The organism is Neptunomonas concharum (assembly GCF_008630635.1).
Taxonomy (GTDB): Bacteria; Pseudomonadota; Gammaproteobacteria; order Pseudomonadales; family Balneatricaceae; genus Neptunomonas; species Neptunomonas concharum.
Genome location: NZ_CP043869.1, coordinates 57,672 through 288,357, shown reverse-complemented (window position 1 = coordinate 288,357; position 230,686 = coordinate 57,672). Strand labels below are relative to the sequence as shown.

Annotated in this window: 224 protein-coding genes, 4 tRNA genes and 1 pseudogene (2 of these 229 only partly in view); 101 read left to right on the top strand and 128 right to left on the bottom strand. The window is 47.1% G+C overall.

The window, feature by feature from the left end; all coding sequences use genetic code 11:
- Nucleotides 1-182: the start of a lipid IV(A) 3-deoxy-D-manno-octulosonic acid transferase gene (gene waaA / locus F0U83_RS01360; protein WP_138986162.1), read on the bottom strand. It extends 1,090 nt beyond the left edge of the window; the window shows 182 of its 1,272 coding nt (coding positions 1-182); the start codon lies at nucleotides 180-182; the stop codon falls past the left edge of the window.
- Nucleotides 175-2,025 carry a lipid A export permease/ATP-binding protein MsbA gene (gene msbA, locus F0U83_RS01355; protein ID WP_138986161.1) on the bottom strand — a complete coding sequence of 617 codons (1,851 nt, stop codon included), beginning with the start codon at nucleotides 2,023-2,025 and terminating at the stop codon, nucleotides 175-177. The genes waaA and msbA overlap by 8 nt, the downstream gene beginning before the upstream one ends.
- Nucleotides 2,026-2,060: 35 nt before the next feature.
- On the opposite strand from msbA, the gene lpxL reads away from it, so the two are divergent.
- A complete protein-coding gene (gene lpxL, locus F0U83_RS01350) occupies nucleotides 2,061-2,981 on the top strand; it encodes an LpxL/LpxP family Kdo(2)-lipid IV(A) lauroyl/palmitoleoyl acyltransferase (protein ID WP_138986160.1) in 921 nt (306 codons plus the stop codon).
- Here the strand turns inward: lpxL and F0U83_RS01345 are convergent.
- The 8 genes from F0U83_RS01345 to F0U83_RS01310 are packed head-to-tail and all read right to left on the bottom strand — an operon-like array spanning nucleotide 2,978 to nucleotide 10,851.
- The gene (locus F0U83_RS01345) at nucleotides 2,978-4,078 is read right to left on the bottom strand and encodes a glycosyltransferase family 4 protein (protein ID WP_138986159.1); all 1,101 of its coding nucleotides are present in this window, start codon (nucleotides 4,076-4,078) and stop codon (nucleotides 2,978-2,980) included. The two genes, lpxL and F0U83_RS01345, sit on opposite strands and share 4 nt — an antisense overlap.
- Nucleotides 4,068-5,081, bottom strand: coding sequence for a glycosyltransferase (locus tag F0U83_RS01340; protein WP_138986158.1), 1,014 nt, complete (start codon nucleotides 5,079-5,081; stop codon nucleotides 4,068-4,070). Before F0U83_RS01340 ends, F0U83_RS01345 begins: the two co-directional genes overlap by 11 nt.
- Nucleotides 5,078-6,250 carry an O-antigen ligase family protein gene (locus tag F0U83_RS01335; protein ID WP_138986157.1) on the bottom strand — a complete coding sequence of 391 codons (1,173 nt, stop codon included), beginning with the start codon at nucleotides 6,248-6,250 and terminating at the stop codon, nucleotides 5,078-5,080. The genes F0U83_RS01340 and F0U83_RS01335 overlap by 4 nt, the downstream gene beginning before the upstream one ends.
- The gene (locus F0U83_RS01330) at nucleotides 6,243-6,992 is read right to left on the bottom strand and encodes a glycosyltransferase family 2 protein (RefSeq protein ID WP_138986156.1); all 750 of its coding nucleotides are present in this window, start codon (nucleotides 6,990-6,992) and stop codon (nucleotides 6,243-6,245) included. The genes F0U83_RS01335 and F0U83_RS01330 overlap by 8 nt, the downstream gene beginning before the upstream one ends.
- Nucleotides 6,989-7,732, bottom strand: a complete 744-nt coding sequence (locus F0U83_RS01325; RefSeq protein WP_138986155.1) for a polysaccharide deacetylase family protein — start codon at nucleotides 7,730-7,732, stop codon at nucleotides 6,989-6,991. The genes F0U83_RS01330 and F0U83_RS01325 overlap by 4 nt, the downstream gene beginning before the upstream one ends.
- 49 nt (nucleotides 7,733-7,781) lie before the next feature.
- Nucleotides 7,782-8,816 (bottom strand): glycosyltransferase, encoded by a 1,035-nt coding sequence (locus tag F0U83_RS01320; protein WP_138986154.1) that lies wholly within the window; start codon nucleotides 8,814-8,816, stop codon nucleotides 7,782-7,784.
- A 2-nt stretch (nucleotides 8,817-8,818) separates the two neighbouring features.
- Complete coding sequence (locus tag F0U83_RS01315) at nucleotides 8,819-9,943, bottom strand: glycosyltransferase family 4 protein (protein ID WP_138986153.1); 1,125 nt, start codon at nucleotides 9,941-9,943, stop codon at nucleotides 8,819-8,821.
- Nucleotides 9,940-10,851: a mitochondrial fission ELM1 family protein gene (locus tag F0U83_RS01310; protein WP_138986152.1), complete on the bottom strand. Its 912-nt coding sequence runs from the start codon at nucleotides 10,849-10,851 to the stop codon at nucleotides 9,940-9,942. The genes F0U83_RS01315 and F0U83_RS01310 overlap by 4 nt, the downstream gene beginning before the upstream one ends.
- Nucleotides 10,852-11,081: 230 nt before the next feature.
- Here F0U83_RS01310 and F0U83_RS01305 point away from each other — a divergent pair, with 230 nt between their 5' ends.
- Nucleotides 11,082-12,077 (top strand): branched-chain amino acid aminotransferase, encoded by a 996-nt coding sequence (locus tag F0U83_RS01305; RefSeq protein WP_138986151.1) that lies wholly within the window; start codon nucleotides 11,082-11,084, stop codon nucleotides 12,075-12,077.
- Nucleotides 12,078-12,143: 66 nt separating this feature from the next.
- Here the strand turns inward: F0U83_RS01305 and glnE are convergent, their stop codons facing one another.
- Entirely contained in the window at nucleotides 12,144-15,047 is a 2,904-nt protein-coding gene (glnE, locus tag F0U83_RS01300; protein WP_138986150.1) for a bifunctional [glutamate--ammonia ligase]-adenylyl-L-tyrosine phosphorylase/[glutamate--ammonia-ligase] adenylyltransferase, read from the bottom strand.
- Between the two features lie 72 nt (nucleotides 15,048-15,119).
- Nucleotides 15,120-15,764: a CYTH domain-containing protein gene (locus tag F0U83_RS01295; protein ID WP_138986149.1), complete on the bottom strand. Its 645-nt coding sequence runs from the start codon at nucleotides 15,762-15,764 to the stop codon at nucleotides 15,120-15,122.
- Between the two features lie 143 nt (nucleotides 15,765-15,907).
- Between F0U83_RS01295 and F0U83_RS01290 the strand changes: the two genes are divergently transcribed.
- The 4 genes from F0U83_RS01290 to argA all read left to right on the top strand — a co-directional run bounded on the left by F0U83_RS01290 (nucleotide 15,908) and on the right by argA (nucleotide 20,479).
- Entirely contained in the window at nucleotides 15,908-16,588 is a 681-nt protein-coding gene (locus F0U83_RS01290; RefSeq protein ID WP_138986148.1) for a TIGR00153 family protein, read from the top strand.
- 21 nt (nucleotides 16,589-16,609) lie between these two features.
- Entirely contained in the window at nucleotides 16,610-17,875 is a 1,266-nt protein-coding gene (locus F0U83_RS01285) for an inorganic phosphate transporter (protein ID WP_138986147.1), read from the top strand.
- An 80-nt stretch (nucleotides 17,876-17,955) separates the two neighbouring features.
- On the top strand, nucleotides 17,956-19,134 hold the full coding sequence (argE, locus tag F0U83_RS01280; protein ID WP_138986146.1) for an acetylornithine deacetylase: 1,179 nt from the start codon (nucleotides 17,956-17,958) through the stop codon (nucleotides 19,132-19,134).
- Entirely contained in the window at nucleotides 19,127-20,479 is a 1,353-nt protein-coding gene (gene argA / locus F0U83_RS01275; protein WP_138986145.1) for an amino-acid N-acetyltransferase, read from the top strand. Before argE ends, argA begins: the two co-directional genes overlap by 8 nt.
- Here argA and F0U83_RS01270 read toward each other — a convergent pair.
- The 6 genes from F0U83_RS01270 to F0U83_RS01245 form a co-directional block, all read right to left on the bottom strand.
- Nucleotides 20,465-21,826 (bottom strand): ATP-binding protein, encoded by a 1,362-nt coding sequence (locus tag F0U83_RS01270; protein WP_138986144.1) that lies wholly within the window; start codon nucleotides 21,824-21,826, stop codon nucleotides 20,465-20,467. The two genes, argA and F0U83_RS01270, sit on opposite strands and share 15 nt — an antisense overlap.
- Before the next feature lie 9 nt (nucleotides 21,827-21,835).
- Entirely contained in the window at nucleotides 21,836-22,513 is a 678-nt protein-coding gene (locus F0U83_RS01265; RefSeq protein WP_138986143.1) for a response regulator transcription factor, read from the bottom strand.
- Between the two features lie 15 nt (nucleotides 22,514-22,528).
- Nucleotides 22,529-22,810 (bottom strand): PepSY domain-containing protein, encoded by a 282-nt coding sequence (locus tag F0U83_RS01260; protein WP_138986142.1) that lies wholly within the window; start codon nucleotides 22,808-22,810, stop codon nucleotides 22,529-22,531.
- Nucleotides 22,811-23,023: 213 nt separating this feature from the next.
- Nucleotides 23,024-23,218 (bottom strand): YgaP family membrane protein, encoded by a 195-nt coding sequence (locus F0U83_RS01255; RefSeq protein ID WP_138986141.1) that lies wholly within the window; start codon nucleotides 23,216-23,218, stop codon nucleotides 23,024-23,026.
- Nucleotides 23,219-23,292: 74 nt separating this feature from the next.
- Entirely contained in the window at nucleotides 23,293-23,949 is a 657-nt protein-coding gene (locus tag F0U83_RS01250; protein WP_138986140.1) for a Crp/Fnr family transcriptional regulator, read from the bottom strand.
- Entirely contained in the window at nucleotides 23,942-24,187 is a 246-nt protein-coding gene (locus tag F0U83_RS01245; protein WP_138986139.1) for a hypothetical protein, read from the bottom strand. The genes F0U83_RS01250 and F0U83_RS01245 overlap by 8 nt, the downstream gene beginning before the upstream one ends.
- Before the next feature lie 167 nt (nucleotides 24,188-24,354).
- Here F0U83_RS01245 and ilvD point away from each other — a divergent pair, with 167 nt between their 5' ends.
- Nucleotides 24,355-26,199 (top strand): dihydroxy-acid dehydratase, encoded by a 1,845-nt coding sequence (gene ilvD, locus F0U83_RS01240; protein ID WP_138986138.1) that lies wholly within the window; start codon nucleotides 24,355-24,357, stop codon nucleotides 26,197-26,199.
- Between the two features lie 52 nt (nucleotides 26,200-26,251).
- On the opposite strand, the gene F0U83_RS01235 is transcribed toward ilvD, so the two are convergent.
- The 4 genes from F0U83_RS01235 to ubiM all read right to left on the bottom strand — a co-directional run bounded on the left by F0U83_RS01235 (nucleotide 26,252) and on the right by ubiM (nucleotide 32,486).
- The gene (locus tag F0U83_RS01235) at nucleotides 26,252-27,004 is read right to left on the bottom strand and encodes a sulfite exporter TauE/SafE family protein (RefSeq protein ID WP_138986137.1); all 753 of its coding nucleotides are present in this window, start codon (nucleotides 27,002-27,004) and stop codon (nucleotides 26,252-26,254) included.
- Nucleotides 26,997-29,693: a bifunctional diguanylate cyclase/phosphodiesterase gene (locus tag F0U83_RS01230; RefSeq protein ID WP_246077588.1), complete on the bottom strand. Its 2,697-nt coding sequence runs from the start codon at nucleotides 29,691-29,693 to the stop codon at nucleotides 26,997-26,999. Before F0U83_RS01230 ends, F0U83_RS01235 begins: the two co-directional genes overlap by 8 nt.
- Before the next feature lie 67 nt (nucleotides 29,694-29,760).
- On the bottom strand, nucleotides 29,761-31,002 hold the full coding sequence (locus F0U83_RS01225; protein ID WP_246077586.1) for an EAL and HDOD domain-containing protein: 1,242 nt from the start codon (nucleotides 31,000-31,002) through the stop codon (nucleotides 29,761-29,763).
- 176 nt (nucleotides 31,003-31,178) lie between these two features.
- Nucleotides 31,179-32,486, bottom strand: coding sequence for a 5-demethoxyubiquinol-8 5-hydroxylase UbiM (gene ubiM, locus F0U83_RS01220; protein WP_211343602.1), 1,308 nt, complete (start codon nucleotides 32,484-32,486; stop codon nucleotides 31,179-31,181).
- 105 nt (nucleotides 32,487-32,591) lie between these two features.
- On the opposite strand from ubiM, the gene F0U83_RS01215 reads away from it, so the two are divergent.
- Together F0U83_RS01215 and F0U83_RS01210 are read left to right on the top strand one after the other, a co-directional pair.
- Complete coding sequence (locus F0U83_RS01215) at nucleotides 32,592-32,858, top strand: hypothetical protein (RefSeq protein ID WP_246077584.1); 267 nt, start codon at nucleotides 32,592-32,594, stop codon at nucleotides 32,856-32,858.
- Between the two features lie 30 nt (nucleotides 32,859-32,888).
- On the top strand, nucleotides 32,889-34,505 hold the full coding sequence (locus tag F0U83_RS01210; RefSeq protein WP_138986134.1) for a diguanylate cyclase domain-containing protein: 1,617 nt from the start codon (nucleotides 32,889-32,891) through the stop codon (nucleotides 34,503-34,505).
- Between the two features lie 7 nt (nucleotides 34,506-34,512).
- Here F0U83_RS01210 and F0U83_RS01205 read toward each other — a convergent pair whose 3' ends face one another.
- Nucleotides 34,513-35,097: an IMPACT family protein gene (locus tag F0U83_RS01205; RefSeq protein ID WP_138986133.1), complete on the bottom strand. Its 585-nt coding sequence runs from the start codon at nucleotides 35,095-35,097 to the stop codon at nucleotides 34,513-34,515.
- A 38-nt stretch (nucleotides 35,098-35,135) separates the two neighbouring features.
- Nucleotides 35,136-35,212, bottom strand: a tRNA-Arg gene (locus tag F0U83_RS01200).
- A 178-nt stretch (nucleotides 35,213-35,390) separates the two neighbouring features.
- Between F0U83_RS01200 and F0U83_RS01195 the strand changes: the two genes are divergently transcribed.
- The gene (locus F0U83_RS01195; protein ID WP_138986132.1) at nucleotides 35,391-36,824 is read left to right on the top strand and encodes a dihydrolipoyl dehydrogenase; all 1,434 of its coding nucleotides are present in this window, start codon (nucleotides 35,391-35,393) and stop codon (nucleotides 36,822-36,824) included.
- Between the two features lie 174 nt (nucleotides 36,825-36,998).
- Complete coding sequence (locus F0U83_RS01190) at nucleotides 36,999-37,430, top strand: c-type cytochrome (protein ID WP_138986131.1); 432 nt, start codon at nucleotides 36,999-37,001, stop codon at nucleotides 37,428-37,430.
- A gap of 50 nt (nucleotides 37,431-37,480) precedes the next feature.
- Here the strand turns inward: F0U83_RS01190 and F0U83_RS01185 are convergent, their stop codons facing one another.
- Nucleotides 37,481-38,350 carry a hypothetical protein gene (locus F0U83_RS01185; protein WP_138986130.1) on the bottom strand — a complete coding sequence of 290 codons (870 nt, stop codon included), beginning with the start codon at nucleotides 38,348-38,350 and terminating at the stop codon, nucleotides 37,481-37,483.
- 130 nt (nucleotides 38,351-38,480) lie between these two features.
- Nucleotides 38,481-40,493: a DNA helicase Rep gene (rep, locus tag F0U83_RS01180; RefSeq protein ID WP_138986129.1), complete on the bottom strand. Its 2,013-nt coding sequence runs from the start codon at nucleotides 40,491-40,493 to the stop codon at nucleotides 38,481-38,483.
- Nucleotides 40,494-40,697: 204 nt separating this feature from the next.
- Between rep and F0U83_RS01175 the strand changes: the two genes are divergently transcribed.
- Nucleotides 40,698-42,407: a putative bifunctional diguanylate cyclase/phosphodiesterase gene (locus tag F0U83_RS01175; protein ID WP_138986128.1), complete on the top strand. Its 1,710-nt coding sequence runs from the start codon at nucleotides 40,698-40,700 to the stop codon at nucleotides 42,405-42,407.
- On the opposite strand, the gene F0U83_RS01170 is transcribed toward F0U83_RS01175, so the two are convergent.
- Genes F0U83_RS01170 through F0U83_RS01160 form a run of 3 tightly spaced genes read right to left on the bottom strand, consistent with a single transcriptional unit; the run spans nucleotide 42,367 to nucleotide 45,788 of the window.
- Nucleotides 42,367-43,893: a YifB family Mg chelatase-like AAA ATPase gene (locus F0U83_RS01170; protein ID WP_138986127.1), complete on the bottom strand. Its 1,527-nt coding sequence runs from the start codon at nucleotides 43,891-43,893 to the stop codon at nucleotides 42,367-42,369. The two genes, F0U83_RS01175 and F0U83_RS01170, sit on opposite strands and share 41 nt — an antisense overlap.
- 34 nt (nucleotides 43,894-43,927) lie before the next feature.
- Nucleotides 43,928-45,493, bottom strand: a complete 1,566-nt coding sequence (locus tag F0U83_RS01165) for an EAL domain-containing protein (RefSeq protein ID WP_138986126.1) — start codon at nucleotides 45,491-45,493, stop codon at nucleotides 43,928-43,930.
- A gap of 43 nt (nucleotides 45,494-45,536) precedes the next feature.
- Nucleotides 45,537-45,788 carry an accessory factor UbiK family protein gene (locus F0U83_RS01160; RefSeq protein ID WP_138986125.1) on the bottom strand — a complete coding sequence of 84 codons (252 nt, stop codon included), beginning with the start codon at nucleotides 45,786-45,788 and terminating at the stop codon, nucleotides 45,537-45,539.
- 321 nt (nucleotides 45,789-46,109) lie between these two features.
- On the opposite strand from F0U83_RS01160, the gene glnK (F0U83_RS01155) reads away from it, so the two are divergent.
- From glnK (F0U83_RS01155) to F0U83_RS01140, 4 genes are all read left to right on the top strand, one after another.
- Nucleotides 46,110-46,448, top strand: a complete 339-nt coding sequence (gene glnK / locus F0U83_RS01155; RefSeq protein ID WP_138986124.1) for a P-II family nitrogen regulator — start codon at nucleotides 46,110-46,112, stop codon at nucleotides 46,446-46,448.
- A 39-nt stretch (nucleotides 46,449-46,487) separates the two neighbouring features.
- Complete coding sequence (locus F0U83_RS01150; protein ID WP_138986123.1) at nucleotides 46,488-47,762, top strand: ammonium transporter; 1,275 nt, start codon at nucleotides 46,488-46,490, stop codon at nucleotides 47,760-47,762.
- Between the two features lie 158 nt (nucleotides 47,763-47,920).
- Entirely contained in the window at nucleotides 47,921-48,259 is a 339-nt protein-coding gene (glnK, locus tag F0U83_RS01145; RefSeq protein WP_138986122.1) for a P-II family nitrogen regulator, read from the top strand.
- Between the two features lie 168 nt (nucleotides 48,260-48,427).
- Complete coding sequence (locus F0U83_RS01140; RefSeq protein ID WP_138986121.1) at nucleotides 48,428-50,500, top strand: sensor domain-containing protein; 2,073 nt, start codon at nucleotides 48,428-48,430, stop codon at nucleotides 50,498-50,500.
- Nucleotides 50,501-50,522: 22 nt separating this feature from the next.
- Here the strand turns inward: F0U83_RS01140 and F0U83_RS01135 are convergent, their stop codons facing one another.
- Both F0U83_RS01135 and F0U83_RS01130 read right to left on the bottom strand, forming a co-directional pair.
- A complete protein-coding gene (locus F0U83_RS01135; RefSeq protein WP_138986120.1) occupies nucleotides 50,523-51,836 on the bottom strand; it encodes a sensor histidine kinase in 1,314 nt (437 codons plus the stop codon).
- A complete protein-coding gene (locus tag F0U83_RS01130; RefSeq protein WP_138986119.1) occupies nucleotides 51,836-52,534 on the bottom strand; it encodes a response regulator transcription factor in 699 nt (232 codons plus the stop codon). Before F0U83_RS01130 ends, F0U83_RS01135 begins: the two co-directional genes overlap by 1 nt.
- Before the next feature lie 146 nt (nucleotides 52,535-52,680).
- On the opposite strand from F0U83_RS01130, the gene F0U83_RS01125 reads away from it, so the two are divergent.
- The 13 genes from F0U83_RS01125 to gspN all read left to right on the top strand — a co-directional run bounded on the left by F0U83_RS01125 (nucleotide 52,681) and on the right by gspN (nucleotide 64,068).
- Nucleotides 52,681-53,166, top strand: a complete 486-nt coding sequence (locus tag F0U83_RS01125; protein ID WP_138986118.1) for a Spy/CpxP family protein refolding chaperone — start codon at nucleotides 52,681-52,683, stop codon at nucleotides 53,164-53,166.
- A gap of 170 nt (nucleotides 53,167-53,336) precedes the next feature.
- A complete protein-coding gene (gene gspC / locus F0U83_RS01120; RefSeq protein ID WP_170221689.1) occupies nucleotides 53,337-54,212 on the top strand; it encodes a type II secretion system protein GspC in 876 nt (291 codons plus the stop codon).
- Entirely contained in the window at nucleotides 54,212-56,218 is a 2,007-nt protein-coding gene (gspD, locus tag F0U83_RS01115; RefSeq protein WP_138986116.1) for a type II secretion system secretin GspD, read from the top strand. Before gspC ends, gspD begins: the two co-directional genes overlap by 1 nt.
- Before the next feature lie 4 nt (nucleotides 56,219-56,222).
- Entirely contained in the window at nucleotides 56,223-57,716 is a 1,494-nt protein-coding gene (gspE, locus tag F0U83_RS01110) for a type II secretion system ATPase GspE (RefSeq protein ID WP_138986115.1), read from the top strand.
- Complete coding sequence (gene gspF, locus F0U83_RS01105; RefSeq protein WP_138986114.1) at nucleotides 57,703-58,911, top strand: type II secretion system inner membrane protein GspF; 1,209 nt, start codon at nucleotides 57,703-57,705, stop codon at nucleotides 58,909-58,911. The genes gspE and gspF overlap by 14 nt, the downstream gene beginning before the upstream one ends.
- A gap of 14 nt (nucleotides 58,912-58,925) precedes the next feature.
- Nucleotides 58,926-59,357 carry a type II secretion system major pseudopilin GspG gene (gspG, locus tag F0U83_RS01100; RefSeq protein WP_138986113.1) on the top strand — a complete coding sequence of 144 codons (432 nt, stop codon included), beginning with the start codon at nucleotides 58,926-58,928 and terminating at the stop codon, nucleotides 59,355-59,357.
- Complete coding sequence (locus tag F0U83_RS01095) at nucleotides 59,317-59,814, top strand: prepilin-type N-terminal cleavage/methylation domain-containing protein (protein ID WP_170221687.1); 498 nt, start codon at nucleotides 59,317-59,319, stop codon at nucleotides 59,812-59,814. Before gspG ends, F0U83_RS01095 begins: the two co-directional genes overlap by 41 nt.
- The gene (gene gspI, locus F0U83_RS01090; RefSeq protein ID WP_138986111.1) at nucleotides 59,798-60,157 is read left to right on the top strand and encodes a type II secretion system minor pseudopilin GspI; all 360 of its coding nucleotides are present in this window, start codon (nucleotides 59,798-59,800) and stop codon (nucleotides 60,155-60,157) included. Before F0U83_RS01095 ends, gspI begins: the two co-directional genes overlap by 17 nt.
- Nucleotides 60,150-60,758: a type II secretion system protein GspJ gene (locus F0U83_RS01085; RefSeq protein WP_138986110.1), complete on the top strand. Its 609-nt coding sequence runs from the start codon at nucleotides 60,150-60,152 to the stop codon at nucleotides 60,756-60,758. The genes gspI and F0U83_RS01085 overlap by 8 nt, the downstream gene beginning before the upstream one ends.
- The gene (gene gspK, locus F0U83_RS01080; protein WP_138986109.1) at nucleotides 60,755-61,717 is read left to right on the top strand and encodes a type II secretion system minor pseudopilin GspK; all 963 of its coding nucleotides are present in this window, start codon (nucleotides 60,755-60,757) and stop codon (nucleotides 61,715-61,717) included. Before F0U83_RS01085 ends, gspK begins: the two co-directional genes overlap by 4 nt.
- Nucleotides 61,714-62,889 (top strand): type II secretion system protein GspL, encoded by a 1,176-nt coding sequence (gspL, locus tag F0U83_RS01075; RefSeq protein ID WP_138986108.1) that lies wholly within the window; start codon nucleotides 61,714-61,716, stop codon nucleotides 62,887-62,889. The genes gspK and gspL overlap by 4 nt, the downstream gene beginning before the upstream one ends.
- Nucleotide 62,890: 1 nt before the next feature.
- The gene (gspM, locus tag F0U83_RS01070; protein WP_138986107.1) at nucleotides 62,891-63,367 is read left to right on the top strand and encodes a type II secretion system protein GspM; all 477 of its coding nucleotides are present in this window, start codon (nucleotides 62,891-62,893) and stop codon (nucleotides 63,365-63,367) included.
- A complete protein-coding gene (gspN, locus tag F0U83_RS01065) occupies nucleotides 63,364-64,068 on the top strand; it encodes a type II secretion system protein N (protein WP_138986106.1) in 705 nt (234 codons plus the stop codon). Before gspM ends, gspN begins: the two co-directional genes overlap by 4 nt.
- Before the next feature lie 67 nt (nucleotides 64,069-64,135).
- Here gspN and F0U83_RS01060 read toward each other — a convergent pair whose 3' ends face one another.
- The 9 genes from F0U83_RS01060 to ftsE all read right to left on the bottom strand — a co-directional run bounded on the left by F0U83_RS01060 (nucleotide 64,136) and on the right by ftsE (nucleotide 72,945).
- Complete coding sequence (locus tag F0U83_RS01060) at nucleotides 64,136-65,554, bottom strand: xanthine/uracil/vitamin C permease (protein WP_138986105.1); 1,419 nt, start codon at nucleotides 65,552-65,554, stop codon at nucleotides 64,136-64,138.
- 328 nt (nucleotides 65,555-65,882) lie between these two features.
- On the bottom strand, nucleotides 65,883-67,763 hold the full coding sequence (locus F0U83_RS01055) for a methyl-accepting chemotaxis protein (protein ID WP_138986104.1): 1,881 nt from the start codon (nucleotides 67,761-67,763) through the stop codon (nucleotides 65,883-65,885).
- A 201-nt stretch (nucleotides 67,764-67,964) separates the two neighbouring features.
- Nucleotides 67,965-68,657: a tRNA (guanosine(46)-N7)-methyltransferase TrmB gene (trmB, locus tag F0U83_RS01050; protein ID WP_138986103.1), complete on the bottom strand. Its 693-nt coding sequence runs from the start codon at nucleotides 68,655-68,657 to the stop codon at nucleotides 67,965-67,967.
- A gap of 26 nt (nucleotides 68,658-68,683) precedes the next feature.
- Nucleotides 68,684-69,472, bottom strand: a complete 789-nt coding sequence (locus tag F0U83_RS01045; protein WP_138986102.1) for a thiazole synthase — start codon at nucleotides 69,470-69,472, stop codon at nucleotides 68,684-68,686.
- A 51-nt stretch (nucleotides 69,473-69,523) separates the two neighbouring features.
- Nucleotides 69,524-69,724: a sulfur carrier protein ThiS gene (thiS, locus tag F0U83_RS01040; protein ID WP_138986667.1), complete on the bottom strand. Its 201-nt coding sequence runs from the start codon at nucleotides 69,722-69,724 to the stop codon at nucleotides 69,524-69,526.
- Entirely contained in the window at nucleotides 69,724-70,104 is a 381-nt protein-coding gene (locus F0U83_RS01035) for a DUF423 domain-containing protein (protein WP_211343601.1), read from the bottom strand. The genes thiS and F0U83_RS01035 overlap by 1 nt, the downstream gene beginning before the upstream one ends.
- Nucleotides 70,105-70,227: 123 nt before the next feature.
- The gene (gene rpoH / locus F0U83_RS01030) at nucleotides 70,228-71,100 is read right to left on the bottom strand and encodes an RNA polymerase sigma factor RpoH (protein ID WP_138986101.1); all 873 of its coding nucleotides are present in this window, start codon (nucleotides 71,098-71,100) and stop codon (nucleotides 70,228-70,230) included.
- A gap of 161 nt (nucleotides 71,101-71,261) precedes the next feature.
- Entirely contained in the window at nucleotides 71,262-72,293 is a 1,032-nt protein-coding gene (gene ftsX / locus F0U83_RS01025) for a permease-like cell division protein FtsX (protein WP_138986100.1), read from the bottom strand.
- Complete coding sequence (gene ftsE, locus F0U83_RS01020) at nucleotides 72,286-72,945, bottom strand: cell division ATP-binding protein FtsE (RefSeq protein WP_138986099.1); 660 nt, start codon at nucleotides 72,943-72,945, stop codon at nucleotides 72,286-72,288. Before ftsE ends, ftsX begins: the two co-directional genes overlap by 8 nt.
- A 102-nt stretch (nucleotides 72,946-73,047) precedes the next feature.
- Here ftsE and F0U83_RS01015 point away from each other — a divergent pair, with 102 nt between their 5' ends.
- Both F0U83_RS01015 and rsmD read left to right on the top strand, forming a co-directional pair.
- On the top strand, nucleotides 73,048-74,214 hold the full coding sequence (locus F0U83_RS01015; RefSeq protein ID WP_138986098.1) for a hypothetical protein: 1,167 nt from the start codon (nucleotides 73,048-73,050) through the stop codon (nucleotides 74,212-74,214).
- Nucleotides 74,215-74,223: 9 nt separating this feature from the next.
- Nucleotides 74,224-74,862: a 16S rRNA (guanine(966)-N(2))-methyltransferase RsmD gene (gene rsmD, locus F0U83_RS01010; RefSeq protein WP_138986097.1), complete on the top strand. Its 639-nt coding sequence runs from the start codon at nucleotides 74,224-74,226 to the stop codon at nucleotides 74,860-74,862.
- On the opposite strand, the gene F0U83_RS01005 is transcribed toward rsmD, so the two are convergent.
- Both F0U83_RS01005 and F0U83_RS01000 read right to left on the bottom strand, forming a co-directional pair.
- Nucleotides 74,859-75,485 (bottom strand): TetR family transcriptional regulator, encoded by a 627-nt coding sequence (locus F0U83_RS01005; RefSeq protein ID WP_170221686.1) that lies wholly within the window; start codon nucleotides 75,483-75,485, stop codon nucleotides 74,859-74,861. The genes rsmD and F0U83_RS01005 overlap by 4 nt on opposite strands.
- A gap of 78 nt (nucleotides 75,486-75,563) precedes the next feature.
- A complete protein-coding gene (locus F0U83_RS01000) occupies nucleotides 75,564-76,838 on the bottom strand; it encodes a M48 family metallopeptidase (protein WP_138986095.1) in 1,275 nt (424 codons plus the stop codon).
- 174 nt (nucleotides 76,839-77,012) lie between these two features.
- On the opposite strand from F0U83_RS01000, the gene coaD reads away from it, so the two are divergent.
- Nucleotides 77,013-77,495, top strand: a complete 483-nt coding sequence (gene coaD / locus F0U83_RS00995; protein ID WP_138986094.1) for a pantetheine-phosphate adenylyltransferase — start codon at nucleotides 77,013-77,015, stop codon at nucleotides 77,493-77,495.
- Between the two features lie 41 nt (nucleotides 77,496-77,536).
- A complete protein-coding gene (locus F0U83_RS00990; protein WP_138986093.1) occupies nucleotides 77,537-77,782 on the top strand; it encodes a YfhL family 4Fe-4S dicluster ferredoxin in 246 nt (81 codons plus the stop codon).
- An 87-nt stretch (nucleotides 77,783-77,869) separates the two neighbouring features.
- Here F0U83_RS00990 and F0U83_RS00985 read toward each other — a convergent pair whose 3' ends face one another.
- Nucleotides 77,870-78,796, bottom strand: a complete 927-nt coding sequence (locus tag F0U83_RS00985) for a LysR family transcriptional regulator (protein WP_138986092.1) — start codon at nucleotides 78,794-78,796, stop codon at nucleotides 77,870-77,872.
- Nucleotides 78,797-79,007: 211 nt separating this feature from the next.
- Between F0U83_RS00985 and F0U83_RS00980 the strand changes: the two genes are divergently transcribed.
- From F0U83_RS00980 to F0U83_RS00960, 5 genes are read left to right on the top strand one after another with little or no spacing between them, the layout of a single operon-like run.
- On the top strand, nucleotides 79,008-79,979 hold the full coding sequence (locus F0U83_RS00980) for a TauD/TfdA family dioxygenase (protein WP_138986091.1): 972 nt from the start codon (nucleotides 79,008-79,010) through the stop codon (nucleotides 79,977-79,979).
- Between the two features lie 19 nt (nucleotides 79,980-79,998).
- Nucleotides 79,999-81,486, top strand: a complete 1,488-nt coding sequence (locus F0U83_RS00975; protein ID WP_138986090.1) for an FAD-linked oxidase C-terminal domain-containing protein — start codon at nucleotides 79,999-80,001, stop codon at nucleotides 81,484-81,486.
- A 2-nt stretch (nucleotides 81,487-81,488) separates the two neighbouring features.
- Nucleotides 81,489-82,568, top strand: coding sequence for a glycolate oxidase subunit GlcE (gene glcE, locus F0U83_RS00970; RefSeq protein WP_138986089.1), 1,080 nt, complete (start codon nucleotides 81,489-81,491; stop codon nucleotides 82,566-82,568).
- Nucleotides 82,569-82,591: 23 nt separating this feature from the next.
- The gene (gene glcF, locus F0U83_RS00965) at nucleotides 82,592-83,815 is read left to right on the top strand and encodes a glycolate oxidase subunit GlcF (RefSeq protein WP_138986088.1); all 1,224 of its coding nucleotides are present in this window, start codon (nucleotides 82,592-82,594) and stop codon (nucleotides 83,813-83,815) included.
- Nucleotides 83,816-83,869: 54 nt separating this feature from the next.
- The gene (locus F0U83_RS00960) at nucleotides 83,870-84,898 is read left to right on the top strand and encodes a TRAP transporter substrate-binding protein (protein ID WP_138986087.1); all 1,029 of its coding nucleotides are present in this window, start codon (nucleotides 83,870-83,872) and stop codon (nucleotides 84,896-84,898) included.
- A 64-nt stretch (nucleotides 84,899-84,962) separates the two neighbouring features.
- Here the strand turns inward: F0U83_RS00960 and F0U83_RS00955 are convergent, their stop codons facing one another.
- Genes F0U83_RS00955 through F0U83_RS00945 form a run of 3 tightly spaced genes read right to left on the bottom strand, consistent with a single transcriptional unit; the run spans nucleotide 84,963 to nucleotide 88,475 of the window.
- A complete protein-coding gene (locus F0U83_RS00955) occupies nucleotides 84,963-85,472 on the bottom strand; it encodes a DUF501 domain-containing protein (protein ID WP_246077581.1) in 510 nt (169 codons plus the stop codon).
- Nucleotides 85,473-85,486: 14 nt separating this feature from the next.
- A complete protein-coding gene (gene recG, locus F0U83_RS00950; protein ID WP_138986086.1) occupies nucleotides 85,487-87,556 on the bottom strand; it encodes an ATP-dependent DNA helicase RecG in 2,070 nt (689 codons plus the stop codon).
- Nucleotides 87,557-87,560: 4 nt separating this feature from the next.
- Entirely contained in the window at nucleotides 87,561-88,475 is a 915-nt protein-coding gene (locus F0U83_RS00945) for a hydrogen peroxide-inducible genes activator (RefSeq protein ID WP_138986085.1), read from the bottom strand.
- A gap of 46 nt (nucleotides 88,476-88,521) precedes the next feature.
- Between F0U83_RS00945 and F0U83_RS00940 the strand changes: the two genes are divergently transcribed.
- Entirely contained in the window at nucleotides 88,522-89,358 is an 837-nt protein-coding gene (locus F0U83_RS00940) for an SDR family oxidoreductase (RefSeq protein ID WP_138986084.1), read from the top strand.
- Here the strand turns inward: F0U83_RS00940 and F0U83_RS00935 are convergent.
- The 7 genes from F0U83_RS00935 to hemB form a co-directional block, all read right to left on the bottom strand.
- On the bottom strand, nucleotides 89,319-89,636 hold the full coding sequence (locus F0U83_RS00935) for a 4a-hydroxytetrahydrobiopterin dehydratase (protein WP_138986083.1): 318 nt from the start codon (nucleotides 89,634-89,636) through the stop codon (nucleotides 89,319-89,321). The genes F0U83_RS00940 and F0U83_RS00935 overlap by 40 nt on opposite strands.
- Nucleotides 89,633-90,358, bottom strand: a complete 726-nt coding sequence (locus F0U83_RS00930) for an ABC transporter permease (protein WP_138986082.1) — start codon at nucleotides 90,356-90,358, stop codon at nucleotides 89,633-89,635. Before F0U83_RS00930 ends, F0U83_RS00935 begins: the two co-directional genes overlap by 4 nt.
- Nucleotides 90,355-91,047, bottom strand: coding sequence for an ABC transporter permease (locus F0U83_RS00925; protein ID WP_138986081.1), 693 nt, complete (start codon nucleotides 91,045-91,047; stop codon nucleotides 90,355-90,357). The genes F0U83_RS00930 and F0U83_RS00925 overlap by 4 nt, the downstream gene beginning before the upstream one ends.
- 91 nt (nucleotides 91,048-91,138) lie before the next feature.
- Nucleotides 91,139-91,903 (bottom strand): ABC transporter substrate-binding protein, encoded by a 765-nt coding sequence (locus F0U83_RS00920; RefSeq protein ID WP_138986080.1) that lies wholly within the window; start codon nucleotides 91,901-91,903, stop codon nucleotides 91,139-91,141.
- Nucleotides 91,904-91,946: 43 nt separating this feature from the next.
- A complete protein-coding gene (locus F0U83_RS00915; RefSeq protein WP_138986079.1) occupies nucleotides 91,947-92,720 on the bottom strand; it encodes an ABC transporter ATP-binding protein in 774 nt (257 codons plus the stop codon).
- A 266-nt stretch (nucleotides 92,721-92,986) separates the two neighbouring features.
- Complete coding sequence (gene ppk1, locus F0U83_RS00910) at nucleotides 92,987-95,185, bottom strand: polyphosphate kinase 1 (RefSeq protein WP_420813338.1); 2,199 nt, start codon at nucleotides 95,183-95,185, stop codon at nucleotides 92,987-92,989.
- Between the two features lie 30 nt (nucleotides 95,186-95,215).
- Entirely contained in the window at nucleotides 95,216-96,226 is a 1,011-nt protein-coding gene (gene hemB / locus F0U83_RS00905; protein WP_138986078.1) for a porphobilinogen synthase, read from the bottom strand.
- A gap of 169 nt (nucleotides 96,227-96,395) precedes the next feature.
- Between hemB and elbB the strand changes: the two genes are divergently transcribed.
- The 6 genes from elbB to F0U83_RS00875 all read left to right on the top strand — a co-directional run bounded on the left by elbB (nucleotide 96,396) and on the right by F0U83_RS00875 (nucleotide 103,443).
- A complete protein-coding gene (gene elbB / locus F0U83_RS00900; RefSeq protein ID WP_138986077.1) occupies nucleotides 96,396-97,049 on the top strand; it encodes an isoprenoid biosynthesis glyoxalase ElbB in 654 nt (217 codons plus the stop codon).
- 17 nt (nucleotides 97,050-97,066) lie between these two features.
- Nucleotides 97,067-97,345, top strand: a complete 279-nt coding sequence (locus F0U83_RS00895) for a peptidylprolyl isomerase (RefSeq protein ID WP_138986076.1) — start codon at nucleotides 97,067-97,069, stop codon at nucleotides 97,343-97,345.
- 65 nt (nucleotides 97,346-97,410) lie between these two features.
- Complete coding sequence (locus tag F0U83_RS00890) at nucleotides 97,411-99,084, top strand: GGDEF domain-containing protein (protein ID WP_138986075.1); 1,674 nt, start codon at nucleotides 97,411-97,413, stop codon at nucleotides 99,082-99,084.
- A 168-nt stretch (nucleotides 99,085-99,252) separates the two neighbouring features.
- Nucleotides 99,253-101,115: a thiamine pyrophosphate-dependent enzyme gene (locus F0U83_RS00885; RefSeq protein ID WP_138986074.1), complete on the top strand. Its 1,863-nt coding sequence runs from the start codon at nucleotides 99,253-99,255 to the stop codon at nucleotides 101,113-101,115.
- The gene (locus F0U83_RS00880) at nucleotides 101,115-101,717 is read left to right on the top strand and encodes an indolepyruvate oxidoreductase subunit beta (protein ID WP_138986073.1); all 603 of its coding nucleotides are present in this window, start codon (nucleotides 101,115-101,117) and stop codon (nucleotides 101,715-101,717) included. The genes F0U83_RS00885 and F0U83_RS00880 overlap by 1 nt, the downstream gene beginning before the upstream one ends.
- A gap of 100 nt (nucleotides 101,718-101,817) precedes the next feature.
- The gene (locus tag F0U83_RS00875; protein ID WP_138986072.1) at nucleotides 101,818-103,443 is read left to right on the top strand and encodes an EAL domain-containing protein; all 1,626 of its coding nucleotides are present in this window, start codon (nucleotides 101,818-101,820) and stop codon (nucleotides 103,441-103,443) included.
- 26 nt (nucleotides 103,444-103,469) lie between these two features.
- Here the strand turns inward: F0U83_RS00875 and F0U83_RS00870 are convergent, their stop codons facing one another.
- Genes F0U83_RS00870 through hisB form a run of 5 tightly spaced genes read right to left on the bottom strand, consistent with a single transcriptional unit; the run spans nucleotide 103,470 to nucleotide 109,694 of the window.
- Nucleotides 103,470-106,538 carry an efflux RND transporter permease subunit gene (locus tag F0U83_RS00870; RefSeq protein ID WP_138986071.1) on the bottom strand — a complete coding sequence of 1,023 codons (3,069 nt, stop codon included), beginning with the start codon at nucleotides 106,536-106,538 and terminating at the stop codon, nucleotides 103,470-103,472.
- Complete coding sequence (locus tag F0U83_RS00865) at nucleotides 106,516-107,580, bottom strand: efflux RND transporter periplasmic adaptor subunit (protein WP_138986070.1); 1,065 nt, start codon at nucleotides 107,578-107,580, stop codon at nucleotides 106,516-106,518. The genes F0U83_RS00870 and F0U83_RS00865 overlap by 23 nt, the downstream gene beginning before the upstream one ends.
- A gap of 55 nt (nucleotides 107,581-107,635) precedes the next feature.
- Entirely contained in the window at nucleotides 107,636-108,409 is a 774-nt protein-coding gene (gene hisF / locus F0U83_RS00860; RefSeq protein ID WP_138986069.1) for an imidazole glycerol phosphate synthase subunit HisF, read from the bottom strand.
- A gap of 41 nt (nucleotides 108,410-108,450) precedes the next feature.
- Complete coding sequence (gene hisH, locus F0U83_RS00855) at nucleotides 108,451-109,098, bottom strand: imidazole glycerol phosphate synthase subunit HisH (RefSeq protein ID WP_138986068.1); 648 nt, start codon at nucleotides 109,096-109,098, stop codon at nucleotides 108,451-108,453.
- 2 nt (nucleotides 109,099-109,100) lie between these two features.
- Nucleotides 109,101-109,694, bottom strand: a complete 594-nt coding sequence (gene hisB / locus F0U83_RS00850; protein ID WP_138986067.1) for an imidazoleglycerol-phosphate dehydratase HisB — start codon at nucleotides 109,692-109,694, stop codon at nucleotides 109,101-109,103.
- Between the two features lie 182 nt (nucleotides 109,695-109,876).
- On the opposite strand from hisB, the gene F0U83_RS00845 reads away from it, so the two are divergent.
- The 4 genes from F0U83_RS00845 (at nucleotide 109,877) to F0U83_RS00830 (ending at nucleotide 113,487) form a co-directional block, all read left to right on the top strand.
- Nucleotides 109,877-112,009 (top strand): AsmA family protein, encoded by a 2,133-nt coding sequence (locus tag F0U83_RS00845; RefSeq protein WP_138986066.1) that lies wholly within the window; start codon nucleotides 109,877-109,879, stop codon nucleotides 112,007-112,009.
- Nucleotides 112,010-112,012: 3 nt separating this feature from the next.
- Nucleotides 112,013-113,059, top strand: coding sequence for an A/G-specific adenine glycosylase (gene mutY / locus F0U83_RS00840; protein ID WP_138986065.1), 1,047 nt, complete (start codon nucleotides 112,013-112,015; stop codon nucleotides 113,057-113,059).
- Nucleotides 113,060-113,079: 20 nt separating this feature from the next.
- Entirely contained in the window at nucleotides 113,080-113,352 is a 273-nt protein-coding gene (locus F0U83_RS00835; protein WP_138986064.1) for an oxidative damage protection protein, read from the top strand.
- Between the two features lie 59 nt (nucleotides 113,353-113,411).
- Nucleotides 113,412-113,487 (top strand) — tRNA-Phe (locus tag F0U83_RS00830).
- A 36-nt stretch (nucleotides 113,488-113,523) separates the two neighbouring features.
- On the opposite strand, the gene F0U83_RS00825 is transcribed toward F0U83_RS00830, so the two are convergent.
- Complete coding sequence (locus tag F0U83_RS00825) at nucleotides 113,524-114,012, bottom strand: MarR family winged helix-turn-helix transcriptional regulator (RefSeq protein ID WP_138986063.1); 489 nt, start codon at nucleotides 114,010-114,012, stop codon at nucleotides 113,524-113,526.
- A gap of 207 nt (nucleotides 114,013-114,219) precedes the next feature.
- On the opposite strand from F0U83_RS00825, the gene ectA reads away from it, so the two are divergent.
- The 5 genes from ectA to F0U83_RS00800 are packed head-to-tail and all read left to right on the top strand — an operon-like array spanning nucleotide 114,220 to nucleotide 118,889.
- Nucleotides 114,220-114,720 carry a diaminobutyrate acetyltransferase gene (ectA, locus tag F0U83_RS00820; protein WP_138986062.1) on the top strand — a complete coding sequence of 167 codons (501 nt, stop codon included), beginning with the start codon at nucleotides 114,220-114,222 and terminating at the stop codon, nucleotides 114,718-114,720.
- A 44-nt stretch (nucleotides 114,721-114,764) separates the two neighbouring features.
- Nucleotides 114,765-116,075, top strand: a complete 1,311-nt coding sequence (gene ectB, locus F0U83_RS00815) for a diaminobutyrate--2-oxoglutarate transaminase (RefSeq protein ID WP_138986061.1) — start codon at nucleotides 114,765-114,767, stop codon at nucleotides 116,073-116,075.
- Nucleotides 116,076-116,089: 14 nt separating this feature from the next.
- Nucleotides 116,090-116,497, top strand: a complete 408-nt coding sequence (locus tag F0U83_RS00810) for an ectoine synthase (RefSeq protein ID WP_138986060.1) — start codon at nucleotides 116,090-116,092, stop codon at nucleotides 116,495-116,497.
- Nucleotides 116,497-117,417: an ectoine hydroxylase gene (gene thpD / locus F0U83_RS00805; protein WP_246077577.1), complete on the top strand. Its 921-nt coding sequence runs from the start codon at nucleotides 116,497-116,499 to the stop codon at nucleotides 117,415-117,417. Before F0U83_RS00810 ends, thpD begins: the two co-directional genes overlap by 1 nt.
- Before the next feature lie 38 nt (nucleotides 117,418-117,455).
- Nucleotides 117,456-118,889: an aspartate kinase gene (locus F0U83_RS00800; protein WP_138986059.1), complete on the top strand. Its 1,434-nt coding sequence runs from the start codon at nucleotides 117,456-117,458 to the stop codon at nucleotides 118,887-118,889.
- A gap of 64 nt (nucleotides 118,890-118,953) precedes the next feature.
- On the opposite strand, the gene F0U83_RS00795 is transcribed toward F0U83_RS00800, so the two are convergent.
- Nucleotides 118,954-119,535, bottom strand: coding sequence for a peroxidase-related enzyme (locus tag F0U83_RS00795; protein ID WP_138986058.1), 582 nt, complete (start codon nucleotides 119,533-119,535; stop codon nucleotides 118,954-118,956).
- 108 nt (nucleotides 119,536-119,643) lie between these two features.
- On the opposite strand from F0U83_RS00795, the gene F0U83_RS00790 reads away from it, so the two are divergent.
- Both F0U83_RS00790 and F0U83_RS00785 read left to right on the top strand, forming a co-directional pair.
- The gene (locus F0U83_RS00790; protein WP_138986057.1) at nucleotides 119,644-120,645 is read left to right on the top strand and encodes a GlxA family transcriptional regulator; all 1,002 of its coding nucleotides are present in this window, start codon (nucleotides 119,644-119,646) and stop codon (nucleotides 120,643-120,645) included.
- 70 nt (nucleotides 120,646-120,715) lie between these two features.
- Nucleotides 120,716-121,219, top strand: a complete 504-nt coding sequence (locus F0U83_RS00785; protein WP_138986056.1) for a DUF3087 family protein — start codon at nucleotides 120,716-120,718, stop codon at nucleotides 121,217-121,219.
- Nucleotides 121,220-121,226: 7 nt separating this feature from the next.
- Here F0U83_RS00785 and rrtA read toward each other — a convergent pair whose 3' ends face one another.
- From rrtA to F0U83_RS00770, 3 genes are all read right to left on the bottom strand, one after another.
- A complete protein-coding gene (gene rrtA, locus F0U83_RS00780) occupies nucleotides 121,227-121,853 on the bottom strand; it encodes a rhombosortase (RefSeq protein ID WP_170221685.1) in 627 nt (208 codons plus the stop codon).
- 4 nt (nucleotides 121,854-121,857) lie between these two features.
- Nucleotides 121,858-123,960, bottom strand: a complete 2,103-nt coding sequence (locus F0U83_RS00775) for a VIT and vWA domain-containing protein (protein WP_246077575.1) — start codon at nucleotides 123,958-123,960, stop codon at nucleotides 121,858-121,860.
- A gap of 156 nt (nucleotides 123,961-124,116) precedes the next feature.
- Entirely contained in the window at nucleotides 124,117-124,848 is a 732-nt protein-coding gene (locus F0U83_RS00770; RefSeq protein WP_138986053.1) for a helix-turn-helix domain-containing protein, read from the bottom strand.
- A gap of 160 nt (nucleotides 124,849-125,008) precedes the next feature.
- On the opposite strand from F0U83_RS00770, the gene F0U83_RS00765 reads away from it, so the two are divergent.
- Together F0U83_RS00765 and F0U83_RS00760 are read left to right on the top strand one after the other, a co-directional pair.
- Complete coding sequence (locus tag F0U83_RS00765; RefSeq protein WP_138986052.1) at nucleotides 125,009-126,133, top strand: GGDEF domain-containing protein; 1,125 nt, start codon at nucleotides 125,009-125,011, stop codon at nucleotides 126,131-126,133.
- Between the two features lie 126 nt (nucleotides 126,134-126,259).
- Nucleotides 126,260-127,633, top strand: coding sequence for an SPFH domain-containing protein (locus F0U83_RS00760; RefSeq protein WP_138986051.1), 1,374 nt, complete (start codon nucleotides 126,260-126,262; stop codon nucleotides 127,631-127,633).
- A gap of 54 nt (nucleotides 127,634-127,687) precedes the next feature.
- Here F0U83_RS00760 and F0U83_RS00755 read toward each other — a convergent pair whose 3' ends face one another.
- The 4 genes from F0U83_RS00755 to F0U83_RS00740 all read right to left on the bottom strand — a co-directional run bounded on the left by F0U83_RS00755 (nucleotide 127,688) and on the right by F0U83_RS00740 (nucleotide 132,617).
- Nucleotides 127,688-128,920: a diguanylate cyclase gene (locus F0U83_RS00755; RefSeq protein WP_138986050.1), complete on the bottom strand. Its 1,233-nt coding sequence runs from the start codon at nucleotides 128,918-128,920 to the stop codon at nucleotides 127,688-127,690.
- Nucleotides 128,921-129,028: 108 nt separating this feature from the next.
- A complete protein-coding gene (locus F0U83_RS00750; protein ID WP_138986049.1) occupies nucleotides 129,029-131,293 on the bottom strand; it encodes a methyl-accepting chemotaxis protein in 2,265 nt (754 codons plus the stop codon).
- Between the two features lie 114 nt (nucleotides 131,294-131,407).
- Nucleotides 131,408-132,049 (bottom strand): ChrR family anti-sigma-E factor, encoded by a 642-nt coding sequence (locus F0U83_RS00745; protein WP_138986048.1) that lies wholly within the window; start codon nucleotides 132,047-132,049, stop codon nucleotides 131,408-131,410.
- The gene (locus F0U83_RS00740) at nucleotides 132,039-132,617 is read right to left on the bottom strand and encodes a sigma-70 family RNA polymerase sigma factor (protein WP_138986047.1); all 579 of its coding nucleotides are present in this window, start codon (nucleotides 132,615-132,617) and stop codon (nucleotides 132,039-132,041) included. The genes F0U83_RS00745 and F0U83_RS00740 overlap by 11 nt, the downstream gene beginning before the upstream one ends.
- A 100-nt stretch (nucleotides 132,618-132,717) precedes the next feature.
- On the opposite strand from F0U83_RS00740, the gene F0U83_RS00735 reads away from it, so the two are divergent.
- The 8 genes from F0U83_RS00735 (at nucleotide 132,718) to folE (ending at nucleotide 139,526) form a co-directional block, all read left to right on the top strand.
- On the top strand, nucleotides 132,718-134,067 hold the full coding sequence (locus tag F0U83_RS00735; protein ID WP_138986046.1) for an NAD(P)/FAD-dependent oxidoreductase: 1,350 nt from the start codon (nucleotides 132,718-132,720) through the stop codon (nucleotides 134,065-134,067).
- Nucleotides 134,064-134,867 carry a DUF1365 domain-containing protein gene (locus tag F0U83_RS00730; RefSeq protein WP_138986045.1) on the top strand — a complete coding sequence of 268 codons (804 nt, stop codon included), beginning with the start codon at nucleotides 134,064-134,066 and terminating at the stop codon, nucleotides 134,865-134,867. Before F0U83_RS00735 ends, F0U83_RS00730 begins: the two co-directional genes overlap by 4 nt.
- Nucleotides 134,857-136,101: an SAM-dependent methyltransferase gene (locus tag F0U83_RS00725; protein WP_138986044.1), complete on the top strand. Its 1,245-nt coding sequence runs from the start codon at nucleotides 134,857-134,859 to the stop codon at nucleotides 136,099-136,101. The genes F0U83_RS00730 and F0U83_RS00725 overlap by 11 nt, the downstream gene beginning before the upstream one ends.
- 8 nt (nucleotides 136,102-136,109) lie before the next feature.
- A complete protein-coding gene (locus F0U83_RS00720) occupies nucleotides 136,110-136,589 on the top strand; it encodes a DUF3833 domain-containing protein (protein WP_138986043.1) in 480 nt (159 codons plus the stop codon).
- Nucleotides 136,586-137,344, top strand: coding sequence for an SDR family NAD(P)-dependent oxidoreductase (locus F0U83_RS00715; protein WP_138986042.1), 759 nt, complete (start codon nucleotides 136,586-136,588; stop codon nucleotides 137,342-137,344). The genes F0U83_RS00720 and F0U83_RS00715 overlap by 4 nt, the downstream gene beginning before the upstream one ends.
- 11 nt (nucleotides 137,345-137,355) lie before the next feature.
- Entirely contained in the window at nucleotides 137,356-137,814 is a 459-nt protein-coding gene (locus F0U83_RS00710) for a nuclear transport factor 2 family protein (protein WP_138986041.1), read from the top strand.
- Nucleotides 137,815-137,823: 9 nt separating this feature from the next.
- Nucleotides 137,824-138,798, top strand: a complete 975-nt coding sequence (locus F0U83_RS00705; RefSeq protein WP_170221683.1) for an NAD(P)/FAD-dependent oxidoreductase — start codon at nucleotides 137,824-137,826, stop codon at nucleotides 138,796-138,798.
- An 86-nt stretch (nucleotides 138,799-138,884) separates the two neighbouring features.
- Complete coding sequence (gene folE / locus F0U83_RS00700; RefSeq protein ID WP_138986039.1) at nucleotides 138,885-139,526, top strand: GTP cyclohydrolase I FolE; 642 nt, start codon at nucleotides 138,885-138,887, stop codon at nucleotides 139,524-139,526.
- Nucleotides 139,527-139,614: 88 nt separating this feature from the next.
- On the opposite strand, the gene F0U83_RS00695 is transcribed toward folE, so the two are convergent.
- Together F0U83_RS00695 and F0U83_RS00690 are read right to left on the bottom strand one after the other, a co-directional pair.
- On the bottom strand, nucleotides 139,615-140,955 hold the full coding sequence (locus tag F0U83_RS00695) for an ABC1 kinase family protein (RefSeq protein ID WP_211343600.1): 1,341 nt from the start codon (nucleotides 140,953-140,955) through the stop codon (nucleotides 139,615-139,617).
- Between the two features lie 7 nt (nucleotides 140,956-140,962).
- On the bottom strand, nucleotides 140,963-141,517 hold the full coding sequence (locus F0U83_RS00690) for a glutathione peroxidase (protein ID WP_138986038.1): 555 nt from the start codon (nucleotides 141,515-141,517) through the stop codon (nucleotides 140,963-140,965).
- A gap of 149 nt (nucleotides 141,518-141,666) precedes the next feature.
- Between F0U83_RS00690 and F0U83_RS00685 the strand changes: the two genes are divergently transcribed.
- From F0U83_RS00685 to F0U83_RS00665, 5 genes are all read left to right on the top strand, one after another.
- Nucleotides 141,667-142,815, top strand: a complete 1,149-nt coding sequence (locus F0U83_RS00685; protein ID WP_138986037.1) for a hypothetical protein — start codon at nucleotides 141,667-141,669, stop codon at nucleotides 142,813-142,815.
- The gene (locus F0U83_RS00680) at nucleotides 142,796-143,701 is read left to right on the top strand and encodes a metal ABC transporter substrate-binding protein (protein WP_138986036.1); all 906 of its coding nucleotides are present in this window, start codon (nucleotides 142,796-142,798) and stop codon (nucleotides 143,699-143,701) included. Before F0U83_RS00685 ends, F0U83_RS00680 begins: the two co-directional genes overlap by 20 nt.
- A complete protein-coding gene (locus F0U83_RS00675; protein ID WP_138986035.1) occupies nucleotides 143,698-144,477 on the top strand; it encodes a metal ABC transporter permease in 780 nt (259 codons plus the stop codon). Before F0U83_RS00680 ends, F0U83_RS00675 begins: the two co-directional genes overlap by 4 nt.
- Before the next feature lie 95 nt (nucleotides 144,478-144,572).
- Nucleotides 144,573-145,655 carry a site-2 protease family protein gene (locus F0U83_RS00670; protein WP_138986034.1) on the top strand — a complete coding sequence of 361 codons (1,083 nt, stop codon included), beginning with the start codon at nucleotides 144,573-144,575 and terminating at the stop codon, nucleotides 145,653-145,655.
- Nucleotides 145,655-146,377: a pseudouridine synthase gene (locus F0U83_RS00665; RefSeq protein WP_138986033.1), complete on the top strand. Its 723-nt coding sequence runs from the start codon at nucleotides 145,655-145,657 to the stop codon at nucleotides 146,375-146,377. The genes F0U83_RS00670 and F0U83_RS00665 overlap by 1 nt, the downstream gene beginning before the upstream one ends.
- On the opposite strand, the gene F0U83_RS00660 is transcribed toward F0U83_RS00665, so the two are convergent.
- The 4 genes from F0U83_RS00660 to F0U83_RS00645 form a co-directional block, all read right to left on the bottom strand.
- Entirely contained in the window at nucleotides 146,364-147,095 is a 732-nt protein-coding gene (locus tag F0U83_RS00660) for a sulfite exporter TauE/SafE family protein (RefSeq protein ID WP_170221682.1), read from the bottom strand. The genes F0U83_RS00665 and F0U83_RS00660 overlap by 14 nt on opposite strands.
- A gap of 9 nt (nucleotides 147,096-147,104) precedes the next feature.
- Complete coding sequence (locus F0U83_RS00655; RefSeq protein ID WP_138986031.1) at nucleotides 147,105-147,854, bottom strand: DUF3726 domain-containing protein; 750 nt, start codon at nucleotides 147,852-147,854, stop codon at nucleotides 147,105-147,107.
- A gap of 10 nt (nucleotides 147,855-147,864) precedes the next feature.
- Nucleotides 147,865-149,574, bottom strand: coding sequence for a hypothetical protein (locus tag F0U83_RS00650; protein ID WP_138986030.1), 1,710 nt, complete (start codon nucleotides 149,572-149,574; stop codon nucleotides 147,865-147,867).
- A 308-nt stretch (nucleotides 149,575-149,882) separates the two neighbouring features.
- Nucleotides 149,883-150,773 (bottom strand): LysR family transcriptional regulator, encoded by an 891-nt coding sequence (locus tag F0U83_RS00645; protein ID WP_138986029.1) that lies wholly within the window; start codon nucleotides 150,771-150,773, stop codon nucleotides 149,883-149,885.
- A gap of 92 nt (nucleotides 150,774-150,865) precedes the next feature.
- Here F0U83_RS00645 and F0U83_RS00640 point away from each other — a divergent pair, with 92 nt between their 5' ends.
- The 7 genes from F0U83_RS00640 (at nucleotide 150,866) to F0U83_RS00610 (ending at nucleotide 161,838) form a co-directional block, all read left to right on the top strand.
- Nucleotides 150,866-152,311: an aldehyde dehydrogenase family protein gene (locus tag F0U83_RS00640; protein WP_138986028.1), complete on the top strand. Its 1,446-nt coding sequence runs from the start codon at nucleotides 150,866-150,868 to the stop codon at nucleotides 152,309-152,311.
- A 13-nt stretch (nucleotides 152,312-152,324) separates the two neighbouring features.
- The gene (locus tag F0U83_RS00635) at nucleotides 152,325-153,338 is read left to right on the top strand and encodes a dipeptidase (RefSeq protein ID WP_138986027.1); all 1,014 of its coding nucleotides are present in this window, start codon (nucleotides 152,325-152,327) and stop codon (nucleotides 153,336-153,338) included.
- A gap of 61 nt (nucleotides 153,339-153,399) precedes the next feature.
- Nucleotides 153,400-154,965 (top strand): BCCT family transporter, encoded by a 1,566-nt coding sequence (locus F0U83_RS00630; protein WP_138986026.1) that lies wholly within the window; start codon nucleotides 153,400-153,402, stop codon nucleotides 154,963-154,965.
- 68 nt (nucleotides 154,966-155,033) lie between these two features.
- Nucleotides 155,034-155,414 carry a RidA family protein gene (locus tag F0U83_RS00625; protein WP_138986025.1) on the top strand — a complete coding sequence of 127 codons (381 nt, stop codon included), beginning with the start codon at nucleotides 155,034-155,036 and terminating at the stop codon, nucleotides 155,412-155,414.
- Nucleotides 155,415-155,500: 86 nt separating this feature from the next.
- Nucleotides 155,501-156,937: a YcjX family GTP-binding protein gene (locus tag F0U83_RS00620; RefSeq protein ID WP_138986024.1), complete on the top strand. Its 1,437-nt coding sequence runs from the start codon at nucleotides 155,501-155,503 to the stop codon at nucleotides 156,935-156,937.
- Nucleotides 156,937-157,956 carry a TIGR01620 family protein gene (locus tag F0U83_RS00615; RefSeq protein WP_138986023.1) on the top strand — a complete coding sequence of 340 codons (1,020 nt, stop codon included), beginning with the start codon at nucleotides 156,937-156,939 and terminating at the stop codon, nucleotides 157,954-157,956. Before F0U83_RS00620 ends, F0U83_RS00615 begins: the two co-directional genes overlap by 1 nt.
- A gap of 108 nt (nucleotides 157,957-158,064) precedes the next feature.
- The gene (locus tag F0U83_RS00610) at nucleotides 158,065-161,838 is read left to right on the top strand and encodes an EAL domain-containing protein (protein WP_138986022.1); all 3,774 of its coding nucleotides are present in this window, start codon (nucleotides 158,065-158,067) and stop codon (nucleotides 161,836-161,838) included.
- Here the strand turns inward: F0U83_RS00610 and F0U83_RS00605 are convergent.
- Nucleotides 161,832-164,897: an ABC transporter substrate-binding protein gene (locus F0U83_RS00605; RefSeq protein ID WP_138986021.1), complete on the bottom strand. Its 3,066-nt coding sequence runs from the start codon at nucleotides 164,895-164,897 to the stop codon at nucleotides 161,832-161,834. The genes F0U83_RS00610 and F0U83_RS00605 overlap by 7 nt on opposite strands.
- Nucleotides 164,898-165,070: 173 nt before the next feature.
- Here F0U83_RS00605 and F0U83_RS00600 point away from each other — a divergent pair, with 173 nt between their 5' ends.
- Nucleotides 165,071-167,389, top strand: coding sequence for a diguanylate cyclase (locus tag F0U83_RS00600; protein WP_211343599.1), 2,319 nt, complete (start codon nucleotides 165,071-165,073; stop codon nucleotides 167,387-167,389).
- 49 nt (nucleotides 167,390-167,438) lie between these two features.
- Here F0U83_RS00600 and exaC read toward each other — a convergent pair whose 3' ends face one another.
- Nucleotides 167,439-168,959, bottom strand: a complete 1,521-nt coding sequence (exaC, locus tag F0U83_RS00595) for an acetaldehyde dehydrogenase ExaC (protein ID WP_138986020.1) — start codon at nucleotides 168,957-168,959, stop codon at nucleotides 167,439-167,441.
- A 209-nt stretch (nucleotides 168,960-169,168) separates the two neighbouring features.
- Nucleotides 169,169-170,185: a zinc-binding alcohol dehydrogenase family protein gene (locus tag F0U83_RS00590; RefSeq protein WP_138986019.1), complete on the bottom strand. Its 1,017-nt coding sequence runs from the start codon at nucleotides 170,183-170,185 to the stop codon at nucleotides 169,169-169,171.
- A gap of 105 nt (nucleotides 170,186-170,290) precedes the next feature.
- On the opposite strand from F0U83_RS00590, the gene F0U83_RS00585 reads away from it, so the two are divergent.
- Nucleotides 170,291-171,193, top strand: coding sequence for a LysR family transcriptional regulator (locus F0U83_RS00585; RefSeq protein WP_138986018.1), 903 nt, complete (start codon nucleotides 170,291-170,293; stop codon nucleotides 171,191-171,193).
- A gap of 52 nt (nucleotides 171,194-171,245) precedes the next feature.
- On the opposite strand, the gene F0U83_RS00580 is transcribed toward F0U83_RS00585, so the two are convergent.
- The 25 genes from F0U83_RS00580 to F0U83_RS00460 form a co-directional block, all read right to left on the bottom strand.
- The gene (locus tag F0U83_RS00580) at nucleotides 171,246-173,015 is read right to left on the bottom strand and encodes a PQQ-dependent methanol/ethanol family dehydrogenase (RefSeq protein ID WP_138986017.1); all 1,770 of its coding nucleotides are present in this window, start codon (nucleotides 173,013-173,015) and stop codon (nucleotides 171,246-171,248) included.
- Between the two features lie 255 nt (nucleotides 173,016-173,270).
- The gene (locus F0U83_RS00575) at nucleotides 173,271-174,194 is read right to left on the bottom strand and encodes a quinoprotein relay system zinc metallohydrolase 1 (RefSeq protein WP_138986016.1); all 924 of its coding nucleotides are present in this window, start codon (nucleotides 174,192-174,194) and stop codon (nucleotides 173,271-173,273) included.
- The gene (locus tag F0U83_RS00570; protein WP_246077573.1) at nucleotides 174,191-174,967 is read right to left on the bottom strand and encodes a quinoprotein dehydrogenase-associated SoxYZ-like carrier; all 777 of its coding nucleotides are present in this window, start codon (nucleotides 174,965-174,967) and stop codon (nucleotides 174,191-174,193) included. The genes F0U83_RS00575 and F0U83_RS00570 overlap by 4 nt, the downstream gene beginning before the upstream one ends.
- 33 nt (nucleotides 174,968-175,000) lie before the next feature.
- On the bottom strand, nucleotides 175,001-175,912 hold the full coding sequence (locus F0U83_RS00565; protein ID WP_138986659.1) for a substrate-binding periplasmic protein: 912 nt from the start codon (nucleotides 175,910-175,912) through the stop codon (nucleotides 175,001-175,003).
- Nucleotides 175,905-176,348, bottom strand: a complete 444-nt coding sequence (gene pedF, locus F0U83_RS00560; protein ID WP_138986015.1) for a cytochrome c-550 PedF — start codon at nucleotides 176,346-176,348, stop codon at nucleotides 175,905-175,907. Before pedF ends, F0U83_RS00565 begins: the two co-directional genes overlap by 8 nt.
- Before the next feature lie 175 nt (nucleotides 176,349-176,523).
- Entirely contained in the window at nucleotides 176,524-177,000 is a 477-nt protein-coding gene (locus F0U83_RS00555) for a LabA-like NYN domain-containing protein (RefSeq protein ID WP_138986014.1), read from the bottom strand.
- 42 nt (nucleotides 177,001-177,042) lie between these two features.
- Nucleotides 177,043-177,621, bottom strand: a complete 579-nt coding sequence (locus tag F0U83_RS00550; protein WP_138986013.1) for an aspartyl/asparaginyl beta-hydroxylase domain-containing protein — start codon at nucleotides 177,619-177,621, stop codon at nucleotides 177,043-177,045.
- Between the two features lie 88 nt (nucleotides 177,622-177,709).
- The gene (locus F0U83_RS00545) at nucleotides 177,710-179,365 is read right to left on the bottom strand and encodes a SulP family inorganic anion transporter (protein WP_138986012.1); all 1,656 of its coding nucleotides are present in this window, start codon (nucleotides 179,363-179,365) and stop codon (nucleotides 177,710-177,712) included.
- Nucleotides 179,366-179,485: 120 nt separating this feature from the next.
- Nucleotides 179,486-180,229, bottom strand: coding sequence for an SDR family oxidoreductase (locus F0U83_RS00540; protein WP_138986011.1), 744 nt, complete (start codon nucleotides 180,227-180,229; stop codon nucleotides 179,486-179,488).
- A 48-nt stretch (nucleotides 180,230-180,277) separates the two neighbouring features.
- On the bottom strand, nucleotides 180,278-180,685 hold the full coding sequence (locus F0U83_RS00535) for a GFA family protein (RefSeq protein WP_138986010.1): 408 nt from the start codon (nucleotides 180,683-180,685) through the stop codon (nucleotides 180,278-180,280).
- 57 nt (nucleotides 180,686-180,742) lie between these two features.
- Nucleotides 180,743-181,120 (bottom strand): carboxymuconolactone decarboxylase family protein, encoded by a 378-nt coding sequence (locus F0U83_RS00530; RefSeq protein WP_138986009.1) that lies wholly within the window; start codon nucleotides 181,118-181,120, stop codon nucleotides 180,743-180,745.
- A gap of 60 nt (nucleotides 181,121-181,180) precedes the next feature.
- On the bottom strand, nucleotides 181,181-181,537 hold the full coding sequence (locus tag F0U83_RS00525; protein ID WP_138986008.1) for a MerR family transcriptional regulator: 357 nt from the start codon (nucleotides 181,535-181,537) through the stop codon (nucleotides 181,181-181,183).
- 179 nt (nucleotides 181,538-181,716) lie between these two features.
- Nucleotides 181,717-182,019 carry a DUF1330 domain-containing protein gene (locus F0U83_RS00520; RefSeq protein ID WP_138986007.1) on the bottom strand — a complete coding sequence of 101 codons (303 nt, stop codon included), beginning with the start codon at nucleotides 182,017-182,019 and terminating at the stop codon, nucleotides 181,717-181,719.
- A gap of 106 nt (nucleotides 182,020-182,125) precedes the next feature.
- The gene (locus tag F0U83_RS00515; RefSeq protein WP_138986006.1) at nucleotides 182,126-182,566 is read right to left on the bottom strand and encodes a GNAT family N-acetyltransferase; all 441 of its coding nucleotides are present in this window, start codon (nucleotides 182,564-182,566) and stop codon (nucleotides 182,126-182,128) included.
- Between the two features lie 107 nt (nucleotides 182,567-182,673).
- Nucleotides 182,674-182,913, bottom strand: a complete 240-nt coding sequence (locus F0U83_RS00510) for a hypothetical protein (protein ID WP_138986005.1) — start codon at nucleotides 182,911-182,913, stop codon at nucleotides 182,674-182,676.
- 114 nt (nucleotides 182,914-183,027) lie between these two features.
- Nucleotides 183,028-183,606: a hypothetical protein gene (locus F0U83_RS00505; RefSeq protein ID WP_138986004.1), complete on the bottom strand. Its 579-nt coding sequence runs from the start codon at nucleotides 183,604-183,606 to the stop codon at nucleotides 183,028-183,030.
- Nucleotides 183,607-183,886: 280 nt separating this feature from the next.
- The gene (locus tag F0U83_RS00500) at nucleotides 183,887-184,720 is read right to left on the bottom strand and encodes a hypothetical protein (RefSeq protein ID WP_138986003.1); all 834 of its coding nucleotides are present in this window, start codon (nucleotides 184,718-184,720) and stop codon (nucleotides 183,887-183,889) included.
- Nucleotides 184,721-185,018: 298 nt separating this feature from the next.
- Entirely contained in the window at nucleotides 185,019-185,300 is a 282-nt protein-coding gene (locus F0U83_RS00495; RefSeq protein WP_138986002.1) for a hypothetical protein, read from the bottom strand.
- Nucleotides 185,301-185,446: 146 nt separating this feature from the next.
- Nucleotides 185,447-185,740: a hypothetical protein gene (locus F0U83_RS00490; RefSeq protein ID WP_138986001.1), complete on the bottom strand. Its 294-nt coding sequence runs from the start codon at nucleotides 185,738-185,740 to the stop codon at nucleotides 185,447-185,449.
- Between the two features lie 210 nt (nucleotides 185,741-185,950).
- Nucleotides 185,951-186,232 carry a hypothetical protein gene (locus F0U83_RS00485; protein ID WP_138986000.1) on the bottom strand — a complete coding sequence of 94 codons (282 nt, stop codon included), beginning with the start codon at nucleotides 186,230-186,232 and terminating at the stop codon, nucleotides 185,951-185,953.
- 121 nt (nucleotides 186,233-186,353) lie between these two features.
- Nucleotides 186,354-186,758 carry a putative signal transducing protein gene (locus F0U83_RS00480; protein ID WP_138985999.1) on the bottom strand — a complete coding sequence of 135 codons (405 nt, stop codon included), beginning with the start codon at nucleotides 186,756-186,758 and terminating at the stop codon, nucleotides 186,354-186,356.
- A gap of 210 nt (nucleotides 186,759-186,968) precedes the next feature.
- The gene (locus F0U83_RS00475) at nucleotides 186,969-187,250 is read right to left on the bottom strand and encodes a hypothetical protein (protein ID WP_138985998.1); all 282 of its coding nucleotides are present in this window, start codon (nucleotides 187,248-187,250) and stop codon (nucleotides 186,969-186,971) included.
- 110 nt (nucleotides 187,251-187,360) lie between these two features.
- Nucleotides 187,361-187,537 (bottom strand): DUF2986 domain-containing protein, encoded by a 177-nt coding sequence (locus F0U83_RS00470; protein WP_138985997.1) that lies wholly within the window; start codon nucleotides 187,535-187,537, stop codon nucleotides 187,361-187,363.
- 16 nt (nucleotides 187,538-187,553) lie between these two features.
- Nucleotides 187,554-187,721 carry a hypothetical protein gene (locus F0U83_RS16925; RefSeq protein ID WP_170221681.1) on the bottom strand — a complete coding sequence of 56 codons (168 nt, stop codon included), beginning with the start codon at nucleotides 187,719-187,721 and terminating at the stop codon, nucleotides 187,554-187,556.
- A gap of 290 nt (nucleotides 187,722-188,011) precedes the next feature.
- Nucleotides 188,012-188,452 (bottom strand): cupredoxin domain-containing protein, encoded by a 441-nt coding sequence (locus tag F0U83_RS00460; protein ID WP_211343598.1) that lies wholly within the window; start codon nucleotides 188,450-188,452, stop codon nucleotides 188,012-188,014.
- A 162-nt stretch (nucleotides 188,453-188,614) separates the two neighbouring features.
- Between F0U83_RS00460 and F0U83_RS00455 the strand changes: the two genes are divergently transcribed.
- The 4 genes from F0U83_RS00455 to F0U83_RS00440 are packed head-to-tail and all read left to right on the top strand — an operon-like array spanning nucleotide 188,615 to nucleotide 192,316.
- Complete coding sequence (locus F0U83_RS00455; protein WP_138985995.1) at nucleotides 188,615-189,814, top strand: ABC transporter substrate-binding protein; 1,200 nt, start codon at nucleotides 188,615-188,617, stop codon at nucleotides 189,812-189,814.
- A complete protein-coding gene (locus F0U83_RS00450) occupies nucleotides 189,811-190,776 on the top strand; it encodes a YVTN family beta-propeller repeat protein (protein WP_138985994.1) in 966 nt (321 codons plus the stop codon). The genes F0U83_RS00455 and F0U83_RS00450 overlap by 4 nt, the downstream gene beginning before the upstream one ends.
- Nucleotides 190,776-191,507, top strand: coding sequence for an ABC transporter ATP-binding protein (locus tag F0U83_RS00445; RefSeq protein ID WP_138985993.1), 732 nt, complete (start codon nucleotides 190,776-190,778; stop codon nucleotides 191,505-191,507). The genes F0U83_RS00450 and F0U83_RS00445 overlap by 1 nt, the downstream gene beginning before the upstream one ends.
- Nucleotides 191,507-192,316: an ABC transporter permease gene (locus F0U83_RS00440; RefSeq protein ID WP_138985992.1), complete on the top strand. Its 810-nt coding sequence runs from the start codon at nucleotides 191,507-191,509 to the stop codon at nucleotides 192,314-192,316. Before F0U83_RS00445 ends, F0U83_RS00440 begins: the two co-directional genes overlap by 1 nt.
- A 9-nt stretch (nucleotides 192,317-192,325) precedes the next feature.
- Here F0U83_RS00440 and F0U83_RS00435 read toward each other — a convergent pair whose 3' ends face one another.
- Together F0U83_RS00435 and F0U83_RS00430 are read right to left on the bottom strand one after the other, a co-directional pair.
- Nucleotides 192,326-193,777, bottom strand: coding sequence for a glycosyltransferase family 39 protein (locus tag F0U83_RS00435; RefSeq protein WP_138985991.1), 1,452 nt, complete (start codon nucleotides 193,775-193,777; stop codon nucleotides 192,326-192,328).
- A gap of 6 nt (nucleotides 193,778-193,783) precedes the next feature.
- Nucleotides 193,784-193,951, bottom strand: a complete 168-nt coding sequence (locus F0U83_RS00430; RefSeq protein WP_138985990.1) for an oxidoreductase-like domain-containing protein — start codon at nucleotides 193,949-193,951, stop codon at nucleotides 193,784-193,786.
- 75 nt (nucleotides 193,952-194,026) lie between these two features.
- Between F0U83_RS00430 and F0U83_RS17375 the strand changes: the two are divergent.
- Nucleotides 194,027-194,168, top strand: a pseudogene (locus F0U83_RS17375) (transposase); the annotation flags it as partial.
- 7 nt (nucleotides 194,169-194,175) lie between these two features.
- Here F0U83_RS17375 and F0U83_RS00425 read toward each other — a convergent pair.
- The 3 genes from F0U83_RS00425 to F0U83_RS00415 all read right to left on the bottom strand — a co-directional run bounded on the left by F0U83_RS00425 (nucleotide 194,176) and on the right by F0U83_RS00415 (nucleotide 195,920).
- The gene (locus F0U83_RS00425) at nucleotides 194,176-194,673 is read right to left on the bottom strand and encodes a hypothetical protein (protein ID WP_138985989.1); all 498 of its coding nucleotides are present in this window, start codon (nucleotides 194,671-194,673) and stop codon (nucleotides 194,176-194,178) included.
- Nucleotides 194,674-194,868: 195 nt separating this feature from the next.
- The gene (locus F0U83_RS00420; protein ID WP_138985988.1) at nucleotides 194,869-195,570 is read right to left on the bottom strand and encodes a helix-turn-helix transcriptional regulator; all 702 of its coding nucleotides are present in this window, start codon (nucleotides 195,568-195,570) and stop codon (nucleotides 194,869-194,871) included.
- Nucleotides 195,571-195,590: 20 nt separating this feature from the next.
- Nucleotides 195,591-195,920, bottom strand: a complete 330-nt coding sequence (locus F0U83_RS00415; RefSeq protein WP_138985987.1) for a hypothetical protein — start codon at nucleotides 195,918-195,920, stop codon at nucleotides 195,591-195,593.
- A gap of 180 nt (nucleotides 195,921-196,100) precedes the next feature.
- Between F0U83_RS00415 and msrA the strand changes: the two genes are divergently transcribed.
- From msrA to F0U83_RS00395, 4 genes are all read left to right on the top strand, one after another.
- Nucleotides 196,101-196,694 (top strand): peptide-methionine (S)-S-oxide reductase MsrA, encoded by a 594-nt coding sequence (gene msrA, locus F0U83_RS00410; protein ID WP_138985986.1) that lies wholly within the window; start codon nucleotides 196,101-196,103, stop codon nucleotides 196,692-196,694.
- Between the two features lie 17 nt (nucleotides 196,695-196,711).
- Entirely contained in the window at nucleotides 196,712-197,329 is a 618-nt protein-coding gene (locus tag F0U83_RS00405) for a LysE family translocator (protein ID WP_138985985.1), read from the top strand.
- A gap of 114 nt (nucleotides 197,330-197,443) precedes the next feature.
- On the top strand, nucleotides 197,444-198,022 hold the full coding sequence (locus F0U83_RS00400) for a PQQ-dependent catabolism-associated CXXCW motif protein (RefSeq protein WP_138985984.1): 579 nt from the start codon (nucleotides 197,444-197,446) through the stop codon (nucleotides 198,020-198,022).
- A gap of 51 nt (nucleotides 198,023-198,073) precedes the next feature.
- A complete protein-coding gene (locus tag F0U83_RS00395; RefSeq protein ID WP_138985983.1) occupies nucleotides 198,074-198,742 on the top strand; it encodes a response regulator in 669 nt (222 codons plus the stop codon).
- A gap of 11 nt (nucleotides 198,743-198,753) precedes the next feature.
- Here the strand turns inward: F0U83_RS00395 and F0U83_RS00390 are convergent, their stop codons facing one another.
- The 4 genes from F0U83_RS00390 to ercA all read right to left on the bottom strand — a co-directional run bounded on the left by F0U83_RS00390 (nucleotide 198,754) and on the right by ercA (nucleotide 205,419).
- Nucleotides 198,754-201,315 carry a hybrid sensor histidine kinase/response regulator gene (locus F0U83_RS00390; protein ID WP_138985982.1) on the bottom strand — a complete coding sequence of 854 codons (2,562 nt, stop codon included), beginning with the start codon at nucleotides 201,313-201,315 and terminating at the stop codon, nucleotides 198,754-198,756.
- Complete coding sequence (nosP, locus tag F0U83_RS00385) at nucleotides 201,308-202,450, bottom strand: nitric oxide-sensing protein NosP (protein ID WP_138985981.1); 1,143 nt, start codon at nucleotides 202,448-202,450, stop codon at nucleotides 201,308-201,310. Before nosP ends, F0U83_RS00390 begins: the two co-directional genes overlap by 8 nt.
- 70 nt (nucleotides 202,451-202,520) lie before the next feature.
- Entirely contained in the window at nucleotides 202,521-204,272 is a 1,752-nt protein-coding gene (locus tag F0U83_RS00380; RefSeq protein WP_138985980.1) for a PAS domain-containing hybrid sensor histidine kinase/response regulator, read from the bottom strand.
- Nucleotides 204,256-205,419: an alcohol dehydrogenase-like regulatory protein ErcA gene (gene ercA / locus F0U83_RS00375; protein ID WP_138985979.1), complete on the bottom strand. Its 1,164-nt coding sequence runs from the start codon at nucleotides 205,417-205,419 to the stop codon at nucleotides 204,256-204,258. The genes F0U83_RS00380 and ercA overlap by 17 nt, the downstream gene beginning before the upstream one ends.
- A 335-nt stretch (nucleotides 205,420-205,754) precedes the next feature.
- Here ercA and F0U83_RS00370 point away from each other — a divergent pair, with 335 nt between their 5' ends.
- Nucleotides 205,755-206,852, top strand: a complete 1,098-nt coding sequence (locus F0U83_RS00370; protein WP_138985978.1) for a porin — start codon at nucleotides 205,755-205,757, stop codon at nucleotides 206,850-206,852.
- Between the two features lie 57 nt (nucleotides 206,853-206,909).
- Here the strand turns inward: F0U83_RS00370 and F0U83_RS00365 are convergent, their stop codons facing one another.
- Nucleotides 206,910-207,863 (bottom strand): DUF808 domain-containing protein, encoded by a 954-nt coding sequence (locus F0U83_RS00365; protein WP_138985977.1) that lies wholly within the window; start codon nucleotides 207,861-207,863, stop codon nucleotides 206,910-206,912.
- Between the two features lie 244 nt (nucleotides 207,864-208,107).
- Nucleotides 208,108-208,752, bottom strand: a complete 645-nt coding sequence (locus tag F0U83_RS00360; protein ID WP_246077570.1) for a gamma-glutamylcyclotransferase — start codon at nucleotides 208,750-208,752, stop codon at nucleotides 208,108-208,110.
- Between the two features lie 181 nt (nucleotides 208,753-208,933).
- On the opposite strand from F0U83_RS00360, the gene F0U83_RS00355 reads away from it, so the two are divergent.
- On the top strand, nucleotides 208,934-210,193 hold the full coding sequence (locus tag F0U83_RS00355) for a peptidoglycan DD-metalloendopeptidase family protein (RefSeq protein WP_246077568.1): 1,260 nt from the start codon (nucleotides 208,934-208,936) through the stop codon (nucleotides 210,191-210,193).
- On the opposite strand, the gene F0U83_RS00350 is transcribed toward F0U83_RS00355, so the two are convergent.
- The 6 genes from F0U83_RS00350 to pqqA all read right to left on the bottom strand — a co-directional run bounded on the left by F0U83_RS00350 (nucleotide 210,177) and on the right by pqqA (nucleotide 215,320).
- Nucleotides 210,177-212,036 (bottom strand): alpha/beta hydrolase family protein, encoded by a 1,860-nt coding sequence (locus F0U83_RS00350; protein ID WP_138985975.1) that lies wholly within the window; start codon nucleotides 212,034-212,036, stop codon nucleotides 210,177-210,179. The genes F0U83_RS00355 and F0U83_RS00350 overlap by 17 nt on opposite strands.
- On the bottom strand, nucleotides 212,017-213,171 hold the full coding sequence (gene pqqE / locus F0U83_RS00345) for a pyrroloquinoline quinone biosynthesis protein PqqE (RefSeq protein ID WP_138985974.1): 1,155 nt from the start codon (nucleotides 213,169-213,171) through the stop codon (nucleotides 212,017-212,019). The genes F0U83_RS00350 and pqqE overlap by 20 nt, the downstream gene beginning before the upstream one ends.
- Complete coding sequence (gene pqqD, locus F0U83_RS00340; protein ID WP_138985973.1) at nucleotides 213,168-213,443, bottom strand: pyrroloquinoline quinone biosynthesis peptide chaperone PqqD; 276 nt, start codon at nucleotides 213,441-213,443, stop codon at nucleotides 213,168-213,170. Before pqqD ends, pqqE begins: the two co-directional genes overlap by 4 nt.
- On the bottom strand, nucleotides 213,440-214,204 hold the full coding sequence (gene pqqC / locus F0U83_RS00335; protein ID WP_138985972.1) for a pyrroloquinoline-quinone synthase PqqC: 765 nt from the start codon (nucleotides 214,202-214,204) through the stop codon (nucleotides 213,440-213,442). The genes pqqD and pqqC overlap by 4 nt, the downstream gene beginning before the upstream one ends.
- Before the next feature lie 8 nt (nucleotides 214,205-214,212).
- Nucleotides 214,213-215,133, bottom strand: coding sequence for a pyrroloquinoline quinone biosynthesis protein PqqB (gene pqqB, locus F0U83_RS00330; RefSeq protein WP_138985971.1), 921 nt, complete (start codon nucleotides 215,131-215,133; stop codon nucleotides 214,213-214,215).
- Between the two features lie 115 nt (nucleotides 215,134-215,248).
- On the bottom strand, nucleotides 215,249-215,320 hold the full coding sequence (gene pqqA, locus F0U83_RS00325; protein WP_084332595.1) for a pyrroloquinoline quinone precursor peptide PqqA: 72 nt from the start codon (nucleotides 215,318-215,320) through the stop codon (nucleotides 215,249-215,251).
- A gap of 323 nt (nucleotides 215,321-215,643) precedes the next feature.
- Between pqqA and F0U83_RS17305 the strand changes: the two genes are divergently transcribed.
- Nucleotides 215,644-215,772 carry a hypothetical protein gene (locus tag F0U83_RS17305; protein ID WP_276469550.1) on the top strand — a complete coding sequence of 43 codons (129 nt, stop codon included), beginning with the start codon at nucleotides 215,644-215,646 and terminating at the stop codon, nucleotides 215,770-215,772.
- 116 nt (nucleotides 215,773-215,888) lie between these two features.
- Here F0U83_RS17305 and F0U83_RS00320 read toward each other — a convergent pair.
- From F0U83_RS00320 to znuA, 3 genes are all read right to left on the bottom strand, one after another.
- Nucleotides 215,889-215,975, bottom strand: a tRNA-Leu gene (locus tag F0U83_RS00320).
- A gap of 71 nt (nucleotides 215,976-216,046) precedes the next feature.
- Nucleotides 216,047-216,133: transfer RNA gene (locus F0U83_RS00315), tRNA-Leu, on the bottom strand.
- Between the two features lie 94 nt (nucleotides 216,134-216,227).
- Nucleotides 216,228-217,121 (bottom strand): zinc ABC transporter substrate-binding protein ZnuA, encoded by an 894-nt coding sequence (gene znuA / locus F0U83_RS00310; protein ID WP_138985970.1) that lies wholly within the window; start codon nucleotides 217,119-217,121, stop codon nucleotides 216,228-216,230.
- A gap of 57 nt (nucleotides 217,122-217,178) precedes the next feature.
- Between znuA and F0U83_RS00305 the strand changes: the two genes are divergently transcribed.
- The 4 genes from F0U83_RS00305 to F0U83_RS00290 are packed head-to-tail and all read left to right on the top strand — an operon-like array spanning nucleotide 217,179 to nucleotide 220,578.
- Nucleotides 217,179-217,673 (top strand): Fur family transcriptional regulator, encoded by a 495-nt coding sequence (locus F0U83_RS00305; protein ID WP_138985969.1) that lies wholly within the window; start codon nucleotides 217,179-217,181, stop codon nucleotides 217,671-217,673.
- The gene (znuC, locus tag F0U83_RS00300) at nucleotides 217,670-218,443 is read left to right on the top strand and encodes a zinc ABC transporter ATP-binding protein ZnuC (protein ID WP_138985968.1); all 774 of its coding nucleotides are present in this window, start codon (nucleotides 217,670-217,672) and stop codon (nucleotides 218,441-218,443) included. Before F0U83_RS00305 ends, znuC begins: the two co-directional genes overlap by 4 nt.
- A gap of 1 nt (nucleotide 218,444) precedes the next feature.
- Complete coding sequence (znuB, locus tag F0U83_RS00295; RefSeq protein ID WP_138985967.1) at nucleotides 218,445-219,245, top strand: zinc ABC transporter permease subunit ZnuB; 801 nt, start codon at nucleotides 218,445-218,447, stop codon at nucleotides 219,243-219,245.
- A gap of 1 nt (nucleotide 219,246) precedes the next feature.
- Nucleotides 219,247-220,578 carry an MATE family efflux transporter gene (locus F0U83_RS00290; protein ID WP_138985966.1) on the top strand — a complete coding sequence of 444 codons (1,332 nt, stop codon included), beginning with the start codon at nucleotides 219,247-219,249 and terminating at the stop codon, nucleotides 220,576-220,578.
- Here the strand turns inward: F0U83_RS00290 and F0U83_RS00285 are convergent, their stop codons facing one another.
- The 3 genes from F0U83_RS00285 to prlC are packed head-to-tail and all read right to left on the bottom strand — an operon-like array spanning nucleotide 220,579 to nucleotide 223,497.
- Entirely contained in the window at nucleotides 220,579-221,175 is a 597-nt protein-coding gene (locus F0U83_RS00285; RefSeq protein ID WP_138985965.1) for a DNA-3-methyladenine glycosylase I, read from the bottom strand.
- Nucleotides 221,176-221,190: 15 nt separating this feature from the next.
- The gene (locus F0U83_RS00280) at nucleotides 221,191-221,451 is read right to left on the bottom strand and encodes a YheV family putative zinc ribbon protein (protein WP_138985964.1); all 261 of its coding nucleotides are present in this window, start codon (nucleotides 221,449-221,451) and stop codon (nucleotides 221,191-221,193) included.
- 15 nt (nucleotides 221,452-221,466) lie between these two features.
- Entirely contained in the window at nucleotides 221,467-223,497 is a 2,031-nt protein-coding gene (gene prlC / locus F0U83_RS00275; RefSeq protein ID WP_138985963.1) for an oligopeptidase A, read from the bottom strand.
- A 112-nt stretch (nucleotides 223,498-223,609) separates the two neighbouring features.
- On the opposite strand from prlC, the gene F0U83_RS00270 reads away from it, so the two are divergent.
- From F0U83_RS00270 to F0U83_RS00260, 3 genes are all read left to right on the top strand, one after another.
- Complete coding sequence (locus F0U83_RS00270) at nucleotides 223,610-224,152, top strand: gamma carbonic anhydrase family protein (protein ID WP_138985962.1); 543 nt, start codon at nucleotides 223,610-223,612, stop codon at nucleotides 224,150-224,152.
- A 78-nt stretch (nucleotides 224,153-224,230) separates the two neighbouring features.
- Nucleotides 224,231-224,410: a DUF6435 family protein gene (locus F0U83_RS00265; RefSeq protein WP_138985961.1), complete on the top strand. Its 180-nt coding sequence runs from the start codon at nucleotides 224,231-224,233 to the stop codon at nucleotides 224,408-224,410.
- A complete protein-coding gene (locus F0U83_RS00260; RefSeq protein ID WP_138985960.1) occupies nucleotides 224,407-225,117 on the top strand; it encodes an SDR family NAD(P)-dependent oxidoreductase in 711 nt (236 codons plus the stop codon). Before F0U83_RS00265 ends, F0U83_RS00260 begins: the two co-directional genes overlap by 4 nt.
- Nucleotides 225,118-225,495: 378 nt before the next feature.
- On the opposite strand, the gene F0U83_RS00250 is transcribed toward F0U83_RS00260, so the two are convergent.
- The 4 genes from F0U83_RS00250 to F0U83_RS00235 all read right to left on the bottom strand — a co-directional run bounded on the left by F0U83_RS00250 (nucleotide 225,496) and on the right by F0U83_RS00235 (nucleotide 228,381).
- Nucleotides 225,496-226,113, bottom strand: coding sequence for a LysE family translocator (locus tag F0U83_RS00250; RefSeq protein WP_138985959.1), 618 nt, complete (start codon nucleotides 226,111-226,113; stop codon nucleotides 225,496-225,498).
- Nucleotides 226,114-226,204: 91 nt separating this feature from the next.
- Nucleotides 226,205-226,675, bottom strand: a complete 471-nt coding sequence (locus F0U83_RS00245) for a DUF1499 domain-containing protein (protein ID WP_138985958.1) — start codon at nucleotides 226,673-226,675, stop codon at nucleotides 226,205-226,207.
- 16 nt (nucleotides 226,676-226,691) lie between these two features.
- Nucleotides 226,692-226,940 carry an RNA recognition motif domain-containing protein gene (locus F0U83_RS00240; protein ID WP_138985957.1) on the bottom strand — a complete coding sequence of 83 codons (249 nt, stop codon included), beginning with the start codon at nucleotides 226,938-226,940 and terminating at the stop codon, nucleotides 226,692-226,694.
- Nucleotides 226,941-227,193: 253 nt separating this feature from the next.
- Complete coding sequence (locus F0U83_RS00235; protein ID WP_246077566.1) at nucleotides 227,194-228,381, bottom strand: cytochrome-c peroxidase; 1,188 nt, start codon at nucleotides 228,379-228,381, stop codon at nucleotides 227,194-227,196.
- 164 nt (nucleotides 228,382-228,545) lie between these two features.
- Between F0U83_RS00235 and F0U83_RS00230 the strand changes: the two genes are divergently transcribed.
- Nucleotides 228,546-229,817, top strand: a complete 1,272-nt coding sequence (locus tag F0U83_RS00230; RefSeq protein ID WP_138985956.1) for an imelysin family protein — start codon at nucleotides 228,546-228,548, stop codon at nucleotides 229,815-229,817.
- A 6-nt stretch (nucleotides 229,818-229,823) separates the two neighbouring features.
- On the top strand, nucleotides 229,824-230,686 hold the 5' portion of the coding sequence (locus tag F0U83_RS00225) for a di-heme oxidoreductase family protein (protein ID WP_211343597.1). The gene runs 496 nt beyond the window's last position; 863 of the gene's 1,359 nt are visible here — the first part of the coding sequence; it begins with the start codon at nucleotides 229,824-229,826; its stop codon lies off the right edge, out of view.

Below are 230,686 nucleotides of genomic sequence, written 5' to 3'. Positions count from 1 at the left end.
ACAGAAACGGCGTGTATCCATAGCGGAGGATTACCCGTTAAGGCAGGCACATAACCTAACCGCTGCCACCAACGCTCCCGATAACCTGCAGCGTTTCGTCCGCGCCAATAAAGGCGCAGCAAAATAACAGGCAAGGCCATAAAAAAGATCAGGCTATACAGCCAGCGACGCCATTCATGCATCGTTCGACTCACTGAACTGCAAACGGTGAAGCTGGGCATACGCGCCCTGTTTAGCCATCAACTCTTGATGCGAGCCCATCTCTACGATGCGTCCCTGATCCATCACAACAATCTTATCTGCACTCTCAATGGTAGACAGTCGATGGGCTATCACGAGGGTAGTTCGGTTTTTCATAACCTCTTCAAGAGCGCTTTGAATATGACGCTCAGATTCGGTATCTAACGCAGAGGTTGCTTCATCCATAATTAAGATGGGTGCATCTTTGAGGATGGCGCGAGCAATGGCGATACGTTGACGCTGGCCACCGGACAAGAGAACACCACTTTCCCCTACACGGGTCTGTAGCCCCTCGGGTAAACGCTGAACGAACTCCATAACATGGGCCGCCTGTGCTGCTGCACGTATTTGCGCCTCGCTCGCACTGGCCATAGTACCGTAAGCGATATTCTCGGCAATGGTGCCATTAAACAACACCACATTTTGGCTAACTAATGCGATCTGCGCCCTTAGAGAAGCTAACTGATAATCCTCAATCGACCTGCCATCTAATAAGACCTTACCAACCCAACCATCATTAAACCGTGGAATAATACTGGCAATGGTTGACTTACCACTACCGGATTTACCGACAAGGGCAACGGTTTCACCGGCCGCCAGCGTTAATGTTAAATCCGACAGCACCGGCTCCTCAGTCCCCGGATAGGTATAGGACACAGAACGAAAAGACAACTCGCCCCGGACTCGGCTTACCTTTTTTTGGCCTTTATCCTTTTCGCCTTCACAATCCATAATGGCAAACACAGCCTCAGCGGCCGAGATCCCTTTTTGGATCATCACATTAACTTCCGTCAGCATTCGCAACGGTTTGGTGATCATACCAGCAGCCGTTATAAACGCGACAAACTCTCCGGTAGACATGCTCCCCATCACAGAAGGAGCCATGGCCAAATACATAAGTGCAGCTAGGGCCATCGCAACCAATAGCTGAACAATAGGCGTATTGATGGACTCTGCGACCACCAACTTCATAAACTGCCGACGGTTCAATTCACTGGCATCATGAAAGCGTTTCTGTTCAAACTCGCTACCACCGTAAATACGCACCACCTGATAACCTTTAATCGACTCAGATGCAGAGCTTGTGATATCCCCTACCGATTTCTGAATTCTACGGCCCAGTTTGCGCATACGCTTGGAGGCGATACTCACCACGATACCAATGAAAGGTGCTGCGGTTATAAAGATAAGCGTTAGCTTCCAATTAAGGTAAAACAGATACCCAAACAAGCCAATTACCGTTAACCCCTCCCGAATCAACACCTTTACCGCATCGGTCACCGCACCGGTCACCTGCTCGACATTAAAGGTTAACTTAGAAAGCATCTCACCGCTGGAATGCTGATTATAAAAGTTTGCAGGCAAGAGAAGCATCCGATCAAACAAGTCGGTTCTCAACCCGTGGACGACAAAGCGAGCTACATAACTGATACAGTAATTCCCCAGAAAAGTACCGATTCCCCTGAGTAAAAAAATGCCGAGCACCGCCAACGCCAGCCAAGTGCGCTCATCCAAGCGCCCCTGCTGTACGGAGTCCACTACGCTTTCCAGCCATTTTGCAGACATCGCTTGAGATGCACCATAAAGTGCATACCCTATAAACGCGACTAGGAAAACGGGCCAGTAGGGCTTGGCGTAAGATAATAATCGCTTATAAACTGCCCAACTTTTGGGTGGTTCCTGATCAGTTTGTGTATCCAACGGAGCAACTTCTCTTGATTCAGCATGAGATAAGGCATTATAACCTGCTTTGTTAACGATTTGCTGCAACAAGCAAAGGCTCATACAATCACCTCATGTTTACAGACCCTTTAAAATAGATGACTAAGATTAACCGAACCTTTTTAATGCCAAAATACTGGCCAACCTGGCTGGGGCTCGGCTGTTTATACGCTTTGTGTTTACTTCCCTACCGATTTCAAATACACCTTGGAAAATACCTTGGCGACCTGATGTATCTTGTATTTCGCAGCCGCCGGCATATCACCGAAGTCAATATACGGCTGTGTTTCCCCGAAAAATCTCCGCAACAGCAGAAGCGCATGGTGAGGGAGATTTTTCAGCACAACGCCATTGGTATGTTGGAAACCAGTATGGCTTGGTGGATGTCAGATAAACGTTTAAAGGTGAATGTCACTTTTAAAGGCCAGCACCATATAGAAGAAGCCTTGGCTCAAAATAAAGGCGTTATTCTTCTCGGTGGCCACTTCTCAACATTAGATATGGGAGGGCGTTTATTTACGCGATTTTTCCCAGCTGATGTCATGTACCGGGAACACAACAACCCTCTCATGGAGATCATTATTAAAGCCTCACGAGAGATTCATCTTACACAAGCCATTGAGAGAGAAAGCCTACGTAGTGTGCTGCGGGCGCTCCGCAAGAACCATATCGTCTGGTATGCACCGGATCAGGACTTTGGGCCTCGCCATTCGGTGTACGCTCCATTTTTCGGTATTGATGCAGCAACAATTACGGCCACCTCTCGCATGGTTAAATTAAACGACTCACCTATTTTAATGCTCGCCCACCACCGAACCCCAGACAATAAAGGCTATGAGCTGGAAGTGTTCCCTATCATTGGCGACTTCCCAAGAGGAGATGATGTAAAGGATGCCACTCGCATCAATGCGGAGCTAGAAAAAGGCATTCGAAAAGATCCAACGCAATATATGTGGGTACACCGCCGGTTTAAGACCCACCCTAAGGGTAAAAATTACCTTTATCGACGCAGTCGTTAAACTTGAGAAAGGCTATCCCTAAAGCGATCGTGCTGTTGTGCAATAACTTGCTGATGAAACAAGTGCAGTGCCCTTTGATGCGCCTGTTTTGCAAGCCTTTCTGCATCGCTAGGCTGATCAATAAGATGCTGTAACGCTGCGGAAATCTCTAGTGGCGACTCTGGATCAATAATCAAACCATCACTGCCCACAACCTCAGCTAATCCGCCTCTATCTGAACTGACCAAGGCACAGGATGAACTCATGGCTTCTAGCGCTGTTCGGCCGAATGGCTCTTCCCAAATAGACGGAACCACAGCGATTTTTGCTCTCTGGTAACATGCCATCACCGCTTTGTGGGGAATAGCATTAAGATACTGCACTTGTTCGCCTAAATCGGCTAACTCTGCCAGCACCGCTTTTTCATAACCGGTCGTCGGTTGAGTATTGCCAAAGTGTCTTGCCCCAACGAACACTGCGCACCAATCAGGGTGATTGGGTAATACCGTTTTGAGAGCACGTGCAAGCTGCAAAACGCCTTTTTCGGGAATGATCCGACCAACAAAGAGTATCTGTTTCTCTTTCTCTGTATAGCTTTGAAAGATGATGGGATCAATGCCATTATGCAGGACATGCACCTTATCACCACCTTCTGTGAGACCATCAAGAAACCTGTTCTTAACGAACTCACTCACTGCGTAAATACAGGCCACCTTGGACAGCAGTTGACGGCGCTCCTCAGCCGTTTTAGATCCTTTCATACCCAGCGGGTCATTATGCAAATACAGGCAGTACTTGTGCTGCGGCACTCGATCACTCAGGTGCATCAGCAAGGGAATTCGATTATGAACTTCGACAATGCCCGCTGGCTGTCGCTTCAGCCACGTTTTACAAGCCCCTGCGTAAGCTCGGCTACGACTTCGTAGACGATATAAAAAAGGCGCTACAGGATGAAATGGAGCACCACTCATCGACTGAGAGCAGGCATCGCCGATCACCGTCGGAGTATAGTCGCTATGCTGGCTCATTGAATTGACGACAATGGCAACCGCCCCGCCATTGTATTCACTGAAATACTCACCTGGCGGAAGAAGGATATACACTGGCTCACGCTGCATGGATCAGATCCCGATAAAAGGCTTCTATCTTGCCCGTTTGAGTCACCAAGTCGAAATCCTCTAAGTTGTAATCTAAACGCTGCTTTTTATCGTGGTACTCATCATAGGCAGCGACTAGTGCCATCGATAGCTGATTAACATTACCTACATCAACCAGCTTGCACAGACCAGTCTTGGCGCTAATTTCCAACGGCCCCTGAGACCTTGTCATGATAACGGGTAAACCACAACTCATCGCTTCCAAGATGACTAAACCAAACGGCTCAGACAAAGATGGCAACACGAAAATATCAAACAAGTCATAGTAGGGGGCGATATTCTCAACGACCCCGGGCAAAACAGTCGTGAATGTAGACTGCTTTTTTATCTCAGCTCTTAATGGCCCGTCACCAACCATTACTAAATAGGTATTCGGCAATTGAGCTTTCACGAAAGCTTGCAACAACAAATCCAAACCTTTCTCATGAGCGAAACGCCCTACGGCACCAATAATAAAAGCATCGTTACTAATATCGTGTTTTGCTCTTAAAGCATCGCTACCTAAAACAGAATCCGCCCGCAGAGCAGGAACCCAATTATTGATCACCCTCACTTTGCCGGAGTATTTAGCCAACGCTGACTGCTGCCACTGCGCAATACACACCAAACCATCAAAGGCTGAAAATTCAGTCTGATACTCCATATGCAGAGTTCCCACTTTGGGTATACGGGGAAACAGTCTCGCAATATATTTGGCGTCACGTTTATGATGAGAATGAATAATATCAGGTGCGTAGCGGTAAACACTCCACAACATCCAGGGTTGTGGATATGAACGAGGCACTTTGAACACGCGAATTCGGCTATCCAACCAGCTCAAAAATGATAAACCATTCTCAAGCTGGTGATCGCAGCGTACCAGAATAGCAACATCATGCTGCTTCACCTGTTGATTGCAAAGGTCCGCCACATAACGTTCGGTTCCCGCCATACCTTTAGTAAGAATCGTATGTAATATTCTCATAAAGCCTTTTTAGACCGAGCTTCATAGGCAATAATTAAAGCTACCATAAACCAGAAAAAGACCCATTCTACATCGGCACTTTTAATCAATGTAGAGAAATCAAATAATCCTACCCACGTAAAATAAAAGAACAGACCAACTGGAAGAAGATCACGTTGATTGAGCCAGCAACTAAACGCGCTAAAACATATCGAAAGCCATACTAATATCAATAACGTTAAACCGACGATACCACCATAAAGCAGGTGAGATATAAATATATTATGGGGATGCACATAGGAAACACCTGATGGTAATATAACTTCTCTTTCAGGGTATATCCCAAAACCAAATATAGGGTGAAGTGACCAATCCCTGAGCGCTTGCTGCCATATTTCATAACGAACATCCTGCAGTGTTAGCATACGCGAAAAAATATCAGCATAATAAACATAAGCAAGCCCTATTATCGCAGCTACCAACATAGCCAGAATGCTTCTAATTTTTCCCTTTAATAACAAGCAAGCACTGATACTAGCCAGTGTAGCTATTAAAATACCACGGGTTTGCGAAAGCAAAACAAATACCATAAAAAGCATCATGGCTATATAAGCAAGCCACCTGTAACGCTTAATTTTATCTAAGCAGCAAAACAGCGTAACCAGAACTGCACCATACATAACCGGAGATTTAATAGCATGGCCCCCGCGATCAAATCCTTCTAAGCGAGACTGCCAATCATTTCCTAAATGGATATAGTAATAATAAATAGACAGCAATACGCCTATAAAAGCTCCCAACAAAAGGCCTCGAAGCAAGTATTCTTGATAACCCTGATTCCAAAGCCAAGCTAGCGAGATAATAAAAAATAAAACCAGCAACTCTTTCCTTACTATATTATAGACTGCATCGATATCGGGACCCTGACTCCACAAGAGAGATACCAAAAAATAAAGAAGAAAGAGATATAATGTTTTAATGGTTCTCGTTTTTAATAGCTCCACTGGTTTATTATCAAAAAAAACAAACAAGTAAGGCAGCAAAACCAAAATATAGTAAAAGTTACGATGTATGGAATTACTAGGAACAAAGAAGAACATGGCCAAGAAAAAAGACATTGAAACAGCCAAGAACTGTTCAGCAGTTATTTTACTTGGCTTTTCTAGAATTCGAGCCAGGAATTTAGTCATTCATCTCTCGTTTTATTTCTTGCTCAAATAGCTTCGCCTCTTTTAGAAAAGCATAAAACGCATTAATTACACTAGCGATAAATCCTCGACGTCCATTGAGACAGTTTCTACGAAAAAAGTAGGATTTCAAAAACATAACCGGAAACACACCGATCAACTTAAGCAAACTACTTTTTTTACCCTTATCAAACTTATCTAAGGCTCGGCTACTGGAGTACTGATTAATTTTATTAACCTTTACTGCTACAGAAAACTCTCCGTAGTGATTAACCACCCCCGATAATATGGCCACTTCGCCTTGCAAGTGGAGCGTTTCATGATCACGCTCTTCACCATATTGCCCTAAAGATGATTTAAATAAGCGGATATGGCGGTTTTTCTTCGTTTTTGGATGTATTTTTTCCCCCAGAAAAAACTCCTGAAAAGGAATGCTTGCACCTGCCACTTGATCTTCAGACACGACTTGGTCAATCTCTTTCTGAAGCTCGGGCGTCACCTCTTCATCTGCATCTAAATTGAGTACCCATTCATGCCGACACAGTGATTGCGCGAAAGCTTTCTGTTTTGCCATTCCTAGCCAGTCCTGATGATAGATACGATCAGTATATTGGCGAGCCAGCTCCAATGTTCTGTCCTTGCTGCCGCTATCTACGATGACAATATCATCGTACTGCTTCACACTTTCAAGGACACGAACGATATTGCGTTCTTCATTTTGAACCACCAAAAAAACACTGATCATACTCTGTATCTACCTCGCGTCATCGCAATATGAAACTGCAGTGCATTGGTACTGCGAAGAATGGATATCCGCTTAATTCTAAAAAGATCATTAAGTGGCTCAATACCTTTTTTAACGGTGACTGCACTTGTGAATCCACACTGTTTAACAAACGCTGCATTATCATCATGATATCGTCCAAAAGGGTACGCAAACGCCTGACAATAACCTACCAATTGCTCAACGTAGCTTTTAGAACGCCGAATCTCATCCTCTGCTATGGTTTTTTCTGCAGTCGACACATTAATGTGCGACATAGTGTGCGCCCCAAACTCAACCCGACCCGATGCATGCATCTCTTTAACTTGGTCGGTTGTTAAGAGATCCATGCCAGCAAACTCCGGGCTTAAAAAGATTGTTGCTTTTGCATCATATTGTTTGAGCAACGGAAACATTTTTGTGAAGTTATCGCGATAGCCATCATCAAAGGTCAAAGCAACCGCCTTATCCTCATGGGGAGATTGCACCAGCTCAGATAACGTGTAGAAGCGATAACCGCGCTGCATTAAGTATTTCAGCTGTGTTTCAAACTGTTCGGGAGTCACAACCAAGTCGGGTACTAAAGGCCCTACCTCCCTATTGATACTGTGGTACATCAATATCCTTGGATACCGATGGGACACTTTAGGGCGCCACCAGTTGTAGTGTGCCGACAGGTATAATCCACCAAGCAGCAATAACCCAATAATAAAAAACCACATACGAAACCAATCCTATAACAAACCCAACACCTGAATGTCGAATATCAATCTATCTTGATGAGCCAAGCATCTCGGTGACGATCGCCTGCAGATACTCCGCTGTCTCTTTCACCATATTATCTAGGGTTAACGTATCAGCCGCCCAAGCATACAAGGGAGCTAATTCATCATTACACGCATCCAAGCGCCCCAAGGCCCATTCGATGCGATTTGCTAATAGCTCTACATCTCCTTTGGGCACTAAATACGCTGCAGGAATGATTTCATTAGGCGCAGGCACATCCGTTGAAACAACAGGAACCGCCGAACGCAGCGCTTCTGCCATAACATAATTAAACCCTTCTTTATGGGAGGAGATGACTAGCAAGTCGGCTTCTTGTACGTAGGCTCCAGCGTTTTCAACAAAGCCCATTAAATGTACCTTTGCTGCAAGATCTAGCTCAGAGATTAAGTTCTCCAATAGTTTCTTTTCTGGCCCGTCTCCCATAATAACCAGATCAGCATCCATAGTTACCCAAGCTCGGATCAGGAGATCAAAACCTTTCACCGGTACCAAACGCCCTACCGCAAAAACTTTGGGCCGCTCCCCCATGCCTCGGATTTTATTCAGTACACTTTCATTGCCCTGTGGCGCTTGTAAAGCAGCAATACCATTGTAAATCACACGCGTACGAGGGCAGTTTACACCCATTAACACTCCTCGACTCACGCCAATAACAGCATCTGCTTTACTATAGAGCGCTTTATGCTTTTTCAAATTGTGAAGCGTCACCACACAAGGAGCCTTAAGCCAAGGCTTAACCATGAGCATCAGACGAGTTGCTTTACCCGCATGAGAATGAATGACATCCGGAGCGATTCTGTTTACTATTTTTACCAAGTCAATCAGTAGCAACGGATGGATCCTGACGCGAGTAAAATCCGTTGTATGTACCGTCACCGCAGATGTAAAACGATCTCTAAAGCGTTTATCCACTATGACATGAACCTCATGCCCCAGCTCAGCTAAGCCATTACACAGTGCAATAAAATGATTCTCTAGGCCACCCTCTTCATAGCTTGCCATGACCTCACAAATCACCATGCTCACCGCTCCCCCTGACTCTTAAAAGGCTGCACCAGCTCTTGATAAACTGCTAAAGTCTTATCCAGCATAGTCTTGCGGGTAAAAGCATTACTGGCCAAAGGAACACTGCTCTCTTCTAAAATGCGGCGAACCGTATCATCCAATGCCGACTCATCATTTAAGGCAACTCGCCCCTGAGGAAATATTTCAGACAGGATTTCGCCCACACCGCCATGATCATAGCCCACCGTTGGGATACCTAACCTCAGAGATTCCAGCACCGTGCGCCCAAAAGATTCAGGTTTGGTTGAAAGAGATAAAACCACATCACTGATCGAGTAAATCTCTTTAATATCTTTTCTCGCTCCGGTAAAGATCACGTCATCAACCAACCCAAGTGCTTCCACTTTTGCAACAAGCTCCTGCGCATACGCTTTTCGTTTAGGGTCTTCGCCACCCACAATTAAACCGCACACATCAATCCCTTGTGCTTTCATTCGATGAATCAGATCAATGAATACATGATGTCCCTTTAACCTTGTCAGGCGTCCTGGCAACGTGAGTACTACCTTACCCCGAAGCTGTGGATACTGCGTAAACCATGCTTCACACCACGTCTCGCTCGCTTTGTAACCGAACGGAAACGCATCCTGATCTACCCCACGAAAAATACGAACGACACGCTGTAAATCCGTTTGAGGGTAATTCTGCGCTATATAAGCTTTAACGGTATCGGAAACGGCAATAACACGCTCCCCTTTACACATGATCTCACTATACCAAGAGACAGAGTATAAACCGTGTACTGTCGTTACCAAGTGAGGGCGTGCGCTATCAGGCAGGCCACGCCATGCCAACCAAACAATCCATGCTGGCATACGAGATCGTAGATGGATAATGTCGGGCTTTTCCTGTTTTAACCACTGTCTTATTGCCCCTATATGACGCAGTGTCAATAAAGACTTTCTACCCAGATCACATTGGATATGTCGACTCCCAGCGGCTTCTAACTCAGCAACCATCGCGCCACCTGCCGAGATAACAAGCGATGTGTGGCCAGCGGCGACCAACGCTTCTGCCACCTCTAGCGTACCACGCTCTACTCCACCGCCGTTAAGGTCGGGCAATACCTGTACAACTTTCATAACCAACCTTTTTCCATGATTTTTTGTGCACAACGATCAGCTTCTCTTAAGGTACAAGACAACTCCGATAAGGTAGGACAAGCATCCAGCATTTTAACTTGCCCTGATACTTTCAATTTATTAACGCCCTCAACAACACGACTATCACCGAGTGGTTTTAACTGTATTAGCCCAACACCACATCCTGCACTTAACGCCTCATAAATCATTGACACACTATCTTCAGATACGACACATGCCGCCGCGCGCTGTAATTCCTCTTTGAGCCAATCGCTATCCGTATCCTCATGAGGAACGACTTTGAGCGTCTCAGGTAGCGATTTAAGCTCCGACTGAAATGAACTCAGCCAAGATTTAGGGGTTCTGCGCGAAGTAGCAATAGTCCACACTTTGTCATTATTTTTTTCAAGCCACACTCGAAGTTGTGAATTTACTGTATCGTTGTCCCACTCGAAATGTTTTGAGGGACCACCGAGTAACACCAAGGCTTGATTGACCCGCTTCTCACCCGGCTGCATTCGATTCAAAACACCCAAAGTTTCGATCACATCAGAACGTGCAGGTGGTTGATCGTGCTGAGGAATAATAGATAAATCAAAAAGTCCAACAGGCAGTGAGGGCTTCATCAAAAGCACCGTTTTAGCACGCCATGCCCAGCCATACACTAAGAGTGTCAAATGCGTTCGATGTCCGGCTGCAATCACCAAGCGAGGTCCTGCTATCGGCTTTTTCCACAAGCAACGGATTAAAAAGCCGAGCAAAGCTAAAGGGGTCGAAGGCTCAACAACCTGATAGGCCAAATTCGCGTTTTTACGCTGCAGCGCCTCCACCAGCCCCATTGACTGATTCAGATGCCCCGGCTTACCGTCACTGACGATACAGACATCATATCCTGATAGTTCGCTCAACAACCCGCCTGCCCAAATAGAAATAAAGTCCCCTATAATACGCGACTCCTGTTTAAACTCCCAATGACCTGCCTATTTATTCGCTTAGATAGAATTCCCTTTTCACCCTCGGGTGATTACAATCAAGAGCCATGAGTCAGCGAGTTAACGATGGGAGATACGTAAGCATAAAATTCCCTGATATTTTTGACTCATTTCACAACATTCTCCGTTTTCTTGAGGTAGAGCACATGGCAGCGTTTGGCACTGTTTTTATGCCAGAAATGGCAATCTCCTGGTTTGACAACTCTCAATGGAGTCCTGCCGAGTTCGTCTCCAGCGACAGCATTCAGTTACACCCTGGCGCGCATGTTTTGCACTACTCAAGTACCTGCTTTGAAGGGTTGAAAGCGTTCCGTCACGAAGATGGCTCTATCAAAATCTTCCGCATGGATAAGAATATCGAACGCTTTGCTCAGAGCAGCCGTTTACTGGCTTTGCCTGAAATTGATAAAGCGGCCACTGCAAAGATGATCATCGATATTGTGAAGCATTTTGCATCAGAAGTACCTGAGCCACCGGGGTCCATGTATATCCGCCCTACCCATATCGGCACAGAGCCCGCTATCGGAAAAGCGGCGGCGCCGTCTGTTTCTTCTTGCCAATATGTCTTGTTATCTCCTGTAGGCGATTACTTCTCAGGTGGTGACACAACACTTCGCTTGTTATTGGAAGAGAACGGTGCACGCTGCGCCGCGCACATGGGCATGATTAAGAGTGGCGGCAACTACGCTAGCGCTCTTCGTCCGATCATGAATGCAAAAGCATCACACAAAGCAGATCAAGTGCTGTTTTGCCCTAACGGCGATGTCCAAGAAACCGGTGCAGCCAACTTCCTGCTAATCGATGGAGATGAAGTTATCACCAAAGCGCTGGATGAAAGCTTCCTGCATGGTGTTACTCGCGCCTCCGTTTTAACCATTGCTCGCGACTTAGGCATGAAAGTTTCTGAGAGGCAACTCACGGTAGATGAGCTGCTGGAGCGTGCCGCCAAACCTGGTTGTGAAGCAGCGCTTTCGGGCACAGCGGCGGTACTCACCTCTGTCGGAACCCTATTGCACAACGACAAAGAATACAAAGTCGGCAACGGCGGTGTCGGGGCAACCACACTAAAACTTCGCCAAGCACTCAATGCTATCCAATGGGGAAAAGCGGAAGATAAACATGGTTGGCTAACCAGCATTTAAACGAGAAGCGTCTGTTTTTCGTGCTGAAATTAACAAGCCTGACACTAGTCAGGCTTGTTAAGGACTTCAAACCATAACATCCTGCCAAATACGTGTAACCTCGCCTCTAGCATCGCTGATTTCCGACTCATTAATCACATTAGACTGATCCTGTAATGTTAAACGATGCCCCAGCGCACGATAGGCTTTATAAGCTTCCCTGAGCAGTTCTGCGTCTTCTGCACTTAATAAAGCGGTTTTCTCGACGGCATCTAAAATACGAATATTATCTGAGTAGGTATAGAGATCCGGATATTGATGTCCATAGGCTAAGGCATGGTATTGCACGAGAAACTCTATATCGACGATGCCTCCCTGATCCTGCTTAAGATTAAAAGTCCCCTGTTGCTCGGCTTCTTTTTCGGATGTACCTAAATGGGTACGCATTTTTTCCCGCATCTCCGACACCGACTGCTTGAGCTCAGCCGAGTCTCGCTGCATTGAAACAATGCTAGCTCGCACTTGATTAAACGCCTCACCTAAGCGCTCAGACCCTGCCACAACTCGCGCACGAACAAGCGCCTGATGCTCCCACGTCCAAGCTTCTTTACGCTGATACTCCTCAAAGGCACTTAATGAGGAAACCAACAAGCCGGAATTACCCGATGGACGCAAGCGCATATCCACTTCATAAAGCTGCCCACCGGCGGTGAATGTGTTGAGGATATGGATAATCCTCTGCCCTAATCGAGTAAAGAAAACCGAATTAGCAATCGACTTATCGCCATCAGTAAACTGGTTAGGATCACAGTCATGAATAAACACTAGATCCAGATCCGAGCCGTAGGATAGCTCGATACCTCCCAGCTTACCGTAACCGACAATAATAAAATCCCGATCAGCAGGATCACCCTCGTTCTTGGTTGGACGTCCATGTTTTTCGACCATTAATCGCCAAGCAACATCCAAAACACTTTCTAGGATAACTTCCGCCAACCAAGTCAGATAATCACTGACCTTCATGAGAGGTAGTGCTCCGGTAATATCCGATGCCGCCACTTTCAATAGATGTGCACTTTTGAAATAACGCAACGACTCCATGACCTGCTCGACATCTTCCTCAGGCACTCTCAGCAACTGCTGCCTTAATTCTGCATTTAGCTGGGCCTTGTCGGGAGGCGAATAAAGCGAGTGAGGGTCAATCAGCTCATCCAGCAGCACCGGTTTTTTTGCCAACTGCTCAGCAAACCACACACTGCTTGAGCACAGTTTAACCAGTTGCAGCATGGCCGCTGGATTCTCCGCCAGCAACACCAGATAGGCGGAGCGGCGCAGCACCGCTTGTACCAACTGCAAAACCCGAGCTAATGTCTCTGTTGAATTTTCAACATGGGCAATCATCTCAAGCAGCGAGGGCAACACGGCTTTTAAGCGCTCCACCCCCGTCTGCTGCAAAAACTGAACGGTTCTGGAGGACTGTAAATCCGTTAACTGCGTTAACGCTTTTTGCGGATCATCATAGCCCTTTTCAGCAAGCAAATTGAGCGCCTCATCCTCCTGAAGCTGCTGCTCCCACAGTGCTATCCACTCTTTGCTATCGGAGCCATCACTTTGAGGCTCTTCAGCTGGGGCGATAACATCTGCAAAATGAGAGCGCACCGCAGCTCTATGCTTATCTAACTCGATAAGAAAAGCATCCCAATTTGCAAACCCCATACTAAATGCCAACCGTGCTTGTGCACTGGCATCAACCGGTAGTTCTTGTGTTTGCTTGTCAGCAACAGCCTGAATAGCATGTTCAGCATTACGTAAGAAGGTATACGCTTCTGTTAATTCCTCTACTGCATTTTCAGGCATACCCACCACTTCTGGCAGTAGCGGTAAAATATTGAGCAACTCTCTTTGCTGCAGTCGTGAGTCTCGGCCACCACGAATCAACTGAAAAGCCTGAGCAATAAACTCGACTTCGCGAATACCTCCAGACCCTAGCTTAACGTTGTTTTCCAGCCCTTTTCGTCTAACTTCGCGATTGATCATCTCTTTCATTTCACGAAGCGACTCAAAAGCGCTGAAATCAATATACTTACGATAAACAAAGGGGCGTAACGCCTGAAGTAAGCGCTCACCTTGCTGTTGATCCCCCGCAACAATACGCGCTTTGATCATGGCGTAACGTTCCCAGTCTCGACCATGATCTTGGTAATACAGCTCCATTGCATTAAAACTGCAGGCTAAAGGGCTAGCAGAGCCAAACGGACGCAGGCGCATATCAACACGAAATACAAAGCCATCACCATTAAGCGTATCCAAGACTTGAATTAATTTTTGCCCTAGTCGAATAAAAAAGTCTTGATTCGCCAAGCACTTTCTCGCCCCTTCTGTTTCCCCATTTTCGGAGAAACAAAACATCAAATCGATATCCGACGACAAGTTCAATTCATTGGCACCCAACTTGCCCATACCAATCACAACCATGTACTGCTGATGTTTGTTACCATCTGCATCTGGCCGGCTGAATGGTGTTCCCCAGCGTTCACAGGCAAAGCGGTACAAATGTTTCAAAGATACATCAATGAAGGTATCTGCCATCCAGCTGAGTTCTTTTGTGGTGTCACGCATACTGGCTTTGCGCGTTAAGTCTCGCCAAATAAGCCGAATCATTTCAAATTGACGCTGATCCCGAAGGTGCTTCATTAGCTCCTCCTCCGATACAGCAGACGCCGTCACCTCTTCCAACCGCTGGCGATAGTCATCGTGCTTATAACCTCGATCCAACGCACCACTTTCTAGCAAACTGCTAAGAAAGTGAGGATGCCTAACCAACTGATCGACAACAAAGTCACTGCCAATAATAACTTTGCCGAATTCATAGGCCTCAGCTTCCGTCAACAGCGCTGACCAATCTCCCAAAGCCTCCTCTAAGCGGTTATATTGGTGTCGTAAAAGCTCATGAAAATCGGCAGGGTATCGCGAAACATCTGGCAGTAGCATAGAAGGCTCCATCCATTACAAATGACATATCAACAGCTTACCAGAGTTACTAGGATTGCGGCATGACGCTTATCACAAGGTATGATGCTTTTTAGCCTGTTCGTAAAGTTGATAGCCTCGCTGGGCTTTGCTGATATCACTCGGTTCCAGTGCTGGCATCGCCTTACGCATCTCATCAGCAACAGATAACAGCCAGCCCACATCACCTTTTTTAAGCTCCAACTCTAGCTCACAGATAGGATCGGTGAGAAGCTCGCCATCTGGCCCCTCAACACTGACACGACCAACATCCAGCGCAACCTCAATCTCGCCGCTAGGGTGTTTTACCATCCAAACTGTGCGATTAAAATCCGTAGAAAATATTTTCTCTAACCGCGAACCCAAATCGTTAATAGACAAACCCGTTGGCCATTCCGCTTCATACAACCTAGATGGATCCAAAGCATCCTCAGAAAGTGGCCATTCCCATTCTTTACGTTGGTGAAGCCCCTGCGAACTGACACCTTGGGTCTTTAAAGTTTGAATAAAATATTGACCAGCCTGCCTAATCCTTAGGGCAATCTTATAATGTGTTAACGCGAGGTCAGGTGTATCAAAGTACCGATTTAAAAGCTCGTATTCCCCTGTTTTCTCAGCCGTTTTAATGAAAGGCAAGCCAGCAATAGTGTCTAGGTCAGAGGGCGGTAGTATCAGCTTTATCTCAGTTTCTTGGGCCATCACATCTTTTCCTATCTTTATATCTCAACTTTACATGGGAGTGATGAAAGTCAAAAGGTTACATTTTGGTTATATTTTTACTACAAATTGATGACATCTCCCCGTATACTGCGCGCGTTATCAAACCCATATAGGTGAAGGTCATGGTCACCAACAATCCGATTTTGCAAATGTTTGCACGCTCTCCGTTCAAACCAATGCAAGAGCATATAGCCAAAGCACAAGCTTGTGCTGTTGAGTTACTTCCTTTCTTTGAAGCAGTTATCGCTGATGATTGGGAGACTGCCCGAAAGATTCAGCATACTATTGCTGTGCTAGAGGGTGAAGCAGACTCTATGAAAAAGGATGTTCGCCAACACTTGCCTAACAGCATTTTCTTACCAGTACCTCGAACGGATTTACTTGAGTTACTGAGAATGCAGGACAAAATCGCCAATCGTGCTAAAGATATATCCGGCATCATGTTAGGCAGAGAAATGCCTGTTCCCGAACCGATTCAACCACTTATGTTGGATTTTGTTCGCTCCGCACTAGCCACCTCCGAGCAAGCCTTAAAGTCACTTAACGAGTTAGACGAACTTGTTAGCACGGGCTTTCGTGGAAGAGAAGTCGATGTTGTCGAACGCATGATTATTGAGCTAGATGATCTGGAACACAAGAACGACGAACTGGAGAGACAGATACGTTCGGAACTTTTCTCTATCGAAAAGCAGCTACACCCTATCGATGCAATGTTCCTTTATAAGGTCATTCGCTGGATAGGAGATCTTGCTGATCGCGCTCAGCAAGTCGGTAGCCGCCTACAACTTTTATTAGCTCGATAATCTTTAGCACAAGGTAACTGCATGAATATTATTGCGCAATATGGCGATATTATCGTCATCCTAGCCTGCCTTTTTGGATTCTTTATGGCTTGGGGCGTGGGAGCGAATGACGTAGCTAACGCTATGGGTACGTCAGTTGGCTCTAAAGCCCTCACCCTTAAACAGGCCATTCTTATAGCGATTTTCTTCGAATTTGCAGGGGCATACCTTGCTGGCGGCGCGGTTACCGCCACCATTCGAAAGGGGATTATTGATCCTGCACTGCTCTCTGGCACGCCAGAGCTATTAGTGTTCGGTATGATGTCAGCGCTACTTGCCGCCGGTATCTGGTTACTTATTGCCACCCATTACGGCTGGCCAGTTTCTACAACCCATTCTATTGTTGGTGCTATCGTTGGTTTTGCGGCTGTCGGTATCTCAATGGATGCCGTGAACTGGGGCAAAGTGTCTAAAATCGTCGCCAGCTGGGTCGTATCGCCCGTAACGGCCGGGTTTATCGCCTTCTTTCTCTTTAGAAGCGTACAACGGCTGATACTCGATACCGAAGACCCTTTCAAAAACTCAAAACGCTACGTCCCCATGTACATTTTCCTAGTGGGCTTCATCATTTCGATGGTGACGTTCACTAAAGGTTTAAAGCATGTCGGCCTACACCTTTCGTTTGGCCAAAGTGCAGCGATTTCTGTCGGAGTTGCGTTCATCACCATGATCATCGGTATTTTTATGCTTCGGAAAATCACAGTTGATGAAGCGGCTGATCGAGATTACCACTTTGCCAGTGTTGAGAAAGTGTTTGGCGTTTTAATGATGTTTACAGCATGTGCGATGGCATTTGCTCACGGCTCTAATGACGTTGCAAACGCAGTTGGCCCGTTAGCTGCAGTGGTTGGTGTTGTTGCAACCGGAGGTGAGGTAGTGCAAAAATCGGCCATGCCTGCTTGGATACTGTTGCTAGGCGGTGCTGGTATTGTCGCTGGGCTTGTCATGTATGGTCACAAGGTTATCGCTACCGTCGGTAATAACATCACCGAATTGACCCCTAGCCGCGGTTTTGCAGCAACGTTGGCCGCTGCAACCACTGTTGTCGTAGCTTCCGGCACAGGTCTGCCAATCTCAACTACACATACACTGGTTGGTGCTGTACTGGGTGTCGGTATTGCCAGAGGCCTCGCCGCATTAAACTTAAGAGTTGTCGGCACGATATTTGTCTCTTGGATCGTGACATTACCTGCTGGCGCCCTACTCGCTATCATGTTCTTCTTCATGTTTAAAGGTATGTTCTCATAACCCTAACATGAACCATTAGGGACTCGACCTCTATCGAGAAAGCCTGCACAATAGATCAAAATCTTTGTGCAGGCTTTTTTATGTCTACCAAAACCCCTGACATTTTAGGAATGCTGACTGAGCTTATCAGCACCCCTTCCGTTAGCTGTACTGTTCCAGAGCTGGATCAGAGCAATATTCACGTCATCCACAAACTTGCTGGATGGTTGGACGACCTTGGATTTCATACTGAAATTCAGGAAATACCGGGGACAATCGGCAAAGCTAACCTTATCGCAACACTAGGTTCAGGCCCTGGGGGATTAGTGTTATCAGGGCATACGGATACGGTGCCTTGCAATGAAGAGCTTTGGAAAAGCAATCCATTCCAATTAACGGAGAGAGATAATCGCCTATATGGGTTGGGAACCTGTGATATGAAGGGTTTTTTCCCCTTAGCGATCGAGGCTGCCAAACGGTTTTTAGATACCCCGCTAAGTGCTCCTTTAATCATTCTCGCCACAGCAGATGAAGAAACCTCTATGAGTGGAGCCAAAGCACTAGCGGAAGCAGGCCGCCCAAAAGCGCGCTATGCCGTGATTGGTGAACCCACAAGTATGCGCCCTATTCGTATGCATAAGGGGATAATGATGGAAAGCCTACGCATTAGCGGTCGGTCCGGACACTCTTCCGATCCATCACTGGGTGCTAGTGCATTGGACGCCATGCATGCTGCCCTAACAGAACTGGTTAGCTTTAGACACGAGCTGCAAAGCCGTTACAGAAACAGCGCTTTTAAAATTGATGTACCTACACTCAATCTAGGCTGCATCCATGGTGGCGACAACCCTAACCGCATCTGCGGCAAGTGCGAGTTGGAGTATGATCTACGACCTCTCCCGGGGATGGACCTGTCCCTATTGAGAGAAGAAATCTACCGTCGTCTGACGCCTTTAGAAGATAAGTTTAGTGTCACTATGGAATATGAGTCTCTGTTCCCAGGTATCCCCGCCTACGAAACAGAGGCCAATGCATCGCTAGTGAAAGCCGCCGAAGCGTTGACGGGCCACACCGCCGAATCCGTTGCATTTGCAACAGAAGCACCGTTTCTTCAAGCAATGGGAATGGAAACGATCGTTATGGGCCCCGGCAGTATTGATCAAGCCCATCAACCGGATGAGTTTCTTGCACTGGATCAAATCAAGCCTACAGTGGATATTCTCGCTCATCTAATTAAACGTTACTGCACAGACCAGCAAGAGGAAGAACAGCGTGTCTGACGCAAGCAATAAATATGTAAACTGGTTCCGTCACTCGTCCCCCTATATTAATGCCCATCGGGGCAAGACCTTTGTTTTGCTGATCGGTGGAGAGGCGATCGCAGATGACAATTTTGATAACATCATCCACGATATAGCCTTGCTAAATAGCTTAGGTATTCGCTTAGTTTTGGTCCATGGTGCCCGACCTCAAATTGAGGAAAGGCTACAACAACAAGGGATTGAAACACGCTTACATCATGATATTCGCGTGACTGATAGTGCCTCGCTTAAGTGCGTCATTGAATCGATTGGCATACTTCGGAGCACAATAGAATCCAAGCTATCTATGGGGTTGATCAATACCCCCATGCATGGCGCAGGCATTCGCGTCACCTCAGGTAATTTCATCACAGGCCGACCAATTGGTGTCTATGAAGGCGTAGATCTTTGCCATACCGGAGAGGTAAGAAAGATTGATCATCAAGGCATCCGGGACCAGCTCAACCTAGGTAACATTGTTCTCTTATCCAATCTAGGATATTCACCCACAGGTGAAATTTTCAACCTACCGGTTGAAGAAGTCGCCTCACAGACCGCTATCGCACTAGGCGCGGATAAGCTGATCCTTTTTGGGGCAGAGAAAGGCATCATTGATAGCCGTGGTGAGCTGAGAAGCGAGTTACTATCAAAAACCGCTGAACGCTTTTTACAGCAATATCACGCTCAGCTCAGCGACCCAGAAGAAGCTCATACGGAACTATCACGACTGCTGTTAATGGCAACACAAGCCTGCGCTGGCGGCGTGCCTCGCTCTCACTTGATTAGCTATCGCGATGATGGCGCATTGCTTTCTGAACTCTACACCCGAGATGGCGCAGGAACCATGATCATTCAGGAATCCTACGAGAAGGTCAGGCCCGCCATTGCAGAGGATGTTGGCGGCATTATTGAGCTGATCAAGCCTTTAGAAGAAGCGGGGATTCTAGTCAGGCGCTCCCGTGAACTATTAGAAGCAGAAGTTGAGCAGTTCTTTGTAGTCGAGCGAGATGGCGCAATTATTGGTTGCGCAGCACTATATCCGTTTGAAGATGAGCAAACCGGTGAACTGGCATGTGTCGCAATTTCAAAGAGTTACCAAGGTGGTGACCGAGGTGAACTCTTACTCGACGCGATTGAAGCACAAGCCAAGGCCTCAGGCCTTAAATCGCTGTTTGTTCTAACCACAAGAACCGCTCACTGGTTTATCGAGCACGGGTTTTCTGAAATGCCGCTGGATCAACTACCAGCTAAAAAGAAAGCGCTTTACAACTTTCAGAGAAATTCCAAAGCCTTTAGCAAACCCCTCACATTAACCGAGAGGTAATGTAATTTTGAAGCGAGCGCCTCCCAAGGAGGACTCGCACACCTCAAGTTGGCCGTCATAGCTACTAAGTATATCTACAGCGACTGTTAACCCAATGCCTTGCCCTGGGGCCGCAGATGTATCTACCCGCGCACCACGCTGCAGAATCATATGGCGCATATCAGGTGACACACCAGGACCATCGTCCTCAATATCCAGCTGCACTGACTCCTCATTTTTTATCAGGGAAACCCTGACACATGAGTAACCATATTTAAACGCGTTTTCTAATAGGTTACCCAATAACTCCATCAGATCACGTTCATCCGCACCAAAGAGTGCGGTTTCATCTAACAATAAAACGACTTCCACATCTTTTTCGCGATAAACCTTACTGAGGGCCGACGTAATACGTTGAATTAATGGCGCTAATGGCGTTGCATGGGCAATAACATTAGTTTGGCTACGTACCGCACGGGCAAGCTGGTATTGGACAATTTGATCCATACGCTTAACTTGCTCTTCTACTACAGAACGATAGTTGTCGTAGGACAAATGCTCATTTCCCGCACCCCTTACAACCGCTAACGGTGTCTTCAAGCTATGCGCAAGGTCGCCTAGCGTATTGCGATAACGTTCCCGCTGATTCCTTTCGCTATGTAATAGGTGATTCAGGCTATCTGTGACCCCCTGCACCTCTTCAGGATAAAGGCCGGCCAATCGCATCGACTGCCCTCTTTCGATCGAATGCAAGTCATCAACCAGCTGACTCAGCGGGCGAAGCCCCCAGCGGGTAATAAATGTCTGCAACATCAACGCAAGCACCGCAACAGCAAATAGCCACCCTCCTAATTGAGTTCGATACGCATTAAGTTCTGCCTTAAGCTGCTCATCATGCTCTATGATCGAGAAAATAAAACGTGCTTCTGTCGCTCCAGACTCCCAAATTACTGGGTATTGATAGAGATATAAGCCTAAAGATTCGAAGTGAACAAATCGGGTCTCCCCTGACCTTAGCCGCGTACTCTCTATATCTTCCAACACAAGAGAATCGAGTCGATTCGTGCTCGGAGAAGCCCATTGAAGCAACCCTAACTGACTATGAATCAACCCATATGCTTCGTGGCCTAGGCGAGTTTGCTGCTGTGCATCAGAGATGATGAGTTTACCTTGGCTGATTTCAGCAGCGCCTATCATTAAATAAACCTGCAGGCGCATGCGCTTTTCAAGCGAAGCTTCCAAACTATAGGCATAGGAATTTTGAAGTGCATAACCTGCTACCGCAATGATTACAGGCAGCAGGACAAACGATGCTATTAACAACCGCGCTTTAAGGGAGCGGGGCACCCAATTTGCGGCTAATGCCATAGGTAACTATTAATCAGCTGAGAGATCGAACCGATACCCAAGACCGCGTACGGTCGTGATCGGTTGCAACTTTTGCTCGGGATCCAGTTTTTGACGTAATCTCCTGATGAAGACCTCAAGTACATTACTATCCCTGTCAAAATCCTGGTGATACAAATGCTCGGTCAATTCAGCTTTTGAGACCGTCTTACCCGCATTTAACATGAGGTATTCTAGTGTACGGTATTCATAACTGGTTAGTTTGATAGGCCGCGAATCATAGGAGACAACTCGCCCAATCGTATCCAAGCTTAATAATCCAAATGTTAAAACCGGCTTGGCATGACCTGCAGCTCTTCGTAAGAGCGCATTTAAGCGAGCAAGTAGCTCTTCCATATGAAAAGGCTTCACGAGAAAATCATCAGCACCCGCCTCAAGGCCCTCTACCTTATCTTGCCAATCGCTTCTAGCCGTCAGGATAAGAATCGGAAAATTACGCTCTTCTGCCCGCCACTTTTTAATCAGATCAACGCCTGATAACGATGGTAAACCCAAATCCACTATTGCCAGATCATAAGAGAACTCAGAGCCAAGATAGAGCGCTTCCTGCCCATCTGCTGTTTCTTCAACGGTATAGCCATTGGATTCCAGCCCGCTGACAAGCTGACGTCGCAGATCTGCATCATCCTCGACTACTAATAGTTTCATCCTATACTCCTGATCTTATTCGGGTAATAGCTCACCACTGGCTGCATCAACCAGCACTTCTCGTACATGCCCATTGTTCACTAAACGGATCTTATATGCCAAGCCTGATTTACGATTTTCAGTATCCGTTTTAACAACCCGCCCCCCAAATGCTTTTTTTGCAATCACCACAGCCTCGCTGAGTGTGACTTGTGGCTGCGCTTCCTTGGCATAAGTTGTAGTACCAGCGCTCAAAAATGCCATGTAAAGGATGAAGACTAATACCCTTAATCTGTGGATAAAACCGGGAGGCGACATGCAAAGTCCTCATAGCACATGATTGCTTGATAAAAAAGGGAACGACCCAAACCACCAAGATTATACCAAAGCGTAGCTAATATGAGACATGCCGCAGTAAAAAATAGCCACTATCCATGCTTAAACTCTCCATGGAGCAAAGGATCTACTTTTAGAACTGAATATTTTGTGAATAAGAAGGCCGGCAACCTCTACCGTGCCGGCCAAAGTCAGTTATTCGCTACACTTTTTGCAACTGCTAAAGCCAACTAACTTATAAAGAGGGCACCAGCCAACTAATGCGATCAAAATAACCGGAACGCCAATCCAACCCCAAGGGGTTTGAGGTCCAACAAAGACCAAGGCAATTAAGGCTAAACCCACCAATATACGAACAATTTTATCGATTGTACCAATATTCTTTTCCATGCTATCAATCTCCTGAAAATGGATATTTCGAGCATTATTCTTACCCCTTTGCCATGTCTAAACAGTGACAAAGGTCACACAGTTCCTTCATTTTTTACCAGCCGCCTCAATATATCAGGCTCCAGCATCAGCACTTGGCCACGAGATAGCGCAACCCATCCCTGCTGCTCCATAAGCTTTAATTGGCGACTGACTACTTCTCTGGCAGTACCCAACGCATCAGCGATTTGTTGGTGCGATACAGACAATACCAAACTTCTACCACTCTCCTTGAGTAAATAACGCGCCAACCTAACATCCATTCTCTCAAACGCAATTGACTGAATAAGCATCAAAAGACCGCTTAAACGCTCGGAGTAGGATGTAAATACATAGTTTCGAAAAGCACTGGATCGATCCATAAGAGCACTAAAATCATCCGCAGGAATGACAACCGCTTGACCTGCGGCCTCCACGCAAGCTTCCGCTGGATATACTTGTCCCGACAGTAAACAAGAAGTCGTCAACACACAGGTCCCCAAGGGCTCGATGCGATACATATCCAACTCGCGACCTTGCAAAGAACGGCCGAATACACGCACACAGCCTTCTAATAAAACGAGGAATCCGCCGCATTGCTCGCCCGGCCTGAGTAGCGTTCTACCCACAGGTAAATTAATGACAGATGCGTTCTCAAGCAGACTTCGAGCATCGCTATCCAGCTCATTAATAAAGGGAAGACGATCAAGCATCCGAATCTGTGTCCGACGCTGCACGCTGAGCTTTAACCGCTAACATCACATAACGAATGTTATAGACGAACCCCATCACCAAAACGACAGGCATCGTTACAAGAAACACTTTACCTAGTGCCTCGTTAGCCAAGAGATGCCCACCCCACAAGCTTGCCAAACTCACGATCGCCAACGGTATACCAAGCTTCATCATTAAGCTTAACCACTTATCTTTTCGAATTGCTTTCTTATCCACCTATACAGTCCTCGCGGTTTATCTGGATCAATTGTAAAGGGCACCTCGCTTTTTTTATATAAACTTTGGTGCAAGCGCCTAAAAATCGATCATCGGCGGTTCCTGTTAGCCATCATCTTTCTGTTATACTTCTTGGCCTGATTAATGTCGCTAACGAGGGAAGACCCATGCCCGCATACCGCTCTAAAACCTCTACTGCTGGTCGTAATATGGCAGGTGCCCGCGCGCTGTGGCGTGCCACTGGCATGAAAGATGAAGACTTTCACAAGCCTATTATTGCTGTAGCTAACTCTTTTACTCAATTTGTACCCGGCCATGTTCACCTAAAAGACATGGGGCAACTGGTCGCCAGAGAGATTGAGAAAGCAGGTGGAGTCGCCAAAGAGTTCAACACCATTGCTGTCGATGATGGCATTGCTATGGGTCATGATGGCATGTTGTACTCTTTACCTTCTCGCGACATTATCGCCGACTCCGTTGAATACATGGTAAATGCTCACTGTGCTGACGCATTAGTCTGTATTTCTAACTGCGATAAAATTACACCAGGTATGTTGATGGCAGCCATGCGCCTGAACATTCCTGTGATCTTTGTATCAGGCGGCCCAATGGAAGCCGGTAAAACCAAACTATCCGAGCATAAGCTAGACTTGGTTGATGCAATGGTTATTGCCGTAGATGATTCCGCATCCGAAGAGAAAGTCGCTGAATACGAGCGCTCCGCTTGCCCTACGTGCGGCTCCTGCTCTGGCATGTTCACAGCCAACTCGATGAACTGCCTTACTGAAGCGCTGGGCCTTTCACTACCCGGAAACGGCACCACGTTAGCAACACATAGCGATCGCCGTCGTTTGTTTGAAGAAGCGGGCGAGCGTATAGTGACGTTGGCAAAACGCTATTATGAGCAAGATGATGAGTCCGTATTGCCGCGGAACATTGGCAACTTTAAAGCGTTTGAGAACGCTATGGCTCTGGATATCTCCATGGGTGGCTCTACCAATACGATTCTGCATCTATTGGCGATTGCACAAGAAGCTGAAATCGACTTCACCATGAAGGACATTGATCGTCTATCTCATGTTATTCCGCAGTTATGTAAGGTCGCACCTAACACACCGCAATACCATATTGAGGATGTACATAGGGCAGGCGGTATTTTTGCTATTCTTGGCGAGCTAGATCGCGCAGGTAAGCTCCACACTGACCTTCCGACTGTCCATAGTAACTCTTTAAAGGAAGCGCTGGATCAATGGGATATCATGCGCAACCCCTCACCGGAAGTGATCGAGTTTTATAAAGCCGGGCCTGCAGGCATTCCCACTCAGACCGCCTTCAGCCAATCTACTCGCTGGCCAACGCTGGATGGTGATCGAGAGAATGGATGTATTCGTTCAATAGAGAATGCTTTCTCTCTTGAAGGCGGCTTGGCTGTACTCTATGGGAACATCGCCCTTGATGGATGCGTTGTAAAAACCGCAGGTGTTGACGATTCCATTCTGGTATTTGAAGGACCCGCCCATGTCACTGAATCTCAAGATGAAGCAGTAGCTAATATCCTAAACGATGACGTAAAAGCTGGTGACATTGTTATTGTACGTTACGAAGGCCCGAAAGGCGGCCCCGGTATGCAAGAAATGCTTTACCCAACCTCGTACATTAAATCAAAAGGCTTAGGCAAAGACTGTGCACTGCTAACCGACGGGCGCTTCTCTGGCGGCACATCCGGACTCTCAATCGGCCATGTTTCCCCGGAAGCGGCCGCAGGTGGTGCAATAGGCTTAGTCGAAAACGGCGATATGATCCGTATCGACATACCGAATCGTACTATTAGCTTATTGGTTTCTGATGAAGAGCTTACAGCTCGCCGTGCAGCAATGGACGCCAAAGGCAAAGATGCATGGAAACCTGTTAAGTCCCGCCCACGTAAAGTATCAGCGGCATTAAAAGCCTATGCACTATTAGCCACTTCTGCGGACAAAGGGGCCGTGCGAGATCTGTCTAAATTAGACTAAACACCCCTAAGATTAAGGCAGCGGATAGCGCTGCCTTAATCCCCTCAATAACTTACAAACTCTCCATTACCTGCCAAAGCAAACGCATAGCCAGCAAAGTCACCACCACTTTGTAAATCTGTTTGAACAACGCCTCTGGCACACGATTGAGTAGCTTTAACCCCACCCAAGTGCCCACCAGGCCACTCAAGATCATTAAGATAATCATCGGTAACCACTGCCAAAATGAAAAGCCAATCGCGGTAAAGACCAGCATCTTCAAAAAGTGCTGCAAACTCATACACGCTGCGAAGGTGCCTGTTGTTTCAAACTTACTGTAACGCTGACGGTGCACAAAGCCAGCTACTAAAGGACCTGTCGCTCCGACAAACATCGAAACAACGGTTGTTACAGCACCAGCAAGCACATGGCCGATACTAGATACTTCGTGTTTATATAACTTAGGCCCCCACACCAAATACAGTATGAACAGAGCCACGCTCAATTGAATCCAATACAGCGGCAACTGCACAACAATCGAGGAAGCGATAAGTGCACCTAAAATCGCACCGCACCCAAAATAGATCACCATCGACTTATCAACATATTGTCGCATCAACCAAGCTCGGCTTCCGTTAGAGCCCAACTGCACAAGACCGTGGACAGGAATAAGCGCATTAACAGGTAACAACTGCGCCATAGCCGCTAATAAGAGGACTCCACCACCGATACCGACAGCAGCCGTCAACATGGAGGTAATACCACTGAGCGCCACCAACAAAGCGGCCTCGGGAATAGATAAAGACTCAGGTAAGAACTCAAACATGCTGCTGTGCTAATTGTTCAAACAATTCATCCAGAGGCACGGGCTTACTGAACAGATACCCTTGGCCCACATCACAATGATGCTCTTCCAAAAAAACCTTCTGTACGTCGGTTTCAATGCCTTCGGCAACCACTTTCATTTTCAGACGATGTGCCATGGAGATAATAGCGGCGGTAATCTCCATATCGTCCAAATGATCAGGAATATCTTTGATAAACTCCCGATCAACTTTGAGCACATTGATAGGTAAGGTTTTCAGATAGTTAAACGAAGAATATCCGATGCCAAAGTCATCAATTGCAACCGTAACACCTAACTGCTGCAGTTCAGTCAAGGTACTAATTGCCAAATCAATATCCTGCATCAGCAGCGTTTCCGTAATTTCTAACTCTAATCGAGCAGGGTCAATACGGTAGCGGTGCAAGGCTTGCCGAATCATATTAAGCAGTTCTGGGTCACGAAACTGCCGGGAAGATAAGTTAATAGCGATACGCACATCATCATATTGCAAATCCGACAGCTCACGTAATGCTCGGCAAGCCGTTGATAAAACCCAACGTCCAAGGGGCACGATAAAACCTGTTTCTTCAGCAATAGATATAAAATCCAGAGGAGAGACAATACCAAGTTCAGGATGCTTCCAACGCACTAACGCTTCGACACTGATAATTTTTGAGGTTTTCAGATCTACTTGAGGTTGATATAAAAGATAAAAATTTTCATCCTCGAGTGACTTAGGCATTTCACGAGAAAACCGGATATAGGTTTGCAGCTGCTCATGCAAACTTTCGGTAAAGAAACGGAACTGATTGCGCCCCATCTCTTTTGCTTGATACATAGCAAGGTCAGCATGTTTGAGTAGAGCTTCGGGGGACTGACCATCTTTAGGTAACCACGCCAGCCCCAAACTGGTGCTGATCTGTACTTCATGATCATTAATTAAGAATGGCCGCGATATCTCTGCCAGGATTCGCTGCGCAACACGTTCAACATGACCGGCCTCTTGTACAGGGTGAATCAAAATCGCAAATTCATCACCGCCTAAACGCGCCGCTATATCATTATCTTGCAGCGTATCAACCAGACGCTGCGCTACCTGAATCAGCAATTGATCGCCGACACTATGCCCTTGTGTGTCATTGACTGTTTTGAAGTAATCCAAGTCCAGCAACATCACCACAGATGGGAACTCTTGAGTATCTTGCTCAAACAGAGCAGCTAGCTCCCTAAAGAAGAAACGCCGGTTTGGCAACCCAGTCAACTCATCATAGAGCGCCAAGCGTTCCATTCTTGCATGCGCGTCTTTTAACTCAGTCACATCTTCACAAACAATGACAAAGTGCGTTAATTCACCATATTCATTGTGAATAGGCGATATAGATACCAACGACCAGAATGTTGTCCCATCTTTACGCCGACTCTGTAGCTCTCCCCGCCAATGCTTACCTGAGAGAATAGATTGCCATAATGCTTCATAGCGGTCGGGGCTAATCCACTTACGGCTTAATAACTCAGGCTGATTACCTTGTATGTCCGCTAAGTTATACCCCGTTGTCTCTGTATACTTCGGATTAACATATTCAATTGTGCCGATTACATCGGTAATCATGACGCTCGAACCGCTGTGAGTAATCGCGCTAGATAACTTTTGTAAGGACGACTCTATGTGTTTACGATCAGTGATATCTTGGCACGTACCCGAGATCCGTTTTAAATCGCCTTTCGCGTTATGCACCACATGGCATATCAGATGCACATGTCGATAAACGCCCGTTGGGGTAGATACTCGAAAATCGATAGTTCCTGCTTGCCCCTTATTCAACATGTCCGTGAAATGGCGCATCACTTCGCTTCGATCAGCAGGATGCACCCGCTGAAAGAGACTCTGAGCATTTTTAGGGTACGCTTCTTCTATTAGCAAAATAGCCTGCAAACTGGTGGAGACCCAAAAGCGCTGTTCCTTTAACAGCCACTCCCAGCACCCTAACTGAGCAATTCGGTGAGATTCATTGAGCCTCTCTTCGGCAAGCCGACGCTCCTGAACCTGTGACTCCATTTGATGCTGCTGCTCTAATAACGAACCGCGCATGGTTATAAAAGAGCGTATGAGCGGTGAGAGAATGGAGCGATGAGTCACCGCAGGAAATGGGAACTCAGAACGCCCTGATCCTAAGTGTTCTGCCGCCTCAATCAACTGTGTCATGGGCTTGAACAATAACCAGCGCTGAAGGAGTGCAATCACAAAGAAGGTTAGTAATGAAGAAACTATGATGAGTAACTCCGTCCACCTGAATTGATTTGTGACCTGCTGTGCAATAGCCCGCTTATCCAGCCACGCATCAGCGACATACGCCCCGACCTCAACCGACAGATGTACCCGCTCTCTATGAGTAGTAAAACCAACAGGTGGGGAGGGTACACCGTTATTTGTACGCCGAAACGAGACACGCAGCCATGACGATCTGTCGGTAAACAAGCGCCCACTAAGGCTTTGTTGCAGAGCCGCTTCAGTAGACTGATTATATTTCGCTAACTCAGCGAGTAAGTTAAGAGTTTCACGCGTGTCATTTACTTTTTCATTAACGGCATCACTGACTTTAAGCGGCAACCAAACCAGCTCAGCGACCAGCAAAAAAACACTTAATATGCCCGCAATAGGAAGCAGTAACTTAATGGTAAGTCGCTTCACTGAGGAGTACTCACACAGCAGGAGATCTGGGCTAAATGACCCGACAACATATATCCACCCTTTATTCTTAGTTGAGCAGTGCAGACATAACCTGATCAGCCCACTTTAAGCTATGTCGGTAAGCCACCTCATAAAACGCACGATCAATTCCGCGAGACAGCTCTTCAAACTGGCCTCGTTCATAGTGTTCAACATCACTCAAAACATCGCCGAGCGTTCCCGTATAGTGCAATAGCGCATTCTTAATCTCACCACTTAGGGGCACTTCCGTCATCAGTTCAGCCATTTCAATATCGAGCATTGCATCCAGTTGGGATAACAAGCCGACGATAAAATAGTTCATACCATTGGGGTAACCATTAATCTCAGCTAGCAACTCACACATACGTCCTCTTACCAGCATGGTACGTGTCAGTTCGTTAGGTCGGCCATCCGCTGCTGTCGTCAGAAATAGCATAATCCAACGACGAATCTGCTCCATGCCAAGCAATGTGATCGCATGACTCAATGAGCCAATTTCTTTAGGTACCGCAAAGGCGGCTGAGTTAACAACCCGTAAAATTTTATAGGTTAAAGCAGCATCATTAATCGCAATTTGCTCTAGTGAAGCACCTGTTGCTTGTTCATTATTTAGCTCGGCCAACAGCTGTAACAGAATAATTTTACTACCACTGATTTTTTTGCCTTTTACTGGTTCAGGTCGACTTAGGAAATAACCTTGATATAGCGAAAAGCCCATCTCTAAGCACTGGCGAAACTCTTCTTTGGTTTCCACCTTATCGGCAAGCAGATCGAGCTGATACGGCCGCAGCTTTTGAATAATCCCTGGCAGCGCGCCCAGTCCCAGCAATTGAATATCCAGTTTGATAACATGAATGACGTTTAAGAGGGGCTCAAACTTAGGATCATCAGGATTATAGTCCGCTAAAACAATGCGATAGCCTTTAGCTGCAAACTCCCTCACTTTGCTGACAAATTCTGGCGATATCGATGATCTGCCCAAAATTTCCAGGGAAAACAGAGCTGGGGGTAATTCTGGCAAGGTACCTGCCAGCAGCACTTCATCAGTGACTTTCAAATAGCAGGGTAAGAACTTTTTGCCACCATCCGCTACGATGTTAGCGTAAGTGTTAACGACGACATCAAACGTCGCTTCTTCATCTTTGATCGCAGACAGGTCTTCACCGCTTTGCCCCCGAAAAAGTAATTCGAACGCCACAATATCTTGGCTTTTGGAGTAAATGGGCTGACGCGCCATTAAGACATCCAGTCGTTCCTCTCCTTCAAGAATCTGATCTAAATCTGTCACACAAAACTCCAACCGCTATTTGCCATCAACATTAAAGAGAATAACATAACGACCATTCCCCCAAAAAATTGAGAATGATTAAAGTTAATGTTAGCACTCTATTATCATTTCTGACTAACGAATATCTATTGGAGCACTACCCTTTCAAAATGGTATGGAGAAAGCGCGCATATCGATCACTTCGTACTGCGCTTTTTCAAGGGCGCCAAAGGGTCTGGCAGATGACTAAATACGCTATTCAAATGCGCTAGGGAAGGCCGAGGGGGCAGCAACGGTCGTACCCATTTCATGGGGGAGCTTTCATCCATTTGTTCTTCGGTTAACGACTGCATGATCCATTTTTTAACCGGTACAATGTTATTCGCAAGCCTCAAGGTCGCCTTTCTCGCCAATTTAGCTGCAAAGGTTTCATGGGTAAAAAGTCCTACCACAACATTGGTACCGTGATACAACACTCGGGTCACTTTAATATGATCACGTTCGTAAGCCTTTAACACCACATCCGAGCCGATATCCCGACCATCCGCAATAGCTTCCGCAATATGCTTTGCTAGGGATGCCTGACCGCGAAGACCTAAATTAAAGCCATGTGCAGTAACAGGGTGCATACCTACAGCTGCATCACCAATCACAGCAAAACGCCTCGCGACAAACTGATTGGCGTGCACAGCCACCAACGGATAAACATGGCGCTTACCCAGTAAAACCATATCCCCTAACATGCCATTCAATTGCTGCTCTATACATTGATTAAAGTGTGCTGGCGACATATCAACATAGCGCTGAGCATCACGACTGTTGACCGTCACCACGATCGACGAGCGATTACCCGTCATTGGTAGAATTGCGGTGGTCTGCCCATAATGAAAACACTCAAATGCGGTCTGTTGATGAGACTTACTATGTGACATACGACACACAATTGCGGTACGGGAAAAATCTTTCATTGTCGCCGAAAGCCCCATTTTTCTTCGCATATCGGAAAAACGCGTATCTGCTGCAATCACTAGCTTCGCAGTCACCGTTTCACCGTTTACTAAGGTTACAACGCCGAACTCAGCCTCAGTCGCTACACCTTCTACCGTTGCCTCTGTGCGCAGCTCTATATTACTTTTTGGTAAAACGGACTCATAAAATGCTTTACGAATTAAATGATTAGGCACCAGATAACCCAGCGCCTCTAAATCCGTTTTATCCCGTTCAAAGTTCAAGCTGTACGACGACTCGCCATCAAATACCTTTGCGCCCTCTATAGGAGAGACTTCCTCCTTCGGCAAATGCTCCCATGCACCTAACCCCTTCATCAACGAAACGGAAAGATGTGTTAGCGCTATTTCTCTACCATCCTCTGGCGGGTTTTGCAGGGTTGCCAGCGACGAGCGTTCCAGAATTAGCACCTTTAAAGGAAGCTCGCTCAAAGAGCGCGCAAAGCTTAACCCTGCAGGCCCTGCTCCAATAATGACAACATCATAATCTTGCGCCACGACACACCTCTGCACCCTAGTTCATCAGAAATCTCATCCTACGGATTCTCAGGGCTATTTCCTCGACATATATCAACAAATCTTGGGATAATCAGCTAATCTTAAATGAAAGCCATTCTGCTCAGCGAGCAAGGAGTATTTATGAGTCAGCAAGGGAGCGCCGGAAACGTCATTGCGGCACTGTGTAATATATTCATTCCGGGACTGGGCCACTTAGTTCAAGGCAGGTTACTCGCCGCGTTCTTTTTCTTCGTTACAACTGCCGTCGGCTATGCTCTCTACTTCCTAATCTTCCCAGCAATTATCGCTGCAATTATTCACCTTATTAGCATTATCAGCGCAGCTCGCTATAAACCCGATACGAGTAGCTGAGTAATAACCACTACCACTGCGGACATAGCTATGACAAAACCGATACTAACCCCTCAACAAACTGAATTAGCGATATTGGAAGCGCTAGAGGATTTAGTATCGATTGTTGACAATAAATATCGCTATCGTGCCGTCAGCCATGGCTATACGCGCTTCTTTGGGTTACCCGCAAGGTCTATCGTAGGAAAAACTGTTGCTGAACTACATGGCACTGAGCGGTTCGAGCAACACATCAAACCTGATTTGGATAGATGTTTAGCTGGCGAGGAGGTAAAACTTAGCTTTTGGGGGCAAAACCACCTAGGAGAACCCCGCTTCATCGATAGCCGACATACTCTCTACACCGGCAGCCTAGTGGAAACCACGGGGGTAGCTGTTGTGGCAAGGGATGTAACCGACCTGATTGAAGCACAGAACGCTCTAGAAAAAGAACGCTATCTGCTTACTCTAATGGCCGATGCTCTACCCGACTTCATTTTTGTAAAAAGCCTGAACGGCGTCTATCAACACTGTAATAAGAGCTTTGAAGCTTTTCTTGAATCCAACACCGAAGCGATCATCGGAAAAACCGACGCTGAACTCATGTCCAAGCGATCTGCCAACTACATCAAGGAGCGCGATCAAGAAGTCATCCAAAGCAAAAAGCGCAAGCGTAAAGATGAATGGGTAACCTACAATGATGGCAGTCGACGACTGATCGATATGCTAAAAATTCCCATCCTGAACCAGCAAAACGAAGTAGAAGGTCTCATTGGTATTGGCCATGATGTAACGCGAGAACGGGAAACTGAACGCAAACTACAATTAGCAGCCCTTGTCTTTGAAACCACCTCAGATTATTGCTTTATTTTATCAAGCAAAGGGGTGATCGTGTCTGCCAACAGTGCTGCCAAATCAGAGTTCTCGACTCTGAACGATACGCAAAACATATCGATTCACGACCTTTTGCACTGTTTGTCTCCAGCCTGTGACCTCGCAACCATCCTAAGCACGCAGCTTAGCTGGCAAGGAGAGCTATTATCACACTCTCACGTCCCATATCTAGCTACACTTAATGCCGTCTTAGACGGCGATGAAGTCCCTGAAAAATTTGTATTAACGCTCAGGGACAACAGCGAACACAAAGCCCTAGAAAAAGAGCTGACAAGCAAAGCCTATAATGACTCGCTAACCGGTTTACCTAACCGATTACTGCTACATACTAAACTGGAAACCGCCATCATCAGAGCCGAGCGTCAGCGACGGCAAATAGCCGTACTATTTATTGACCTAGATGGTTTTAAGCCCGTAAACGACAAGTACGGCCACTTTGAGGGGGATAAAATTCTAGTTGATGTAGCACAACGGCTCAGGGAACATCTCCGTCAATGCGACACTGTCGCCAGACTAGGGGGTGATGAGTTTGTCGCACTGCTTGATATTTCACTACCTGTTCATGCCGGTAAAGTGGCTAATAAGTTATTAGCGAGCTTAGATAAATCATTTACTATTGAAAACAATCAAATCAGCATCTCAGCGTGCATTGGCATTAGCCTCTTCCCAGGCGACGCCAGCTGTGCCGACGAGCTGTTACAACATGCCGACAGCGCCATGTATCGCGCAAAAAGCCAAGGTTCACGACAAATTTCTTTCTACTGCGAACTATAAGGCAGCCTTAACCGATTTCTAACGTACCACGCAGTAAATCCTGCAAAGTCTCCAGCAGAGCACCGACCGCATCAGCATCGCCACTAAGCTCAGCATTGACTTGACTATCATACGTTAGCGTTATTTCTACCCCGTACGTGTCTGCCTGATGCCTAAGCAGTGATTCAAACTCAAAACCAACACGAATTCTAACGCTGGACTGAGGCTGAACCTCAATCCACTGGGCTTCAGTTAGGCATTCACTAACCGCCTGCGTATAAGCTCTAACCAAGCCACCCGCCCCCAACTTTACACCACCAAAATATCTGACCACTGTCGCCAATATATGATCAGCTCCCTGATGCTGAAGCACATTTAACATAGGCCGTGCGGCTGTCCCGGAAGGCTCACCGTCATCTGACTGGCGCACCTGCCCACCAACTAACATTGTAAAGCAGATATGGCGAGCATCAGGGTGAAGCTCCCACAGTTTCGCCACCTTGATTAAGCCCTCCTCATGGGAAGTAACCCGCTCCAAGCGCCCTAAGAAGCGCGACTTTTTGATTTCAATGGCAGCCTGAGCAGGCTTTGCGAGGGTTTTGTAATGTTTCATGGCGTTACCATGACAGAATAAGAAGATGATGTAAAAAATGGCGCGCCCGGAGGGATTCGAACCCCCGACCAACAGGATCGGAACCTGCTACTCTATCCAGCTGAGCTACGGGCGCAAAATCAGGAAGTTTTCAGGCCGGTAATGATACGGAGGTATATGCGTTTTGCCAAGCGCCCATCTTGTTTTTTATTTTTGCCACCGCTTTTTTCATCCATCTATGTTTGAGCAACGTAGGGATCTATGGCAAGGTAACAAAAAAGCATTAGCATCCTCTAATTTATCATGGAGATCCTATGGAAAAGGTTGATATTGCGATTCTCGGCGCAGGCACAGCAGGTCTTGCCGCTTATCGGGCCGCTAAAGCATACACCCCGTCGGTCGTACTGATAGACGGTGGCCCTTACGGTACCACCTGTGCCCGTGTTGGCTGCATGCCAAGTAAATTATTGATTGCCGCCGCAGATCGAAAACACCATATTGATCATGCATACCCTTTCGGTATCTCAACCACCAGCAGCGTTGATGGCGAAGCTGTCATGAAGCGGGTTAGAGATGAGCGGGATCGCTTTGCAGGGTTCGTTGTAGAATCCATCGAAAGCTTCCCTGACGAAGACAAAATACGCAGCTTTGCCCAATTTAAGGACGACCATACTCTCCAACTAGAAGATGGGCGCTTGTTGCACGCCGAGCGTATTATTATTGCCACCGGATCACGACCCAGCTACCCTGAGTTTTTTAAGCAAGCTGGGGATCGACTCCTCATCAATGATGACCTGTTTGAGTGGAAAGCACTTCCCAAGTCTGTTGCCGTGTTTGGCCCAGGTGTCATTGGGTTAGAGTTAGGGCAAGCACTATCCCGGCTGGGCGTACATATTCGTATGTTTGGCGTGGGCGGAAGCGTCGGCCCAATACAGGATTCGGAGATACGCCAATATGCTCTTCAAACCTTTAATGAGTCCTTCTATCTCGATCCAGACGCGAAGGTAGAAAGCATTGAGCATCGAGATAATCAGGTTGTTATTCGATTCCACGACGTTTCAGGTCAGCTGCAAACCGAGTCATTTGACTACTTACTCGCCGCAACAGGCAGACGCCCTAATGTCGATAAGCTAGCCCTTGGAAATACCTCTCTAGAGCTGGACGAACGTGGCATTCCTACATTTAATCCTTATACACTGCAAAGTTCATTACCGCATATTTTTATTGCGGGCGATGCTAACAACGCTCTCCCCCTGCTGCACGAGGCTGCTGATGAAGGTAAGATCGCGGGATTAAATGCTGGCAGATTCCCTGATGTACGTGCGGAAAAGCGTCGCACGCCCTTAGGTATTGTGTTTACTTCACCGCAAATAGCTACGGTCGGATTAACCCCATCCCAAGTAGATGAGCGCTGTCGAGGCTGCTTTGCCGTTGGCCGTGTAAGTTTCGAAGATCAAGGCAGATCACGAGTGATCGCCGAGAACAAAGGTTTAATGAAAGTCTATGGGGAACAAGGTAGTGGGTTACTGCTTGGCGCTGAAATTTTTGGCCCTGCAGCTGAGCACCTAGCGCATCTTTTAGCTTGGGCCGTACAACAACATATGACGGTAGACCAAGCACTTAATATGCCGTTTTACCACCCCGTCATCGAAGAGGGGCTACGCTCAGCATTACGAGACCTGAGCAAAAAACTCAATATTGGCCCAGAGCCTGTTCACCGTTGTTTAGACTGCGGACCGGGGAGCTAATGGCAGAAAAGATGCAAATTACTCCCCAAATCAATGAATAATCGAGGTTATACGCCATAAGGTGCAGATAAACCCCATTTTCGTTGGGTGCTTTTGCCGGTATAATCTTGGCCAGATTATTTTAATGATGCTGATAAATAAGCATCCACAAGAAACCGTAACGAGGTCACCACTGTGAAATTGACTGCTAAAGCTGCTTCAGTTCTGAGCATTCTGGGTTTGAGCGTTGCGCTATCAACTACGGTTGGTGCAGCATCCTCTGATGATAAAATTGTTGAACGCATCAAGCCAGCTGGCCAGGTATGCGTAGAAGGCGACGACTCTTGCGGCGGCGCAGTTGCTGCAGCAGCGGCCAGCACCGGAGGAGCCCGCTCAGGCGAAGACGTTTACAAGGCTAGCTGTGCGTCCTGTCACGCGATTGGCGTTGCTGGCGCACCTAAGTACGGTACAAGCGAATGGGCTGACCGCGGCGCTAAAGGTATCGATGCCCTGCTAAAAACAGCAATCAGTGGTATTAACGCTATGCCTCCTCGCGGCACGTGCGCAACCTGCTCTGATGATGAACTAAAAGTAGCTATCGAATATATGATGGATAGTGCCAAGTAATAACTGGCTTATCGTTAACAAAAAGGCTGCTTATGCAGCCTTTTTTGTGCCTAGTTGGCTATAAATTCAATATTACTACTATAAACGACGCTATCTTGCGATACGCTCGTGACCGAAATCGCATACCGTTGCCCACCTACGAGTACGGAGGACACAGCTACAGGCAATGTAATCGAATTAATTTCGGCGGGTAGCAACTCCTGCCAAACCATGGCCGATTGTAAATTTTGCTCTGCTGCTTCCAGACTTATCACACTCACTACTGTCAGCTCTGCGTCAGGAGCCACTCCCCAGCCAATTATATTATTTGATATATTAACACCTGATACAGAACCATTATCTTCGCCCTGAACATACAAGGTATTTAGGGGAAATAACCTCACCTCTCCTTCTGGCGCAATCCAATATTCTATACATTCCTGTATTACAACATGCTGCTTACCGGCTGCAACATTGTAAGTTCCAATATAACTCTGTGTTTCAACATCATAAGTCAACTGGTAGTCACCATTTTGAGGACGCCCGTCAACCCTTCCTAACCACTCACCATTGAGCTGCGTATTGACTTTTGTCCCTGTTATATTGCCTATGCCTTCCGACTGACAACCAACGTAGGTAAATGACATGCTGCCATTAAACAAACCGTCAGCCTGAGGGATATTTAGATAAACAATACCTGGTGTAGGGTCTTCTGGATTGAGGGTGAAGCTCTCTTGATAGTAGCCTAAGTAAAGCCCACCCGGCGCTACCTTATCTTCAACAGGTTGAGGTAAAGGCTCGACATTAGGAGGCTGTACGTTAGGTTCAGGCATCGTACTCGGAGTCGAAGTATTGGAGGAGTTCGAGCCCCCACAAGCCGTTAAGAAAAAGCAGGCAGAAGCAGTAATAAGTAGAGGTTTAATCAAAGTGTAGTTAGACATCATTCCTTCCCTGAAGTCAAAAATGAGGCAGCAAGAGAGCTTTACGCAAAAATACGAGCTGCTGGCTTCCTTGCCTGACAAAATTTACAGAGGGATTATAACGTTAAGCACGTGGCCCAGCATACTGTAATTATAAATCATCAAACATATTACGCAGGCTATTAAGGGTAGCTCTGCCTCGCGCTTTATTTGCTTCTGGGTTTTTCTCACCATTTCCCTCCACTTCCAAATCCTCTTGGGGTAGCTCGTCAAGAAAACGACTCGGTGTGCAATCAAGCAACTCACCGAACTGCTTACGCTGCCTAGCGAGTGTTATGGTCAGGGTTCGCTTCGCACGAGTCACACCTACGTAAGCTAAACGGCGTTCCTCTTCTATATCACCGTTTTCAATACTATTGCGATGCGGTAACAGTTCCTCTTCCATCCCCATCAGAAACACATGCGAAAACTCCAACCCTTTTGAAGCATGAAGGGTCATAAGCTGCACGCGATTGGAGTCATCTTCCTCCTCCTGCCGGTCCATTAAGTCCAGAAGAATCAAACGGGCAATCGCCTCTTCAATACCTGCATCAGGATCATCTTCCTGAAGCCGTTCAAGCGTATTTTTAAGGGAATCCACAAGAAACCAAACATTCTGCAGGCGCTTTTCAGCCACATTGTCACTGGACGCGTTTTGGTAGAGCCAGCCTTCATAGTCGATGTCATAGATCAGATCTTTGATTGCCGCTATAGGATCGCCCTCGTAACATTGTCGGTATTTATCATGTAACCAACGGGTGAAGCGCCTTAACTTTTCTACAGCGCTGGCAGAAAGATGTTGTTCCAGCCCCACCTCTTCACAAGCATCAAATAAACTAACATCTCGCTCTGATGCGTACTCCCCTAGCTTTTGCAAAGTTGATGGGCCAATTTCCCTACGGGGAAGGTTAATGATACGCAAGAAAGCGTTGTCATCATCTCGATTAACCAACACCTTGAGATAACCCATTAAATCTTTTATTTCAGCACGCGCGAAGAACGATGTACCTCCCGATAATTTATAGGGTACTTGGTAGGCTTGTAGCTTCACCTCCAACAGGCGTGCCTGAAAATTACCTCGATAGAGGATTGCGAAATCTTTAAAGGGCGTGTGTTTGCGTAAGTGATTATCGAGTATCTCCGTTGCTATTCTCTCACATTCAGCATCTTCGTTACGGGTGTGGATAACCCTAATGGGATCACCAAACCCCATTTCACTCCAGAGAGTTTTTTCGAACGTATGAGGATTGTTGGCAATTAAAGTGTTCGCAGCTTTTAGAATACGGCTAGTAGAGCGGTAATTTTGCTCTAGTTTAACCACTTTCAAACTTGGGAAATCAACCTGTAGCTGTTCTAAGTTCTCCGGCCGCGCTCCGCGCCAAGCATAAATAGACTGATCGTCATCACCTACGACTGTCAAGGCTCCTCGGTGGCCTACGATTTGCCTGACCAAGCGATACTGGCTTAGGTTGGTATCCTGATACTCGTCCACGAGCAGATAGCGGATGCGATTTTGCCATCGTTCAAGCACATCAGGATGCTCTTCAAATAACTGCACCGGCACCAAAATTAGATCGTCAAAATCCACAGCATTGTAGGCGCGCAAATTACGGTTATAAGCTTCATAGGCTCGCGACGCCAAGATTTCTTGAGGACCAACCGCACGGGCTTGTGCTGATTCCGGAGAAACCATCTCGTTTTTCCAATTTGAAATCATATTACGCACATAATCCACTTGATCACTGTCTTCGTCATGATGCAGTAATAAGTCTTTTATCAGCGTTTTACTGTCTTGATCGTCGAATAACGAGAAACCTGACTTTAATCCAAGTTTTTTATGCTCTCGACGAATAATACTCATACCCAAATTATGAAACGTCGAAACCGTTAACCCTTTCGACTTCCCCTGTAGAATCTGTCCTACACGCTCTTTCATCTCACGAGATGCTTTATTGGTGAAGGTGACCGCAGCAATGTGACGCGCTTCTATGCCACATTGTTCAACCAAATAGGCAACCTTACGAGTTATCACACTGGTTTTTCCTGAACCAGCACCGGCCAAAACCAATAGTGGACCACTGATATAACGAACCGCTTCACGCTGCCGAGGATTGAGTTGGCTCATAAGACAAATTATTACCGATAATTAAAGTACAGGATGAATAAAGCACATTTCATCTGCGCTTATCATTTAAAACACTTGTTTGACCCACTCAGGCTTCGTGGTAGAGTTGGGGTTAAGACGATAGGTTCATTATATACAATTGAGCTATCAATGCGGTTAGGTCCGTACCCTTTTTTACTAGGGATATACCTGTAGTAGTCTGCAATGAGATACTCAAACACGACGCCAATCAAGATTCTTGTGTATTCGCCGCAGGGCAATCCCCAAGCACTGTTAGCCCCCCACTTTACAGGGGAGCTGGTTGTCGACTATGTTAACAGCCTGTCTAAAGCGCTAGCACACATCTCGGATAGAAGCCCTAATCTGTTTTTAGTTCATTGCCCTGCTGATGAAATATTAAGCAGCTTAGATACCTACCAGCCTTTTTTTGATCTCCCTTTTATCCCCGTCATTGCGATCCATGAACAGATCCCCTGTGAGTTGGGCGAAACATTGCTGAAAGCCTCCTTCGCTGATTATATTTCAACGAATAACCTGACTCAGGAGTCGCTTTCGAGAAGTTTTCGTTTACTCACTCAAGCGCAAATTAAAGAGTCTGAAATCGCCTATTTACGCGATTCAGACGCTTTGACTAAAGTGAATAATCGATCGCGTTTCGGTAGCGCAATGACAGAAAAGCTCCACCGCGTGACGCAACGTCAGCATGGATTAGCCTTACTCACCATCGACATCGATGACTTGAAAGGCTTTAACCAGCGCATGGGACACAGTGCCGGCGACTTGATCATTCGGGAGCTATGCAACCGTTTACTAACATGTGCGCATAAGTATGAGGTTTTTCGTCTTGGCGGGGATGAGTTCGCACTCTTAATAGAGACACCGTCTCAAGATTTAATTCACAGCGCAACACAGAAAGTGCTTGAAAAGCTCGTCCTACTTTTGCATCAAAGTTTTGATCTATTTGGGCAAGAAAACATACTTGGCACGAGCATCGGCGTAACCTACGCACCGGATCATGGTATGGATGCTGACACCTTAATGGTCCAAGCCAGCCACGCAAGACGCCGAGCTAAGCGTATGCACGGTTGCAGCTTTTCAATTTTTGAGCCTGAGCGGGACATTACCTCACCGCGTCAAAGCTCTCTTGAGGCTGACCTCTGGAATGCACTCAAGAAGGAGCAGTTTGAACTTTACTACCAACCCCGCATTGCACTGAAAACCGGAAAGATCGTAGGAGCAGAAGCCCTGATTCGCTGGCATCACCCACGACATGGCTTAGTGATGCCAAACGACTTTATTCCTATCGCCGAACATACCGGGCAAATTGTGCCAATTGGTTTTTGGGTTATCCAACAAGCAGGGCGCGATCTAAAGCAGATACGAAGTAAAGGTTTCCATCTTGAAAAATTGGGCGTTAACCTGTCATTTCGCCAGTTCCAAAATGATTACTTAGCCAATACCATTGCGCGTATTGTTGCATCCGAATCCATTGATACCCGCATCTTAGAGTTTGAGCTAACAGAAACCTCTCTATTTAGCGACGACCAGCATGTGCAACACAGCGTTGAGCAACTTTGCCAGCAAGGGTTTGACTTCTCGTTAGATGACTTTGGCACAGGCTATTCCTCCTTTGCTTTGCTCCAAAAACTTCCTATTAGTGCGCTGAAAATAGATCGTTCTTTTGTAGCCAAGCTGCCCGACAGTGCAGATGATATCGAAATTATTCGCGCCGTTATTAGCCTCGCCCATAATCTCAATATGTGCGTTATTGCCGAGGGAGTAGAAACCAAAGCACAGCTGGAGTTTTTGATCCAAAATGACTGTGATCAAGTACAGGGGTTCTTTTTTAGCCAACCTGTACCCCTAGCCGATTTTATGAAAATGCTGACGACGGGCCAGCAAGACCCTCCCTAAAGCCTAACGCCTCCGTTAAGTCTGCTCGTTCAACCTGCTCACTTCCCCGAAGGTCAGCCAAGGTTCTGGCGACTTTCATTACCCGATGACAAGCACGGGCTGATAAACCAAAGCGCTCAGCCGCAGCCGCTAATATATTTCTGTCATCGCTACTTAAAACACAGTAGGTCTCCAGCATTTTAGCTGTGAGCAGACTGTTACGGCACCCTTGCCGGCGGTGTTGCCTGTCCAGTGCCAGCGATACCCGCTCTGCTACTACTACGCTTGTTTCAGAAGGTAACTGATCTAGTTTAAGCAACGTCTGCGGCGGTAAGGCCTGCACATTAACGAAGAGATCGATGCGATCCAGTAAAGGACCTGAGAGCTTATCTTGATAGCGCCTGATTTGATCTGGTGTACAACGGCACCGGCCACTCGGATCGCCAGCATACCCACAAGGGCACGGATTAAGCGCGCCTATTAATTGAAACCTTGCGGGATAGTGGGTTTGCCGTGCCGCTCGGGAGATCAATATTTCGCCCGTTTCTAAAGGTTCGCGCAAAACCTCTAAAACCTTTCTGGAAAACTCTGGTAACTCATCTAAAAAGAGCACGCCTTGATGAGCTAAAGAGATCTCACCTGGTTTCGGGTGACTACCGCCTCCTACTAGGGCTGCTGCCGACGCTGTGTGATGGGGCGACCTGAAAGGCCGAACACCCTGACATATCGCCTCAACCGGCAAACCAGCTACCGAGTATACTGCTGCCGTATCAAGACGTTCCTCTTCCGTCAGCTTAGGCAACAATCCCGGCAACCGTGCCGCCAGCATACTTTTACCGCTACCTGGTACGCCACTCAATACCAAATTATGACCGCCTGCTGCTGCAATTTCTAAAGCGCGTTTTGCTTTTAATTGACCTTTAACATCCGATAGATCCCATTGGTTAGGAGCTGAGCTGGATATAGGCTGAGTCGGAACAACTTGCTCCAGTTGCATTTTCCCGCTCAGGGCCGCGCATATATCGAGAAAATGGCTTGCCGCTCTGACATCCAGCCCTCGAACTAATGCCGCTTCCTCACGGTTATCCTTTGGAATCCAGAAAGCACGCCCTTGTTTTTTACAAGCCACCGCTGCAGGCAAGACACCTGTAACTTGGCGTAACTCCCCCGACAAGGCTAATTCACCCAAGAGTTCTGTCTTCTCTAATATATCAGCGGGAAGCTGTCCAGATGCCACCAAAATGCCAACAGCGATAGCTAGATCGTATCGCCCACCCTCTTTGGGCAAGTCGGCAGGAGCTAAATTAATGGTAATTCGTCGTTGGGGGAACTCAAAACCTGAGTTAATAATGGCACTACGAACACGTTCTTTACTTTCACGCACCGCCGCTTCTGGCAGCCCAACTAGTGCTAACGCAGGCAAACCTGCCGACAAGTGAACCTCGACCGTGACAGCAGGTGACGATACGCCCAACTGAGCGCGGGTATGAACAATAGCGAGAGACATGCATCCTTCCGTGGACGAAAACCGATGAGTTAGGTTAGATATTTTCCATAATTAGCTGCTCATAGAGCAACTCAACGCTCAGTAGATTACCAAAGTACTCGCCTTGCATAAAGTCCACACCCTGTTGCGCTAATTGCAATCGCTGCCCCGCAGACATAACGCCATCTGCAGCCAAAGGAATTTCAAGATCTGAAGCCATATCAGCGACCTTTTCTAGCAGTTTACGTCGCTTAGGGTCTAGCGACATGTCATGCACCAACCCCTGATCCAGTTTGATCAGTTGAGGCTCCAACTCTTTTAATTGCTGCAAGGGTGGTAAGTAATCACTCAGCCCATTCAGTACAATCCTAAACCCCAAAGCCTCTAAATCAAACAAGACCCCTTCATGGTCTCGGGTTTCGATAGCATCAACCTCTAGCAGCACCAAATTTCTGACCAGTTCGGAAAGGTGCAGCCTTGTTGTCATGAACTCCATGAAAGACGGAAGCTCCAGCACATCAGGAGGAATACGTACAATCACTCCCTCAAATCCTTTCTGCTGAGATAACGTCTGTAAAGGGGCTTCAAGCTGATTAAATATCAACCCTAAATAGGTATGCCACCCTGCTGCCCCGTCTAAAATTTGGGTGAGTAGATACTCTTCTTCGCCCACACAAGGGACACCTTTTACTAAAGGTATCAACTGAGCGGCCTCAATTCGATGGCTATGCACACCATAGATAGGGCGAAACCCCATATCTAAATTCTGCACATCGGGTTTTATTAGCTCGGCTAGGTCTTTTAGATGCAGCGCTTTTCGCTGGCGTATCGGGTCATATAATCTAACGCCAGATATACCTGAACGCAGCTGGGCTTTCAGCGCTTGCTCTGCTGCTCCTAATAACTCCGCCGCATCACTGGCCTGTAAAGGCGCTAATGCGACCCCTACTGAGGCACTCAAGTGCACTTCTCGCCGCTGGTAGCGCACACCATAAGACAACTGCTCGACTAAGCGATGCGCCACAGCTAGCACGGCCTCTTCACTTTCGATGCGTGCTAACTGGACAATAAACTCATCATCACCAGCCCGCAGAAGAGTGTCATCTTCTCTCAAAGTGCCTAGTAAACGCACAGCAATCTCTTCAAGTATATCGTGATTAGTCTCGCCTAAATTTTCCTGTATCCAGCTAAAGCGCTCGATATGGATTTTCAATAAGCCGACCTGCCTTCCTGATTTTACTGCTGATCGAATATAGGCATTAAGTGCCGATTTGAAACGCGGAACCTGATCGGTCGCATTACCGGTTAAGAATTGAGCGTAAAGGTGAGGCTGTTCTGCGCAGCGTTCAACGGCCAAAACAGCATGGTCAGCCATAGGCGGATAAATAATGCGTGCATTATATAACGTATGTTCATCAAATAAGCGCAACGAAGTTTCTGCAACGCCTTGCGTTACTGCCTCATTCAGCAGGGTAGTGAGCACATCAGCCACAGCAACTGCGTGCAGATCCGCCAATGCAGTACCTTTAATACACACATCTGAGCCAAACAAACCGATATATTCTTCTGTAGCATGGACGTAATGCCCCTTCACATCCAGCCACGCAAGGTGATTCCTCATTCCTTTCGCCCCTTCTACTTCCGACGATACAACACCTTTAAAATTACTGCTCAGTGCTGGCTTTCGCTTCTAAAGCCTCAACACGCTTTTCCAGTTGCTCAACTAGGGTACGAGTCCGCGCCAATACCGCACTTTGTGCATCAAACTCATCTCGTGTAACCAAATCCATTTTGCCTAGCGCGCTTTGCATCATCGCACGCACTTGTGACTGCCCAGGCAATTCTGCGCCATTATTGAGTGTATTCATCACCTGTGTGAACTGTGCGGATAAGCCTTCTAGTATCTTGTCATTCATTCTTTATTCTCTGATATTTTGAGCGGTTTAACACACTATAACCGCTGAGTTCATCATCTTCTATCGATCCAAACAGCTTTCGCTATATAAACCCACCTATCAAGCGCACCAAAAACGATCACGCACCAAAGGCGTGCATCTTTTCTTATCACCAGCCGTCTAGTTATGAGCAAAAACGCCCAAAAAAAACCTTAACCCTATGTTTATTATAACTTTTCATAATTCAGGCACAGGATTCGCTTAGTCCCAAGCAACCGTTTCGAGTCACCAAGCCCGTAAGCGGCCGGTGGAAAAAACAGTTTAGCAAGAGGGAAAAGCCCCATGAAACTAGTATCGGCAATTATTAAGCCATTCAAATTAGATGATGTACGTGAAGCGCTTTCAGAAATCGGCGTACAAGGCATCACGGTCACTGAAGTAAAAGGCTTTGGCCGTCAAAAAGGTCATACCGAGTTATACCGAGGCGCTGAGTATGTCGTCGACTTTCTACCGAAAGTCCGCGTTGATGCCGCCGTGTCTGATGAAATTGCTGAGCAAGTAGTTGATGCAATTAGCCAAGCAGCACAAACAGGAAAGATTGGTGATGGAAAGATTTTTGTCATGTCGCTTGAGCAAGTGATCCGTATTCGTACTGGCGAAGCGGGCGATGACGCACTGTAAATAGATTAAAAAGATCGAGCCTGACGGAGGGCAGACGAGATGGAAGAGTTATTAAAATCAACAGCGAGTGACTTAACACAGCTGAAATATGCAGTAGACACGTTCTACTTTCTCATTTGTGGCGCGTTGGTAATGTGGATGGCAGCAGGTTTTGCCATGTTAGAGGCAGGTCTTGTACGTGCCAAAAATACCACAGAGATTCTGACCAAGAACGTCGCATTATATGCAATCGCCTGTACCATGTACCTGCTTTGTGGTTACTTCATCATGTACAGCTCTGACGAAGGCGGTATTCTGCCAAACCTTGGGGCACTGATTGGTGATGAGAACGCCTTAGACGCCGTATTATCAGGCGGGGACGACGCACCTTATTACTCCGCACGTTCTGATTTCTTCTTTCAGGTAGTCTTTGTTGCTACAGCTATGTCTATCGTATCCGGTGCGGTGGCTGAGCGTATGAAGCTATGGGCATTCTTGGCTTTTGCTGTTGTCATGACGGGTTTCATCTACCCAGTAGAAGGCTACTGGACATGGGGTGGTGGCTTCTTAAGCGAAGCAGGTTTCTCCGACTTTGCTGGTTCAGGTATTGTCCACATGGCAGGCGCAGCAGCAGCACTAGCAGGCGTACTGGTGCTAGGTGCCCGCAAAGGTAAATACGGTAAAAATGGCCAGATCAATGCGATCCCTGGTGCAAACCTGCCGCTCGCGACACTGGGTACTTTCATCCTGTGGATGGGCTGGTTCGGTTTCAACGGCGGCTCGGAACTCAAACTGTCTGATGTGGGCGAAGCTAATGCCGTAGCTCAGGTGTTTGTTAATACCAACGCGGCAGCAGCAGGTGGTGTCATCGCAGCTCTCATTACAGCTCGCTTACTCTTCAAGAAAGCTGACTTGACCATGGCACTTAACGGCGCATTGGCTGGCCTTGTGGCAATAACAGCAGACCCTCTTTCACCAACGGCTCAATTCTCAACCCTTATTGGAGCCCTTGGCGGTGTGTTGGTTGTGTTCTCTATCCTAACACTGGATAAGCTACGCATTGATGACCCAGTCGGTGCTATTTCAGTTCACGGTGTAGTAGGTATTTGGGGACTTCTGGCGGTGCCTTTGAACAACGCAGATGCCACCTTTGGTGCTCAGATTTTAGGTATTGTCTCTATCTTTGGTTGGGTATTCTGTGCAAGCTTGGTTGTATGGCTAGTACTCAAAGCGGTAATGGGTATCCGTATCAGCGAAGAGGAAGAGTACGAAGGTGCTGACATTGCTGAGTGTGGCATGGAGGCATACCCAGAGTTCAAATCTGCTGGAAAGTAATTAAACTTAAGTCTCAATCCATAACTTCAAGGGTGCTTCGGCACCCTTTGAGCGTTTTTCCAACAATGCGCAACCTCGAAAATAGGGGTATACTGAGCGCCATATTTACTGAGTATGCTCGACTGCCGGTATTGCAGCCGGCACAGAAGGAGACGTCTATGAAACTTGTGAGTGCGGTTATCAAACCTTTTAAGCTGGATGATGTGCGCGAAGCCTTATCTGAAATTGGCATTCAAGGGGTCACTGTTACCGAAGTAAAAGGCTTTGGTCGTCAGAAAGGCCACACTGAGCTCTACCGTGGGGCTGAATATGTAGTGGACTTCCTACCTAAAGTAAAAATCGAAGTCGCCATCGATGAAGATATGCTGGATCAAGTTATTGAAGCTATCAGTAAAACAGCCAATACTGGAAAGATTGGGGATGGCAAAATATTTGTTATGCCACTAGAGCAAGTCATCCGTATTCGTACTGGCGAAAGTGGTCCAGACGCGCTTTAGGCAATACCGGTTACCCAAAAGCACCTTTCTTTAAAGGTGCTTTTTTTTGACCTCACGTCATTTAAGTATCATATTAGAGACACTTTTGACTTGGATCATAAAGAGGCTATTTTAAAACTGTATGATATGCGGTAGCCAAACTTACCCTATGAGATTAGATATTCAACCATGAGCCAACGGAATGGTCTTAGCGAAACTCAGCTGCATATAATTCACCAGGTTTATACACCGTTTGATGATGCCCACATTGGTGTTGCCTGTATTGATGCACAAGGATTTTGCTTACTGTCTAATCCACAATTTTCCGCAATCTTAGGCTTTCATGGAGAAAGTTTAGCGGGAAAGCCGCTCGACAAAATTTGTCCGCCTGAGCATTACGAAGCAACCAAAGCAAGGCTACAAGCCCTTTTCAATAATCAGCTGGGCAGCTACAAGCTTAGGCGGGATCTCTACAAAAAGAATAACGAAATTTTCACAGCATCTGTTTGCGTTTCAGCCATTAGAGACGAAAAGAACCAAGTTATTGCAGCCATTATCATTATATCCGATGTTGCCATTGATACGACCCACGAACTTGAATTAAAGAAACTATCCTACGCTGTTGAAAACAGCGGCAGCGCAGTGCTGATTACAAATGCCGAGGGGTTGATTGAATATACCAACCCTCGTTTTTCAGAAGTCACAGGGTACTCGCCTCTAGAACTAATCGGAAAGAAGCCCAGCCTGCTTCGCTCCGATCAAACATCAGACCACATTTATAAAGGTTTATGGCACAACATTCTCAGCGGAAAGCAATGGAGAAACACCCTTCTTAACCGTCGAAAAGATGGTTCTGAATATTGGTCATTCCAATCTATATCACCTATTTATGACCAGAACGATACCCTAGTTAACATCGTCTCAGTTAGTGATGACATCTCCCATATTAAAGAGCATGAGCGCCAGATGGAGCAGCTTGCTTACTTTGATGCATTGACAGGTCTTGGGAATCGCCGACGTTTTCGTGATGATTTAGATAACTTGATCCACAAACCCGCAGAACAAGTATCCGCGTTACTGCTACTGGATCTAGACCACTTTAAGCAAATAAACGATACGCTCGGACACGATACTGGTGATGAGTTACTGATGGCGATAGCGAACCGTCTTCGTTTTTGTACAAATGAAGCCTCATCTGTGTATCGCTTAGGAGGAGATGAATTTACCGTCCTCGTCCATACTGCGGACTCTACGGAAGACCTGATTACCTTAACGACCGAAATTCTTTCACTACTCGGCCAACCGTTACATATTGGCCCGCATGAAATACAAGCCACCGTAAGCATAGGCATAACACTCATTCATACAGATGGTGACGATGCCAGCGGCCTTTTAAAGAATGCTGACTTAGCGATGTACGAAGCAAAACGCTCAGGTAGGAACACATTTGCGTTTTTTCACCCTAAAATGGATCTAGAAGCTAAACGAGCATTATCATTAGAGCTTGATCTTCGCCATGCCATCGATCATGAAGCGTTGCATTTACTTTATCAACCGATCATGGATTTAAGAACAGGCCGGGTCGTTGCGGTAGAGGCGCTCTGTCGATGGTGTCATTTGCTCGATGGGGAAATCGAGCCCTCTGAGTTTATCGAAAAAGCAGAAGAGACCGGCCTAATACTCCCCTTAGGACGTTGGGTAATCAAAGAAGCGCTCGCCATGCTAATGCGTCTGTTAAATAGCCAGCTACCTACGATTAATCTGTCGATTAACCTTTCAACACGACAGTTAGAAGATCCCCTACTTATCCCAACGTTTAAGGCGCTGATTGAAGAGCACCCAAGTATTAAACCCAACCTAACCTTGGAAATTACGGAGGGAGTTTTACTCCAAAACCCTCAACAATCAACCGACACACTTCATGCACTCAAGCAGTTGGGAATATCCTTGGCCATTGATGATTTTGGTACAGGCTTTTCTTCACTGAACTATTTAAAGAAGATGCCAGTAGATATTCTTAAAATTGATAAAAGTTTCATTGCAGACCTGCCCCATGATGAGGACAGTGCAGCCATCACAGAAACTATTATTGCTATGGCAGAGCGCCTACAACTGACTCCCTTAGCAGAGGGTATAGAGACACTCGAACAAAAGCAGTTCTTGATTAGCAAACAATGCTTTATGGGTCAGGGTTTTCTTTACAGCAAGGCGATCACTGAGGCCCAGCTATTCGAAATGCTCGCAAAGCAGCAGGACCACTGACTAGACACGCTCCAGCGTTAGATCACTTACAGGGGTTCATCGGCAGATGAATTCTTATGCTCAAACCACCTTCCGGGTAGTGTTCCGCCACAATAGTACCATTCAACCGTTCAATCGCTCGTTTAGCGATACTCAGCCCCAGCCCATAGCCGTTGGTATCATTATTATGACGATAAAAAGGCTCAAACAAACAGGATAGCGTATCTTTAGACACCCCTTTTCCATGATCGCTTATCACGATCTCGTAATGGCTGTTACTCTCTTGAATAACGACATCAACAGGACAGTCACTGTCTGTATGCTTGATAATATTATTGAATAGATTATTGATCGCTCTGGAAAACAGCTCAGGATTACCTTGATAAACACCTTGTGTTTTCAACACGGGCGCCCAACTAATAGGCCGTTCAGGCTGGGTGAAAAGCAGGTCATCAATCGCCTGTTGCAGCAACTCCACCAGATTGAACGTCCCTTGTGTCGCATCAAGATTATTGAGTCTTGCCATAGACAGCATCTCATCAATCAAACGACTCAGGCGCTGGCACTCTAAATCTATCCGCTGGCTAATTTTACTATCACTACCCAGCTTTTGTTCAGCAAGCCCCGCAGCCACTTGCATACGTGCTAAAGGGGCACGCAATTCATGTGAGACATCCTGGACCAAGCGCTGCTGGGATTGCAGCGTTAACTCCACATAACGTGCCATTTGATCAAACTCTCTAGCCAAATCACCAATTTCATCCCCCCGTTTTAGCAGTGAGGGATCAATAGATACCGGCTCTTCCCCGCTATGTAATTGATTAACGTAGCCCTTTAAACGATTCACGGGCCTGACAACGATGAGCGTCAATAACAAGCTTGCCAAGGTAGCCGCGATTAAGACAAAAACAGCCTGAACAGATAACAGAAACGACTGAAGGCGCGCTAAATGGCTTCTCACAGGATCTAACGGCAAACGAACTTGGTACGCAATCCCACGCTCTGATGTAAATTTGAAAGCCAGTTGATCGCTCTGCTGTGTCCGGGGTGCAGCACCGAAAATCAACCTGCCTGAAGCATCATAAATCTGCAACGGGAGTATCCGCGGATGGCGACGACGGCGTTCCGTTCGCTCATCATCGTCCCCATCATCGTAACGGTGATTAGATGACAGCCCGCCTTCGTAGCGACTGATCATATTTTCCGCTTGAAGGCGGGCTTTATATTCCAGCGTATCTCTTACACTATCCCGCTCGATAATCCCCCCCACCACAGCGACTGTTGCGAGGATCACCCCAAAGCTGGCCAGCCAAAAAGCAAAAAATATTTTCCAAAAAAGTCGATTAAAACGTAACATCAATTCTCCGCCACTAAGAGGTAACCTTCTCCTCTAACCGTTTTGATCAATTCCTGCCCTTTGATGAAAGGGGCCAATTTTTGCCTGACTCGACTAACATGCACATCAATAGCTCGGTCATAAGCGGTCAAATTCCGATGAAGTACCCGCTCTGTCAGCGCGGATTTACTGATAATTTCTCCTGGGTGCTGCATAAACTGATGTAGCACGTTGAACTCTGCACTGGTCATATCGATACAATCTGCACCATACGAGACCTCCCGTTTGGTAGGATCTAACGTAATACCCCAACAGGTCAGTCGGCTGCCTTTAGGTGCTGGCATAGTTCCGTGGGCGCGACGTAAGACAGCACGTATTCTCGCCAACAACTCCCGAGGATTACAGGGCTTTGACAAATAATCATCGGCCCCCATTTCCAACCCTAGTATGCGATCAATATCCTCACCTCTGCCGGTCAGCATAATAACAGGCACAGACCAAGCAGGCCGCAATTGCTGAAGCAAGGCCAAACCGGAGATTCCCGGCATCATAATATCCAAAACCGCTAAATCAGGTTTTAAACCTGACTCTATCGTTTTTAACGCTGCTTCTCCGCTATTTGCAACAGACACCACCAATCCTTCCGCTTCTAGGTAATCCATCAGCAAATCGGTCAATTCTTGATCATCATCAACCAGTAGTATATGTGCTTCACTCATATCCTATTCCCCGCATTAACTAACCTCATTGTATGCGATCAAATCAGCAGAACGACACGCCTTTACCAAACTTTACACCCGCGTAACCCAACTTAGCATTGCGTTAGCGCACACTAGACTCATCAATAAAAACACGGAGAACCACCATGAAAAAGTTAACAATGGCACTTATTGCTCTACCGATATTAGCAATCGGTACAACAACCATTGCAGGTATGAAGTACGCATCAGATGATGACCGATGCGAGCGAGGTGAGCGTTACTCTCAAGAGGATCGGCAAAAGAGAAATCCAGATAAAATGGTTGAACGGCTGGCTAAAAAACTAGAGTTAAGCCAAACACAGAAGAACGAAGTGAAGCAGCTATTTATCAATAAACAACAGCAACGTGAAACCATGCGTGAGCAGATGCAATCGCTTCACAAAACACTTCGAGGGCTTGATCCAAGTGCAGCTGACTATGCCAGCGCCCTAGCACAAGCTAAACAAAAAGCAGCCTTTATGGCCGAAAGCAAAATCGATGAGCGTATGCACATGAAAGCAGCTATGCAAAAGATTCTGTCGCCAGAACAAATGGCGCAATTTGAAGCAATGCAGAGCAAACGCAAGCACCATCAAGGAATGGAGCGTTAATCCATAATTGCGACAGCCTACGAAAAGCCTAGGTTTTGACACTTAGGCTTTTTCATCTATTTATCACATTTCTGTCAAAGCCTTCACATAACAGTAACAATTATTGGCAACAATCGCCCCCTTTCCTGTATTCTATCCAGCGGTCTATTTTTCAATCACGGATGCGATTAATGCCATTAAAACGGATAAGCCAACTTATCTTTGTACTTATTTTACTGCTGTGTGCTTATGTATTAGCACAACTCAGCTGGCAGGTTATTGCCCTTTTCTATCCAAATACAACGCAAACACTTGATACGGCATCCTCGCCAACGATCAGTCAGGCCGTTCCCTCTCAGCAAGATTATCTACAACGTATCAGAGCAGCTAATCTGTTCGGCACTCCCGTTGATAACACTAAAGACATTGCCCCGAAAACCGTCATAAAAACCGATAACATCCGCGAAACACGCCTAAATATCACGCTACTTGGGCTAATAAAAGGTGATAATAGTGTCGCAGTGATTAACTACCAAGGTAAGCAAGGCGCCTATAAAGAGAATGAGTGGATTGCAGATCAAGGGCGCACTAAAGTGCGGCTAATCTCTATTGAGACTGACCATATCATTATTGAAAATAACAGCGTACCTGAGAAGCTACTCCTGCCTGATGCAAAACGCCCTCAGTCGTTTTCTACCGCCTCTAGTGCACGATCAGGTAGTCCATCACAATCTATTGACTTTGGATCGGATAACATTCAAAACCTGATTGGCGGTAACATCCGCGAGGTAATGAGCTCCGACCCGCTTTCCCTGATGAAATATATGAGCCTTGTCCCTGAAAAATCAGGCAACGCTATGACGGGCTATCGTATTAATGCAGGGCAAGACAAACGGCTACTGCAGGCCACTGGAATCAAGCCTGGAGATATCATTACTCACTTGGATGGTGTCCCCGTTAACACCATCGACATCTCCAAATTTTATCAACTTCTGCAAACCGCTAACCATGTTGCTTTAACACTACGTCGCAACGGAAAACCGGTCACAATGGATATTAGGCTGTAATGAAAAACCTACGTCACTTTCTCAAACCTCTTTCCCTTGCCCTTCTGTTAGGTTGCTCACTCGAAGCCTACTCACAAGATTACACCCTCGATATGCGAGGTGTTGATATTCGCGAGTTCATCAACACCATCTCCAAGATGACAGGCAAAACCATCATTACGGATGACAAAGTACGTGGCAAAGTTGATATCCAAAGCCCTTCTCAACTGACTGAAGATGAGCTTTATGAGATCTTTTTGGTACAGCTAGGCATCAGTGGTTACTCTGTAGTTGATGCAGGGAGCAATATTCTCAAAGTTATTCCGGCCCAAGGTGCTAAACTCGAAGGTTCTGAGGTATCTAGTGGCATTCCAAGCCGTAGCAGTGAAGAAATTATCACCCGTGTAGTGGAAGTAAAAAATGTTAATGCTAACCAACTAGCAGCAACCCTTAGGCCTCTTATTGATAACCGATTGGGTATTATTGCTGCTTACGACACCTCCAATGTTATCTTGTTAACTGATCGAACCTCTAACGTTCGACGTATTGCGCAGATCATCAACCAGGTTGACCAAGCTGACTCTCAGACGCTAGAAATTATTACGCTAAGCAATGCCTCGGCTAGCGAAATTGAGCGTATTCTTACCAGCCTAACCAATGACACAAAGAAAGATAAAGTAGGCCCGTCACCGGTTATTACCTCAGATAAGCGAACCAATACCCTGATTGTACGAGCAGACGACACGATGCGGGGGCGCATTCGTCGCATCGCAAAAGAGCTCGATGGCGAAGTCCAAACCACCTCCAATACTCGAGTGGTTTACCTTAAATATGCAAAAGCTAAGGATATTGTTCCGGTATTAAAAGGTGTCAGCGACACTATCATAAAAGAGGAAGGTGGCCAGACCGGCAACGCACCCACAGCACCAAGCAATAAAAGCGCACTCCATATTGATGCCCACGAACAGACCAACACAGTGGTGATGTCCGGCAGCCCCCATATCATTAAAACGCTAGAGTCCATTATTGAGCAACTCGATATACGCCGCGCTCAGGTGATGGTTGAGGCGATTATCGCCGAAGTATCCGACACAGCTTCCAAAGAACTAGGGGTTCAATGGCTGTTCTTTGATAGCAACCAGGGCAGCACTACCCCGCTAGGGGCCGTAAATTATAAGTCAGAAACCAGCACAGGTATCGTCGATCTTGTTGGGGCTGCGGCATCCAACAACGCGACAGCAGGCTTGGTACAAAATGGCCTGTCAATTGGTATTGGCCGTTTCGATCGCAATGGTTTTAGCTTCGCGGCTTTCCTTAACGCCTTAGACAAAGATACTGACTCCAACGTGCTATCCACACCAAGCCTAGTCACCATGGATAATGAAGAGGCCTTCATTCAAGTAGGCCAAGAAGTGCCCATTATTACCGGATCAACGGCCAGCTCCAACAACGATAATCCTTTCCAAACCATTGAACGAAAAGATATCGGTGTAAAGCTTAAAGTTACGCCTCAAATCAATGAGGGAGACGCGATCCGCCTGACCATTGAGCAGGAGGTTTCTTCGCTTTCAGGCATTAAAGCCTCAGATATCGTCACCAACAAACGGGTTATCTCTACCACCGTATTAGTTGATGACGGCGCCACCTTAGCACTGGGTGGCTTGATCAATGAAGATGTTCAGGAGTCTTCCTCTAAAGTGCCTCTGTTAGGCGACATACCAGGTATAGGCCAAGCGTTCCGTTCAGATGGCACTACTCACGTTAAACGCAATCTAATGGTGTTTATTCGCCCGACCATTATTCGTGATCAGCGCGTTGCAAACTCCGTTAGTCGTCAAAAATACAACTATATCCATGCACGCCAGTTGATGCATGCAGCAGGTAACCCAAATCGTTTAACGAAAGCCCCACCTCCGAGCCTGCCCCAGTGGAAGAATGATCAACCTTCGCCACCAACTATCGAAGAAGCGGCCGCAAAAGATCCACAAGTGGAAGAGATCTTTAAAATGATGGGCGGGGATCGCTGATGCCATGATCGCACAGCCTATTTTTCCTTTTACATTCGCCCGTAAACACCGCATTTTAGCCACGGCAACAGAGGACTCACAGGAGACCTCTGTCAGTGTCTGCCCAGATACTTCCTTAGAGGGCCTTCTGGAAGCAGATCGTTTATTGGGCAACACCTTGCATGTTCAGCATATGGATAGCGGAGCCTTAGATGACGCAATCAGCCTAGCCTATCAGGCGGCTGATAATGCCTTTGAGAATATCGCAGACCTCAACGATGTTATTGATTTAGATGCACTGGCTCAAAGCATTCCTGAATCAGAAGATTTGCTCGATGCTCAGGATGATGCTCCGGTCATTCGTCTAATCAACGCCCTCTTTGCTGAAGCGTTGCGTCAGCAAGCCTCTGACATTCACCTTGAAACCTTTGAGAGCAGTATGTCTGTTCGCCTAAGAGTGGATGGTGTATTGCAAGAGATTCTACAGCCTAGCCGCCCACTAGCGCCTTTACTCATATCGCGCATCAAGGTGATGGCAAAGTTAGATATTGCAGAGCGCCGCATCCCTCAGGATGGCCGCGTTTCCTTAAAAATGGCCGGTAAAGCACTGGATGTGCGCGTATCGACCATGCCGTCGATCCATGGAGAGCGAGTCGTGATGCGTCTTCTCGACAAGCAAGCGTCTCGCATGGATCTGGTACAGCTGGGCATGCCTGACAATACCTTGAAGCCCTTTACCCACCTGTTACAACAACCTAACGGCATTATTCTTGTTACCGGCCCCACAGGTTCAGGTAAAACTACAACGCTTTACGCGGGTCTCTCTCTGATTAATAACAAGAGCCGCAATATCCTCACCGTCGAGGACCCTGTGGAGTATGCGCTCGAAGGAATTGGGCAAACCCCCGTAAACCCGAAAAGCGGCATGACATTTGCCAAAGGCTTGCGCGCTATTCTACGCCAAGACCCGGATGTAGTGATGGTAGGTGAGATTCGTGATGCCGAGACGGCGCAAATTGCCGTACAGGCCAGTTTAACCGGCCACTTAGTGCTGTCCACCCTGCATACCAACGATTCGTTAGGGGCAATTACACGCCTAATGGATATTGGCATAGAGCCTTACTTGATCGCTTCATCACTCAAAGGTGTTTTGGCACAAAGACTGGTTCGTACACTCTGCCCAGCCTGCAAAACAGACTACACGCTTCAGCAAGAGGATGCTCTGGCATTAGGCGATAGCGCCCTAACCGGCCAGGTTGTTAAAGAGAGCCAAGGCTGTAACCATTGCCACCAAACCGGCTATACCGGTCGACAGGGCCTTTATGAATTGCTCCTGATCGATCCGGCGTTATCCCGTCTTATCCATGATCGTGCGGGAGAACATCTCATGGCAGCCCACGTTGAGGGCCGCTTACGCACCATGTTAGATCAGGGAAGGGCGCTTGTTATCGCCGGTGAAACCTCACCATCTGAAGTACTCAGAATGGTTAAGGAGTCAGCAGAACATGCCGTCATTTGAATATCAGGCGGTTGATCCCCATGGGAAAAAAACACGCGGTTATATCGATGCCGACTCCGAACGCCAAGCTCGCCAGAACTTGCGCGAGAAAAGTCTGATCCCCGTATCCCTGAGTGCAACTGCGCAAAAATCAGCTAGCGGCGCAACACGCAGCGGCCGAGTAGCTACTAGGGATATTGCGTTATTTACGCAACAGTTTGCCGCCTTGGTACAATCAGCCATTCCTTTAGAGGAAGCACTGCAAGTTGCTGCCGATCAAACACGAAACAAAGTGTTAAGGCGCGTTTTAAAGTCGGTGCGTAGTCGCATCCTTGAAGGGCACACACTCGCTGAGGGCATGAAAGACCACCCTAAAGTGTTCCCCCCTATTTACTGTGCGTTAGTGTCTGCTGGCGAGCATTCCGGGGACCTTGGCAAAGTACTGATGCGTTTGGCCGATTATACTGAGCGCACCCAGCAATTACGCAGTACCGTGATGCAGGCAGCTATCTACCCTGCGGTTTTAACGTTGGTATCTATCGGCGTAATCACACTATTAATGGCCTATGTTGTTCCAAAAGTGGTTGAGCAATTTGATGGTGTCGGACAACAGCTTCCTCTACTAACCCGCATCATGATCAGCATCTCTGACTTTATCGTTAATTCGGGCTGGTTGGTTCTAGCCGTGCTGATAGCTGCAAGCTTTGTTTGGAAGCAGCTCTTAAAAAACGAAGCGTTCCTTACCCGCATTCATCGCTTGATGCTTCGCATACCAGGGCTTGGAAGCTTGATTACCCAACTGGAAACAGCACGATTACTGAATACTTTAAGCATTATGGTCAACAGCGGCTCCCCGTTACTCGAGTCTCTTAAGATCAGCCGTGAAACCCTTCATAACCGCGTTATCCGACAGGCCGTGGCCGACGCCACCGAACGGGTAAGAGAGGGGCAATTGCTCAGTAAAACCCTAGCAGACAGTAAAGTGTTTCCGCCCATCTCTGTCTATATGATTGCTAACGGCGAGCACAGTGGAGAATTGGGTCAGTCTTTAGATCATGCAGCGCGCCAACAGGAGAACTTGCTCACCAGCGTTATTAGTGTCGCCACACGCTTGATAGAACCCCTGCTTATCATTATTTTTGGCGCGTTAGTACTGGCTATTGTTTTAGCTATTTTGTTACCTATTCTGCAACTTAACAACCTGACACAGTTTTAAAACGGAGAGAGTCAATGATCCGCAGCAACAAAGCACAACAACGGGGTTTTACCCTCTTAGAGATTATGGTCGTCGTGGTAATCCTAGGGCTTTTGGTAGCCATCGTTGCACCCAATGTCCTAGATAACCAAGACAAAGCGATGGTCGAGAAAGCCAAAGCCGATATTGCCGCACTTGAACAAGCATTAGATATGTATAAGCTTGATAATCACAATCACCCCACCACCGACCAAGGTTTAGAGGCACTAGTCAGCAAGCCACAAATTAATCCAGAACCCAAAAACTACCGGCCCGACGGTTATATTAAGCGCTTACCAAAAGACCCATGGGGCAACCCTTATCAGTACTTGCAACCAGGGGAGCATGGTAGCTTCGATATCTACTCTTTAGGCTCAGATGGTGATAATGGCGGCGAAGGGCAGGCAGCAGATATTGGCAACTGGTAAGCACCAAGCAGGCTTCACCTTGCTGGAGTTAATGGTTATCGTCACGTTGATCGGTTTGTTATCAGCTGCGGTAATCGTTAACTTTTCAGGGGAAAAAGAGGAAAACCCTCTAACTGGCAGCATGGCTACCTTAAAGTTACAACTTCGCAGCCTAAGCGATAAAGCGTTCATTGAGCAGCGTTGGTTGGGATTTCTATTCACCCAGCATCACTACGAATTAATGACTTTCTCATCGACACAGGGTTGGCAAAAAGTGCCCAGTTTTACTCCTAAAACATTCCCTGACGCACTGTTAGTCAGCTTAGATAGTGAAGGAAAACCCGTTCGTTTGGCCGAAGAGTCAACGATTCCTCAAATCCAAGCTTCTCCGGATGGCCTACTAACGCCCTTCAAGCTATCGCTAAGCTATTTAAACGAAACGCTAGAACTGACAGATCCTTATGCATCGGCCGAGTAAGCAGCGGGGCTTTACGCTATTAGAGGTGATGGTCGCTTTGTTTATCTTGGCCGTCTCAGCAGCGGCCTTAAGCCGGGCAGTATCACAAGCGACTGAAAGCACCTATCAACTGGAAATTCGACAACATGCGGGCTGGGTAGCGCATAACCAACTGTCGTTGGTACTCGCTGGAGCAGAGCAAAATCTAGATGGGTTTAGTCAATTTGCAGGCCAAAGCTTTTATTGGAAAGCTTCCATAGCTACTACCGAGCTGAAGAACTTTCGCCGCATCACCATAGAGGTCAGCGAAAAAAGCCAGCCTGATTATTTGCTCGCCGAACTAACAGGCTTTCAACATGAATAGCAGTACACCACAAAAACAGTCCGGCATGACCCTTATTGAACTTGTCATTGCTATAGCGATTACTGCCGTGGTTGGCCTAATCAGCGCTAATCTTTTACAAGCAATGACGGCAAACAACCAACAAATCGCCGAGCATAATGAAAAACTAGCCTATTTACAGCGTAGCTTACGTATTATCCAAGCCGACTTGGATCACATTTCCTTACCGATTAGATCCAATAAGCTACCCGAAGGGGACGATTTGATCACCGCACGAGGCTCGAGTGAGCCCGGTCTGTTGCTAGAGTTTACCCGCTTCAGAAGCCAGCCTAGTCAAAAACCGCCTTACGAGAAGTTAGAACGGGTTCGCTACCAAATAATCGAGGATACCCTAGTTCGCAAAACTCAGCCTGTAGGTCATCCCGTTAATAACAGTGATTGGTATAGCCAGACGCTATTTAGCAACATCCGCTCTGCTGAATTCTCATTTCTGTTTGCTGAGTGGCTAAACGAAATACCCGATTCCAGTAATAGCCCCCTCAAAGCGATTCAGCTCGCAATCGACCACGAACAATGGCAAGAGCTAACACTCATTAGCCTAGCGTCTGGGGCAAAAATATGACCAGACAACGTGGCGCAGCCCTGATTATGGTGTTGGGCATCATGGCGATTATTACGGTACTCGCCACGCAAGTAATGGACACGGTTCGCCAGCAAACCCAACAACATAGTGCCAGCCGCGATCTGCGCCAAGGTTACTGGTATGCCAAAGGCGGAGAAACCTACGCTCTGAGCAAGCTCGAAGACTTTATAGACAAACCGTTACTAGAAAAAGAAGATCTTGAAGTGGCCTTTCCTATTGATGGCGGGGGAGTGCGTTATCGTTTACAGCCAATGCATACTTGCTTAAATGTTAACAGCCTAAATCAAAATAAAGAGGCAAATGAAGCTCTCTACCAATTTACGACTAACGTCTGGAAACAGTTTTTAGAGCAAGAGATCAAGCTTAGTGCCGCCAGCCAAGAGATGCTCATTGACCGAATACGCGACTGGACAGACGAGGATACGTTACCCGAGGGCGGCTATGGCGCAGAAACGCCTTTCTATAGCGGCCAAACGCCTCCTCAAGCAGCGGCTGATGATGATATGGTGAGTGTGAGTGAGCTTTTGCAATTAGAAGCACTCAGCAACGAAGAAGCCGCCCTTTTACTCCCCCATGTCTGTACTCGACCGGGCGATCGAACACTTGCTTTAAACGTTAACGATCTAAACACAAGCTCCGCTCCCCTGATCAGCGCGCTGATTAAGGGTGCCATTGATAGCGTACAAATTGCAGCGGTCATTAACGACAGACCCAAAGAGGGCTATGCTCATGCTGCAGACTTTTGGCAGCACCCTATATTTAATTCCATCACCCTGAGTGACCAAACCAAAGCCGCCTTAGTTAATAAACGACATTATTTTCAATTAGAAACTGAGGTACGATTAGGCAGCGTTGAGTTCAGTCTAACTTCGTGGCTTTATATTAACGACGAAAAAAATGCCCGCGTATTGGGACGGCGTTACGGAGTAGCACCATGAGTAACATTTTACTAATCAGGGCACACGACTATCCTGCCTCTGAACTAAGCTGGGTCGTTTGGAATACACCCAAACAACTTGCCACTCAACAGGGTAAAGTCAACTCAGCCGACCTCAGTAGCCTTAAAACGTTAAATGAGGGAGCGATCACAATATTAGCCATACCCGGCGAACATGTACGTGCCTTTAATGTCAGCTTGCCTGGGAAAAAACGCACTTTGCTCAGCAGCCTACCCTTCATGATAGAGGAGCACATCAGTGAGCCTATCGAGAAAATGCATGTAGTGTCAGGACAGTTCAAAGATAATCAAATAGAAGCCTTCGCGATCACCCACGACAACATCCGTTATTGGCAAACATTAGCGTTCGAATCAGGCTTGGACATTCGTTATATCACACCTGACTATCAGCTTTTATCTACACAAGAGCCCACCACATTATGGCAAGAGGGCACTAGAGTAATGGCGCGGTTGCACCAGCTACAAGCAACCTTCAGCGAGCAAACGCTAAATTTGTTACTGCCAAAACTACAACTGGCAAACCACTGCACACTTTACACCGATTCATCTGTGCAGTTTGACTCCCTCACGGCTAAGCCGTTGCCTCGTCCATTAACAGAAGTCTTAGCAGCCAACTTTTCCCTAAAAGCACCTCCGGTTAACCTGCTGCAAGGGGACTATCAGGCTCAAAGCGCACTCCACACATTCTGGCCATTATTAAAGAAACCCGTCATCGCCGCCGCGTGCCTCATTGGGTTACTTTTCACAGGCGTCGTTTTAGATAATATGAAACTCTCTCGACAGATAGCAGATATCGACCAAGCGCTGATCGATACCTATCGCCAAAGCTTCCCTAATGCCCGCCGGATCAATGACCCTGTTCGCCAAATGCGAGCTCAGCTTCGACAGCAAAATAACCAAGGGGATAGCAGTCAATTTTTATCGTGGTTAGCGGCAGCCTCTCCATTGTTATCCACACATAATATACGCCTGCAAAATTTACGCTTTAGCCCATCTCCCGCAGCCTTAAGACTGCAACTGCAAGCCAATAGCTACAACGCAATGGAAAAACTCAACAGCGATTTACAAGCAGCAGGGCTTAATACAGAACTGGGTACTTTAGTGAAAAATCAGGATAGCGTTTCAGGTTTATTAACGCTGAAGGGGCAATAAAATGTTAAAAGAAAAATATGCTGCACTTTCTAGGCGCGAACAACATATACTGCTCTTTGCACTGCCTATCGGTATTGTATTAGTACTTTGGCTACTCCTCATTCGCCCTACATTGGCACACCACTCAGCTTTACAAAGCAAGCTTGCTCAGAAAACAGAAGATTTAGCATGGTTGCAGCAGGCAGCTGCTCAAATAAAGGCGCCATCTGGGCCAAGGAGCACTAATGGGCAACCTTTAAGACAACGGGTAACCCAAACGTTTGCTCAGCACAGCATTAACCTCAGCCGCATACAGTCCGGCAATAATGAAGAGATCAGCGTGTGGAGTGACAACGCTTCATTCAACGGCATGTTGAGCGCTATCCAAAGTGGCATCGAACAGAATATTCAGATCTCACAGGCGCAAATCAGCACAGCGGAACAGTCTGGCCGAGTCAATGCACGACTCAGTTTTATCGAGGCCGCCAATACACCATGAAAAAGCTTATCTCTCTCTCAGTACTTGTTTTCACTATCGCTTTTATAAGCAATACGCCGGCGTACTTTTTCTACCAGCCATTCTCGGCAACCATTCCGGCACAATTGTCTAATATTGAAGGTACACTTTGGAAAGGCTCTGCCCGCCTAACGATAGCGGGTACACCTATTGGCAAAACCCAGTGGCAGTTTCAACCAGTGAAACTGATACAAGCTCAACTGGGCTGGCAGCTTTCTTTCCCGGAAATCGAAACCATAGGGGAGTTTTCTTTTTACCCATGGGACCCACAAACGGTTAAAACGCTATCTGTAACAAGCTCAAGTCTTGGACTAGCTCGTATCAACCCCGCCCTAAATGGTATTCACGCTAATGTTAACGCTGAGCTATCTGATCTGAATGCACTAACGTGTTTGGATAGCATGAAAGGTACGGCATCTATCAGTGATACTCGCGCTCTTGGTTTATCTTTGGGTGTCGTTGATGCAGAGATTAGCTGCGATAAACAGCAATATATCTTTTCATTTGCGAACACCAAAGCCCCTATCAAGTTACAAGGCGATGGCTCTTTTGTAGCAGCAGGCCGATATCTGATTAAGGGGGAGTTAGCAACAGATGACCCAGCTACTCAGTCGAAACTCATCGCCCTACTCGGTCCAGCACAGGGCGGACGTTTTGTTTTCCAAGAAAGCGGCCACCTTTAAATCTAAAAACAAAAAGGCTACCTGAAGTAGCCTTTTTTAAAGAAAGCAGATTATCTATGCCTGATAGTTAGGCTGTTTCTTTTTTCTTAACCTTTTCAGGCTCATCCTCGTCACCACCAGCAAAGATAATCTCATCATCAGGATTATGCTTGCCTAATAGTTTTGGACGCTCAATCAAGTAGTACAGAATCAGACCGATTGCTACGGCATAGACCGTTGATTTAGGATCTGGCATCGCTAACGTAACCGCTACGATACCCGCAACACCACGCTCGGTAGGGTTCTTCAACTGCTCCATACCCACCATGATGCAGATATAGGCAGTTAGTACTAACGTCAACGATAAAGCAATAGGCAATACTGGCTTAAACAGCGTAACTAGAGGCAAAATAAACAGCGCCACCAACCCTGTAATCCAGAATGTACCGCCACCACTATAGATAGAGTCCATCGCTTTACGACCCATCGCATAACGTTCTGCTACGGTAGCATGAGCTGCCGTCCATAAGGGACCTGCCAAACCCGGCCAAGGCGCAAAGAAAGAATGAATTGCGTTACGAATCGCTGTCACCACATGAACGCGGTCAACACTTGTTTCAATTTTCTCGTCATCACGAATGTGGTCTACGCGTTTTACCAAGGTAAAACCAACAATAATGTCACCGAACGCGATAACATAAGCAATCACCGCCGTAGGGATCGCAAGCAAGAATACATCCCAACCTGGGAAGCCAACCGAGAACACTAAGTATTGCCACATCAGCGCGAAGTCTGGCTGAGTAATACCCCACTCAATATCCGGTAATGGATACTCGCCAACACCCCAACCAACAACCATCGCGATTAACATACCCGGCACCATGCCAAAGTTAGCAATCTTTTTCGCCAACGGATTAGTATCCACAACATTTTTAAATGACAGGGAAAATAATACGTAAGCTGAGATCAACGACCCTACAATCAGGGAGAAAGGTGTCGCATCAATACGCCCACCGACTTTCAGCTCTCCCATCATTGCGGCAATGCCTGCACCAATGATTATTCCTGACTTCAGTGAGTTTGGAATAATATCAACCAGTTTCGAGCCCCACCGAGTAATACCCAAGATTAAGAAGATAATGGTGACTTCAATCTGCAAGGCAAACATAGCTTTAATGGCTTCAGGCCCCGGCTCAAATCCTTTTAAGTAAAGAATAACTACAGGGATCGCCGGCGTTATCCACCCAGGAACCAGAGGGACACCCAACATTGCCGGCAATATATAACCTAAACCCGCTATAAAGGTGAATGCTAAAGCTGCCTCGTAAGGCATACCAAGGTACTTTTCCAACAACGGTATCATTGCCAGACCTACCACAAACATTACCAAGCCTTGAATCACTTCAGGCATCTCAATTCGGTAATGCAGCAAGGGTAAGCGTATTTTGAAAGGCCCAAACGCCCAATATGGGTGTTCAGCGCCATGTGCTCTTTTTATCAGCGCCATTTCTTCCACCTACAATCAGTTTGCTCTTCGAGCACGACAGCCCTGACTAGCTATAGTGTTCGATATAAAGCGATTTAAACGACGCTACGGTATGACTTTGCGCTGCAACAAGCGAGGCTATAAAAGTCGACTTTAGTCGAGATTTAAAACTAAAGAATTAGGTGTAAATACCTATTTTTACGAAATATTTCAAAATGTATCAATACTGAAAGCTTTAAAGCGCTGTTCTGGCAGCACATGCAAAATGTATGATATATCGAACACCCACTCACATAGAAAAAAACCACAAAAAAAGCCCGTAAACGGGCTTTTTGAGCTTCCAGTTAATCTAGACTTTAAACTTGTCCATCTCTCTATTCTGGCGGCTGGTTAAATCAACCATCGTAACGCAGTGGCCTTCTTGCTCTTTGGCCCCGTCAGAAACCATCTGGCTAATATCACGAATATTTGTGGTATTACGATTAATCTCTTCGGAGGTTGCACTTTGCTCCTCTGCTGCCGTCGCGATCTGCACGGTCATCTGGTTAATTTCCAGAATACTGTCACGTATGGTCGCCAGTACCGTATCAGCTTCACTCGCAACCGCTTGCGTATCATTCGCTTTTTGGCGACTGTTCTGAATGATACTTTCAGCATTACGCACACCTAATTGCAGCTGATGGATCATTTTTTTGATCTCTTCTGTAGATTGTTGTGTACGTGATGCCAAAGCACGTACCTCGTCTGCAACCACTGCGAAACCACGCCCCATATCCCCAGCTCGTGCAGCTTCTATCGCTGCATTTAACGCCAACAGATTGGTCTGATCAGCGATATCCGTAATCACGGTTAATATCGATTCGATATTATCACTGTAACCTGCCAACTCATTAATGGTATTAACGACTCCGTCCATCTCACCAGCTAAGGTTGCAATTGAAGATGTTGTTCGCGAAACCACATCAACACCGTGAGATGCTGCATTATCCGCCTGATGAGCAGCATCCGCTGCACGTTGGGCATTAGCTGCAACATCTTGCGCGGTAGCTGACATCTCATGCATAGCGGTTGCTAACTGATCCAATTCAAATAGTTGGGTTTCCAAATTAGCCGATGCCGAAGATGCTGAAGATGCCGTTAGGTCGGTGCTTGTGCGTATACTGGTTGAAAGCTCTTTTACATTACTTATCAGGTTCTGCAAATAGGCAATGAAATGGTTAAAGTCATTAGATACCTGACCAAACTCATCTTTACTAACCACGTCTAAACGCTTAGTAAGATCCCCCTCCCCTCTGTTAATTTCCAACAGAGACTCACGCAATTTCTGCAGAGGTAATAACTGTTTGGATACAGCCACATAAAGTGCAACGGAGCAAAGTAGAGCCGATATTATCGTGCCAATTAGCGCCGCCCAGCCAAACGAGTTGGCATCCGCCATCACCTTGCTCTTGTCCAGAACAACCCCCAATAACCAGTCGCTTCCATATAAGCCATCGAGTTGGTAGAAGGAAGTAAATACCGTAGCGCCCGCAACTTCAACTTCATTCAAACCTTCTTTAAATGCAGGTACGCCTTCCTTAAACAGTTTAGATACAGGCTCACCATTTAAGGTATCATCTGGGTGGCTAATAATGTTTCCGTTGGCGCTCAGTAAGAAGGCATAACCCGTCTCATTGAAGTTTAATGTATTAACCGCTTCCGAGACGGTTTTAAGGCTAAGATCACCGCCAAAGGCTCCTTGAAATACGCCCTTATCCGAAAAATTAGCAACCGCAGATATCAGAATCTCTTTTGTCGTTGAATCCGCATAAGGATCAGTTAATACGGCTCTCTGATGGCTCTTTGCTACAGGATACCAAGGCCTTTTACGTGCATCCCACCCTTCTGGTGCCCAATTCGCATCATTGGTGATCGGCGCCCCATCTGTATCTAACCCTCCGAAAATTAACAAGAACTCCTTCTTGAGCATAGGAAGGTGAAAGGCTCTATTAATCGTCTCCTGATTGAAGTCCTTATCAATGCTTTGTGCCATCATATCAATTAACGCTAGCTTTCCATTAAGCCAATTGGTTATTTGATGGCTTAATACCTTAGTAGATTCAGCAACATTTTGCTCCGTTTTCGTATAAAGCGCATCCCGCACTGTGTTGTACTGAAACCATGAAAAAATAGAAAAAGCGGCAACGACAATCAAAGATGCCAGTAGCGCCACTTTATGGGATACTTTCATTTAATCAACCTCGGTCATATTATTTTTATCCTCAGCAGAACCCATGCCACATTAAAATATGAACCCTGCCTACTAAAGTATAGGCAAGTTTATGCAGTCTGCTAGAAACAGATGAAATTAATCGACAAAAGTGATTTTTATATAAGGCGGGATCAAAAGCACAACGAGTGTTGTGCTTTTATATAAGTAGGAAGCTGCTCTTTAGCAGGTACGCTCAAACATCAAATCCCATACACCATGCCCTAAGCGTTCACCACGCTTTTGAAACTTAGTGACAGGTCTCCAGTCTGGCTGAGGTGAGAAAACCCCTTCACCAGCTTTGTTTTGATATCCTTCAGCGCTTGTCATCACTTCCATCATATGTTCTGCGTAATTTTCCCAATCTGTTGCCATATGAAAGTAGCCGCCGATTTTGAGCTTTTTACGCACAGTCTGGGCAAACTCCGGCTGAACAATACGACGCTTGTGATGTTTCTTCTTATGCCATGGGTCAGGGAAAAATAGCTGCAACACGTCAAGGCTGTTATCAGGAATACACTGTGCAAGTACCTCGATGGCATCTTCTGCATATACCCGGATATTACTCAGACCAGCCTCCTGAGCGCGCGACAGCAATCGACCAACACCCGGTCTGTGAACCTCTATACCAATGTAGTTTTTTTCTAGCTGCTGGCTCGCCATCTCTATTAAGGAGTCGCCCATACCAAAGCCAATCTCCAGCACTACCGGTGCATCACGACCAAACAATTCGGAAAACACAACAGGACCGTCTTTTACTTCCAATCCCATGATTGGCCACACGTCATCCAGTGCTTTTTGCTGCCCTTCCGTAGTGCGTCCCGCTCGCATAACAAAGCTACGAATGGTACGCATGTATTTCTTTTCTTCAGTCATTAATAATTCGCTTCACGCTTTTTAATTTATTGACCAATCACGCCATCCAAAGGAGAAGACGCACTGGCATATTTCTTTTTAGGCATACGCCCGGCTAAATAGGCTTCACGCCCTGCTTCGATCGCTTTGCGCATCGCAGATGCCATCAAGATAGGATTCCCAGCTGCCGCAATCGCGGTGTTCATCAGTACCCCTTCACAGCCCATTTCCATGGCGATCGCAGCATCTGAAGCAGTACCCACACCCGCATCTACGAGGACAGGAACACGAGCGCTTTCCATAATGATATTGATATTATGTGGGTTCAAGATACCCAAGCCAGAACCGATCAAAGAGCCGAGTGGCATAACCGCTACACACCCCATCTCTTCTAACTGTTTAGCAACGATCGGATCATCATTGCAGTACACCATCACATCAAAGCCATCCTTAACCAAGGTTTCGGTAGCTTTGATCGTTTCGACCATGTTGGGGTAGAGCGTTTTTTGATCACCTAGGACTTCAAGCTTGACTAAATTATGACCATCCAATAGCTCACGAGCTAAACGACAGGTTCTTACAGCATCTTCTGCGGTATAGCAGCCTGCTGTATTCGGTAAAATGGTGTACTTGTCTGGGGAAATCACATCTAACAGATTAGGTTCACCTGCCGTCTGACCTATATTGGTGCGTCTAACAGCAACCGTTACAATCTCAGCACCACTGGCAGCAATGGCATCACGGGTCTCGTCCATATCCTTGTATTTCCCAGTCCCCACTAATAATCGAGACTGGTAACGCTTTCCTGCAATGATTAAGGCGTCATCTTGCTGCATTGGTTGTTTCCTTCTGAATACTAATTAAGGGCTATAAACTGAGCGATCTACTTAACCGCCACCGATCGCTTGGACGACTTCAACTGCATCGCCTGCTTGAAGTACATAATCGCTGTGCTGGCTTCGGGGGATAATTTCCTGATTGACTTCAATAGCTATACGCTGCCCCACAAGCTCCAATCGTTCAATCAGATCAAACAAGGTAGACCCCGCAACAATTAGCTGCTGCTCACCATTAACCTGTAGTTCAATCACTCGCCATTCCTCTTTTCACTTACTACAAAACCAACCAGTGACAACCAACCAGCGAGCAGGGCAACGCCTCCCACCGGCGTGATAACACCAAACCAATGAATACCACTTAAAGCCAACACATAAAGGCTGCCGGAAAAAAACAGCATACCTAGGATAAACAGTGCTCCGCTCACTTTAAGCCACCGAGAGTGACTATTACTGAGGAGTAATCCAATCAGAAGTAACGCTAACGTGTGATAAAACTGGTACTGTACGCCCGTTTGGAAAACACCCAGCAAGCGATCAGTTAACTGATGCTTCAAGCCATGGGCGGCAAAAGCCCCTAAGCCAACCGCTATAGCACCACTCACCCCAGCAACTGCCAAATAGCACCGCACGATACACAACCCCAACTTCGGCTCAATCAGTGGCGGGGATTATATCACCGATTATTCTCAGGTTCAGGCTGTAAACAACAAAGCCGCCCGAAGGCGGCTCTGTTCAAGAATAGATAGATCAAGCTAGGTTAACTGATACTCTTGCCCTATGGCTTGCTTGATTTTTTTCATTGCATTCTTCTCTAACTGACGAATACGCTCAGCAGACACACTGTATTTATCAGCTAGCTCATGCAGCGTTGACTTTTCATCCATCAACCAGCGTTGGGATAAAATATCTCGACTACGTTCGTCCAAGGCTTCCAAAGCACCCATTAGCTTGCTTTGTGAGTCCTGCTCCCAATTAGCTTCTTCAAGCTGTAGGGCAGGGTCAGCAGAATGGTCTTCAAGGTATTGAGACGGAGCCAGATAAGCACTGCTATCGTCGTCATCGTTTAAGGTCGCATCAAAAGAGGTGTCCACCGACGCCATACGCCCTTCCATCTGACGCACAACCTGTTCATCAACTCCCAGATCTTCGGCAATGGCGGTAACTTCCTCACCATTCATCCATCCAAGACCCTTTTTTTGAGAACGTAAGTTAAAGAAGAGCTTGCGCTGTGCCTTGGTGGTAGCCACTTTAACAATGCGCCAGTTACGCAAGATATACTCATGCATCTCTGCTTTAATCCAATGTACAGCAAAAGATACAAGGCGAACGCCCATACCCGGATCAAAGCGCTTAACCGCTTTCATCAGACCAACATTACCTTCCTGCACCAAATCACCTAAAGGAAGGCCATAGCCAGAGTAGCTACGGGCGATATGAACAACAAAGCGCAGATGAGATAAAACCAACTGGCGTGCGGCTTCCAAATCGTCTTCATAATAGAGACGCTCTGCCAGTGCTCGCTCCTCTTCAACACTCAGAACAGGTATTGTACTGATTGTTTGCACGTAAGCTTCCAGATTCTGACCTGGAGATACATGTTCGATGAGTTGTAAGCTTTTACCCATTAAATACTGACCTCGTTATTTTTACATCTATTTCAGCCAAAAGTATGATGCTAAAAACGGTAAAAAGTTCCCCAGCAATCTGCTATGGGGGAACAAAAGATAGCGTCACTTTAGACAAATGGCAAGTGGGGCAACACTGAATTCCGCTCTCACAATAAAGTCTAACGAGGCTCTATTTCACGAAGATGACGCCGTACTGATAACCATGCTCCCAACCAGCCAAGTAATAAGCTGACAGCTAACAGCAGCAAACTGCCAATCACCCCTAGCCCATGCAGTTCGATCTGGCTATGGTAAAGGTTGGCCAACTCGGCCGCAGGCGTTTTAAGCATCATCCATGCGATCTGTATCACTAACCAAGCCAGTAAAGCACCCGATAAACCATACCAAAAGCCCGTATAGAGAAACGGCCGTCTTACCCAAGCATCAGTTGCGCCCACTAACTTGCTGACAATGATTTCATCACGCCGGCTTTCAATCGCCATCTTGATGGTGTTTCCCACCACCAATAAAACAGCAACACCCAGCAATAGTCCCAAAACAAACACCGTACGTTTGGCTACAGCCAGCATCGCATCTAAACGCTGCAACCACTCCAGATCTAATATGGCCTCTTGAACTTCTGGCATCGCTTCAAAGCTTGCCCGTAAAAGCCCTAGATCTTTGGCAGCCTGCGCTTTAGGAATAAGCATGACCACAGCAGGAAGTGGATTTTCCTTAAGTGCCTCCACCACCTCACCAAACCCTGAATATCTCTTAAATTCTAATAAACCTTGCTCAGCGCTGATGTAATCAATGGCAGCAATATCATCTCTCAGTAAAAGGGTTCGACTGAAACGATCTGCCTCTTCACTGGAGAGAGTAGGTTGAAGATATAGAGATAAGCGTGTTTCACCTTCCCAGCCTTGTGTTAGCTGCTGAAGGTTAGACAGCGCTGAAAAAAGAAATCCGGGCAATGTTAACGCAATCGCCAAAACCGCTACCGTCATAAACGTTGCAAGTGGCGTAGCCAGTAACCGCTTTAATGAAGAACGGGAGACTTCACTGTGGTTTCTCACCCAGCTTTCACTATGTCCTTTTAAATCAACCTTATGATGCTCTGCTCCTCGTTTTGCCGGTGCCGCTTTAGAGGCTGGAGCTGGAGCAGCTGTTGCGCGAGGGGTGACTCTCACGGCTCCACGACGCTTATCCATCAGCAATCAACCTCCCTGAACGCAATGTCATCACACGACGCCCCATTCGCTTGATTAACGACAAGTCATGGCTGGCGATGAGTACCGTTGTGCCGACTCGGTTAAATTGCTCGAATAAACGCATTATCTCTTCAGATAGCAGGGGGTCTAAGTTACCTGTTGGCTCATCCGCCAACAGAACTTTAGGCTTGTGTACAATAGCGCGGGCAATACCTACCCTTTGCTGCTCACCACTGGATAGGGCAAGCGGATTCATCTTTTCACGATCCAGCAGACCTACTTTATCTAATGCGGCTCGCACTCGCCGCGCAGCGTCTTGCGGCGAATATCCACAAATTTGCAAGGGTAAGGCGACATTTTCAAAAACCGTGCGATCAAACAGCAGCTGGTGGTTTTGAAAAACCACCCCAATAGAACGCCGCAAAAAGGGGATTTCATGGCGCCCTAGGTGCGTTAGTTGCTGATCACAAACCTGTATATGTCCAGCTGTAGGCTGCTCCATCAGCATGATCAGTTTGAGTAACGTGCTTTTACCGGCACCCGAATGCCCTGTCAAAAACGCCAGTTCACCTGTCTGCAGCGTAAAGCAAATATCCTTGAGCGCATCGTGACCTTCACTATAACGCTTACTGACATGTTCAAAATGAATCATGATGCCGAGTCTTATCCTGATTAGGTCTATCCTGAGTTAGGTTGGGTATCTTATCATAGTGATTCTTTGCGCATAGCAGCTTCGCCTACAAGGAAACCAAGAGTGACAGAATACACACCCATCTTTAACCGTACTTATCTTAAGATTCTACCTTGGTTTCTGGCAATTGCGATCTTGCTGCTGACACTCAACAACCAACCCGAGACGGTTAAACAACCTGAACCATTAGAGACGCCTCAAACCTACCTTTACCAAGATAAAGCAATCTCTAATGACCAGATTTTACTCGTTTACCCTTTCCCGGCAGCCTTTGGCGAAACCCAACAAGTGCAAAGACGAGGTGTGCGACTAGCCTTGGATCAGTCTATCCAGACGATGCCTGACATAACGATAAACGCGTACCCCGATCACCTGATCATCACCTTGCCTCTATCTTCGATAAATCAAATACCAGCGACCTTAGACAACTTAAGGCTCCAGCAAAACACCCACTTGGCAGCCATGACTCAGCAAGCCAGTGCTGAACGCTACCTAGCTTCCAGCAGCATAGAAGAACAAGCGCTGATCAATTTCAAACTACAAATTGCCACCCAGCTACCGACGTTTGATTACAGCCGAGCATTAGCCAGTCCGCAAGTGATTCTCTTTACGCTCAATAGATCTTCTAACGCCACCCTTCAATCTCTACAAACATTGTCAGAAAAGATATTAGACAACCACCCTCTTTCATCACAGCCATCTACCCCTGCATTGCCAGATACACTTATCGAATTAAAACATCGCTCCCCGCTTCACCAACTTCTGATAGGCCAACTGGAAACGGAGCGAGACAAACGACTTCCCAAAGAGCTGGCATGGCGTTATTTAGGCCAACAACTGCTCGCTTTGACCGAGGGAAAAAGCACACAATTCCGTCTTCTGTCTGAACACAGTTATCCGGTAGGCTTCAGTGCACTTCTCATTCGCCAGCCAGACTCCTTTTCAGAGCCACTTTTTTCCAACCTTCGCCAGTATTTAAAACAATCCATAGCAAGCTCACCACCAGCACCACTCAAAGTCTTTATGGTAAAAGAGTATGAACAACGACTCAGCAATGCTGCACAACTACCCTACCTACTGGCAAATAACCTCTTTTATCAGGAAGAGACCCTCTCTGCCGACCAATATCATGATAAGCTTTCTGCTATTACCGACGCTGATATTATCTCAGAGATAGAAAGCTTATTATCTCCACAAGCAAGCGTTATCATTCGAACGACACCACTATAGACACAAGTTATGCCACGTAAACACCCACCAAGACCCCAGCAATCTTCCTCAAAAGGCCATGCTCCCATGCTTCGTATTATTGGTGGTGAATGGCGGAGTCGACGGGTGCCTTTTCCCGATATTGAAGGTCTTCGGCCAACACCTGATCGCGTCCGAGAGACCCTTTTTAATTGGCTACAAAATACTACTCCCGGAGCACGCTGCTTAGATCTTTTTGCAGGCAGTGGCGCATTAGGCTTAGAAGCACTATCCAGAGGTGCAGCTTCCGTAACCTTTGTTGATCAGTCACCGGAAGTAGCTAAGCAGCTGCAAAACAACCTGAACACTCTTAAAAGCCAACGAGGTGAAGTGATCGCCACGTCTGCCATGACTTGGCTTGAAGGCCGTCAAACAGATAACGAACCCCGTTATGACTTGGTCTTTCTCGACCCACCTTTTAGAAAAGATATGCTGCCTGTCATTTGCGAATTGCTCGAGAGCAAGAATTTACTAGCCGACAATGCGGTTATCTATATTGAAGCAGAATCAGAGATTAAGCAGCTATTGCTGCCCTCGAACTGGCAGCCCCACCGTGAAAAGACCGCGGGACAGGTCACCTATCGTCTACTCTATCGTGAAGCTATCGCAGACACTGATCAGACTCTTTAGTCTTTAGTCGCATCTAAACCGCGTATAGCATTCTCGATACCCGTAGCGATAAGCGTGCTCACAGGGGCAGACTCGTCTTCACTCCATAGGCAGAGGATTAATAAGCCAAACATTTGGCTTAACAATACTTCAGCCATAGGCTGTGACTTAGTCTTTTTACGAATCTGCTTTTGTTTACGTGCCTGCTTTAAAAATCGGTCGATATAATCCAGCCAAAGCATCCGCTCAGACTGGAGTATCTCATTTAAGGCGGGGACTTCAGGTAGCTCTGCTCGTCGCTGATAAAATACAGAGAAGGTAAAGCTCGCCTGCGTTTCTCTAAGAACAACCTTGGCAGTATCTGTAAGAAAGCCTGCTAGCGCACTCAATGCATCCTGATCAATAGCCTGAAGGTGCTCCATATAAGCACGCTCAAAAGGCAACGTATACGTAGACGCCAACGCGACTATGAGATCATCTCTATTTTTGAAATGCCAATAGAGTGCACCATGAGTGACACCTGCATCCGCTGCAATGGCTTTCAAGCTCGTCTGATGAATACCATAGGTTGCGTAATGCCTAAGAGCAGTTTCCAATAACAACTGCCGGGTTTGCTCTGCTTCCTCCCGCGAACGACGCGCCAAAACAGACTCCTTTTTTATCGCTAGGTTTGGCAACAGTCTAGCTTATCCGAGATGGCTTATCGACCTTGTAAAATAGAATTAACGATAGGCTTTCGCATCATCTAAGTAGTACTTTAACTGCATCTTTTTTAGCTGCGGTATTGTCAGGTCTGATAATTGAAACTTCCCGATAAAACGCGCACCCGGGCGAATGACACCGGGAATATGCACAACATGACGGCGTGTTTTTCCCTGTGAATCTCGAATCAGAACCCCCATCACAACATCCTTAAGCGCTACGTTATTACGATTTTGCCAAACCACCTGCCATGAAGTCTGATTAATGACCTGCTCACCCAGCGCTTTAATGTTTGAATTGAGTGCCTGCATCACTTTGATTTGTTGCGCTTGCCTATTAGCCTCCTGCTTAGTTTCTTGATGCTGTACGTAAGCACCCAGAGCCGTACCCAAGAAAGCAGAGAGGCCGCCTCCTTCACCTGCTTTGGCTGTTTCATTCTGTTTTTGCCATAAAACATTACTTTCTAGTAAAGCGGCATAGTTTGGATTTTGCTGTCCTTTGCGGTAGTAAGCTTTTACTTTATCGGCAACCCGACGAGTCAATAATGCCCGCTCAGGGTTAACGGGATGATCGTGGAAAAACAGCCCCCGCGCGCTCCCTTCTTTGCGGTACTGACGTTCCCAAATACGGCTAGCGGCATAAGGATCAAACCCTGCAAGAGCAGAATACAGAATGCCTACTTCATCTGCTTCGATTTCCCGTTCATGGGTAAATGCTGCCTGATAACCGCCCTGTCGGGCAGCTTCTGAGCCAGCGATTAACGCGGCGGTCTGGTGAGTTTGCCGCTCAAAAACATGATTTGCCACCGTATGAGCTATCTCATGACCTAGCACAGCCGCCAGTTCAGCATCATCAGACAGCTGCTCCATCAACCCCAGATGAACAACGATGTAGGTACCACCTGTCGTAAATGCGTTAAAAGACGATTTGTCGATCAAGATTGGGCGCCACCTTTCTTTGCTAAGATGGCTTATTCTGTGGATACGATCAAACACACGAACGAGCCGTTCGTAAGCCTTGCGGTTTAATTCACCATTAACCTTACGACCGGCTTTGTTTTCGGCCGCTATGAACTGCTCCACCACCGCATTGCCCTGCGCAATCTGCTGCCCTCGACTTGCAGTACTGAGCGTGCGCTGCCCTGTTATTCGATCACGCTCACTGATTGCCTCTGTTGCATTGTACAACCCTTGATCAACAGAACGCATCGCTTCACAGCCGGTTAGCAGCCCCACCAGCGCTAAGCACCCCAACAGTACTGGTATATTTTGTACTCGAATTTTCAATTTATTCATCTTTGATACCGATACCCTTATATTCTTAATGGAAATATAAAAATTATTTTTTATAACTGATTAAGATCAACACATTCCATTATTGTATTTGTACCACTGTTATAATTCCGATAACATGCCGCACTTGCAACAGTGCTAATGTGCATAGCAAAACAAGGTTTGAGTGAATCAACTATGAATATCGCCATTTATCCCGGGACATTTGATCCAATAACAAATGGTCACTCGGACCTCGTGCAACGTGCCTCCCGGTTATTTGACAAGGTAGTGGTTGCCGTTGCTGCGAGTCCAAAGAAAAAGCCGTTACTCCCGCTTGAGGTACGCACCGAACTAGCAGAGGAGGTTCTTGGACATTTATCCAATGTTGAAATCATTGGTTTTGACTGTCTATTAGCGAACTTAGTGAAAGAGCAAAACGCAAATATCATACTTCGTGGACTAAGGGCAGTTTCAGACTTTGAGTATGAATTCCAGTTGGCAAATATGAACCGCCAACTTGCTCCGCAGGCAGAAAGCTTATTTCTAACGCCTTCAGAGCATCTCTCGTTTATATCGTCTACGCTGATCAGAGAGATAGCAACATTAAACGGGGATGTGAGTAAATTTGTTCACCCCTCTGTCGAAAGAACATTAAAACATTATCTGGGCACACTGTAGCCCCGAACCGTGAAACCTTGTGAGCCAGTGAGGTAGCCGACATGGCATTGATTATTACCGACGAATGCATCAACTGTGATGTATGCGAACCAGAATGCCCGAACGAAGCAATCGCTCCGGGCGAAGAGATCTACGAGATTGATCCTAATAAATGTACTGAGTGTGTGGGCCATTACGACACGCCTCAGTGTGTTGAAGTATGCCCTGTTGACTGTATTCCAAAAGACCCTGATCACGTCGAAACTGAAGATCAGCTGATGGAAAAGTACAAAAAACTCACAGCATAAACGCTGCTGTGCTAAGACCCTGCTTCGGCAGGGTTTTTATCATCCCCGTTCCTATTGCCAAACATCTTATCGATGTAGGGTATACAACTAACTCAAAGTCTCTCCATCTAGTAATCCCTGTTCACAGAGCTTACCAATCAGCTCGACGAGTAAAGCCTCCAAAGCACGACAAGCGGTTGTCACAGGACGGTCTTTCAAGCGCACCAATGAGTGAATTCTCTCGATACTCGGCTGAATAATCTTCAAGGCACGAAGCTCTCCCCGCTGCAACTCAGCATTCATCACATCACGTGGAATAATCGCATTGGCAATTCCGCTGTTAATTAAGCAGCGCAGTCCTAACCCCGTATTTTGCTCGTATCGAATATCTAATGGGCGACGCGCTTCCAAAGCGGCCTGCTCAATATGCAATCGAATATTATGCGGTCGAGAAGGCGCAACCAGAGGATAATCCGCCAACTCTTCAAACAAGATAGTCTCGTGCTCCTTGGACGTATTCAGGTTTTTACCCACAAGACATAGCGATTCACGATAGACAGGCAACACCTCGACACCGCTAAGATCAGCAGCATTCGGGATTAAACCAAGATCGACCTTACCATCAGCGATCTGCTGTGCAGCCACCAAACTCATGGCATCAAACACATTCAATTGCACTTCAGGAAAACGATTTTCAGTCTCAGTAACCAGTAGGGGTAACAGGGTATAAGCCTTGGAAGCATCGATCACAAGGCGCACCTCTCCTCTGGGCGAAAATTCGTTAGAGATAACATCCGCTCGGGCATTCTCAGCCTGTCGCAGGATCAACCCGGCATGATGCAACAGCTTTTCTCCTGCCGTTGTAAGTTGAACACCTTTGACTGTTCGGGTGAACAGTTCAACCTCAAGCTCTTTCTCCAAAGAAGCTACTTGGTGACTCAAAGCCGGCTGAGCGATATATAGTTGCCGTGATGCCGCGGAAACACTGCCAAGTTCTGCGATTTTAAGGAAGTACTTCAATTGGTTGAGTTTCATGCCACCGCTCCATTCATCACGTTAGCTTATTCTGACCATATTTATTTTATATGGAATACCATAATCAATATGTATTTTTAATTATATAAAATGATGATTACAGTAATTTAAATCGCTTTCTTCCTGACTTAATACATAGCTGTGGATTAAGTCACCAGCTGGTATAGACGGCATCAAATAATAACAATCTGGCTTTTCAGAGGAATAGACAATGAGCGTCATTCATAAAGAGAAAATTAAAGGTCCATCAGCGTGGAAAGGTAAGGATATTAAGGATGACGGCTCATGGATTTATCATTGGTCTGATGAATCTATCAGCGTTCTCGAAAAAGCCTTAGAGAAGGTCAAAGAGAAAGGACTAAAAGTTCCTGATTTCACCAAAGAAGATTTTCCGATTACTGAGCTCGCAGAAGAAATTGCTTATTTCAATGAGGAGCTGGAAAACGGCAAAGGCTTTATCTTAATTCGCGGTTTACCTATCGAGCGATACACCGATGATGAAGCCGCGATTATTTACTACGGCTTAGGTCTGCACATGGGCACGCCGGTTTCTCAAAATATCAAAGGCGATATGCTCGGACATGTCAGAAATATTGGGGAGATCAATACGAGAAACGTTCGTGTGTATGAAACAAACGAATATCTGCCTTATCACGCTGATCTATCCGACGTGGTTGGTTTGCTCTCTCTGCGCAAAGCTAAATCAGGAGGCATGAGCAGCCTTTCCAGTGCGATGACTCTTTACAATGAAATTCTGGAAAAGCACCCAGAATATCTTGGCTTGCTGCACCGCCTGTTCCTCTTAGAGCATCTTAATGACGGAGATCCCGGCTTAACGCCAATCTTTAGTTACCACAAAGGCAAATTAAGCGCTCGATACCTACGCCAATATATTGAGATCGCTCAAGAGAATGCAGGACTACCGCTATCAAACGTAGAAGTAGAAGCGTTAGACCTGATTGATTCGACGTTAAACGATCCGGATATTCGCTTAGATATGATGATGGAACCCGGTGATATCCAGTTCGCAAACAATTATACGATTTTCCATTCACGCACCAGCTTCGAAGACTACGATGAGCTGGAGCGTAGACGACTGCTATACCGACTGTGGCTAAAAATGCCTAACGCCAGAGAACTTGCTCCCGATTTCCCTGGACGTAACGGCATCCCTAAGCGCTAAACAAATCGGATCACGCCACATGACTATCAGCGTCGAGCATAACCACCGAGAGCACCTGCTAAAGAGCCTTGTTGCTATGCTCGGCCAACAGATACCGACAGCAGCGATCATTACTGAGATTGAGCAACTACGCGCTTTCGAGTGTGATGCCTTCACCACCATGCGCCAACTACCGCTGTTAACCGTACTGCCCGAGACGATCGAGCAGGTTCAACACGTGATGCGCTGCTGCTACCAGTTAGATATTCCCGTGGTAGCGCGGGGTGCAGGTACCGGCTTAACGGCGGGCTCCATGCCCGTTGAAAACGGTGTATTACTCGGGATGAGTAGGTTTGATCAGATCCATAACATCGATTTGGATAACCGAACGGCGCTGATTGGCCCGGGGGTTCGCAACCAAGCCGTATCCGATGCCACAGCGCCCTACAATCTCTACTTTGCCCCTGATCCATCCTCCCAACTGGCGTGCTCGGTCGGAGGCAATGTTGCCGAAAACGCTGGCGGCGTTCACTGTTTGAAGTACGGGCTAACGGTACACAATGTGCTCGAACTCGAGATTGTGACTATCGAAGGGGAGCTGATTACGCTAGGCAGCGCAGCACTGGATGCCGCGGGATATGACCTAACTGCCGTTATGACCGGCTCCGAAGGCCTGCTGGGGATCGTCGTCAAGATCCGAGTAAAACTGCTGCCTATCCCTGAGTACAAAAAAGTGATGCTAGCGGCTTTTGCCACGATTGAAGATGCCGGCCATGCTATTGCGGCGGTTATTGGCGCAGGCATCATCCCTGCCGGGCTAGAAATGATCGACCAAACAGGTATTCGCGCCATTGAAGAGCTTATGCACGCAGGCTATCCGGTGGACGCCGCTGCGGTCATTATTTGTGAGCTGGATGGCAGCGCTGCTGACGTTGAAGACGAATTAAACCGCGTCATTCGTATCTTTAGAGCTCTGAATGCCGACGATATTCAGATCGCCAGCAATGCTGTCGAGAGCAAACGCATATGGGCAGCCAGAAAAGCGGCTTTTCCCGCGCTCGCTAGGCTTGCACCGGATAATTATATTATGGACGGTACTATCCCTCGGCGCGCACTCTCACAAGTGTGGAACCAGATTAATCAGTTAGCCGAAGAGTATCAGTTACAGGTCGTCAATGTGTTTCATGCAGGTGACGGTAACATGCATCCCTCTATTCTTTTTGATTCCTCTGATGAGTCCCAGCACCAACGCGCTTTCGAACTGGGTACGCGTATCCTTGAACTCTGTATTGAAGTGGGCGGTACCATTTCAGGTGAGCACGGTATCGGCTTGGAGAAAATCAATCAGATGTGTCTGCAGTTCTCAAGCTCTGAGCTACAACAGTTCCATGCGCTCAAACGCGCTTTTGATGACAAGCAACTACTCAATCCCGGTAAACAGATACCCACGCTCGCTCGCTGTGCTGAGTTTAATGCGATGCATGTGCATCATGGCGATATGCCGTTCCCTCACTTGGAGCGCTTTTAACGATGCAATCCATAGACTTGGCACACTCGTCACCCACGGCTCAAGAGCTTGCAGATCAAGTCAGACAAGCTTTTCTTCATGCACAACCACTTCGCATTATCGGCGGCGGTAGTAAGGCGTTTTATGGCCGCCACGTTGAAGGTAAACCCTTATCGGTTAATCAGTTACAGGGGATTATTAACTACGAGCCCTCTGAACTTGTGATTACTGCAAAAGCAGGAACGCCCCTGCATGTCATTGAGAGCACTCTAGCAGAACAAGAGCAAATGCTAGGATTTGAGCCACCCTACTTTTCACCCACCGCCACACTCGGCGGGACGATTGCTTGTGGCTTATCTGGCCCAAGGCGCCCCTATAGCGGAGCTGTTCGTGACTTTGTACTGGGCGTCACCATGATTAACGGTAAGGGAGAGATTCTGCGCTTTGGCGGGCAGGTCATGAAAAACGTCGCCGGTTACGATGTATCAAGACTGATGTGCGGTGCTCAAGGCACCCTCGGTGTACTGCTCGATATTAGCTTGAAGGTGGTTCCGAAACCGGCTTTCGAGCAAACCCAGCAGCTACAGTGCAATCAGCAGCAGATGCAAACATTGCTAAGCCAACTAGGGCGTCAACCGCTCCCGATATCCGCCACTCTACTACATAACAATCAGCTGAGTATTCGCTTATCCGGTACAGAACCTGGCGTACGTGCTGCTGCTTTGAAAATAGGAGGTGAGTTACCGGCGACAGCTCCTCTATGGCAACAACTAAAAGAGCAGCAGCACGCTTTTTTTCATTCGACAGACAACTATATCAGGCTATCCCTACCACCAGCAGCACCCGCTATTCCTGAGCACTTAGTAACTGATCAACTGATCGAGTGGGGAGGTGCACAACGTTGGGTGCGGCCACATGATAACGACCTAATTGAGTGGACAACTTCTCACGGAGGACACGTCACTACGATAGATCGAGCTGTTCAAAAATCAACTCAGTTTCACCCCTTGAGCCGCCCGCTGTTACAGCTAAGCCAACGAATTAAAGCGAGTTTTGATCCTGCTCGCATTCTTAATCCCGGCCGACTCTACCCTGATTTGTAATCGATACATCGATGGAATAATACGTGCAGACTAATATCGCTTCATCACTAAAAAATAGCCCCCAAGGCCAAGAAGCCGAAGCGATTCTGCGCAAGTGCGTGCATTGTGGTTTCTGCTTAGCCACATGCCCAACATATAACCTGACCGGCAATGAGCTAAATAGCCCACGAGGACGTATCTACCTGCTTAAGCAGTTACTAGAGGACAATCCAGTCACGCAAAGCACCCAACAGCATTTGGATAGCTGTCTTAACTGTCGAGCTTGCGAAACCACCTGCCCCTCCAATGTTGAGTATCATCGTTTACTGGAGATTGGGGCACCCTTAGTCGAGCAACAAGTGCCACGTAACTGGAAGCAGCGACTACTCAGAAACGCTATTCTCAATGTATTGCCTTTTCCTCATCGCTTTACGCCTCTGCTGCGCAGTGCACAACTGATACGTCCGTTGTTACCTTCATCGCTGTCACGAACAATTCCGCCACGGCAGCAGTCAGGTAACCGTCCTGCTAAGCAACACCCTCGCTCCATGCTGGTTCTGGAAGGCTGTGTACAACCGGGCATCGCCCCTGATATTAATGCCGCCACTGCACGCGTACTCAACAAGCTAGGTATTTCGCTTATCCGAGCACCCAAAGCTGGCTGCTGTGGTGCACTCAGCTACCACCTTCATAGGCAGCAGGATGGCTTGGATTTTATGCGACAAAACATCGATGCTTGGTGGCCATATATCGAGAAAGGGTGTGAAGCCATCATTATCACGGCGAGCGGCTGCGGTACGACCGTAAAGGAATACGGCAAGCTCCTCAAAGAGGATGCAGCTTACGCAGACAAAGCCGCACAGGTCGCCAAACTGGCAAAAGACCTGGTGGAAGTATTAAGCAAAGAGCCCATCGAAACACTACCGGTGCGCCCTGATGCCAGTCTCGCCTTCCAGTGCCCCTGTTCCTTGCAACATGGGCAGGGGTTAGCAGGCTCAGTGGAAACACTGCTTGGCCGTATGGGATTTCATATCAAGCCGGTAAGCGACAACCATCTGTGTTGCGGCTCGGCTGGAACCTATTCGATCTTTCAACCCGAACTAGCAACCGAGTTACGCCAGAAAAAGATTCAGGCGCTAAAAAATTCGCAAGCCGACCAATATGTATCTGCCAATATTGGTTGCATAACTCATCTGTCAGCGGGCTTAGAGCAACCCGTTCGTCATTGGGTACAGGTGATTGATGACGCATTGAACGACACACCTTAATCACTCAAATCTGAGCCTTATTTAAGGCATAACAATAAAAAGAAGGTCATTACTATGAAACTAAGAACCTATTTTAAACCTGCAGCCTGCCTTGCTATGGGCATTGCTTTAACATCCAACGTATTAGCCGAAACTAAAATGCGAGTTGCTAGCTGGCTTCCGCCCACCCACCCTCAGAATGCTATTGTGTTAGATACATGGGGGAAATGGATAGATGAAGCCACAGAAGGCCGGGTAAAAATGGTTATTGAGTATGGCATGGGACACCCTAAAACCATGTTTGAGCTAGTAGAGGATGGTGTAGCAGATGCCAGCTGGAGCGTGCACGGCTATATGCCAGGGCGTTTTAAGCTAACCGAGTCCGTTGAACTACCCAATTTGCAGGCTCCTAATGCAGAAGCCTCATCAGTCGCCCTATGGCGCGTGCACGATCAATACTATAAACCAGCCAATGAACACGAAGGCTTAGTACTAGCAGCCCTCTTTACCCACGGTCCGGGACAGATCCACTTAGCGGAGCCCATTAATAGCTTAGCGGACCTAAAAAGTCGCAAAATTCGCTTAGGTGGCGGTATCCAGTCTCAACTTGGTGAGCGCATGGAGGTGACGGCTGTTGGCGCACCCGCCCCTAAAGTCTACGAGATGATGCAGCAACGGGTGGTAGACGGCGTCTTTATTCCTGTCGGCGAGCAGAAAACGCTACGCCTAAATGAAGTGACCAAACAACTGGTGCTACTGCCCAATGGTATGTATACCATGAGCTTCTCAATGTTTATTAATCCTGACTTTATGGATAACCTAAGCCCAAAAGATCAGGAAGCAATTATGTTGGTTTCAGGTGAAAAGCTCTCTGCCTTGGCAGGCCGAGCTTGGGATGAAGGGGATGCAGAAGGCCTGAAGGCAGCAAAGGAAGCAGGCGTATCTATTCTTGAGGTAAAACCTGGCGACCCGATCGATGTGGAGTTCCAAGCGCTTATTCAAGGCATGGATAAAGAGTATTTAGATCGTGTTTCTGATCGGGATGTCGATGCAGCCGCCGCACTGGCAGAACTGCGTAACATCGCACGCAACTATACACCTTAGTTGCCCCAATCCAGATTAAATGATTCAGAACCCTGCCTAGGCAGGGTTTTTCTCTGCCACTTTACTAAGCTGAGCAGTCTTGTAGATTCAGGCCAAACTCATCATCCATAAGTGCACCGATAACGTTCCCTTCTGCTAAATGATGCGCATATTGCATATGCAAGCAGCGCACTTTATCCCACTGAGAAATCCCCCCAATGCCATAACGTTCAAACATTTCGGTAAAGCCTAGCGCCTCGATCCTAGCTTTATCTTCAGGAAGCATCAGCTCCCAACGACGAGCCACATAGCTTCTTTGGTTTTCTAAATAGGCGTTGCGCAGTACTTCATCATCCTGCAACCGTGTTTCAATTTCTTTCACCCAGCCTTGCGTTTCAATAGTTCCGATCGCTTTGCACAGCACCTTAGAGGTTAGCCAATAGAGCGTAGGGAAAGGCACATCATCGACTAAAGAGCGCATCTGTACTACAAGAGGAATCCCTTCTGGCGTCGCGACACTAATTGCCATCAGCCCTTTAGGTTCTCGCCCAATTTGCTCTGCTACCTTGGCTCTCATCACTTCAGATACGTTCACACATGCTCCTGTTATTATACATGCCCATACTCTTCACCTTGCCCTAACCACCGACGCGTAACCGCTTCTATAAGATCAGGTTGTTGCTCCAATTGAGCAGCAACCTGACGTACACGCTCCAACAAATCACCGTCGCGCTGAAGATCTGCAATTCTAAACTGCATCATGCCCGTTTGCCGTGTGCCTAATACTTCGCCGGGGCCACGTAGTTCAAGGTCTTTTTCCGCGATTTTAAAGCCATCGGTCGTCTCCCGCATCACTGCCAAGCGTTCCCGACCTTGTTTAGAAAGGGGTGCATGATACATGAGCACACAAAAGCTTTCGACTGACCCTCGCCCTACGCGACCACGTAATTGATGTAGCTGTGATAACCCTAAACGCTCAGGGTTTTCTATGATCATGACGCTGGCATTGGGCACATCGACGCCCACTTCAATTACCGTTGTGGCAACCAGCAAGTCCAGTTCTGCCGACTTAAAGCATTGCATCACATCAGCTTTTTCTTGAGCTTTCATACGCCCATGTACCAAACCAATACGTAACTCTGGTAGTAGCTCCCTTAGTGTAGCTTCGGCTACCTCGGCTGCCTGACATTGCAGCGCTTCCGACTCTTCGATCAGGGTACAGACCCAATACGCTTGCCGCCCTTCATTACAAGCAGCACGCACTCGCTCGATCACCTGATCTCTGCGGCTATCGGCAATCACGACGGTACTGACGGGAGTCCTACCCGGAGGCAACTCGTCGATAATAGAGCAGTCTAGATCCGCATAAGCACTCATGGTTAACGTTCGCGGAATGGGGGTTGCCGTCATAATCAATTGGTGGGGTGTTTTCTGACCATCACGCCCTTTTTCTCGCAAACTCAAGCGTTGATGAACACCAAAGCGGTGCTGCTCATCGATAACAGCCAGCCCCAGATTATAAAAGCGCACCTCATCCTGAAAAAGTGCGTGGGTACCGACCACGATTTGTGCACTGCCATCAGCAATCGAAGCCAGTTGCGCTAAACGCTGTTTACCTTTCACTTTCCCTGCCAGCCAAGCTATTTTAACGCCTAGAGGCTCCATCCATTGGGTGAAATTTATGTAGTGTTGTTCTGCTAATATCTCTGTCGGCGCCATCACAGCAGCTTGGAAACCGTTCTCCACGGCTTGCAACGCTGCCAACGCCGCCACAACGGTTTTCCCTGATCCAACATCACCTTGAACAAGGCGTAGCATAGGGATCGCTTTATTCAAGTCCGCTGTAACTTCACGACTGACCCGTTCTTGCGCCTGTGTCAGCGAAAAGGGTAACTGCTCAAGAAACGGAGTACATAATTGCCCATGGTAAGGCAACCGTGGTGCACCGCTCTCTTGCACCCGATGGCGCAACTTCATTAAAGTCAGATGGTGAGCCAGTAGCTCTTCAAACGCTAAACGACGCTGAGCGGGATGACGCCCTTCAAGCAGTAGATGCTGATCGGCATCTACCGGTGGGGCATGTAGGTAGAGCAAAGCGTCCCTTAAATCAGGGAGCTTCCAGCGTTGCCTCAATGACTCAGGGAGCAGTTCTGGCAAATGGCCTGTTTCCAACCACATGAGTGCTTGAGTTATCAGTGAGCGCACACGGTTTTGCTGCAACCCTTCCGTCATGGGGTACACCGGTGTCAGCGCCTCTTCTACCGGCGTTAAGTCATCCGATGTACTCGCTCGGTACTCAGGATGCACCATCTCTAAACCGGAAGGGCCTGGGCGTACCTCTCCAAAGCAGCGAATCGCTTTACCCGTAGATAACTGCTGCTTTTGTGCAGCCGAAAAATGAAAGAAGCGCAGTGTCAGCGTACCTGTGCCATCCTGTATTCGACAGAGCAAACTGCGGCGCTTTCCCATAACAATATCTGAGGCGCGAATCTCTCCTTGAATAACGCACTCATCACCTGGCCTAAGGGAACCAATAGGTAAAATACGCGTACGATCTTGATAGCGCAGTGGCAAGTGGAATAACAGGTCCTGAATCGTATGTATACCTAACCGTTCCAGCTTGAGCGCGAGCGCCGCACCAACGCCTTTTAGCGAAATAATATCCGTAGCAGATGACACCGGCTCAAGCCGCTCCCTTACGCTCAGCAATCTGGCAACGGCTGACTGCTTCTACCAACACATCGATCGCCTTAGGGCGTGGAAAACTTGCTCGCCAGGCAACCGCCACCGTTCGAATAGGCTGCGGCGCCTTAAAAGGGCGCGTCTGAACCAGATTAGATTGATAGTGGCCATCTGTGGCAGAGACAGGCAACACACTAGCTCCCAAGCCTGTAGCAACCATCATACGGATGGTTTCAAGTGAACTGCCTTCTGTTACCGTGTGCTGCTGTTGAATCGCCTGCTGCAATGTAGGGCACGACTCTAGCACCTGATCGCGAAAACAATGTCCTTCGCCTAACAGCAGTAGTTCCGTTTCTGCTAAGTGACTGGCATCGATAAGTTTCTGCTCGCACCAAGGGTGTTGATTGGGCAGCAGCATAACGAATGGTTCATCATAGAGCGGGCGCGTTACCACATCGGGTTCGTCAAAGGGCAAAGCTACGATGATGGCATCTAACTCGCCATTGCGCAGCTTCTCACGCAAACGCGCTGTAAAATTTTCTTCGATATACAGCGGCATATTCGGTGCTAATTGTTGTACCTGAGGCACCAAATGAGGGAACAAATAAGGACCAATGGTATAGATAGCTCCAACACGTAAAGGAGACTTAAGTTGGTCTTTGCCTGACTGCGCTAAATCTTTAATGGTTTCTGCTTGGCGAAGAACGTTTTGCGCTTGATCAACAACACGCTGACCAACATCGGTTAACCGAACCGAGTTCTTGCTTCGCTCAAATAGCGCCACTCCTAACTCATCTTCCAGCTTTTTAACAGCAATGGACAAGGTTGGCTGACTGACAAAACACTTCTCAGCCGCCCGACCAAAATGCTGCTCTTTGGCGAGTGTCACAATATAACGCAACTCAGTCAGCGTCATGCTTTCAATCCTCTGATAAAATAAACCTTCACAGTCAGGAGCACCTATGAACAGATTTCGAATACTCATTGCCGGTTGTGGCGATGTTGGTACCGCAACCGGAGTTTCCCTCGTAGAAGAAGGGCATCACGTTGTCGGGTTACGACGTACTATAAACCAGCTTCCTGAAGGCATCCATGCTCTTTCGGCTGACCTCAATGATAAATCTACACTATCAAACTTACCAGATACCGATATCCTGATCTATTGTGCTGCAGCAAATGGCCGTAGCGAAGAAGCCTACCAACAAGCGTATGTAGAAGGCTTTGCGAATATCCTCGCAGCTCTGCCTAATCCGCCAAAATATACGTTCTTTACATCCAGTACCAGCGTATACGGACAGCAAAACCATGAGTGGGTCAATGAAAACAGCCCGATTGAGCCTGATACTCTTTCGGGAAAGATCATGGTTGCAGCAGAACAACAAGTACTCGCGCACCCCAACAGCACTGTAGTACGCTTTAGCGGCATTTATGGCCCCGGAAGAATGCACCTGCTCAATAGTGTTCGCGCCGGTATCATCGCGCCTTCAGATCCTGTTCACTACAGCAACCGAATCCACCGAGATGATTGTGCCGGTGTATTAGTCCACCTCGTTAAGATGCTTACTCAGGAAAAGACGCTATCGCCCATTTACCTAGCCAGCGACGAGCAACCTACACCAATTCACAACGTCACGACCTGGCTGGCAGAACAACATCAAATAAAGCCTACTCAGGAGCAAATGATAGGAAGGGGGGGCAGTAAACGCTGCGACAGCACGCGCTTAAAAGCATCTGGCTATCGCTTTTTATATCCGAGCTATCAGGAAGGGTTTACCAACGTGATGGCATCAATGGCATGAGCTAAATCAAAGTCCCGTTGAGATAACCCGGCCACATCGTGCGTCGTCAGGGTTATCTCAACACGACCATAAACATTAAACCACTCGGGGTGGTGGTTTGCCCTTTCTGCCAAAAGAGCAACCGAAGTCATAAACCCAAAAGCCGTTACAAAATCGGCAAAGTTAAACACTTTTTGCAAAGTGCCATTCTGTAAAGCCCACGGCTCATCCGTGCTGTTATTTAGCTGCAATAACGCAGTATCGATCTGCTGTGTATCGAGCCGTATTGCGGTTGTCATTGTTTCTCTACACCCAATGGGTCTATGTGAGGCTTGTAGTATTGGTAGCGGTTAAAGCGGTTTTCCATAAAGCGGAATAAACCAATCACCACAGCCGCCATCACTAAGTAGATCACCCCAGCAGCGGTGAACAACTCAACTGGCGTATAGGTACGTGCTTGAATGGTACGCGCCATGCCTGTCAGATCCAGTAACGTAATGGTCGAAGCCAACGCGCTACTTTTCAGCATTAAGACGACTTCATTACCATAGGCTGGCAGGGCAATACCAAAGGCCCTAGGTAAAACAATACGGCGTGTTTTTAACAGCCAATTCATACCAAACGCATCAGCGGCTTCCAACTCACCCTTAGGAATCGCCTGAATAGCGCCCCTAAACAACTCAGCACTGTACGCTGCGGTATTTAGTGTAAAGGCGATGATCGCACACCAATAAGGCTCTTTGAGTATATTCCATAGCACGGATTCGCGTACTGCTTCAAACTGCGAAGCACCGTAATAGATCAGGAAGATCTGGATCAGTAATGGCGTACCTCGAAAGAAATAGATAAAGCAGAAAGGTAAAAAGCGCACCCAAGGCTTATCAGAGGCTCTTAGTAACGCCACTGGCACGGCAATTAACATGCCTACCAACCCAGAAATGGTAACGAGTTCTAACGTCAGTAGCGCGCCTTCCATTAACTTTGGAAAGTATTTGATGATGACATCCCAATCCCAATTCATCCTTTATACCTCGCCTGTGGGTTTGTCAGACGCTCCATCCAAAGCGTGGCGCCCGTTGCAATGGCGGTGAGTATGAGATAAATGACCGCCGCTGCCAGATAAAAAGTAAAAGGTTCTTTGGTTGCGCTGATTGCTGTTGTTGCCTGACGGATCACATCTTGCAGACCAACAACCGACACTAATGCCGTATCTTTGAGTAATACCTGAAAGAGATTTCCAAGCCCAGGCAAAGCAACCCGCCACACTTGAGGCAGGATGATACGAAAGAAGGTTTTCCCCCGCGTCATACCCAGCGCCTGCGCTGATTCCCACTGCCCCTGAGGGATAGAAATAATGGCCATACGGAAAACTTCTGTCGCATAAGCGCCAAAGGCGATGGATAACGCAGCAACCCCCGCCATAAAAGGGTTTATCTCAATATATTCGTCATAACCAAACACGCTAGCGACTGCCATAACGAGGGCAGAGCCGCCAAAATAGATGCCAAAGACGATCAACAACTCCGGAATACCGCGAATCAGCGTGGTATAGGCTGTTGCAATAGCGCGTAGCAGCTTAAATTTGGATAGTTTTGCAGAGGCCCCGAGCAGACCAAAGATCAGGCCGAAAAAGAGACTGACTAGTGCCAGCTTTATCGTAACCCATGTACCGGCCAATAACAGGTGACCAAACCCATGCAGATCAATCACGATTATATTCTCATACAGCGGGATAAAAATGGCGACGTTAGCCGCCTGATTTAGCTGCGCGGATAGTGAACAACCTACCCGCGCTTATCTATCAGTAGATAGAGAATGGGAAATACTGAGCGTTAATCTTCTCGTATGTTCCATTTTCAACGATGGCTTTCAGAGCTTTATTGAACTTCGCTTTCAACTCTGCTTCGCCGTGACGAATACCAATACCGATTTTATCAACGGTTTCAGTTTTGATCGTCTCGCCCTTAAACTCGAAACCTTTACCAGCGTCAGTACGTAACCAGTCATAGGCAGGGAATTTATCAGACACCAGACCATCCAAACGACCAGAAGCCAGATCTAGATAAGCATTATCCTGAGTGTCATATAGCTTAACGGTTACCACATCGCCTAGCTCGTCTTCCAAGTATTGGCCCGCGATGGTCGCACGCTGCGCACCCAATGTTTTGCCTTTCAGAGATGCTTTGTCCGTAGCAAACGCTTTGCCTTCTGCCGCGACAAATGCCAGCGCGTTGGTGTAATAAGGGTCTGTGAAGTCGATCGCTTTCAGGCGATCTTCAGTAATCGACATTGAGGCAACAATGGCATCAAACTTACGGCCTTTCAGGGCAGGAATCATACCGTCCCAGTCCTGCTCAACAATGGTGCAGTCTGCTTTCATTTCAGCACATAATGCTTTAGCGATTTCAACATCGAAACCCACTAATTCACCCTGCTCATTTTTCATATTGAATGGTGCATACGCACCTTCAGTAGCGATACGGATTTTATCGCCAGCCATTGCCTGAGAACCGACAAAAGCACCGGCAACTAATGTAACAGCTGCAACAATTTTACGAACACTCATCAGGTTTACTCTCTTTATTATTGATCTAAATTGATTAAACGAATCACATGTGGCTGGACATAAAGTCACGGACACGCTGCGATTTCGGATTTTCAAAAACCTGTTCTGGGGGGCCGATCTCTTCTATCTGTCCTTGATGAAGAAACACAACCTGACTAGATACTTCCCGCGCAAAACGCATCTCATGGGTAACTATCAACATAGTACGCCCCTCTTCAGCCAACTCACGCATAACGCTTAGCACCTCATTAACCAACTCTGGGTCAAGCGCAGAGGTTGGCTCATCAAAGAGTAATACCTGAGGATCCATTGCTAGCGCACGCGCAATCGCAATACGCTGCTGCTGACCACCAGATAAGTTACCAGGGTATGCATTACGCTTTTCATAGAGGCCAACTTTCTTCAGCAATACCTCAGCACGGGCTACCGCCTGCTCACGAGATTGCTTTAGTACATTCATGGGGGCTTCTATGATGTTGCCGAGGATGGTTTTATGAGGCCAGAGGTTGAAGTTTTGGAAGACGAAACCGATGCGCGAACGCATGTTTTCAAGCTGCTTACGGTCTGCGGCGATCATTTCGCCATCTTTACCCGCCTTTAGCTGTAAGTTCTCCCCGCCGATTATCACCTGCCCTTTGGCTGGCTTTTCCAACAGATTGATACAACGTAGCAGCGTGCTTTTCCCCGATCCACTGGAACCAAGAATGGATATTACATCCCCGTCATTCGCCTGAAGAGAAACACCCTTCAGAACTTCAAGACTGCCATAAGACTTATGAATATCGACCAGTTCGAGCGCGATCGAGGTATCAGACATAGTGTTTTCCATTATCGGGCGTATCAGTTAGAACAAGTTCACTCGCAGTTTAGTTTACAAACGAGTTATCAGACATGATACGCCAACTTATTTCTTATATGAAACATTTGACTTGAGGGTCTATTTTCCTGATCTGAGTCTAAAAGGCAACGACGCCTGTTCGATAAGGGGACAAGATGTCTGAATTTACTAAAAAAAGGTCGCCATAACGAAAAAGAGCGCATGAAATGCACTCTTTTTGTTTGGAACTTCTGGCCGGTTAAGCGTTAGCTGGCAAAATCCTGCAGTAGTTGCTGTTGAGCGCTGAAGGGCTCTTCTCCCTCGGCCGCCGTCAGTAATGTATAGCTACCATCCGCTTTTAACTCCCAGCTTTGAGTATTATCAGCCAAGTAGTAATCCAGCTCTTTTTTCACCCGCTCACCGAGTTTTCCTGTAAGCGGAAACCCCGTTTCGACACGATTGAGCATATTTCGCTCCATCCAATCGGCGCTGGCACAAAATACATCAGGCTTACCGTTGTTCCCGAAATAATAAACACGCGTATGCTCAAGGAAGCGCCCAATAATCGAGCGCACGGTAATGTTTTCGGAGATCCCCGGCAACCCCGGACGCAAGCGACACATACCACGAATAATCAGCTCAATTTTAACGCCAGCCTGAGAGGCTTCATACAACGCACGAATCATTTTAGGCTCAGTGAGGCCATTCACTTTTACAATGATATGCCCAACCTTACCACTAGCAGCGAGCTTAGCTTCACGCTGGATAAGCTCAATCATCTTGGCATGCAGCGTGAAAGGCGCATTATAGAGCTTTTTAAGACGCTGAATTTTGCCCATGCCCGTTAGCTGTTGGAACACTTTATGCACATCTTCACCAATCTCATCATCGGATGTGAGATAACTATAATCGGTATAGAGTCGGGCGGTACCAGAGTGATAGTTACCCGTACCCAAATGGCAGTAGCGCACCAGCTTCGTACCCTCTCGACGCACGATCAGCATCGCCTTGGCATGAGTTTTATAACCCACAACCCCATACACTACCAAGCATCCCGCCTCTTGTAGGCGACTTGCCAAGTGTAGGTTACTTTCTTCATCAAAGCGGGCGCGCAGCTCGATAACGACCGTCACCTCTTTTCCGCTTCGAGCCGCCTCCACCAGTGCATTAACTATGTCGGACTTATCGCCGGTTCGATAAAGGGTTTGCTTGATAGCGATCACATCAGGATCTTTCGCGGCTTTCATTAGCAAATCGACAACCGGCGTGAACGACTGGAAGGGATGCATCAGCAGCTGGTCATTGGCTTTTAGCGCCTGAAACGCATCAACATCTTTCTCCTTCTTGAGTTTTCCAGGAACCCCTGGGGAGAATGGCGGCCAACGCAGGTCTTGCCGACCCACCAAGTCACGTACTGCCATTAGGCGAGTCAGGTTAACCGGCCCATCAACTTTATAAACCTGCTCTTCATCAAGATTGAACTCCTGTTTGAGGAACTCCACCAGCTCTTCGGGTGTGCGATTATCCACCTCAAGACGAACCGCATCGCCATACTTTCGAGAGTGCAACTCACCACGCAGTGTACGCGCCAGATCATCCATCTCTTCAAAATCGAAGGTTAAATCCGCATTTCGGGTGATACGGAACTGATAGCAGCCTAAAACACTCATGCCCGGGAACAGCTCATCGGCGCATTCATGAATCATGGAGGAGAGGAAAATAAGATTATCCCCCTCTTCACACAGTTCATCCGGTAAACGAATGAGTCTTGGTAACGAACGAGGGGCGGGAATAATCGCCAAGCCGGTTTCACGACCAAAAGCATCTTTACCGTCGAGCTGAACAATAAAGTTCAGGCTCTTATTAACCAGTTTAGGGAAGGGGTGGGCAGGGTCTAAACCAATAGGGCTGATCACCGGTACGATCTTCTCTTCGAAGTAGTTCTTGATCCACTCTTTCTGCTCCGGCGTCCAGACACTGCGACGCTTAAAATGGATACCCCGCTGCTCCATCTCAGGGAACATAATCTCATTGAGAATTCGATACTGGCGATCCACATTGATCTGGCAGATTTCACGAATCTTTTCCAGCACCTTTTTAGGGTACATGGCATCTGGCCCAACCGTCTCACGGCCATATTTTAACTGGCGCAGCTGCTCAGCTACGCGAATCTCAAAGAATTCGTCCAGATTGCTGGAGAAAATTAACAGGAACATCAGTCGTTCCAACAATGGATGACGTTCATCCAATGCTTGCTCCAGTACCCTCACATTAAACTGAAGATGGCTTAACTCACGATTGATATAGAGTTCAGGGGCTTTGAGATCAACCGGCTCAACTTCAACCGGGTGATCAACTGTCGGCAAGATTTCACGACTCTCTACCAGCGCTTGAGCCGCTTGGTTTTGTAATAATTCTTCACTCATTGTACTTGCCTCTTGATCAATCGTGACCTGGCCTGTCATTGTTTTCTCCGCAATTCTGTGGAGTACTGCCTATTCGTTCATCAGTTGAGCGGCGCGTTTTGCGAAGTAAGTCAGAACCCCATCTGCACCCGCACGTTTAAATGCCAGTAGGGATTCCATCATCACACTGCGCTCATCCAACCAACCATTCTGGAAAGCGGCCATATGCATAGCATATTCACCACTCACCTGATAAACAAATGTCGGTACTTTAAATTCATCTTTGACCCGGCGCACAATATCTAAGTACGGCATACCGGGTTTTACCATAACCATATCCGCGCCTTCAGCCAGATCCAGCCCAACTTCGTGAAGGGCTTCATCGCTGTTGGCAGGATCCATCTGATAGCTAAATTTGTTGCCTTTACCTAAGTTCCCAGCGGAACCTACTGCATCTCTAAACGGCCCATAGTAAGCACTCGCATACTTGGCAGAATACGCCATAATTCGAGTATTAACGTGACCCTCTTCTTCCAATGCTTCACGAATACCGCCTATGCGGCCATCCATCATGTCGCTTGGCGCAACCACATCCGCCCCTGCCGCCGCATGAGAGAGCGCTTGCTGAATCAGGGCTTCTACGGTGCGATCATTCAGGACATAACCGCTGCTATCCAAGATCCCATCCTGTCCATGGATCGTAAATGGATCTAACGCAACATCCGTGATAATGCCTAAGTCTGGGCATGCATCCTTAATCGCTTTAACCGCCCGCTGAGCCAAGCCATCGGGGTTGTAAGCCTCTTCAGCAAGCTCAGACTTTGCCGAAGCTGGCGTAACCGGAAACAGCGCCATGGCAGGTACCCCTAGGCTATCCAGCTCGCGAGCTTCTTTAACCAACAGATCGATACTCATCCGTTCAACACCCGGCATTGAGGCAACAGTCTCTTTGCTGTTATTACCTTCAATAACAAAAACGGGATAGATCAGGTCCGCAGGTGTGAGCAAATTCTCTCGCATCAAACGCCGTGAGAATGAGTCAGCACGCATACGGCGCATACGGGTATCAGGGAAGAAACGCTGGCTATCGTTAAAGGCCACGGCTATATCCTTTTCATCTAAATAAATTTGACCCGAAAAATATGACAGAGAGATGACAGCACTCAAATACTCGTCACTGAAGCCACTTTTCGGTTACTGGTTATGGGATTAATCTTAACGTAATCTATCCAGATGTGGATATGACAGATATCAGCGAGAGGAAAAAAGGATGAAGAAAGTTGCCGTCGTACTTTCAGGTTGTGGTGTATTTGATGGTGCCGAAATCCATGAGTCGGTACTGACGTTACTCAGATTAGAACAACAAGGGGCAAGCTACCAGTGCATGGCTCCTAATATCGATCAACTACACGTCATTGATCATCTTAAAGGTGAGGTTGCACAGGGGGAATCTCGAAATGTCCTAGTTGAAGCGGCTCGTATCGCCCGCGGTGAGATTATTGATTTAGCAACAGCCAACCCTGCAGATTATGATGCACTCATTATCCCCGGTGGGTTTGGTGCAGCCAAAAACCTTAGCGACTTTGCGGTAAAAGGCCCAGATTGCCATGTCAATCCAGACCTACTAGCCTTTGCACAAGCGATCCATCAGGCCAACAAGCCAGTTGGCTTAATCTGTATCGCTCCCGCTATGACCCCACTACTCTTTGGTGAAGGCGCTACCTGCACAATCGGGACAGATCAAGAAACAGCAGCAGCGATAGAAGCAATGGGCGGCCAGCATACCAACTGCCTCGTGGATGACATCGTCATTGATGAGCAGCGAAAGCTAATCACGACACCGGCTTATATGCTGGCAGGTTCCATTATTGAAGCAGCCAGCGGCATCAACAAGCTGGTCGATGAAGTCTTAAAACGCACATAGAAAAGAGAATATTGCGAATGCCAAAAGCTTGCGCACGACACATTCTGGTAAAAACCAAAGAAGAGGCAGAAAAACTTAAGCAGCAACTGGCGAAAGGTGCAGACTTTGCTACGCTTGCTAAGCGGCATTCGCAATGTAATTCTGCCAAACGGGGTGGGGACTTGGGCGAGTTTTCGCCTGGTAAAATGCTAAAAGCATTCGATAACGTGGTATTCAAAAAGCCTTTACTCACGGTACACGGGCCAGTAAAGACTAAGTTTGGTTACCACTTGATAGAGACGATTTATCGTACTTAACACTTACCTTCTCTTATGAACAAGGTAAGCTTCGGCCATTCACGCGAAAGGGAATAAAGCCAAGGATGATAAATAACTTTTTCCTGTCACTTTTACTTAGCTTCTTGCTTATCACACCCTTAATGGCTCACTCCTCCCTCACGCTTGAGACAGGAGATCACTATGAAATCAGCGAAGAACAGCTTTGGTACCCAAGTGACAATCATCCAACAACACTCGACTTATCCACCTTACGTAATGCATTAGTCGATGCGCATCCGATTGAACACTCTCTGGCCGGCCATTCGGGCAGCTATATTGCAAAAATAGTAGTCAAAAATAGTAGCCACGAACCTCGCACCTGGTTTGTTAATCCAAACACCACTTTTGTTGATAGCGGGATCGCTTTTTGGGAAAGCGCTCATAGGGATGCTGTCCGACGCATTGATTTCTCACAAACAAGGGGTGCCATAACCCCAAGTTTGATGCACTCTCAAGCGTTCAGTCTTACACTAGAAAAATATGAGCAAGGCAATCTATGGATATTCATAGATGCCAAACATTATGCCAATCCGCTTTCTATTAGCTTTTTCAGCGAGGCTGCATTTTTTCATCGTCAATTGATCATTAACTCAATCACAGCCTCATCTATTGCTGTGATGCTGACACTGGCCTTAATCGCGCTCATTATTTTCATCAGAGTACGAAGTGCAATCACCATCGCTTATGCCGGTTATGTAGGATTACATGGTATCGGCTGGGCCGCCGCTGCAGGCCTGATGAATGATCTGTTTCCCACACCTTTCTATAATTCCACCTACTGGGGAATGTTGATTTTTCCTATCGCGATAGCGTGCGCGGCCCAATTCACCAAACTGCTGTTTAACTGCCAGCAAGGCTACTCCAAACTGGCTCGCGTCTTAGATCAGCTCTGTTTGGTGTGTCTAGGTATTGGACTATTACTCCCTTGGGTCAACTTTTCATTCGCTTTTGTGATCTCTCACATCATTGCTCTGGTATGGATAACCACCAGTATCGCGATTGGTTTTAACATGCTGCGGGCGGAGTACTCCCGTGCTAAATACTATCTAGCAGGCAACCTTGTTTATGGAGCATCCTTACTTATTTATGTCCTTACTCATGCCAAACTCATTGATACAGGACTGAACCCAGCGCTAATCGTCTTGCTTGCGTTAGCAATAGATTGCTTTTGTATATTACTGTCATTAGCCGAATGGTTTTATAACAAGCAGAAAGACTACAACCGCTCTTTTTATCTCGCACGCATTGATCCGCTAACAGGCACAGGCAATCGACATTTATTAAGCGAAAGCTTTAACGAACTAGAGCATCATTTCATCATCGTCTTTATAGACTTCGATGGTATTAAAGCGATTAATGACCAACTAGGGCACGACAAAGGCGATCTGTTTTTAATCAATAGCGCGCAACTGATGCAGAATAAACTTAAAGGACTAGGGAGTGTTTTTCGTACAGGCGGCGATGAATTTGTGTGGTTACTTGATGTACGTAAAAAACAAGATATTCCTACCTTAAAAGCGACACTCCAAGAGATCGTTATACAATGCGAAAAAGAGCTTCGAAAACAAGGCTGGGATAAATCAGGTATCAGTTATGGTATAGCTTCCAGCCTTGAAGGCAAAAATCAGTCCGAGTGTTTAACCTTGGCCGACAAGCGCATGTACGACCATAAGCGCAGTAAAAGCCCGCAAAAACACAACCGATCCCCAGCTATTTAGATGCCTCTCATCTTTTAAGTAGACCGTTATTCTACTTAGACCTTCGCCCAATTCATTCTGATTTATTGATCCAGGTCGGTATTTTCCCTAATCCCCGCTATTACACTCGAGTGCTTATTTATTCAGCATTCTGCCCCAAGAATGATCATCATGTAACGGAGTGGTGTTATGTCGGTCGCCCAACAGGTCCAGAGCAACCCAGCTATTTTTATTTCTGGTAACGAAGCAGTCGCCCTTGCCGCTCGGGACGCAGGCTGTCGCGTCGCATCGGCTTACCCGGGAACACCTTCTACTGAGATTCTGGAGTTCATCGCCGCTTACCCTGATCTGTATACCGAGTGGTCTATCAATGAAAAAGTCTCATTGGAAGTCGCCATTGGTGCATCCTTGGCTGGCAGCCGCGCTTTATGCGCTATGAAACATGTTGGTATGAACGTGGCATCTGATGCCTTAATGACTCAAACACTGATTGGGGCGGTGGGCGGTTTAGTCATTGCGATTGCAGATGATGTAGGGTTGTCATCTTCTCAGAACGAGCAAGATTCTCGTTACTGGGGGCGCTTTGCCCACCTGCCGGTACTGGAGCCTTCAGACTCTCAAGACGCTTACGATATGACACGGTTTGCTTTTGGCTTATCTGAGCAATACGCAGTCCCCGTTATCCTTCGCTTAACAACACGCATCTGTCACGTAAAAGGATTAGTCACCCTATCAATACCACAGGTTAAAGAAGGGCGAAAATTCACCAAAGACCCTAGCCGTTTAGTAATGGTTCCGGGCAACGCTAGGCAACGTATTCCCCTTATGCTGGAGCGAGATAAAACTTTGGCAACCTTTTCTGAGTCCTGCTCGCTCAATGTTATTGAGCAAGGTTCCACTCGGCAGGTCGGCTTTATTACCTCTGGCGCTGCTTATTGCCATGTCAGGGAAGCTTTTCCTGATGCGCCATTGATAAAGCTAGGAATGAGTCACCCAGCCCCCATTGAAATGATTCGTGAATTTGCCGACTCGGTTGAAAAATTAGTCGTTATCGAAGAAGTTGAGCCGTTGCTGGAAACGGAATTAAAAGCCGCCGGTATACAATTACATGGTAAAGAGGCCATCCCTCGCATGGGCGAACTGACACCTGCGGTCATTACACCAGCCGTCGCACGCCTGCTAGGAAAAGAAAATACCATTGCGGCTGTCGGTGTGACAGAGGTATTCCCACGTCCGCCTACGATGTGCGTTGCTTGTCCTCACTTAGGGATCTACTATTGCTTATCTCATGTCAAAAATACCATTATTGCAGGCGATATTGGTTGTTACACCTTAGGGGCTGGCCACCCATGGAATGCGTTAGATACTTGTATCAGTATGGGCGCATCCTTAAGTGTCGCGCAGGGCATTGATAAAGGTCGCAGCGAAGAGGACGCCAATAAGAACGTGTTAGCTGTCATTGGCGATTCGACCTTTCTACATATGGGTATGCAGGGGCTCCTGGATATCACGTACAACAAGGGTAATGTCACAATCTTATTGCTGGATAATCGCGCTGTGGGGATGACTGGCGGCCAAAATGCACCATCCTCTGGGTTAAATATTCATGGGGATGCGACCGTAAAAATTGATTTTAGAAAGCTTTGTGAAGCGTTAGGTGTCCGGTCTGAGAGGATTCACGAAGTCAACCCTTATGAGCTTCCGACGCTGTTTAAGGCACTCCGTGACGAAGTCAAAGTTAAAGAACCGTCGGTCATTATCACCAATCAACCCTGTGTGCTAACAGAGCGCTACGCAAAACAGCCTCCTCTCACTGTCGATACGGATAAATGTACGGGCTGTAGCAACTGCTTAGATGTAGGCTGCCCAGCTATTTTGGTAGCTCGCCGGGAGACCGTTATCAAGCCGAATGGAAAAGAGAAAGTACTATCCTTTGTTAATATCGATAGCGCGGCTTGTACTGGCTGTAACCTTTGCATTAACACCTGTGCACCTGATGCTATTGTGCCTGTAATTAGCACGGCCCGAATCGACACTGTGGAGCTGAAGTAATGGAACAGATTACCAATATTCTGGTTGTTGGGATCGGTGGACAAGGCGTCATGACAGCCGCCGATATCATCTCCCAAGCGGCCATCCTTGACGGCTATGATGTAAAAAAAACCGAAGTAGCAGGCATGGCTCAAAGAGGCGGCGTTGTCACCTCCCATGTTCGCTTTGGCAACAAAGTCTTATCGCCCTCTATCACCCCAGGTCATGCCGACCTTATGTTAGCGTTCGAGCCGGCTGAGGCTCTGCGCTGGGTAACTCACGTAAGAAATGGTGCAACGGTGATGGTGAACTCTTACCCACAGGCACCTCCCGTCGTATCCGTTGGGTTGTTTGATTATCCCGAAAACCCAGAACAACAACTCGCTGATCATCCCATAAATCTTGTAAATTTTGACGCGGGCAATATCGCGATTCACCTGGGAGACCGGCGTTTAGTCAACTCTGTTATGCTTGGCGCCATCGCTGCACATCTGACGCTAAGCTCCGAGGTATTAAAAACGGCATTGCTTTCTCGTTTTAAAAACAAAGGGGCCGAGATGCTCGCATTAAATGATGCGGCTTTTGAAGCTGGGAAACACGCCTCGCTCACACCTACCCAATAAGCATATAATCAGGCAAACCGCCCAACATTCAGCTATAGTTAAGCGGCCGCTAAAGATTTGACGATCTAGTAAGGAATCAAAAACCAGACAGGTAAATACTGTGAACATAAGCATCAGTTGGTCAACGGTTAATCGTTATCTAGTAACGCTTTTAATCAGTGGCACCCTGACCACATTGGTTTTTTGTTCCTTTTACGTAGAGCACTTCACGAATGAGAAAGAGCTGCGTCGTGAATCTTTACTCAACAAAGCAACAAATATCGCAGATTGGCTGGATCAAAATTTCAGTGCTATCAATCTGGTTCTTTTAGAACTAGAGTCTACTCAAAGTAGTTGTTCCGAAGATTCATTATTCCAAATCAGAAGTGCGCTATTTACACTACCTCAAATCGTAGAAATTGGTTTTGTCGATCACCACGGTACTTTATTGTGTACGAGCTGGGAAAAAATCAGACCACAAATCAAGGTTGCCAAGCCTGAAAAAGTGTTCGGATTACGCTTTTTAGGCCCATTAATTGTCGAGTTCATGCAGCAACCGGCTTTCGTTTTGGCAAGAACCACTAGCGATTTTGGCGAGGTCAATGCACTGCTTCGTATTAGCTGGCTACAAAACCAGTTGCTCGGCTATACCAGTACTCATGGGTATACCGCTATTATTGATAACACAAGCGGAGTTCCTATCACGCTAGAAGGAGAGTATAGCCTCCCTCTGCGGTCTGCTCTCATTCATTTCCCTTTGAGCTCATCAACTATTCGGGAAGGCACCTTCGATAACGGGAAAGAACACGTTGTTGCCATTCGGCCCTTATTGACACTACCCAACTTAAGCATCGCTATCAGCGAAAGAAGCGATATTTTGTATCGAGGTGTAGATGAAATACCTATGGCTTGGTATTCAAGCGCTTTTGGCTTGTTTCTACTGCTTTATCTTTTGAGTTGGCAAGTACAGCGGTATCTTATTAACCCTACGCAACAATTAAAAAAAGCGGTGTATAACAAAGAGTTCTTCTCTGTTTTTCAACCCCTTGTAGACTCTAAAACCCGTTGTTTAATCGGAGTAGAAGCCCTTGTGCGCTGGCAACATCCAACTGACGGAATAAAACCACCCGCTATGTTCCTTCCCCATGCTGAGCAGTCCGGTTTACTGAAGAAGATGACATCTCAGCAGCTGGAGCAATGTAGACGAGATCTTGCGCCCTTCATTGAAGAGTGCCCACAGTTTACCGTTCATATCAACATTGCCGCTTGTCATTTATTGGATAAAGATTGCCTCAATGAACTCATCTCTTTTCGTGAAACGATTCCTGGATTAGTACTCGAAGTGACCGAAAACAGTATGTTGGCGCTAGACTCAGATAAAATACAGCAAGCCTTAAAACGGCTTGATGCAGCTAATATACCTATTGCCATTGATGACTTTGGCACAGGCTACTGCGGGTTAAGCTATCTGCGTTCACTCCCGGTCAGCATTCTAAAGGCGGACAAGAGCTTTATTTCCTCCATGAGCACTGACTCTGTTAATGCTGATGTGCTCCATACAATTCTTAAATTAGCTAAAACGCTTAATCTGACAACGGTTGCCGAAGGCGTGGAGACCCAGCAGCAATGGCAGCAACTCACAGAGATGGATGTAGATATTCAACAAGGCTGGCTACACGGAAGACCGATGACAGCAGAAGCCCTCCAAACGTTATTCACGCTTGGAGGACAAAGGCGTTCACAATAGGAAGAGAAGCGGCTTAAATAATATATCTAGCCTACAGACCGTTTCATAAACAGTCGATACAGCAAAGGCACAACAAACAGTGTCAGGATGGTAGAGAAAGCTAAACCGCTGACAATTGAAGTTGCTACAGGCCCCCATATTAGCGACTTACCTCCTAACCCCGTTGCAAGAGAGAACAAGCCCGCTATCGTTGTTAACGAGGTAATCAGAATAGGTATTACACGCCGCCGAGATGCATAGAGTGTTGCGTGTAATACGCTCATCCCCTTATCAAGACGCTGGTTCGCGGCCGAGATCAAGACAATCGCAGCATTCACCGCAATTCCCGCTAACGCTACAACACCGTACAAAGTGAACAAACTCAAGGGATTACCCGTCACCCATAAACCCAACACGACACCCGTGAAAGCCATCGGTACGGTCGCCAATATCATGAAAGGCTGCCAATAACTTGAGAATTGCGTTCCTAAGATGAGGTACATCAACCCCACACCAAACAGGAAAAGAACGGCAATAGAGTCCATGCTTTCTTGGATATCATCTAACTCTCCAGAAAAATCCAAGTTGATCGCTGGATACTTCGCCTGTAACTGTTTATTCCAATTATCCAAAAGCCATGCATTCGCTTGTACCGTATCCATGCCACCCTCTTCAATATCCGCATCAACCGTGATCGCTCGACGGAAATTATAGTGGCGGATATTCCCAATACTCTCAGCATACTCTGCGCTAACCAGCGCATTTAAGGGGATCATGCGGCCTTGGTGATCAGGTAAGCGGAACAGCAGGAGGTCATTAATATTCTGATACGCTTGCGTGGCGGCTTTAACACGCACCTCCAGTTTTCTGCCCTTCGATTGCATATCTGCAACGACTTCACCATCGACCAACAGTTGCACCGTCCTTAAGACTTGTGAAGGATTCAATCCGGCAGCCGCAATCGCCGTATAATCAGGCTTCAGCGTCATCGACATACGGCCACTACCGGCATCATCACCAATATCTTTAACACCGGGAAGATCCAATAACATCGCTTGCATATCTGAAGCCGCTTGGCGAATCTCTTGGTAGTCATCACCACGAATTTTCACGCTAATGGGTTTGGAGACGGGCGGGCCTCCGGCCATACGCAAGAAAGATACCCGAACGGGGCCCGCTATACGGGTAACATCTTCACGCATCGCCTCTATAATCTCATCCACATCACGGTTATCTGCACTTTTAGGCTTAAGACCCACTAATATCTGGCCATACTGATCGCCGAAAAATGGCTCCATCTCGGTAAACATCTGCCCTGCATAACTTGCGACAGCGCGTACATCCTCAGGATTCAGATGTGCTTTTACCCGTTGCTCAACCTCCAGAACTTTTTGCAGTGTTTTTTCAAGTGGTATATCCGGCGGCATCTGTACGTTTACGTAGAATAATCGCAGTGGATCTGAAGCAAAGAAATCCATCTTGATCTGACCTGATCCGATCAAACCGATAGAGCCCATAAACAACAGTACGATCGACGACAGCGTGATAATCGGTCGGCGGAGAGTTTTCACTAATAAGCGAAGATAGAAACGCTGTATGTTACTGGTCATTTTCTGACGCAGTAACTGGGTACGAGAGGGTTTATCAAAGCGGATTTTAGCAACCAGAACATGGGCGGGTAACATCCAAAAAGCCTCGATCAGCGAAATAGCCAAGGCGATGGTGACGACCATCGGGATCACTCGCATGAAGTCACCCAAAATACCTGGTAACAGCATCAAGGGTAAAAAAGCGGCCATTGTCGTTAACACGGCACTGGCAACTGGCTGAGCCACCTCTTGTAAGGATTCGATCGCCGCCTCCATTGGATGAGTCCCATGTTGCAGCCGATAATAGATGGCTTCTACGACGACTACAGCATCATCAACCAACATCCCCAGCACGATCACTACGCCTAATAGCGCCACAACATTGAGGGTTTCGCCCATCGACCAAAGCACCCAAAAAGTACCTGCCAAAATAAAAGGAATACCGATCGCGGTGAGTATAGCGATCCGCATACCGAGAAATAGCCAAGCGACTAGCAAAACTAAAAGCAGACCAATGCTGGCATTATTTTGCATCAAGGTGATCGCTTCACGAGTCGGCACCGTTTGATCATCGATCACAAGAAGCCGTACGCCTGTCTGCACTTCAAGCTGATTGCGCTCATCAAGATAGCTTTTGACGCGCTCGACTAACTCAAGCGTATTGGCACTCTCCTTCTTCATGACCGCCATCATCACAGCGGGGCGACCATCAACTCTCGCTAACTGCGTAGACTTTTCGTGGGAACGGACAACATCAGCGATACGCTGCAGGCGAATATCTCCTCCCGCCCCGACCAAAGGGATTTCGGCAACCTTATCCGCTTCTGCATTTCGGCCTGCCAACCTCACCAACCAACCTTGATCGCCAACATTGACGCTACCTGCCGAAACGTCTCTGAACCATAAGGCAACCGAATCGGACACTTGTGTGGGAGAAATACCCAAAGCCTGCAAGCGATCCAAGTTAAGATTTACTTGTAATTCAGGATCATCCAACGCGACAGGGTCAACACGCTCAACGCCTTTTAAGCGTTCTAAATCTTGCTCAATATTAACCGCCTGCTGGCGTAGATTATCGCCATCTGACAAGGCCGTTACGGCCACCATCACGCTTGGGAATGCATTCGATGATGTGATTTCTAAGATAAAAGGATCCGTTGCTTCTGCCGGAAGATCAGCTTCAGCATTTTGAATTTCCCGCCGAATCGAGCTGACATGTTTATCAAAGGTGCGATCATCAATATCTTCGAAGCGGATCAACATACTGGAGATCCCTTCTCGACTATTAGACGATACAAAGCGAATATCCGAGATTGACCTCACCGCATCTTCTAATGGATTGGTAACGCGCAGCTCAACATCTTGTGCCGTCGCCCCAGGCAAGGCGGTTGTGACCGCTATCCAGTTAAAGTTAATAGTAGGATCTTGCTGGCGGGGCAGCATCATGTAAGCGATCGCGCCGATCATCAGCACCAGCACAAACGTCAGGTTCGCTAAGACATGGTTATTGAGCAGACGTTGTAGCATTATCCATTGCTCCAGAAGCTTTTTCAGTAGTAGCACTTTCTACAAAAATCATTGAGCCTTCATTCACGACATGCTGCCCTTGAATAATGACCAACACGTCTGGGGAAAGCTCAACATTAACCGACTGCCCTTCTCGTGCATCGGACAAAGGCCAGAATCTCGCCTTATCAGCTTCTGCTAACATGACACCCAATACACCTTCTCGTTTGACCAAATACTCAGGTGGCAAGCGCAGCTCTGACGACTGCCATACCAACTCACCAACCGCTCCCGTTAGCGCTTTAGCACGTTCAAAAATGAAACGTACCTCTTGGGTTCGAGTAGTTTCATTAATAAAAGGGATAGATGATCTTAGCTTCAGTAGGTAGCTATCTTGTCCTAAGCGAAATACTATTTTGTCGGCATCATCCAACGTACTGAGCAGGTGCTGCTGTAAGTTTGCACTTACTTCCATGCCATTATCACTGAGCAATCGAAGGACTGGACTACCCACAGATAACCAAGCACCTGCCGCCGTTTTCACCTGAGTAACTACCCCAGAAAACGGGGCTCTCACTTCGCATCGGGAGATATCACGTTCAGCTTGCTGCAAATGAACTTGCTGCCCTTTAACTTGGGCGCTTAATGCATTAAATTCGGTTTGACGCTGATTTAATAACTCTACGGAGGCACTACCCGTTTTTTGTAGTGCACGGGCACGTTTAAGCTGTTGCTGAGCTAAGGTAAGCTGGCTATTTAACGCCACCACGCTATGTCGCGCTTGTTCACCTAATAGCTGATAATCCTGACAATCAAAGCGCGCTAATAAATCACCTTTAGCAACTCTATCACCCACTCTCACTTCGAATGCATTCAGTAAGCCACTTATCTCTACGCTAACATCAAGGTGTTGCTCATTGACTACCTTCGCTGGAGCCCTGTAGCTCGCCTGATCAACGATCGCTTCCAACGTACTAACTTGAACAGGAGTTAGAGTAACCTCGGTGGCATAAGCGTTAATTATGACCAACCCGCTAATCGCAATTAATAGAACCTTTTTCATGGGTGTCTTCCTAACATAAAAAAGCCCGACACATGGACGGGCTTATCTGAATCAACTATAGCCGAACTTCTATACCCCGATCATGCATATACGCTTTTGCTTGAGGGATGCTATATTCATTGAAGTGGAAAATAGAGGCCGCTAACACCGCATCCGCTTTACCCTCAAGAATTCCCTCGACCAGATGATCAAGATTGCCAACGCCACCCGATGCTATCACCGGCACACTCACCGCTTCAGAAATCGCACGGGTCACACCGAGATCATAACCATTCTTCACACCATCCTGATCCATCGAGGTCAGCAAAATTTCACCGGCGCCTAGCTCGACCATTTTCTTCGCCCATTCAACGGCATCTAAACCCGTCGGCTTTCGGCCTCCGTGCGTGAAAATTTCCCAACGATCAGGTTCGCCTTCAGCAGAGACTTTCTTGGCATCAATGGCTACTACGATACATTGCGAACCAAAGCGTTCTGAGGCTTCGCGCACAAACTCCGGATTAAACACAGCCGCACTGTTGATTGAGACTTTATCAGCACCCGCATTCAACATCGTGCGAATATCTTCACAAGTGCGGATACCACCACCGACGGTCAATGGAATAAAGACTTGTGAGGCCATACGCTCGACTGTATGCACCATGGTATCGCGTCCTTCATGGGTCGCCGTAATGTCCAAAAAGGTGATCTCATCCGCGCCTGCTTCATCATAGCGCTTTGCGACTTCAACAGGATCGCCTGCATCTCGAATATCAACAAACTGCACGCCTTTAACAACACGACCGTTTTCAACATCCAGACAAGGAATAATGCGTTTGGCTAATGCCATGTTAATTCTCCGTACCCTCTATGGGCCATCAGGTGCACGACTTAGGGCTTTCCATCCCAATTCAGGAAGTTTTTTAATAGCTGCAAACCGGCTGTATGACTCTTTTCTGGGTGAAATTGCACCGCAAATACATTGTCATGACTCAGTGCCACATCAAATTTCACACCGTATTCACAGGTCGCAGCCACTTGCGCTCGTTGCGCTGCTTTCACATAGTAGCTGTGTACAAAGTAAAAGCGGCTGCCATCTTCAATGTTGTTCCAGAGTGGGTGATCAATCGTTTGCTGAACCTGGTTCCAACCCATATGCGGCACTTTAAGGCGTTCGCCCTGAGCATCTAGAAGATGGTCACCAAAATAGTTCACACTACCTTCAAATTCGCCTAGACAATCAATGCCACCATTTTCTTGCGACACTTGCATTAACGCTTGATAGCCAACACAAATACCTAGAAAGGGTCGACCAGAGCGGATCGCTTCGGCAACTTCTTTGTCTACACCTTGCTTATAAATTTCAGCCATACAATCGCGAATCGCCCCCACACCGGGTAGCAATACACGATCTGCTTCGGCGACTTTTTTAGGGTCTGATGTGACCCAAACATCCACACCTGGTTGGACATGTTCTAAAGCTTTAGCAACCGAGTGCAGGTTCCCCATCCCATAATCAATAACCGCAATACTACTCATGGTTAGAGCACACCCTTGGTTGAAGGCATCATGGTCTCTGCTCGTGGATCAACTTCTAGCGCCATCCGCAGTGCGCGCCCAAACGCTTTAAAGATCGTTTCCGCTTGGTGGTGAGCATTAAAGCCTTTGATATTATCAATGTGCAATGTGACGCCTGCATGGTTTACAAAGCCTTGGAAAAACTCCCAAAACAGCTGGGTATCTAATCGACCAATGGATGCGCGCGTAAAATCGCAATTAAAGCTGAGCCCAGGGCGGCCCGAGAAGTCGATAACCACACGAGATAAAGCTTCATCCAGAGGCACATAAGCGTGTCCATATCGACGAATACCGGTTTTATCTCCCACGGCTTGTTTAAACGCTTGTCCTAACGTAATACCGATATCTTCTACCGTGTGGTGATCGTCAATATAGATATCGCCATTGGCTTCAATGCTCAGGTCGATAAGGCCGTGGCGAGCAATCTGATCCATCATATGCTCCAAAAAAGGAACACCGGTATCTGCGCTGAACTGCCCGGTGCCATCCAAATTGATGGAGATGGTAATCTGAGTTTCCAGAGTTTCCCGATTTACTGTGGCCTTGCGATCAGACATGCTGCTCTCCGCTGATAAGAAACAGAAAAGACTTATTATATATCTACCTGACTCAGGATGCACCGCAACAAACAATTAACCCACGATTCACATCTTACATGCATTCTATAGCGATAATTCGTTACACTGGGTCTCTGTAACAGTGTTGGCTAAACTATAAAAGAACCTAGAAGGGCGTTGCTATGGGTAAGTTGATCAAAATCGTTCTTGGACTTGTCGCCATATGTGCCGTATTGGTGGCAGCGGGCGGTGCCATCCTCGGCGCTTTCTTTAATCCAAACGATTTCAAAGCAGAGATAGAACAGGCAGCGCTTGAGAAAAGCGGAATTGAATTAAAGATTGGCGGTGAGATCAGCTGGTCAGTATTCCCGTGGCTTGGCCTTTCTGTCGCAGAGATTGATGCTAACTTCCCACAAAGAGCTCCGCTGGCTCACTTGGGCCGTGCGGAGGTGTCAGTTAAACTCGCCCCACTCTTCTCAGGGCAGGTTCAGATGAGCAACATTGTTATCAATGGGCTTAAGCTGAATTTAGTAAAAGATAAAGAAGGCAACACCAACTGGATTAGCCCGCCATCTTCCGCCAATTTACCAGACACTCAAGCTAACCAAGAAGCCAGTGGATCAGAGCTGACATTAGACATTGAAAGCATTCAGCTCAGCAATGCTTTGATCACCTATCAAGATGATCAAAGCGGACAGACCAGCCAGCTATCCAATGTCAACTTAACCACTGATCGTATCCAAAATAACCAACCTTTTAATCTGACTCTTGGCTTACTGCTCAAACAAACCCAAGGAAGCAAGACCACACTACAAGCTGCTGCGCAATTAACTAGCCAAGCGGTCATGGATCTATCCCGCCAACAGTACACTATCAACAACCTAGCAGGCGATTTGGAGCTGCAAAATGGAGCAAACCTACAACTAGCTGCTCAGTCCGATACTATTCAGCTGGATTTACTGAAACGAAGCCTAATAGTGGATGCTTGGGCCGCAACATTTGCCGACCTAAAGCTCAGCGGCAAGCTTGATATCAAAGATTTAGACACATTGACAATGGCCGGCTCAATCTCTGCCGAACCTTTCGCGCTTAATTCCCTGCTTACCTCCCTTGGCCAAGCACCGATTGAAACCACCGATCCCAACGTACTGAAACACATCAGTCTCAATAGCAGTTTCAGCGGTAATAGCAACGCCATCAATACTGATCTTTTAGATATAAAATTGGATGACACAGCGTTGCAAGGTAATGCAGGCATGAATTTCAAAACCGGCCGTATTAACGTCAAGCTTGCAGGCGACCGCATCAATGTAGACCGCTACTTGCCACCAGCTTCACAAACCGTCTCAACCGAAAAAACAGACACCAAACAAGGCAGCAATCAAGGCTATAGCAAAGAGGAGATCATTCCACTTGAGCCTTTGCAACAACTTAATTTAGCTGCCGCGCTCACGATCAAAGATGTCACCGCTAATAAAATGAAACTCAGCAACGTCGATGTTTCTGTTAATGCTAACAAAGGCCTTGTGGAGATCCCTCGGCTTAACGTTAACCTGTATGGCGGCAGCGTAAAAAACAAAGTGGTTCTTGATGCCCGTAAGGCCCCGTTAAAAATCTCTAGCGAAAAATCGGTCAACGGCATTCAGATAGGCGATATGCTGGTCGCGCTCACCGGAGAAAGCCAACCCGCCATCACAGGCACACTCAGCTCTTCTTCCTCTATCACAACGCAAGGCCAGTCGATCCATAGCCTCATTAACCAAGCTAACGGCAGCGCCAACCTCTCAGTCTCCAATGGTGTTGTTAACGGTATTAACATGGCTCAAGAGATCTGCCAAACCATCAATACACTGTCAGCGCTAGGCACAACCGCACCAGCACAAACGGTCGACACCTCAACACCGTTTGCCAAAATGGGCGGTAATTTCAGTATTAAAAACGGTGTAATCAGCAATCAGGACTTGAAAGCCCAGCTCGACGCTATGCTCGTCAAAGGTCAGGGCGCTGTCGACTTACCCAATGCATTGGTGGATTATCAGCTTGCCTTGGTGATTCAAGAAAATCTCTTTAAAAAGACCTGTCCGGTAAATAACCGCCTTGAAGGTGTAGAGTGGCCTGTTCGCTGCAAAGGGTCATTTGATCAAGAGCCAACTGAGCTCTGTAAACCTGATACCCGCATCATCCGAGATATTCTTAAAAAAGCAGTGACCGATAAGGTAAAAGAAGAGCTTGGCAACAAAGTCAAAGATCAACTTAAAGATAAACTCAAAGATGATGAGGCCGTTAAAGGCTTGCTTAAAGGATTATTTAAATAAGCAATGACAACTCCTTCATTCAGTAAAGCCGTGTTGGACTGGTTTGACCAGCACGGCCGCCACAATCTACCGTGGCAACGTAAAAAAACCGCCTACTTCACATGGATCTCCGAAATCATGCTGCAACAAACGCAGGTGACTACCGTTATCCCCTATTTTGAACGATTCATAGAGCGCTTCCCTGACATCGATGCTTTGGCAAACGCGCCTCAAGACGAAGTTCTACATCTATGGACAGGGCTGGGCTATTACGCCCGCGCACGCAATTTGCATAAAACTGCACAGATTATAAGCCAAGATTACCAAGGCGACTTCCCCGAAACGGTCGAGGAGCTAGAACAGCTACCCGGCATAGGTCGATCCACAGCCGGTGCTATCTTATCGATATCAACAGGCAAGCGAGCAGCCATTCTCGACGGTAATGTCAAACGGGTATTAGCACGATATTACGCACTCGATGGCTGGCCCGGCAGCACAGCCAATCTCAAGCGTTTATGGCAATACGCAGAGCAAAACACACCGAACGAACGTGTCGGTGACTATACTCAAGCGATGATGGATATGGGGGCAACCCTATGCACCCGTAGCAAACCCAGCTGCCTACTATGCCCTTTACAAACACACTGCGCCGCCTATCTAACAGGTCGACCGACAGACTACCCACATCCAAAGCCCAAAAAGAAGATTCCCACTAAACAGACACTCATGCTGCTGCTACAAGACAGCGACGGGAAAACACTCCTACAGCAACGACCACCCAGTGGATTGTGGGGGGGATTATGGTGCTTACCTGAAGTGCAAGACCTAAGGGATGCTGAGAGCATTACGGGCTTTTCCCTTAATCTGGATCGCGCACAGCCCCTTGAGCCACTCAGGCATACCTTTAGTCACTTCCATTTAGATATCACACCAGTACGCATCCCCATCAATAACCCTACAGACTGTGTCATGGAAGGAAATCCCACACTCTGGTATAACATACGCCAACCACAAAATATTGGGCTGGCTGCTCCAGTAAAAAAATTACTGGAAACCTACACCCCACACTGAATAACTGACCGGAGATACTCATGAGCCGTACAGTCATGTGCCGCAAATATAAAGAAGAGCTGGAAGGCTTGGAAAAACCACCTTATCCAGGCCCAAAAGGGCAAGAGATCTATGAAACCGTTTCCAAAAAAGCGTGGGAAGAGTGGACTAACCATCAAACCATGATCATCAATGAAAAGCATATGAGCCTGATGGATCCATCTACACGAAAAATTCTTCAGGAAGAGATGGAAAAGTTTTTAGACGGTGGCGATTACACAAAAGTAGAAGGCTACGTCCCACCTACAAAATAGTTGAGGCAAACCCCTTGACAGAGCAACAAAGTCAGGGTTTAATACGCGCCTCTTGAGTTGCCCGGATAGCTCAGTCGGTAGAGCAGAGGATTGAAAATCCTCGTGTCGGTGGTTCGATTCCGCCTCCGGGCACCACTTTAAAGCCTCGCTAATAGCGGGGCTTTTTAGTTTCTAGCCTGCTGTAGTTTCAGTACGGTCTAATTGCCCGATATCCAATACCGGCGCGGCATCTAGGTGCTGTGCATCCAACATAAAAGCAACCCGCTCCAACGCAGAAACCACCATTGACTGCTCCCAGTTTTGCATATCATCAAAACGACGCGTAAATAACGACTGCTGTGTTGTTGGTGCACCTTTCATCAGCTCCCAGCCGTCATTGGTCAGATGAAGCCATACTTTGCGCTTGTCATCCACCCCCCGCTCACGAGCTACCAATCCCTTCTTTTCGAGACGATCTAGTATGCTGGTAACGGTCGCCTGAGTGAGGGAAATCTCTTTAGCTAGCTCCCCTGAAGTGATAGGTGAATTATTTCTTAACGTTTGCATCACCATTAATTGCGGTAGCGTTAAGCCAGTACTGCGACTGATCTCCTTCTCCTGCATATCAGTTGCCCGGATAATTTGACGTAGAAGAATTAAAGCCTCATCACTCTTTTCCATATACCAACCATCTCAGAATAAACTGGTATAAATTCTACTATCAAAGCGCCTATCAAACCATTGTTACATCTTTTTTACTTTGTAAAGCAAACTTAAATCACACCAAAAAACACTATAAAACAGATAATAGGTTGATAAACGCCCTAGTAAATGCTTTATAATATGTAGCATTACTAAACATTAGATAGGCTAAAATTTACAAATACTATGTATATAACATATAGGAAACCTACTCCGGCTGATGGACAAGCCGTGTATCAACTTATTCAACGCTGTCCCCCTCTCGATCAAAACTCTCTCTACTGTAACCTGCTTCAGTGTCGTGACTTCTCCGACACTTCAATTATTGCCCAGACAGAAGATGGCACTATTGCGGGATTCATATCAGGGTATATTCCTCAATCCCGCCCTGATACGTTATTCATCTGGCAGGTCGCGCTGAGCAGCGAGTTCCGTGGACAAGGCATTGCCAACACCATGCTAACCGAGCTGTTCCGCCGTGACGCTCGTCTTACCCATATGGAAACCACTATCTCACCAAGTAATCAGGCTTCAAGAAAGCTGTTTACACGCTTTTTCAAAGAACACTTCACATCGGTTGAAACTAAGACACTGTTCAAACAGGGTATCCACTTTAATAACGACCATGAAGACGAAGTGCTCTATCTTGCTGGGCCCGCTATACGCCTTGATCAGCAATCGGCGTAACGGAACATCCCACTCTTTAGTAAATTATTTAGGAACACAAAGTAATGAAAATATTTGATGAAATCGAATCAGAAGTTCAATCCTATGCGCGCTCATTCCCTCGCATTTTTAATCGCGCTAAAGGTGAGTACCTTTATTGTGAAGAGGGTACAGAGTATTTGGACTTTCTGGCGGGTGCCGGAACCCTCAATTACGGCCATAACAACGATCTTTTCAAAGAAAAACTTCTCGAATATATCCAGGCAGATGGAATCACTCATGGCTTAGACCTGCATACAAAAGCTAAGGGAGAGTTCTTAGAAGCCTTCAATGAAAAAATCCTGAAGCCTCGTAGTCTAGACTATGTCGTTCAATTTACAGGCCCTACCGGCACAAACGCTGTTGAAGCAGCATTAAAACTGGCGCGAAATGTGACTGGCCGCGAAAACATTATTGCCTTTACTAATGGCTTTCATGGCGTAAGTTTAGGCGCATTGGCTGCTACCGGTAACTCCCATCATCGAGGTGCTGCAGGGGTGAGTCTGAGCGGTGTGAGCCGCGTTCCCTACGATGGTTACTTAGGTGAAGATATAGACACAACAGCCTATCTCGAAAAAGTACTGGCTGATTCCAGTAGCGGTATCGATTTGCCTGCCGCCGTCATTGTTGAAACCGTACAAGGTGAAGGTGGTATTAACGCCGCTAGTTTTGAGTGGCTCAGGAATCTAGAAAAAATCTGCCGTGCTCATAAAATTTTACTGATCGTCGATGATATCCAAGCCGGTTGTGGCCGCACAGGTAGCTACTTCAGCTTTGAAGAAGCGGGTATCACGCCTGATATCGTTACACTGTCCAAGTCACTTGGTGGTTATGGCTTGCCTTTTGCCGTCGTGCTCTTCAAGCCTGAACTGGATCAGTGGAAACCCGGTGAGCACAACGGTACCTTCCGTGGCAACAATTTCGCTTTTGTCACCGCTAAAGCCGCTATTGATTATTATTGGTCGGATGACCATTTCTCCAACGAAATCAAACGAAAAGGCGAATATATTTCCCAGCGTCTAACCCACATTGTCGAAAAATATGGTGACGGTAACTTTACAACCAGAGGACGCGGTATGTTCCAAGGGATCAACTGTGTCGATGGTGAGCTGGCCAGCAAAATCACGCGTAAGGCTTTCCAGCAAGGTGTCATTATTGAGACCAGCGGAGCCGATGACCAAGTCATCAAATTCCTTTGCCCACTTATTATCAGCGATGACAATCTTAAGCGCGGTATTGATATTGTCGAAGAAGCCATTAAGTCCGTATGCGCTAATGAAACTGAGATACCCGAAGACACCTGTTACTTTGATGACGTATACCACGAAGCTAGCTGATTAAGGAGAGCAACATGATTGTCAGAACATTACAAGAAGCAGAGCAAAGCAGCCGTCGCGTTGTATCCCCTGATAACCACTGGGAAAGCACACGATTACTACTTAAAAATGACAATATGGGGTTTTCATTTCATATCACCACTATTTATGCCAACACGGAAACCCATATTTGGTATCAGAACCATTTGGAGTCAGTGTACTGCATCAGCGGAGAAGGCGAGGTGGAGACGCTGGATGATGGCGTTATCCATCCCATCAAGCCCGGCACCATCTACATTTTAGACAAGAATGACGAGCACCTGCTCAGAGCACATTCAGAGCTCAAACTGGCGTGCGTTTTTAATCCGGCGTTGAGTGGTCTGGAAGTTCATGATGAGAACGGTGTGTACCCTTTAGAACAAGTAGAAGAGCAAAGTGCCTAATGGCACTAAAGAATATGATGCATACTATGCAAGACGATTACCCCTCACGCATAGAGACCAGAGCCAAGGTGCAACCGCGCCTTGATCCGGTTATTTATCCTGAAGCGGAAACACCCATACTATCTTCCTGTACGTTGTCCACCCAGCAACTTAACGATTTTGAGAAGAATGGCTACCTTTTGCTTCCCGGACTGTTTAATTCGTCGGAGGTCAATGAGTTTCACCAAGCCATCACTGCTATACAGCAAGATGAGTCTCTCAAAAACAGCCCTGTTGCCATTACCGAAAGGGGCAATTCAGAGCTACGCTCTGTTTTCCAAATTCACCAGAATCATCCGCTGTTTTCAAACGTTGCCCGCGACCCACGCATTGCTGATATTGCACGGCGCATTCTTGGCGGTGATGTTTATATTCATCAGTCACGTCTTAACTTCAAGCCAGGCTTTAAAGGCAAGGAGTTTTATTGGCACTCGGATTTTGAAACCTGGCATGTAGAAGATGGCATGCCTCGTATGCGAGCAATCAGCTGCTCCATTCTTTTGACCGATAATAATGCGAAAAATGGCGCTTTAATGTTGATGCCAGGCTCTCATAAAGAGTTCATCAGTTGCGTTGGCGAAACGCCTGAGAACCACTACGAGACATCATTGCAAAAGCAAGAATATGGCATTCCCAGCAACGAAAGCCTGCAATACCTAAGCGATAAATATGGTATTGATTGCGCGGAAGCCGCCGCAGGCTCTGTGCTGTTTTTTGATTGCAACATCATGCATGGTTCCAACAGTAACATTACGCCGGACCCTCGCAGCAACCTATTCTTTGTCTACAACCATATTGACAACATGGTTTATGAGCCTTTTTCTCTACAACCTCCACGGCCAGAATATATCTGCTCGCGCGAGACCATAAAAACCCTTTAAACGAAACGAGAGGTGGGTAACCTCCTCTCGAACCTACTATGACCCATACTGTTGAAAAGATTGGCGGCACATCCATGAGCCGCTTTACCGAAGTACTTAATAACATCTGGTTAAGAAAAAAAAATAACGATCTGTTTAACCGTATTTTCGTCGTTTCTGCTTATGCAGGTATCACCGACCTGCTACTCGAACATAAAAAAACGGGAAACGCCGGCGTGTATAGCTGCTTTGCAGAAGCCGAGCAAGAAGATGCCTGGATAGACCGCCTTAATCTAGTAGAAGAAAAGCTGCTGGCTATTAACAAGCAGATGTTCGTAGGAGCAGATCTGGAAGATGCGAATCGCTTTATTAGCCGCCGCATTCGTGATGCTGAACAGTGTATGCAAAGTTTGCACAGCCTATGCTCCTATGGGCACTTCCAGCTGGAGGAACACTTATCTACCGTTAGGGAAATGCTGGCTTCCATCGGTGAAGCTCACAGTGCCTACAACTCGACCAAACTCTTAAAAAACAATCAAATTCCCGCACGATTTGTCGACTTAACGGGGTGGAAGCAAGAGCGCCCCTTAGCGATTGATCAGATGATAACGGAGACATTTAAAGGGCTCGACCCCAGTAAAGAGCTATTGATTGTAACGGGCTACACCCAATGCTCCGAACAGCTGATGCGTACTTTTGATCGCGGCTACAGTGAAATGACGTTTGCTAAAATCGCAGCCTTAACGGGTGCTCGCGAAGCAGTGATTCATAAAGAGTTCCATTTGAGCAGCGCCGACCCAAGACTGGTTGGCGAAGAAAACGTTGTCACAATAGGCATGACCAATTTTGATGTGGCAGACCAGTTATCAAACTTAGGTATGGAAGCGATACACCCTCGCGCGGCTAGAGAGATTCGTAAAGGGGGGATCCATATCCGTATCAAAAACACATTTGAACCGGATCACCTAGGGACAATTATCGACAACAACTACTGCAACCCTCGCCCCTGTGTAGAGATTATTGCGGGCCGTAAAGATGTAGTGGGCATCGAAGTCTTCGACCAAGATATGCTCGGCAGCCCGGAGCATGACATCCATATTAGCCAGACCATAAAAGAGCTGAAACTCCAGCTCGTTAACAAAGAAGCGGACGCTAACAGTATTACCTTTTACGTCGCGGGCAACCGCAAAAAAATTAATCGCATCATGCGTTTAATTGAAGAAAAATACCCACTCGCAGAAGTTAAAATGCACAATGTAGCGATTGTTTCAGCGGTTGGTTCTGATATAAAAATCAAAGGTATGCTGGCAAGAACTGTCTCTGCACTCTCCGATGCGGGTATCAATGTGCTTGCGCTGCACCAATCGGTACGTCAGGTTGAGATGCAATGCATTGTGGCAGAGAACGACTATGAAGATGCAATTCGCGCCTTGCACTTTTCTTTAATAGAAGCGGAAAATCACGGCGATGTGATTCGCAAAATTGCCGTATAAGTGTACAGAGCCACAAACAAAGCAGCTTGATAAGAAAAGCCCTTTCTCACCAAGCTGCTTAAATTCACCGCGGTAAACGTGCCATCGTGTAGAACTCTGCATTGGCCTGCATAGATGTCACAATCGCCATCCGGTTGGAAAGTCCAAAAAATGCCGTAATACCGGCTATATCCCAAATGTCTTCATCGTTATACCCGACCTGATACAACAACTGATAGTCACGATCACAGATCTGTTCAGGCGTGCGAGATAACTTAATGGCAAAATCTAACATTGCCCGTTGCTTTTCACTCAACGGTGCATGCAGGTAGTTAATAGCTATTTGATCAGCTAATAAAGGCTCTTTGGCAAATACTCGTAACAATGCGCCGTGGGCTACAACGCAATACTGGCAACCATTTGCCGAGCTGGTCGCGACAATAATCATCTCTTTCTCAGCGGGGGTTAACGTACACCCTTCACGCTCCATAATCGCGTCGTGATATGCAAAAAAAGCACGAAACTCAGCTGGACGGTGAGTCAAGGTTAGAAAGACATTAGGGATAAATCCCGCTTTCTCTTGCACTGTTAGAATTCGCTCGCGTATATCCTCTGGCACTGTGTCTAATGCCGGCACAGGATAGCGACAAACTTCAGAATGACTCATTTTCAATACCTCGCTGTTTTGATTTATGATGCATTGACTGTCATGCTATCAGGGCAAACCCGACATAATTAGTCATAACCATGCCATAAATCGAGCAGAACCGGACAGATGTATCACATACTTGGCTTAGCTTTTGATGGATTTCAATCCTCTGGTATTTCAACCACCTTTGATGTCTTTAATGTCGTGAATACTCTGTGGCAGCAACGCGGTAACGATACCCCCCTCTATCAATGCCACTTGCTTAGCGCACAAGGCGAGAGGGTAACCGCATCCAACGGTATGACTGTATTGGCAGATACCTCATTAGATGCTGCCCCTGAAGCGGACTTGATTATTATCCCAGGTCTACACCATATCGACGGGGATGATCTTCTCCACAAACTCAGCAAACTAAAAACAGAAAAACAATGGCTACAACACCAGCATCAACAAGCTAAGTTGATTGCCGCAAACTGTAGTGGCGTGTTTTTATTGGCCGAAACCGGGGCACTAGAGGGCGAGGTAGCAACCACAGCTTGGTGGCTTGGCAGCTTATTTAAGCAACGCTACCCCATGGTTACTTTGAAAACAGATACGCTTCTTACCGAAAACCCCCATAACTTTTGCACAGGTGCAATGGCCGCCAATATTGGTGTCATGCTTCAAATTGTTGAGCGTCAGGTAGGCAGGCAACTTGCTTTAGATTGCGCCAAAACCATGCTGATTGATGCAAACCAAAGTTATGCCTCCCCCTACCTTTTTATGCAAGAGCAATACGACCATCAGGACAGTTTAATATTAGCGGTTGAAAGCTGGATGCAACGTCACATGACTCAACCTCTCGACCTTAAAGCCCTTGCAGACTTACATCATGTAAGCGAGCGCACGCTTTCAAGGCGCTTCCAGAAAGCCCATAAGATGAGCCCATCAGAATACTTACAGAAACTTAGACTGGAACACACCAAGCTGTTACTGGAAACCACAAATTTAAATATCGAACAGCTCGTTGAGAGAGTCGGCTACAGTAGTCCAAGCTCTTTACGCCGTTTATTCAAAAACACGCTAGGTATATCGCCAAGGGAGTATCGATCCCAATTAAAAACCTCAAAAAGAGGAAAAGAAAAGTGACGCTCATCCCCTTGCTTCTTTATACTCGTCAGCAGACATAGATCTTTCACGTCGTGGGTACACCTCAGCCATGCAGCACCAACAGATTGATAAAGCACGCTACAACAAACACATTAAAATCACCTTCTTTGCTATCTGCGGGTTTATGCTTGCCGTTTCCCTAGGTATTTCCACACTTTTAATTCACTTTTGGGGCGGCCCTGAAGGTGAAAACTTATGGCTCAATGTTGCGGGCGTTGTTATCGCTGCGCTGCTGCTTGCCCAAATACTCAGCACAGTACAGCACCATCCTTTTCTCTATGAGGTCGTCTACGTCCGCAAGCTTAAAGCAGAACTCAACCGGATTTACCGTAAGCAACGCAAGATCAAAGCCTCTGCAGAGGAGGGAGATATTCAAGCCATGGCGATTTTAGATTATAGCTATCGCACCTCTCGTCATGTGTTTGAACTGGACAACAACACACTGACGCTGGAAGAACTGACCAAGTCTCAAAATGAGCTACACGCCTTACAAGAAAAATTTGGGTTCCATGATTTACCGGACTACCAATCTGAGTGGTTAGATACTTACTAACTCTGACTTAAAGAGCTTTGTTACGCGTGCCCTGAACCCATTTCCAACACACCCATACGGCCATTCCCGAAAGCCCACCGAGCAGATGCGCTGGGCTATAAAGTGCCCATTCTGTTGATACGATCAGAGGGTCGTGCTGCCCAAGTTCTAGTAATGTTTTACCTGACAATAAGATTAGTGGCACCCACCCCCATAAACCTGCCTCCTTTGTGCGCCAGTAAAGTGCGGCTACCAGCATCACTGCGTATAAAACCCCAGAAAGGCCAGAATATGCCGCTAACTGGCTATAGGACGACAGTAAAAATAGGCTAATCAACGTCATTGATGCCAATAAAGTAACCACAAACAACGGTCGACTCACGCGTTCAAGAAAAACCGATACCGGCATAAAGATAAGCAGATCCCAAAACAGATGACTGAAGGAGCTGTGTACAAAGTGCCCGGTAAGCAACCGCCAGTACTCCCCCGCCAAGATCGCTTCATAGTCAAAACATAAATTTTCAAGACTGTTCGGTAGCCACTCAAGCAACAGGACTAACGCCCCTATTAAGCCGCTCAACCAGACACCTCCCGCTTGAGGGCGGGAGATCGTCATCGTCAAAGGGCTGCTCTTTTGAATGATCATCCCTTTCATTACTTTATACCTCATCACCACGACGGCGCAGGGCTAATATGCCTATCAAGCACAGCGCCACCAAGCCATAGACAGGAGAGATTGCACCACCGCCTGACCCAGAGCGGCTTGGCGATACATTGGCACGATTTCCTTGAAACATCGGCTGCTGACTATCGGCACGATGCGGAGCAGCCACAACGGGTTGCTGAGCACGAAGCTCACGTGCTTTTTGTTCGGTAGCAACACGTTTCTGGTTGGTCCGTTCAATACCTTGTGCCTTGAACACCTCATCTCTTAAAACAATCATGGAGGTGTAATCTGTCACTAAACCATACGCTACAGCAGTATCGGTAATCGCTTGCTGTGTATCCGAACTTTCACCGAGATAATCCATCTCCGCCTGCATATTCTCAATTGCAGCAAATGCCCACAAACGCTCTAGCTCGGGTGTCTTGGTGTGTTGCGCAGGCAAGTGAATACGCGTGCTATAGGTTTTAAGCTCATCACCGACCTTGCCTTTTAAGGTAACCTTCACATCACCCGGTTGGTAATAATGCCCAAATACTGAAAGCTGTTGGCCTCGGTACAAGGTTTTGCTTAATCTAGGCATCACAATATCTTTGACACGCCCACCCTCAATATCCAACTCAAGATCACGTAGCGCTTCATGGCTCATCTTGTTTTTCGCTAACATAAGCTGACCGACAATATCATCAGCATTGGAGATCGACATCGCAAAGCCATTGGATACCCGCGTCATCTCTTCTAACAAAGGGCGGTTAGCACTATTACCCATCACGAATGTAAACAAACGAACATCGTGCTTTTCCAACAGCGACAAAAATCTATTTTTTTCTGTTGTACCCACATTAGCAACACCGTCCGTCACCAAGACGATGGCATTACTGCGATCAGCATCCAAACCTTTAATACCCGTGTTCAAACCGGCGTATAGATTCGTGCCACTACTGGGTGAAACCTGATCTAGGCGTTGTAACACCTGCTCAATGGCGGCAGCATCTACCGGAACAAAGCCTTGCGTGAACTCAGTTGCCTGATTATTAAATAACACGATTTTGAAGCGATCCTGACCACTGAGCTGTCCCAAACCTTGTCGAATACCCTCAACTAGCGACGAGAACTTACCTTGCATCGAACCAGAAATATCCAGAACAAACACCCAGTCCCGTCCTGCCGTTATGCTCGGCAAGTCATCCCCTGGTGATAGGGTCAACATAAACGTACCTTGAGTATCACCCTCTGTGCGGTAAGCTTGCATGTCCAAACTCGCCGGTTGATCTGGGGTTTGACGCCAGTAAAGCAGAATATCTTCGCTCAAGTTCGCAGCGGTTTGATTAGGTACACCAGCCTCTTGTGCGACCTCTGTCCGCTCCGCCAAAGCAGAATCAACCGTAGTGTTTTGATTACCTAGTGCTACATGCCACTCATGCTGGCTTATCTGGGCAACCTTCGCATTGGGGTGCTGTGGTAAACGTATACCATCAACCGGATAGCCCGAACGCAGCTTCACATTAAAGCTAAAATCTTGCTCAACCGCTTCATTACGGCTCCAAAAACTCAACGCCTGCTCATCAACCCCGCCCTCTTCCAGAGGATACACATAACGGCCTATACCTGAATCTGTCTGGGTGTTTTGCAAGTAGACCAGCTTAATGCGCACATCTTGATTAGCCCGTACAGGAAATACGCTGATATCAAAGGTTTTATAACGGTCTTTTTCAACGATAACCGCTTCTCTTCCCGCCTGTTTCTCTGCTTCATAGATCTGTCGCGCACGTTGTTTTTCAACAACCTCACCGGTAACGGGTTGTCCATCAATCCAATAGCTAAACTCACCGACAGCCGCCTTATCCGGCACCGGGAATGAATAGATCGCTTCAAGATCCGTAGGGTTGGGATTATGGAAAACCTGCTCAACGGTTGTCGTCGCGTACCCCTCTTCAATAACCACATCAACATGGTGCTGTTGAATCGTTAAGGTACTATAGCTTGATGATTTTGGGGTCAACAAACCCGCCGCTTCTACGGTGGGGGTTATTAATAAGGCAGCACTCAACCCCATGGCGGCAGCGAGAGGTGTGTGGCGTGTCTGAAAGTACTTCATCTTTATTACTCCCTATAATTTATATCCTCACCGGTGGCGAGCTGGGAGCAAGATTGCCTAACCGCCGTCAGGCGTTATACCTTTACAGAAAAAGTCCTACCCTCTACGGCCAAAAGTATCGGATATCGATACTTCCATACCAAGGTTGTGACTTACCTACTTACTCAGTTTTTTGAACAGACTGTAGTTCCATTGGCGAATAGCCAAAACCATGGTGGTACCGTGCTTTTTATCAATCGGAATCGATTGGTCCTCCTGCATCAATTCATTAAACTCTACTGCTAGACGCTGCATTTTCTTCTGAATTTGTCCATTAGAGTGGTGAGTCAGCAAGGCATTGGAGACAATAAGTTTTTCAGTTGAACGGTCAAATCGTGAATTGAAAAAATCCTGTTCAACTTTCTCCTGAAAGAATTTTTGGATAGGACCATTCGGTAACCAATGAAAATTGGGCGCCACTAGCAACTTCACCCGATTGCCCGGTAACAGATCAATCACTTTGAGGCGATCCAGCTTTGCCAACTTACGAATGCATTCTGTTTCAGAAATATCATAATGAGAAAGGATATCTGCCGCACTCAAACCATTAATCACACTGACTGCCACCAGCAATAACAACAAATCGCTGGCAATCTCCTTTTCCTGATCATGAGTTAACTGTGTTAGTTGGCGCTGCTCGCGATTCATCTTTTGCACTAGATCAGAAAAGTCTAAGTGCAAGAGTTCACAAATGGTTTCTAAACGTTGCAAGGTAAAGTTTTTCTCCGAAAACAGCCGTTTAACCGAAGCTTCGCTCAGCTCCAATACGTTCGCCACATCGGTATAGGTTTTACCTTGAGACTTTAATTCTTGTTTAAGTGTTTTTACCAATGAAGCCACTTGTGCCATTTTTTGATTCTCCCACCAACATATTGCACCCATAGCAATCGCACATTGCGAATGGGTAATCCTTAATAAAACTGACCCAAAGGTTTATTCTGTGAGCTAGATCAACGACGATCAGCACATATCAAGCGTAGAGTTGCGTAAAAAATGAGCAACAAAACACATGATCTTTGAAGCACTCCTTGATGTATCCAGCGACAAGCGGCACTCTCGGTACTTTAATCAAACCCGAAGCCACTTTTTATTCCGTCGCATTCGTATCATTGCACTCATGCTCGCAATTATTCAACCCGCGTGGCTAGCGATTGACTACTTACTGCTTCCTCAGAGCATGTTTGAATCTATTGCCTATAGCCGGGCTATTGCAGCGAGCGCTTGCTTAGCGTTGGGAATCTGGACGCAATTTAGATATAGCCTACGTACAGCTCAACTGAGACTACTGTTGCTTGTTATGATCTTATCAGCATTTCAAGTGGCGACCAGCGAACTATTGATTATCCACGGCTATAGTACCAATGTGGCTGGATACCAGTTTTTTCCTTTCATGATCATATGCATGATCGCCATCTTCCCTCTTTCGATAACTGAAGCGCTCATTTATATTCTAGTTGTTCTTTTTATTGAGTTATTGACGCAATTTGCTAGGCAAAAACTAGGCGATGTTGATTCTATCAATAACCTTTGGTTACTAGCGGTCCTTGGCAGCATTTCTGGCTGGGCCGCCATTAATCAATTAAGCATGTTGCTGGGCCTTTACCGGCAGGCCACCAGGGACGCTTTAACTGGTTTGGCAAACCGGCGTCAAGCATTGGAGCAATTAGAAAGCGAGCTATTACGCCATCAGCAGCAACAGCACTCGATATGTGTACTTTTATTTGATCTTGATAAATTTAAGCTCTTCAATGATACCTACGGCCACGCCGCCGGGGATATTGTTCTTAAAAGTTTTGCACACATTCTAAAAAAGCAATCCAGACGCCGAACCGACCTTCCTGCTCGCTATGGGGGCGAAGAGTTTCTGATGATCCTGCCGGGCACAACCGCTAGCGATGCACTTGTCATTGCAGAGTCAATCATGGAGGCCTGCCGCAACGCCAAAGTAAAAACGCCTAGCGGGGACAGCATAGGCTTCACGACGAGTATCGGTATCGCTGAATATCAAGCAAAAGAAACCTGCGACCAACTGATACACCGTGCAGATAAGGCCCTGTATGAAGCGAAAGCGAATGGCCGGGACCGAGCCTGCATTGCTGAAGCAAATCAAGACTATACGGAGGTCATCGCCTAAAAAGTTGATCTTCCAAAAGGTCTGTGTTGTTATCTCCCTTCAAAAATAAACGGAGAGCTGTCTGTTACTTAATTGCCATACGATTAAGGCAAACTGTTAAAAGACAGATGAGGTGAGGATCAACCTATGGAAGAACATCTATCCCCAAAGCGACCTAAATTCAACCTGCCGATTGCCGGGCTTTTAATCCCAATTTTTGCGCTGGTAATGCTAGGTTTCGTGGCGTCGAAGTCCATTTTTTATGCAGAGCCTGGCTATGTTTATCACGTTCGTACTATCACGGGTAATGAACATGTCGTTTCAGATGTGGGTTACCAGTTTTACCTTTGGGGGCGTTGGAATGCATGGAAACGCGCGCTCACGGTACAATCTATCCGTGGCGGTAGCGACAATCTTCGTTACACAGAGACAGAATCAAACGAAACCAGTGCTAGTTTACCACCTCTGAATATCATGTTTCTTGATCAAGTCGATGCAAATGCAGAAGCCACTGTGCGCTTTTCCATTCCGACAGACCAAGAAGGATTTCTTAAACTGGCTCATGAATACCGCTCCCCGGAAAACCTATTACGCACAGCGATGATCCCCGCTTTTAAGGAGACACTGCAGGCCACAGGTGCCCTGATGAGCGCCGAAGAGTATTACAGTGGCGGTCGAACAGAGTTTAACAGCGAATTTGAGAAACAGATGAACAACGGCATCTATCTGGTACGCCGTGAAGAAACACGTATCAATACCCGCCGTTCAAAAGCCACAGCAAATGCGGCATTAGGAACGAATCAAGAAGAGTACGGGGATGAAAACAAAACCGAATTTACCGTACGTAAAGTCACTGGCGAGGATGGTATTCCATTAAGGAAAAAACAGCGTTTCACGGAGTTCGGCATCAGTGTGGTAGACGCGCGTATTACCAACATGCAGCCCAATCAGCGCTTTGTTGAACGTATGCAGTTAAAACAAAAAGCTTCAGCCGATCGTGCCATTGCCCGTGAGCAGCGTATTCAAGAAGAGGAACAACGCTTACTGGCCATCGCCAGAGGTGAACGTGAAGTAGCAGAACGACAAGCCAAAGCTAAAGTTGAGCAGATCCAAAAGACGACTGAGGCCGAAACAGACAAACAACTGGCACTTACGACCGCTGACAAATTACGCCAGCAAGCCCAGATTGAGAAAGAAACCGCAGAGATCAGTTTGGAAAAAGCCCGCATCGAAGCGGAAACACAGCGAACTCTCGCCGATGCAGAAGCCTACCAGAAGAGCGTCATTCTCGAAGCAGATAACGCGTTAGCCGACAAGTTAAAAGCTGAAATCGAGATACATAGACTCTGGGCTGATGCGTTCTCCCGCCGAGCCGTGCCGACTAATGTATTTGGCAGTGGCAACTCCTCAGATGGTGCGCCCGTTGGATCAGATGGAGAGGTTAAAGCATTTATGCAAATGCTGACATTGGATGCCGCAAAACGTCTAGCATATGAGCGGGATATTCCTGCCGAAAAGTAAACATGCCTCCCGCTCACTGGGGTTAACAATGCTTTGGTGAGCGGGGCTTACACTTTATTCTATGACTACTTGGTTGCGACCTAGCTCTTTTGCACGATAGAGTTGATCATCGGCACGGCTCATCACCTGGGTAAAGCTATCTTGATCACGGCAGGCGACACCAATACTAACGGTCACCGGTATCCGCTCTTCGTGAAAAATAAAATCTGTGTTATCAACCAGCTCGCAGAATCGACTCATTAGCTGCTCGGCTTGCGACCCACTTAAATGCTCTAAGACGACACAAAACTCTTCTCCACCAATTCTCGCGAAAGAGAAGCGAGAAAACGCCTGCCGCAACATTTGTCCAAACTGCTTTAGTACTAAGTCACCTGCATCGTGCCCATACTGGTCATTTATTCGCTTAAAGAGGTCCAGATCCATAATAGCAACACACGCATTCAATTTTAGATCATGAAAGTGCTTCTCAACCTCTTCAAATAAACTACGCCGATTAGGTAGCCCCGTGAGATAATCACTGTAGGCGGCTAATCGCACCTCCTGAATCAACTCTATCTGTTCAAGGTTGTGCATCACACGACAGTGTAATTCCTCATAATTAAAGGGCTTTCTTAGGAAGTCATTGGCCCCATTTTTGATGAACTGAGCTGATAATGCGGGTTTGTCTGCCGCAGATAATCCGATGATTTTCAGGTCAGTTGTTTCGTATTCGCGTCGGATATTCTGCACAAGTTTGACGCCATCCATGTTCGGCATCTCGTAATCTGTCAGTAACAGTTTAATCTCGGGATTCGCCTTTAATGCTGCGAGGGCTGCCACGCCATCCTCAGCTTCAATGACTTGATATAGGTGCCTTTCCAACTGTCTGCGCACCAATTTTCGATAAGCTAAAGAATCCTCTGCAACTAGAATTTTGATGTGCTGATTTTTTAACAAGCGCCCCACCAATTGCAGGGCAAACTCATATGAAAAGCGACTCTCTTTGACGATGTAGTCGACCACGCCTTGCGTTAAAAGCGCTTCACGGCGAGTATCATCATAGGTTGCGGATAACACAACGGTGGGGATACCCTGCGCCAATGTCAGATCAACAATTTCGCCTTTGGGCGCATCGGGTAAATTCAGATCAACTAGCGCAACAAAAATATCGTTGGATTGGTCAATGACTTGTTGCGCAGCCTGCATCGTTTCGCAAAATACAGGCTGCAGAGGTAGATTCGAGCGGTTAAATAAATGCTTTACAATCTTAAGAACAACTTGACTATCTTCTACAACAAGTACCTTCATGCCCTGCTTCCGCCGTTTATCAATCTAACTTAAGTCCACCCATACCATCCAGTGTAGACTAAGAAAAGCGCTGGCGGCGGAAGTAAGCTAAGATTTTATGCGCATCGACTATTGGAACTGAGCAATCGCCTCTTCCATCCCTTTTACTATCGTGTCTGATAGTTCGCATACCTCCTGATAATAGACCTCAGCCTGCTGTTTATTACCATTTTGGTTAGCTTCCACGATCAAGCCTATCAATTTATGCATGCGCTCATGGGGGACTTCCAAACCTTTTAAAATAGGTTGATGACTACATATCTGCGCCCCATCTCCATAATACCAGCGTCCAAAATCACACTCTGTATGGGATACCGCCTGATCCGCACTAAGGGAACTATGACCATCCAGAAACGTGCGTAAACGCATCTTCCAAGCCTGATGGGCACTTCGCGCAACCGCAAGCTCAATCGCAGGATCTTTTTGAACCTTGAAGCGACGAACAATCGCCATCAAGGAGTGTAGCTCTGATCCTATTTGAGACGATGTCGTCATAATATGATCGGCACCAGCGGCGACATCGGTTGCACCGCCTGCTATATCAACGACACTTTGATTTATGGTTTCGGCAACTTGGCTTTGCTCCTCTGCAGCACTGGCAATCTGCATAACCGCATCATTAATTAACTCCATTGATTCACGAATACTTTGCAGGGCCTCCCCCGACTCAGAGGCTTTTGCTACCGTATCCATCGCTTGTTTGTGGCCTTGTTCTATAACATCGACCGTATGCGTTGTACCTTGTTGCAACTGAGTAATCATCTGATTAATTTCTGAGGTAGAGTTTTGCGTTCTTCCTGCCAAGGAGCGAACTTCATCGGCAACCACGGCAAAACCACGGCCTTGATCTCCCGCACGCGCAGCTTCAATCGCCGCATTCAATGCCAGCAGGTTGGTTTGTTCTGCAATACTTTGGATCACGTCTAAAATCGTGTGTATTTGAGTGCTGTGCTGATCCACTTGGCCAACCAGCTGAACCGTAGACTCAACATTATCCGCCAGCCTCTTGATCGTCTCGATAGATTCGGTGACGGTTTGATAACCTTGTTGAGAACGTTCATGTGAGGTATGAGTTAATGCGGTAGCCTTTTCCGCATTACCCGCAACTTCATAAGCCGATGCTGTCATCTCATTAACAGCCGCAGCGACTTCATCCGTTCTTGCCTGCTGATTTCTAGCTATCTTCATGGTTTTTTCTGTTTCATCAAACAGTTCAGAACCTGACTTGGATACACTAGATACGGACTGCATCAGAACTTTCACAAGCTCCTCTATTTTCACAACAAAGTTATTAAAAGAGGTCGCGATATCACTAAGTTCGTTATTTCCCTTGGTAGCAAGCCTTCGGGTTAGATCTCCATCACCTAGGGCAATGTTGTCCATCGCATGATGCATCTCGTTCAGTGGTTTCACAATACTGCGAGTAATCGCCACTGCAGCGAGCGACCCTAGTACCAGAAAAAGACCACCCATAATTAACGTATGGGCCATGGATAGATTAAGCATAGAGAGATAATCGCCACGATCCATTGCGATCTCGATAACACCAATCGGGGCACCTGTGAAATCTAAAAGCTGATTAGCAAATACTGCCACCGGCTGACGGTTCAGTTCACGACTTGCCATTTGCGCTTCACCTGATAACGCTCGATTTAATGCATCCAGCTCAAATAAAGTATGCCCTGAATAGGTCGTTGCAAACGGTTCTAAACTGCCATATTTTTCGGTATATAGAGAAACATCAACGCCTGTCTGACGTTTAAACTCGTCAAAAAACGCTTGCCCTAATGAGAAACCAAACTCTACTGACCCCCAATGTTGCCCTTCGATGACCACAGGCACTACACCCCGGATGCCCAATCCAGCAACGCCCTTTTCAATACCGCTAACGGTTTTTTGTTGCTGATTGGTATTCACAACCGTCTGTCGAAATCCTGATAGATTATCGCCATACTTTTCGGGTTTATGAACGCGTAGGTAGGACGTCGCAGGAGGTAAATGAAATTGCAACTGGCGCAGCGCATACTCTGCTTTTAGCACAGTGAACGCTTTATCCAGAGAGGCTTGTAAAGCGGTTCGGTTATCAGAAATGAGGGACGCTTGCACATCAGGTAGATTTGCTACAAAAGTAGCCAGTGACGCGGCTAATCGCTGTTCGGCATCTACCTTTTGCAATAACTGCTGGTATAGCCCATTTAACTCTCGCTTTTCTGCTGTTTCGATGAGGGTGTTCATATCCCTCAACATGAAAGGCATGACTACAACGCATACAAGCGCAATCAATGCCACAAAGCCGCCGATAATCCGAGTACGAATACGTAAACTGGCAAACATTCTACTATCCTTTTCCCTGAACTATTTCTAGGTGGAAAGGATAGTATAGTCTTTAGAAATATTCACCTATTCTTTATAAGGGAATTTTAATATTCAATAAAGCTTACGGGTAAATTAAAAGCCGGTAAAAGGCTGTAATAATTTTGGCAACAAACCTCTAAAGCGCAGAGGAGCATCGGTAGCAACTAGACAAATACATGGAGCAGCGCCATCTGTTATTGGCTGATGCTCTATGTCGGGATCCAGATCGGAAACATCTCCTTTGCAGAAGCGCCCAATTTCATCACTGTATGAACCCTGTAAAATCATAGTTAACTCACTGCCGGCATGGCTATGCAAGGGGATGCTGATGCCAGGTGCAATTTTGAGCAGTCTCAATCCACCATCTTGAGTATCTAAGCGAATCTGCTGAATGCCTGGCACTAAGCGCTTCCATTCAAGCTGTTCATCACCATGATCTAATAACTGTCGCAGCTCAGCTGGGATTCGCTGAGTTCTTTCCAGTCCCTTAGCTTCTGATTCGGTAACTATTTCTTGATCGAGTAAAGCTAGGAAGCGGTCCCGGCTATTGTCCATTTGAGTGGTAGGCATCAACTCCACCAAAGCTGCACCTAAGCTTTCAGCCTCAGCGACACGAGCTTGGCAGCGTGCGCACGATTCAATATGACACCCCACCAGAATCTCAAATGATTCAGGAAGACTCCCTGCGGCATAACTCAGCAGGGTTGCATCATCAGGATGATGGTTAATGCTCATGTTCAGGCCTCATCACTTTACATAACTTTTGAAATGCCAGCCTTAGACTGGATTTCACACTTCCCAAAGGAAGTTGCATGTCATCGGAAATCTCTTGATGACTTTTACCCTCAAAATAAGACTTATATATGACCTGAGCTTGTTGAACCGGCAATTGCTTTATCGCGTTTCGTAGGCGTTCGTTATCAACGCCATTATCCGTTGCTTCTTGCTCTGGATCTTCTAGAGTCAATAACGCTTTATCCCTGACTTTCAGACGCCGCAAATGGTCAAGATATAAGTTGCGCGCTATACGGAAAACCCACGTACTCGCTGCAGCTTTGCTGCTATCAAACTGGGAAGCCTTACGCCAGACACTCAGCATAGTCTCCTGCGCCAACTCTTCAGAAAGCGTAGGATTCTTCGTAAGCCCCAATAGCCATGAGTTTAATCTGGGAGCAAAGTAGTCGTAAAACGCCAGATAAGCTTGCTTATCACGGGTTGCTGCGACAGTCTCCAAACACTCATTCCAATGCTGGATGCTATTTATTGGCTCTGGTTCATTGTGCATCATGGTTTCCGTTTTCATGTGACCCTATACGTTATAAGCGAAACGCCGGATCAATAAAATCTTTAATGATCTGTTTTTTTCTAAGCAGCGTATTAAATCAAAACAACGGAGGCCTATTATGCAGCACACCAAACCCCTAAAAATTGCCATTGTCGGTTCCGGCATCTCGGGTCTCGGTGCAGCATGGTTATTGTCTCAACAGCATGACGTTACATTATTCGAAAAAGACGATAGGCTCGGCGGGCACAGCAACACTGTCGATGTGAGTACCGCTGAGGGGCTAGTGCCTGTTGATACTGGGTTTATTGTCTTTAATCCTGTTAATTACCCTAACCTTGTTGCCCTGTTCAACCACTTGGATGTACTTGTCACACCTACAGATATGTCATTTGCCGTTTCGTTAAATCATGGCGCAATGGAATATTCAGGCAGTGGTTTGAAGGGGCTGTTCGCGCAAAAAAGCAACCTCCTTAACCCACGTTTTTTAGGGATGGTTAAGGATATACTCCGCTTTTATAAGATGACCCAGGCGGATGGCTATCATCCTGGGCAGTTGACCTTGAGAGAGCTATTGGAGTGTGGCGGCTATGGCCAGGCATTCCGAGATAACCATCTCCTGCCGATGGGCGCGGCTATATGGTCAACTCCGATGGATAAGATGCTGGATTATCCCGCCGAGGCATTCATACGCTTTTGCAACAACCATGGCTTATTACAGGTGAAGGATCGCCCCCAATGGCATACCGTTGTCGGCGGTAGCCGCGAATATGTCACCCGCTTATGCGACCAAGTAAAAGGCCAAATACTCACCCATCACGCGATTCGGCAGGTTCGCAGAATGGGTGGAAAAGTGTTAGTAAGCGATCGACAAGGCGGTGAGTGGATGTTCGATCATATCGTATTTGCCTGTCATGCGGATCAATCCCTTAAACTACTGTCTGATATTCGCCCCGAAGAGCAAGACGTGTTGCGTCATTTCCGGTTTGAGCGAAACAGAGCGGTGCTTCACAGTGATACAGCGCTTATGCCAAAGCGTAGAAGCGTTTGGTCAAGCTGGAACTATCTGGGTAACGATATCAGCCAGGGGGGACAATTATCTGTCAGTTACTGGATGAATGCTCTCCAACCTCTAGCAACCACACACCCCATGATTGTGACGCTGAACCCTTACCAAGAGCCCAGAGAAGGAAGCGTACATGCAAGCTTCCTCTATGATCATCCCGTATTCGACCAGTCAGCCATCGAAGCGCAAGAGAAACTGTGGCACATACAAGGTAATCACAATACTTGGTTCTGTGGAGCTTGGTGTGGCTATGGTTTCCATGAGGATGGTTTACAGTCCGGCCTGCTTGTTGCTGAAGCACTCAGCGGCACACAGCGACCTTGGGAAATTGAGGGTATGAACAGCCGTATTCCGTTGCCAATAGACTGGAAACCCACGCGCTATAAAGCTGAGGCAGCCGCATGATAACCTCCGCGCTTTATCACGGTGATGTGATGCATCACCGTTACTTTCCGAAAAACCATCGTTTTGTCTATCGACTTACCAGCTGGATGATAGATATCGATGAACTACCCAAACTCCACCAACAGCTGCATGGTTTTGGCTACAACCGCCCAAGCTTATTCAGTTTTTATGATAGAGATTATGGTTTTGCGGATGGCCGCTCCAGCCGAGACTTCATCAATGATCTGATGTTGCAACATAACCTGCCGATACCTCATAAAGTCACACTGCTATGCCAAGTTCGAGCATTCGGCTATCTATTTAATCCGCTCGTTGTCTGGTTTTGCTATAACGAGCAAGGCAATCTGATTGCCACACTTTACGAAGTACGCAACACATTTAAGCAACGCCATCATTACCTTGTCCCAGTAACCAGTTCTGGCAACAAGCATCAATCCCACTTAGCCGAAAAGTGCTTTTATGTGTCACCGTTTATGCCGATGGATTGCACTTACCGATTTCGCTTTAAAGCACCTGATGAGCAATTACATCTCGCTATTTTGCAACACCATAATCAGCAACGCATTATGACAGCAACATGGCGCGGAGTTCGAGAACGTCTCACCCAAAAAACGCTACTTATGCAAGTGATCAGAAACCCTGTATCAACCGTAAAGATCATCGTTGCTATTCATTGGGAAGCATTTCGCTTGTGGGTGAAAGGGCTGTCTCTCATCACTCGCCCAACTCCTCCAAAAGAGTCAACCACCCAAGGGTACGATATCCACCAGAGCAAAAAGGTAAGTCAGTATGAATCATGATGCCGCGCTGAAGCAGCCCCTCTCCAACAATCTACCTAATTTATCGGGATTGCCTGTGATGGTTCGCTTTTTTGTAACGCGACTTCACAAAGCCGGTACCTCTACCCTCAATTTGAAGCTCAGTAATGGTGAATTAATACAACTGGGACAGCATAGAGATAATCTAACGGTTGGCGCTCCCACATTAGAAATTATTAACTATCGAGCCTTTTTGCGCGCCTCTATCAGCGGCATGATGGGTTGGGCTGAAGGCTATATGGCGGGAGACTGGACGACTCCCAACCTGATTCAGCTAACCGAATGGGCAGCAACGAATGAACGCGCATTAAAGCAAGCATTCAAGGGAAGTTTCTTATCAAAAATAGCTAACAATTTTTGGCACTGGTCGCGCAACAACTCACTAGCAGGGAGCCGTCGTAATATTGCCTATCACTATGACTTGGGAAATAACTTCTATCAGCTCTGGCTTGATGAGACCATGACCTATTCTAGTGCACTTTTTGAGACACCCAACCTGACACTAGCGCAGGCTCAGGAAGCCAAATATCAGAAAATCCTATCCTTGTCGGACATCTCTCCTACACACCGGCTACTAGAAGTAGGTTGTGGCTGGGGTGGCTTAGCCGATATTGCGGCTCAAACACCGGGGTTACACTATCGGGGCATCACCCTATCCAAAGAGCAGCTCGTCTGGGCCAAAGAGAGAGTCGCCCACTACGACCAATCCCAGCGAATTAATATGGAATACTGTGACTACCGTAATATTGAAGGGCAGTACGACCGCATCATCTCTATCGAAATGTTTGAAGCGGTGGGTGAAGAACACTGGGATGAATACTTCCAAATGCTTAACGATACGCTTACTCCTGGCGGTACCGCAGTCCTTCAGATTATCTGTATTTCTGAAGAGCGTTTCGAGCACTACCGTACCCATGCCGACTTTATCCAGCGCTATATTTTCCCCGGCGGTATGTTGCCCAGTGTTTCAAAAATCGGATCCCTATCTCGCAAACACCACTTATCACTGGACGAAACGGTGAGCTTTGGGCAGGACTATGCCACCACACTAAAACTGTGGCGGGAACGTTTCATAGACGCCTGGCCCAAGATAACCAACATGGGCTATGACGAGCGTTTTCGTAAAATGTGGGAGTACTATCTGGCTTATTGTGAAAGCGGCTTTAGACACAAAGCGCTGGATGTATTGCTGTTCAAAATTAACAAACCCGTTTAAGGCTGATAATGAAGATCGAAACATTCAAACACCATACACCCACCCTGTCTCTGGAAAGTTACTTTCTAGGGCAGACGTGGGCGTGGGGTATTTTTGAAGATCGGTTTGGCCGCCTGCGCCGTAGTTTCCAAGTCAACATTCAGGGGCAATTAGTAGAGGGGCAACTCATATTGGATGAAGACTTTATCTATGACGACCAGCAAACCGAGAAACGTATCTGGCGTATTCAGCCTAAGGGAGATGGCCATTACCAAGGCCAAGCTGACGATATTATCGGCGACGCCAAAGGCCAATGTGCAGGTAATGCGCTGAACTGGAAATATAAAATGGACCTCCCCGTGGGTAACAGCAAGCTGCGCGTTACCTTTAATGATTGGATGTTCTTACAGCCCGGCAATGTGATGGTAAATAAAGCGAAAGTCACTAAGTGGGGAGTTCATCTTGGCACCGCTATCCTGTTTTTTACCAAGCAGCCGCCCACACTATGAACAACATGCCGACTGTTTGGATTACCGGTGCCAGTCAAGGCATAGGAGAAGCACTGAGCCTAGAATATGCCTCACAAGGCTATCACGTCTATGCCAGTGCTCGCAGCACTGGGAGTCTCCATGCCCTAGCGCAACATGCGACCCAACTCAAAGGTGAGATAACACCCTTACCTTTAGATATCACCGATAGCTCAGCCGTTAATATCGCACTGCACTCAATCGATACGCCAATTGATATTGCCATCCTCAATGCAGGTACGCATCGGCCACAAAGCGCCGTCGGGTTCCAATGCGAGGATTTACGGCAATTGATGGAGCTCAATCTCTTAGGAACCGGCAACTGTCTTGAACACCTGATACCGATCATGCTTCAGCAGACGAAAGGGCAGATCGCTATTGTTGCATCATTAGCCGGTTACAGGGGATTACCTGATGCCAGTGGTTATGGCGCAACTAAGGCAGCTTTGATCAATCTAGCCGAGTCTTTGAAGCTGGATCTGGAAAACCAAGGGATTGATATTCGTATTATCAATCCTGGATTTGTAAAAACACCGCTCACTGATAAAAACACCTTCCCGATGCCTGACCTTATGAACGCTGACTCAGCCGCCAAATCGATACGCAAAGGCTTACAAGGTAAACAGTTTGAGGTGAGGTTTCCTTGGCGCTTCGCTACGGTTATGGGGTTTCTACGCTGGCTACCCGCGTCCCTGTATTTCCCTTGGGTTCGAATAATGACCGGTAAAGGCAAATAAGAGAAAACACTATGCAGCCTATACAACAAATACCGCAAAATTCACGTACTACGCTAGATGCGTATCTTGATCTCTTCAATAACTTGGAAGAAGGGTTAGCACAAGGCGTCTTACAAAGACTCACGAGTACCAATATTAAGTTTATAGATCCCTTTAATAACGTTCAGGGACATACCCCTGTTGCTAACGTTTTATTGCACTTTGTCGCTCATGTCCAAAACCCGCGCTTCACTATTTTACATAGCGCGTGGACTGACAATATCTGCTTTGTTCGCTGGCACTTTCATGGACAGTTACATCGCGGCGGAGAGTGGAGTTTTCCTGGCATGAGCGAACTACATTTTAATCAGCAAGGGCTTATCCAGTTACACCAAGATCATTGGGACTCAGGACATTATTTCTACCAGCGATTGCCCATTATCGGTTTACTCATTCGCTGGATTAAACGCAAAATACAATTACACAGTTAGTTTATGACCATGACTCATTCATCCCATTCCATCGCTATTATCGGTGCAGGTTTATCAGGCACCTTGCTAGCTAGAAAGCTCCTTGATGCAGGCCACACGGTCACCTTGTATGATAAAAGCCGCGGTACCGGTGGACGTTTTGCCAGCTGCTGGCTTGATGACATCAGTACAGACCTTGGCGCGCCTTGGATCGAAACATCTAATGACCCGGACTTTGCTCACTGGTTAAACCAGCAAGCGCTCATTCAACCGTGGCAACCGAGACTGCATGACTTTCAAGGCAATCCTCGTTCGCCACTCACCTGTTATATAACCACTGAACGTATGAGCAGCCTAACCCGGCAACTGGCCCATGGCACCCAATTACGCCTTTCTAAACGGGTTGGTTATTTATGGCCCACCGACGAGGGTGTTCTTCTGCGAGATGAACACGGTATTGCGATTAGCACACATAGCCATGTCATCGTTACCGCTCCTGCACCGCAAGCCGCACCTCTACTAGAAGCCGTGCCGCGATTTGCTCAGCGTGCTGAACGGGTAGAAACACAACCTTCATGGGTGGGTGTTTTTGTATTACAGTCCCCAACACAAACTCCCGATGGGTTTATCGGGACTCATCCCGTCTTTACTCGGGTAGTCAAAGCCAGCCAAAAACCAGGAAGGCTCAACACACCCGAAATCTGGCAAGTAGAAGCAACGCCCCAATGGAGCCAGCAACACCTCGAAACACCAGCAGAGGAGGTTGGTATCCACCTCCTTGAAGCGTTAAGCACCGTCATAGGTGAAGATATACTCATTAAGCAACAACGCATTCATCGTTGGCTTTATAGCCGCCATGCTTCCACCTGTGACGAAGCTTATCTATGGAGCAGAGAAAACTCGATTGGCGCTTGTGGCGACTGGTTAGGCAAAGCGGGGATTGAAGGCGCTTGGGAAAGTGCCAACGCCATGGCTGATCAGCTTCTAACCCAACTTCACCCCTAATTTATGACATAAATGAAACAAAGTAATCTTATTCAAGCTTCTGTGCGTATAGCTCTGAACAGATTAGAGAAAAGCAGGTAGCCCACATGTTAAGCAATGAAGCAAAAGCGGTACAACAGCAACTTCTCTCCTTAGGTCTGGAAACACCCCTTACAGACCACAACATGGATAGCGAAGAAAAGTACGAACGCATTAAAGGATTAATGACCGAAGTACTGGGCACATTGGGGTTAGATTTAACTGATGACAGCTTAACTGAAACACCCCATCGCATCGCAAAAATGTATGTCTATGAAGTGTTCTCAGGATTGGACTACGCTAATTTCCCCAAAATCAGCATGATTGAAAATAAAATGGGGGTAGAGGAGATGATCAAGGTAAAAGACATCAGCCTTGTCAGCTCCTGTGAGCATCACTTTGTGACCATTGATGGCGTTGCCAAAGTCGCCTATATACCCTCTGCTAAGATCATCGGCCTATCCAAAATTAACCGCTTAGTGCGCTTTTTTGCACAACGGCCACAAGTTCAGGAACGCCTAACACAACAAATCCTGATCGCCTTGCAAACACTATTAGAAACAGACAACGTTGCCGTCACCATCAACGCAACCCATTACTGCGTGAAGTCCCGTGGTGTCATGGATGTGAATTCAGCCACAGAAACCACTGCGCTAGGGGGCACCTTCAAAACTAACGAGCGCACTCGGGCTGAATTCCTAGCATCCTAAACAAGCGCGATGAAATGTTCAGCCAACCCAATCGAGTATCTAACCGACTGGACGTTTTACTCGGTTGGTAAAAATCTGCGCAAACACCTCAAGGGGGGTTCTGTACGGCCTCTTTAAATATATGACTAACATCAACTTTTGCAGCTAAGCGTGCCGCCATCAGGTACAGCCCTGCCATTTTTCGGTGCAAAAAAAGTACATCAGGTGGCGGGGTATGCCACGCTTGCGGATCACTGCTGATGGACATCCCTCTCTGTTGTATACGACTCGCAAGATCAGAGGTACCGAAATCGTAAAGGCCGCTGGTTCGAAGTGGCTCAGCCGCCATTAAAAAGATATCGATCACCGCACTACGATTGGTCGCGTTAATATTGCCCTGAAAGAACCCCAATATTTGTAATGCATCACCCAGCATAACTGCGTCATTTGCAGTAGCCGCTTCCAATGCGGCTTGGTAGTTTTTCACAAAGTCTGCTGCGTAAGTACGCACGGCACCAAAATCTAACAAGATGATCTTTCCCGTATCCGATTGATAAGAAAAATTCGCCAAATTCGGATCAGTTTGCACACGTCCAAAGCATAGAAGCTCTGCAAAAAATAGCCTGAATAACTCAGACATCACGCGAGAAGCCTCTAAAGAGCCTGGGGGAATCGAAGCTAAAGGCGCGCCCTTCAAAAATGACATACACAATATTTGTTCTGTGGATAACTCATCAAACCACTCTGGCAAAAGAAAGCTATCCGCCTGATCCATAGACAACACCGCTGCCCCATAATCTCGCATCTGCTGCCCTTCGTGTCGATAATCAGCTTCCATATGTAACTGCGCTCTCGCCTCTACAATCAGCGGCTCCAAATCTAGAGATTTAGGTACCAAACCACTCATTTTCAATAAGCTGACAACATTCGCCACATCACTATCAATACTTTTCGCCACCCCTGGATATTGAATTTTAATCGCCATATGCCGTCCCGACCGATCAGTCGCCTCATGAACCTGACCAATGGAGGCTGCAGCGATGGGGTTAAAAGAGAAGCGTGAAAATTGCTCCTGCCAATCGGCTCCCCAGCTTTTTTCAAGAATAGCGGACCATTGGGTAGCAGGCATGCGTATGGCATCATCCTGCAAACGCGCTAGGATATCGGCAAGCTCACGCGGCAGAAGGTTCCCAGCATCCATCGATACAAGCTGCCCAACCTTCATGGCTGCACCGCGCATACGTGCCAGTTGATCTGTAACGCGACTAACATTCTCCTTTGTCAGGAGCAAGTCGGACATCCGCGGCTTTTGTCCCTTAAGCAACTGACGAGACCCTTCCGCAATGACATTTTGTGCCAAGCGACCCGCCAATGCGCCCATACCCATCATTCTGGACGAACGACTCGAAGGCACTGCTCTTTCAGAGCGTTTTGAAGACGGTTTTAACATAAAATCATTATCCTTGATCCGGCAAGTTCGCTTCAATCATCTGAATTAAACGTGCACTATCGGGTTGAGTAAAGCTAGTGTAGCTTTTGAGAAACTGCCCATTAGGCGCGATTAAATATTTATGAAAGTTCCACCTAGGATATTCACCTGAAACCTTGGCTAATTGCTGATAAAGAGGAGATGCTTTCTCTTTGGTGGCATACACTTTTTCAAACATCGGGAAATTGACATTGTATGTGACTCGGCAAAAGTTACTGATCTCTTGCTCTGTTCCCGGCTCTTGCCCGGCAAAGTCATTAGATGGGAAGCCCAGCACTACTAGCCCCCGATCTCGATAGGTGTCGTAAAGCTTTTCCAGCCCTTCATACTGTGGGGTAAAAGCACACTTGCTGGCGGTATTAACAATCAGAATCAACTTATTTGCGTAAGCTTCGCATAAATGAACCTCTTTTTCGGTGCCGAGTAAGCGCATTCGGTGATCTAACAACTCACTACAATCCGCGTTAACAGTAGACGATACACCCAACATGCACATGACCACGGATATAAGTCTTTTAAGCATCACGTTTCTCCATCACTTTTAGGTTTCTTACGCACCTAAGCGCTTAGCCGATGGGTGTGGTACTGAGTTATTACTTTTCAAAAAGCTATATATGTTATAATATAACGTAACCTTTCAGTTTTATTAAAGCATAATCGAGATCTATTGCGATGCTAAAAGCACACAAACATACTTTACTAACCTTTCTAATCGGTGCAGTTCCCCTCTGTGCCCACGCAAACCCAGAGGTTAGCCTCATTTTAGATGGCTATCATAAGTCTCAAGATACTGAGCTTGGACAGCGCTCCGAAGGATTCGGCTTAAGCCACTCTGAACTCGCCTTAAAACATTCATGGAATAACCTTTGGACTGCAAAAGCCTCTATCACCGCCGACTTGCGTGAAGGTGAAGCAGAACTTGCGTTGGAAGAGGCTTATCTAGAACGTTTGGCTATTTTTGAAGGCGCTTCCCTAAAAGCAGGACGCTTTTTAGCAGATATCGGCTATTTGAACAGCCAGCATAGTCATGCAGATAGTTTTACTGAGCGGCCGCTCGCTTATCGCGCATTCTTAGGTAACCACTATTACGATAATGGTGTTGGACTTAGTATGCTCATGCCCACGGATCTCTTCTGGCGTATTAGCATCAACGCCTTTCAAGGCGAGCGCTTAGCCGATACTGACAGTAATAAACTTGTCGGTATCTGGACACTATCCAACAAGATCGGTGGTGATATCAGCGCATCAACCAGCTGGCAAGCGGGCATCAGCTATATGCGCAACAACACCTTAGATTTTCATGAACATGACGACGAGCACGACGACGATCACCATTCAGATCATGATGATGACCACGGTGATCACGAAGAAGATCATCATGGACATAGCCACAGTGCAGAGTTTGTTGGCAAAAATACTTACATTGCAGACCTTGTCTGGAAATGGGCACCACAAGGCAATAATCGCCACCAGCAGTTAACACTGTCAGGTGAGTATTTCAGGGTTACTGACCTGAACCAGTACTCAACAGATGACGACTACCACAGTGGTTATTACCTATCGGGCGTTTATCGCTTTTTACCAGAGTGGTCTATTGGTGCACGATATGGCGAGATTAACGTGCAAGAAGCCCATGGCGATCATTTTCATGGAGCAAAGCTCAATGAGTCCAGCGTGATGCTGGCATGGAACCCTACCCACACCCAAACACTACGCTTGCAGTACACCCACCAATCAGGCGATGAGTTTGAACACACAGACAACGCCATCACATTACAATATCAGATCGGTTTTGGTGATCATGAAGCGCATACGTTCTAAGTTTATTCGCTTAGCAGTTATCGCCCTAGGTATAGCGTCCGCACATGCGAACGCTATTACCGCTTTTGCGTGCGAGCCGGAATGGGGCGCCTTGCTAAAGGCGCTCGCACCGAATGCAAAAGTCATCGTGGCGACCAGTGCCTATCTTGACCCTCATTATATTGAGGCAAGGCCTAGTCTGATCAGTGCGCTGCGATCAGCTGACATCGCCGTATGCACAGGTGCGGGGCTGGAAGTGGGTTGGCTACCCGTGCTGTTAAAGCGCGCTTCAAACCCTGCGATTCAACAAGGTCAACCTGGCCTAGTCTATGCATCACAAGTTATTAACACCATCGATAAACATGAAACACATTTTCTGCAAACAGGTCACGTTCACCCTGAAGGTAACCCACACTTTCATCTCGATCCTAAAAGACTTATGAGCGTTGCAGCGCTAGTAACAGAGCGGCTCATTGAGATAGATGCCCAAAATGGGATCCACTATCTAAAAACACATCAACAATGGCACACGCATTGGCTAGCGCAGATAGCTCATTGGCAACAACTAGCTAGTCCGCTTCGTGACCGAAAAGTAGTTTCCCAACACAGCAGCTTCGATTACCTGTGGCATTGGTTAGGCATGCAAAAGGTCGCCGATTTAGAACCACAACCTGGCGTTCCGCCCACGCTGAGCCATCTTAATGAGTTGGTTTCGACCGTCAAGCAAGAGCGCCCGCTGGGCATTGTATCGACATGGTATCAAAGCCCCAAAAGTGCCTCATGGCTATCAGATAAAACCGGTGTACCTGCACTGAGTTTACCTGCAACAGTGAGTGATCAAAATGAAAGCGCAACACTGGAGGCACTCTTTAATCATCTTATTAGTGAACTATTGAGCCGGTCATGATGCTCACTGCTGAGATACTCCTAATGCCTTTCGTGGCAGGCTTACTGGTGTTAGCAACCCATTTGCCTTTAGGTTTGGAAGTCGTACGTCGCGGCGTTGTCTTTATGGATCTGGCGATAGCACAGTTCGCTATCCTTGGTGCAATCCTGATCGAAATGTTATTACCCAATGCCTCCATTAACTGGCTTTTAGCTGCCAGCGTGGTGGCATCCTGCATGGGCGTTGGCTTGGTACTGTTAGTTTGCCAATACGCAACGCTTTACCGGGAAGCCATGCTCGGCAGTATCTACGTATTTACAGCAGCGGTGGTACTTATTCTAATTTCGATCGATCAGGGTAAAGCGGAGCATTTAACCCGTATGCTAACGGGAGATGTATTGTGGATTGATAGCCACAGTTTGCTAAGGCTAAGCATCTTTACGGTGTTATCTTGGGTCTTGATGGGGTTATTTAAGCGCTTTAAGTGGCAGCTCGGCTTTTATATGGCCTTTGCCTTATCGGTGACCTACTCCGTGCAGCTATTAGGGATTTATCTGGTCTTTGCCACCTTGATTGTGCCGGCGCTAGTCAGTTTTGCAACGAGTTCGACCCAATGGGCTGGGATAACCGGCATCATAGGGTACGCCGCAGGACTATTCACCGCCCTCTGGCTGGACTGGCCTGCCGGCGCCTGCGTTGTTGTTTTATTAGTCCTTTCTGCGATGATCATTACACTGCTACATAGTGTGGTATTTAAGCTGTCAGGCACTACACGCTTGAAACAGCCAACAAGCTAGGCTAGCTCTATTCCGGATGGGGAGCGATAACAATGCTTGCCCGAAAATGAGAATCCTCCATAATTGCCCTTCGTTACATTTTATTGGGGATTAAGGTGCAATTATTACGAATCGATTGTCTTGGTAAAGAGCTTCGCCTTGAAGGGTCAATGGCTGGTTGGCAAGCGCTGTACTGGGATGGCCAATTGGTATCTCAACAGAATGCCAGTGCCGATCCTGCAACCGAATCCATACATCGATTTTCGCTTCAGGGCAACGGCACCGATATTCTTTGCGAGTTAGTGGTGCGTCTTACCTGGCAGCCTTTCGACTTAAGCTATCAGCTTAAAGTCGATCACGCGCTGGTTAGCGAAAGTGCACTAAACGAAAAGGATATCGAGCAGCAAGTCGTATTAGAGCGCCCTGTGGTTCCCAATAGAATCAGCATTCTTGGATTAGGCTCCTTAGCCCTTAAGCTATTCAAAAGCGCTAAAGTTATTAAAGTCCTGTTTGCAGCCGGCAGCTTGGCTGCCTACTCTTGGTTGTTCTCTCTTGAATTTGCCATAGCGCTGATTCTCTGCCTGGTATTCCATGAATACGGCCACATTCGCGCCATGAAGCGTTTTGGCTTAAAAACCAAAGGGATCTACCTAATCCCCTTTATGGGGGGACTCGCACTTTCCGATGATAAGATCAACACCCGCTGGCAAGATGTCTATATCTCCATTATGGGACCTTTCTTTGGTTTGATATTATCCATTGCCTTCTTGGTGATTTATTGGCTCACAGACATAGAAATCTTTGCAGGGCTTGCGGTATTCAATGCTTTACTTAATCTATTCAATCTCTTACCTGTTCTACCACTGGATGGCGGCCATATTCTTAAAAGCGTTGCCTTCTCATTCAACTCCGTAGTGGGGTTAATCGCCTGCGGTCTAGGAGCACTGCTAGGTGTCTTGGCCAGCTACTATTTCGGTTTGGCGCTGTTGGGCTTTCTGCTAGCCATTGGTACGGTAGAGATTGCACTGGAATGGAAGCGCCGTCACTTTAGCGACCTACTGCCTTTAGATCGTTATGGGCAAGCTGTCTCTGCTCTATGGTATATCGTCACGCTGGGTGGGCTCAGCAGCATCATTTGGATTGTTGGTCAAAGCGGTAATGAAGCGCTCGCTCTGCCTCTAAGAATATTAAGCAGCTAATGCGTTTGTCACAGTATTTAAGTGCCGCTGGTGTTTGTTCAAGACGCCGCGCCAGCCAATGGATCAATAATGGTAGGGTATCTGTTAACGAGCAGGTCGCAGATCAGCATATCCGAGTTGCACGTGGAGATATCGTCCATGTTGATGGTCAAGTCATCACGTTTCCAGATACATATAGATATGTGATCTATAACAAACCTGTTGGGGTTGATTGCAACTGCAAAGCCGACAACCCTGCGAGCATTATCAATCACCTTCCCCTACCTATGCGCCTATTTCCCGTAGGTCGGCTTGATAAAGACTCTCACGGACTCTTACTTCTGACAAATGACGGCGTACTGTGTGAGCGCTTACTATCTCCAGATACCTATCATCCAAAAACGTATCATGTGCAGGTACGCCCTCACCGCGGTATGCCGGATATCAACTTGGACTTTCAGCAGAAAATGCAGGAGGGAGTAGATCTGGATGGTTTATTAACACGCCCATGCCAAGTAACGCTACTCGGCCCGAATCGATTTGAGATTGTTTTAACCCAAGGGTTAAACCGGCAGATACGGCGCATGGCAAGAGCACTGGGGTATCATGTTACAGATCTACAACGCACCCAATTGGTTCATCTAACCCTGCGAGGACTGAGCGTCGGCCAGCACAGACCACTCACAGCAGACGAGTGTGCATCCCTGTTATCTTTGAGAAGCCATCCACCTACAACGCGATAAGACCTTTGCCAATGACAACACATGCCGCAATCGCCGACAAACTCAACAATGCTAATCGTTGAGGGGGTGACACACCGCGGGCGCTTAACCATTCAGATAACCCGTAACCTGCCACAACACCCGGTAAGAGTTTAAGGCTTAGTATCAGCGCTGTTTCACCAAACAGGCCTTGGGCCCATAACCAACCCAGTGAGATGGGTGTGCCGATAAGAAAAAAAGCCGCTAATTCACAACGCGCTACCTGTGGCGATGCCGATTGATATACCAAGGCCATAGGAGGCCCACCCACAGAGGTAGCCGTTCCGATAACGCCGGAAAAAAAGCCGCCGTTAAGCAGATTTGACGTATTAAGCTGAATGTCATGATGGAGTTGCCTGCCACTGATCAACACAGCACATAGCAAAGCCACGCCAAAGACCAGACTTAACGCCGCGGGTGACAGCAGCAAAAGCCCCCATGCCCCCACACCACTGCCGACAAATCTGGCACCATTAGCGATCCAGACCCGAGACCAAACCACAGGGTGCAGACTCCGCCAAACAATGATCATGGAGAGAAAGCCACCTAAAAACAGTATGGAGCCAGGCACATAAAGCGGATCTATCAAAAAGAGTAGCGGCGCTGCCAATAAGCCAAAGCCAATACCGACTCTGGCTTGTAGCGCACAACCTAGTATCACCACCAGCAGCGCGAGCCACTCAGAAGGCGCGTAGAACACCGATATAAATCAGCGGCCACCCGCACCTTGTCGGGATTGCTCACTGTTCTCTACCAAAATACCTTCGCCGATACGATTGATCTCTGCCCATAGTGCCTCATCAATATCGATACCAAAATCAACGCTGTGGGTTTTGTTCTCTTCCACTTGCTGAGCACTGATATGGCTGGCATTACGATTGCCATACGAATTTTGCAGCGACGAGGTCAAATCCACGCGGGAACTACAAATAATGGTCAGCGCCTGCCGGTCATCCACGTTCGCATCTAGGTTCGTCAACGCTTCACTGTAGCTTGGGTAGCGTGCACCTGCTTTGATGGCTGCCGTATGCTCTGTGACGCCTTGCGTACCGTTCCGCCAATAAGCCGCAACACTGATGCCGCGACGACCACAGTCGGTTAGCGCCTTGAGAATGAACTTACGATTATGACAATTGTGTACCGTGACGGTAGCAATCCCGCACTCCAATGCTTTGGCGTGAGCCAGATCAACAGATGCAGCAATACAGTTCAGCGCACTGCGACCATGGCTATCAATGATCGCCGATGTGCTGTCTTCATAAACCACCGTACTTAGGGGTTTATCACGATCAACACTGATAAAGGGCAATGCCCGTTGCAGCTCTCTTAATCCACCCAAGCCATGCTTTTCCAACCACAGGATCATATTGGCAGCATCTTCATAGTTGCCGACAAAATACCCTGTCGCCTCAAAACAGCGTCGCAGAGCCGCTTTTAACTCATTCATAGAAACATGCATTGTGACTCTCCTACAGCTGGGGGGCGAGTGGCATAAACCAGTCATCGTTAAAGGTTCTACCGATATCTTCAAGTAAAGGCGCACCTTGGAACATCGTATTGCGCACCCAAAGCTTGGAACGCGGATCAAACTTACTCACACCAAAAAACGCGAGTTTGGCTCTGAGAAGGTGCATGGGTAGCACATCCCTCTCTAGAAGGTTGGCCTGAATATCCCCATAAACACAGCGATTCATACTTTGAATACGGCGCACAATACCTCTTAATTTTGGCCGGGCCACCATAAAGCGCGCCGTCGTATGTTCTGGATATTCTCGGACATACTCGCAGAGCTGGTCGTAGCATTTTCGAACGGCATACCCCACCCCCAGCGCCATCTGTTTTTCTTTACCCTGCTCCCGTTCGGTATTACCTAAGCGTGGCTCCATCTTCTCTTCTGAGCGATACCAGAAAGTCTCTTTAGCGCCCGATTCTGAGAAGTCTATGGCCAATGCCCAGTCGTACCGCTGTTCAATGACCCGCTGTAGTTCACTGACAGGCATAAGCGGGTCGAGATCTAAAAACTCCTCAGCGCTGTAATAATCTTCTAAATCATCAACAAGCTCAGGGTAAAGTTCCAAAAGAATCGACACCAATAGCTCTTGCCCTTGCAATGAGCAGCTAGATTCTGACCACTGTAGTAACCCGTCCCAACTCTCAACACCCTCGGCGGATTTCGCTTGTAGCAGCGCTAAATCCTCCAGCACTTGCCGATTATTCTGGGTTTGCCATTCATCTTCTGTGCGTGTTTGCTCGGTATGCACTACACAGCGGGTTAGCAGCTCTTGAAAGTGCTGCTGAACTCGATGGTCGATATTCCCTAATACTCGCACTCTGGCCAACCCCAACTCTCGCATCTCTATCCATTGATTGATCAGTAATGGATGATTAATCAAATAGGGTGCCATCCCTAAGCCGGTCGAGTTGCCAATACCAAAATAGCGTTTGATCTCTGGCTTCATCGGCTGGAAAGTCTCTGGGGATTTAAAGCGCGCGATATGTTCGGCCTGAAATAGACTGAAGTTGCGCAACATAAGGCAAACAAACATTTCGGCAGAAAAAGGCCGAGAAAAGTCAGGCCAACAGTGTTTAACTTTTTCCCAATCAGCCATGCCCAACTTGCCACTGCCATACACTGCGGTTGTTCGATACAGATACCCAACATCGGCTATTTTGTCGATATCAGGTTGTTGCCCCTTAGCCAATTGATCGACAACATACTCAAAGTTTCGGGCACTGCGGTTAGCACGGGATAATACAAACACCCGTGAATCAACGCGCCCTGCTTCCTGCTTAGGTACATTGTCACGTAGCTGCTCAAGATACGTAGCATCCACCTTACCTTCGACCAGCGCCATGGTTAGATCCCACTGGGTAGCGATAACACGGTCATTACGGTCTTCCGGTGATAGGTAGCTGGAGAAAAGAACAAAACTAAACAGCCCATGGGGGGCATTAATTTCATAGATAACCGTCCCATAGCCCTGTTCATCAAGGGTCAGCTTGACCGGTGCTATTTGCCATCGCTCCCGCATAATCCGGCGCACAAGCGTACGCATAAAACTGAGTCGACTCTGATGCATAGCACCAAGGCGTTCCAGATCCATAACCTGACGGGGAGATCTTAACGGAAGAGCATTGTTGCCCTGCAGAGCAGCTTGAATCGCAGCGGGCGTCGTCATTATTATTTTCCTCTCGGTTACGACACATCATTTTTCATTTTGATTTAGCGGCTTTTAAGTAAGATCCGCTCAGCATAGATGTGTGGGAAGCCTGTACCAAAGAAGCTCTGCGGGCCCCTTATTATGTTTATCAACAGAGCGGTATCAGTGAAATCTGATCACAGCCTGCTTGGCCGTGGATACCGCTTTATCTTCCGTCAGAGAAAGGGATATGATCAAATCAAAAGCTTATATCGCTTGATAAGCCAAACTTATCAAAACAGCATTACTTATTATTTTTATTCGATTTAAACAGTTTACTACATAACTTATACAGTCTTTGCCAAGATAAAGTTCACTAACGCCTGCGCTGGGGGCGTCAGCGATTTATTATTGAGTTTCACAATCCCTATTCGCCTGACCACATGGGGGTCAGCCAGCGGAATAAAGCTTAACTTTGTGCTTTCTTGTGGGAACGCGTACCAAGGCAAGGTAGTGACGCCAAAACCCGCTTCTAACATCGCAATCAAAGAGATCATATTCGAGACATAGAACTGGGAATGCCCCAGTAAAGGGCTTGCTTCGCTGTCTTCAAGCAGCCGCGAGGTTCCGTTACTGATTAAACGGTGCTGCCTAAGTGATTTCCAATGCAACGAAGTTTCGCTAGCCAGCGGATGGTCTTTGGGACAAACCACGCCGATCTGATCCTCCCAGATCGAGGTAAAGCTTTTATCTGGGTGCTCCTCTTCGTGAAACAGATGCGCTATTCCAAAATCCACTTTTTGCGTTTCTACCATTTTGAGCACAGCATCGGAGTTATCATCAAAAAAGCTGATATGAAGATCCGGCGCACCAGAAACAAATTCGTGCAACAACCCCGGCAAAACCCGACTGGCAATGGAAGGGACAGACGCTAGGCGAAGATGCCCTGTTTTATGCTCAGACAGGAGTGTCATATCTTCTGCGATACGATCATGATGTGCGATCAGCTCTTTTGCTTTTGGTAAAAAATAGCAGCCGAAGGGCGTGAGTTCTGTTTTGGCCGTTTTAGCATTACGCTTCTCAAATAGCGGCTCCCCCAGCTTGTTTTCAAGATCCCGAATAGAGAGTGAAATTGCCGGTTGAGTGCGGTGCGCTTTCTCCGCTGCCGCATGAAACCCCTTTAACTCGGCGACCCAAACAAAATGACGTAACTGGGCAATTTTAAGCTCTGGTAACATGATAAGCTTTCCTTATCGCAGAATATTATTTATTAATTTTTATTATTACATCACACCCCCTATGATGATTCCAATTAGTTTTGGAGGTCATTATGTCTGAGTCAGTATTTCGTAATTACATTGCAGGTGAGTGGGTTGAAGGCAACAAGGGTAGCGTAGCAAATATTAGCCCAGCCGATATAAGCGATGTTATCGGCCACTACGCACAAGCCGATAAAGCTCAGACAGAGGCCGCGATTGCTGCCGCTGCGGCAGGTCAACTTGAGTGGCAAAAAAGCGGTTTAGAGCAACGCTATAGCGTACTCATGGCGATCGGGGATGAGCTGATTGCCCGCAAAGATGAACTGGGCGAGATACTCGCTCGTGAAGAAGGTAAAACGCTGGCTGAAGGGGTCGGTGAAACCTATAGATCCGGCCAATTCTTCCATTACTATGCCGCGGAAGTATTACGCCAGATGGGTGAAACCGCCGAATCCGTTCGCCCGGGTATCGAAATTGAAACCCGCCGTGAGCCGGTCGGTGTAGTGGGCATCATTACGCCTTGGAACTTCCCTACCGCTACCGGTGCTTGGAAAATTGCACCAGCACTGGCATTTGGTAACGCTATCGTTTGGAAACCAGCTAACCAAGTACCCGCCTCTGCTTGGGCACTAACCGAAATTATTTCTCGCCAAGGCTTACCCGCAGGCACCTTTAACCTTGTGATGGGGCCAGGTGCAGAAGTCGGCGATGTGCTGATTAATTCTCGCGGTATTAATGCGCTCACCTTCACAGGATCGCTAGAGACAGGTCGCAAGGTGGCGGCAGCTACGGCCGTGAATCTGGTTAAATGTCAACTGGAAATGGGCAGTAAGAATGCGCTGGTCGTACTGGATGATGCTGATCTGGATAACGCCGTTGAATGTGCCGTTGGCGGTGCTTATGGCGGCACAGGACAAAAATGTACCGCCTCCTCTCGTTTGATTGTCACCGAAGGTATTCACGACCGTTTCGTGGATGCAATGATCGAACGTATGAAGCAGCTAGTGGTTGGCCACCCACTAAAAGCCGGTGTGCATATTGGCGCGGTCGCAGATGCTCGCCAAATGGAGCAGAACCTACGCTACCTACAAACAGCTAAAGATGAAGGCGGCAAACTGGTGTATGGCGGTGACGTGCTGACTGAAGAGAAAGAAGGTTACTACATGCAGCCCGCACTCTTCACAGAAACTACTAACCAAATGACGATCAACCGCGAAGAGGCGTTCGCACCTATCGCTTGCATCATCAAAGTTAAAGACTACGAAGAAGCGCTAGCAACGCTCAACGATACCAATTTCGGCTTAACCGGTGGTATCTGCACAACGTCGTTGAAATACGCCACTGACTTCAAACGTAACGCTAAAACCGGTTGTGTAATGGTTAATCTACCAACAGCGGGTACTGACTACCATGTCCCATTTGGTGGTCGTAAAGATTCCAGCTTCGGACCACGCGAGCAGGGAACCTACGCAAAAGAGTTCTATACCGTCGTAAAAACTACCTATATCCGTGCGTAGTAGGAGTTTAGCCATGAATAATGCGCTACATAAAGAGTTGGTTGTCATTGATGGTCTGCAATATTCCAACTGGAATAGAGCCATCTTCGAGCAACTGCATCAGGGTGGTGTCACCATGGTTCATGCAACCATTGTGTACCATGAGCAAATTCGTGAAACCTTGATGCGAATTGCCGAGTGGAACCGACACTTTGAGATGAACAGTGATCTCATTATGCCGATTCGAAGCACTGCAGATATCCGTCTGGCCAAGCAACTGGGCAAAGTCGGCATTATGTTCGGCGCGCAGAACTGCTCACCCATCGAGGATGACATTGGCATGGTCGAGGTGATGCGTGAGCTGAATCTTATGATCATGCAGCTGACCTACAACAACCAAAGCTTACTGGCCTGTGGTTGTTACGAGGCAGAAGACAGCGGTGTTACACGCTTTGGCAAACAAGTCATCCGTGAAATGAACCGCGTCGGCATGGTGGTCGATATGAGCCACAGTGCCGAGCGCAGTACGCTGGAAGCTATTGAGATTTCGGAACGCCCGATCATCATCTCTCATGCAAACCCACTCAGCTTTCACGAAGCCAAGCGAAACAAGTCAGATAAAGTACTTCGGGCACTGGGTGAATCCGGTGGATTGCTAGGCTTTAGCCTCTACCCATTTCATCTCAAAAATGGCCCAGACTGCACGCTAGATGAGTTTTGCGACATGGTTGCCAGCACGGCTGATTTAATGGATATAGATCGCATCGGCATTGGCACTGACCTTTGCCAAGAGCAACCGACTGCCGTACTGGAATGGATGCGCAATGGCCGCTGGTCCAAAGAGATGGATTACGGCGAAGGCTCAAAATCAAATGCCGACTGGCCTCGACCACTAGAGTGGTTCCGCGACAGCCGCGACTTCCCTAACTTAACCCATGGACTCCTGAAACGCGGTTTCAGTGAGAAAGATGTTGCCAAAATTATGGGGCTAAATTGGCTCCATTTCTTGGACGATGCATTACAACCTATGACCCAACGTACGCACTAGCTTTAAAGCAAACGTGTGACCCTGATAACCCAATAAAGATAAGATCCATCAGGAGATAATCATGAGCATAACTAATCAGGCAACCTTGCCTGCCAGCGAGGCTGAGGATATGACCCAGAATAAGTGGCTGGCAGGCATCGACTTGCCCGTATTCCTAATTAGCGGCGGTGTGCTTGCTCTCTTTGCAGTCATGGCACTTTACGATATTAATCTAGTATCGGCGTGGGTAAACAGTGCATTTGCAACATCGACCAAATACTTTGGCGCTTACTGGCAGGTGCTGTTACTCCTTACCTTTATCATCGGTTTGTTCTTAACCATCGGTCGCACCGGTTCAGTGGTACTTGGGGGGCTAAAAACCCCGGAAATGTCTACGTTTCAGTGGATTTCCATCATCATGTGTACCCTACTGGCTGGTGGCGGCGTATTCTGGGCTGCGGCAGAGCCCATGGCTCACTTCACTTCGCCACCACCGTTGTTTGGCGGCGAAACCGGCACTGTTGAAGCCGCCTATAACGCGTTAGCACAAAGCTTTATGCATTGGGGCTTTTTAGCTTGGGCAATTCTAGGCAGTCTCACCGGTGTGGTCTTTATGTACTTGCACTATGAAAAAGGTCTACCACTGAAACCCCGTACACTCTTGTATCCCGTGTTTGGCGATCGTGTGATGACCGGCCCCCTAGGCGCCATTGTTGATGCATGCTGTGTACTCGCTGTCGTAGCAGGCACCGTGGGTCCCATTGGCTTTCTTGGCCTTCAGGTGAGTTTTGGTATGGAGAAATTGTTCGGCATTCCAAATACCTACACAACGCAGCTGGTCATTCTGTTTGGGTTAATTGCGATCTACACACTCTCGGCTGTCAGTGGTGTTGCCCGAGGTATTCAGATTTTAAGCCGTGCCAATGTTATTTTGGCCGTCTTATTAATGGCATTTATTCTAATTTTTGGCCCTACCAGCTTCATTATTGATGGTTACCTGCAAGGTTTTGGGATCTATCTTGATCAGTTCATTCCTATGGCCACCTTCCGTGCAAGCCCAGGCTGGTTGGACTGGTGGACAGTATTTTTCTGGGGATGGTTCCTAGGTTATGGTCCGCTGATGGCGATGTTTGTTGCACGTATCTCTCGTGGTAGAACCATCCGTGAAATGATTCTGCTGATCTCGATTGTTGCTCCGGTTATCACCTGCTTCTGGTTCACCATTGTGGGTGGCAGCGGGCTGGCCTTTGAGCTTGCAAACCCAGGCGTTATTTCTGAGCCTTTCACAGGATTTAATTTACCTGCGGCTTTACTGGCTATTACAGAGCAGTTACCGATGGGCTTTATTATCTCGGTTCTGTTCTTGATCCTGACGACCATTTTTGTTGCCACCACAGGTGACTCTATGACGTATGCCGTCTCTATGGTTATGACAGGCACTGACCACCCACAAAGCTCCGTCAGAGTGTTCTGGGGAATCATGATGGGGGTAATTGCTGCACTATTAATCTCTATCGGGTCTGGCGGCATCTCAGCACTACAGTCGTTCATTGTTGTTACGGCAGTTCCTGTTTCTCTTGTGTTGCTGCCTTCTCTGTGGACCGCACCCCAAATCGCCAACAAGATGGCCGACGAACAAGGTTTGTAGTTCCCTCCTATCGTTCGGAGCGGCGAAAGCTGCTCCATTTTTTTACCTATCTATTTTGAGTATTTCTTATGACCAAGCAGGCTGTTAAAACCGAGCTGTTCGCATCTAAAGCCCCACTGGAGTGGGCGGTGATTGCAAACGGTCAATTATCCACCGCACAAATCCCCATTGATGCTCAAGGCAACGTGGTTGAAGGCGGTATTGAAGCGCAAGCACGCCAAACAATGGAGAACTTCAAGCACACGATTGAAGCGGCAAAGCTCACCATGGATGATGTCACCCAAGTGCTCATCTATGTCACTGACCGCAGCCAGCTCCCTGCATTCAATAAAGTCTACGCTGAATATTTCGAAGCACCCTACCCAAACCGAGCAGCCATGGTTGTTGCGGGCCTTGCTCGCGAAGAAATGCTTTGTGAAATCGTGGCCTATGCGGCTGTTCCTCAGTAATGGATGACCTCAGCCCCTTTCTTCTGCACTTGTTCAGCATTAATCTGTCACACTCATCAGACATTTTATGAGCAAGGCAGGATTCAATGGGGCTGGGAAGTAAACTCAAGCGTTTAATCGGTGAAGATGTGCTGGATGATATTCAGCAGCAACTGAAAGATGTCGTAGAACAGGGATTAGATAGGCATTTAAAGATTGCGGTGACGGGATTGAGCCGCAGCGGAAAAACCGTCTTTATCACATCGCTGGTGCACCACTTACTTGACGCCCATCAAAGCCAATCGTTACCTTTTTTCGAGGTTGCTAGTAGCGGCCGAATTATTAGCGTTAAAAACTTGAGTGAAACCTCAGACACGCCTTTCCCGTTAAAACAAGCTATTCAGGATTTAGGACAACAGCCTCCTCATTGGCCTGCTTCGACGGTTGGCTTATCCGAAGTTAAATTGGCGATTCGCTATCGCCCCGCCAGCCGTCTCCAACGCTTGGTACAAGAAACTTCAACACTCTATTTGGACATCATCGACTACCCCGGTGAATGGCTGCTCGATCTACCTTTGCTAAATCTGGATTTTAACCAATGGTGTGACAAGCAGCGTACGCTTTTTGCGACTGAGCCTCGCGCCAGCCTTGCTAAAGACTGGCTAGCCGCCCAAGAAACTATCGACTGGCTCGCCCCTGCTGATGAAAGCGTGATTAAAGTACTAAGCGACGCCTACACCGATCTATTACATACATTTCGTGGTGAAGCCTATAGTTTGAGTATGATTCAGCCTGGCCGCTGTATTCTCCCTGGCCAGTTGCAAGGTGACCCACTGCTACAAATATTCCCCGTTTTATTCACCATAGAGCTTAATGAGCCCGCACCTGAGGGTAGTTATTATCAAGTATTGGCAAGCCGTTACGAAGCCTATCGGGAACACGTCGTTAAACGTTTCTATCGCGAACATTTCTCCCGTTTTGATCGCCAAGTGGTGTTAGTCGATTGTCTGAAAGCGCTTAATCATGGCAAAGCCTGTTTTGAGGATATGAAACTCGCCATCACTGAGATCTTACAAAGCTTCAATTACGGCTCTTCTGGCTTTATTAGACGCCTATTCAGCCCACGTATTGATAAAGTACTGTTTGCCTCATCCAAGGCTGACCATGTAACGGCTAACCAACACCACAACTTAGATAAGTTTCTGGAACTGATCATTCAGGACGCGCAGCGCGATATGCGTTTTGAGGGGATAGAGACTCGCTGCCTGGCGATTGCATCCATTCGCTCAACGGAGTCCGCCGAAGCGGTACTCGATGGCCAAACCCTCTCGTGCCTTAAAGGTACCCGCAAAGAAAACGGAGAAGAGGTCGCCCTTTTCCCGGGCGAGATTCCAACCGACTTGCCCCGTGAACAGGATTGGAACAGCAACCGCTTTCGTTTTTTAGACTTTGCCCCCCGGCGATTACCCTTAACCGACCTTAAGCCAGAACATCATATTCGGCTCGATCAAGCAATTGAGTTTTTAACCAAGGAGATGTTCTGATGGCCGACCAGCCCCAATGGAAAGAAGCGGTGATACTCAAACCCGCTGATCTGAAAAAAGCTGAAGTCGAGCACTCAGAGAAACCCCTCGCCCAGGAAATACCTGTAGAGCAGGTTGTAATGGTCGCCGATGAAACCACTAAACCCGTAGAAAAAATGGAAGCCGTTAAAAAGCCCAGCCGTTGGAAACGCTTCTTCGCAGGTTCGGTGGCAACATTACTTGGCGCTGCTGTTATCGGTGAGATCTACCGTTTAATAAGCTGGGGGTTTGAGGTTCACCCTATCTTAGGTGTGACATTCAGTGGACTGGTAGGCATCACATTTGTTGGAGGTATACTGTGGTTGTGGCAAGGAATGCGAGGCTTACGCCAGTTAAAAATCGCAGAAAAGCTGCATCAAGAAGCGATCAACCTGCAAGACCAAAAAACCCATGGGCAAGCGGCTGTATTACTTAAAAAACTCGACCACTACTACGACAATACTCCACTGACCGAAACATTTAAAACAGCCATCCGGCAAGTTGATTCGGCGTATAACGATGGGGAAATCATTCGTTATGTATCCCACCATGCACTTCAAGCTCAGGATGAAGCCGCAAGGCGATGCCTGCATCGTCATAGCGTCCAGTCGGGTGTCATGGTAGCGCTAAGCCCTTATGCCACATTCGATATGTGGCTGGTCGGTTGGCGGAACCTGAAAATGCTACGGGAGATCGCTGATATCTATGGCATTTCCCCCGGCGCGGCTACCCAATGGAAACTGCTTAAAAAAGTTCTGCATAACATCGCATTTGCCGGCCTGAGTGAAATTTCTATCCATGCAGGTTCTCACCTGTTAAGTAGCTCACTCACCGCCAGCTTATCAGCACGAGCAGGTCAAGGCGTCGGGGCTGGGCTGTTTACCGCACGCTCCGGTCTACAAGCGATCAAGCTTTGTCGTCCACTACCAGTTGATGAAGACGCTCAGAAACAACTCACATCGGTCACTCAATCTATTTTGGTAGCACTCAAAAAATCTTAGCCCTTACATATAAATTCCCTACTTAATTAGTTGGTTACTGATACACATCAATACATACACCCCGTATGTCCATATAAAATGCGTGGCTTTGTGATGAATGAAACCTGAATGAAAACTACGCATACCCTTGGGGCTATCTGTACAACTTCCCTTATTTCAGTGCCTCTTGGGACTTCCCTTACGGATGCACTTCACCTTATGCGCCAAGAGTTACTCAGCTGTATCATCATTACAAATACACAGGGTGAACCTGAAGGCTTAATTAGTGAGTGGGATATTCTTAGCAGAGCCGGTGAAGCGCCAATAAACGACACCATCGTAGACAGTATTATGTCTAGCCCCCTAATTACTGCTCACGCAGATCTTGCCTACCACGAAGGTTATCACTTACTGCTAAAGCATAACATTCGCCACTTACCCATTATTAACAATCACGGCAAAGCCGTTGGATTAGTAACAGCCACCGACTTCATTACGCATTTAGGTCCAGAATACCTACTTGATGTTAAATATGTAGACAGTGTGCTCGATCCACGTATGAGTTTTATTGACGAGTCAACTTCTCTGTCAGAAGCTCTTGCCACATTTACATCACGAAAATCCCATTGCTTACTGGTGGGTAATCAAGACAGCGTAAAAGGGATTATTACAGAACGAGATATTATTCGTGTACTTGACGATAAGATCCCACTAACTACTCAAGTCCGCTCAGTCATGAGTTCACCTATACACTCCCTTCCCTCTGGAGCACCGCTCGAAGTCGCACGTAATCAGATGATGGAAGCCAATATACGTCGAATTCTGATTATAGATGAGAACAAAGCGCCTCTTGGCCTCATTACTCGAAATGACTTAATTAGTGGCCTTGAAACACGCTACATCACTCTGCTACAGGCTTCAGTCGAAGAACTAAACAGTCGGCTAGCACAAGCAAAGTCCGAGGTGCAATCAGCTCGCTTTGCCCAAGCACTTGAGCGTGTCGCCGCGAGAATGCTCAATGCCATTAATACATCAACACTGCTAACAGAATCCATTAATGAGCTTAGAAAGGTGTTTGATGCTGACCGAGTCAGCCTATTATCTATCAATGACCCATCATTTACATCGGCTACTATTCTTTACGAAAGTTGTTCAGATGAATTTAGAGGCGCGCTTGAAACGTTCCCCGTTTTAAATTTCACACCTGAAATGACGCTACAAATTAAAAAAATTATTGATAGCGCCTCTATAGATGTAGATCACGATTCACCGGAGAATCAACTTCACTCCGTTTATCAATACTGGCAGATCCAAACTATTTTCTTTGCACCTATGCATACTGGCACCGAGCTTCCTGCATTATTAAGTGTACATTTTTGCAAAGAGCGCCACCCTGCTGAAAACTCGGAAACTCGATTGCTCCAAGAGTTCGCCGCTTATTTCTCTTCTGCACTGGTTAGCCAGCACCTAAAAGAGCAATTAAACCAAGACATCCTAAAACGAGAACAAACAGAGCAGTATCTAAAAAATATTCTTAACACCCTACCGCACGGTATTCAGGAACATAACCTAGATGGAAAGATTACCTTTAGTAATGCCGCCCACCACAAGATGTTAGGGTACGAAGAAGGTGAGCTTGTTGGTAAATATATTTGGGACTTGGACTCATCACCCTCGTTGAGAGAGAAGACAAAAACACGATTGGCCTTTTATTTAGAAAACAGAACACCTCCTGAAACAATAGAAGTGCGCAAGATTACAAAGCAGGGGCAAGAAATCGATATCAGTATTAACTGGTGCTATCAATATGATCAGCAAGGAGAGCTGGCTGGCATGTTGTCAGTAATGACTGACATAACATCTAGTAAAGCATCACATAAAGCCCTAAAGGCCAGCGAGAAAAAGTATCAGTCACTCTTTCAAAGCGCCAGTGATGCCATACTTGTTATTGACCCTCAAAGCTGGAAAGTTTGCGAAGCCAATCCCAAAGCGAGCAAATTATTAGATGTTCCCTTGGAAGAGATACTCAACACAGAAGTAAGCCAATTATGCTCACAAGAATGTACAAGCCTTAAAGTACTCAAGGCCGAACTTACTGACGGTAAGAAATTATTCCAGAACCAATCTTACCTCGTAACCAAGAAAGGGCAGCATATGCCCGTCGAAATTTTCGCTCAAGAATTAACATTGCAAGATGCTCAGAGAATTATCATTTCGATCCACGATTTAAGCTTCCAGGTAGATGCGGAGGAGCGCTTACGACAATCAGCGGTCGTCTTTGAGAACAGCCTTGAAGGGGTCATTATAACGGATGCGTCCACCCGTATTATCTCCATTAACAGCGCTTTCACTCGAATAACTGGCTACACGGAAGCCGAAGTACTAGGAGAAAAGCCGGCCATACTTCACTCAGGTCGCCACTCACCGTCTTTTTATAATGCTATGTGGGAAGAGCTACGCACGCGCCATCATTGGAAGGGAGAAATATGGAATCGCCGAAAAAATGGTGAGACCTACCCTCAGCTTCTGACTATCACGTCCATCTGTGATACACATGGGAAAGTGGTAAATTATATAGCCGTTTTCTCCGACTTATCCGCATTAAAAGCTTCTCAGCAAGCCTTAGAACACCAAGCTCACTACGATGCCCTAACTGGCCTTCCTAATAAATTGCTCCTTGAGTCACGCGTTTTACATCGGCTTGAACTATTTGATGCGTCCCACAGGCATTTGGCCATTCTATTTTTAGACTTAGATCACTTTAAGAATGTAAATGATAGTTTAGGCCACTTAGCGGGTGATAATTTACTCGTTCTGGCAAGCGAACGTATGAAGCGCTGTATCAGCAAAGAGGGCACTTTAGCTCGTCTTGGGGGGGATGAGTTCATCATCCTCATGGAAAATCTTCAAAATATCCAAGACTCAGCGTTGATGGCAGAAAAACTCATCCAACAATTTAATGCTCCCTTTTATATTGCAGACCAAGAAATTTACGTTTCTGCTAGTATTGGTATTAGCCTCTCCCCCCAAAACGGCCACACGTATGACATGCTAATCCGCAATGCGGATGCAGCCATGTATCGGGCAAAAGCCCAAGGCCGTAATACCTATCAGTATTATTCTAAAGAGATGACCAGTCTCGCGTTTGAGCGCTTAAGCTTTGAATCTATGATGAGGCAAGCGCTAAACAGTGATGGTTTCTTTCTAACTTACCAGCCCCAGTATTGTTTGCAAAACAAACGCCTTATAGGCTATGAGGCGTTACTTCGCTGGCAGCACCCTACCCAAGGGATGATTATGCCAGATAAGTTTATTCCCATTGCTGAAGAGAGCGGTATTATCATTCCCCTTGGTAAGTGGGTGATTAATGCCGCCTGCAACGCTGGCAGTAAGCTTATAAAATCAGGTAAATCATTTGAACGAATGGCAGTTAATGTCTCTGTCCCTCAATTGACCAAGGGTAACTTCCCAAACATGGTACGAAGAGCGTTGGAAACAACTAAGTTTCCTGCACATAAGCTCGAAATAGAAATCACCGAATCATTTTTAATGGGCAATGAATTCCAAGCAGGCAAAGTATTAAGCGAACTGCGTAATATGGGAATCAGCATCTCTATTGACGATTTCGGAACAGGCTATTCTTCCCTGAGCTATTTGAAAAAGTTACCTATTGATAAGCTAAAAATAGATCGCTCCTTTATTCAGCACTTACCAGGCACTCCAGAAGACAGGGCAATCGTGCAAGCGGTCATAGCGCTTGGGAAAGCATTAAACCTTGAAGTAATCGCTGAGGGAGTAGAAACACCATCTCAGAGAGACTTCCTAGCTGACGAACATTGTGATGCGGTACAAGGTTATTTGTTCGCCCGTCCCGTAGCACTCGAAAAACTCTTGTCTCAATAGGGCAAACTAGCCACTTGATTTCGCCCTTGCTCTTTAGCCCGATAGAGCGCAGCATCAACGCGTTGTAGGATGGAATCTGCGCTATCCCCCTCCATATAAGCGGTCACACCAAAGCTGGCTAACTGATGCTCTACAACCCCAAAACGGGTTGTTTGCATGCATTGCCGTAAGTTTTCTGCACAATGTTTAGCCCCAAGTAAATCGATGCCGGGGCATATAATAATAAACTCTTCTCCCCCCCAGCGCCCTAATGTGTCGGTTTCCCGGAGGCTGCTTAAAACAACCTCAGTTGTCATTTTAAGTACGTAGTCGCCCATGGGATGACCAAAGGTATCGTTGACTTGTTTGAAGTGATCTAAGTCCATCATAATCAAGGAGAAAGTGCCGCCATAGCGATTAACACGCTTGAGCTCCTTCTCCAGTAACATATTAATTTTTACGCGATTAAAAACACCCGTTAATGAATCAGTAACTGAAATCTCTTCAAGCTCCAAGTTCTTTCGCAATAACTCTTCATGGGCTTTTTCGATCTGTTGGTTATAGCGTTTAAGCACATAATGCCGATAGATAAAGAAAAGCACCAAAGCGCTACTAACCGCCAGAATAATAAGTACTAACGTATAATCGACACTTTTAATATACTCAACGGGTGCCCATCGGCTGCGTATGTTTTGATGATCATTAGGAGATAGATGCGCAACCGCTTTTTGCATAATGCCTAATAACTCAGGATCATCATTACGTACTCCAACAGACAACTCTCGACGCAGATCTAAACGCCCAGTTATAGCAACACCAGGTAAACCTAACTCGCGTATACCATAGCCAATACTGGCTACGGAATCGATCACACCAAATAACGAACCCGATTCAACTTTCAGTAACCCCTCTTCGAGCGTGCCAACCGGTACAAATTGAGCGTTGGGGTAGGCTTTTTTAAGTTTTTCATAGATAGAGTAGCCTTCCACAATACCTATTTTCTCATCCATTACTTGGGAGATATCTTCTATATAGAGCGTTTCTTTTCTGGTTGCTATCACATAAGGGATTGTTAAAACAGGCGAGGTAAAGTTCAAATATTCGGAGCGGCTTGGTGTACTGGATAACAAAGAAACCAAGTCGCATTCACGCTGCTTTGCCGCAGCTAAAGCGTCGGCCCAGCTATCTACTCGCAATACATCAAAAGACGTTCCCAGATAAGACGCAAACAAAGCAAAGTAGTCAGCAGCCATTCCCACATGCTGCCCTGTTGCATCTCGTGCTTCAAATGGCATCCATTTGGGGTCAATACACAGCTTTATGCTCCCCTTTTCCTGCAGATACTGTCTTTCATCCAGCGTCAACCCTATGGGCGTATTCACTCGGGGTTGTCCCCATTTGCGCCGCAATACAACAATATCGTCTTCGGAAACCGCCGCTATGCCTTTAGCTAAGATATCTCTCAATAAGGCATTGTCTTTATTCACGGCAATACGCATTTGGCTTGTAAAGAGCGGGTCATCGACGATAGAGACAAGCGCCAGATTAGATATAAAGTGTTTTTCTGCTAAATAATTGATAACGCCTGTTCGGCCGATAATAGCATCGGCATCTCCCACCGCTACCGCCTCCATGCTAGCAACCGAATCACGATATGCAACACGCTCAATATCGGGGTAATGGCGTGTTAATAGCTCTTCGATAAAAAAACCTTTGGGGACGGCAACACGTTTACCTCGTAAATCGCCCATCCCCTTAATCGATTCACTGGCAGAGCCTGAACGCACATAAATACCCGAACTGGCCGACAAATAAGGAGGCGTGAATAGAAAGTTTTTAGCACGACTCTCCGTTTCAACTATATTCAACATCACATCAATCTGGCCATCTTTGAGCATACGCATAAAGTCTGCCCACTCATAACCGCTTACATACTCAACATGAAGGCCTAATTTCTCAGCTACAAGGTTCATATAGTCAATCGAATAACCTGCGGGCACGCCATCGAGATTAAAGTTCAGAGGGGGCCAATTGCTTTCATTATGAACACGAAGGGTAGGTTGGGATTCAAGAAAAGCGATCTCCTCTTCACTTAGGAGCAACGGTGGTGTTACTTTTTCTGCAGAAAATACGAACGTACTCAGATCGAGCGTGCGACTAACCGGGAAGTCCAAATCCAAATAGATCGTTGATATTTGCTTCAGCCGATCTTCATTAATACTGCCCAGTGTGTAAACGTTGGGCAGTATAGCCTTACGGATTTCGGCTGCTTCAAACTGCAAAGCAGGTAACGTCTTACCTGTTTCATACTCCTCTGCTAACAGTCTGATTATCTCTTCAGGGTGATCGAGAGCGTAAGCCCAACCTTGAAGCGTCGCTTGTAAAAACTTACTCGCTCGATCTGTATGTTGTGTTGCCTCCCTCTCAGACGTAAATAAATTACCGCTATAAAGCAATCCCGCATAATTATTAGGGTTTAATAAATTATAACGAACGCCACGCTGGTCGAGCTCATAAAGCTGATTGCTTGTATAGACGGTCATAGCATCAACGCCGCCGGAAGCAAAGGCATCAATATTGAAGGTATGGGGAATCTGGCTATACTGCTCATCACTGATGCTGAATTGTCGAAGCATCGTTGCCATTCCAGCATCAGATAGCTCCCCAGGCACGGCCATAATTCGTTTACCGATGAGATCTTTTGGGGAACGTATATCGGGCCGAACCACCAGCATATGCGGAGAGTGCTTCAGGATGTTGGCCAGCATAACCACTGGCTCACCTTGCATATGGGCAAGTACGATCTGACTATAGTCAACACCATAGTTACCTTCAGCAGCAAGCACTTGATTCTTGATACTTTGATTTTGGTCTAGTTCATGTATCTCTACATCCAGCCCCAGAGCTGAATAAAACCCTTTATGTTTCGCCGCATAATAACCCGCAAATTCAAACTGATGATGCCAGTTTAGATAAAGGTTAACCTTTTGCTGTGGCTCAACGACATGGGCCTGAATGACACAAGAAAATAATAAACAACCAACACAAAGAAAACGTAACAGCGTGTTAACCAATAGCAACTACCTATAGCCTAGTGGCCTTATAATATTACTGTCATTTTATTATATGCCAAAACACACCAAGGAGTGGGCAGGTTTATTCAATTTAACGACTTGAAGGAAGAAAATAAATATTCTGCTAAGATCAATAGAGGACTAACATCAACAGTAACCTCCCTAAGCTTGTGGGGTCTATGGCGAGACAGACAATGGATGTGATGTATAACCCACCAGCACAGCACCGCCTACGAAGCCGCTTTTTGTGTTGCCTATCCCTAATTGTTTTTTCCTTGCTGTTAAGCGAACCCTCACCGGCTCTGGAGAGAGTATCCCTACAACTGGACTGGAAGTTCCAATTCGAGTTTGCAGGGTTCATCATGGCAAAAGAAAAGGGCTACTACGAACACGCTGGACTAGATGTAGAGTTACTAGAATACCAAGCAGGTATCGACACTGTTGAAAAGATACTCTCACGGCAAAATAACTATGGCATTCACAACTCCAGTGTCGTGATACATGATGGCGAACTGCAGCCCGTTATCCTGTTAGCAACCTACTACCAGCAATCTCCTCTTATTTTCGTTACATCCAAAGAGATTAAAACACCCAAAGATATGATTGGTAAAACCATCATGGGGACAACCGACGAACTTAAATATAGCTCACTAGCACTCATGCTAGACCACTTCTTCATTACCCGCAGTAACACCAACTTCGTAGAACATTCATTCAACATCGATGATTTCATTAATAAAAAAGTGGATGTAATGAGCGCTTTTCGCACCAACCAGCTTTTTGAACTGGATCAGCTTGGGATCGAATACAACATTATTGACCCTGCCGACTTCGGCTTTTTTATGAGCGCAGTCAATCTATTCACCTCTCAGGAGGAGGCGCTACAACACCCAGAAAGAACCCGTAAATTTATTGATGCATCCAACAAAGGTTGGGCTTATGCTCTTGAGAACCCAAGGGAAACCATTGCAACGATCTACAATAAATACTCCCAACGAAAGTCTGTTCCAGCCCTGATGCATGAAGTGGCGATAACGAAAAAAATGATGTTATTAGACTTCTTCAAAATCGGTGAAATAAATACCGACCTAAGCGTACGCGCTATCAAACAACTGCACCATAGCGGTTTGTTGCCTCTTAACCAGAAGCTTGGAACCTTTCTGTTTGATGACTTATTAGCAAACAATAGTCAAAATGTTATCTTCAATGAAAAGCAACAGCTTTTTCTACATCACAAAAAAACGATTAAAATGTGTACAGATCCTAGCTGGATGCCCTTTGAAAGCATACAGCAAGGCAAACATATAGGCATTGCTGCCGATTTGATACGTACGCTGTCCTCGCAATTGCCCATACCCATAACGCTCGTCAATACCCCTAGCTGGCAATCATCTCTGGAGAAGGTAAAAAACGGCCATTGCGACATTTTGTCATTAGCGTCCGCCACACCCGATCGTAGCGCTTACTTAGACTTCACAAAGCCTTACCTGAGTTTTCCTGTTGTTATAGCGACCACTTACGATAAGTTCTTTATCAGCGAGATAGAAGATGTCAAAAATGAGAAGCTAGGTGTTGTGAGAGGTTACGCTATCGCAGAAACACTCAAGCGGAACATTCCTGACATTAATCTTATCGAAGTGGAGTCTATCGACGACGGGCTTAAGCGTGTCGAGAGCGGAGAGCTATATGGATATATTGACAATATCGTGACGATTGCAGCGGCCGTCCAAAGAGACTTTTCAGGTATGTTAAAGATCTCTGCGCGGTTGGATGAAGACGTCAAACTGTCTATAGCTACACGAAAAGATGAACCGGAACTTCAAGAGATTTTCCAAAAGCTCATCACCACCCTTCAGCCTGAAGATATACAAAGCGCATATAACAAGTGGGTTTCCGTCAAACAAGAGGTTTCTTTTGACTACGCGCTAATGTGGAAGGTGCTGGCGGGATTATTCATTATCTCCTTCGGGTTTATCTATCATAACTATCAATTGCGCTCCCTTAACCAAAAACTCAAAACCCTCTCTAACACAGACAAATTAACGGGGCTGTATAACCGTGTCAAAATAGACGAGGTACTCGTGCGACAAAAAGCAGAGGTCGATAGATATGAAACCGAAGCAGCGATCATCTTGCTAGATATTGATTTGTTCAAACACGTGAATGACACCTTTGGTCACGTTGTAGGAGATATGGTTCTGGTCGAATTCGCCAACATTATTAAAAGCAACGTCCGAGCCACAGATTATGTCGGACGCTGGGGTGGTGAAGAGTTTATTATCATTTGTCCCAATATTACACAACGAGCCGCCCAACTACTTACGAACAAACTCCTAGAAAAAGTCAGACACTATTCCTTTCATATCGTGGGAAGTCTCACTGCCAGTGCAGGCGTTGCCTCTTTTTCAGCATCCCGCAGTATCAAAGAAACATTATGTGATGTAGATGAGGCGCTTTATCAGGCTAAAGAGGCAGGAAGAGACAAAGCAGTTTGGTGACAAAAAAAGAGGGCCGAAGCCCTCTCAAAGAAGCGTACAAACTTGAAGCTTAGAAGAAACCTAGCGGGTTAACATCGTAGCTTACCAGCAAGTTTTTCGTCTGCTGGTAATGATCCATCATCATTTTGTGGGTCTCACGACCTACACCTGATTTCTTGTATCCACCGAATGCAGCATGTGCAGGATAATGGTGATAGCAGTTAGTCCAAACACGACCCGCTTCAATACCACGACCCATACGGTAAGACAGGTTCATGTCACGAGTCCAGACACCAGCACCCAAGCCGAATTCAGTATCGTTAGCAATTGCTAGCGCTTCCGCTTCATCTTTGAAGGTTGTTACGGAAACAACAGGACCAAAGATCTCTTCCTGGAAGACACGCATACTGTTGTTACCTTTCAGCAGCGTAGGCTGAATGTAGTAGCCTTTATTCAGGCCATCAGACAAGCTTTCAGCTGCACCACCGGTCAGTACTTCAGCACCTTCATTACGGCCGATTTCGAAGTAGCTCAAGATCTTATCAAACTGCTCCTGAGATGCTTGCGCACCCACCATGACTTCGGTATCCAGTGGATTACCGCGTTTGATCTGACCAATACGCTCAATCACCATACCGATGAATTTTTCGTAGATAGATTCTTGAACCAGCAAGCGCGATGGGCACGTACATACTTCACCTTGGTTGAAGAAGGCCAGAACCGTTCCTTCAACACACTTGCTGATGAACTCATCTTCATGGTTCATGATATCTTCGAAGTAAATGTTTGGAGATTTACCACCTAACTCAACCGTTGATGGAATAATATTCTCTGCCGCACACTTCAGGATGTGTGAGCCTACCGGTGTGGAGCCCGTAAATGCGATCTTAGCAATACGCTTGCTGGTTGCCAGCGCTTGACCTGCTTCAGCACCGTAGCCATTAACAACGTTTAGAACACCCGCTGGTAACAAATCACCGATGATTTCCATCATCACCAGAATAGAGGCTGGCGTCTGCTCAGCTGGCTTCAATACGATACAGTTACCGGTTGCCAGTGCTGGAGCCAGTTTCCATGCAGCCATAAGCAATGGGAAGTTCCATGGGATGATCTGACCAACAACACCTAGCGGCTCATGGAAGTGGTAAGCAACCGTATTACCATCGATTTCACCAATAGAACCTTCCTGCGCACGGATACAACCAGCATAGTAACGGAAGTGATCTACACAAAGCGGTACGTCAGCGTTCAATGTTTCACGAACGGCTTTACCGTTATCCCAAGTTTCAGCAACAGCGAGTGCTTCTAGGTTTGCTTCTAAGCGGTCCGCAATTTTCAATAACAGATTTGAGCGCGCTGTAACAGAAGTCGCAGCCCAGCCCGCTTTTGCAGCGTGTGCAGCATCCAGAGCCAGATTGATATCTTCTTCTGTTGAACGTGGGATCTCACAAAAAGCTTCACCATCAACAGGCGATACATTTTTAAAATACTGACCTTTGACCGGTGCAACCCACTCACCACCAATATAGTTACCGTAACGCTCTTTGAATGAAACGACTGAGCCTTCGGCTCCTGGCTTTGCATAAATCATTGTCTTGGCCTCTTTATTGTTATTCAGCCTTGCTTGTTCAGAAGCAAGCGCCATCAAATTAGTCACAGTTGGATATTAGCGAGAGAGGCGCTAGACGAGGTATCGCCCATTGGGTGCGAAAAACTACTACTTTAGTACTCAAATGAGATAGCGGCTTATAGCAAAAAAGCCCCGCAAGGTGCGAGGCAAAAACGACATGAACAAGGCGATTAAAAACCTTCGAGAATGATTTTACCTATAGCGGTATTCGTCTCTAGGGCTGCGTGGGCACGCTTTAAGTTCTCGGCATTGATAGAACCAAAATGTTCACCAATCGTGGTTTTAATCACACCTTGATCAATCAAATCTGCAAGAGCATTTAATAAGCGGTGCTGTTCAATCATATCGTCAGTCGTAAACATAGAGCGGGTGTACATAAACTCCCAATGTAATGACAGACTCTTTCTTTTCAACTGCATGATATCCAAAGGCTCGGCAGGATCATCAATCAACGCCAATTTGCCCTGTGGCTTCAACGCTTCCACAATGCTGGCAAAGTGTTGATCTGTTTGGTTCAAACTGATCACATGGCTGACTTCGTTAATGCCAAGCTTGCTAAGCTCTTCATGGATAGGATTGCGATGATTAATCACATAATCAGCCCCGAGCGCTTTTACCCATTGCTCGCTTTCGGGGCGGGACGCTGTACCAATGACCGTTAAGCCCGTAATCTGTTTTGCCAACTGAACCAGAATAGAGCCGACACCACCCGCAGCCCCGATAATCAACAACTGCGATCCCTGATAAGACTGGCTAAGATCAAATGACAAACGGTCAAACAACAACTCCCACGCCGTTATACTCGTCAAAGGCAGCGCCGCCGCTTGTGCTGATGATAAAGAGGACGGTGCTTTACCTACGATACGCTCATCAACCAGCTGATACTCTGCATTACTGCCTTGCCGGGTCAGGTCACCGGCGTACCACACACGGTCGCCGATTTTAAAAAGCGAAACGGAGTCCCCCACGGCTTCGACAACACCGACCGCATCCCAACCCAGCACTTTGTAATGACCGGCCTCAGGCTCTGCGCGCTGGCGCACTTTCGTGTCCACCGGGTTAACAGAGATTGCTTCAATACGTACCAATAAGTCATGACCACTAGCGACTGGTTGGGGTAACTCGACATCCTGTAGTGACTTTGCATCCGTTATGGGTAATGAATGGGTATAGCCGATTGCTTTCATGAGCATCTCCTCGAATAGATATCTCCTTATTCTCCAGAAGAACTATTAAAGGATAAACAAGTCAGTTAGAGTAACTTTTTCAAATTATTTTTGATAATTACAGCTATGAACACAGCAGACCTTGAACTTTTCATCCGTGTTGCCGATAGCGGTAATATTACCTCAGCGGCTCTTGAGCTAGGCATTTCACCGGCGACCGCCAGCGCGGCCCTTAAGCGCTTGGAGCAGCAGTTAGATAACACACTATTTGTCCGCTCGACCCGTAAACTGCGCTTGACCGATGCCGGTGAGCGATACCTGCCCTACTGCCGCCGAGTCATTCATGAACTGAGCGAAGCGCAGCAGGCACTAAATGACGAAAAAAACGAGATCTCAGGCACCCTGCGTTTATCAGTATCTTCTGACTTTGGGCGCAATCTGCTACTACCATGGCTGGATGAGTTCTTAGCCGATCATCCAAAGCTACAAGTGAGTTTGCTGGCCGGAGATAGCTTATCCGACTTTTACCATGATCGTATCGATATGGCTGTGCGCTACGGTAAGCCCGAAGACTCATCCCTAGTAGCGTTCCCTATTTGCGAAACACAACGCGTTCTATGTGCCAGCCCAGATTATTTAAACTGCAAAGGAACACCGCAGCACCCACACGATTTAGCAGATCACAACTGCTTACTCTACTTTTTAGGTGACCGAGCCTACGACCAGTGGACATTCAGGGGGAAAACCGGAGAAACCTACAAAATTAATGTGCGAGGGGATCGTATCTGCAACGATGCCGACTTCGTACATCGCTGGGCCGTGACAGGTAAAGGTATTGCCTTTAAGTCACGTTTGGACATGATCCATGACCTGAATAAGGGTCGTATTGTCACCCTACTGGACAATTTCCAAACCGAAACTGTACAACTTTGGTTAGTATGCCCCAGCAGGAAACAAGTCACACCAGCCGTCATCTTGTTTAGAGAGATGTTACGCAAACACTGCCAAGCATTGCTGAACCAACCATAATAAAAAAAGCCCAGTTTAAAACCGGGCTTTGCTCTTCCTAGCAAGGAATGTATTACGACTTAGGTAATTTAAACGTCCAAACCATACCGCCTTGGTTGAAGTTTTTCACACGCTTAGCAACTTCGCCGCCCCATAGTGGAACCGCACCGCCCCATCCGGATACGACAGAAACATACTGTTCACCATCCATATCCCACGTAATTGGCGTACCTACGATGCCAGAACCAGTGTTGAACTTGTATTTCTCTTCACCCGTTTTCGCATCAAAGGCCATCAAGTAGCCTTCTGGGTTGCCCATGAAGACCAAGTTACCCTTAGTCACCATTGTTCCACCCCAAAGTGGCGCGTAGTTTTTGTAATCCCAGACAGTTTTGCCAGTCTTAGGATCGATGGCACGCAATACGCCGATGTAATCTTCATTCATCGCTTTGATCGTGAAACCAGCACCTAGGTAAGCTGCGCCTTTTTTGTAAGAAACAGGCTCATTCCAGATATCCATCTCCCACTCGTTAGACGGTACATAAAACAGGCCCGTATCCTGTGAGTAAGACATTGGCATCCAGTTTTTACCACCTAGGAAAGACGGCGCAGCAACAATCGCTTTGCCCTGCTTACCATCAGCAGAATCAGCGGGGTTACCTGGGCGGAACTCTTCGTTATAGATTGGGCGGCCTTTGTCATCCAGTCCTTTCGCCCACGTAATTTTATCAACGAATGGGAAGCCGCGAATGAAGTCGCCGTTTTCACGATTCAGGACATAGAAGAAACCATTACGGTCAGCCGTACCTGCCGCTTTAATCGTTTTGCCATCGGCCTTGTAATCAAAAGAGATCAGTTCGTTTACACCGTCGTAATCCCACCCATCGTGTGGCGTAGTTTGGAAGTGCCAAACAATTTTGCCGTCATCTGGATCAATACCTAGGCGCGATGAGGAGAACAGGTTATCCCCTGGGCGTAAGTGAGAGTTCCAAGGGGCTGGGTTACCTGTTCCAAAGAACAACAAGTCAACATCGGCATCATAAGTACCGCCTAACCACGTAGCAGCGCCACCCGTTTTCCATAGGTCACCAGGCCAGGTTTTACCCGCTTCACCGCCGGAAATACCGTTTTCAACCTTCTTGCCGTCTTTCCATACATATCCCATATGGCCTTCAACGGTTGGGCGTGTCCACGCGATCTGCCCTGTTTTAGCATCATAGGCTTCAACCTTACCCACGATACCAAACTCACCACCAGAGATACCGGTAATCACCTTACCTTTAACCACGATAGGCGCGGCAGTTAACGAGTAACCCGCTTTATAATCACCTACGGTTTTTTTCCAGACTACTTTGCCGGTGTCTTTATTTAGTGCAACCAGCTTAGCATCCAATGTTCCGAAGATAACCAAATCACCATAAAGCGCTACACCACGGTTAATGACGTCACAGCAAGGCATAATGGCATCAGGCAAACGAGCATCATACTGCCACAACTCGTCTCCGGTTTTTACATCAATAGCAAATACACGTGAGTAGGAACCCGTGACGTACATAACCCCATCTTTTACAACAGGCTGAGACTCCTGTCCGCGTTGTTTTTCACCACCAAAGGAAAATGCCCAGACGGGGCGCAAATCTTTAACGGTTTCAGTATTTAGTGCAGCCAGAGGGCTATAACGCTGACCACGCAATCCCATACCGTTAGATACAACATCACCGGTCGTTGCTTGGTCGTTAAGAATATCTTGATCAGTTACGCCTGCCGTAACGGAAGTAGAAAGGGATATGGCTACTGTCAAAGCGCTAACAGCAAACCCTTTGCCCATAATTGATTTGTTCATCACAAAGCTCCTGTAAGGAATCGGTTCTTATTGTGGGGCGTTGGAGGCTTCGGGAATTTTTCCCGAACACTATGTGACATTTTCATTTTTCCCAGCAATCTAACAATTAAACCCCGGACCAACTTTTCTCGTTACTTAGTACTACTCCCTTACTCAAAGGCGAATAAAAAATAAGAGCTTATAAAAAAAGAGCTCTCCTAGCTGATAGCTAAGAAAGCTCTAAAAAGACGCACTGAGCGCCTCACAGATGAAGGGTTAAAACTGTGCAGCTTCGTACTTGGCGTAAAGGTGAAATACCGTGCGAACAAACTCCGATTTTGCCAATGCTATTGTCCTGAATCGCTCATCAATGGGTAAAGACATAACCTCGTTCATACTCAGCCCCTGCTCTGCAGCCTGCTTGAGCGTCGCATCCAACCAGCGAAGATAATCCACCATTTCAGTTATCGATTGATGATCAGCATCCAACGGCCCATGGCCTGGGACAATGCGATCGTATTTCAGCGTAGAAAGGGTTGTCAGATCAGACAACCAGATATCTAAACCGGGCGTATGAGGTGTTGTGAGTGCACGACGGAAAAACACCATATCAGATGCAAACAAAACTCCCGTTGTTTCATCCATCATCACTAAATCAGCCCCACTATGCCCTGTCATTTGGATAAAACGTAGCTTATGGCCACCCACTTGCATATATTCCACGTCCAGTGGCCCACTGGGTAGCTGCACCTCAGTTGACCGCATCCAATCACCGACTAAACGATACATATTTTCCGCAAACGCATTACCGTGTTGCGCAATCTGCTTACCTGTTTCGGGAAGGGACTTGATGGGCACGTCCGCAAAAGCCTGATTACCTAAAAAGTGATCGGGATGATGATGGCTATTTAGCACCAAAATGACCGGTTTATCCGTGATCGCAGCAATGGCTTTACGCATCGCTTCACCATATCGACGGGACGGCCCTGTATCAAAAACAACGACCCCTTCTTCGGTGACAATAAAGGCGGTATTCACGATATTACCGCCGTTTTTCTTGCTGAAATCCTCCGATTTACCCTGCAAGACCCACGTATTTTTCGCGATGCTTTGTGGTTCTAGGTTATACGCAAGCGTTGCAGCATAAGCGGTCGGCACAAAAAACAACCATAAGGCAAAAAGTCTAATCATGACGCTCATAACGCCTCCCCGAGTGGTTGCTCAAACTCATTACCGCTGTTATCCCGCAGCCATAGGTAATGGCTCTCTTGGGTGTTGAGGACGTCAAAGGTAAATACCGGATTCTCACTCACCGGCTGGGACAATTCCATGCGCACCAAGGCTTCTCCACCAGCAGTGCGTAATTCCAGCTGTTGCAGATAAAACTCAGGGATAGCATCCACCAGCCCGGTATCCATCGGATGGATCACCTTAATTTTATAGCGGCCCAAGGCCTCACGCTGAAACCTCTTGGCACTGATCTCTCCGAGGTGGCTTTCCCAATAAGGACTAGCGTTTGCAACACTCGGCGTTGTACAACCACCGCCGGCGGCATCCAGCAAGGCACCGCCAATATGCCAAATACCTGATTTCAAAAGCACAGCCGCACGTATAGGCGTAGCTTGTTGTACTTTAATTCTTAGAGAAACTGATGGGCGCACCCCCGTTAGAGGATAGTAGGTGTATACATGTTGAATAGGATTTAAATCAGCCCACACAACGATTTTTTCGATACCCTGATCCGACAGGGCGGAGGCATCTACCGCGATAGGAACTTGTGTGGGATCTTCCGCAAAGGGGGGCACGGACACTTTAATGTTGTCATCAAAACGATAGGAAGCTTCACCGATAAAGATTTTCCGCAGATAATCCCACATCGGCGAATTGAGCGGATCATTCGCCGCCAAAGCGGTAGACGCCAAACTTAAACCGCTAACAAGCACAAATGATCTCAAAAGATTCGCGAACATCATCCTGCCTCCTTTGCATGGGAACTCCCATGAAGTTTATTGAGCGACCTGATACAGGCCCGGCAGCTCATATGTCACGCCATAGCGCCCAATCAGCTGCGACATGGCGCCTGAACGCACCATACCATCGACAACTTCCTCAATAGCGTAACCCAACTGCCGGTAAGTACTTTTGACCGCCATACCCACATCCCACTTCTGTTTACCCATGGATGGGAAACCATTTTCGGCCACCTGAAAACGGTCATTTTGGGCGGCAAATAAGAGATTATCGATCTCAGAGCGCATCGCCATAACAGCATCCACTTCACCAGACTGCATCGCCGTAAACGCAAGACGTGCGTTGGTGTAATGCTTTACATGCTTACGCATACGCCCTTGAAACGCCGATGTGAGATAAAAATCCGGCAAGCTATCAATTTCAACACCAATAGGGTGATACTGAAAAACCGCCATGGTAGATACCGACTCTATTTTTTGACGATCGAAAGCAACTCGCCAAGATTCACGCTGGTAAGGGCCGAACATCACCACCTGCTCATTCACCACCTCTCCCGTTTGCACATCTTGACGGTGGGCGAACTCTTTATCATAAGGAACACGCATCATGACATCAGCAACACGCTTCATCGCCAATGGGTTTTCTGCATCCTTATCGAGGTAATGCCCCTTCCAAACGTTATTGCGAAGATCATCTTCAAGGTTTTCATCGGGCGTAATCCAGTGCAACTGCATGGCCAAGCCCATCTGCTTGGCAATCGCTGCCCCCAGCTCGACATCAATGCCCTTAGGCTGCTCATTTTCAAGATAGGAAAAAGGCGGAAAGTCTCGATAAACCCCCACAATCAAAATGCCGGAATCAATTACATCATCATAGGCACGAGCAGCCACTTGCCCGCTCATGAGCAGGCAAACGACACTTAACAGAAGAGCATTGAGCTTATTCATCAACACTCAAGGACTCCAGCCACGTACGTATAGACCATAACGCCTCCTGACTTAGGTAATCAGCCATTTTCGGCATATACACAGCACCATCACGCACTGCACCGTTAACCACGCGATACTGGTACCACTCATCACCTTCAAGACCTGGCTCTAACATACGAAGGTCAGGTGCGATACCGCCTGAGATACCTTCTAAACCGTGACAGCGTGCACAGTTTTGATTGTAAGCCGAAGCGCCGACCTTAATAGCCAACTCATTATTCTCATACGGCGGACGATAGGGATTTTCATCACGCCATTCTTCACCCAGTGCTTCCAGCCCAGTTGTATCAACACCCTGAGGCGTCACATCACCATGCGCCGCAGCCTGTGTTGAAAGACCCGCGCAGAACAAGAGTGCTGCTGTCGATGTCAGGAGTTTGTTTTTCAGAAACATTGGATTCACCCGTTTATTGTTATGACGACTTAAACACGGCCACATAGAGAGCCGGTGGAGATTAAGTCAAATGATGAATCACTCAAAGCATTACAAAAATTGTACTTTGGCGCGCAAAAACTGCTCCCTTGGTAGTAGTTTTTAAGCGCAAGAAGGGGCGGGACGTACCAATTAGCTAACTCAATAGCAGATCGGCATCAATGGGGAAAAACGTGCTAGCGGCATTCGAGAGCGAAGTTGCTGTCAGCTGAGGAACGCCATAAACCTCAACGGTCTTGCCTTTATCTATACGAAGCTTATTTACCAACAGGTCGAAATCGCCATCGCCCGATACAAGAATCACAATATCCGCTTGTTCAGCGTACTCCATGGCATCAAGCGTAATACCCACATCCCAATCGCCTTTTGCTGAACCATCTGAGCGCTGAATAAAGGGCTTTAACTTGACTTCGAACCCAATAGCCCGAAGGATATTCTGAAATTCACGCTGCTTTTTATCACCCCGGTCTATCGCATAGGCAAACGCTTTAACGACCGTTCTATCAGCGGTCGCTTTCAACCAGAACTTATTGTAGTCAAAGCTGCGCCCATAGGCTTGCCTAGCGGTGTAATAGACGTTTTGCACATCGACAAAAAGAGCAACTTTCTTCATCAAAATATATCCATTAGAACTGGCATAGTTCAGCCTTGCGCTTTAGGGCTTGCTAGATATCCCAACACGCAAACAGTCATCGAGCCAATCGTTCCATACCACGTCAATAGAGACATTAATACGCTCGTGCACACTATTGTTATGTACTGAATGCCGTTCGCTTAATTTCATGTACCATAGCTCACCAGGCTTCATTGGAACTTCTGTTCCATTTAGCAAAAAAAGCACATGTTCATCAGAAAACACAGGTAGAGTTAAGCGGACAATATCTTGATGAATGGCATCTAGCATGGGGTCCGTATGCTCTTTTAATTCAGCACCAGCCTCCAAACGCATCAAACGGACACTCTTAATCTCTGCTTTAATCCCAGCCAAAACCTCTTGAAGGTACAAACAACCTTTGAGCATCGGCTCCGTTGTCCAGTCATGTTCAGCAGGCTCAGTCACATCACTCACCAATAGCACGGGGCTATAGTAAACATAAAACTGCTGCGTCAGACTGGATGTTATGTCATGTACATCCCGCTTCAGCCGTTCCGCATCATATCGTCTATCAAGTCGAATCCGGTCTGGCAAAGTACTTATGCGATGTTTATCCGAATAGATGGAAGTAGGGGCCATTACTAGGTGTCCTAAATCAGAATTTCAATTGAAAATAAGTTCGAGCAAATTCATGCATAAGCGCCTATTACAAATAACAGCATGTTGATTACGCGTTAGCCTCAAGGTAAGCAAGCGCCGCTTGCAACGCTTGTTCACGAGATGCGCAATCATGCCCCTCTGGAATCAAGTCCATCATCTGGAACTTATCGAGTTGCTCGCGGGTACGCTCATTCGGGCATAATAAGAAAACTTCGCAGCTTACATCCCTTGCATCCTTAATCGCATTCTCTAAGGCTAGGCCCACCGTGACATCGATCATCGGCACATCACTCAAGTCCAAAATCATGACATCATAGTCCGCAATACTCGCATGCTGGCGCGAAATCGCCTTGGAAACACTGAATATCATCGGCCCTGACAAATAGAAAAACAGGACTTTGCCCTGTGCCCTATCGAGCATAGCCCGTTCATCGCTTGTCAGCGGTACACTGTTATTATCCGAGTCACTGATAGCCTTAACCTGGCGCGTTTGCTCACGGCTAAGTTTCTCAATAATAATGATGTTGGAGATAAACACCCCAAGCCCCACCGCTGCGATCAAATCGACAAACACCGTCAGCAGCATAACCCCATACATAATCGCCATACCGGGCAAGCTGACTTTATGTGCTCGCTGAATAAAGCTCCAATCCAGAATATTGAACCCGACATAGACCGCGATACCCGCTAACACCGCCATAGGAATCGGCTCTGTTAAACCACCGGCGATTAACACTACGACCGCCAACACCAGCGCACGCACAATGCCCGACACGGGTGAGCGCGCACCCACCTGAATATTCGTTACGGTGCCCATGGTCGCCCCTGCACCAGGAAGCGCACCAAATAGGCCGGAAATCATGTTCGCCAGCCCTTGCCCACGCAACTCTTTATCAGAATCATGTTCTTTACGAGTTAATGAGTCGCCAATCACGGCAGTAAGCAAGGTATCAATACAGCCTAACGTACCTAGCACCAATGCATCGATGACCATCGTGGTGAACATCTCTGCGCTAAAATGCGGTAAGACTAACGAGGGGAGGCCTGACGGGATTTCGCCAATGCGGCGGATGCTGTCTGTATCAAAAACCGCCACAGATAGTAGCGTAACGGCCACTAGCGCGACCAACTGTGCTGGTACGTATTTACGGTACTGCTTAGGAAAGAAAAACAATACACCCAATGTCAGTGCACCTAACAGCAGCTCACTCCACTGCATATTAGCAGCCGTGTCAGGGAGCGCCGATAACGTGCCGATAACGCCACCGGGGGGTGCCGGCGAACCCAGCAACGGGGAAAGCTGGAGTATTATTAGAATCACGCCAATGCCCGACATAAAACCCGACACCACACTATAAGGCATTAACGTGACATACTTACCCAGCTTTAGCGTACCCAGCAGCATCTGGAAAGCGCCCGCCATCATTACCACCGTAAAGGCCATCGCCATACCGGTCTCGGGGTATTTCGCCATCATGCTGGTTAGGATCGCCGTCATAATGACGGTCATCGGTCCGGTTGGCTCAGAGATAAGCGTTGTAGAGCCACCAAAAAGCGCAGCAAAAAAGCCGACCATAATGGCGCCCCACAGGCCCGCCTCTGCTCCAGCCCCAGAAGCCACACCAAACGCTAGCGCTAATGGCAAAGAGATAATCGCCGTGGTAACACCACCGAAAATATCACCCTTCAAATCAAACGCGGCAAAACGCTGATCAGCTAACAACGAACACCCCCAATGGTTGTGAGAAAAAGTTTTAAAAGGATGGCCCAAAATCGTGCAAAGATAACACAATAGACGCCGTCGCCGACAGGATTATAGGGTTGTGATTAGCCTTTATCCTCCTCATCTGCCGCCAGATACATCATATAACGCGCCACAGACATAACTGGATTTTTCACTAATCAGCCACATGATTAACTCTGCCACCTCTTCAGCGGTACCCGCACGTTCTAAAGGAATAAATTTTGCCAACCTGTCAGCTCTTTGCGCATCACCGGTATGAATATGCATGTCGGTATTAATCAACCCAGGGCGAACAGCATTTACCCGAATACCGTATCTAGCGACCTCTTTAGCAAGACCAACGGTCAGCGTATCAATTGCGCCCTTTGACGCGGCATATTCGACAAACTCATTGGGCGAACCCAAGCTGGCGGCCATCGAAGAAACATTAACAATACAGCCCCCATTACCACCATGCCGATGACTCATCCGTTTAACCGCCTCCCTTGAGCAAAGAAAGCTACCAAAAACATTTATTGTGAACACCGTGTTCAACTGCTCTAGCGTTGTAGACTCAAAGTCATGAATAGTGGATATAACACCTGCACTATTGATAAGCGCCCCTAACGTGCCAATTTTATCGACCTCAGCGAAGAGATGACTGACCCCTTCTTCTGTCGATATATCTGCTTTAACTAAATAGGCTGTACCGCCTTTACTAGTGATTTTTTCTTTAACAGCGAGCGCCGCTTGCTCATTAGTTCGGTAGTTGATCACAACATCCGCATCGTTTTCTGCAATAAGCTCAGCTGCCGCTGCACCGATTCCGGAACTTCCTCCGGTAATAAGCACTAATGGTCTCATTTAACCTCCTGTTCTTTAATGGGTCACAACATGAAAGGTGTCATGCATCTATTCATTTCGCCCCTCAGCAAAAGCCGGCACATTAGATGGCAGCTCACACCAATTGGGCTTATACGCGGTATAGATTTGCGCATCTATCTTGACGGGAATATCCTCATCAAATGCAGCGATAGCCAGCTCCATATCGCTTGACTCAGCACCTCTCACGCGAAACCCCAAACTAGAACCACACTGCGAACAAAACGTTCTCACCGTACCATTAGGCGCAACAAACTCCTTAAGCAAATGTTCGCCCGAAAGCCAGTGTAGATCAGTAACATCCACCAGCGTCCCAAATGCAGCGCCATGAAATTTACGGCACATGGAGCAATAACAATTCGCCGCTTTCTCACTAAACCCACTGACCGAAAACTTAACGCCCCCGCACAAGCAAGAACCTGTATAAACTTTACTCATTTCGCGTTTTTCCCCCTTAAACAGAAAACATTACCCTGTAAAACGCTGTAGGTTACATTATGACTTTCTTTCAAGAAGCACGTCTTTAAAGGCAAACATACCGTTTAAAGCCGCAGGAAAGCCTGCATAAACAGCCATTTGCAAAATAACTTCTTTTATCTCTGATTCACTACAACCCACATTAAGCGCTGCGTTCAAATGAACTTTGAGTTGAGGCGCGCAGTTGCCTAACGCAGTTAATGCCGCAACCGTCGCGATTTCGCGAGACTTTAAATCCAAACCGGTACGGGCATAAATATCACCAAAAGGAAACTCAATCGTATACTTTGCTAAATCTGGACAGATATCCTGCAAGCTTTCGATAACCTTTTGTCCTGCTTCGCCATCAATACTTGTAAGTCGCTCAAGTCCGGTATCAAAACGTGATTTTTCCATGAAAATGCTCCTGCATATGATAAGTACAGGCACACCCTACAAGTTAGAGTTAACACGAAGTCAACGAACTTTTCCTTTTTTATAAAGATTGATCTTCTCTTCCAAGGCAGCAAGATGGGACTGTTGCAGTGCAATGTGGGCTTTTAAGTGCCCTTGGTGCTGCTCCAGCAACACTTGGCGCTGCGACACCGACTCAGCCCCCTCCTCCCTTAATCTCGCATATGCCAGAATTCCTTCGAGGGGCATTGCTGTTTCTTTGAGCCGCTTCACAAACTCAATCCACTTTAAATCTTTTGTAGAATACACCCGATGCCCACTGCTATTGCGCTGGACATTCTTGAGTAACCCTATTTTTTCATAGTATCGAAGCGTATGAGGGGACAAGCCAACCAAGCTAGAAAAATCTTTTATATTCATAAGGCTAGACCTTGGAATCACTTGAGCTATTTGTTTGAGAGGATGTGTCTCTAGCTATTCTAAAGTGAATCAGTGCCACCTGATCACCATTGTAATCAATACGTTGTCAGTGCCGTAGGCACCGCATACCACCTTAAACACTAAGCGCAACACATTGCGCGTCATCCCTAAACCGTTTGTTAAGTGTCTTTTTCGTAGCCCGAAAGAATCGTAATGTGGGATACAGACACGTCAAAGAATTGAGCTTTTACCTTTAAATATTCAGTATCGGAAAAGAACTTTTCCGCGGTAGTTTTATTTGGGAAATGAATCGTAAAAACTCGATTAATAGGCGTATCAACCTCTGAAAGTAGAACCTCAGAAACCACAAAATCAAAGCCGAAGCCGCCACCATAAGAAGTCAGAATGGGTTTCATACCCTCTCGATAATCTGAATATGCGTCATTATCTGAAACCTCCAGACCAACTAAGAATTCATACATTTTTAACCTCTTATGTTACTAACTGAATGGACACCAACGCCGCCAGCATAGGCAAGCAACGTGTTGAGAGTCCAGCACACGAAGTGTGCGATTTTGGCTGACCTTGTTAAGCATCGAACCTCGCTTGATAACCAGTCTTACTGCCTATAAAGCCTGCTGATTCGTAGAAATGCAGTGTTTCCGGTTTTTGGGACCCTGTCATAAGTGCAACTTTGTAGCAGCCATATTCCTGACAATATTTCTTTGCAAAGGCAAGCAAGGCTTTGCCTATACCCCTATTTCTCTCAGTGGATGTGACCACAACATTCTCAATAATTGCATAGGGTCTTCCAGACCAGCTGAGATTCGGACAGATGTTGATGGTACAGGTGCCCACTAGAGCTTCTCCAAAGAACGCGCCAACCACACAACCTCCTCCACCATTAATCCCGGAGTAGATTTCTTCAAGACTTGCGTCATCGGGCCACGGGACGCGCTTTCGGTTAAACTCATCTATCAGAATGAGAACTGACTTGATCTCATCCAATTTTACTTTGCGTACTTCCATGATTCTCCGACCGGATACTGGTGTTACCCATAAAAAGTAGACAGTTATCAGGCTGCGAAGCAGCTGAAAAGCAGTCCCAGCCACGCAGTGGCAACAACAGCCGCTTGTTAAATGTTCTTTTCAGATCTCAGTTTATATGGCCACAACAACCAGGCTGATGCCATGCCACAGGAAAATAACAACACACCCCATGGCCCTCCAAACGCTGGCGCTCTAAAGTCTGTCACCAAGTCCACAAGATTAAAGACGAAAGAGAAAAAACCATAGTTCAAAAATATAAGCAACAATGTCCCTCTAATTCCATTTCCGAGCACTAACTTTCTCAATTCAGAATTAATGTCTTTCATAGATGCCTCCTCCTGAGGATATTTAACGCCGCATTAACGGGCCGGAAAAACTCGTAGCGTGTTGAAGGTCCGAGCCAGCTTGCAAGCTGAAGTTGAACGCCTTGTTAGCGATTTTCATAACTTTCCTTGTTGGGATAATTCTTGCGCCATATGAACAATAAACTTCATATCAGCAAGCTCCCAAGGAAGCATTGTTAGCTTTCCTGAGCTGCTGATTGACGCGGATGTTACAACATCTGGTGCTCGATGACTGCTTATCAAGAACACCCAAGCAAGACCACCAAATACAAAACGGTACGCTTGGTGGCCAGCAAGTTTGGTACGTGTAGGTTGCACTATGAGTGCCTCTTGTACCTCACCTTCATGGATAATCGGTGACAAAATAAACGGGTATTCGTACTCTTTACCTGATTCTCCGTTGAACACCATTTTTCGTAGTGTTTCTTCATGAGGGCCGAGCGTAACTTGATCAAAAACATCTAAGCTTGAAACACTGGCACGCCATAAAATTGAGAGAGCAAAAAGTTTGAAGATATTATAATCAATACCCTCAAGATGAATTAAACGGCCCTCGCGTCTAACCGTAAGTTCCAAACCACCGTTAAGAACTAAACTTGCATATCTTTCATATTTGGATAGTTTTTGCTCGCATTCACCACAGAGCAGGAACTCTCTAACACCCTTCTGAGACAAAGTGTTTTTCTGATTTTCATCAACAGATATCTTGTGAAACCTATGCTTTTCATCATATAAGGCCGAATATAAAAACTCCGGAATAATATGAGAGTTTCTTAACAGGCTCCCAGTTTTGCACAAACGACACGGCACCATACTTTCCGCTAACGCCCTGTTAAGGTGTGAGCAACGCAATACAAAAGACGCCGCATACCACCTTAATCACCTAAATCACCTAAATCAACGCACAGTAAAAATGCCACGCGTTGCGAATCACTCTTAAACAGATTGTTAGCCATCAACTTAAAGCGCTGCTCTTAACCAAACATTTGATAGTCCTGGTACTCAAAAACTTTCGAATTGAACTTAGAGTTGAATCCTCTAATCCCGGAGCTAGTACGACCTCATCTAAAATTTGAGCCCAGTTAATCGGTACTCTGCAAAGTGGGAAACCTTGGGGCTTAGCTACATTCTGGGCAACCCAGTCATTCGAGCTTGGATCGTAAGAATATAACAACCTAACTTCTTGTTCACTCTCAAAGCAATTCCTGAGTGCCATTAGAGAAAGAACAGCCCCCTGACCTAACGAATCCAAATGGTGCTCATAATGGGTTTGTTTAAAGTACTGAACCAGATCATCTGCATCATAATAGTTCACCTTACCTATGTAATGATGAAGCATGAAAAAATTGTCGTCTAGTGACATCAAGGCATTAAGAAGTTTTCTTGGCGTGCTCTTTATCCTTACAGCTTCTCTCCCGTAAGAAAAAGCCTGCCAGTTTGAAGAGCGCTCAACATCATCATAAGTCCAAGATAATCCGTAGAAATCATCCACGATCCCAGCTAGAGTTAATTTTTCGCCTGTTACCTCTTCTGTATATTCTACTTGTAATAAGGGATTTTCATAATCATCCCCCCAAGTTTCCTTGCACGCTTTGACATGGGTTAACACATTATTACTAACGTCAGCATATAAATGTTGCAGTTCCATTACTCTATATATTGGTGTGTCTAGATCGACATCAAAGGCATTTTGCTCAATATAAAGAGGTTTCATTTGTTGTTTTGATTGCCCTTGAAAATCTGCTTCTCGAATCTTTTGTACAATATCTAAGTTTTTCTTTAAGTACATTTCCCCTCCTGATGGCTAACAGTTTAGTATACGGATTCCATCTATTGGGGCCACCTATTGGCACCTCCAACACTTCCTTCTAAATATTAACTTACTGATTTAGCTCACTTTTCATTTTTATGCAAACCGTTTTTCACCAATAGGTGGACACAATACATGGTCAGTTTGCAAATAAGTGCAGGATAATGCTACATAGACGGAAAAATACTGATATAAAAACAGAACACAAGAAGACTCAAGCGGGGAGTTTAGCCTTACGGGAGGCTGGCACCTCCCGGCTGTTGGGGCGTAAGAAGCGTTACAGTAACGCTTCTTTTGAGTTGGTTGGCTCTAGTGCAAAAACAACTGAGCTGGATGCGCTGCTTGCAGTAAGCGTTTGACCATCCGCTAGGTGCGCTTCAACCGAGTTACCTAAATCAGCCAATGGGTTGCTGATAGGTGTATAGCTATGCGAGTGAGTAGCACCTTGCGCTAGATTGGATTCGGTCGCTTGTGCACCCACATCGTTCAGTGGGTTAGCAAAAGCTTGTGATGCAAAAAGAGCAGTTGTGATCAAAGTTGCGTTCAGTAAAGTTTTCATAATCTGTATTCCTTAATTCGTTGTGTTGATGGGTGTACTTTAAAACCCAAAACTGAAACGAAACTGAAATAAGAAAAGCTTTTTACTATTTTTTATTATATATAACGACGGAGCATAAATCGGGCTGTTATCAACATCTAAAAGTATCACAGATCAATATTTATTCCGCCGTCATTACTACGAAATATCCGTATCACAAAGCGAACTATCCAGACTAATATATCTATTGGCAACTCTATGATAATTTCCAGCATATCGAGAAAACGATTATCTTGCTCTCTATAGCCATGCCTTTTACTTGGCCATATAAAATACGCTGCCATGAAGCAACCTATCGCCGCAATAAGATCTCCCCAATCAAATGCTCCAATGAGTGAGACAACAAGCGTAACACCTACAATAAAAATAAGGGTCGCTATTAACTCCCTTAGCATTTCCATTACTAACCCGCTCTCCTTAGGCTACACAATAAGGTCGGTACCATTATACGTCACTTTGTATTATTGAGAGGGAAACACCAAAAATATTGAGAGCAAATAGGCTAAAAAGGGCAGCTTTGATAGATTTTAGAATTGTGTAAGGCGTAAGAGGCAGACAAGGCGATAGCTTACGGGAGGCTGGCACCTCCCGGCTGTTGGGACAAAGAAGCGTTACAGTAACGCTTCTTTTGAGTTGGTTGGCTCTAGTGCAAATACCGTTGGGCTGGATGCGCTGCTTGCAATAATCGTTTGGCCATCCGCTAAGTGCGCTTCAACCGAGTTACCTAAATTAGCCAATGGGTTGCTGGCAGGTGTGTAGTTTTGCGTGTGAGCTGCACCTTGCGCTAGGTTGGATTCTGTTGCCTGCGCACCCAAATCATTAAGTGGGTTAGCAAAGGCTTGTGATGCGAAAAGAGCTGTAGTGATCAAAGTAGCGTTCAGTAAAGTTTTCATGATCTATATTCCTTAATTCGTTGTGTTGATGGGTGTACTTTAAAACCCAAAACTGAAACGAAACTGAAATAAGAAAACCTTTTTAAACTATTTATGATCTACACGTAGATACTATAGCCAATTAAAGCGTCTTACTAAACGCTCCACACTGATTACACATATAACCTTGCTGGTAAAAGAACAAAGGGAAACCCAGCAAAATGAAAACAAGAAATGCTGAACGCTTTCCTTTGGTATAGGCGGCTATATCACTGCTACCACAATGTGGGCACACATCTATGTGTCCTTCTACCGCATCATCGGCGTTTTCAAAACATTGCGAGAAATCCTCACCCAGTATTTCACTGGCTTGATTGGCATCTTCTTCGGCAACCATTAATCGGACACCGCCGAGGGCATCGGAATAGAGCCATTGTGCATTTACCGTATGTTCATCGGCAATAAAGCTTTCAATACCCGCACTTGCTAAGTTAGCTTTGGCTATATGCGCTTCGTAGGGAAAAGAAAACCTAGCTACAACAACCATATACTTCTCCTGAGGCTGTATAACGCTTTGTAAATCTAAAAGGCTATAACCTTCGACAGTTCTACAAAAAATCGTTCCAGATAATCCCAAGATCACCGTCACGTATGTGAGATGCAAACTAAAATCGTGGAGGGTAAGTGGTAGGTAGGTCTAATCAGTGGATAGCTTACGGGAGGCTGGCACCTCCCGGCTGTTGGAGCAGAAGAAGCGTTACAGTAACGCTTCTTTTGAGTTAGTTGGCTCTAGAGCAAAGACAACTGAGCTGGGTGCGCTGCTTGCAGTAATCGTTTGACCATCTGCTAGGTGTGCTTCAACCGAGTTACCTAAATCAGATAGCGGGTTGCTGGCAGGTGTGTAGTTTTGCGTGTGAGCTGCACCTTGCGCTAGGTTGGTTTCAGTTGCCTGCGCACCCAAGTCATCAAGTGGGTTAGCAAAAGCTTGTGATGCGAAAAGAGCTGTAGTGATCAAAGTTGCGTTCAGTAAAGTTTTCATGATCTGTATTCCTTAATTCGTTGTGTTGATGGGTGTACTTTAAAACCCAAAACTGAAACGAAACTGAAATAAGAAAACTTTTTTTAACTCTTTTTCGCTATATGAGATTTCTACTCAATAGCCTCGGCTACCGCACCATGTTCATCCATCTGGCTTGGCTCAGCCGTTGCTAACAGGGCTCGATCCGCTTTGCTGATATATTTAGGCTTACTTTTGGGTGCTAGTTTCGCCTTAGCTTTTTTAGCACGGGCTTTTAGGATCTGATTACCTTTTTTACGACGATTCAAAATACCTACCTTTTAACTATCTACGGGGTTTGAGCGCTTCGCGGGTGCCAACTTGCTCTCGTGTTGATGCGGGCGCACCCCATGCATTCACCAGATTGCCCAACAGCATCAGCGCACCGCCAAGCATAATAGCAAATTCAAAGTGCTCTTGATAAAGCAACATACCGAGCATCGCTTCTACCATACAATAATGTGCTGATAATGCAGATAGCGCGATCAATTTGCGCGCGTCAGTGTTTCTTTTAACGCGATTGATGCAAAGATGGCCGTCCAGATGGGTACAGTAAACTCCAGTGCAAACACTTCGGCCAGCGACAGCAGCCCAATACCTAAGAACCAGCCATACTGCCCAGCAAGGTGGAAGCTATTGCGAAAAGCATGTAGCCCAAGCGATCGCGTGCATAGGGCTATCTCAATAGGTCACAAACCTACTGATTTACCGTAGTCTGATGTGTTTTACAAATTAATCCGGCATCAACGGACGTTAAATACGCCTTCCATGCCTTTTTCTTCCAAACCTTCGGCATAGAATTCAAATGCACCCGGCTTGATCGGTACGAAGTAGATCTCAGCCTCACCCTCTTGCTCAAACTCTAGCTCAGTGAGCATTACCGCTTTGATTTCCATATCTCCTGCCTCAACTTTTCTTAAAAAAATGGAGGTGAAAAACTCAGGGGCTTTAAGAGCGTACTCCGTTTGCCCACTGGAAATAATCTTAAGTTTGTAAGATTTACCGGTTTCTAATTCATACTGCTTTTGCGAGAGCAAGTAGCGATTGTCTTCTGTGCCAAGTACCAGATCAGGCAATTTTTCTGGTCGACGGGTTAAATCTCCCTCAGCCAAAACAGGCATTGACGCAGCAAGAGTTGCGCCCATTAATAAAGTGGCAGCCGTGAAATGACGCATAGCACGCATGATGTTCTCCTGATTTGAAATTTGCAGTCCATCAATCATGCATAACCAATAGGGCGCTCAAACATACTACTTCAGAACTAATTGATTCGTACTTTCTTCATATTCCGCACATCCACAGAAGACCTTAAGCTGGACAATTCATCATAATAAAAATAGACGCTTATGAAACCACGTAACTTAGCTGGGGGTTTACTGCTCAGCCTTCTAAGTCTACCCATCTGTGCTGCACCGCTGGAGATGGAGGTCGCTTTTATCAAGCTGCAGCAAGATAGAGGCCCGGTTCTCTCCAATATTCTTCCCGAGCCTAAAGACGCTGGCTTACGCGGTGCCGAATTAGGTATAGCGGACAGCAATACCACAGGCCGGTTTCTGAAACACCACTACACACTCTCTATCACCGAAAGCGATCAGTGGGAGTCATTAGCGGCCCAAGCTCAGCAGCTCTACGCTGACGGCATTCGCGTGTTTGTGGCAGACATGCCAAGTACTGCCTTACAACAGCTTTCCTCATTGCTAGGTGAGGATGTTTTGATTTTTAACAGTGCAGCCAAAGACGACGCGTTGCGCACCGATATATGCCTCAACAATACATTGCACAGTATGCCTAGCCGCGCAATGCTCGCCGATGCATTAGGTCAATGGCTTAAAAGCAAACGGTTAACTAAATGGTTAATGATCACCGGTGCAACGGAGGACGACAAAGCCTACTCCGCTGCATTAAAGCGCGCAGCAAAACGCTTTGGTCATAAAATTGTTGATGAAAAGCAGTGGAGCTTTGATACCGATCTTCGCAGGACAGCACAAAAAGAGATGCCGCTATTCACTCAAGGAAAAGATTACGATGTCGTAGTGGTTGCCGATGAGCGTGGCGACTTTGGTGAGTATGTTCTCTACAACACTTGGCTACCTCGACCGGTCGTTGGCACTCAGGGGTTAACACCCGTTACATGGCATCGTGTGGTGGAACAATGGGGCGCAGCCCAGCTACAGAGCCGCTTTGATAGACTCGCAGGGCGCTGGATGAACAACGAAGATTACGCCGCCTGGGCAGCCGTTCGCTCTGTGGCAGAAGCGGTAACACGTACCAACAGTAACGATGTAAATACCCTCAAAGCTTATCTAATGTCCGATAAGTTTGAACTAGCCGGTTTTAAAGGTCGTAAATTGACATACCGTGAATGGAACGGCCAGCTACGCCAAACTATTCCACTCATACACCCGCGCTCTTTGGTTTCCCAATCACCTCAAGAAGGTTTTTTACACCCTGTATCCGAACTGGATACCTTGGGATATGACCAGCCTGAAAGCCACTGCAATTTACAACCTCTCTTCACCTCTATGAAAAAAGGCAATGGATCATGAAAGTACGTCGACTTATCTCATCTGCAACACTCTGTCTTCTACCGACGCTATTACATGCAGAGGTTGCCTATGTTTCAAACGAAAAAGATGACACCCTGTCTGTTATCGATTTAAAAACATTTGAAGTGACCCATACCCTATCCGTGGGGGAACGCCCTCGCGGGATTATTCTTTCTAAGGATCAGAGCAAGCTGTACATCTGCGCTTCTGACTCCGATACGGTTCAGGTGATGGACTTGGCAACACATACCATCGTCAAAGAGTTACCCTCGGGTGAAGACCCTGAGCAATTCGCCCTGCACCCCAATGATAGGCACCTGTATATCGCCAACGAAGACGATGCCTTAGCAACGGTTGTCGACACCGAAACCAACGAGGTTCTGGCACAGATCGATGTGGGAGTAGAACCAGAGGGGATGGCTGTCAGCTATAACGGCAAAATTGCCGTCAATACCAGTGAAACCACCAATATGGTGCATTGGATCGATACCACAACCATGCAGCTGTACGATAATACGCTGGTTGACCAACGCCCACGCCATGTTGAATTCAGCAAAGATGACTCAACCCTTTGGGCCAGCTCAGAGATTGGTGGGACGGTCTCTGTGATCGATGTCGAAAGCCGTACCATCCTTCACAAAATCAATTTCCAGATCAAAGGGGTTCACCCAGATAAAGTACAGCCGGTAGGCGTTAAGCTGTCAGACGATGGAAAATATGCCTTTGTCGCACTCGGTCCGGCCAATCATGTTGCCGTTGTCGATACAAAAACGTATGAAGTGCTCGACTATATTTTGGTAGGCCGCCGTGTTTGGCATATGGCATTTAACAGTGACCAATCACTCCTGCTCACCACAAACGGTATCAGCGGTGATGTAACGGTTATCGATGTCGCCAAAATGAAGGCGATTAAATCGATTAAAGTGGGCCGTTATCCTTGGGGTATCGTGGTGAAATCCTAATGAGCATTCGGGTCGAGCAGGTCAGTTTTCACTATGGCAAAAAAGCGGCACTAAACAATGTCAGCTTCGCCTTAGAAACAGGACAGTTCGCAGCACTGCTCGGTCCTAATGGAGCCGGTAAAAGCACGCTGTTTGCCTTACTGACTCGACTCTACGCTCAGCAATCAGGAGAAATTTTTCTGCGGGAACTCGCTCTCAATCAGCATCCTACTGCCGTGATGCAGAAATTGGGGGTCGTGTTCCAACAGAGCACGCTGGATTTGGATCTCACTGTTCAGCAAAACCTGTCTTATCATGCCGCACTGCATGGACTCTCAGGAAAAGCCGCCAAAGGGCGCATACAACAGGAATTAGAACGGCTGCAAATGCTCGCCAGAGCTGATGAAAAAGTCCGCGCTCTGAATGGTGGCCATCGTCGTCGGGTTGAGATTGCTCGGGCGCTGCTGCACCAACCGGAGGTTTTACTCTTGGATGAGCCCACCACAGGGCTTGACCCTCAAAGCCGAAGCGCACTCAATCAGCATATACGTCAGCTATGCCATGAAACACAACTGACTGTCCTTTGGGCCACACACTTGATAGAAGAGATCACACTGGAAGATCGCGTTTTATTACTTCACCAAGGTCGTCTGCTATCGTCTGCTACAGGCCATAGTCTGTGCGAGCTATCCCAGCAGGATTCACTCTCAAAGGCTTTTAATACTCTGACCTGCGACGGGGCCAGCTACTGATGAAACTATCTACACGCCATTACTGGCAATGCTTCAGCGGCATTTTGGTACGCGAATATTTGCGCTTCATCCAGCAACGTACTCGTTTTCTTAGCGCACTGATTCGCCCTCTATTATGGCTGATTGTGTTTGCTGCAGGTTTTAGAGCCGCACTGGGCATCGCCATCATCGAACCCTACGATACTTATATCACCTACGAGGTTTATATCGCACCCGGGCTGTGTTGTATGATTTTGCTGTTCAACGGTATGCAAAGCTCATTGTCGATGGTCTATGACCGGGAGATGGGGAGCATGCGTGTTTTGTTGATGAGTCCACTGCCTCGCTGGTTTCTACTTAGCAGTAAGTTGATTGCAACGGCGTTGGTGTCGCTACTACAAGTATATGCGTTTTTACTCATCGCCTTGTTGGTGGATGTTGAGCCACCTTTGCTTGGCTATTTAACGGTTCTGCCTGCGCTTATTTTAGTCGCTTTGATGCTAGGGGCGATTGGCTTGTTTATCTCTTCATGGATTAAACAACTGGAAAACTTTGCGGGGGTGATGAACTTTGTGATCTTCCCTATGTTTTTTCTCTCTTCTGCACTCTATCCCCTTTGGAAAATGCAGGAAGCCAGTGAGTGGTTGTTCTGGATCTGTTCCGTTAACCCCTTCACCTACGCCGTCGAGCTGGTTCGCCATGCGCTCTACATGAAGCTCGACGGCACAGCTCTTGCCATCACGGGCGTGTCAACGCTGGTGTTCTCTGCACTCGCTATTCGGGGCTTTAACCCCCAACGCGCCGCTTCAACCGGCAAAAAGCCGGGATAACCATCTCATTTAGGGCAGATCAATCTGGCTCCAATAGAGCGTATGCGACCTTGTAGCTGAGAAATAATACGGCGCTTCCAGTGCCTCGAAATTAAGCTCCTGCACATCGATACCATGTTTCGTCAGTAGCCAAGAGGCAAAATCATCACGGCTACAATCCTGAGTTTCGCACAGTACAACGGCTGAGCCCGTTACCGTGCTATCAGCCATCATGCGGTCAGGAGTAAACACCTCAGTTCCCTTAAAAGCGTTACGCATATTACCGCCAATGAAGGTGGTCTCAGCAAAGAGGCTCCCTGATATATCGACCTGTTGTTCTAAGCGCTGACTGAGCACCTCATAGGGTATATTTTGGCGAGTATAACGACCAAACTCTTCAGCAAATACCACTCTAAGGCTCAGCACGCTCCCTATCAGTATTGCGAAAAACGCGGCCAACCCAACGTAAAGATGTAATCCTTTTGTTGTCGGTTTATATAACATCGCCACCAACAACGGCATAAAAAAGAGCATAGGCTGGAACCAACGATCTTTTATCTCTTGTGCACCCGTCAGTCCAACAAAAACAGTGACGAGCAAAAGGATCATAATCGGCAACCATAGGACAAACCGCTGCTCTTCAATACAACCAACAACCTCTCGCCGCTCATCTCGAATCAGTAACAAAGAAAACAGCCATAACGGGCTAAGAAAAGCCAATGCTGAGATATACGCCTGCCCAACACCGGTAAAGAAGCTCCCCTCCCCAGCTTTCAGTTTTTGCATACTGCCCAAAACAATATCCAGATGCTGTGAAACCCAGTAATAATGAGGGCTAATCACGATAGCCGTGATGAGTATGGAAAGCGCAATTCTGCGATTAAAGATAACGTCACGATACCCTTTTACGAGTAATCCCGTAAGCAGTAACGCCCCCGCAAAAACTGAAAAATTATATTTACTTAACAGCCCAAGCCCTACCAATAAGCCCAAACATCCATAGCCGGCTAATGTGGCGTTTTTTCTTAACCAAAGCACCTGTAACAAAGTTGCGGCTGATAACGCGGTCGCTAAGGTAGAGTGGGTTAAATCACGCTGAGATTCCCAACTAATTTGAGGAATAAACAGGAAGGAGCATACCAAAATCAGCTGCTGCCAATAGGCTAACGCAAACAGCCGGGCTATTTGCGCCACTATCACGACAATAGACGATAAAATAACAGCTTTGAGTACGAGCAGTACCGTTAAGCTTGGCCCAGTTATGGCGAAAATCAGTTTCGTTAACCAGGTATAGAGAGGCGGCTGGGTGTTATAACCTAAGCGATACTCCTGACTTAACACCAACTGTTCAGCTTGGTCTAAATCCGCTGTGCCAGACACCATGAGTTGCAGCACCTGAACGAGCAGCAAGTAAAGAAACACCGCCCCGAGTATGTACCAAAACTGACGATGACTGCATGGGGTGTTATTTATAGCCAACATTCAGGCTTATTCCTTAGGTTGCGCACCTTCGCCTGATGGGCTTTCTTGCTCTTTTCGCGCTTTTTCAGCGGCTTGCCACTCTTTTAAGTCTTCGTAGTAGGTATCCCATACACAGGGATCACATCCACTTTCACAACAATCGTATTCCCCAGGTGGTTGAGGTTTATCAGCCATCTTTCTACCTTAACTAAAACAAAATATGCACTATTCTAGCACACTCGGCCATATGACCAATGCTAGGGAGTATGCGATGAAAGACAAGGCTTGATACATAGCTTCACCACCACGGGAGCGAATGAACACGACTTGAATCAGCTGGCAGAATCCTTCATGGCGTGAGTCATTTGTATCGGCAGACTCAGGCTATCGCAGCGTAGAAAGGCGCAAAGAAAAAAAGGTCACTTAAGCCCACCTAGAATTGATGCCTTAAGGTTTTGGTGGCGCATGTATATATCCAGCACAGGAAATACAAATAGAGACGTGATTGCGGTTATCAAAGCAATGCCAAAGGTCAGACTAGTGTGTCCGAAAGCTTCATCAAACAACTTTGCATCGGCCGTGTATGAGTGCATGGAGAGGACTGCGATAATGCCAAAGGTCACACGAATAAGAGTAAAAGGAAGCGACGGCGAAAGGTGTGGAGCAGAATCAAGTCCGTTTTCTTTTCCTTTCTTTATGACAGATTTCTTCCAGTAATTCATCGGGAAGTAGTTGAAAAGTAAACCGCTCGACACTGCAAGAATGAGGAGTGTTAACGGGTTTTGTCCAATAAGACCGTCGAAGTACTCTATCCCTTTGAGGTAAGAACCAGACGCTAAGCCAGCAATCACCGCAAAAAATGTAGATTGAATTGAATGAGGTTTTTTTGAGCGAGTACTTTCAGCTTTCTTGGACATAACAACATTCCTTGTTGGCTATTGATCAAATTGTGCGCTAACTTTAGCAGCAACAAATATTAAGTAAAAGCCCTGACTTTGATGAAAGTCAAGTCGGGCGATACTGGGGAGATGATTCCGGTATTTACTTTAAAGAAGGGCGATTGTTGAATAACGGAAGTCAGAGCAAAGTTGACTGACTTGCTCGTAGTATCCCTAGGCTTGCTCTTCACATCGCTTAGTTTGCAATGCAAGGTAATGCTGCAAGCTTAACGTACTGGAGGTCGTAAAGTGGCGCTCCAAGATGGTCAGCGCCACGATACGATCTAAACGAAACATCCGATACGCCTCTCTAAGCTCACACCAAGCCACCAGTGTCCATGTGCGCCCCCAATACACCAAACCCAACGGCCAGATATGCCTTACGGAGGCAGCCCTATCCTCGCGCCGATAACTCAACTCGAGAACCGACTGAGACTTAATAGCCGCTCGAAGTTCGCGGCTATAAGGAGCACTTTGATCCCGATAAAAGTCGGGCACAATCAGCCACTCGGGTCTAATGGTGTGTTCATGGTGTTGCCGTTCAGGTAATACGGCGCGAATCTTATTCAATGCACTATCTGCCGCCCGACCAAGCGACTCATCACTCCAACCTTGGACCATCCGCACACCCAAGAGTAATGCCTCCAGCTCATCCAGATCAAACATAATGGGAGGAAGGTTAAAGCTAGTGTGTAAACGATAACCCACTCCCGTTTCAGCTTCGATAGGAACACCCGAAAGCGACAACGCCTGTATATCTCGATAAACGGTTCTTTCAGATACCTGTAGACGCTCAGCCAAGTCTTTTGCCGTTATCACGGTGCGACGACCTCGCAAAAGGGTCAGTATCTGGAACAGGCGCTCCGCTTTTCTCATGTGTTTTTATCCGCTGTTGATCATGCGCTTTGGTTACTGGCCTCACACGCCATCGTCGATGTTAACACCGGCATATGTCGAACAACGCAGGTATTTTCATCAATTAATGTACATAAAGCTTTACCTGCAGGATGCTCCATAAACACGGCCGATCCCGCATGAGCGGCCTGCATATTTTCCCAATAGATGATATCAAACCAATTACCTTTTCCATCATGGCTTTGTGAGCGGTACTGGAAACCGGCTTGTGTCTCTAAAAGAGTATTAATCCCTTCGCAAGTTTTAGCTACATCCATTTCTGTAAAGCCTTCTGCTAATCTAAATGTCACGACTTCGACTACACCTGTCATCTTGGTTACTCCTCTTGTTTAATGGAGTACTTAGCTTACAGACCAGCTACTGACAGCATGGTGTCAGTAGCCTTAACATTTTTTGCGATACTTTTGTGACCTCTTTACCCCATTGGGCTGCCATACTTAGGGATACATTTTGAACACAGGCAAATTTAAGCCTAATTACCGGAGAGACCGATGAAACCCACTTCACTACTCTTAATACTGATGGGCTTATTCTCTTTTACGACGCAGGTATCTGCTGATAAGGCGGTCTTTGCAGGGGGATGTTTCTGGTGTATGGAGTCTGACTTTGAAAAGCTGGAGGGAGTCACTGATGTCATTTCTGGCTTTACCGGCGGCACTCTAAAAAACCCCACCTATAACGGCAACCACGAGGGCCATTACGAAGCGGTGGAGATAACTTATGATCCAAGCATCGTTAGCTATAGCGAGTTGTTGGCACACTTTTGGGTAAATATTGATCCGTTCGATGATAAAGGGCAATTCTGTGATAAAGGCTACAGCTATTTGAGTGCCATTTTTGTTGCCAATAGTGAAGAAAAGCAGCTAGCCGAAGCCTCCAAAGCACAGGTAACAACTCAGTTCCCTAATCAAGCCGTTGTAACACCCATTCTTTCTGCATCTACCTTCTATCCAATCCAAGGCAATGAGAGTTATCATCAGGACTATTACAAAAACAATCCCGTTCGCTATAAGTACTATCGCTGGAACTGTGGCCGCGATCAGCGCTTAAAAGCTATCTGGGGTGATAAAGCCACCCAAAAATAATGAAGGTGTGAATAACTATGTCCTTAGAGAGCGCAATTACCTTCTTCATTGCTATTTTTATCTTTGGAATTACACCAGGTCCTGGGGTTTTTGCCATTTTAGCCAAAGGGATGACAGAGGGCGCACGGGCGTGTGTCCTCTTAGCGCTCGGTATGACCATCAGCGATATTATCTACTTAGTACTGGCTTGTTTTGGACTTGCCGCCATCGCGGAGCATTGGGGCGAGCTGTTCACTGTAATCCGCTTAGCAGGAGCGGCTTATCTTTGCTATTTAGGCTGGAAGCTTTGGACCTCGCCGATTAATTTAGACGATACTCCCATTGAGAAACATCCGCGACATGGACTGATGAGCTTTGTGCAGGGTTTTCTTATCTCGGCATCAAACCCAAAAGTGATTCTATTTTATATCGCATTTTTGCCGACCTTTATGGATCTGACCATCCTGAACCCACAAGATATTGTGCTGGCCGCAGCGCTAACATTAGTGGCACTCATGCTCGGCTTAATGCTGATTGCTAAGATGGCCTCCGCTGCACGGCGGATGTTCCGCTCTCACCGTGCTATGCAAAACCTTAACCGCACCGCAGGCTCAATCATGGTCGGTGCCGGGGTTTACTTAGCCAGCCGTCATTAACCCCATCAAACGGTCAAAAACCAGTACTTTAGTACTGGTTTTTTCGCTCCATGGTAGGATTCATCCATTCACTTTGACGCGGTGTAATAACTGATGTCAAAAAGGTGAAATAAGATGAAAAAAATCGCCGTTTGGCTCTGCTTACTTTTTTCAGGAGCGCTGCTGGCTCAAAGTGGGCCCAACAATCACTGGTTACAAGCATTTGAAGATAGCAGTGAGTTGTTCTCTATTGACGGATACCGGTTGTTCCGATACCGAAGTCCAACCCCGCCAAGCCATGATCAGGCAGAGACACTCAGTACGGTACAACTGCTTGAGTTGCAAAAAACAACACCTAAACCAGTGCTGCTGGATGTACAGCCTCTGATATGGAAAAACGGCCTCTTTATTGAGAAGGAGCCAAGGCTGCATATTCCAGGCAGCATATGGACACCCAATGTTGGCCAAGGCGAGTTAGACCCCGCTTGGGAAACCTATTTTCGCCACAATCTGGAGAAGCTAACAGCTAACAATCCAGACTTCCCGGTTGTGATATATTGCACAGCAGATTGTTGGATGTCTTGGAACGCGGTTAAGCGGGCGGCACAGTGGGGTTATTCTCAGCTCTATTGGTATCGAGACGGATCAGATGGCTGGCAAGAAGCAGATCAAGTATTGGTCAAGGGGAAACCAGAACCCTTTACCTTGGAATAGTCGTGGCCGGATGCCCAACAACAATAATGATAAAGAGAGTGGGAGACGCGAGTGTACAAAATTTTGATTGCTGATGACCATCCGCTATTTCGTGAAGCGATAATCAACGTCATTCATATGGGGTTCCCAGAGTGTGAACTTCTGGAAACAGAGTCCTTAGACAGCGCGTTGTTACTCACTCAAGAACACGATGACTTGGACCTGATCTTATTAGATCTCAACATGCCCGGCATGAATGGTCTCAACGGCTTAATCGCACTACGTAACGAGTCACCCACCATTCCTGTTGTTATCGTATCGGCCGAAGAAGATAAACAGATTGTGCTTCAAGCCATAACCTATGGCGCTGTTGGCTTTATCACCAAATCCTCTCCCCGAGATCAAATGACTGACGCATTGCGCCAAATTCTGGCGGGTAATGTGTACTTACCTTCCGATATTATTCGCACCCATAATCCAGACATGCGACGCCAACCGCGTCCGGATGAGAAGACCATAGCACCGGAAATGCTATCCTCGTTAACCCGGCGCCAACTGTTAGTGCTAGAGCGCATGTCTAAAGGTGAGTCAAATAAGCAGATCGCTTATAATCTAAACATCGCTGAAACAACGGTAAAAGCGCATGTTTCCGCCATTTTGCGCAAACTAAATGTCCATAACCGTATTCAAGCGGTATTATCAGCGGGAAATATCGATTTCAGCGAGTATTTAAAGCGCTAGCACATCTCGTTTTAGCGCAGCAGGTGCAGTAGTGTTGTTTTTAGCTTAAGCGGCTTAACGGGTTTATTCATCAGCAAATAGCCCAGCTCGCGGATCTCTTGTTTCAATTCTTTACTGTAGTTCGCTGTAATCATCAGTACCGGTAGTACATAATCTACCTGTGCTGATACCTGTTGCGCCGCATCAACACCATGATTTCCATTGTCCAAATGATAGTCCGCAATCAAGAGATCTGCAGGCGCCCTGTTCACATCAACCCGGCTTAAGAGATCCTGAGCTGATAACCCTGTTGTGATTTCACACCCCCAACCCTCTAATAGGGTCTGCATACCTTGACAAATCGTTAAGTCATTATCGATTAACCAAATTCTCGCGCCTTGTAGCCCATCGCTTTGAGTCAGCAAATCGGGGCCTTGGATTTCACTGTAGGGTAACAACTCACCATAAGGCACTTCTACCGAAAACACGGAGCCTTTACCTTCAATAGAGCGCACATTGATCGGATGCCCCAATACGCCAGAAATCTTATCCACAATGGCCAGGCCTAGCCCTAAGCCTTTATCTTGCCCTGACTCTTGAGGCTGCAAACGTCGAAACTCTTGGAAAATTTCCTCCAGCTGGGCAGCAGGAATACCGACGCCGGTATCCCACACCTCGATAGACAGAGCCGTGGCTTTGCGCCTGCATCCCAGCAAAATCTGCCCCTTTCGAGTATATCGAATAGCATTAGAGAGGAAGTTTCTTAAAATACGGGCCAGCAATTGAGAGTCTGTTGTAACAACCGCCGTTGACGGCACATAAGAGAGTCGTAAGCCTTCATGAACAGCAAACTGACTGAACTCATGGGCAATATTGGCGATCAGTTCATCAACACGAAAGGTTGTCAGATCAGGGGTTACCACACCCGCATCAAGCTTGGATATATCCACCAGCGTGCCTAACAGAGACTCCACATCCTCAAGTGCATTAGAGACAGCGCTGACCAAGGGCCGGGTTTCATCACCTAAGGGCTTCTCTGCCAATGCACCAGTAAATAGGCGTGCGGCATTCAGAGGCTGCAACAGATCATGGCTCACCGCTGCGAGGAATTTTGTCTTAGACAGGTTAGCTTGCTCAGCATCTTTTTTTGCTTCGCGCAGACGAGCTTCGGCTTGAGTACGCTCAGTGATCTCTGAACGCAGGTGTTGATTCACTTCGGTTAATTCAGCGGTGCGCTCACGCACACGGTGCTCTAGGTTTTGATAGGCCGCTTCCAGCTCTAAGGCGACTTTTCGTCGCTCGGTAATATCTCGAATCATCACAAAGAAACCAACCGTACGCCCTTCCATATCCTTGTTGGGAACATAGGATTTGAGCATATAGCGCTCTTCACCCGCACCGTTGTATTCTGCGATCTCGAAAGTGACATTTTCGCCTGAGAGAGCTTGCTGAATATAGGGCTGTAACTCTCTAAAGCCTGTCCCTCCATGCACCTGATTAATGCTCTGACCCGATAGCTTGCCGCGCTCCCAGCCATACCATTCATCGTATACTTTATTGGTAAACTGATAACACAAGTCTTCGCCGACATAAGCGATCAGCGCAGGAACATGGTCCGTTATTAAGCGAATCCACTGTTCACTCTCTTTTAGTGTTTCGGCATACTGATAACGCTCCGTTATATCGGTGTAAGTGTTCACATACCCACCATCCGGCATAGCATGAGTCCTTACCTCTATCACTTGACCGTTGTGGGTCATCACACTGGAGCTATTCGACTGGCCGCCATTGGCTCGTCCATCATGATAGTGCCGTAAATTAAGCGCCTTAAAGGGGGGATAAGATTCCGCTAGCGCACGGGACACACCGGTGAGCGCCAAGAAACGATCGTTCCATATTTCTAACTGATCACTGGCATTAACCAGCGCGACACCTTGCGAAAGATTATCCACCGTACGCTGCAACATGCGCGACTTTTTCGCCAGCTCTGCTTCACGTCGCTCTGTTTCGGATGCTTTTAATTTACTGATGTCGGTGTACAGAATAACTAATCCACCATCGGCTGTCTGGCGCTCGCTCATTTGCACCCACTGCCCCGTAGAAAGTCTGAACACTTTACTACCGTCACCGGTTTCGCCGTATTCTTCCGCTATCAATCCATGCTCATCCGCTAAGCGTCGGATATCCTGTATAGTCGTCCCGGTCGCTATCTCCTGCCCCGTGCCCTCCCATACCGATAGAAACTTACTATTAAACAAAACGATGCGCCGCTCTTTGTCAAAAAGCACAAACGCATCGGAAATGCTCTCAATTGCATCAACTACTCGTTGATTTGCTAGGTCCGCCAGTCGATTGGCATTTTTTAAGGCGCGATGGCTGGTTTTTAATTCGGATAGTGCTTCATTAAGCGCCTCCGTTCGCTCTCGCACCTGTTCTGCCAGTACAACAGAGTGCTCAAAGGCAGCATACGGGTTTGCTCCTTGAGCATTGCTGGATTCAACCCGTTCAATGAGCGCCTGATTGATTCGCTTGAGCTTATAGTTCTCTTTTTCAAGCTCAGCTACCCGCGCTGCTAGCTCATCCGCATTACTCATCGCAAGGCTTTCCAATAACAACCCCCGTAAAGGTTTGATTAATATGCATCCCTTCAAGCTGTTCACCGTAGGTGTTAAATCCAATTACGTGATGCTTGCGCAACAGGGCTGATGCTTGTGCCTCTATCCCTAAATGCTCCGCTTCAAGACGCCGCAAGAAGCAGTCGCAACCGAGGATCAACTCAGGCTCACCGATATTTTTCTCTATCCTGTCAAGCTGTTGGGTCAGGTTCTCTAACAGATCACCTCGCTTCATATGCGTCAAAACAATGCCATTCTCTACCGCACAATAAAACGTGAGGCTCAGATCGCTATTCACTTTCTGGATGGAGCGGACGTAATATTCCTCACCAATTTTTACAGCTAACGGATTCAGCGCAAAGACACTAGGGCTTAACTGATCAACCTCCAAGCCAATAAGGCGGGCGTACTCCTGCGCTGCAGGCTCTGCATTCAGCTCATAAACACGGCGCGTATCTCGATCCGCTGCCGTGACAACCAGCTTTTCTTCATAGGGTTCTAAGTGGTGGGTCGTAAATACCTCAAAGTCACAGTCGGTATTAAAGAGTAAAACCACCGCCGCACCGCTATGAAAACCACCCTGAATGAATATATGAGTATTAGCCAGATTCACATCATCACCGGCTGAGCCTCCGAAATGGGGAATATTGCCCAACGCAGAGTTAAGCGTGGCCAGAACCTGTTCCTCTTGAACGGATAAACCATCTAATAAAGTAACGACAAAGCTGTTACCAGCAATAGGGCCTTTTAATGTTTCTCGGCTACTACTGATCAGTTGATCAACAACACTCTGAGCTGACGTCAGCGGAAAATCATCCATCGCTTCAATCAGCGCACTATGCACTGAGAAGTGTTGTCGGCTAAAGCCTATTGCACTGATGGCACCTTGCGCATACCCCTCAGGGGTAATTTCACCCGCGGTTGTGCACCCGGCCAAGGGCGTATCGGGAAAATGCTGATTCAAGGCAGAAGCAAGCTGCTCAAGATCATACTGTGCCGAACAAAAAAACAGGACAAATCCCAACGATTCACTGCTTAGTTGCTGCTGCAGCTCAGCGGCTGCTTGTTGTGGGTCGCTATGGTTAGAAAAACCAGAGATCGCTGGGTGTGACATAAAACCGGTACCTATGCTGGATCTGTTGCCGCTTCTTCCAGTCTAGGCAGTGAAGCGGCAAGCAGAAATACTACTTGTGACCCAATTCTTTCCGCAGTTGCTCATTCGATAACATATGCGAAATAAGCGCACGAAGCTTGCCGGGTTTAACGGGCTTATTCAGCACTTGCAAGCCCATGCTCCGAAAGCGCTTTAAGCTTTCATCTGCGCGCTCAGCGGTGAGGAGTGCGGCAGGAATAGCCTCAAACCGATCTCGTAACGCCTCAAGCACATCGATACCGGTTAATCCCTTATCAAGATGGTAATCAAGCAACACAATGTCGGGCGTCAGGGTTTCACACAGGTTTAATGCTGCGGCTGTATCCTTAGCCGTTAACGGCGTTAAGCCCCACTGCATCAACAACACTTTCATACTCAGCAGAATATCGGGGTCATTATCCACAATCAGCACAACTTCATCCTGAAAGTGGCTTGCTGCCGCCATCTTGGTCACTCTAGGCAAAGGCTGCTCCGCGCCCTCGGCGAGCGGAACGGCAATGGAGAACATAGATCCTTTGTCAGGCTTAGAGCGCACCGAGACAGGGTGTTCGAGAACACGCGCTATGCGCTCTACAATGGCCAGACCTAAGCCGACACCCGCACGCTGGCCGTTGCGGTGTTGTTGCAGCTGATTAAACGCTTCAAAAATCGAGTCAGTTTGTGTATCTGGGATTCCCTCACCGGTATCCCATACTTGTATTTCTAAAGATTCACCTTTGACTCGGCAACCCACCAACACACCACCCTGATTGGTATATCGAAATGCATTACTGACGAAATTACGCAAAATTCGCATCAATAGCCGTGCATCGGAATGCACCAATCGATCGTGGCAGCGAACGCGAAAAGACAAACCGGCGCGCTCTGCAACCGGTTGAAACTCGGTTTGCAAGGCGGACAAAAGCTGGGATAAGTGAAACGCAGTTCTATCAGGCTGAACGGCATTCTGATCCAGCTTAGAGATATCCAGCAGGTCTGTGAGCAGCTCCTCAGCCCCTTCTAAGGCCACATGAATACGTTCCACCAGATGGTGATCATCTGCGGCCATTGGCCTTTCGCGCAAAGTGGAAACCAACAGGCGTGCCGCATTCATTGGTTGTAGTAAGTCATGGCTAGCCGCTGCTAAATATTTATCTTTGCTACGATTGGCTTCTTCTGCTTGCTCTTTCGCTAGCCTCATCTCCTGCTGAGCACTTTCACGCTGGCGAATTTCATCCCACAATTTACTATTGACCGTCGCGAGTGCGAAGGTTCTTTCCTCCACCCGGCCCTCCAGCTCTTCGTTGAGCTGCCTCAAACGTACTTGATCCATTACACGCTCAGTAATGTCTTGTACAAAAGCCTCAAGCGTAATGTCATCTGATTCGCGTTTAAGCAACACATTCATCGACACATAAATTAATGTGCCATTGGCCTGACGTAGTTGGGTTTCGTAGCGAAACACTTTTCCATCTTGATATAACTGCTGCAGTAGTTGGCGATAGCAGAGAGGATCACCGAACAGATGTTCTCCAATATCAGTGATGACTGTTTGCAAATGCGCTTCGTTGCGGTAACCACATATAGAGGCCATTGCAGGATTAGCCGCTCGAATCTGACCATTAAGGTCCGCCTGAAAGATCCCATGCAACGCATGGTCAAACAGCCACTTATAACGGTTTCGCTCCGCTTCTAATTCATCCAGCTTTCGAGAGAGTTCAGGGTAGTAATTCTTGCGGGCAGAGTGATTCCCCAGACCAATAAGGTCCTCAAAGGTTGGGGCTGACTCAGAGCGCTTCTTCATAAACGACTTCTACATCACGCTTACTGGATTTGCGAGGGTTGGTGAGAATACAAGGATCTTTAAGCGCTTTTTCCGATAATGTCGGAATGTCGCTGATTTTTACGCCATTCTCCGCCAGCTTCTGAGTGAGTCCGACTTCCATTTTCAGTGCGATAACATGCTCCATCAACTTAGCCTTAACTTGCTGGGTCGTCAGTCCGCGGGTATCGATTCCCATTGTCTCAGCAACCACCTTGAAACGGTCTGTCGCTTCACTGTAGTTAAAGTCAATCACATGCTCTAACAGCATGGCATTACATAGCCCGTGGGGTAGATCAAGAAACCCACCCAAACTGTGAGACATCGCATGAACCGCACCCAGTATGGCATTTGAAAATGCAAGGCCTGCCTTCATCGAGCCAAGCATCACTTGTTCACGCAGCTGCATATCTTTTGGGTTAGCTACCAGTGGAGCTATGTTTGTGTTGATCAGGCGAATCGCATCCAATGCGTGCATGTCGGTTAGCGGCCCAGCACCTGTTGAGACAAACGCCTCAATAGCATGAACAAGGGCATCAATGCCCGTACAGGCACTTAAAAAACCATCCATAGTCATGGTGGTTTCTGGATCGATCAAAGAGACATCCGGCACCACCGCTTTACTGACAATGGAGATTTTAACTTTCTCGGTTTGATCCGAAATAATGGCAAATTGCGATACATCCGCCGATGTCCCCGCGGTAGTGGGGATAAAAATAAGCGGAGGGATTGCCACATCAATGGTATCGACTCCCTCAAACTCCAGAATATGGCGACCATGAGCACTGACAATACCAATCCCTTTAGCGCAATCCATTGGGCTACCGCCACCTACAGCAACGATGACATTACAGCCTTGCTCTTGGTAAAAAGCAGCCCCTGCCATCACCTCTTCACAACGGGGATTGGGTGACACATCAGCGAAGCAGGCATAATCAATATCCTGCGATTCCAGACTTGCAATGACGTCCGTTAACCAGCCAGCTTCAACAACTCCCGGATCGGATACGATCAACACCTTGCGAGCCCCAAAGGTATTGGCATAGTTAGCGACAGCGTGGCGGGCACCTGCACCAAAGATGATTTCGGGGGATACAAATTTTCGTAGAGTAGACGTTTCTGTGCTCATCAAAGCGACCCGCTATTGTTTTTATAGTTCGCATGTAGCCTCTTCAGACTGTCATGAGAATAAGGAGTTTACCTGCCTTTTTCAATTAACGCTCGGTTTGCTCCCAACTGCTGCATCCGCACAAAAAGCGTACGACTGCAGATCCCTCCATGGGCGTAAGACAGGGATTAACCTACCAGCAGCAAGGTAGCAGAGACCTGTGGCGCCCCGCTTTGGAACAGAGGGGCAACAACGCCATGGTTTTAAGTAATTGGCGCCAAAGAGGCATTCCGGGAATTTATCCCAACCCCGATCATGAAGAGGTCTTGTAAACACTAAGAATCAACGGGGATCCCATGAATAATAAGAACCGCTTAAAATACTTGGCACTGGCCGTCGCAGCTGGCCTGAGCACGCAAGCATCCGCAGGCCTGACTCTATATGATCAAAACGATACACAGTTTACCACTGATGGCTTGATCAACACATTTTACGTTCACAGTAATGTCGATGATGATAACAACGCATTGGATCGTAACCAGTCTCGCGTAAAAATGGGCTTCCTGCCTAACTGGATCGGCTTCAACTTCAATAAAGAGGTAGATGGCTTAAAAGTAGGCGCACGCTCCTCTTTCTGGGTTTCCATAAACGATGCCAACACCAACCTGACCGATTCAATGATCGATGTTCGTCAGTTCTACGGTACGGTAGACGCTGATTGGGGCCAGGTACTGGTCGGTAAAGATTTCTCTCTGTTTGGCCGCAGTAATATCCTAGGTGATGAGCTGCTATTAGGCTATGGTCAGGTAGGCTCTGATGGCTTAGTTGATGGTGCCAACGTCTCATTTGGTAACATTGGCACAGGCTACCTTTACCCATTCCCAAATGCTCAGATCACCTATAGAACGCCCAAGCAGAATGGTTTTCAACTAGCCGTGGGTTTAATGGACCCTAGCAAATCCTCTGCCGGATCTGAAGAAAGCGCTCCTCGTCTGGAGGCAGAACTGACGTTTGAGACACAGTTAAGTGAAGATCTGCCCATTAAGGCATGGGTCAGCGGCATGACACAAAGCTCAGGAGATATCGACTCCAACGGCTTTGCATATGGTGTGAATGTTAAGTTCTCCGGCTTGTCGGTCACTGCATCTGGGTTCAATGCAACCGGTGTAGGCACAGCGGGTCTTGCTAACCTCATCACATCCGATAACGCAGATGTAGATGGCTACTTGGTACAAGCCGCCTACACCATAGGCAGTGAGCGCCTGGTTGTCTCTTATGGTGAGAATTCAGGCGGTACGGCATCCGGTGCTAACGATCTGGATGCGCAAAATACAGCAGTGGCTTGGTTCCACACTGTCAATGACAACCTGAAGCTGGTTGCCGAATATGATCGTACGGAAAGTGATACTCGCGAAACGGACACAATCGCTCTGGGTGCTGTACTGACCTGGTAACGCACCACAGGACAAGGTTCGGCACCCCTTCGCGGAACCTTGTCCTTTTTTCATGCGTTAAGCGGTAGCGCTTTTAGAAAATACTTTCTTGCCTAATGTGATAATAATCAGCACAACCGCACCAGCTAAAATTCCCACAACAGCATCAAGAAGCGTAGGCGTTAACACGCTTAAAAATCCGCCAACAACTGGCCATGCAGCAACACTTTGAGCAGCACTGGCTATAGCATGATGTAAATACTCAATACCGTGGGTCAATATGCCGCCACCGACCATAAACATCGCGGCAGTACCCACAACAGCTAGGGTTTTCATTAACCAAGGCGCTGCAATCAAGATACGCCGCCCAAACCCTCTTTGAAAATCTACCCATGCTCCTTCACCCGGCTTACGGGTCAGGTACAAGCCTGCATCATCCAATTTGACAATACCGGCTACAAGGCCATATACGCCAACGGTAATAATTAATGCAATACCCACCAGCACCGATAGCTGAGTTAATAAGGTCGCACCGGCTACCGTGCCCAAGGTGATCACAATAATCTCTGCCGATAGAATAAAGTCTGTGCGAATGGCCCCCTTTATTTTATCTTTTTCAAAGGCCACCATATCCACCTCAGAGTTATCCACAGCGGCCTTTAGCTCGGCGCGGTGTGCTTCATCTTCCTCCGCGCTGTGCAGATACTTATGGGCTAGCTTTTCGAACCCCTCAAAACAGAGAAACAGACCACCAAGCATCAGCAATGGCGTAATCAACCATGGAATGAAATAACTGATCGCCAAAGCCGCTGGCACCAGTATCGTTTTATTCACTAAGGAGCCTTTAGCCACCGCCCATACAACAGGGAGTTCTCGATCCGCTTTAACCCCGGATACTTGCTCGGCATTCAGAGCTAAGTCGTCCCCTAGCACACCTGCCGTTTTTCGTGCAGCCACTTTGGTCATCCCGGCCACATCGTCCAACAACGTTGCGATATCGTCGATTAGGGCTAATAAGCTTGATCCTGCCATGGTGATTTCTCTTTAGAATTTAATATCAAGGGTTAGGGTTACGCTAGTGAGCATACCGGATTGGGATGAATCTTGTCTTACCAATCATAAAAAAAGCCCGTACAGAGACGGGCGAGAAGAGTGTCAGCAAGTCCACATACCGACAGATTGCCAGGGATGGCGAAGATGAGACCATTATCAAAGAATAACGGAACGCCGTCTGTGCTTCGCTCGACCCATTTAACACACTACTTTAGTCTCACAACTATTGGTCCGACCCACTATGCGAGACGGAGGAGCTAATCAACACTTGATAAGACAGGGATAACTCATCATTACTTAGCTTAGCGACCTTAGCCACCATGGTATTGAGCTTATCGATCTCTTCGTGAAGCTCAGGCTGAACACGCGGATAACGAGGCTGCTGGCGATCATTAACCAATGGGTGATGCCATCCATAGGTTTGCTCAAGAAACTCATAAGCAAAGGTCTCACCATGTTCAAAACATCCAGCCAAAATCACATCGGCATAGCTCAGTGCAATAGGACAAACAGGAGTGGGATTAACAATTGTATTGGCTTGATAGATCCAAATCTGGCCTTCTGGCAACTCACGACCACAGTAAGTATGCATCCGCTCGGCAGGTATTTCGACACGTTGATATCCTGCCTCTCGTTGATCAAAGCTAGGCAATTCCTCGGCGGGCACCTCAACAAGGACGCCGTTACAGGCGGCGTCTTCCTGAGCAACCACAGCTACTGAGCTCATGCCAAAATCTGGCGACATTACCGACCAGTACCGTTTGAAGCCTGTCACTTTTACGGGAATGACCTCTCCGGTTCTACCCGTCACCGCACGGCTACGACTATTAATCAAACTGCCGTAGCCTAAAATAAAATGTTTTTTCATTAAATTGTCGCTAATATCTCTGTATTGTTCGGTATTTTGCGCGAACATGCCTTGCTTTTAAAGCGCCCAAGCCCATCACCTCGCCAGATATGAAAGAATAATCATCGTTGCAACTTGGCATCGTGTCCACAATCAGCTACCTTAGCCCGCTTATATACAGCATTTCACGGTTTCGGGTCTCATGCGCCAGATTATTATGTATGCCGATCTTTTCTGGTCCCGGCTACCCTCTTTTCACAAAGTTTTATCATTAGTACTAACCGCTTTAGTACTCTTTATCCTTTTTACCGGAGAACGAAATTCTCCCGTCACCCTAACGTTTCCTAATATAACCACCACTCCCTCTGACTTGTTAGAGGAGGCTCCTAACAGCTCAACGTTAGCACTTGAAGATTACTTTTATACCATCGCTAAGGGCGACACCCTCGGTTACATTTTTGATCAGGTGCGCATTCCTCAATCCACCATGTATGAGATTCTGGAAACAGATTTGGCGATTTTAGCTTTGGACACCCTCCGTCCAGGACACCACTTAAGGTTCTGGATGAGCCATGACCGACAACAGCTAGAGCGTTTAGAAATAGAGTTTAACCTAGCTCATAAAGTTACTTACCAGCGCATAGACGGAGGTGGCTTTGAATATAAAGAGGTATTGCTACCTGGCACTTGGCAGCAAGAGACACTAACCGGAGATGTAAAAGGCAGCTTTTATCTCTCAGCTCAACGTGCAGGGCTCAACGCAGGCGAGATTATGGAGCTGTCTTCTTTACTCAAAGAGAAGATCAACTTTAATAAAGGATTCAGACTGGGGGATAGCTTTCAGATTATCCGCTCCAAGCAGATGGTAAAAGGGCTGGAAACAGGCGAAACCCGTGTAGAAGGTATTCGTATTTTAAATCAAAAACGCGAGATCACCGCTTTTCTCTATAACGATAGCTACTATGACAAAAACGGTGTTGGCCTAGAGCGCGCATTCTCTCGCTTTCCTCTGGCGAAAAAATACCGCATTACCTCTAACTTCAATCCACGACGCCGCCACCCAGTTACCCGCTTAATTCGTCCTCACAACGGTACTGACTTTGGCACACCTATTGGCACACCGGTGCTATCTACAGGCGATGGTGTCGTTACCGAAGTGAAAAAGCATGCCTACGCTGGCCTTTATATAAAGATAAAACATGGGCAAAAATACCAAACCCGTTATCTGCATTTAAAGAAAGCGTTAGTACGCAAAGGGCAAAGTGTCTCTCGTGGTCAAAAAATTGCACTCTCAGGGAACTCTGGCCGCTCAACCGGGGCTCATCTGCACTATGAGCTGCATATTAACAATCGGCCCGTCAATGCGATGAGTGCTGATATACCTATTATGACGGAAATAGAAGGTAAGGATCGGAAGGCATTTAAACAGATGGTGAGTAACTATCTTAAGAAGATGAGCTGATAATTTTACGATAAAACTTCAGCTCCTTTTCTAAAGCATCAGCAAGGTTACTCGCATCACGAAAACCATGGGCTTCATCGTCATAGATATAACATTCAACATCCGCCTGTTTCTCCTGTAGCGCCTTTACAAGGCGCTCGGTCTGCTCAGGCAGCACCACTTTATCCTGCCCACCCTGAAAGAAGATAACAGGCTTATTGATACGCTCTACATGATGGATAGGGGCCCGCGCGTGATAGTTCTCACGCTCTGTTTCAGGATCACCCATAAGCCAGCTAAGATAATGGGATTCAAACTTATGAGTTCCTTTTGCTAAAACCAGCGGGTCAGTTACCCCATAAAGGCTTGCCCCTGCTGCAAACTGATCTCCAAAAGCCAAAGCCATCAAAGCCGTAAATCCACCCGCACTGCTACCTCGTATAAACGCGCTGTCAGGATCGACCAAGCGCCGCTCAATCAGATACGCCAGTGCAGCCAACGCATCGTCTACCTCCACCTGCCCCCACGCTTTATGGAGCTTCATACGATAGGCTCGACCGTAACCGCTACTACCTCGGTAATTTAAATCCAGCACAGCAAAACCCTGTTGCGTCCAATACTGAATACGTGGATTCAAAACAGGATAGCTACAGGCGGTTGGCCCACCATGCAAGAAAAACACAACCGGTGATGGTTGACTATCGTGAGTGTTAGCAGGATAAAAATAGCCATATGCTTCCTCACCTGCTACCGGAAAGGTTAAATACTGTGGCTCACTGATAGGCGAGATTGCCATCGCAGAAGGAGCAATCTCTGCAATAGCGCCTGTCGCAATATCAATAGAGACGATCTTAGGTAGACAGGTTGGGGAAGCAACAACCATATAGAGATGGCCACTATCCGCACTCCACCCCCGAAAGTGCGTGTACTCGGCAGCATACGCTTGTACAGGCTCTCCCTGATGTATACGTAAAAGCGCCATTGCCCCTCGATGCAGTCTTGCGATGAAAATATCCTCACCCACAATCTGATAAGGCTTCCCACCCAACTGCCAAGGTGCTGTCGCGCAATCCGCTTGAACGGACCACAGAGGCTCCCAAGTGTGCTCTTCTTCATTGAACCGGCATAAATTCCACCATCCAGATTCGTCAGAGATTGCTATAACCCTACCGGTCGAATCAAAACTTGGGTGGATAATGGATTGATCATCATGCTCACCCAAGAGCCATGCCGCTTGCTCTACATTACCACCATCATCAAACCACAAACTCAATAGCTTCGTTGCTATCCATGGCTGATAGGGATGATTCCAAGTGACACAAAGGCACCGCTTACCTGACGCCGATAGAACTGGCGCACTGTAGAAATCTTCACCCTCATGCAGCACGTGCCGATGACCGTTTTGCAGATTAATTGCTACCAAACGATTAATCACATCATCACCGCGATGATCCTCTTCCACTACCAACACACGATGATGGTACCGATCATGTACCGGCGCACCATAGCGAACATCAATAAGGTTAGTCAGTGGCGCAGGGCTTAAATGATTGAGGGATTGAAGGTATAACTGCTGATCAGATTGATTGACAAATACCCATGAGTCGACACCGATTAGACACCAGCTTAAGCCACCATACTCATGCACCCGGCTAGCCACGCTAAAACCTTCTGGGGTCAATGTTTGAGAAAAACCCGATTGGTGACGCACCAAGAGATTCCGTCCACCAAGGTCAGGGCGATACTCTACCCAATAAAGATCACCCTCAGCGCCAACTGCCAATTGAGCATACTCTTTCATACCCGAAACAGCGGTTAAAGCACTGAGAGGCGCAGCGGCAGTCTCAGCTTTTACAGAACACACGAGAATTACGCTCGTTGCGAAATAGAAGCGGTTTATCAGTAGGCGCTTCCGCCTCTTCGCGAGCGGCTACGATCAACCCGTGGTGCTCAGATTTACTACAAACAGGGTCTGCATTGCAGGCATCGCCGGTCAACATATACGCCTGACAGCGGCAGCCGCCAAAATCTTTCTCTTTCTCATCGCAGGAACGACAAGGCTCTTGCATCCAGTCATAACCACGAAAATGATTAAAACCGAAGGACTCGTTCCAAATATGATCCAAAGCGTGCTGCCTCACATTAGGAAACTCAATGGGCAACATTCGAGCGCTATGACAAGGCAGCGCTTGACCATCGGGAGTCACCGTCAGGAAGACTTGTCCCCAGCCGTTCATACACGGCTTAGGGCGCTCTTCATAATAGTCAGGGGTGACGAATATCAACTTGATGGGGTGACCTTGCGCTGCTAACTTTTCTCGATATTCATTGGTGATCCGCTCTGCCCGCTCTAGTTGCGCACGGGAAGGCATTAGCTGCTCTCTGTTTTCAAAGGCCCAACCATAATACTGGCAGGTCGCTAATTCTACATAATCGGCCTCCAGCTCCACACACAGCTCGATAATTCGATCAATCCGGTCGATGTTATGTCGATGCGTAACAAAGTTCAGCACCATCGGATAGCCTTGCGCTTTAACCTCTCTGGCCATTTTTAACTTTTGCTGAAACGCCTTCTCTGAACCTGCCAACATGTTATTGACACTTTCGTCGCTGGCCTGAAAACTGACCTGAATATGATCCAGCCCCGCCTCACGAAAAGAGGCTACTTTGTGCTCATTTAAGCCGACACCAGAGGTAATCAGGTTTGTGTAGTACCCCATTTTGCGTGCTTCACTAATCAGGGTGATTAAGTCCTGTCTGACCAAAGGCTCACCACCAGAAAAGCCTAGCTGCACTGCGCCGAGCTTTCGCCCCTCTTCAAATACTCTCAACCACTCATCAGTGGTTAGCTCTGTGCTGAAGTCGGCAAAGTCCTTTGGGTTAGCACAATACGGACACTGTAGCGGGCACTTATACGTGAGTTCCGCTAACAACCATAGGGGTTGCCCATGAGAAGGGGTTTGCGGCCGATAGCCCGGTTGTTGGCAGCTACCGCTCATACACTACTCCGAATCCAACGCTGGACAATCGCATCTTCCATAAAGGCGATAACGTCGGCTTCAACACCGCCCGCATCCGGGTACTGCTGATCTAGGTGAGAAATGATATCGGAAACGCATCTGTGCCCATCAACTAAGGCGAGAATTTCGCCCGCAGGACCATTGAGCTTCACCATCCCTTCTGGATATAAAAGCACGTAGCTTTGCTGCGCTTCTTCCCACTGAAAACGGAACATTTTCTCCAGCGCAGGCACCATATCGTGAGCAATCATACCGATAGCCCTCGATGGTAAACTCGCTGGTCCGTCACGGTATGGTAAGGAGGACGCTTCAGCTCATAAGCCATCGTCATTGCATCCAGCATGCTCCAGAGCACATCCAGCTTAAACTGCAGAATCTCTAACATTCGATCCTGCTGTTCTCGGGTGGTGTAGTGATCCAGTGTAATTTGTAGACCGTGTTCAACATCCCGGCGTGCTTCGGTTAAACGATTTCTAAAATACTGATAGCCATCTGCTTTTATCCACGGATAATGAGTGGGCCAAGTATCAAGACGGTTCTGATGAATAGTCGGTGCAAACAGTTCAGTTAATGATGAACTCGCCGCCTCTTTCCACGTCGCTCGACGAGCAAAATTCACATAGGCATCGACGGCAAAGCGAACACCCGGCAGCACATGCTCTTCTGACAAAATCTCCTCACGGGTGAGACCGACAGATTCACCCAAACGCAGCCAAGCTTCTATACCGCCCTCAGCACCCTCATATCCGTCATGATCGAGAATACGTTGCACCCATTGGCGACGAGCATCCCGATCAGGGCAGTTTGCCATGATCGCAGCATCTTTAATCGGAATACTGATCTGGTAGTAAAAACGATTAGCAACCCAACCACGAATCTGCTCTGGTGTGCAACGTCCCTCATACATAGCGACGTGGTAAGGATGCTGCGTATGGTAAAAGTTACCCTTGGCACGTAAGGCGGTTTCAAATGCCTCGCGCGTCATTGGCGGCAGTGTTTGTGGACTATTCATAGCATCACCTACAGCTCGATACTCATTCCATCATAGGCGATTTCAATACCATGCGCTTCTACCTCTTGGCGCTCAGCAGAGTCTTCATCTAAGATCGGATTGGTATTATTGATGTGGATAAGTATCTTGCGAGGCTTAGCCAGCGTGTCCAGATACTCAATCATGCCTCCCTCACCTGATTGGGGGAGATGCCCCATGGTGACACCTAGTTTATCGCCGACACCTGCGGTAATCATTTCATCCTCAGACCAGAGCGTGCCATCCACCAGCAGGCAATCCGCATTTGACATCATCGGATCCAAATGAGGATCAATCTTGCCTAATCCAGGTGCATAAAATAGCGTTTTACCCGTTCGAGTATCTTCTATGAGAATACCGATATTATCCCCAGGGTGAGGATCATTGCGATGGGGTGAATAGGGCGGCGCACTACTGCGTAGCGGGATTGCCGTCAGCTTCAACTCCGGTACTTGCGGCACGACAAAGCTATTTTCGCCAGGCTCCACAGAGATTCGATTCCGCTTAATACCGCCATTCCAATGGGTCAACATATTAAAAACGGGAAAGCCGCTCGTCAGGTCTTGATACACCATATCTGTGCACCAAACCTCATGAGGGCAACCTTCGCGAAGCATTAACAAACCGGTAGTGTGGTCTATCTGGCTATCCATAAAGACAATGGCCGCAATTCCTGTATCACGAATCTGGCGTGCTGGCTGCATTGGCGCAAAGGCAGCCAATTGGGCAAGAATGTCAGGGGATGTATTAAATAATATCCAATCCTCACCGTTCACACTGACAGCGATGGACGACTGTGTGCGCGCTTTCGCATTAAGCGTTCCATCTCGAAACCCTTTGCAGTTGCGACAATTACAGTTCCATTGTGGAAAACCGCCACCCGCGGCAGAACCTAAAACCTGTATTTTCATAAAAGACTCAGTGCTCAGAAGAGAGTAATCGTTATTATTATGGTGCGAGCTCGGCACCGGGGAGCATGAACCCGGCACCGGCCGTAGCGCTTTGGGTAGCCCAAAGCACCTGAGCTTATCGGTTAGCGAAGTACATTGTTACTTCGAAGCCGATGCGCAGATCTTGATAAGCTGGCTTAGTCCACATGATGAATACCTCAGTTGTTGTTATTCGGGAATGTCCGAAGACTTCTACGATCATAGGAGAGGTATTACGGAGTAAATATGGTACTTTGGAACGAAAAATTTGATTTTTTGGTCGTATAAAATCATCTTAATGGCCAAATAACGAAAAATGTCACATATCGCCAAAAATGACAGCCAAAATCAGCACTCATATATAAAGCACTTATACCACCCCGTCATACCCCACGAAAAACCGTTTCTAATACAACATATTAGCAATATCAAGCCATAGTTGGCATTAGCGTTGCAACGTTCAAAGCAACACACTATTTCGGAGATACCATCATGTCATATGCACACGAAGAGCAAGGCGTTGAAGTTATTGGGGTTGTTCCTTCTATTTTAATGGTACTGGGTGGACTCGTGATCGCGATCTTACCCGCTATCGTACAGATTGCTTTGCTAATGCAATAACGGTTTATGCACCCACCCTGCAGCCGGGCTTGTCCCGGTTTTTTTTTTCGCGCTCGAAAAAGCCGAGCTTAATCAGCGAAGTACACAAAAGGAAGAAAAAAGAAAGGAAATCCGATTGGTGCAGATGGGGAGACTCGAACTCCCACGCCCGTGAAGGCACTAGCACCTGAAGCTAGCGTGTCTACCAATTCCACCACATCTGCGTCGGCTATGCTGTTATAGAGGGCATACTCTGTATACATGACTTTCAGCACCAATCCTAAAAATTTAGGGTTGGTGCAGATGGGGAGACTCGAACTCCCACGCCCGTGAAGGCACTAGCACCTGAAGCTAGCGTGTCTACCAATTCCACCACATCTGCTCGAAAGTGGGCAGCATTATAATGATCTGCCTATCCTTTGTGAAGCGATTTCTATACCACAAAGAAAAAAACAAAATGCCCTTTCCATGGCCTCTTAAGGCGCCAAACAGCTATGTACTGTATCCGCAAAACGCTGCAAGAAAACCGTATAAGCCCCTGCCTGCGGCTCGATGTTTTGTCCGAGAGGATCTAGTTCAACAACCTTAACTTCAGAACCTGCAGTCACCGCGTCCAGCACAGAAGAGCTAAACTGTGGCTCACTAAAAACACAGACCGCTTGGCTATCGATCACTCGCTGACGTAATTCAGAAAGATGTTTCGCACCAGGCTTTCTTGATGGGTTAATGGTGATCGCATCCAACTGCAGCAGCTGGTAATGCTCGACAAATCGCCCATACGCATCATGAAACACAATAAAACCTCGTTCTGACAAAGGCATAAAGCGCGCCATCAGCGTTTTATCCAGTCCAATTAATCGACTGGCAAAACGTTGATAATTGGCATCAAGCTGTGCTTTATGTTCTGGCTTGACCGCTGCTGCGGCATCACGAACCATCGATGCGACTTCAAGGACATAAAAAGGCTCTAACCAAATATGTGGATCAACACCACCATGATCATGGCCATCATGATGGTCATGCCCCTCATGGGATGACTCTTCGACTTCACCCTCATGTTCTTCATCCAATAAAGTTAATACTTTTGCATCCGTTTGCTGCAAAGACTTAACAAGAAATCTCTCCAACTGCGGCCCAACCCAGAGTACAAGATCTGCTTGCTGTATGCGCCGCACATCCGACGGCTTTAAGCTATATTGATGAGGGGACGCGCCAGGGGGGAGCAACTTATCAGGTACCGTGATGCCGTCCAGCACTTCAGACGCGATGAGTTGCACCGGCGTAATGCTTGCCAACACCCTAAATTCAGATGCAAAAACAGGTGCAGACATCGTTAACAATAAAGAGAATAATAAGCCGAGCGTTCTCATGATGTTCCTTCCAATTAAAACAGTGTTACAATATAACAAAATATTATTTTTTTGCCTATGACAAACTCAGAAATTGCTTTTACGCCAGAACACGACCATGAACGCTGCATCCACCAAGCGCTGGATGATGCAGCCTCCCTTTGTCGTGAGCGACAATTGCGATTAACTCCTATTCGGGAGCTCGTGCTGAAACTCATTTGGCAAAGCCATAAACCCTTGGGAGCTTACGAAATTTTACCCGCACTGGCAGAAGCAGGTTTTAATTCAGCCCCCCCAACGGTTTATCGGGCGTTGGATTTTTTACAAGAGCAGGGACTGGTACACCGGATCGCCTCGCTGAATGCATTTATTGGCTGTAGCCACCCTGAGCATCAATGTAGCAACAGCTTTTTAATCTGTACGCAGTGCCAAAGCGTTGTAGAGCTGGAGTCGCCCGAAATATCCTCGGTCATTCATCAACGTGCTGATGAGATAGGCTTCAAAATTGCTACCGAGATCGTTGAAATAGCCGGGCTATGCCCAAATTGCCAAAAGAGCACTGTAGAGAAATGAGCACCCCCGTCGATCTGGTTCGCTTGCGTGATGTTAACGTTCAATTTGGCACCAACCATGTAGTTCAAAATGTTAACTTAGATTTGCATAAAGATTGTATTACCACATTGATTGGCCCTAATGGAGCAGGCAAGACCACACTAGTACGTGTTGTTTTAGGTCTTATAAAACCTACCACAGGGAATGTCTGGCAGCAGCCGGGTTTGAGCATTGGCTATATGCCGCAAAAGCTTCATATTGATCGAACCTTCCCCCTAACGGTGAAACGCTTTTTACAAACGGCCCGCATCCGCAATGAAGATACCATGATCAGCGCACTGGAAGCTGTGAGCGCGGAGCACTTGCTCACTCACTCAATGCATGACTTGTCAGGCGGCGAGACACAGAGAATTATGCTAGCGAGGGCACTGCTTCGGGAGCCTCAGTTGCTAGTTCTCGACGAGCCCGTGCAGGGCGTTGATATCAACGGCCAAGTTGAGCTTTATAATTTGATCGGCCAAATCCGCAAACAACGCGGCTGCGGTGTTTTAATGATCTCGCATGATTTACATTTAGTAATGTCATCCACAGACCACGTGATCTGCCTAAACCGACATATCTGTTGTTCCGGCCACCCTGAGCATGTCAGTAATGACCCCTCTTTTATCGACCTGTTTGGCCAACAAGGGGCAAACAGCTTTGCGCTATACAGCCACCACCATAACCATAGCCACGACACCCACGGGGATGTAATAACCGACCACCCACAAACTGGGGAGTGTAAGCACTAAGATGAGTTATGATTTCCTGATTTATGCACTGATTGGCGGCTTAGGCGTAGCCATGGTCGCAGGCCCTCTAGGCGCCTTTGTCGTATGGCGGCGTATGGCCTACTTTGGTGACAGTTTGGCACACTCCGCGCTATTGGGTGTCGCGCTAGGCATTTTGCTTGATACCAATTTAAACTTGGCCGTTATTGTCTGCTGTATTCTCTTAGCATTGGTATTGGTTTCACTACAGAAACAACGCGTCATCGCCACTGATACCCTTTTGGGCATTATGGCTCACAGCACGTTGTCTCTGGGTTTAGTGACCGTTTCTTTTTTAGAAAATGCCCGCTTGGATCTTATGGAGTATTTATTTGGCGACCTGCTGGCCATCTCACCCAACGATTTAGTCTGGATTTTGGCAGGGGGTGCGGCGGTGTTACTGACTATTCGCTTTTTTTGGGAACCTTTACTGGCCATCACCATTAACGAAGAGCTTGCGCAAGTAGAAGGGGTAAACGTTGCCCGAACCCGCCTGATTCTGATGGTATTAATTGCGGTAGTTATCGCAGTCGCCATGAAGATTGTCGGCATACTACTCATCACCTCTTTGCTGGTCATTCCCGCGGCGGCTGCCAGAAAACTGGCCTCGACGCCTGAACAGATGGCCGCTTTTGCATCGCTCTTAGGCTGCTTAGCGGTGATTGGCGGCATAGCAGGCTCTTGGTATTGGGATACACCTGCCGGCCCCTCCGTGGTGGTTACTGCTTTATTGACGTTTGTGCTGATCTACTTATTCCCTGCACGCCGCTCTGTGCATATTTAGAATGCAATACCCCACAAAGCGAGAGCACAAAGAGGTGTGGGGGCTTGCCTGGCCCATGATCCTCTCCAATATTACAGTCCCTCTCGTGGGACTGGTTGATACCGCGGTCATTGGACACCTTCCCGAGAGCCATCATCTGGGTGCAGTGGCCGTGGGCAGTATGATCTTTTCTATTTTATATTGGGCGTTTGGCTTTCTGCGCATGGGCACCACAGGGTTAACTGCCCAAGCCATTGGTGCTGACAACCCAGACAGCAATCGAACGTTGCTCGCCCAGTCGCTCATCATGGCAACGGTGATCGGCCTGTGCATCATCGTATTGCAAGCGCCTATTATTTCATTTGCCCTACACTGGATTGCCGCAGAACCCATCGTCACAGATTCAGCACGCCAGTATGCTGAGATACGCATCTATGGCGCACCGGCTGTACTCTGTAATTTCGCGCTGCTTGGCTGGTTTGTTGGTAACCAAAACACCCGTATCCCTTTGCTCCTGCTCACCGTCACCAACCTTCTTAATATGCTGATGGATATTATTGCTGTATATGGACTGGGTATGTTTTCCGATGGTGTAGCCTTGGCAACCGTAATAGCTGAATATGGCAGCTTACTACTGGGTTTATGGCTATGTCGACGAATGCTTGCACCCATGGGTGGCCAACTATTACACGATAGCCTTTACCACATTCGCCACTACGCCGCGCTATTTCATGTTAATCGATACCTGTTTGTGCGCACCTTGGCTATCTTGTTTTCTCTTGCATTTTTTACAGCCCAAGGCGCCAGACAGGGTACCGATATCCTGTCAGCTAATGCGGTGTTACTCAATTTTCTGCTACTGATTTCAAACGGGCTGGACGGCTTTGCCCACGCTACAGAAGCACTGGCGGGCAAGCGCATCGGCAGGCGAGATCTTTCGGGGTTTTATCGCACTACTTTAGCGGCAGCGCTGTGGTCGCTCATTACAGCTCTGTTGTTTACCGCCTTCTTTTGGGGTGCAGGCACGTGGATCGTTAGTCTACTGACCTCCATCGAAAGCGTACAAGCAGAAGCAAACACTTATCTTCCTTGGCTGATTGCTCTACCTTTAATTGCCGTTTCAAGTTACCTTCTAGACGGCATCTTTATTGGTACAACGCAAGTGAGGGCGATGCAAAACACTATGCTATTCTCGGTGTTTTGTGTGTTTTTACCGATGTGGTGGTTACTTCAGCCTTATGGAAATCACGGCCTATGGATGGCTTTTCTTACACTGTTTATCGCCAGAGGATTCAGCGGGTTCTGGGTGTTTTGGCAGCTCACACGGCAAAACCGCTGGCTATTAAAAGTCTGACTAAACGCCCTCCAGCACAAATGCATCACCTGCTGCTTTACAGGCATCATGACGCCAACAGCTCACTTCGTGATCATTTACCATGCCTACTGCCTGCATGAAGGCATAACAGATCGTCGGGCCAACAAAGCGCATCCCTTCTTTTTTCAGCGCCTTAGATAACTGCTTGGAAATATTAGTTTCTGCAGGAGCCTGACGATAGTCCGCTAAAGCATTTTGAATAGGCTTGTTATCGACAAACCCCCAGACATAGCGAGCAAAACTGCCATACTCTTTTTGGAGTCGCAAAAATACCCGCGCATTACTGATGGAGGATTCCACTTTGAGTTTATTGCGAATAATCGCGGGATCCGCCAGCATCGCTTGTATTTCTGCATCACCAAACGACGCCACCACCTCAGGATCAAAATCACAATAGTAGCGACGATACCCCTCACGCTTCTCAAGGACAGTACGCCAGCTAAGACCTGCTTGTGCGGCTTCAAGTATTAAAAACTCAAACAGCACACGGTCATCCTGCTGCGGCATACCCCATTCTTCATCATGGTAAGCCGCTTCAAGAGGCGAATGAGTCGCCCAATAACATCGCTGGCACATTGCAGGTCCTCCTTGCTAGTGATCCCTTCGTTTCAAACCCGGATTAGGCACAAACTTCAGCGGTTGAGAGGCCGAAACCGACTCCGGCTTTTTAGTTACCCGTGTGGCCAACTCTTCGGCAGGGTCGGGCGATCCATCCAGATTCTGACCATCTACGTAGTCGCACTTTACACATTCACGGTACTCGCGAATCTCGTTGCGGTATACTCGAATGGTATCCATCTCGCCGCAGCGAGGGCAAACCGCACCCGCTACAAAGCGTTTAACTATCGACATAATCGCCCCATTTTTCTAAACATTGATACCGGAATGTCTCAGCAAAGCATCAACCTGCGGCTCACGCCCTCGAAACTCAACAAACAGCGCCATCGGCTCTTTTGAGCCACCCTGTTCGAGAATAGTTTCTCTAAATTGATGACCTGTTGCTTTATCAAATATACCTTGCTCCTCAAACAAGGAGAACGCATCCGCAGATAGTACCTCAGCCCATTTATAGCTGTAATAACCGGCGGCATAGCCTCCCGCAAAAATATGGCTAAAACTGTTCTGAAAGCGATTGAACGATGGCGGTGTAATGGCCGCAACCTGAGAGCGCACCTCATCAAGCAGCGCTTGGATGTTTGTTTTCCCAATCTCATATTCATGATGCAGTTTGAAATCAAAAATGGAGAATTCTAATTGTCTCACCATAAAGAGCGCCGACTGAAAGTTCTTCGCGGCCAGCATTTTATCTAAAAGTTCCTGTGGTAACGTTTCACCTGTTTGATAATGCCCGGAGATAATCGCTAACGCCTCAGGTTCCCAACACCAGTTCTCCATAAACTGGCTAGGCAGCTCAACCGCATCCCACGCCACACCATTAATACCACTGACATCCGCATACTCCATACGTGTCAGCATATGATGCAGACCATGACCAAACTCATGGAACAGCGTTGTTACCTCATTGTGCGTTAATAGTGCCGGATCATCCCCAACAGGGCCGTTAAAGTTACACACTAAATACGCCGTTGGTAACTGCAAGGAACCATCGTCCAAGCGACGGCGGGTACGACACACATCCATCCATGCACCACCACGCTTATTCGCTCGTGCATAAGGATCCAGATAGAAACGAGCAATCACGCTACCATCCCGGCTGACAGCAAACAGGCGCGCATCTTCATGCCAGCGATCAAACTCAGTGACTTCCTCAATAGAGATATCAAACAGCCGTGCGGCTATATCAAACATTCCAGAGAGCACTTTAGGGAAAGGGAAGTAGGGGCGGAGCATCTCTTGGGAGATCGCATAGCGGGCTTGCTTCAGTTTTTCCGAATAATAACTCACATCCCACGCTTCAACCGACTCAGCACCGAATGTCTGCTGAGCATACTCACTCAACTCGGCAAACTCTTGACGCGCCACAGCAACGCTTTTGTCAGCAAGATCATAAAGGAATTGCAATACCTGCTCGGGTGTTTCGGCCATTTTTGTTGCCAAAGAGTAGTGGGCATAAGAGTCAAACCCAAGCAACGCAGCTTTCTCTTTTCGTAGCGCCAAAATTTCGGTCATGACATCTGTATTATCCCACTGGCCTGCCGTGGGCCCTTGATCTGAGGCACGAGTAGCATAAGCCTCATACACTTCACGGCGCAGTTCGCGGTTGTCACAATGGGTGATTACAGGGAAGTACGATGGAAACTCCAATGTAATTAAGTATCCTTCTAAGCCTTTCGCTTCAGCGGCTTGTTTAGCTGCCGCCAGAGACATCTCCGGCATACCCGCCAGCTCAGCCTCATCCATAATATGTTTTTCCCAACCTTGGGTCGCATCCAGCACGTTTTCAGAAAACTTCGTAGTCAACTCCGACAAGCGTTTTTGTATCTCAGCGAAGCGCTGCTGATCTTGCTCTGGCAGATCAATACCGGAGAGGCGAAAATCCCGCAGGTTATGCTCCAATGCTTTTTTCTGAGCCGCATCCAGCTCCTGCGATTGTTCAGCAACACGCTGAAACGCATTGAACAAACCCTTATTTTGGCCTAGCTCTGTCCAATATTCAGATAGCTTAGCGAGGTTCTCATTATAGGCATCCCGTAGCCCATCACTGTTCACCACGCTGTTCATGTGAGAAACCGGTGACCATGCCTGACTTAAGGCATCATTGGCCGTATCCAGTGGTGCAACCACCTCATCCCATGTTGCCTTTTGCGTATCCGATGCCAAGGCGGCAACTTGATCACGACCTTGCTTTAGTAGCTCATCAATAGCCGGCGTAATAAGCTCGGGGGTTATCTGACTAAACGGGGGTAGCAGGGCAGGTTCCAATAAAGGGTTACGCATACGTCTCTCCGGTTTCGCTCATGGGCATAACATAACTAAACGCCTATCAGCAGTAATTTCTGATTAGTATACAATGGGGCCTAAATTGAAGTATGCAAGCGGATCAGTAAAGATGAATATCAGAACATTTAAAGGTACTACCCCAACATTGGGAGCGCGTGTATTTGTCGACCCTTCAGCGGTTGTGCTGGGTGATGTTGTGATCGGCGACGACACCTCCGTTTGGCCACTCACGGTGATACGTGGCGATATGCACCGCATTCGTATCGGGCACAGTACCTCTATCCAGGATGGCTCGGTTTTGCATATCACCCACGCAGGACCCTTCAATCCGGATGGGTTTCCACTCACCATCGGTAACCATGTAACCGTAGGCCATCAAGCCATGCTACACGGATGCACCATTGGTGATCGCGTTTTGGTGGGTATGGGCGCCATGATTATGGATGGCGCAGTTGTCGAATCGGATGTCGTGATTGGTGCCGGGAGCTTAGTTCCCCCCGGTAAGACCCTTGAGAGCGGCTATCTTTATGTAGGACGCCCAGCCAAACAAGTGCGTAAGCTAACCGACAAGGAGATGGACTATTTCACTTACACCACCGGTAACTACGTCAAGCTGAAAGACCAGCACCGAGAAGAAAGCTGGGCTGATTAAATCATTTGCCAACGCCTCATCATCGAGTAGAGGGATCAGCGCGTAAAGATAGCTATCCCCACTCGTTGAGTAACAGATATGTTTTCTTTATTTAAGTCTGACCCTGTAAAAAAGTTAAAAAAAGCTCATGATCAAAAGCTGGAAGAAGCCTTTCTAGCCCAAAGAAACGGCGATATTCAAAGCTACTCCCAACTTACTTATGAAGCGGAGCAGATTCATAAGCAAATTCAGGAGTTCAAGGCTCAGAAACTCTCATGAAGAGCATCGTTATCATTGGGGCATCAGGCGGTATCGGTTTGGCGATCGCCCAAGCCTGCCTCGAAAGCTATCCTGATGCTACGCTCATAACCACCTATCATAATAATCGGCCCAAGCTTGCACATCCCAGCCTTCATTGGCATCAGCTGGATATCACTGATGAGAACGCAATCTCAGCTTTTGCTCAACAAATCCCTAAGGTGGATATGCTCGTCAACGCCGTAGGTTTTTTGCATTCACAACACCACAGACCTGAAAAGTCACTTAAACAGTTTGATACGAGCCTATTTGACCTGAATATTCGCCTAAATACCTTACCCAGTATTTTGTTGGCAAAACACTTTGAAGCCGCACTTAAAGCAACGGATAACAGCTTCTTTATCGCTTGCTCTGCCAGAGTAGGCAGCATCAAAGACAACCATATTGGCGGCTGGTTGAGTTATCGGACATCCAAAGCCGCACTCAATATGGCGATCAAAACCATCAGCATTGAATGGCGCATAAAGTTACCAAAATGCTGCGTACTCCTGTTTCACCCTGGTACTACTGACACCGCTCTGTCCAAACCATTTCAAAAAAGCTTACCCAAAAACCAGCTGCACACACCCCAGACAACTGCCGAATCGCTACTCAAGATTATTAAAAATACCCAGCCCCGCGATACCGGACAATTTTTGAGTTTTGATGGCAGCGAAATTGAATGGTGACACCAATATTCATACCCCAGCCACCAACTGATACCGACTATCCAACGCCTGCTTTTCAGAAGGGAATTCGATTACCGATTTATTAGCAAAAAGTCGCTCTCCATGTAGCACCTGTACGGCACCTCTAGCAAGAAATTAGTCGCGGTCACTTAGTGCACCTGCTTCCTAATTATCACGGTCGCCCCCGGCATTTCTACTTTTTACACCGCTACCAAAGTGGCAAACCTGCGTATATTGAACGCTTTTACCAACTCGTTAAGCATTATTTTTTGATAGCTAATGCCTAAATATGCGAACTCGCTCTCTTAAGATGCTCTATTCTCGCGGCTTGCTCCTAAATTTAGATCAAACTTGATCTCGGAGTAAGTTTACTGATCTTTATACCCGCTCACTCAGAGCCAGCTTAAGCCCTAGCGAAGCAAAGCTTACGGAGAAAAATTTTTGCATGTAAATGCTGGCTCTTTCTGACTTTACAATGAATACGCTAAAGGTGCTGGATAAAAAGCCATATACAATAAAAACGGCAAACGTCATTAACATAAATATAGAACCATGCATTAGCATGCTACCCAATACATTTTCTGATGTATGCGGTATGAACTGAGGGAGAAAAGCCAAAAAGAAAACGGACAACTTAGGATTTAGGATATTAATCAGGAATCCCTTAGCAATAAACCCTGTATAGCTTCTATTCGGTTGCTGTGAGGTTATAGAAAGTGGGGAAGAGGTACGCCACATTTGCCAAGCCAAGTAAAGCAGATAGGCAGCACCGATATATTTTACAAGCTGAAATGCTACTGCGCTGGTGTGAAAAATAGCAGCAAGACCTAAAGCACTGGCGGCTAAAGCCGGAATAATACCTAAAGTGCAGCCAAGTGCTGCAAAAAAACTAGCACGCTTTCCTGCAAGTAGCCCAGTAGCTACTGTATATAAAACTCCTGTGCCCGGAATCAACACGACAACAAGAGAAGTCAGCAAAAACTCTAAAGATATCATTCAATATTTCCTTTTCCATGAAGGGCCGATGTACTCCTTAATAAGGAGTAACTTAACATACGGAACACAGAGGCCGCACTACCAGCAAACGCTACTGCTGAATATGTTCGCTAAATCCTTTCTTGATCATCTCCACCCTTTGTTGGTTTGCACCTAAATCGCCATACCCCACGCGAGAGGCTGAACGGATATGGATACGATTGTGGGTCGGTTCAAACCGTATCTCTACATCATCCACAAAGCCAAAGAGAGGGGAGGTAAAAGAAGCAGCAATATAGGTATCACTTTCTATTTGGACTTCACCTTTTAGATCAATGAGTACCGATCTCATTAATTGCATCGTGCTAGGGGCTGCGGGCTCAGTAAGCAAGATGGGGGATGTAAAGTGACTGGTGTCGGTCGGGCCTTCGCTACTGACACAGTTGGGTTTGTCAGGGCAGGGGGCTAATCGGCCATCCAGTATCCCCACAGGGTTACCTGACTGGGACATTATGCCCAATACAGTTAACGCTGCCACGCTTAATAGAATCAAGGCGGTTATCGCCACCAATATGGCTTTCATGTTGCGACCTATGTATTTAAGCGTCTTTATCTGCGGCTTTTTTAACCCGCACTTTGGATTCACCAACCATTTTGTAGTTTAAATTTTTAATGGCCGCTTTGGCTTCGCCCACTTTTGGCATCTCGACAAAGCCAAACCCTTTTGATTCACCGGTGACTTTATCCATCACCAGATTGCAGGACTGAACGGCACCAAATTCTTGGAATAGGGATTTTAATTCGGCTTCGCTGACCGAGCGATCAAGGTTACGTACGAGTAGTTTCATGTTGATTCAAACCGTTGTGTTTTTGTATAGAGATACAATACACGGCCAAGCAGAAAATAACTGCAAAATAGTGCTCAAAAATCTAGATGAGTAGGGGAGGCAATACACAAAAAAGTACGTGAAGGCATGGACTGGGGTTTGTTGAGAAATCACAGGAGGCTTGCGCCTCCCGTCTTAAGGCTTAAGAGGTGGTTATAGCAGCGCTTCTCTTGAGTGAGTGGGTTCTAGCGCGAATACCGTAGAGCTTCCTGATTTACTCTTTTAGCAAATGCTCATATTTTTTATCAGTTAAGGTCTTCATAAAAGCAACCAGCGCATCAACCCGCTTATCCGTTAATGCAGGGCCTGACTCTAGCTCTTTAAGAGATAGGTTCTCAGGCACTTCGGGTTCAGCCCAGCGCATGTGGGTCTCTGGGTTAATCTGACGCTTTTCACTGCGGCTATTGTACTTGTTATAAAAGAGCACCACCGTTCGCAGATCCCTAAAAACGCCGTTGTGCATATAAGGGCCTGTTACGGCTACATTTCTGAGCGAGGGGGTTTTAAATTTTCCTTTTTGATCAGGGTCTGAGACATCAGGGTGTGCAAACAATCCTTCATCGCGGGTTTTCGTACCGTTTAGGGCTCTTAGCTGGATATTCTCAGGCACACCTATATTATGGAACTGGTAGTTCGTAAAGGTCTCATCCTTACTGACTGGCGAAGGCCTTAGTTGATGGCATTGATTGCAATTGGTGAACTGCTGAGAGAAGAAAAGGGTACGCCCCAGCTCTTCTTGTGGGGTTAACTCATACTCCCCTTTAAGATAGCGATCGTACTTTGAGTCGAAGGGGGCAAAAAAACCTGTGGACTCAAAGCTAGCAATAGCATCACTCATCGCGGCATAAGCACGATCAGCATCAGTAAGCACTTGCTCACCGTAGATCTTTTCAAACAGAGAGGGATATAAGCTGTTTTCCAACAAACGCGCCAACACCGCCGCTTTGCTTGGCATCCCCATTTCTACAGGATTCAAGGGTGGGCCCGCCGCTTGTTCGGCTAAGGTACTGGCACGGCCATCCCAAAACTGACCTCCGATATAACGCCCCTGCTGATCTTGGTAAAAAGGCGGTGAATAGGCCGCATACCCTGCGGTTGGAGCGTTACGATCACCTAAGGAGTGGCCATCGTCCCCTAAAGAGACGGCTGCCTTCACACCCGTGCCACGATGGTCCACAAAACCTTTATCCGGCGCATGGCATGTTGCGCAAGACTGTGTGCGATTTTTTGATAGATTGACATCAAAAAACAGCTGTTGCCCAAGCAAGACTTTGGTTGCCGCACGTGATTTTTCATCCATTTCTGTTGCTAGAACAGCCGTTGTTGAGGCCACAGACCCCACTAAGATGAGACCAACAACCTTATATAGATTCATCTTACCGATTCGTTTCTGGCGTGACATTTTTTCTCCAACACTGAGCAATCAACAGGATCATCATAGTAAAACGACTCATTTCTCGATTATTTGACACTGATCAATAAAAACAAATCTAACCAATAATTGAAATGAGAACGCTTATTATTTATATTAACATAAAATCAATTCACGGAAACGGGATAAATCCTATGAAAAAAATCTCCTCTTTTGTCTTGGCTGCATCCCTTTGTAGCCTCTCACTACCTACATTGGCGGGTACGCCATCTGCTATTGTTAATACTTATGCGGATATTGCAGAGGCAACCTACGGTGATTCATTAACCACCGCGATTACACTCAGAAAAAAAGTCACCGACCTTCTTAACAACCCATCAACGGCAACGCTCAATAACGCTCGCCAAGCATGGATCGCTGCTCGTGTACCTTACCAACAATCCGAGGCTTTCCGTTTTGGCAATGCGATTGTTGATGACTGGGAAGGGCGCGTAAATGCTTGGCCGCTAGATGAAGGGTTAATCGATTATGTGGATGGCCAAAGCTACGGTGCTGAGTCAGAAGAAAACCCTCTATATACAGCCAATGTTATCGCATCTACCTCGCTGACATTAGGCAATAAAAAACTCGATTTAAAGGAGATCACTCCTGCACTGCTTGCTGATGCGCTGCATGAAGCCGATGAAGTAGAAACCAATGTTGCCACAGGTTATCACGCAATTGAGTTTCTCCTATGGGGTCAAGACCTTAATGGAACCAAGCCCGGAGCAGGTAACCGCCCTTACACCGATTTTAGCCTGACGCAGTGTACCGGTGGTAACTGTGACCGTCGCCGAGCCTACCTAAGTGCGGCTGCGGATCTACTTATTCAGGACTTGGAGGAGATGGTAAACAACTGGAAAGCAGATGGCGCTGCACGTCAAGCCCTCGCTGACAAAGGCGAAAAAGGCGCACTGGCTACGATATTGACGGGTATGGGAAGCCTGTCTTATGGCGAACTTGCCGGTGAACGCATCAAATTAGGCTTAATGCTGCATGACCCAGAAGAGGAACATGATTGCTTCTCAGATAATACCCATGCATCACACTTTTATGATGCTAAAGGGATCAAAAATGTCTATTTAGGTGAGTACAGCCGCATTGATGGCAGCCAATTGAAAGGAGCCTCTTTATCAGAGCTAGTGCGCAAAAAAGATCCCGCGTTGGACAAGCAGTTCCGTGCTGAGCTCAACAACACAGAAACTGCAATGCAAGCCTTAATGGATCAAGCAGAGCAGGGTAATACCTTCGATGTACTGATTGGTAGTGGGAACAAAACAGGGAACGCACTGGTACAAAACGTAGTTGACGCCCTAACTACGCAGACCCGTTCAATTGAAAAAGCAATCGATGTGCTTGAGTTAGACGCTATCGAGCTAGAAGGCTCGGATAGCTTAGACAACCCAGCGGCCGTCACACAGGGTTAATATTTGATGGTTTGCTTCAAAAACCGTGCTGCCAAGCGGCACGGTTTACCTATGCTTATCGCTTTACTGGTGGCAGCTTTGCCGTTAACGGTAATAGGCAGTACTTTTTCACAACCCGATAGTTTTTTAACAACCGAGCAGAAAATGGACTTTGTGCTGGGTAAAAGTCTGTTTGAAAAACTATGGGTATCATCACCCTCATCTACCACCGCCAGCGACGGCTTGGGCCCCCTTTATAATGCCCGCTCCTGTCTGCAGTGCCATCCCAAAAATGGCCGGGGGAGACCAACCGAAGCGAATAATCCTGCCGATGTTGCTGCATCTATGCTGGTTCGCCTAGGCCTACCCTCACAAGCGCCCGAACCTAACTACGGCAGCCAATTTCAAACTCGCGCAGTACAAGGGGTTCTTGCAGAAGGTGTGATCCAGCTTGCCTATACGCCAGTCACAGTGACACTTGATGATGGCGAAGTAGTGACATTAAGAAAGCCTAACATCACGCTCACGCAACTTAATTATGGCCCTCTGCATCCCGATACTCAGCTATCAGCACGTATCGCACCTGCCGTGATAGGTTTGGGGTTACTGGAGAAGATCCCTGAGGAGCAGATCATTGCTCGCGCTGACCCTGAGGATACAAATAACGATGGCATATCAGGACGCATTAACGAGGTTGTAGATTTTAAAACGGGCGAGAAACGTTTAGGACGATTTGGCTGGAAAGCCGGACAGCCCACTCTGTTACAACAAAACAGCATCGCACTATTCACCGATATCGGCATCTCTTCGCCCATGTTTACTTCTGGGTATGGCGATTGTACCCCTTTACAAGCACGCTGCCGTCAGCTGCCCAACGGTAATAGTGCCCA

What these genes read in the sequence shown, in the direction of transcription:
- msbA (WP_138986161.1), bottom strand. Translation starts at nt 2,025, where the DNA reads ATGAGCCTTTGCTTGTTGCAGCAAATCGTTAACAAAGCAGGTTATAAT.
- lpxL (WP_138986160.1), top strand. Translation starts at nt 2,061, where the DNA reads ATGACTAAGATTAACCGAACCTTTTTAATGCCAAAATACTGGCCAACC.
- F0U83_RS01345 (WP_138986159.1), bottom strand. Translation starts at nt 4,078, where the DNA reads ATGCAGCGTGAGCCAGTGTATATCCTTCTTCCGCCAGGTGAGTATTTC.
- F0U83_RS01340 (WP_138986158.1), bottom strand. Translation starts at nt 5,081, where the DNA reads ATGAGAATATTACATACGATTCTTACTAAAGGTATGGCGGGAACCGAA.
- F0U83_RS01335 (WP_138986157.1), bottom strand. Translation starts at nt 6,250, where the DNA reads ATGACTAAATTCCTGGCTCGAATTCTAGAAAAGCCAAGTAAAATAACT.
- F0U83_RS01330 (WP_138986156.1), bottom strand. Translation starts at nt 6,992, where the DNA reads ATGATCAGTGTTTTTTTGGTGGTTCAAAATGAAGAACGCAATATCGTT.
- F0U83_RS01325 (WP_138986155.1), bottom strand. Translation starts at nt 7,732, where the DNA reads ATGTGGTTTTTTATTATTGGGTTATTGCTGCTTGGTGGATTATACCTG.
- F0U83_RS01320 (WP_138986154.1), bottom strand. Translation starts at nt 8,816, where the DNA reads ATGGTGATTTGTGAGGTCATGGCAAGCTATGAAGAGGGTGGCCTAGAG.
- F0U83_RS01315 (WP_138986153.1), bottom strand. Translation starts at nt 9,943, where the DNA reads ATGAAAGTTGTACAGGTATTGCCCGACCTTAACGGCGGTGGAGTAGAG.
- F0U83_RS01305 (WP_138986151.1), top strand. Translation starts at nt 11,082, where the DNA reads ATGGCAGCGTTTGGCACTGTTTTTATGCCAGAAATGGCAATCTCCTGG.
- glnE (WP_138986150.1), bottom strand. Translation starts at nt 15,047, where the DNA reads ATGCTACTGCCAGATGTTTCGCGATACCCTGCCGATTTTCATGAGCTT.
- F0U83_RS01295 (WP_138986149.1), bottom strand. Translation starts at nt 15,764, where the DNA reads ATGGCCCAAGAAACTGAGATAAAGCTGATACTACCGCCCTCTGACCTA.
- F0U83_RS01290 (WP_138986148.1), top strand. Translation starts at nt 15,908, where the DNA reads ATGGTCACCAACAATCCGATTTTGCAAATGTTTGCACGCTCTCCGTTC.
- F0U83_RS01285 (WP_138986147.1), top strand. Translation starts at nt 16,610, where the DNA reads ATGAATATTATTGCGCAATATGGCGATATTATCGTCATCCTAGCCTGC.
- argE (WP_138986146.1), top strand. Translation starts at nt 17,956, where the DNA reads ATGTCTACCAAAACCCCTGACATTTTAGGAATGCTGACTGAGCTTATC.
- F0U83_RS01270 (WP_138986144.1), bottom strand. Translation starts at nt 21,826, where the DNA reads ATGGCATTAGCCGCAAATTGGGTGCCCCGCTCCCTTAAAGCGCGGTTG.
- F0U83_RS01265 (WP_138986143.1), bottom strand. Translation starts at nt 22,513, where the DNA reads ATGAAACTATTAGTAGTCGAGGATGATGCAGATCTGCGACGTCAGCTT.
- F0U83_RS01260 (WP_138986142.1), bottom strand. Translation starts at nt 22,810, where the DNA reads ATGTCGCCTCCCGGTTTTATCCACAGATTAAGGGTATTAGTCTTCATC.
- F0U83_RS01255 (WP_138986141.1), bottom strand. Translation starts at nt 23,218, where the DNA reads ATGGAAAAGAATATTGGTACAATCGATAAAATTGTTCGTATATTGGTG.
- F0U83_RS01250 (WP_138986140.1), bottom strand. Translation starts at nt 23,949, where the DNA reads ATGCTTGATCGTCTTCCCTTTATTAATGAGCTGGATAGCGATGCTCGA.
- ilvD (WP_138986138.1), top strand. Translation starts at nt 24,355, where the DNA reads ATGCCCGCATACCGCTCTAAAACCTCTACTGCTGGTCGTAATATGGCA.
- F0U83_RS01235 (WP_138986137.1), bottom strand. Translation starts at nt 27,004, where the DNA reads ATGTTTGAGTTCTTACCTGAGTCTTTATCTATTCCCGAGGCCGCTTTG.
- F0U83_RS01215 (WP_246077584.1), top strand. Translation starts at nt 32,592, where the DNA reads ATGAAAGCCATTCTGCTCAGCGAGCAAGGAGTATTTATGAGTCAGCAA.
- F0U83_RS01210 (WP_138986134.1), top strand. Translation starts at nt 32,889, where the DNA reads ATGACAAAACCGATACTAACCCCTCAACAAACTGAATTAGCGATATTG.
- F0U83_RS01205 (WP_138986133.1), bottom strand. Translation starts at nt 35,097, where the DNA reads ATGAAACATTACAAAACCCTCGCAAAGCCTGCTCAGGCTGCCATTGAA.
- F0U83_RS01195 (WP_138986132.1), top strand. Translation starts at nt 35,391, where the DNA reads ATGGAAAAGGTTGATATTGCGATTCTCGGCGCAGGCACAGCAGGTCTT.
- F0U83_RS01185 (WP_138986130.1), bottom strand. Translation starts at nt 38,350, where the DNA reads ATGTCTAACTACACTTTGATTAAACCTCTACTTATTACTGCTTCTGCC.
- rep (WP_138986129.1), bottom strand. Translation starts at nt 40,493, where the DNA reads ATGAGCCAACTCAATCCTCGGCAGCGTGAAGCGGTTCGTTATATCAGT.
- F0U83_RS01175 (WP_138986128.1), top strand. Translation starts at nt 40,698, where the DNA reads ATGAGATACTCAAACACGACGCCAATCAAGATTCTTGTGTATTCGCCG.
- F0U83_RS01170 (WP_138986127.1), bottom strand. Translation starts at nt 43,893, where the DNA reads ATGTCTCTCGCTATTGTTCATACCCGCGCTCAGTTGGGCGTATCGTCA.
- F0U83_RS01165 (WP_138986126.1), bottom strand. Translation starts at nt 45,493, where the DNA reads ATGAGGAATCACCTTGCGTGGCTGGATGTGAAGGGGCATTACGTCCAT.
- F0U83_RS01160 (WP_138986125.1), bottom strand. Translation starts at nt 45,788, where the DNA reads ATGAATGACAAGATACTAGAAGGCTTATCCGCACAGTTCACACAGGTG.
- glnK (WP_138986124.1), top strand. Translation starts at nt 46,110, where the DNA reads ATGAAACTAGTATCGGCAATTATTAAGCCATTCAAATTAGATGATGTA.
- F0U83_RS01150 (WP_138986123.1), top strand. Translation starts at nt 46,488, where the DNA reads ATGGAAGAGTTATTAAAATCAACAGCGAGTGACTTAACACAGCTGAAA.
- glnK (WP_138986122.1), top strand. Translation starts at nt 47,921, where the DNA reads ATGAAACTTGTGAGTGCGGTTATCAAACCTTTTAAGCTGGATGATGTG.
- F0U83_RS01140 (WP_138986121.1), top strand. Translation starts at nt 48,428, where the DNA reads ATGAGCCAACGGAATGGTCTTAGCGAAACTCAGCTGCATATAATTCAC.
- F0U83_RS01135 (WP_138986120.1), bottom strand. Translation starts at nt 51,836, where the DNA reads ATGTTACGTTTTAATCGACTTTTTTGGAAAATATTTTTTGCTTTTTGG.
- F0U83_RS01130 (WP_138986119.1), bottom strand. Translation starts at nt 52,534, where the DNA reads ATGAGTGAAGCACATATACTACTGGTTGATGATGATCAAGAATTGACC.
- F0U83_RS01125 (WP_138986118.1), top strand. Translation starts at nt 52,681, where the DNA reads ATGAAAAAGTTAACAATGGCACTTATTGCTCTACCGATATTAGCAATC.
- gspC (WP_170221689.1), top strand. Translation starts at nt 53,337, where the DNA reads ATGCCATTAAAACGGATAAGCCAACTTATCTTTGTACTTATTTTACTG.
- gspD (WP_138986116.1), top strand. Translation starts at nt 54,212, where the DNA reads ATGAAAAACCTACGTCACTTTCTCAAACCTCTTTCCCTTGCCCTTCTG.
- gspE (WP_138986115.1), top strand. Translation starts at nt 56,223, where the DNA reads ATGATCGCACAGCCTATTTTTCCTTTTACATTCGCCCGTAAACACCGC.
- gspF (WP_138986114.1), top strand. Translation starts at nt 57,703, where the DNA reads ATGCCGTCATTTGAATATCAGGCGGTTGATCCCCATGGGAAAAAAACA.
- gspG (WP_138986113.1), top strand. Translation starts at nt 58,926, where the DNA reads ATGATCCGCAGCAACAAAGCACAACAACGGGGTTTTACCCTCTTAGAG.
- F0U83_RS01095 (WP_170221687.1), top strand. Translation starts at nt 59,317, where the DNA reads ATGGCGGCGAAGGGCAGGCAGCAGATATTGGCAACTGGTAAGCACCAA.
- gspI (WP_138986111.1), top strand. Translation starts at nt 59,798, where the DNA reads ATGCATCGGCCGAGTAAGCAGCGGGGCTTTACGCTATTAGAGGTGATG.
- F0U83_RS01085 (WP_138986110.1), top strand. Translation starts at nt 60,150, where the DNA reads ATGAATAGCAGTACACCACAAAAACAGTCCGGCATGACCCTTATTGAA.
- gspK (WP_138986109.1), top strand. Translation starts at nt 60,755, where the DNA reads ATGACCAGACAACGTGGCGCAGCCCTGATTATGGTGTTGGGCATCATG.
- gspL (WP_138986108.1), top strand. Translation starts at nt 61,714, where the DNA reads ATGAGTAACATTTTACTAATCAGGGCACACGACTATCCTGCCTCTGAA.
- gspM (WP_138986107.1), top strand. Translation starts at nt 62,891, where the DNA reads ATGTTAAAAGAAAAATATGCTGCACTTTCTAGGCGCGAACAACATATA.
- gspN (WP_138986106.1), top strand. Translation starts at nt 63,364, where the DNA reads ATGAAAAAGCTTATCTCTCTCTCAGTACTTGTTTTCACTATCGCTTTT.
- F0U83_RS01060 (WP_138986105.1), bottom strand. Translation starts at nt 65,554, where the DNA reads ATGGCGCTGATAAAAAGAGCACATGGCGCTGAACACCCATATTGGGCG.
- F0U83_RS01055 (WP_138986104.1), bottom strand. Translation starts at nt 67,763, where the DNA reads ATGAAAGTATCCCATAAAGTGGCGCTACTGGCATCTTTGATTGTCGTT.
- trmB (WP_138986103.1), bottom strand. Translation starts at nt 68,657, where the DNA reads ATGACTGAAGAAAAGAAATACATGCGTACCATTCGTAGCTTTGTTATG.
- F0U83_RS01045 (WP_138986102.1), bottom strand. Translation starts at nt 69,472, where the DNA reads ATGCAGCAAGATGACGCCTTAATCATTGCAGGAAAGCGTTACCAGTCT.
- rpoH (WP_138986101.1), bottom strand. Translation starts at nt 71,100, where the DNA reads ATGGGTAAAAGCTTACAACTCATCGAACATGTATCTCCAGGTCAGAAT.
- ftsX (WP_138986100.1), bottom strand. Translation starts at nt 72,293, where the DNA reads ATGGATAAGCGTCGTGGAGCCGTGAGAGTCACCCCTCGCGCAACAGCT.
- ftsE (WP_138986099.1), bottom strand. Translation starts at nt 72,945, where the DNA reads ATGATTCATTTTGAACATGTCAGTAAGCGTTATAGTGAAGGTCACGAT.
- rsmD (WP_138986097.1), top strand. Translation starts at nt 74,224, where the DNA reads ATGCCACGTAAACACCCACCAAGACCCCAGCAATCTTCCTCAAAAGGC.
- F0U83_RS01000 (WP_138986095.1), bottom strand. Translation starts at nt 76,838, where the DNA reads ATGAATAAATTGAAAATTCGAGTACAAAATATACCAGTACTGTTGGGG.
- coaD (WP_138986094.1), top strand. Translation starts at nt 77,013, where the DNA reads ATGAATATCGCCATTTATCCCGGGACATTTGATCCAATAACAAATGGT.
- F0U83_RS00990 (WP_138986093.1), top strand. Translation starts at nt 77,537, where the DNA reads ATGGCATTGATTATTACCGACGAATGCATCAACTGTGATGTATGCGAA.
- F0U83_RS00985 (WP_138986092.1), bottom strand. Translation starts at nt 78,796, where the DNA reads ATGAAACTCAACCAATTGAAGTACTTCCTTAAAATCGCAGAACTTGGC.
- F0U83_RS00980 (WP_138986091.1), top strand. Translation starts at nt 79,008, where the DNA reads ATGAGCGTCATTCATAAAGAGAAAATTAAAGGTCCATCAGCGTGGAAA.
- F0U83_RS00975 (WP_138986090.1), top strand. Translation starts at nt 79,999, where the DNA reads ATGACTATCAGCGTCGAGCATAACCACCGAGAGCACCTGCTAAAGAGC.
- glcE (WP_138986089.1), top strand. Translation starts at nt 81,489, where the DNA reads ATGCAATCCATAGACTTGGCACACTCGTCACCCACGGCTCAAGAGCTT.
- F0U83_RS00960 (WP_138986087.1), top strand. Translation starts at nt 83,870, where the DNA reads ATGAAACTAAGAACCTATTTTAAACCTGCAGCCTGCCTTGCTATGGGC.
- F0U83_RS00945 (WP_138986085.1), bottom strand. Translation starts at nt 88,475, where the DNA reads ATGACGCTGACTGAGTTGCGTTATATTGTGACACTCGCCAAAGAGCAG.
- F0U83_RS00940 (WP_138986084.1), top strand. Translation starts at nt 88,522, where the DNA reads ATGAACAGATTTCGAATACTCATTGCCGGTTGTGGCGATGTTGGTACC.
- F0U83_RS00935 (WP_138986083.1), bottom strand. Translation starts at nt 89,636, where the DNA reads ATGACAACCGCAATACGGCTCGATACACAGCAGATCGATACTGCGTTA.
- F0U83_RS00930 (WP_138986082.1), bottom strand. Translation starts at nt 90,358, where the DNA reads ATGAATTGGGATTGGGATGTCATCATCAAATACTTTCCAAAGTTAATG.
- F0U83_RS00920 (WP_138986080.1), bottom strand. Translation starts at nt 91,903, where the DNA reads ATGAGTGTTCGTAAAATTGTTGCAGCTGTTACATTAGTTGCCGGTGCT.
- F0U83_RS00915 (WP_138986079.1), bottom strand. Translation starts at nt 92,720, where the DNA reads ATGTCTGATACCTCGATCGCGCTCGAACTGGTCGATATTCATAAGTCT.
- ppk1 (WP_420813338.1), bottom strand. Translation starts at nt 95,185, where the DNA reads ATGACAGGCCAGGTCACGATTGATCAAGAGGCAAGTACAATGAGTGAA.
- elbB (WP_138986077.1), top strand. Translation starts at nt 96,396, where the DNA reads ATGAAGAAAGTTGCCGTCGTACTTTCAGGTTGTGGTGTATTTGATGGT.
- F0U83_RS00895 (WP_138986076.1), top strand. Translation starts at nt 97,067, where the DNA reads ATGCCAAAAGCTTGCGCACGACACATTCTGGTAAAAACCAAAGAAGAG.
- F0U83_RS00890 (WP_138986075.1), top strand. Translation starts at nt 97,411, where the DNA reads ATGATAAATAACTTTTTCCTGTCACTTTTACTTAGCTTCTTGCTTATC.
- F0U83_RS00885 (WP_138986074.1), top strand. Translation starts at nt 99,253, where the DNA reads ATGTCGGTCGCCCAACAGGTCCAGAGCAACCCAGCTATTTTTATTTCT.
- F0U83_RS00880 (WP_138986073.1), top strand. Translation starts at nt 101,115, where the DNA reads ATGGAACAGATTACCAATATTCTGGTTGTTGGGATCGGTGGACAAGGC.
- F0U83_RS00870 (WP_138986071.1), bottom strand. Translation starts at nt 106,538, where the DNA reads ATGCTACAACGTCTGCTCAATAACCATGTCTTAGCGAACCTGACGTTT.
- F0U83_RS00865 (WP_138986070.1), bottom strand. Translation starts at nt 107,580, where the DNA reads ATGAAAAAGGTTCTATTAATTGCGATTAGCGGGTTGGTCATAATTAAC.
- hisF (WP_138986069.1), bottom strand. Translation starts at nt 108,409, where the DNA reads ATGGCATTAGCCAAACGCATTATTCCTTGTCTGGATGTTGAAAACGGT.
- hisH (WP_138986068.1), bottom strand. Translation starts at nt 109,098, where the DNA reads ATGAGTAGTATTGCGGTTATTGATTATGGGATGGGGAACCTGCACTCG.
- hisB (WP_138986067.1), bottom strand. Translation starts at nt 109,694, where the DNA reads ATGTCTGATCGCAAGGCCACAGTAAATCGGGAAACTCTGGAAACTCAG.
- F0U83_RS00845 (WP_138986066.1), top strand. Translation starts at nt 109,877, where the DNA reads ATGGGTAAGTTGATCAAAATCGTTCTTGGACTTGTCGCCATATGTGCC.
- mutY (WP_138986065.1), top strand. Translation starts at nt 112,013, where the DNA reads ATGACAACTCCTTCATTCAGTAAAGCCGTGTTGGACTGGTTTGACCAG.
- F0U83_RS00835 (WP_138986064.1), top strand. Translation starts at nt 113,080, where the DNA reads ATGAGCCGTACAGTCATGTGCCGCAAATATAAAGAAGAGCTGGAAGGC.
- F0U83_RS00825 (WP_138986063.1), bottom strand. Translation starts at nt 114,012, where the DNA reads ATGGAAAAGAGTGATGAGGCTTTAATTCTTCTACGTCAAATTATCCGG.
- ectA (WP_138986062.1), top strand. Translation starts at nt 114,220, where the DNA reads ATGTATATAACATATAGGAAACCTACTCCGGCTGATGGACAAGCCGTG.
- ectB (WP_138986061.1), top strand. Translation starts at nt 114,765, where the DNA reads ATGAAAATATTTGATGAAATCGAATCAGAAGTTCAATCCTATGCGCGC.
- F0U83_RS00810 (WP_138986060.1), top strand. Translation starts at nt 116,090, where the DNA reads ATGATTGTCAGAACATTACAAGAAGCAGAGCAAAGCAGCCGTCGCGTT.
- thpD (WP_246077577.1), top strand. Translation starts at nt 116,497, where the DNA reads ATGGCACTAAAGAATATGATGCATACTATGCAAGACGATTACCCCTCA.
- F0U83_RS00800 (WP_138986059.1), top strand. Translation starts at nt 117,456, where the DNA reads ATGACCCATACTGTTGAAAAGATTGGCGGCACATCCATGAGCCGCTTT.
- F0U83_RS00795 (WP_138986058.1), bottom strand. Translation starts at nt 119,535, where the DNA reads ATGAGTCATTCTGAAGTTTGTCGCTATCCTGTGCCGGCATTAGACACA.
- F0U83_RS00790 (WP_138986057.1), top strand. Translation starts at nt 119,644, where the DNA reads ATGTATCACATACTTGGCTTAGCTTTTGATGGATTTCAATCCTCTGGT.
- F0U83_RS00785 (WP_138986056.1), top strand. Translation starts at nt 120,716, where the DNA reads ATGCAGCACCAACAGATTGATAAAGCACGCTACAACAAACACATTAAA.
- rrtA (WP_170221685.1), bottom strand. Translation starts at nt 121,853, where the DNA reads ATGAAAGGGATGATCATTCAAAAGAGCAGCCCTTTGACGATGACGATC.
- F0U83_RS00775 (WP_246077575.1), bottom strand. Translation starts at nt 123,960, where the DNA reads ATGAAGTACTTTCAGACACGCCACACACCTCTCGCTGCCGCCATGGGG.
- F0U83_RS00770 (WP_138986053.1), bottom strand. Translation starts at nt 124,848, where the DNA reads ATGGCACAAGTGGCTTCATTGGTAAAAACACTTAAACAAGAATTAAAG.
- F0U83_RS00765 (WP_138986052.1), top strand. Translation starts at nt 125,009, where the DNA reads ATGATCTTTGAAGCACTCCTTGATGTATCCAGCGACAAGCGGCACTCT.
- F0U83_RS00760 (WP_138986051.1), top strand. Translation starts at nt 126,260, where the DNA reads ATGGAAGAACATCTATCCCCAAAGCGACCTAAATTCAACCTGCCGATT.
- F0U83_RS00755 (WP_138986050.1), bottom strand. Translation starts at nt 128,920, where the DNA reads ATGAAGGTACTTGTTGTAGAAGATAGTCAAGTTGTTCTTAAGATTGTA.
- F0U83_RS00750 (WP_138986049.1), bottom strand. Translation starts at nt 131,293, where the DNA reads ATGTTTGCCAGTTTACGTATTCGTACTCGGATTATCGGCGGCTTTGTG.
- F0U83_RS00745 (WP_138986048.1), bottom strand. Translation starts at nt 132,049, where the DNA reads ATGAGCATTAACCATCATCCTGATGATGCAACCCTGCTGAGTTATGCC.
- F0U83_RS00740 (WP_138986047.1), bottom strand. Translation starts at nt 132,617, where the DNA reads ATGAAAACGGAAACCATGATGCACAATGAACCAGAGCCAATAAATAGC.
- F0U83_RS00735 (WP_138986046.1), top strand. Translation starts at nt 132,718, where the DNA reads ATGCAGCACACCAAACCCCTAAAAATTGCCATTGTCGGTTCCGGCATC.
- F0U83_RS00730 (WP_138986045.1), top strand. Translation starts at nt 134,064, where the DNA reads ATGATAACCTCCGCGCTTTATCACGGTGATGTGATGCATCACCGTTAC.
- F0U83_RS00725 (WP_138986044.1), top strand. Translation starts at nt 134,857, where the DNA reads ATGAATCATGATGCCGCGCTGAAGCAGCCCCTCTCCAACAATCTACCT.
- F0U83_RS00720 (WP_138986043.1), top strand. Translation starts at nt 136,110, where the DNA reads ATGAAGATCGAAACATTCAAACACCATACACCCACCCTGTCTCTGGAA.
- F0U83_RS00715 (WP_138986042.1), top strand. Translation starts at nt 136,586, where the DNA reads ATGAACAACATGCCGACTGTTTGGATTACCGGTGCCAGTCAAGGCATA.
- F0U83_RS00710 (WP_138986041.1), top strand. Translation starts at nt 137,356, where the DNA reads ATGCAGCCTATACAACAAATACCGCAAAATTCACGTACTACGCTAGAT.
- F0U83_RS00705 (WP_170221683.1), top strand. Translation starts at nt 137,824, where the DNA reads ATGACTCATTCATCCCATTCCATCGCTATTATCGGTGCAGGTTTATCA.
- folE (WP_138986039.1), top strand. Translation starts at nt 138,885, where the DNA reads ATGTTAAGCAATGAAGCAAAAGCGGTACAACAGCAACTTCTCTCCTTA.
- F0U83_RS00695 (WP_211343600.1), bottom strand. Translation starts at nt 140,955, where the DNA reads ATGTTAAAACCGTCTTCAAAACGCTCTGAAAGAGCAGTGCCTTCGAGT.
- F0U83_RS00690 (WP_138986038.1), bottom strand. Translation starts at nt 141,517, where the DNA reads ATGCTTAAAAGACTTATATCCGTGGTCATGTGCATGTTGGGTGTATCG.
- F0U83_RS00685 (WP_138986037.1), top strand. Translation starts at nt 141,667, where the DNA reads ATGCTAAAAGCACACAAACATACTTTACTAACCTTTCTAATCGGTGCA.
- F0U83_RS00680 (WP_138986036.1), top strand. Translation starts at nt 142,796, where the DNA reads ATGAAGCGCATACGTTCTAAGTTTATTCGCTTAGCAGTTATCGCCCTA.
- F0U83_RS00675 (WP_138986035.1), top strand. Translation starts at nt 143,698, where the DNA reads ATGATGCTCACTGCTGAGATACTCCTAATGCCTTTCGTGGCAGGCTTA.
- F0U83_RS00665 (WP_138986033.1), top strand. Translation starts at nt 145,655, where the DNA reads ATGCGTTTGTCACAGTATTTAAGTGCCGCTGGTGTTTGTTCAAGACGC.
- F0U83_RS00655 (WP_138986031.1), bottom strand. Translation starts at nt 147,854, where the DNA reads ATGCATGTTTCTATGAATGAGTTAAAAGCGGCTCTGCGACGCTGTTTT.
- F0U83_RS00650 (WP_138986030.1), bottom strand. Translation starts at nt 149,574, where the DNA reads ATGACGACGCCCGCTGCGATTCAAGCTGCTCTGCAGGGCAACAATGCT.
- F0U83_RS00645 (WP_138986029.1), bottom strand. Translation starts at nt 150,773, where the DNA reads ATGTTACCAGAGCTTAAAATTGCCCAGTTACGTCATTTTGTTTGGGTC.
- F0U83_RS00640 (WP_138986028.1), top strand. Translation starts at nt 150,866, where the DNA reads ATGTCTGAGTCAGTATTTCGTAATTACATTGCAGGTGAGTGGGTTGAA.
- F0U83_RS00635 (WP_138986027.1), top strand. Translation starts at nt 152,325, where the DNA reads ATGAATAATGCGCTACATAAAGAGTTGGTTGTCATTGATGGTCTGCAA.
- F0U83_RS00630 (WP_138986026.1), top strand. Translation starts at nt 153,400, where the DNA reads ATGAGCATAACTAATCAGGCAACCTTGCCTGCCAGCGAGGCTGAGGAT.
- F0U83_RS00625 (WP_138986025.1), top strand. Translation starts at nt 155,034, where the DNA reads ATGACCAAGCAGGCTGTTAAAACCGAGCTGTTCGCATCTAAAGCCCCA.
- F0U83_RS00620 (WP_138986024.1), top strand. Translation starts at nt 155,501, where the DNA reads ATGGGGCTGGGAAGTAAACTCAAGCGTTTAATCGGTGAAGATGTGCTG.
- F0U83_RS00615 (WP_138986023.1), top strand. Translation starts at nt 156,937, where the DNA reads ATGGCCGACCAGCCCCAATGGAAAGAAGCGGTGATACTCAAACCCGCT.
- F0U83_RS00610 (WP_138986022.1), top strand. Translation starts at nt 158,065, where the DNA reads ATGAAAACTACGCATACCCTTGGGGCTATCTGTACAACTTCCCTTATT.
- F0U83_RS00600 (WP_211343599.1), top strand. Translation starts at nt 165,071, where the DNA reads ATGGCGAGACAGACAATGGATGTGATGTATAACCCACCAGCACAGCAC.
- exaC (WP_138986020.1), bottom strand. Translation starts at nt 168,959, where the DNA reads ATGATTTATGCAAAGCCAGGAGCCGAAGGCTCAGTCGTTTCATTCAAA.
- F0U83_RS00590 (WP_138986019.1), bottom strand. Translation starts at nt 170,185, where the DNA reads ATGAAAGCAATCGGCTATACCCATTCATTACCCATAACGGATGCAAAG.
- F0U83_RS00585 (WP_138986018.1), top strand. Translation starts at nt 170,291, where the DNA reads ATGAACACAGCAGACCTTGAACTTTTCATCCGTGTTGCCGATAGCGGT.
- F0U83_RS00580 (WP_138986017.1), bottom strand. Translation starts at nt 173,015, where the DNA reads ATGAACAAATCAATTATGGGCAAAGGGTTTGCTGTTAGCGCTTTGACA.
- F0U83_RS00575 (WP_138986016.1), bottom strand. Translation starts at nt 174,194, where the DNA reads ATGAGCGTCATGATTAGACTTTTTGCCTTATGGTTGTTTTTTGTGCCG.
- F0U83_RS00570 (WP_246077573.1), bottom strand. Translation starts at nt 174,967, where the DNA reads ATGATGTTCGCGAATCTTTTGAGATCATTTGTGCTTGTTAGCGGTTTA.
- F0U83_RS00565 (WP_138986659.1), bottom strand. Translation starts at nt 175,912, where the DNA reads ATGAATAAGCTCAATGCTCTTCTGTTAAGTGTCGTTTGCCTGCTCATG.
- pedF (WP_138986015.1), bottom strand. Translation starts at nt 176,348, where the DNA reads ATGTTTCTGAAAAACAAACTCCTGACATCGACAGCAGCACTCTTGTTC.
- F0U83_RS00555 (WP_138986014.1), bottom strand. Translation starts at nt 177,000, where the DNA reads ATGAAGAAAGTTGCTCTTTTTGTCGATGTGCAAAACGTCTATTACACC.
- F0U83_RS00550 (WP_138986013.1), bottom strand. Translation starts at nt 177,621, where the DNA reads ATGGCCCCTACTTCCATCTATTCGGATAAACATCGCATAAGTACTTTG.
- F0U83_RS00540 (WP_138986011.1), bottom strand. Translation starts at nt 180,229, where the DNA reads ATGAGACCATTAGTGCTTATTACCGGAGGAAGTTCCGGAATCGGTGCA.
- F0U83_RS00535 (WP_138986010.1), bottom strand. Translation starts at nt 180,685, where the DNA reads ATGAGTAAAGTTTATACAGGTTCTTGCTTGTGCGGGGGCGTTAAGTTT.
- F0U83_RS00530 (WP_138986009.1), bottom strand. Translation starts at nt 181,120, where the DNA reads ATGGAAAAATCACGTTTTGATACCGGACTTGAGCGACTTACAAGTATT.
- F0U83_RS00525 (WP_138986008.1), bottom strand. Translation starts at nt 181,537, where the DNA reads ATGAATATAAAAGATTTTTCTAGCTTGGTTGGCTTGTCCCCTCATACG.
- F0U83_RS00520 (WP_138986007.1), bottom strand. Translation starts at nt 182,019, where the DNA reads ATGTATGAATTCTTAGTTGGTCTGGAGGTTTCAGATAATGACGCATAT.
- F0U83_RS00515 (WP_138986006.1), bottom strand. Translation starts at nt 182,566, where the DNA reads ATGGAAGTACGCAAAGTAAAATTGGATGAGATCAAGTCAGTTCTCATT.
- F0U83_RS00510 (WP_138986005.1), bottom strand. Translation starts at nt 182,913, where the DNA reads ATGAAAGACATTAATTCTGAATTGAGAAAGTTAGTGCTCGGAAATGGA.
- F0U83_RS00500 (WP_138986003.1), bottom strand. Translation starts at nt 184,720, where the DNA reads ATGTACTTAAAGAAAAACTTAGATATTGTACAAAAGATTCGAGAAGCA.
- F0U83_RS00495 (WP_138986002.1), bottom strand. Translation starts at nt 185,300, where the DNA reads ATGAAAACTTTACTGAACGCAACTTTGATCACAACTGCTCTTTTTGCA.
- F0U83_RS00490 (WP_138986001.1), bottom strand. Translation starts at nt 185,740, where the DNA reads ATGGAAATGCTAAGGGAGTTAATAGCGACCCTTATTTTTATTGTAGGT.
- F0U83_RS00485 (WP_138986000.1), bottom strand. Translation starts at nt 186,232, where the DNA reads ATGAAAACTTTACTGAACGCTACTTTGATCACTACAGCTCTTTTCGCA.
- F0U83_RS00480 (WP_138985999.1), bottom strand. Translation starts at nt 186,758, where the DNA reads ATGGTTGTTGTAGCTAGGTTTTCTTTTCCCTACGAAGCGCATATAGCC.
- F0U83_RS00475 (WP_138985998.1), bottom strand. Translation starts at nt 187,250, where the DNA reads ATGAAAACTTTACTGAACGCAACTTTGATCACTACAGCTCTTTTCGCA.
- F0U83_RS16925 (WP_170221681.1), bottom strand. Translation starts at nt 187,721, where the DNA reads ATGGTAGAAGCGATGCTCGGTATGTTGCTTTATCAAGAGCACTTTGAA.
- F0U83_RS00460 (WP_211343598.1), bottom strand. Translation starts at nt 188,452, where the DNA reads ATGCGTGCTATGCGTCATTTCACGGCTGCCACTTTATTAATGGGCGCA.
- F0U83_RS00455 (WP_138985995.1), top strand. Translation starts at nt 188,615, where the DNA reads ATGAAACCACGTAACTTAGCTGGGGGTTTACTGCTCAGCCTTCTAAGT.
- F0U83_RS00450 (WP_138985994.1), top strand. Translation starts at nt 189,811, where the DNA reads ATGAAAGTACGTCGACTTATCTCATCTGCAACACTCTGTCTTCTACCG.
- F0U83_RS00445 (WP_138985993.1), top strand. Translation starts at nt 190,776, where the DNA reads ATGAGCATTCGGGTCGAGCAGGTCAGTTTTCACTATGGCAAAAAAGCG.
- F0U83_RS00440 (WP_138985992.1), top strand. Translation starts at nt 191,507, where the DNA reads ATGAAACTATCTACACGCCATTACTGGCAATGCTTCAGCGGCATTTTG.
- F0U83_RS00435 (WP_138985991.1), bottom strand. Translation starts at nt 193,777, where the DNA reads ATGTTGGCTATAAATAACACCCCATGCAGTCATCGTCAGTTTTGGTAC.
- F0U83_RS00430 (WP_138985990.1), bottom strand. Translation starts at nt 193,951, where the DNA reads ATGGCTGATAAACCTCAACCACCTGGGGAATACGATTGTTGTGAAAGT.
- F0U83_RS00425 (WP_138985989.1), bottom strand. Translation starts at nt 194,673, where the DNA reads ATGTCCAAGAAAGCTGAAAGTACTCGCTCAAAAAAACCTCATTCAATT.
- F0U83_RS00420 (WP_138985988.1), bottom strand. Translation starts at nt 195,570, where the DNA reads ATGAGAAAAGCGGAGCGCCTGTTCCAGATACTGACCCTTTTGCGAGGT.
- F0U83_RS00415 (WP_138985987.1), bottom strand. Translation starts at nt 195,920, where the DNA reads ATGACAGGTGTAGTCGAAGTCGTGACATTTAGATTAGCAGAAGGCTTT.
- msrA (WP_138985986.1), top strand. Translation starts at nt 196,101, where the DNA reads ATGAAACCCACTTCACTACTCTTAATACTGATGGGCTTATTCTCTTTT.
- F0U83_RS00405 (WP_138985985.1), top strand. Translation starts at nt 196,712, where the DNA reads ATGTCCTTAGAGAGCGCAATTACCTTCTTCATTGCTATTTTTATCTTT.
- F0U83_RS00400 (WP_138985984.1), top strand. Translation starts at nt 197,444, where the DNA reads ATGAAAAAAATCGCCGTTTGGCTCTGCTTACTTTTTTCAGGAGCGCTG.
- F0U83_RS00390 (WP_138985982.1), bottom strand. Translation starts at nt 201,315, where the DNA reads ATGAGTAATGCGGATGAGCTAGCAGCGCGGGTAGCTGAGCTTGAAAAA.
- nosP (WP_138985981.1), bottom strand. Translation starts at nt 202,450, where the DNA reads ATGTCACACCCAGCGATCTCTGGTTTTTCTAACCATAGCGACCCACAA.
- F0U83_RS00380 (WP_138985980.1), bottom strand. Translation starts at nt 204,272, where the DNA reads ATGAAGAAGCGCTCTGAGTCAGCCCCAACCTTTGAGGACCTTATTGGT.
- ercA (WP_138985979.1), bottom strand. Translation starts at nt 205,419, where the DNA reads ATGAGCACAGAAACGTCTACTCTACGAAAATTTGTATCCCCCGAAATC.
- F0U83_RS00370 (WP_138985978.1), top strand. Translation starts at nt 205,755, where the DNA reads ATGAATAATAAGAACCGCTTAAAATACTTGGCACTGGCCGTCGCAGCT.
- F0U83_RS00365 (WP_138985977.1), bottom strand. Translation starts at nt 207,863, where the DNA reads ATGGCAGGATCAAGCTTATTAGCCCTAATCGACGATATCGCAACGTTG.
- F0U83_RS00360 (WP_246077570.1), bottom strand. Translation starts at nt 208,752, where the DNA reads ATGAAAAAACATTTTATTTTAGGCTACGGCAGTTTGATTAATAGTCGT.
- F0U83_RS00355 (WP_246077568.1), top strand. Translation starts at nt 208,934, where the DNA reads ATGCGCCAGATTATTATGTATGCCGATCTTTTCTGGTCCCGGCTACCC.
- pqqE (WP_138985974.1), bottom strand. Translation starts at nt 213,171, where the DNA reads ATGAGCGGTAGCTGCCAACAACCGGGCTATCGGCCGCAAACCCCTTCT.
- pqqD (WP_138985973.1), bottom strand. Translation starts at nt 213,443, where the DNA reads ATGATTGCTCACGATATGGTGCCTGCGCTGGAGAAAATGTTCCGTTTT.
- pqqC (WP_138985972.1), bottom strand. Translation starts at nt 214,204, where the DNA reads ATGAATAGTCCACAAACACTGCCGCCAATGACGCGCGAGGCATTTGAA.
- pqqB (WP_138985971.1), bottom strand. Translation starts at nt 215,133, where the DNA reads ATGAAAATACAGGTTTTAGGTTCTGCCGCGGGTGGCGGTTTTCCACAA.
- F0U83_RS17305 (WP_276469550.1), top strand. Translation starts at nt 215,644, where the DNA reads ATGTCATATGCACACGAAGAGCAAGGCGTTGAAGTTATTGGGGTTGTT.
- znuA (WP_138985970.1), bottom strand. Translation starts at nt 217,121, where the DNA reads ATGAGAACGCTCGGCTTATTATTCTCTTTATTGTTAACGATGTCTGCA.
- F0U83_RS00305 (WP_138985969.1), top strand. Translation starts at nt 217,179, where the DNA reads ATGACAAACTCAGAAATTGCTTTTACGCCAGAACACGACCATGAACGC.
- znuC (WP_138985968.1), top strand. Translation starts at nt 217,670, where the DNA reads ATGAGCACCCCCGTCGATCTGGTTCGCTTGCGTGATGTTAACGTTCAA.
- znuB (WP_138985967.1), top strand. Translation starts at nt 218,445, where the DNA reads ATGAGTTATGATTTCCTGATTTATGCACTGATTGGCGGCTTAGGCGTA.
- F0U83_RS00290 (WP_138985966.1), top strand. Translation starts at nt 219,247, where the DNA reads ATGCAATACCCCACAAAGCGAGAGCACAAAGAGGTGTGGGGGCTTGCC.
- F0U83_RS00285 (WP_138985965.1), bottom strand. Translation starts at nt 221,175, where the DNA reads ATGTGCCAGCGATGTTATTGGGCGACTCATTCGCCTCTTGAAGCGGCT.
- F0U83_RS00280 (WP_138985964.1), bottom strand. Translation starts at nt 221,451, where the DNA reads ATGTCGATAGTTAAACGCTTTGTAGCGGGTGCGGTTTGCCCTCGCTGC.
- prlC (WP_138985963.1), bottom strand. Translation starts at nt 223,497, where the DNA reads ATGCGTAACCCTTTATTGGAACCTGCCCTGCTACCCCCGTTTAGTCAG.
- F0U83_RS00270 (WP_138985962.1), top strand. Translation starts at nt 223,610, where the DNA reads ATGAATATCAGAACATTTAAAGGTACTACCCCAACATTGGGAGCGCGT.
- F0U83_RS00265 (WP_138985961.1), top strand. Translation starts at nt 224,231, where the DNA reads ATGTTTTCTTTATTTAAGTCTGACCCTGTAAAAAAGTTAAAAAAAGCT.
- F0U83_RS00260 (WP_138985960.1), top strand. Translation starts at nt 224,407, where the DNA reads ATGAAGAGCATCGTTATCATTGGGGCATCAGGCGGTATCGGTTTGGCG.
- F0U83_RS00250 (WP_138985959.1), bottom strand. Translation starts at nt 226,113, where the DNA reads ATGATATCTTTAGAGTTTTTGCTGACTTCTCTTGTTGTCGTGTTGATT.
- F0U83_RS00245 (WP_138985958.1), bottom strand. Translation starts at nt 226,675, where the DNA reads ATGAAAGCCATATTGGTGGCGATAACCGCCTTGATTCTATTAAGCGTG.
- F0U83_RS00240 (WP_138985957.1), bottom strand. Translation starts at nt 226,940, where the DNA reads ATGAAACTACTCGTACGTAACCTTGATCGCTCGGTCAGCGAAGCCGAA.
- F0U83_RS00235 (WP_246077566.1), bottom strand. Translation starts at nt 228,381, where the DNA reads ATGTCACGCCAGAAACGAATCGGTAAGATGAATCTATATAAGGTTGTT.
- F0U83_RS00230 (WP_138985956.1), top strand. Translation starts at nt 228,546, where the DNA reads ATGAAAAAAATCTCCTCTTTTGTCTTGGCTGCATCCCTTTGTAGCCTC.